This is a genomic window from Streptomyces sp. cg36 (assembly GCF_041080675.1).
Classification (GTDB): domain Bacteria; phylum Actinomycetota; class Actinomycetes; order Streptomycetales; family Streptomycetaceae; genus Streptomyces.
This window is the reverse complement of sequence record NZ_CP163520.1, coordinates 7,868,713-8,098,442: the sequence shown is the minus strand read 5'-3', so window position 1 is coordinate 8,098,442 and position 229,730 is coordinate 7,868,713. Positions and strand designations below refer to the sequence as shown.

Annotated in this window: 196 protein-coding genes, 3 pseudogenes and 4 riboswitches (2 of these 203 only partly in view); of the genes and pseudogenes, 106 read left to right on the top strand and 93 right to left on the bottom strand. The window is 71.1% G+C overall.

Annotated features, from left to right (window positions below; genetic code table 11):
- On the top strand, window positions 1-916 hold the 3' portion of the coding sequence (locus tag AB5J87_RS35660) for an NRAMP family divalent metal transporter (RefSeq protein WP_369382897.1). The gene continues 728 nt to the left of window position 1, outside the view; the window shows 916 of its 1,644 coding nt (coding positions 729-1,644); the start codon falls outside the window, past its left edge; its stop codon occupies window positions 914-916.
- Between the two features lie 63 nt (window positions 917-979).
- The gene (locus AB5J87_RS35655) at window positions 980-1,705 is read left to right on the top strand and encodes an MgtC/SapB family protein (RefSeq protein WP_369382896.1); all 726 of its coding nucleotides are present in this window, start codon (window positions 980-982) and stop codon (window positions 1,703-1,705) included.
- Window positions 1,706-1,745: 40 nt separating this feature from the next.
- Here the strand turns inward: AB5J87_RS35655 and AB5J87_RS35650 are convergent, their stop codons facing one another.
- The 3 genes from AB5J87_RS35650 to AB5J87_RS35640 form a co-directional block, all read right to left on the bottom strand.
- Window positions 1,746-2,465, bottom strand: a complete 720-nt coding sequence (locus tag AB5J87_RS35650) for an MBL fold metallo-hydrolase (protein ID WP_369382895.1) — start codon at window positions 2,463-2,465, stop codon at window positions 1,746-1,748.
- Between the two features lie 101 nt (window positions 2,466-2,566).
- Window positions 2,567-3,652 (bottom strand): hypothetical protein, encoded by a 1,086-nt coding sequence (locus AB5J87_RS35645; protein ID WP_369382894.1) that lies wholly within the window; start codon window positions 3,650-3,652, stop codon window positions 2,567-2,569.
- Window positions 3,649-5,109 carry a phenylacetate--CoA ligase family protein gene (locus tag AB5J87_RS35640; RefSeq protein WP_369382893.1) on the bottom strand — a complete coding sequence of 487 codons (1,461 nt, stop codon included), beginning with the start codon at window positions 5,107-5,109 and terminating at the stop codon, window positions 3,649-3,651. Before AB5J87_RS35640 ends, AB5J87_RS35645 begins: the two co-directional genes overlap by 4 nt.
- Before the next feature lie 954 nt (window positions 5,110-6,063).
- Here AB5J87_RS35640 and AB5J87_RS35635 point away from each other — a divergent pair.
- Window positions 6,064-6,405 (top strand): hypothetical protein, encoded by a 342-nt coding sequence (locus tag AB5J87_RS35635; RefSeq protein ID WP_369382892.1) that lies wholly within the window; start codon window positions 6,064-6,066, stop codon window positions 6,403-6,405.
- A 150-nt stretch (window positions 6,406-6,555) separates the two neighbouring features.
- Here the strand turns inward: AB5J87_RS35635 and AB5J87_RS35630 are convergent, their stop codons facing one another.
- Entirely contained in the window at window positions 6,556-7,032 is a 477-nt protein-coding gene (locus AB5J87_RS35630; protein ID WP_369382891.1) for a MarR family winged helix-turn-helix transcriptional regulator, read from the bottom strand.
- A gap of 43 nt (window positions 7,033-7,075) precedes the next feature.
- On the opposite strand from AB5J87_RS35630, the gene AB5J87_RS35625 reads away from it, so the two are divergent.
- The gene (locus AB5J87_RS35625; RefSeq protein WP_369382890.1) at window positions 7,076-7,999 is read left to right on the top strand and encodes an alpha/beta hydrolase; all 924 of its coding nucleotides are present in this window, start codon (window positions 7,076-7,078) and stop codon (window positions 7,997-7,999) included.
- Window positions 8,000-8,103: 104 nt separating this feature from the next.
- Here the strand turns inward: AB5J87_RS35625 and AB5J87_RS35620 are convergent, their stop codons facing one another.
- Window positions 8,104-8,460, bottom strand: coding sequence for a winged helix-turn-helix transcriptional regulator (locus tag AB5J87_RS35620; protein WP_369382889.1), 357 nt, complete (start codon window positions 8,458-8,460; stop codon window positions 8,104-8,106).
- Window positions 8,461-8,547: 87 nt separating this feature from the next.
- On the opposite strand from AB5J87_RS35620, the gene AB5J87_RS35615 reads away from it, so the two are divergent.
- Together AB5J87_RS35615 and AB5J87_RS35610 are read left to right on the top strand one after the other, a co-directional pair.
- Entirely contained in the window at window positions 8,548-9,372 is an 825-nt protein-coding gene (locus tag AB5J87_RS35615; RefSeq protein WP_369382888.1) for a polysaccharide deacetylase family protein, read from the top strand.
- Complete coding sequence (locus AB5J87_RS35610) at window positions 9,369-10,295, top strand: NmrA family NAD(P)-binding protein (protein ID WP_369382887.1); 927 nt, start codon at window positions 9,369-9,371, stop codon at window positions 10,293-10,295. The genes AB5J87_RS35615 and AB5J87_RS35610 overlap by 4 nt, the downstream gene beginning before the upstream one ends.
- A gap of 215 nt (window positions 10,296-10,510) precedes the next feature.
- On the opposite strand, the gene AB5J87_RS35605 is transcribed toward AB5J87_RS35610, so the two are convergent.
- From AB5J87_RS35605 to AB5J87_RS35580, 6 genes are all read right to left on the bottom strand, one after another.
- On the bottom strand, window positions 10,511-11,854 hold the full coding sequence (locus tag AB5J87_RS35605; protein ID WP_369382886.1) for a lanthionine synthetase C family protein: 1,344 nt from the start codon (window positions 11,852-11,854) through the stop codon (window positions 10,511-10,513).
- Window positions 11,851-14,949, bottom strand: coding sequence for a lantibiotic dehydratase (locus AB5J87_RS35600; RefSeq protein ID WP_369382885.1), 3,099 nt, complete (start codon window positions 14,947-14,949; stop codon window positions 11,851-11,853). Before AB5J87_RS35600 ends, AB5J87_RS35605 begins: the two co-directional genes overlap by 4 nt.
- Complete coding sequence (locus AB5J87_RS35595; protein ID WP_369382884.1) at window positions 14,939-16,978, bottom strand: ABC transporter ATP-binding protein; 2,040 nt, start codon at window positions 16,976-16,978, stop codon at window positions 14,939-14,941. Before AB5J87_RS35595 ends, AB5J87_RS35600 begins: the two co-directional genes overlap by 11 nt.
- 138 nt (window positions 16,979-17,116) lie before the next feature.
- A complete protein-coding gene (locus tag AB5J87_RS35590; protein ID WP_190090466.1) occupies window positions 17,117-17,326 on the bottom strand; it encodes a hypothetical protein in 210 nt (69 codons plus the stop codon).
- Between the two features lie 740 nt (window positions 17,327-18,066).
- Entirely contained in the window at window positions 18,067-18,477 is a 411-nt protein-coding gene (locus AB5J87_RS35585; RefSeq protein WP_369382883.1) for a peptidase inhibitor family I36 protein, read from the bottom strand.
- Window positions 18,478-18,779: 302 nt separating this feature from the next.
- On the bottom strand, window positions 18,780-19,226 hold the full coding sequence (locus tag AB5J87_RS35580; protein WP_369382882.1) for a GNAT family N-acetyltransferase: 447 nt from the start codon (window positions 19,224-19,226) through the stop codon (window positions 18,780-18,782).
- Window positions 19,227-19,862: 636 nt separating this feature from the next.
- On the opposite strand from AB5J87_RS35580, the gene AB5J87_RS35575 reads away from it, so the two are divergent.
- Window positions 19,863-20,291, top strand: a complete 429-nt coding sequence (locus AB5J87_RS35575; RefSeq protein WP_369382881.1) for a transglycosylase SLT domain-containing protein — start codon at window positions 19,863-19,865, stop codon at window positions 20,289-20,291.
- Window positions 20,292-20,461: 170 nt separating this feature from the next.
- Here the strand turns inward: AB5J87_RS35575 and AB5J87_RS35570 are convergent, their stop codons facing one another.
- Window positions 20,462-20,950 (bottom strand): MarR family winged helix-turn-helix transcriptional regulator, encoded by a 489-nt coding sequence (locus AB5J87_RS35570; RefSeq protein ID WP_369382880.1) that lies wholly within the window; start codon window positions 20,948-20,950, stop codon window positions 20,462-20,464.
- Between the two features lie 56 nt (window positions 20,951-21,006).
- Here AB5J87_RS35570 and AB5J87_RS35565 point away from each other — a divergent pair, with 56 nt between their 5' ends.
- On the top strand, window positions 21,007-21,534 hold the full coding sequence (locus AB5J87_RS35565; protein ID WP_369382879.1) for a DUF6790 family protein: 528 nt from the start codon (window positions 21,007-21,009) through the stop codon (window positions 21,532-21,534).
- A gap of 235 nt (window positions 21,535-21,769) precedes the next feature.
- Here AB5J87_RS35565 and AB5J87_RS35560 read toward each other — a convergent pair whose 3' ends face one another.
- The 3 genes and pseudogenes from AB5J87_RS35560 to AB5J87_RS35550 form a co-directional block, all read right to left on the bottom strand.
- Entirely contained in the window at window positions 21,770-22,687 is a 918-nt protein-coding gene (locus AB5J87_RS35560) for a hypothetical protein (RefSeq protein WP_369382878.1), read from the bottom strand.
- Between the two features lie 550 nt (window positions 22,688-23,237).
- Window positions 23,238-24,176 (bottom strand): ParB/RepB/Spo0J family partition protein, encoded by a 939-nt coding sequence (locus AB5J87_RS35555; RefSeq protein WP_369383757.1) that lies wholly within the window; start codon window positions 24,174-24,176, stop codon window positions 23,238-23,240.
- An 898-nt stretch (window positions 24,177-25,074) separates the two neighbouring features.
- Window positions 25,075-25,260: pseudogene (locus tag AB5J87_RS35550) on the bottom strand (IS5/IS1182 family transposase); the annotation flags it as partial.
- On the opposite strand from AB5J87_RS35550, the gene AB5J87_RS35545 reads away from it, so the two are divergent.
- On the top strand, window positions 25,193-25,996 hold the full coding sequence (locus AB5J87_RS35545; protein WP_369382877.1) for a zinc-binding dehydrogenase: 804 nt from the start codon (window positions 25,193-25,195) through the stop codon (window positions 25,994-25,996). The pseudogene AB5J87_RS35550 and the gene AB5J87_RS35545 overlap by 68 nt on opposite strands.
- A 16-nt stretch (window positions 25,997-26,012) precedes the next feature.
- Here AB5J87_RS35545 and AB5J87_RS35540 read toward each other — a convergent pair whose 3' ends face one another.
- Entirely contained in the window at window positions 26,013-27,293 is a 1,281-nt protein-coding gene (locus tag AB5J87_RS35540; RefSeq protein WP_369382876.1) for a PucR family transcriptional regulator, read from the bottom strand.
- A gap of 244 nt (window positions 27,294-27,537) precedes the next feature.
- Between AB5J87_RS35540 and AB5J87_RS35535 the strand changes: the two genes are divergently transcribed.
- Entirely contained in the window at window positions 27,538-28,893 is a 1,356-nt protein-coding gene (locus AB5J87_RS35535) for a lipase family protein (protein ID WP_369382875.1), read from the top strand.
- A gap of 72 nt (window positions 28,894-28,965) precedes the next feature.
- Here AB5J87_RS35535 and AB5J87_RS35530 read toward each other — a convergent pair whose 3' ends face one another.
- Window positions 28,966-29,553, bottom strand: coding sequence for a cysteine hydrolase family protein (locus AB5J87_RS35530; protein ID WP_369382874.1), 588 nt, complete (start codon window positions 29,551-29,553; stop codon window positions 28,966-28,968).
- A gap of 74 nt (window positions 29,554-29,627) precedes the next feature.
- Between AB5J87_RS35530 and AB5J87_RS35525 the strand changes: the two genes are divergently transcribed.
- Window positions 29,628-30,608: a GlxA family transcriptional regulator gene (locus AB5J87_RS35525; RefSeq protein WP_369382873.1), complete on the top strand. Its 981-nt coding sequence runs from the start codon at window positions 29,628-29,630 to the stop codon at window positions 30,606-30,608.
- Between the two features lie 99 nt (window positions 30,609-30,707).
- On the opposite strand, the gene AB5J87_RS35520 is transcribed toward AB5J87_RS35525, so the two are convergent.
- Window positions 30,708-31,049, bottom strand: a complete 342-nt coding sequence (locus tag AB5J87_RS35520; RefSeq protein ID WP_369382872.1) for an iron chaperone — start codon at window positions 31,047-31,049, stop codon at window positions 30,708-30,710.
- Window positions 31,050-31,211: 162 nt separating this feature from the next.
- Window positions 31,212-31,434, top strand: a riboswitch (cobalamin riboswitch).
- A 170-nt stretch (window positions 31,435-31,604) separates the two neighbouring features.
- Between AB5J87_RS35520 and metE the strand changes: the two genes are divergently transcribed.
- Entirely contained in the window at window positions 31,605-33,923 is a 2,319-nt protein-coding gene (metE, locus tag AB5J87_RS35515; protein WP_369382871.1) for a 5-methyltetrahydropteroyltriglutamate--homocysteine S-methyltransferase, read from the top strand.
- Between the two features lie 62 nt (window positions 33,924-33,985).
- Here the strand turns inward: metE and AB5J87_RS35510 are convergent, their stop codons facing one another.
- From AB5J87_RS35510 to AB5J87_RS35480, 7 genes are all read right to left on the bottom strand, one after another.
- Window positions 33,986-34,837, bottom strand: coding sequence for a cyclopropane-fatty-acyl-phospholipid synthase family protein (locus AB5J87_RS35510; protein ID WP_369382870.1), 852 nt, complete (start codon window positions 34,835-34,837; stop codon window positions 33,986-33,988).
- Window positions 34,838-34,955: 118 nt separating this feature from the next.
- Complete coding sequence (locus AB5J87_RS35505; RefSeq protein ID WP_369382869.1) at window positions 34,956-35,975, bottom strand: hypothetical protein; 1,020 nt, start codon at window positions 35,973-35,975, stop codon at window positions 34,956-34,958.
- Between the two features lie 501 nt (window positions 35,976-36,476).
- Window positions 36,477-37,466 (bottom strand): helix-turn-helix transcriptional regulator, encoded by a 990-nt coding sequence (locus AB5J87_RS35500; RefSeq protein WP_369383756.1) that lies wholly within the window; start codon window positions 37,464-37,466, stop codon window positions 36,477-36,479.
- 189 nt (window positions 37,467-37,655) lie between these two features.
- Window positions 37,656-37,922, bottom strand: coding sequence for a helix-turn-helix domain-containing protein (locus AB5J87_RS35495; protein ID WP_369382868.1), 267 nt, complete (start codon window positions 37,920-37,922; stop codon window positions 37,656-37,658).
- A gap of 144 nt (window positions 37,923-38,066) precedes the next feature.
- Window positions 38,067-38,645 (bottom strand): potassium channel family protein, encoded by a 579-nt coding sequence (locus tag AB5J87_RS35490; RefSeq protein WP_369382867.1) that lies wholly within the window; start codon window positions 38,643-38,645, stop codon window positions 38,067-38,069.
- Window positions 38,646-38,910: 265 nt separating this feature from the next.
- Entirely contained in the window at window positions 38,911-40,101 is a 1,191-nt protein-coding gene (locus tag AB5J87_RS35485) for an acyltransferase family protein (protein ID WP_369382866.1), read from the bottom strand.
- Between the two features lie 148 nt (window positions 40,102-40,249).
- Entirely contained in the window at window positions 40,250-40,390 is a 141-nt protein-coding gene (locus AB5J87_RS35480; protein WP_369382865.1) for a hypothetical protein, read from the bottom strand.
- 470 nt (window positions 40,391-40,860) lie between these two features.
- Between AB5J87_RS35480 and AB5J87_RS35475 the strand changes: the two genes are divergently transcribed.
- The 4 genes from AB5J87_RS35475 (at window position 40,861) to AB5J87_RS35460 (ending at window position 46,017) form a co-directional block, all read left to right on the top strand.
- Window positions 40,861-41,727, top strand: coding sequence for a glycosyl hydrolase family 18 protein (locus AB5J87_RS35475; protein WP_369382864.1), 867 nt, complete (start codon window positions 40,861-40,863; stop codon window positions 41,725-41,727).
- Between the two features lie 141 nt (window positions 41,728-41,868).
- Entirely contained in the window at window positions 41,869-42,666 is a 798-nt protein-coding gene (locus AB5J87_RS35470) for a maleylpyruvate isomerase N-terminal domain-containing protein (protein ID WP_369382863.1), read from the top strand.
- 612 nt (window positions 42,667-43,278) lie between these two features.
- Window positions 43,279-44,520, top strand: coding sequence for an MFS transporter (locus AB5J87_RS35465; protein ID WP_369382862.1), 1,242 nt, complete (start codon window positions 43,279-43,281; stop codon window positions 44,518-44,520).
- 300 nt (window positions 44,521-44,820) lie between these two features.
- Entirely contained in the window at window positions 44,821-46,017 is a 1,197-nt protein-coding gene (locus tag AB5J87_RS35460) for an amidohydrolase family protein (RefSeq protein ID WP_369382861.1), read from the top strand.
- A gap of 238 nt (window positions 46,018-46,255) precedes the next feature.
- Here the strand turns inward: AB5J87_RS35460 and AB5J87_RS35455 are convergent, their stop codons facing one another.
- The 3 genes from AB5J87_RS35455 to AB5J87_RS35445 form a co-directional block, all read right to left on the bottom strand.
- Window positions 46,256-46,426, bottom strand: coding sequence for a hypothetical protein (locus AB5J87_RS35455; protein WP_369382860.1), 171 nt, complete (start codon window positions 46,424-46,426; stop codon window positions 46,256-46,258).
- A gap of 339 nt (window positions 46,427-46,765) precedes the next feature.
- The gene (locus tag AB5J87_RS35450) at window positions 46,766-47,737 is read right to left on the bottom strand and encodes a GNAT family N-acetyltransferase (RefSeq protein ID WP_369382859.1); all 972 of its coding nucleotides are present in this window, start codon (window positions 47,735-47,737) and stop codon (window positions 46,766-46,768) included.
- Window positions 47,738-48,075: 338 nt separating this feature from the next.
- Window positions 48,076-49,539 (bottom strand): M12 family metallo-peptidase, encoded by a 1,464-nt coding sequence (locus tag AB5J87_RS35445; protein ID WP_369382858.1) that lies wholly within the window; start codon window positions 49,537-49,539, stop codon window positions 48,076-48,078.
- Window positions 49,540-49,965: 426 nt separating this feature from the next.
- On the opposite strand from AB5J87_RS35445, the gene AB5J87_RS35440 reads away from it, so the two are divergent.
- Window positions 49,966-50,955 (top strand): zinc-binding dehydrogenase, encoded by a 990-nt coding sequence (locus AB5J87_RS35440; protein ID WP_369382857.1) that lies wholly within the window; start codon window positions 49,966-49,968, stop codon window positions 50,953-50,955.
- A 129-nt stretch (window positions 50,956-51,084) separates the two neighbouring features.
- On the opposite strand, the gene AB5J87_RS35435 is transcribed toward AB5J87_RS35440, so the two are convergent.
- Window positions 51,085-53,430 carry a hypothetical protein gene (locus AB5J87_RS35435; protein ID WP_369382856.1) on the bottom strand — a complete coding sequence of 782 codons (2,346 nt, stop codon included), beginning with the start codon at window positions 53,428-53,430 and terminating at the stop codon, window positions 51,085-51,087.
- 580 nt (window positions 53,431-54,010) lie between these two features.
- Here AB5J87_RS35435 and AB5J87_RS35430 point away from each other — a divergent pair.
- Complete coding sequence (locus AB5J87_RS35430; RefSeq protein WP_369382855.1) at window positions 54,011-54,754, top strand: thioredoxin domain-containing protein; 744 nt, start codon at window positions 54,011-54,013, stop codon at window positions 54,752-54,754.
- Between the two features lie 64 nt (window positions 54,755-54,818).
- On the opposite strand, the gene AB5J87_RS35425 is transcribed toward AB5J87_RS35430, so the two are convergent.
- Both AB5J87_RS35425 and AB5J87_RS35420 read right to left on the bottom strand, forming a co-directional pair.
- A complete protein-coding gene (locus AB5J87_RS35425) occupies window positions 54,819-55,208 on the bottom strand; it encodes a hypothetical protein (protein WP_369382854.1) in 390 nt (129 codons plus the stop codon).
- 191 nt (window positions 55,209-55,399) lie between these two features.
- A complete protein-coding gene (locus tag AB5J87_RS35420; protein WP_369382853.1) occupies window positions 55,400-56,689 on the bottom strand; it encodes an amidohydrolase in 1,290 nt (429 codons plus the stop codon).
- 446 nt (window positions 56,690-57,135) lie between these two features.
- Here AB5J87_RS35420 and AB5J87_RS35415 point away from each other — a divergent pair, with 446 nt between their 5' ends.
- Window positions 57,136-57,669: a hemerythrin domain-containing protein gene (locus tag AB5J87_RS35415; protein ID WP_369382852.1), complete on the top strand. Its 534-nt coding sequence runs from the start codon at window positions 57,136-57,138 to the stop codon at window positions 57,667-57,669.
- Between the two features lie 31 nt (window positions 57,670-57,700).
- Here AB5J87_RS35415 and AB5J87_RS35410 read toward each other — a convergent pair whose 3' ends face one another.
- The 3 genes from AB5J87_RS35410 to AB5J87_RS35400 form a co-directional block, all read right to left on the bottom strand.
- Entirely contained in the window at window positions 57,701-58,588 is an 888-nt protein-coding gene (locus AB5J87_RS35410; protein WP_369382851.1) for an oxaloacetate decarboxylase, read from the bottom strand.
- Between the two features lie 198 nt (window positions 58,589-58,786).
- Window positions 58,787-60,235 carry an MFS transporter gene (locus AB5J87_RS35405; RefSeq protein ID WP_369382850.1) on the bottom strand — a complete coding sequence of 483 codons (1,449 nt, stop codon included), beginning with the start codon at window positions 60,233-60,235 and terminating at the stop codon, window positions 58,787-58,789.
- 142 nt (window positions 60,236-60,377) lie between these two features.
- Window positions 60,378-60,683: a cupin domain-containing protein gene (locus AB5J87_RS35400; RefSeq protein ID WP_369382849.1), complete on the bottom strand. Its 306-nt coding sequence runs from the start codon at window positions 60,681-60,683 to the stop codon at window positions 60,378-60,380.
- A gap of 414 nt (window positions 60,684-61,097) precedes the next feature.
- Here AB5J87_RS35400 and AB5J87_RS35395 point away from each other — a divergent pair, with 414 nt between their 5' ends.
- Window positions 61,098-62,054, top strand: coding sequence for a DMT family transporter (locus AB5J87_RS35395; RefSeq protein ID WP_369382848.1), 957 nt, complete (start codon window positions 61,098-61,100; stop codon window positions 62,052-62,054).
- Between the two features lie 262 nt (window positions 62,055-62,316).
- On the opposite strand, the gene AB5J87_RS35390 is transcribed toward AB5J87_RS35395, so the two are convergent.
- Complete coding sequence (locus AB5J87_RS35390; protein WP_369382847.1) at window positions 62,317-63,939, bottom strand: alpha/beta hydrolase; 1,623 nt, start codon at window positions 63,937-63,939, stop codon at window positions 62,317-62,319.
- A gap of 235 nt (window positions 63,940-64,174) precedes the next feature.
- Between AB5J87_RS35390 and AB5J87_RS35385 the strand changes: the two genes are divergently transcribed.
- Window positions 64,175-64,897: an SDR family oxidoreductase gene (locus AB5J87_RS35385; RefSeq protein WP_369382846.1), complete on the top strand. Its 723-nt coding sequence runs from the start codon at window positions 64,175-64,177 to the stop codon at window positions 64,895-64,897.
- 69 nt (window positions 64,898-64,966) lie between these two features.
- Here the strand turns inward: AB5J87_RS35385 and AB5J87_RS35380 are convergent, their stop codons facing one another.
- Both AB5J87_RS35380 and AB5J87_RS35375 read right to left on the bottom strand, forming a co-directional pair.
- Window positions 64,967-65,518: a universal stress protein gene (locus AB5J87_RS35380; RefSeq protein ID WP_369382845.1), complete on the bottom strand. Its 552-nt coding sequence runs from the start codon at window positions 65,516-65,518 to the stop codon at window positions 64,967-64,969.
- Between the two features lie 132 nt (window positions 65,519-65,650).
- Window positions 65,651-67,867: an FUSC family protein gene (locus AB5J87_RS35375; protein WP_369382844.1), complete on the bottom strand. Its 2,217-nt coding sequence runs from the start codon at window positions 67,865-67,867 to the stop codon at window positions 65,651-65,653.
- 301 nt (window positions 67,868-68,168) lie between these two features.
- Here AB5J87_RS35375 and AB5J87_RS35370 point away from each other — a divergent pair, with 301 nt between their 5' ends.
- The gene (locus AB5J87_RS35370; RefSeq protein ID WP_369382843.1) at window positions 68,169-69,977 is read left to right on the top strand and encodes a glycoside hydrolase family 15 protein; all 1,809 of its coding nucleotides are present in this window, start codon (window positions 68,169-68,171) and stop codon (window positions 69,975-69,977) included.
- 137 nt (window positions 69,978-70,114) lie between these two features.
- On the opposite strand, the gene AB5J87_RS35365 is transcribed toward AB5J87_RS35370, so the two are convergent.
- Entirely contained in the window at window positions 70,115-71,605 is a 1,491-nt protein-coding gene (locus AB5J87_RS35365) for an MmgE/PrpD family protein (RefSeq protein WP_369382842.1), read from the bottom strand.
- A gap of 401 nt (window positions 71,606-72,006) precedes the next feature.
- On the opposite strand from AB5J87_RS35365, the gene AB5J87_RS35360 reads away from it, so the two are divergent.
- The gene (locus AB5J87_RS35360; RefSeq protein WP_369383755.1) at window positions 72,007-72,282 is read left to right on the top strand and encodes a WhiB family transcriptional regulator; all 276 of its coding nucleotides are present in this window, start codon (window positions 72,007-72,009) and stop codon (window positions 72,280-72,282) included.
- A gap of 191 nt (window positions 72,283-72,473) precedes the next feature.
- Window positions 72,474-73,121 carry a class F sortase gene (locus tag AB5J87_RS35355; RefSeq protein WP_369382841.1) on the top strand — a complete coding sequence of 216 codons (648 nt, stop codon included), beginning with the start codon at window positions 72,474-72,476 and terminating at the stop codon, window positions 73,119-73,121.
- 25 nt (window positions 73,122-73,146) lie between these two features.
- Here AB5J87_RS35355 and AB5J87_RS35350 read toward each other — a convergent pair whose 3' ends face one another.
- The 4 genes from AB5J87_RS35350 to AB5J87_RS35335 all read right to left on the bottom strand — a co-directional run bounded on the left by AB5J87_RS35350 (window position 73,147) and on the right by AB5J87_RS35335 (window position 79,073).
- Window positions 73,147-74,607 carry an MFS transporter gene (locus AB5J87_RS35350; protein WP_369382840.1) on the bottom strand — a complete coding sequence of 487 codons (1,461 nt, stop codon included), beginning with the start codon at window positions 74,605-74,607 and terminating at the stop codon, window positions 73,147-73,149.
- Between the two features lie 430 nt (window positions 74,608-75,037).
- Window positions 75,038-76,363, bottom strand: coding sequence for a sensor histidine kinase (locus AB5J87_RS35345; RefSeq protein WP_369382839.1), 1,326 nt, complete (start codon window positions 76,361-76,363; stop codon window positions 75,038-75,040).
- On the bottom strand, window positions 76,357-77,682 hold the full coding sequence (locus AB5J87_RS35340) for an MFS transporter (RefSeq protein WP_369382838.1): 1,326 nt from the start codon (window positions 77,680-77,682) through the stop codon (window positions 76,357-76,359). Before AB5J87_RS35340 ends, AB5J87_RS35345 begins: the two co-directional genes overlap by 7 nt.
- Before the next feature lie 227 nt (window positions 77,683-77,909).
- On the bottom strand, window positions 77,910-79,073 hold the full coding sequence (locus AB5J87_RS35335) for a sensor histidine kinase (RefSeq protein WP_369382837.1): 1,164 nt from the start codon (window positions 79,071-79,073) through the stop codon (window positions 77,910-77,912).
- Between the two features lie 240 nt (window positions 79,074-79,313).
- Here AB5J87_RS35335 and AB5J87_RS35330 point away from each other — a divergent pair, with 240 nt between their 5' ends.
- The 4 genes from AB5J87_RS35330 (at window position 79,314) to AB5J87_RS35315 (ending at window position 82,380) form a co-directional block, all read left to right on the top strand.
- Window positions 79,314-79,982 carry a histidine phosphatase family protein gene (locus tag AB5J87_RS35330; RefSeq protein WP_369382836.1) on the top strand — a complete coding sequence of 223 codons (669 nt, stop codon included), beginning with the start codon at window positions 79,314-79,316 and terminating at the stop codon, window positions 79,980-79,982.
- Window positions 79,983-80,026: 44 nt separating this feature from the next.
- Window positions 80,027-80,581: a universal stress protein gene (locus tag AB5J87_RS35325; protein WP_369382835.1), complete on the top strand. Its 555-nt coding sequence runs from the start codon at window positions 80,027-80,029 to the stop codon at window positions 80,579-80,581.
- Between the two features lie 79 nt (window positions 80,582-80,660).
- Window positions 80,661-81,722, top strand: a complete 1,062-nt coding sequence (locus AB5J87_RS35320; RefSeq protein ID WP_369382834.1) for an alpha/beta hydrolase — start codon at window positions 80,661-80,663, stop codon at window positions 81,720-81,722.
- 148 nt (window positions 81,723-81,870) lie between these two features.
- Entirely contained in the window at window positions 81,871-82,380 is a 510-nt protein-coding gene (locus AB5J87_RS35315; protein ID WP_369382833.1) for a universal stress protein, read from the top strand.
- Here AB5J87_RS35315 and AB5J87_RS35310 read toward each other — a convergent pair.
- The 3 genes from AB5J87_RS35310 to AB5J87_RS35300 form a co-directional block, all read right to left on the bottom strand.
- Entirely contained in the window at window positions 82,320-83,675 is a 1,356-nt protein-coding gene (locus AB5J87_RS35310) for a nitrate/sulfonate/bicarbonate ABC transporter ATP-binding protein (protein WP_369382832.1), read from the bottom strand. The two genes, AB5J87_RS35315 and AB5J87_RS35310, sit on opposite strands and share 61 nt — an antisense overlap.
- 23 nt (window positions 83,676-83,698) lie before the next feature.
- Window positions 83,699-85,444, bottom strand: coding sequence for an ABC transporter permease (locus AB5J87_RS35305; protein WP_369382831.1), 1,746 nt, complete (start codon window positions 85,442-85,444; stop codon window positions 83,699-83,701).
- A gap of 139 nt (window positions 85,445-85,583) precedes the next feature.
- Window positions 85,584-87,980 carry a SpoIIE family protein phosphatase gene (locus AB5J87_RS35300; RefSeq protein WP_369382830.1) on the bottom strand — a complete coding sequence of 799 codons (2,397 nt, stop codon included), beginning with the start codon at window positions 87,978-87,980 and terminating at the stop codon, window positions 85,584-85,586.
- Between the two features lie 296 nt (window positions 87,981-88,276).
- On the opposite strand from AB5J87_RS35300, the gene AB5J87_RS35295 reads away from it, so the two are divergent.
- Both AB5J87_RS35295 and AB5J87_RS35290 read left to right on the top strand, forming a co-directional pair.
- Complete coding sequence (locus tag AB5J87_RS35295) at window positions 88,277-88,885, top strand: helix-turn-helix domain-containing protein (RefSeq protein ID WP_369382829.1); 609 nt, start codon at window positions 88,277-88,279, stop codon at window positions 88,883-88,885.
- A gap of 175 nt (window positions 88,886-89,060) precedes the next feature.
- Complete coding sequence (locus tag AB5J87_RS35290; RefSeq protein ID WP_369382828.1) at window positions 89,061-89,363, top strand: WhiB family transcriptional regulator; 303 nt, start codon at window positions 89,061-89,063, stop codon at window positions 89,361-89,363.
- 61 nt (window positions 89,364-89,424) lie between these two features.
- Here AB5J87_RS35290 and AB5J87_RS35285 read toward each other — a convergent pair whose 3' ends face one another.
- Both AB5J87_RS35285 and AB5J87_RS35280 read right to left on the bottom strand, forming a co-directional pair.
- Window positions 89,425-89,892: a hemerythrin domain-containing protein gene (locus AB5J87_RS35285; RefSeq protein ID WP_369382827.1), complete on the bottom strand. Its 468-nt coding sequence runs from the start codon at window positions 89,890-89,892 to the stop codon at window positions 89,425-89,427.
- Window positions 89,893-90,084: 192 nt separating this feature from the next.
- On the bottom strand, window positions 90,085-90,891 hold the full coding sequence (locus AB5J87_RS35280; RefSeq protein ID WP_369382826.1) for a YoaK family protein: 807 nt from the start codon (window positions 90,889-90,891) through the stop codon (window positions 90,085-90,087).
- A 405-nt stretch (window positions 90,892-91,296) separates the two neighbouring features.
- Between AB5J87_RS35280 and AB5J87_RS35275 the strand changes: the two genes are divergently transcribed.
- The 14 genes from AB5J87_RS35275 to AB5J87_RS35210 all read left to right on the top strand — a co-directional run bounded on the left by AB5J87_RS35275 (window position 91,297) and on the right by AB5J87_RS35210 (window position 102,473).
- Window positions 91,297-91,464, top strand: coding sequence for a hypothetical protein (locus AB5J87_RS35275; RefSeq protein WP_369382825.1), 168 nt, complete (start codon window positions 91,297-91,299; stop codon window positions 91,462-91,464).
- Window positions 91,461-92,072, top strand: a complete 612-nt coding sequence (locus AB5J87_RS35270) for a disulfide bond formation protein B (RefSeq protein ID WP_369382824.1) — start codon at window positions 91,461-91,463, stop codon at window positions 92,070-92,072. Before AB5J87_RS35275 ends, AB5J87_RS35270 begins: the two co-directional genes overlap by 4 nt.
- A gap of 79 nt (window positions 92,073-92,151) precedes the next feature.
- The gene (locus AB5J87_RS35265) at window positions 92,152-92,586 is read left to right on the top strand and encodes a hypothetical protein (RefSeq protein WP_369382823.1); all 435 of its coding nucleotides are present in this window, start codon (window positions 92,152-92,154) and stop codon (window positions 92,584-92,586) included.
- A 107-nt stretch (window positions 92,587-92,693) separates the two neighbouring features.
- The gene (locus tag AB5J87_RS35260; protein WP_369382822.1) at window positions 92,694-93,278 is read left to right on the top strand and encodes a universal stress protein; all 585 of its coding nucleotides are present in this window, start codon (window positions 92,694-92,696) and stop codon (window positions 93,276-93,278) included.
- A 297-nt stretch (window positions 93,279-93,575) separates the two neighbouring features.
- Window positions 93,576-94,166: a universal stress protein gene (locus AB5J87_RS35255; RefSeq protein ID WP_369382821.1), complete on the top strand. Its 591-nt coding sequence runs from the start codon at window positions 93,576-93,578 to the stop codon at window positions 94,164-94,166.
- A complete protein-coding gene (locus AB5J87_RS35250) occupies window positions 94,166-94,816 on the top strand; it encodes a class F sortase (RefSeq protein WP_369382820.1) in 651 nt (216 codons plus the stop codon). Before AB5J87_RS35255 ends, AB5J87_RS35250 begins: the two co-directional genes overlap by 1 nt.
- A gap of 62 nt (window positions 94,817-94,878) precedes the next feature.
- On the top strand, window positions 94,879-96,894 hold the full coding sequence (locus AB5J87_RS35245) for a SpoIIE family protein phosphatase (protein ID WP_369382819.1): 2,016 nt from the start codon (window positions 94,879-94,881) through the stop codon (window positions 96,892-96,894).
- Window positions 96,895-97,035: 141 nt separating this feature from the next.
- Window positions 97,036-97,635: a universal stress protein gene (locus tag AB5J87_RS35240; protein ID WP_369382818.1), complete on the top strand. Its 600-nt coding sequence runs from the start codon at window positions 97,036-97,038 to the stop codon at window positions 97,633-97,635.
- Between the two features lie 99 nt (window positions 97,636-97,734).
- Window positions 97,735-98,382, top strand: coding sequence for a response regulator (locus AB5J87_RS35235; protein WP_369382817.1), 648 nt, complete (start codon window positions 97,735-97,737; stop codon window positions 98,380-98,382).
- A 250-nt stretch (window positions 98,383-98,632) separates the two neighbouring features.
- Window positions 98,633-99,190, top strand: a complete 558-nt coding sequence (locus AB5J87_RS35230) for a universal stress protein (protein WP_369382816.1) — start codon at window positions 98,633-98,635, stop codon at window positions 99,188-99,190.
- Between the two features lie 35 nt (window positions 99,191-99,225).
- Window positions 99,226-99,858 carry a universal stress protein gene (locus tag AB5J87_RS35225; protein ID WP_369382815.1) on the top strand — a complete coding sequence of 211 codons (633 nt, stop codon included), beginning with the start codon at window positions 99,226-99,228 and terminating at the stop codon, window positions 99,856-99,858.
- 165 nt (window positions 99,859-100,023) lie between these two features.
- Window positions 100,024-100,770 carry a rhomboid-like protein gene (locus tag AB5J87_RS35220; RefSeq protein ID WP_369382814.1) on the top strand — a complete coding sequence of 249 codons (747 nt, stop codon included), beginning with the start codon at window positions 100,024-100,026 and terminating at the stop codon, window positions 100,768-100,770.
- Window positions 100,771-101,032: 262 nt separating this feature from the next.
- A complete protein-coding gene (locus AB5J87_RS35215; RefSeq protein WP_369382813.1) occupies window positions 101,033-101,656 on the top strand; it encodes a hypothetical protein in 624 nt (207 codons plus the stop codon).
- A gap of 61 nt (window positions 101,657-101,717) precedes the next feature.
- On the top strand, window positions 101,718-102,473 hold the full coding sequence (locus AB5J87_RS35210) for a VOC family protein (RefSeq protein ID WP_369382812.1): 756 nt from the start codon (window positions 101,718-101,720) through the stop codon (window positions 102,471-102,473).
- A gap of 42 nt (window positions 102,474-102,515) precedes the next feature.
- On the opposite strand, the gene AB5J87_RS35205 is transcribed toward AB5J87_RS35210, so the two are convergent.
- The 3 genes from AB5J87_RS35205 to AB5J87_RS35195 all read right to left on the bottom strand — a co-directional run bounded on the left by AB5J87_RS35205 (window position 102,516) and on the right by AB5J87_RS35195 (window position 105,306).
- Window positions 102,516-103,802: a hypothetical protein gene (locus AB5J87_RS35205; protein ID WP_369382811.1), complete on the bottom strand. Its 1,287-nt coding sequence runs from the start codon at window positions 103,800-103,802 to the stop codon at window positions 102,516-102,518.
- 159 nt (window positions 103,803-103,961) lie between these two features.
- On the bottom strand, window positions 103,962-104,960 hold the full coding sequence (locus AB5J87_RS35200; protein WP_369382810.1) for a LysR family transcriptional regulator: 999 nt from the start codon (window positions 104,958-104,960) through the stop codon (window positions 103,962-103,964).
- A complete protein-coding gene (locus tag AB5J87_RS35195; RefSeq protein ID WP_369382809.1) occupies window positions 104,953-105,306 on the bottom strand; it encodes a VOC family protein in 354 nt (117 codons plus the stop codon). The genes AB5J87_RS35200 and AB5J87_RS35195 overlap by 8 nt, the downstream gene beginning before the upstream one ends.
- Window positions 105,307-105,858: 552 nt before the next feature.
- On the opposite strand from AB5J87_RS35195, the gene AB5J87_RS35190 reads away from it, so the two are divergent.
- Window positions 105,859-106,599, top strand: a complete 741-nt coding sequence (locus tag AB5J87_RS35190; RefSeq protein ID WP_369382808.1) for an acetoacetate decarboxylase — start codon at window positions 105,859-105,861, stop codon at window positions 106,597-106,599.
- Between the two features lie 59 nt (window positions 106,600-106,658).
- Window positions 106,659-107,432, top strand: a complete 774-nt coding sequence (locus AB5J87_RS35185; RefSeq protein ID WP_369382807.1) for an amidohydrolase — start codon at window positions 106,659-106,661, stop codon at window positions 107,430-107,432.
- A 33-nt stretch (window positions 107,433-107,465) separates the two neighbouring features.
- Here the strand turns inward: AB5J87_RS35185 and AB5J87_RS35180 are convergent, their stop codons facing one another.
- On the bottom strand, window positions 107,466-108,392 hold the full coding sequence (locus AB5J87_RS35180) for an NADP-dependent oxidoreductase (protein ID WP_369382806.1): 927 nt from the start codon (window positions 108,390-108,392) through the stop codon (window positions 107,466-107,468).
- Between the two features lie 158 nt (window positions 108,393-108,550).
- On the opposite strand from AB5J87_RS35180, the gene AB5J87_RS35175 reads away from it, so the two are divergent.
- Entirely contained in the window at window positions 108,551-109,222 is a 672-nt protein-coding gene (locus tag AB5J87_RS35175) for a TetR/AcrR family transcriptional regulator (RefSeq protein ID WP_369382805.1), read from the top strand.
- A gap of 217 nt (window positions 109,223-109,439) precedes the next feature.
- Window positions 109,440-110,213: a glycosyltransferase family 2 protein gene (locus tag AB5J87_RS35170; protein WP_369382804.1), complete on the top strand. Its 774-nt coding sequence runs from the start codon at window positions 109,440-109,442 to the stop codon at window positions 110,211-110,213.
- 161 nt (window positions 110,214-110,374) lie between these two features.
- Here the strand turns inward: AB5J87_RS35170 and AB5J87_RS35165 are convergent, their stop codons facing one another.
- The gene (locus tag AB5J87_RS35165; protein ID WP_369382803.1) at window positions 110,375-112,513 is read right to left on the bottom strand and encodes a hypothetical protein; all 2,139 of its coding nucleotides are present in this window, start codon (window positions 112,511-112,513) and stop codon (window positions 110,375-110,377) included.
- A 475-nt stretch (window positions 112,514-112,988) separates the two neighbouring features.
- Between AB5J87_RS35165 and AB5J87_RS35160 the strand changes: the two genes are divergently transcribed.
- The 3 genes from AB5J87_RS35160 to AB5J87_RS35150 all read left to right on the top strand — a co-directional run bounded on the left by AB5J87_RS35160 (window position 112,989) and on the right by AB5J87_RS35150 (window position 121,013).
- Window positions 112,989-117,578 (top strand): HAMP domain-containing protein, encoded by a 4,590-nt coding sequence (locus tag AB5J87_RS35160; RefSeq protein ID WP_369382802.1) that lies wholly within the window; start codon window positions 112,989-112,991, stop codon window positions 117,576-117,578.
- Window positions 117,579-117,666: 88 nt separating this feature from the next.
- A complete protein-coding gene (locus AB5J87_RS35155) occupies window positions 117,667-120,282 on the top strand; it encodes a SpoIIE family protein phosphatase (RefSeq protein ID WP_369382801.1) in 2,616 nt (871 codons plus the stop codon).
- Window positions 120,283-120,440: 158 nt separating this feature from the next.
- The gene (locus tag AB5J87_RS35150) at window positions 120,441-121,013 is read left to right on the top strand and encodes a dihydrofolate reductase family protein (RefSeq protein WP_369382800.1); all 573 of its coding nucleotides are present in this window, start codon (window positions 120,441-120,443) and stop codon (window positions 121,011-121,013) included.
- Between the two features lie 164 nt (window positions 121,014-121,177).
- On the opposite strand, the gene AB5J87_RS35145 is transcribed toward AB5J87_RS35150, so the two are convergent.
- Window positions 121,178-122,353, bottom strand: a complete 1,176-nt coding sequence (locus AB5J87_RS35145) for a hypothetical protein (protein WP_369382799.1) — start codon at window positions 122,351-122,353, stop codon at window positions 121,178-121,180.
- Window positions 122,354-122,777: 424 nt separating this feature from the next.
- On the opposite strand from AB5J87_RS35145, the gene AB5J87_RS35140 reads away from it, so the two are divergent.
- Together AB5J87_RS35140 and AB5J87_RS35135 are read left to right on the top strand one after the other, a co-directional pair.
- Window positions 122,778-123,269: a DUF2975 domain-containing protein gene (locus tag AB5J87_RS35140; RefSeq protein ID WP_369382798.1), complete on the top strand. Its 492-nt coding sequence runs from the start codon at window positions 122,778-122,780 to the stop codon at window positions 123,267-123,269.
- Window positions 123,269-123,490 (top strand): helix-turn-helix domain-containing protein, encoded by a 222-nt coding sequence (locus AB5J87_RS35135; protein ID WP_369382797.1) that lies wholly within the window; start codon window positions 123,269-123,271, stop codon window positions 123,488-123,490. The genes AB5J87_RS35140 and AB5J87_RS35135 overlap by 1 nt, the downstream gene beginning before the upstream one ends.
- Window positions 123,491-123,592: 102 nt before the next feature.
- On the opposite strand, the gene AB5J87_RS35130 is transcribed toward AB5J87_RS35135, so the two are convergent.
- Window positions 123,593-123,985: a winged helix-turn-helix transcriptional regulator gene (locus AB5J87_RS35130; protein ID WP_369383754.1), complete on the bottom strand. Its 393-nt coding sequence runs from the start codon at window positions 123,983-123,985 to the stop codon at window positions 123,593-123,595.
- 93 nt (window positions 123,986-124,078) lie between these two features.
- On the opposite strand from AB5J87_RS35130, the gene AB5J87_RS35125 reads away from it, so the two are divergent.
- The 9 genes from AB5J87_RS35125 to AB5J87_RS35085 all read left to right on the top strand — a co-directional run bounded on the left by AB5J87_RS35125 (window position 124,079) and on the right by AB5J87_RS35085 (window position 133,459).
- The gene (locus AB5J87_RS35125; protein ID WP_369382796.1) at window positions 124,079-124,828 is read left to right on the top strand and encodes an SDR family NAD(P)-dependent oxidoreductase; all 750 of its coding nucleotides are present in this window, start codon (window positions 124,079-124,081) and stop codon (window positions 124,826-124,828) included.
- 183 nt (window positions 124,829-125,011) lie between these two features.
- A riboswitch (cobalamin riboswitch) is annotated at window positions 125,012-125,183 on the top strand.
- A 191-nt stretch (window positions 125,184-125,374) separates the two neighbouring features.
- Window positions 125,375-126,874 (top strand): CoA-acylating methylmalonate-semialdehyde dehydrogenase, encoded by a 1,500-nt coding sequence (locus tag AB5J87_RS35120; RefSeq protein ID WP_369382795.1) that lies wholly within the window; start codon window positions 125,375-125,377, stop codon window positions 126,872-126,874.
- Between the two features lie 5 nt (window positions 126,875-126,879).
- Window positions 126,880-128,025 (top strand): acyl-CoA dehydrogenase family protein, encoded by a 1,146-nt coding sequence (locus AB5J87_RS35115; RefSeq protein WP_369382794.1) that lies wholly within the window; start codon window positions 126,880-126,882, stop codon window positions 128,023-128,025.
- On the top strand, window positions 128,022-129,107 hold the full coding sequence (locus AB5J87_RS35110) for an enoyl-CoA hydratase/isomerase family protein (RefSeq protein WP_369382793.1): 1,086 nt from the start codon (window positions 128,022-128,024) through the stop codon (window positions 129,105-129,107). The genes AB5J87_RS35115 and AB5J87_RS35110 overlap by 4 nt, the downstream gene beginning before the upstream one ends.
- Complete coding sequence (mmsB, locus tag AB5J87_RS35105; protein WP_369382792.1) at window positions 129,104-130,006, top strand: 3-hydroxyisobutyrate dehydrogenase; 903 nt, start codon at window positions 129,104-129,106, stop codon at window positions 130,004-130,006. The genes AB5J87_RS35110 and mmsB overlap by 4 nt, the downstream gene beginning before the upstream one ends.
- Window positions 130,003-130,779, top strand: coding sequence for an enoyl-CoA hydratase (locus AB5J87_RS35100; protein WP_369382791.1), 777 nt, complete (start codon window positions 130,003-130,005; stop codon window positions 130,777-130,779). The genes mmsB and AB5J87_RS35100 overlap by 4 nt, the downstream gene beginning before the upstream one ends.
- A 145-nt stretch (window positions 130,780-130,924) precedes the next feature.
- Window positions 130,925-132,109: a helix-turn-helix domain-containing protein gene (locus tag AB5J87_RS35095; RefSeq protein ID WP_369382790.1), complete on the top strand. Its 1,185-nt coding sequence runs from the start codon at window positions 130,925-130,927 to the stop codon at window positions 132,107-132,109.
- 91 nt (window positions 132,110-132,200) lie between these two features.
- Window positions 132,201-132,620, top strand: a complete 420-nt coding sequence (locus tag AB5J87_RS35090) for a recombinase family protein (protein WP_369382789.1) — start codon at window positions 132,201-132,203, stop codon at window positions 132,618-132,620.
- Window positions 132,617-133,459, top strand: coding sequence for a DUF6415 family natural product biosynthesis protein (locus tag AB5J87_RS35085; RefSeq protein ID WP_369382788.1), 843 nt, complete (start codon window positions 132,617-132,619; stop codon window positions 133,457-133,459). Before AB5J87_RS35090 ends, AB5J87_RS35085 begins: the two co-directional genes overlap by 4 nt.
- A 60-nt stretch (window positions 133,460-133,519) precedes the next feature.
- On the opposite strand, the gene AB5J87_RS35080 is transcribed toward AB5J87_RS35085, so the two are convergent.
- From AB5J87_RS35080 to aceA, 3 genes are all read right to left on the bottom strand, one after another.
- Complete coding sequence (locus AB5J87_RS35080; RefSeq protein ID WP_369382787.1) at window positions 133,520-134,392, bottom strand: 3-hydroxybutyryl-CoA dehydrogenase; 873 nt, start codon at window positions 134,390-134,392, stop codon at window positions 133,520-133,522.
- A complete protein-coding gene (gene aceB / locus AB5J87_RS35075) occupies window positions 134,389-135,981 on the bottom strand; it encodes a malate synthase A (RefSeq protein ID WP_369382786.1) in 1,593 nt (530 codons plus the stop codon). Before aceB ends, AB5J87_RS35080 begins: the two co-directional genes overlap by 4 nt.
- Before the next feature lie 89 nt (window positions 135,982-136,070).
- A complete protein-coding gene (gene aceA, locus AB5J87_RS35070) occupies window positions 136,071-137,357 on the bottom strand; it encodes an isocitrate lyase (protein WP_369382785.1) in 1,287 nt (428 codons plus the stop codon).
- Window positions 137,358-137,732: 375 nt separating this feature from the next.
- Here aceA and AB5J87_RS35065 point away from each other — a divergent pair, with 375 nt between their 5' ends.
- Together AB5J87_RS35065 and AB5J87_RS35060 are read left to right on the top strand one after the other, a co-directional pair.
- Window positions 137,733-139,136 carry a short-chain fatty acyl-CoA regulator family protein gene (locus AB5J87_RS35065; protein ID WP_369382784.1) on the top strand — a complete coding sequence of 468 codons (1,404 nt, stop codon included), beginning with the start codon at window positions 137,733-137,735 and terminating at the stop codon, window positions 139,134-139,136.
- A 101-nt stretch (window positions 139,137-139,237) separates the two neighbouring features.
- Window positions 139,238-139,882, top strand: a complete 645-nt coding sequence (locus AB5J87_RS35060; protein WP_369382783.1) for a hypothetical protein — start codon at window positions 139,238-139,240, stop codon at window positions 139,880-139,882.
- A 78-nt stretch (window positions 139,883-139,960) separates the two neighbouring features.
- Here AB5J87_RS35060 and AB5J87_RS35055 read toward each other — a convergent pair whose 3' ends face one another.
- Together AB5J87_RS35055 and AB5J87_RS35050 are read right to left on the bottom strand one after the other, a co-directional pair.
- On the bottom strand, window positions 139,961-140,881 hold the full coding sequence (locus tag AB5J87_RS35055) for a pentapeptide repeat-containing protein (protein ID WP_369382782.1): 921 nt from the start codon (window positions 140,879-140,881) through the stop codon (window positions 139,961-139,963).
- A gap of 82 nt (window positions 140,882-140,963) precedes the next feature.
- Window positions 140,964-141,365 carry a winged helix-turn-helix transcriptional regulator gene (locus AB5J87_RS35050; protein ID WP_369382781.1) on the bottom strand — a complete coding sequence of 134 codons (402 nt, stop codon included), beginning with the start codon at window positions 141,363-141,365 and terminating at the stop codon, window positions 140,964-140,966.
- 96 nt (window positions 141,366-141,461) lie between these two features.
- Here AB5J87_RS35050 and AB5J87_RS35045 point away from each other — a divergent pair, with 96 nt between their 5' ends.
- Window positions 141,462-141,839 (top strand): VOC family protein, encoded by a 378-nt coding sequence (locus tag AB5J87_RS35045; protein ID WP_369382780.1) that lies wholly within the window; start codon window positions 141,462-141,464, stop codon window positions 141,837-141,839.
- A 34-nt stretch (window positions 141,840-141,873) separates the two neighbouring features.
- Here AB5J87_RS35045 and AB5J87_RS35040 read toward each other — a convergent pair whose 3' ends face one another.
- Window positions 141,874-143,052: a cytochrome P450 gene (locus AB5J87_RS35040; protein ID WP_369382779.1), complete on the bottom strand. Its 1,179-nt coding sequence runs from the start codon at window positions 143,050-143,052 to the stop codon at window positions 141,874-141,876.
- 372 nt (window positions 143,053-143,424) lie between these two features.
- Between AB5J87_RS35040 and AB5J87_RS35035 the strand changes: the two genes are divergently transcribed.
- A complete protein-coding gene (locus AB5J87_RS35035; protein ID WP_369382778.1) occupies window positions 143,425-144,489 on the top strand; it encodes a polyprenyl synthetase family protein in 1,065 nt (354 codons plus the stop codon).
- 184 nt (window positions 144,490-144,673) lie between these two features.
- On the opposite strand, the gene AB5J87_RS35030 is transcribed toward AB5J87_RS35035, so the two are convergent.
- The 6 genes from AB5J87_RS35030 to AB5J87_RS35005 form a co-directional block, all read right to left on the bottom strand.
- Entirely contained in the window at window positions 144,674-144,883 is a 210-nt protein-coding gene (locus AB5J87_RS35030) for a DUF6243 family protein (protein ID WP_369382777.1), read from the bottom strand.
- Window positions 144,884-145,114: 231 nt separating this feature from the next.
- Window positions 145,115-146,659 carry an FAD-dependent monooxygenase gene (locus tag AB5J87_RS35025; RefSeq protein ID WP_369382776.1) on the bottom strand — a complete coding sequence of 515 codons (1,545 nt, stop codon included), beginning with the start codon at window positions 146,657-146,659 and terminating at the stop codon, window positions 145,115-145,117.
- A gap of 303 nt (window positions 146,660-146,962) precedes the next feature.
- Window positions 146,963-148,354 carry an amidase gene (locus AB5J87_RS35020; RefSeq protein ID WP_369382775.1) on the bottom strand — a complete coding sequence of 464 codons (1,392 nt, stop codon included), beginning with the start codon at window positions 148,352-148,354 and terminating at the stop codon, window positions 146,963-146,965.
- Window positions 148,341-148,550: a hypothetical protein gene (locus AB5J87_RS35015; RefSeq protein ID WP_369382774.1), complete on the bottom strand. Its 210-nt coding sequence runs from the start codon at window positions 148,548-148,550 to the stop codon at window positions 148,341-148,343. Before AB5J87_RS35015 ends, AB5J87_RS35020 begins: the two co-directional genes overlap by 14 nt.
- 127 nt (window positions 148,551-148,677) lie before the next feature.
- Window positions 148,678-149,610 (bottom strand): MBL fold metallo-hydrolase, encoded by a 933-nt coding sequence (locus AB5J87_RS35010; RefSeq protein WP_369382773.1) that lies wholly within the window; start codon window positions 149,608-149,610, stop codon window positions 148,678-148,680.
- 52 nt (window positions 149,611-149,662) lie between these two features.
- Window positions 149,663-150,838, bottom strand: coding sequence for an MFS transporter (locus tag AB5J87_RS35005; RefSeq protein WP_369382772.1), 1,176 nt, complete (start codon window positions 150,836-150,838; stop codon window positions 149,663-149,665).
- A 77-nt stretch (window positions 150,839-150,915) separates the two neighbouring features.
- Between AB5J87_RS35005 and AB5J87_RS35000 the strand changes: the two genes are divergently transcribed.
- A protein-coding gene (locus tag AB5J87_RS35000) for an IS5 family transposase (protein ID WP_369383753.1) occupies window positions 150,916-151,712 on the top strand; the annotation gives its coding sequence in 2 pieces (ribosomal slippage) (window positions 150,916-151,248 and window positions 151,251-151,712; 795 coding nt in all).
- Between the two features lie 126 nt (window positions 151,713-151,838).
- Here the strand turns inward: AB5J87_RS35000 and AB5J87_RS34995 are convergent.
- Window positions 151,839-152,417 carry a TetR/AcrR family transcriptional regulator gene (locus AB5J87_RS34995; RefSeq protein ID WP_369382771.1) on the bottom strand — a complete coding sequence of 193 codons (579 nt, stop codon included), beginning with the start codon at window positions 152,415-152,417 and terminating at the stop codon, window positions 151,839-151,841.
- Between the two features lie 425 nt (window positions 152,418-152,842).
- Between AB5J87_RS34995 and AB5J87_RS34990 the strand changes: the two genes are divergently transcribed.
- Window positions 152,843-153,181, top strand: a complete 339-nt coding sequence (locus tag AB5J87_RS34990) for a DUF6299 family protein (RefSeq protein ID WP_369382770.1) — start codon at window positions 152,843-152,845, stop codon at window positions 153,179-153,181.
- A gap of 39 nt (window positions 153,182-153,220) precedes the next feature.
- Here AB5J87_RS34990 and AB5J87_RS34985 read toward each other — a convergent pair whose 3' ends face one another.
- Window positions 153,221-153,835 (bottom strand): TetR/AcrR family transcriptional regulator, encoded by a 615-nt coding sequence (locus tag AB5J87_RS34985; protein ID WP_369382769.1) that lies wholly within the window; start codon window positions 153,833-153,835, stop codon window positions 153,221-153,223.
- A gap of 120 nt (window positions 153,836-153,955) precedes the next feature.
- Here AB5J87_RS34985 and AB5J87_RS34980 point away from each other — a divergent pair, with 120 nt between their 5' ends.
- On the top strand, window positions 153,956-155,086 hold the full coding sequence (locus AB5J87_RS34980) for an FAD-dependent oxidoreductase (RefSeq protein ID WP_369382768.1): 1,131 nt from the start codon (window positions 153,956-153,958) through the stop codon (window positions 155,084-155,086).
- Between the two features lie 125 nt (window positions 155,087-155,211).
- Entirely contained in the window at window positions 155,212-156,060 is an 849-nt protein-coding gene (locus tag AB5J87_RS34975) for a class I SAM-dependent methyltransferase (RefSeq protein ID WP_369382767.1), read from the top strand.
- Between the two features lie 17 nt (window positions 156,061-156,077).
- Here the strand turns inward: AB5J87_RS34975 and AB5J87_RS34970 are convergent, their stop codons facing one another.
- Window positions 156,078-157,922, bottom strand: coding sequence for a hypothetical protein (locus AB5J87_RS34970; RefSeq protein WP_369382766.1), 1,845 nt, complete (start codon window positions 157,920-157,922; stop codon window positions 156,078-156,080).
- 566 nt (window positions 157,923-158,488) lie between these two features.
- On the opposite strand from AB5J87_RS34970, the gene AB5J87_RS34965 reads away from it, so the two are divergent.
- A complete protein-coding gene (locus AB5J87_RS34965) occupies window positions 158,489-159,934 on the top strand; it encodes a hypothetical protein (protein WP_369382765.1) in 1,446 nt (481 codons plus the stop codon).
- Between the two features lie 104 nt (window positions 159,935-160,038).
- Here the strand turns inward: AB5J87_RS34965 and AB5J87_RS34960 are convergent, their stop codons facing one another.
- From AB5J87_RS34960 to AB5J87_RS34950, 3 genes are all read right to left on the bottom strand, one after another.
- Window positions 160,039-160,446 carry a DUF2178 domain-containing protein gene (locus AB5J87_RS34960; RefSeq protein WP_369382764.1) on the bottom strand — a complete coding sequence of 136 codons (408 nt, stop codon included), beginning with the start codon at window positions 160,444-160,446 and terminating at the stop codon, window positions 160,039-160,041.
- Window positions 160,436-160,627, bottom strand: a complete 192-nt coding sequence (locus AB5J87_RS34955; protein WP_369382763.1) for a helix-turn-helix transcriptional regulator — start codon at window positions 160,625-160,627, stop codon at window positions 160,436-160,438. Before AB5J87_RS34955 ends, AB5J87_RS34960 begins: the two co-directional genes overlap by 11 nt.
- A 135-nt stretch (window positions 160,628-160,762) precedes the next feature.
- Window positions 160,763-162,391, bottom strand: a complete 1,629-nt coding sequence (locus AB5J87_RS34950) for a class I adenylate-forming enzyme family protein (RefSeq protein ID WP_369382762.1) — start codon at window positions 162,389-162,391, stop codon at window positions 160,763-160,765.
- Between the two features lie 437 nt (window positions 162,392-162,828).
- Between AB5J87_RS34950 and AB5J87_RS34945 the strand changes: the two genes are divergently transcribed.
- On the top strand, window positions 162,829-163,293 hold the full coding sequence (locus AB5J87_RS34945; protein ID WP_369382761.1) for a nitroreductase family deazaflavin-dependent oxidoreductase: 465 nt from the start codon (window positions 162,829-162,831) through the stop codon (window positions 163,291-163,293).
- Between the two features lie 113 nt (window positions 163,294-163,406).
- Here the strand turns inward: AB5J87_RS34945 and AB5J87_RS34940 are convergent, their stop codons facing one another.
- Window positions 163,407-164,135, bottom strand: a complete 729-nt coding sequence (locus AB5J87_RS34940; protein WP_369382760.1) for an SDR family oxidoreductase — start codon at window positions 164,133-164,135, stop codon at window positions 163,407-163,409.
- A 75-nt stretch (window positions 164,136-164,210) separates the two neighbouring features.
- Between AB5J87_RS34940 and AB5J87_RS34935 the strand changes: the two genes are divergently transcribed.
- From AB5J87_RS34935 to AB5J87_RS34925, 3 genes and pseudogenes are all read left to right on the top strand, one after another.
- Window positions 164,211-164,588: a MerR family transcriptional regulator gene (locus tag AB5J87_RS34935; protein WP_369382759.1), complete on the top strand. Its 378-nt coding sequence runs from the start codon at window positions 164,211-164,213 to the stop codon at window positions 164,586-164,588.
- Window positions 164,589-165,651: 1,063 nt separating this feature from the next.
- Window positions 165,652-166,722: pseudogene (locus tag AB5J87_RS34930) on the top strand (family 2 encapsulin nanocompartment cargo protein terpene cyclase); the annotation flags it as partial.
- Between the two features lie 14 nt (window positions 166,723-166,736).
- Window positions 166,737-167,606, top strand: a complete 870-nt coding sequence (locus tag AB5J87_RS34925; RefSeq protein WP_369382758.1) for a geranyl diphosphate 2-C-methyltransferase — start codon at window positions 166,737-166,739, stop codon at window positions 167,604-167,606.
- Window positions 167,607-167,759: 153 nt separating this feature from the next.
- Here AB5J87_RS34925 and AB5J87_RS34920 read toward each other — a convergent pair whose 3' ends face one another.
- Window positions 167,760-168,875, bottom strand: a complete 1,116-nt coding sequence (locus tag AB5J87_RS34920; protein WP_369382757.1) for a serine hydrolase domain-containing protein — start codon at window positions 168,873-168,875, stop codon at window positions 167,760-167,762.
- Between the two features lie 234 nt (window positions 168,876-169,109).
- On the opposite strand from AB5J87_RS34920, the gene AB5J87_RS34915 reads away from it, so the two are divergent.
- Window positions 169,110-169,871 carry a MerR family transcriptional regulator gene (locus AB5J87_RS34915; RefSeq protein ID WP_369382756.1) on the top strand — a complete coding sequence of 254 codons (762 nt, stop codon included), beginning with the start codon at window positions 169,110-169,112 and terminating at the stop codon, window positions 169,869-169,871.
- A gap of 68 nt (window positions 169,872-169,939) precedes the next feature.
- Here the strand turns inward: AB5J87_RS34915 and AB5J87_RS34910 are convergent, their stop codons facing one another.
- Window positions 169,940-170,692 (bottom strand): alpha/beta fold hydrolase, encoded by a 753-nt coding sequence (locus AB5J87_RS34910; RefSeq protein WP_369382755.1) that lies wholly within the window; start codon window positions 170,690-170,692, stop codon window positions 169,940-169,942.
- 233 nt (window positions 170,693-170,925) lie between these two features.
- Here AB5J87_RS34910 and AB5J87_RS34905 point away from each other — a divergent pair, with 233 nt between their 5' ends.
- Entirely contained in the window at window positions 170,926-171,366 is a 441-nt protein-coding gene (locus AB5J87_RS34905) for a VOC family protein (RefSeq protein WP_369382754.1), read from the top strand.
- Between the two features lie 91 nt (window positions 171,367-171,457).
- On the opposite strand, the gene AB5J87_RS34900 is transcribed toward AB5J87_RS34905, so the two are convergent.
- Complete coding sequence (locus AB5J87_RS34900) at window positions 171,458-172,870, bottom strand: hypothetical protein (protein WP_369382753.1); 1,413 nt, start codon at window positions 172,868-172,870, stop codon at window positions 171,458-171,460.
- A 94-nt stretch (window positions 172,871-172,964) separates the two neighbouring features.
- A riboswitch (cobalamin riboswitch) is annotated at window positions 172,965-173,093 on the bottom strand.
- Window positions 173,094-173,224: 131 nt separating this feature from the next.
- Window positions 173,225-173,295: riboswitch (cobalamin riboswitch) on the top strand.
- 132 nt (window positions 173,296-173,427) lie between these two features.
- On the opposite strand from AB5J87_RS34900, the gene AB5J87_RS34895 reads away from it, so the two are divergent.
- The 6 genes from AB5J87_RS34895 (at window position 173,428) to AB5J87_RS34870 (ending at window position 181,424) form a co-directional block, all read left to right on the top strand.
- Window positions 173,428-176,181 (top strand): prenyltransferase/squalene oxidase repeat-containing protein, encoded by a 2,754-nt coding sequence (locus AB5J87_RS34895; RefSeq protein WP_369382752.1) that lies wholly within the window; start codon window positions 173,428-173,430, stop codon window positions 176,179-176,181.
- Window positions 176,178-177,113: a hypothetical protein gene (locus AB5J87_RS34890; RefSeq protein ID WP_369382751.1), complete on the top strand. Its 936-nt coding sequence runs from the start codon at window positions 176,178-176,180 to the stop codon at window positions 177,111-177,113. The genes AB5J87_RS34895 and AB5J87_RS34890 overlap by 4 nt, the downstream gene beginning before the upstream one ends.
- A 4-nt stretch (window positions 177,114-177,117) precedes the next feature.
- Complete coding sequence (locus AB5J87_RS34885; RefSeq protein WP_369382750.1) at window positions 177,118-178,302, top strand: energy-coupling factor transporter transmembrane component T; 1,185 nt, start codon at window positions 177,118-177,120, stop codon at window positions 178,300-178,302.
- Window positions 178,299-179,954 carry an ABC transporter ATP-binding protein gene (locus AB5J87_RS34880; RefSeq protein ID WP_369382749.1) on the top strand — a complete coding sequence of 552 codons (1,656 nt, stop codon included), beginning with the start codon at window positions 178,299-178,301 and terminating at the stop codon, window positions 179,952-179,954. Before AB5J87_RS34885 ends, AB5J87_RS34880 begins: the two co-directional genes overlap by 4 nt.
- Entirely contained in the window at window positions 179,951-180,769 is an 819-nt protein-coding gene (locus tag AB5J87_RS34875) for an ECF transporter S component (RefSeq protein ID WP_369382748.1), read from the top strand. Before AB5J87_RS34880 ends, AB5J87_RS34875 begins: the two co-directional genes overlap by 4 nt.
- Before the next feature lie 70 nt (window positions 180,770-180,839).
- On the top strand, window positions 180,840-181,424 hold the full coding sequence (locus tag AB5J87_RS34870; protein WP_369382747.1) for a histidine phosphatase family protein: 585 nt from the start codon (window positions 180,840-180,842) through the stop codon (window positions 181,422-181,424).
- A 135-nt stretch (window positions 181,425-181,559) separates the two neighbouring features.
- On the opposite strand, the gene AB5J87_RS34865 is transcribed toward AB5J87_RS34870, so the two are convergent.
- The 3 genes from AB5J87_RS34865 to AB5J87_RS34855 form a co-directional block, all read right to left on the bottom strand.
- Window positions 181,560-182,138: a dienelactone hydrolase family protein gene (locus AB5J87_RS34865; protein WP_369382746.1), complete on the bottom strand. Its 579-nt coding sequence runs from the start codon at window positions 182,136-182,138 to the stop codon at window positions 181,560-181,562.
- A gap of 124 nt (window positions 182,139-182,262) precedes the next feature.
- Window positions 182,263-183,414 carry an MFS transporter gene (locus tag AB5J87_RS34860; RefSeq protein ID WP_369382745.1) on the bottom strand — a complete coding sequence of 384 codons (1,152 nt, stop codon included), beginning with the start codon at window positions 183,412-183,414 and terminating at the stop codon, window positions 182,263-182,265.
- 413 nt (window positions 183,415-183,827) lie between these two features.
- Window positions 183,828-184,973 (bottom strand): cytochrome P450, encoded by a 1,146-nt coding sequence (locus tag AB5J87_RS34855; RefSeq protein ID WP_369382744.1) that lies wholly within the window; start codon window positions 184,971-184,973, stop codon window positions 183,828-183,830.
- Between the two features lie 467 nt (window positions 184,974-185,440).
- Between AB5J87_RS34855 and AB5J87_RS34850 the strand changes: the two genes are divergently transcribed.
- Window positions 185,441-185,617: a hypothetical protein gene (locus AB5J87_RS34850; protein WP_369382743.1), complete on the top strand. Its 177-nt coding sequence runs from the start codon at window positions 185,441-185,443 to the stop codon at window positions 185,615-185,617.
- 16 nt (window positions 185,618-185,633) lie between these two features.
- On the opposite strand, the gene AB5J87_RS34845 is transcribed toward AB5J87_RS34850, so the two are convergent.
- The gene (locus tag AB5J87_RS34845; RefSeq protein WP_369382742.1) at window positions 185,634-186,224 is read right to left on the bottom strand and encodes an RNA polymerase sigma factor; all 591 of its coding nucleotides are present in this window, start codon (window positions 186,222-186,224) and stop codon (window positions 185,634-185,636) included.
- Window positions 186,225-186,707: 483 nt separating this feature from the next.
- On the opposite strand from AB5J87_RS34845, the gene AB5J87_RS34840 reads away from it, so the two are divergent.
- On the top strand, window positions 186,708-187,367 hold the full coding sequence (locus AB5J87_RS34840) for a MerR family transcriptional regulator (RefSeq protein ID WP_369382741.1): 660 nt from the start codon (window positions 186,708-186,710) through the stop codon (window positions 187,365-187,367).
- 435 nt (window positions 187,368-187,802) lie between these two features.
- On the opposite strand, the gene AB5J87_RS34835 is transcribed toward AB5J87_RS34840, so the two are convergent.
- Together AB5J87_RS34835 and AB5J87_RS34830 are read right to left on the bottom strand one after the other, a co-directional pair.
- A complete protein-coding gene (locus tag AB5J87_RS34835; protein WP_369382740.1) occupies window positions 187,803-188,189 on the bottom strand; it encodes a VOC family protein in 387 nt (128 codons plus the stop codon).
- Window positions 188,190-188,449: 260 nt separating this feature from the next.
- Window positions 188,450-191,764: a S8 family serine peptidase gene (locus tag AB5J87_RS34830; RefSeq protein WP_369382739.1), complete on the bottom strand. Its 3,315-nt coding sequence runs from the start codon at window positions 191,762-191,764 to the stop codon at window positions 188,450-188,452.
- A 414-nt stretch (window positions 191,765-192,178) separates the two neighbouring features.
- Here AB5J87_RS34830 and AB5J87_RS34825 point away from each other — a divergent pair, with 414 nt between their 5' ends.
- On the top strand, window positions 192,179-194,347 hold the full coding sequence (locus AB5J87_RS34825) for a hypothetical protein (RefSeq protein WP_369382738.1): 2,169 nt from the start codon (window positions 192,179-192,181) through the stop codon (window positions 194,345-194,347).
- A 207-nt stretch (window positions 194,348-194,554) separates the two neighbouring features.
- Here AB5J87_RS34825 and AB5J87_RS34820 read toward each other — a convergent pair whose 3' ends face one another.
- Entirely contained in the window at window positions 194,555-194,725 is a 171-nt protein-coding gene (locus AB5J87_RS34820) for a hydrophobic protein (protein WP_369382737.1), read from the bottom strand.
- 222 nt (window positions 194,726-194,947) lie between these two features.
- Between AB5J87_RS34820 and AB5J87_RS34815 the strand changes: the two genes are divergently transcribed.
- Window positions 194,948-195,502 carry a hypothetical protein gene (locus tag AB5J87_RS34815; RefSeq protein ID WP_369382736.1) on the top strand — a complete coding sequence of 185 codons (555 nt, stop codon included), beginning with the start codon at window positions 194,948-194,950 and terminating at the stop codon, window positions 195,500-195,502.
- Window positions 195,503-195,570: 68 nt separating this feature from the next.
- On the opposite strand, the gene AB5J87_RS34810 is transcribed toward AB5J87_RS34815, so the two are convergent.
- Window positions 195,571-195,816 (bottom strand): cold-shock protein, encoded by a 246-nt coding sequence (locus AB5J87_RS34810; RefSeq protein WP_369382735.1) that lies wholly within the window; start codon window positions 195,814-195,816, stop codon window positions 195,571-195,573.
- Between the two features lie 286 nt (window positions 195,817-196,102).
- Here AB5J87_RS34810 and AB5J87_RS34805 point away from each other — a divergent pair, with 286 nt between their 5' ends.
- The 5 genes from AB5J87_RS34805 (at window position 196,103) to AB5J87_RS34785 (ending at window position 201,284) form a co-directional block, all read left to right on the top strand.
- On the top strand, window positions 196,103-197,764 hold the full coding sequence (locus AB5J87_RS34805) for a M4 family metallopeptidase (protein ID WP_369382734.1): 1,662 nt from the start codon (window positions 196,103-196,105) through the stop codon (window positions 197,762-197,764).
- Window positions 197,765-197,881: 117 nt separating this feature from the next.
- The gene (locus AB5J87_RS34800; RefSeq protein ID WP_369382733.1) at window positions 197,882-198,619 is read left to right on the top strand and encodes a VOC family protein; all 738 of its coding nucleotides are present in this window, start codon (window positions 197,882-197,884) and stop codon (window positions 198,617-198,619) included.
- A 210-nt stretch (window positions 198,620-198,829) separates the two neighbouring features.
- Complete coding sequence (locus tag AB5J87_RS34795) at window positions 198,830-199,666, top strand: class I SAM-dependent methyltransferase (protein WP_369382732.1); 837 nt, start codon at window positions 198,830-198,832, stop codon at window positions 199,664-199,666.
- A gap of 418 nt (window positions 199,667-200,084) precedes the next feature.
- Window positions 200,085-200,555 carry a universal stress protein gene (locus AB5J87_RS34790; RefSeq protein WP_369382731.1) on the top strand — a complete coding sequence of 157 codons (471 nt, stop codon included), beginning with the start codon at window positions 200,085-200,087 and terminating at the stop codon, window positions 200,553-200,555.
- 228 nt (window positions 200,556-200,783) lie between these two features.
- The gene (locus tag AB5J87_RS34785; protein ID WP_369382730.1) at window positions 200,784-201,284 is read left to right on the top strand and encodes a signal peptide protein; all 501 of its coding nucleotides are present in this window, start codon (window positions 200,784-200,786) and stop codon (window positions 201,282-201,284) included.
- 48 nt (window positions 201,285-201,332) lie between these two features.
- Here the strand turns inward: AB5J87_RS34785 and AB5J87_RS34780 are convergent, their stop codons facing one another.
- A complete protein-coding gene (locus tag AB5J87_RS34780) occupies window positions 201,333-203,054 on the bottom strand; it encodes a protein kinase (protein ID WP_369382729.1) in 1,722 nt (573 codons plus the stop codon).
- A 455-nt stretch (window positions 203,055-203,509) separates the two neighbouring features.
- Here AB5J87_RS34780 and AB5J87_RS34775 point away from each other — a divergent pair, with 455 nt between their 5' ends.
- From AB5J87_RS34775 to AB5J87_RS34765, 3 genes are all read left to right on the top strand, one after another.
- The gene (locus tag AB5J87_RS34775) at window positions 203,510-204,577 is read left to right on the top strand and encodes a hypothetical protein (protein WP_369382728.1); all 1,068 of its coding nucleotides are present in this window, start codon (window positions 203,510-203,512) and stop codon (window positions 204,575-204,577) included.
- Between the two features lie 167 nt (window positions 204,578-204,744).
- Window positions 204,745-205,149 carry a VOC family protein gene (locus tag AB5J87_RS34770; protein ID WP_369382727.1) on the top strand — a complete coding sequence of 135 codons (405 nt, stop codon included), beginning with the start codon at window positions 204,745-204,747 and terminating at the stop codon, window positions 205,147-205,149.
- Window positions 205,150-205,275: 126 nt separating this feature from the next.
- Window positions 205,276-206,508, top strand: coding sequence for an MFS transporter (locus AB5J87_RS34765; protein WP_369382726.1), 1,233 nt, complete (start codon window positions 205,276-205,278; stop codon window positions 206,506-206,508).
- On the opposite strand, the gene AB5J87_RS34760 is transcribed toward AB5J87_RS34765, so the two are convergent.
- Complete coding sequence (locus AB5J87_RS34760; protein ID WP_369382725.1) at window positions 206,493-207,068, bottom strand: CGNR zinc finger domain-containing protein; 576 nt, start codon at window positions 207,066-207,068, stop codon at window positions 206,493-206,495. The genes AB5J87_RS34765 and AB5J87_RS34760 overlap by 16 nt on opposite strands.
- Before the next feature lie 80 nt (window positions 207,069-207,148).
- Between AB5J87_RS34760 and AB5J87_RS34755 the strand changes: the two genes are divergently transcribed.
- Window positions 207,149-208,381, top strand: coding sequence for an MFS transporter (locus AB5J87_RS34755; RefSeq protein ID WP_369382724.1), 1,233 nt, complete (start codon window positions 207,149-207,151; stop codon window positions 208,379-208,381).
- Here AB5J87_RS34755 and AB5J87_RS34750 read toward each other — a convergent pair.
- From AB5J87_RS34750 to rpmG, 3 genes are all read right to left on the bottom strand, one after another.
- A complete protein-coding gene (locus AB5J87_RS34750; protein WP_369382723.1) occupies window positions 208,371-211,037 on the bottom strand; it encodes an ABC transporter substrate-binding protein in 2,667 nt (888 codons plus the stop codon). The genes AB5J87_RS34755 and AB5J87_RS34750 overlap by 11 nt on opposite strands.
- A 219-nt stretch (window positions 211,038-211,256) precedes the next feature.
- Window positions 211,257-214,214: a BTAD domain-containing putative transcriptional regulator gene (locus AB5J87_RS34745; protein WP_369382722.1), complete on the bottom strand. Its 2,958-nt coding sequence runs from the start codon at window positions 214,212-214,214 to the stop codon at window positions 211,257-211,259.
- Between the two features lie 223 nt (window positions 214,215-214,437).
- Window positions 214,438-214,602 carry a 50S ribosomal protein L33 gene (gene rpmG / locus AB5J87_RS34740; RefSeq protein WP_369382721.1) on the bottom strand — a complete coding sequence of 55 codons (165 nt, stop codon included), beginning with the start codon at window positions 214,600-214,602 and terminating at the stop codon, window positions 214,438-214,440.
- Window positions 214,603-214,686: 84 nt separating this feature from the next.
- On the opposite strand from rpmG, the gene rpmB reads away from it, so the two are divergent.
- The gene (gene rpmB, locus AB5J87_RS34735) at window positions 214,687-214,923 is read left to right on the top strand and encodes a 50S ribosomal protein L28 (RefSeq protein WP_369382720.1); all 237 of its coding nucleotides are present in this window, start codon (window positions 214,687-214,689) and stop codon (window positions 214,921-214,923) included.
- Between the two features lie 281 nt (window positions 214,924-215,204).
- Window positions 215,205-215,669: a GNAT family N-acetyltransferase gene (locus AB5J87_RS34730; protein ID WP_369382719.1), complete on the top strand. Its 465-nt coding sequence runs from the start codon at window positions 215,205-215,207 to the stop codon at window positions 215,667-215,669.
- 226 nt (window positions 215,670-215,895) lie between these two features.
- Here AB5J87_RS34730 and AB5J87_RS34725 read toward each other — a convergent pair whose 3' ends face one another.
- A complete protein-coding gene (locus AB5J87_RS34725; RefSeq protein ID WP_369382718.1) occupies window positions 215,896-216,951 on the bottom strand; it encodes an LLM class flavin-dependent oxidoreductase in 1,056 nt (351 codons plus the stop codon).
- Window positions 216,951-217,463, bottom strand: a complete 513-nt coding sequence (locus AB5J87_RS34720) for an SRPBCC family protein (RefSeq protein ID WP_369382717.1) — start codon at window positions 217,461-217,463, stop codon at window positions 216,951-216,953. Before AB5J87_RS34720 ends, AB5J87_RS34725 begins: the two co-directional genes overlap by 1 nt.
- Window positions 217,464-217,600: 137 nt before the next feature.
- Here AB5J87_RS34720 and AB5J87_RS34715 point away from each other — a divergent pair, with 137 nt between their 5' ends.
- From AB5J87_RS34715 to AB5J87_RS34685, 7 genes are all read left to right on the top strand, one after another.
- Window positions 217,601-218,149, top strand: a complete 549-nt coding sequence (locus AB5J87_RS34715) for a winged helix-turn-helix transcriptional regulator (RefSeq protein WP_369382716.1) — start codon at window positions 217,601-217,603, stop codon at window positions 218,147-218,149.
- Between the two features lie 295 nt (window positions 218,150-218,444).
- Entirely contained in the window at window positions 218,445-221,126 is a 2,682-nt protein-coding gene (locus tag AB5J87_RS34710) for an aldehyde dehydrogenase family protein (protein ID WP_369382715.1), read from the top strand.
- Window positions 221,120-222,820: a thiamine pyrophosphate-binding protein gene (locus tag AB5J87_RS34705; RefSeq protein WP_369382714.1), complete on the top strand. Its 1,701-nt coding sequence runs from the start codon at window positions 221,120-221,122 to the stop codon at window positions 222,818-222,820. The genes AB5J87_RS34710 and AB5J87_RS34705 overlap by 7 nt, the downstream gene beginning before the upstream one ends.
- The gene (gene fabF / locus AB5J87_RS34700) at window positions 222,817-224,088 is read left to right on the top strand and encodes a beta-ketoacyl-ACP synthase II (protein WP_369382713.1); all 1,272 of its coding nucleotides are present in this window, start codon (window positions 222,817-222,819) and stop codon (window positions 224,086-224,088) included. Before AB5J87_RS34705 ends, fabF begins: the two co-directional genes overlap by 4 nt.
- A gap of 10 nt (window positions 224,089-224,098) precedes the next feature.
- Window positions 224,099-226,030 (top strand): condensation domain-containing protein, encoded by a 1,932-nt coding sequence (locus AB5J87_RS34695; protein WP_369382712.1) that lies wholly within the window; start codon window positions 224,099-224,101, stop codon window positions 226,028-226,030.
- The gene (locus AB5J87_RS34690; RefSeq protein ID WP_369382711.1) at window positions 226,027-227,274 is read left to right on the top strand and encodes an aminotransferase class I/II-fold pyridoxal phosphate-dependent enzyme; all 1,248 of its coding nucleotides are present in this window, start codon (window positions 226,027-226,029) and stop codon (window positions 227,272-227,274) included. Before AB5J87_RS34695 ends, AB5J87_RS34690 begins: the two co-directional genes overlap by 4 nt.
- 52 nt (window positions 227,275-227,326) lie before the next feature.
- Window positions 227,327-228,121 carry an SDR family NAD(P)-dependent oxidoreductase gene (locus AB5J87_RS34685; protein ID WP_369382710.1) on the top strand — a complete coding sequence of 265 codons (795 nt, stop codon included), beginning with the start codon at window positions 227,327-227,329 and terminating at the stop codon, window positions 228,119-228,121.
- Between the two features lie 80 nt (window positions 228,122-228,201).
- Here the strand turns inward: AB5J87_RS34685 and AB5J87_RS34680 are convergent.
- Window positions 228,202-229,131: pseudogene (locus AB5J87_RS34680) on the bottom strand (IS5 family transposase).
- Window positions 229,132-229,243: 112 nt separating this feature from the next.
- Between AB5J87_RS34680 and AB5J87_RS34675 the strand changes: the two are divergent.
- Window positions 229,244-229,438, top strand: a complete 195-nt coding sequence (locus AB5J87_RS34675) for a hypothetical protein (RefSeq protein ID WP_369382709.1) — start codon at window positions 229,244-229,246, stop codon at window positions 229,436-229,438.
- A 37-nt stretch (window positions 229,439-229,475) separates the two neighbouring features.
- Here AB5J87_RS34675 and AB5J87_RS34670 read toward each other — a convergent pair whose 3' ends face one another.
- Window positions 229,476-229,730: the 3' end of a GNAT family N-acetyltransferase gene (locus tag AB5J87_RS34670; protein ID WP_369382708.1), read on the bottom strand. The gene runs 294 nt beyond the window's last position; the window shows 255 of its 549 coding nt (coding positions 295-549); its start codon lies beyond the right edge, outside the window; its stop codon occupies window positions 229,476-229,478.

The following is a 229,730-nucleotide window of genomic DNA, read 5'->3' as shown; positions in this document are numbered from 1 at the left end:
CCCCTGGCAGCTGTTCTTCCAGCAGTCCTACGTCATCGACAAGCGCATCACGCCGCGCTTCATGAAGTACGAGAAGGCCGACCTGGTCATCGGCATCGCCGTCGTCGTCATCGGCGCGGCGGCCATGATGGGCCTGACCGCCGCCGCGTTCGCGCACACCGCCGGGGCCGGCCAGTTCACCGACACCGCCGACGTCGCCCACGGCATCGCCGCCCACGCCGGCAAGCTCGCCGGGGTCCTGTTCGCCATCGCCCTCCTGGACGCCTCGATCATCGGCGCCTTCGCCGTCTCGCTCTCCACCGCGTACGCGATCGGCGACGTCTTCGGCATCAAGCACTCCCTGCACCGCGGGGTCGGCGGAGCCAAGGGCTTCTACGCCGTCTACGCGTGCCTGGTCGCCACCGCCGCCACCGTCGTCCTCATCCCCGGCGCCCCGCTCGGGCTGCTGACCGAAGGCGTCCAGACCCTCGCCGGAGTCCTGCTGCCCTCCGCCTCGGTCTTCCTGCTGCTGCTCTGCAACGACAAGGACGTCCTCGGGCCGTGGGTCAACGGGCCCAAGACGAACGCCTTCACCGCCGCCGTGGTCGGCGTCCTGGTCACCCTCTCCGTCATCCTGACCGCCGCCGTCCTCTTCCCCGGCATCAGCGCGCACGCGATCCTCACCATCATGGCCGCCTGTGGCGTCGCCGGGGTCCTCGCGGCCGGATACGCCTTCACCCGCCGCCGCACGGGCACCAAAGAGGACCCGATCGACCGCACCGGCCGCGCCGAGTGGCGGATGCCGCCGGTGGAGACCCTCGCCAAGCCGACCGTCTCCACCGGCTACAAGATCGGCATGGGCGCCCTGCGCGGCTACCTGCTGATCGCGATGGTCCTGGTCGTCATCAAGATCGTCCAGGCCGCAACGGCGGGCTGACGGACCACCACCGGAGCGGCGGCCTCCCCGCCGCCGCCCCGCTCACCCCGAGGAGGTGCCCCGGTGCACACCCTGACCACCATCGAGTTCCTGATCCGCCTGGCCACCGGAGTCGCCTGCGGCGCCCTGATCGGCGTGGAACGCCAGTGGCGGGCCCGGATGGCAGGTCTGCGGACCAACGCCCTCGTCGCGGCCGGCGCCACCCTGTTCGTCCTGTACAGCGAGGCCGTCGCCGACACCGGCAGCCCCACTCGCGTAGCCTCCTACGTCGTCTCCGGCATCGGATTCCTCGGCGGCGGCGTCATCCTGCGCGACGGGGGCGGCGTACGCGGTCTCAACACGGCGGCCACTCTGTGGTGTTCAGCCGCGGTCGGCGTGCTCGCCGCCTCCGGCCGCCTCGACCTGGCCGTCATCGGCACCTTGACCGTGCTCGCCGTCCACCTCGTCCTGCGCCCCGCCGGGCGGCTGATCGACCGCGCCCCGGCGGCCGGCACCGACCCCGACACCACACTCCGCGCCACCATCCACCTGGAGTGCGAACGCACCGCCGAAACACACATCCGCGCCCTGCTCCTCCAGGCCCTCACCACCTCCGGCGTCACACCGACCGGCCTGCGTACCCGCCGTGAACGCGACGAGACCACACATCTGCGCGCCACCGTGGTCATCACCGGCGACGTGACCGGCGCGCTCGAACTGGTCGTCTCCCGGCTCTCCCTGGAACCGGACGTGCGCGACCTGCACTGGCACGTCGCGCACGACGACGCCGAGCAGGAGGCCCTGGCCTGAACACCGATCGGCCCGGCCCAAGCTGTTCAGGCCGGGCCGATCACACCCAGTCCCCCTCCGGAGCAGCCGCCCGGAGCACCTCGCCCGCACCGCCCCGCAACGGCTCGCCGTGGGGCACGCACACCGTCTCCACGTCCAGCGCGGCCAACCGCTGGAAGGACGCGACGGCCTCGTCCCGGTCGACGTTGAACGGCCCGAGGATCGCCCGGCCCTCCGCCGTCGCGACGATGTCACCCGTGAACAAGACGCTGCTGGAAGCGAGATGGAGCGCGATGCCTCCCGGAGTGTGTCCGGGAACATGCAGGACGCGGACCGTCTCGGCCCACCCGTCGAGGGTGTCGCCGTCGCGCAGTTCCCTGTCCACCGCCACGTGCTTGAGAGGAGGTACGTCCGCGTCGGCGAATCCCGCCATGACCTGCTCATGGAGGACGCGTTCCGAGGCAGTGAACACCGGCTCGGGTTCGGGCTCGGTGCCGCGGATGTACGGGGCGTCCAGCACACCGGCCAAGACCTCGGCACCCGTTGCTGCGACGAGATCCGCGGCCGAGCCCATGTGGTCGACGTGGGAGTGGGTCAGCACGATCTGCCGCACGTCTTGAGGACGGCCGCCCAGCTGACCGAGGGCCGCCAGAATCGCCGGGGCGGACCCCGGCACACCGGTATCGATCAGGGCGTATCCGTCCGGCAGACGCACGACGTGAACGTGCCCGACGGGGAAAGGAAGTTGCCAGACAGTCGGGGTGATCTGGATGAGGTCCATGGCGCAACGCTAACCGGCAGCCGAGGAAGGCCGGTTCGCTTTGCGCTGCGGGCGGATTATGCGCAGCGTGAACCCGCGCGCCGCAGAGGTTCGAGCGGCGATCACTCCGGTCCCGGGCCAGCCACCGGCTGAGAAGAGGCATTCGTCTTTCCTGCCGCCCCACCAGACCGTACCGCGACGACCACCGGTATCGCCGCATGTCCGGCCACACGGGCCGCGCGGCGGGCGCCGCCGGGAGAGGGGGCGTGGCCGACGGCGCGGCCCTCGACGACGGCCAGCCATCCCGCCTCGCCGTGCTCGTCGGCGAGTGCCAGGGCGACGGCCACGTCCTGCCCGTGGAAGGGGTCGGTGGGCGGGTCCACAGCGGTGCCGCGCCAGTCGACGGTACGGCGCTCGGGTCCTCGGCGGATGCGCCAGTAGGCGTACTGCGCGACGATGCACGGGCCGAGTCCGGTCAGGAGCGGCACACCGCCGTGGACCCGGCCGTCGACGGCTCCCGCGAGGACCACGGACACCACGAGCAGGCCGATGACCGCGCCGGACCAGCCGGCCGCCCGTCCGAACGCCTTGGTGGCGACGAGCGGCCACAGGGCCAGCATCAGACAGTCGCCCAGCCCCGCCCCGATGGGTGAGGTGCCGTCGTTGACGGCGAGCATCGGGCCGACCGGCATGCCCGCGAAGTGCTGCACGAGCTGGGCGGTGACCGAGGTCAGCCCCGTGGCCAGCAGGTCGTACGGTGCCAGCAGACCGGCCAGCACCGCCACCTGCCCGGCGGTCATGCCGGTCTGGGCCCACAGGTTGCTGACCCCGATCACCGCGAGAACCAGCAGCAGATCACCCGCGGCGATCCGCAGGGGCACCCAGCCCGCCAGATGCGCGGCGAGGACGACGGCGCCAAGGGCCAGCGCGACCGCCGCGCCGCGCCTTCCTCCCACGACCGGGGACAGCGCCATGGAACAGGCGCCCAGGAAGACCGCGCCGAACGCGCACGCCGTCAGGACGCGCGGCAGATGCAGGTAGATCGGCGGCATCGACACCAGGGTGACGGTCAGCACCGCGATGTCCGAGCGGACGAAGCGCCCCACCGGCGGGCGCGGCATACGGACGTGCCGCAGGTAGAGCGCGGCGAGCGCGATGAGGACCGCCAGCGCGGCCAGCAGGGTGAGGGCCTGGGCGAGTTTGCTCATGGGGCGCTCCGGACCGGCTGGAGACGCGGGGCAGGCAGCTCGAAGCTGTGCTCGGTCAGATCGGCCCTGACGTGGCAGGGGGCGGGGAGTTCGCCGGGCTCCTCCACCAGCACCACGCTGCTCAGACCGAGGCCGTCGCACCGTTCCTCGACGCTGCCGAGCAGCGCCGCCGACGGGCGGTCCGCGACCACATACAGCCGGGGGCCGTCCGGAGCGGCCGACACCGCGTACCGGGTCGGCAGCGGCAGGCGCCGTTCGCCCTGGAGACGGTCGAGGACGGCACGAGCGGTGAGCTCCGTGGGGAGGTTGCTGTGCCGGCCGAGGATCCGTGAGGTGGCGGGCATGCCGTGCAGGGTGCAGGTGAGGGGTTCGGTGCCGGGCAGGCGGCGGACGAGGTCGCCGGTGTCGTACCGCAGCAGGAGCGTGGTGTCGCGGTACTGCGTGTAGGGCGTCACGACCAGGGTGCCGGGCTCGCCGGGTCCGGCCGGGGTGTGGGTCAGGGGGTCGAGCACCTCGATGTGGGCCTGTTCCGCGGAGAGGTGGAGGTGGCCCTGCTCGCAGGCCAGACCGGCGGTCGGCATCGTCTCGGTCATCGAATACGTGTCGGTGATCCGCGCCCCGAACGCCTCTTCGGCACGGCTGCGCAGCGGGTCGCTGAGTATTTCACCGCCTACGAAAATCTGCCGCAGGCCGAAGTCGGCGGGGGCCCAGCCGTCGCGCTCGGCGGTCTGGACGAGGCCGCCGAGGACGGATGCGGTGACGATGAGGTGGGTGACCTGGGGCTCTTTGCCCGGCAGCCGCATCGGGGTGGCGAGCCGGTCGATGATGATCCGGGGGTCCACGGTCCCCATGGCGAGGAATCCGGCGCCGACCATCGCGAGCGAGCGCTGGACGTTGAGCTTGGCCAGGGTCGCCCGGGAGCTGATCGTGCTGAGCACGATGTGTCTGCTGCGCAGGCCGGAACCCATCAGGAACGACATGGCCGACAGCGCGGCGGCGAGTTCGAGCTCGTACTGGGAGAACCACACGCTCGTCGGTGTGCCGGTCGTCCCGGTGGTCTGGGCGAGGAGGACCGGCTCGGAGCGCTCGGAGACGAAGGCCGAGGACGCGGCGCGCAGCGCCGACTTCGGCGTCGGCGGCAGCAGCGCGAGCGTGTCGAGGGAGATGTCCCGGGGGTTCAGGTCCAGGTCGGCGAAGAGGCGGCGGTAGTAGGGGACGTGGGCGGCGGCTTGCCGTACCGTCAGTTTGAGTCGGCGGTCGGCCATCGTCCGCTGGATCTGCGGATCCGGCTCGGTGCCGCCCGGCAGCATCACGGCGGCTTCCTCACCGGGCTCGCCGAACTCCTCGATCGTCGCCCGCAGATCGGCCACGGTCCCCCGCAGACCGCTCACGGTCAGCTGCCCGCCGCCCAGCATCTGTGCGCCGTACCGGATCTGCCGGATCATGGTCCCGAACACGTACCTGGCCTCCCCCTTGTGGCGCGGGTGGCCGGTGAGGCACCGGCCACCCGCTCTGATGTCAGTCAGCGACGATCAACGTGCGGGCCGTCAGCCGGTCGTGAAGACTGCGGCGGTCATCGTGCTGATCGCAAAGCGGCAGTAGCGTCCGACGAGCGCAACCATGATTCCTCCGTGGGTTGGTTCGGTTGAGTTGATCCTTCTGGTTCCGCCGGGGCCGGTGCGTTCTCGTGCCGCGGGAAGTGCGCGGCGTGCCCGGCCTCGGCAGTCTGTGGTCAGCAGTGCAGGTCGCCGGTGCCCTGATCGACGACACCGGCACCGCTGAAGTCCCATGTGGGCGTGGAGCCGACGCAACGAGCCGTGCCGTGCGTGCTGTTGATCTGCACTGAGCCCTTGTAGCGGCGGTCACTGCTGAGTTGATATGTGGCGCTATTGATATGTGGTGTTCTGGCCCGGCCCCCGTACTGCGCCGAGGTACGGGCCGTCGGTGACGGGCGCCGTGGGCCCGCGCCCTGGCGTCCGGTACTCCACCGAGTCGCACGCGCGCCGTTTTCCCACGCGATCGAGCCAACGGCGGGCGGTGCGCTGGACGCCGCCACGGGGCGGGTGTTCTCTGGTGTTGTCCCGTGCCCCGACACTGCACGGCCACAGAGTTGTCCGCGCGGCGCCGGCTTGAACGCGCAGGTCAGCCGGGGGGCAGGGAGTGGACAAGCCGAGTTGTCCGCGGACAACTGGGGCCCGACGCGCTCATGCCGTTCAGGAGCTGCGCGAGACTCCCCGCCCTTCCCCGGCCTCTTGGGCCGGCTCACAGCTCCGCTGCCGATTCAACGCCTGTTGGCGCAACAGGGAGTCTCCGGAAAGCGGTTCGTCATCGTCTTCCAGTAGGACGCGAGCATCCCTCAAGCGCACTAGCCTCGCTCACTCAAGCCGAACTTCTTGCGGGAGTGGGAACACATGAACGACAGGATGAAGAAGCTGGGCGGCGTGGCCTCTGCGGTGGGGCTGCTGGCGGCCGGTGTGATGCTGGGCGCGGCCCCCTCGGCGAGCGCGGCGGTCGGCCCGACGGGCTGCAAGGCGTACGTCTCGCACAACAGCGACCACGTGGCCGTGGGCTGGTGTACGTCGGGCAACGGGACCTGGTACGTGCAGGCCAAGTGCGGCGGTCCGGGCGGCGTGAACGGTCCTTACAAGGGTGACCAGGGCTACCGCAAGCTCGGCCAGGAGAAGGCGTCCACGCTCAACTGCGGCTCGTCCGGGTACCCGCTGGAGATGAAGGTCGTCAACATCAAGGCGTAAGGCAGGCGTTCTCGCCGAGGAGCCCCGTGCGTACCGCCGCGTCGCGGTACGCACGGGGCTCCGCCACGTGGTCAGACGCTCACGGGCCTCCCGTTCGCGCCGGTGCGGGCCGGCCACCACCGTTCGCCCGGGGGGCCAGGACGTTGCCCGTCAGCCCGTGGGCGTGCCGATCTGGTGGTGTTCGAGCGCGGAGCGCAGCGTGGCGAGGGCGTGGGCGGCGGCCGAGGCAGCTGAGCCGTCGAGCGTGTCCCCGATCAGTTCGGCGAGTCCCTCGGTGAAGGTCTTCTCCGCAGCGTCGACGAGCCGCGAGCCGTCGCCGGTCAGGGCCAGCAGGGAGGACCGGCGGTCGGACGGATTGGGCTGCCGCACGACACATCCCTGTTTCTCCAGGCGGTCGACGCCCTTGCTGGTCGCCCCGACGCCGATGGCGAACTCGGCAGCGAGGTCCGCCACGCGGGATCCGGGGTGCTCGCGCAGGTAGCGCAGGAACTCGTACTGCGAGGTGACGATTGCGTGCCGCTCGCGCAGACGGTCGTTGAGCGCGTTGTACAGACGCGTCTCGCACCTGACCAAGTCGGCGAAGAATCCAGGGAGGTCGACGGTCTCACTGCTCAATTTAGATGCCACGGCATATAGTGTACGGGAAGCTACCTACGGCAGGAGTGCACCCATGAGCAAGGAACAGCGCGCCCGGATCGACGCCATGATGCGGCAGCCGCGGCCCGAAGGCCCCCGGTCCGTCGAGGAGCTCCGCACCGGATTCGCGGCGCTGATGGCCCAGATGAGCGTGCCCGACACCATCCGCACCACGCAGACGACGCTCGGCGACCGGCCCGCCCTGCATGTCGAACCGAACGACACTCCCCGAGCCGGGACGATCCTGTACTTCCACGGCGGCGGCTTCGTGTTCGGCTCCCCCGAGACCGCCCTGTCGCTCACGGGACATCTCGTGGCCAGGACCGGCTTCCAGTCGTACTCGCTCGACTACCGGCTGGCCCCCGAGCACCCCTTCCCGGCCGCACTCGACGACACCCTGAGCGCGTATCGCAACCTCCTCGACAGCGGCACCGACCCGTCGACCATCGCGTTCGCCGGAGACTCCGCCGGTGGCGGCCTCACCATCACCACCTGCCTCGCCGCCCGGGACGCGGAGCTGCCCCTGCCCGCGGCCGTCGTGGCGTTCTCCCCCGGCCTCGACGCCACCCGCACGGGCGAGAGCATGCACACCAAGGAGGGCATCGACCCGATCTTCACCCGCGCAGCCCTTGAACGTACCGGGGCCATGTACCTCGCCGGGGCCGACCCCCACCAGCCCCTGCTCAGCCCGGCTGTCCTCGCCGACCTGACCGGCTTCCCGCCACTGCTGATCCAGGCGGGCACGAACGAGATCCTGCTGGACGACTCCACGCGCCTCGCCACCCGTGCGAGGGCGGCCGGGGTGGACGTCATTCTGGACATCACCGCCGACGTGCCGCACGTGTTCCAGTCGTTCGCCGGCATCCTGGACGAGGCGGACGAGGCACTGGACCGCGCCGCCCTCTTCCTCAGCCAGCGCATTCGCCCTGAGCGCGCGGCACACACGTCAGCGCGGTAGCACGGGCAACCCCGGCCTCCGCTCTGGCCGAGGCCCACCGCAGCTCCGTGCGCCGGGCCAGGGCCCCGGGCGGACCGGGCATCGAGCCCCAGGGTCCGTGGACGCTAAACCGGGTCCGCTTCGGACTCCTGGAATTCCACCACGGCCGCACCGTGCACGTGAGCCCACTCCGTCAGCACGGCGATCGGCTCCACCAGCGTCCGGCCCAAGTCGGTCAGCACGTACTCGGCCTTCCCGGCCCCGGCGTGGCGGTCGACCAGGCCGTACCCCTGCAACCGCCGCAGCGTCTGGGTCAGCACCTTCCGCGAGATTCCGCCGATCAGATCCACCAACTCGCCGTGTCTGCACGGTTGTCGGCTCAGGGCGAACAGCACCACCACGGCCCACTTGTCAGCGATGATCTCGATCGCCAGCCGGGCCGGGCAGTCGGCGAGGAAGACGCTTCCGGAGTACGCACGCATCCCCCGACGGTAGCCCGCCGCCAGGAACCTCCAGGTAACTGGCGCCTCATTAGCGTCACGGCGAAAGCCACCGATCAGGGGATGCACATGAGAGCAGAGATTCAATGGCCCGGCGGACACAAGGTCGTCGCGCTGGTCACCGTCGCGTTGGAGCTGTGGTCACCGGGCCGTTGGCCCGCCTACGCGCCGATGGCCGCGGCGTGGCCACTGCCCGGCGACGACGACACGCACAGCACCTCCTGGGCCAACTACGGCGTCACCACCGGCATCTGGCGACTGCTCGACGTCCTCGGTGACCTGCCCGCCACCGTCGGCGTCAGCGGACTGGTGGCCGAGCGGCACCCCGCGGCCGTCCGGGCCGCGCACGAGGCCGGCCACGAGATCGCCGCGCACTCCTGGGCCCAGGACGTGGTGCCCGCGTCGCTCGACATCGAGGCCGAGCGGACCAATATCCATCGCTGCACCGACGTCCTTCACCAGGTCACGGGCGTGCGACCCACGGGGTGGCTGAGCCCGCGCGCCACCGGCTCCCGGCGCACCGCCGAGCTGCTCGCCGAGGCCGGATACCGCTGGAGCGGCGACCACAGCGACCACGACCTCCCGCAGGTCCTGCCCACCGCTCACGGTCCCCTGGTCTCCCTCATGCACAGCGACCACTCCGACGTACGCGACACCGCAGCCGGCCCGTACGTCTACCGCGACCTGCACCGAGAGCTGCTGGACCAGCTGCTCGCCGCCCCCGGCCCCGGCGTCTTCCACCTGACCCTTCATGCCCACGTCGGGGGCCGACCGCTCCTCGCGGGCATGGCCAGCCAGATCCTCGACCACATCCGTGCGTCCGACGACGTCTGGGTCGCCACCCACGCCCAGGTGGCCGAACACGTCCTCACCCACCAAGGAACAACGTCATGACCCGCGTCCTCGTCGTCGGCGGCACCGGAGCCATGGGCCGCCACGTGATCCACCACCTCCTGGCCACCACCGACGCCACCATCACCGTCCCCACCCGCCACCCGGAGTCCGCCCACGCCACCGAACTCGCCGCCACCGCACCCGGCCGCGTGCGAGTGGTCCGCTCCGACCCGGCGACCCTCCCGGTCCTCCTCGGGCAGGCGGACAGCGTGTTCGCCAACACCGACTTCTTCGCGACGGGCAGCGCCGTGGGCGAGTACCGCCAAGGGCTGGAGTTGCTGGCCGCGGCGGAGCAGGCCGGGGTGGAGCGTTTCCTCTGGTCCTCGCTGGACAGCGCGGTGTCCCTGACCGGCCGCCCCGTCCCCCACTTCGACAGCAAAGCCGCCGTCACCGCCCACATCAACCTGATGCGGTCCGAGGAGATGCTCCGCAAGGAGGCCGACGGCTGGTACACGCACCACGTCTCGGTACTGACCACGGCGCCCTACTTCGAGAACCTGCGGCACCGGCTCACCCCCCAGCCGGACGGCCGGGGCGGCCTGGCCTTCCGGCTCCCACTCGGCGCCGCCCGCTACCCGCTCGTAGCGCTCGACGACATCGCCTGGTTCGCGGGCCACATGTTCGACAACTGGCAGTCCTGGGGCGCCCGCGACCTCGCGGTGATCGGCGACAGCCTCACCGGCAACGAGATCGCCGCCACGTTCACCCGGGTCACGGGCACCCCGAGCACCTACGTCCCGATGCCGCACGCCGATCTGCACGCAGTCGTCCCCGACTTCAGCCACGACTACGCGGCGATGTTCCAGTTCTTCGCCGACCGTGACCTCTACGCCCGAGACCGGGACATCAACCTCCTGCGCCGCCTGCACCCCGGCCTGATGACCTTTGAGGACTGGCTGCACCACACCGGGTGGACGGGATGACCACCGTTGTTGGCGTGGAAGGCACTGTTGCCTCCGGCGCCGATGCACTTCACTGTCCGCCGGGGAACGCTGTGGCCAGTACGTACGGGGGAGGGCGAACAGGTCACCCGCGACAACGAGCCGCAGCGCTTCAAGGCGGTCCTCACCGACGCCGTCGACGGAATGAACCGCCCGCACTCTCCGGGCGAGAGCGGCCGGGCATGCGCCGGCGCCACTCACCCCAGCAGCAGCGCCCGTTGCCACGGCGTGTGGGCGCGCTGCGCGTTCTCGCCGGCCAGCAGGGCCAGGCCGATTCCGGCGGTGCCGCCCAGGAAGCCGGGCAGGTGGTAGCTGCGGCCCAGGCGGGGGTTGGGGACGGGGTAGAGGAACGGCGCTTCGGGATCGCGGGCGGCCCGGAGACACGCCCCGGCAGCGTTGGCCGCCTCGGCCACCTCCGGGTCGGGGCTATGGGTGTGCAGGCAGCGCATGACGTGCTCGATTCCGGACCAGCCGTGGCACAGCCCCGGTTCGATGACCGCGCCCGCCTCGTGCGGGCGCCGCAGCATCGCGCGCAGCGCCTCGCCTGCCCGCGCGGACCAGTCGGGGCGGGCGAAGGCGCGGGCCGCGAGGTGGAAGGTGTGGGCGAGGCTGGGGGTGCCGTAGCACCAGGACGGGCCGGGCAGCGGGGAAGCGGTGGTGGCAACAGTCGGCGGCCCGGCGGCGGAGGCGGTGAAGCGGGTGCGGGGCAGACAGCGCGGCCAGTACGGTCCTTCCTCGTCCCGCTCCTCCGCCTGCGCGAAGAACTCCATCACCGTGTGGACCGCCTCCTCCTGCCGCGCTACGCGATGCCCCTGCTCCCAGGCGAGGCTGAGCAGGGCGAGCGGACCGAGGATGCCGTGGGCCAGGCCGAGGTTGGCGTGACCGCCGCGGAAGGCGGGCTGCGGCACGGACGAGGGCTGGGAGGTGACCCACCAGCCGGGGAAGGGTGTGCCGTCGACGACCAGCGGATCGGTCAGCCGCACCAGAGCCGTGAGCACTCCGTGCAGGGCCTCGGTGTCCGGGTCCCCCTGGGTCAGCAGGCAGCAGCCCAGTCCGGTCAGGCCGGTGATGAGATCCCACGCGCGGAAGCCGTCGGCGGGAACGCCGTCGTCCAGGCGGCGCGTCTCCCGGGCCAGGGCCGTGCGGGCGGCCGAGCCCAGGCTCGTACGCAGTGTGCCGCGCAGGGACGTGTAGTCGGAGGTGCCGTGGGCGGCGCATTCGGCGGCGAAGGCCACCGCGCCGAAGCCGCTGTAGAGGCCGTTGTGGTGCGGTGCCCTGCGCAGCGCGTCGACCGCGAGGCCCAGGTAGCGGTGGGTGGTGCCCCGGTAGGCGGAGTCGTGGCGTGCCAGTTCGCCGTAGAAGAGGGCGAGCGCGGGGTAGCCGGAGGCCAGGGAGGTGGGGCTCCAGGTGGCGACCGGTTCGCCGCCGGGCGGGGGTGTCGCGGCGTCCTGCGCGGCCATGACCGCCCGCACGTGGTCGGGGTCGCGCAGCCGCTGAGCGATGTCCTGGACTTCCTGGGCCGCGCGGGTCGCGGTCGTCATGCCCCGGCCCTCCTCTGGTGGCCGATACGGTCCGTGCGGAGGTGGTTCGTCCGGGCGCGGTGCGAGCGGATGCTGTCGCGCAGTACGGCGTAGGTCAGGCTCTCCCCCTCCCGGGTCAGGCCCAGGGCGCGGTTCACATGCATGTGCAGGACGCCGCTGAGCGCGCGGTCGCGCACGGCTGTGCCCGGCCCGGTCTCGTCGATGGCCCGCGCGTGGGCGGCCATCGCCGCCGCCCGGTGCGCCCAGGCGTCGCGCAGCCCTTGCAGACCGGGATGGTCGGGCCAGGTGCCGGTGGTGGCGTCCGGGTCGATGAGCGCCATGGCCTCGCGGCGGTAGGGGCGTACGGTCGCGGTCGCCGGCCAGGTGAGCCGGTTCAGCGCCCAGTCGGCCCATGAGCCGCCGAGTGCGGCCTTGAGGAGGTCGGCGCAGGTGGCGGCGGCCAGCACTTCGCGTGCCGTGCGCAGCCGTCCGCGAACCGTGTGCTGGAGCTGGGTGACGACGACCACGCTGTCGGTGTGGAACACCTCCAGGGCGCTCGCCAGGGCCTGGTCGCCGCCGTACCGTTCGGCTTCGGGGGCGAAGGTGTGCAGGGATGCGTCACGGATGAGCCCCTCCGCGTACAGGCGGCGGGTCCAGTCGTGGAAGGCGGGCAGCAGATCGGTGGATCCCGCGCCCTCGCGTGCCTCGACGCGGAGTCTGAGGTGCGGTTCCGGGTCGGCGTACCGCACGAAGTGCCAGCTTCTGACCGACTCGTCCAACTCGCCCAGCAGGACGGGCAGTTCACGGGTGAGGAGGTGCTCGTGCTCGGGCGGCGGGGTGAGGAGTTTCGCGGACAGCCAGGCGCCCCCGATGTGGTGGGTGGGCCTGTCGTGCCGGGGCCGTGCCGCGATGCGGGGCGCCGGGCTGGGTACGGGCCCGTCGGCGCGGGGCACCAGGGGGAACACGATCTCGTTGGCGTGACCTGCGGACCAGCCGAACCGGTTGTGCCGGTCGCCCACCGACTCGAACACCGCCAGGTCCGGGCGGCGCGCCAGTTCGTGGCGGAACAGTTCGCGGTGCAGGTGGTGGGTGAGGTCCACGTCGAGGCGTTTGTCGGAGACGGCGACCAGGACGTGTTCGGGTACGCGGAAGGCGCACCGCCACTCGTCCAGGGCGGCGGGCCAGCGGGCCGGCTCCTGGGCCGCGTCGGCGAGCTGCGGGGTGGGACGCCAGCGCGCCGGGTTGAGGACGCTCCTGCCGTAGCGGACCCGTGGCAGATGGGGCAGGACCTCCAGACGGCCCCAGTACCACGGGGTCCAGGCGTGCAGACCCACGTGCTGCGACTCGGCCAGGAACCGGGCGATGTTGGGGGCCGAGGTGGACAGGTCGAGTGCGTGCGGCACGACGACGGCGATCTGCTGGCCGCTGGAGCGGCGCAGCAGCTGGAAGCCCTCGAAGCTCGCGCGTACGGCCAGGTCGTCGAGGGGTATCGACTCGGACCCGGTGGGATCGGCGGTGTCGTCGAACTCCCCGACCACGATCTTGGGCAGGCCCGGCAGCGGGACCCGGGAGATGTTGGCCGATCGGGGCAGCACGGGCCGGAAGACGAGCCGCGCCGCCACCGGCTCCTCGCGGCCGGCCCGCGAACCCAGCACCGGACGCACGACCGGGCCGCTTCCCGTCACCTCCCAGAACCGCCCCGAGATGGCCCCGGCGCTGTGGGAGCCGCAGGCGGGTCCGAGGACCAGGGTGAAGTCCCCGTCGGAGAGCGCGTCGCAGTCGGCGGCGTGGAGTTGGCCGAACAGGTCGAGGGCGGGCGGGCGGCTGTGGATGTCGTCGAAGGAGAGGGCGGCCACGGTCTCCTCGTCCAGGACGATCTCGTCCCGGCCCGCGTGGAAGGCCCGCGAGACCAGGTCGCCCAGCAGGTCGTCGCGCTCGCGTGCGGACCGCACCTCGACGTCGGATCGTGCGGAAGGCGGCAGCAGATACCCGGCCGGAGCGCCGAGGCCGGTCACCGGGTCGAGCAGTTCCTGTACGGGGACGAGCCGCTCGGCTCCGTACCGCTCCAGGAACTCCTTGTGATACTGCGTCAGATGCAGGGGGCCGCGCGTTTGGGGCGCCATCCGCCACAGCGCGGTCGCCGCGCGCTCGGCCTCGGCCACGACCTCGGCGGGCACGGTCACCTCGGCGTCCATGGCCAGGACGACGTGGAGGGGCTGGCGGGTGCCGTGCGGCGCGATGGCGTCCAGCGCGCCCACGGCGGCCCGCCACGCCTGCTGCCCCGTGCCCAACGGCGCATCGGCATAGGCCCGCAGGCATGTGGCCGCCTCTGGTGCGAGGGCGGCCACGGCGTCCGCGGTGTCGTGTTGGCGCGGGCGGCCGTCGCACAGCAGGAAGCCCTCGGCGACCAGGGTGTCGACGGCACGGTCGAGGGCACCGGCCGGGGCCTGCGGGAAACGGCGGGTGGCGTCGTCCACGAGTTCCGCGAGAGTGATCGGCGCGCGGGCGGTGCGCAGCAGATGGTCGGTGAGCTTGCTGCGGGCGACGGCGATCTCGCCGGTGGCGAGATCGGTGCCGCGCTCGCCGGGCGTGCGGGTGCTCGGCAGGACGAGCCGGGCGCCGCGCTCGGTGCACAGGTTGCTGGTGATGACCCGTACCGTGCCGCGTGCCGAGGGGTCCTTCAGACGGGCGTCGGCCACCCGGGCGGCCCACTCGGCGTCGGGCCACACCCCTTTGCGGTGCGCCCCGCCGAGCCGGAAACACGCCCGCTCACCTGGCGTGGCCGCCGCCACTCCGGCTTGCAGGCCGAACGGGGTGGGGCGCTGGGCCATCCGCAGGAGATACCGGGTCGCGGAATGCAGGGCCCGCTCCAGCGCGCGGTCGTCGAGGGCCTCGCCGCGCTCCAGCCGCTCCAGCGTGTGCGTCAGCGAGCCGCTGGACACCTCGATCGCCTCGCGCAGCACCGGATCGGCGAGCAGTCGGCGCAGCTGGGCGTCACGGTCCGCGCGGGACGCCGACGGTGGCGCGGCGGAGACCGGCTCCGCGGCGGACGCGGGGGCGACGGCGAGCCGGATCAACAGGTCCGGCAGGCCACGAAAGACGGGCTCAGGCAACACGGTTCCCTTCCTTCTGGGATTCCTGGGCTGATGCGGGTGCGCTGTCCGCGGGTGACACGGCTGTGTCGGCCCGGGAGCGGGGCACGGCGGCGTACTGCTCCGCCTGCATCCGGTACAGCCGGGCGAACCGGCCCTCGCGCTCCAGCAGTTCGGTGAACGATCCGGATTCGGCCAGCCGCCCCTGGTCGAGGAAGAAAATCTGGTCGGCGTGGCGCACGGACGCCAGCCGGTGGGTGACCAGGACGACGGTCTGCCCGCCACAGGCGAGCTCACGGATGCGGTCGAAGAACTCGATCTCGGTTTGGGGGTCCAGGGCGGCGGTCGGTTCGTCGTAGACGAGGATGTCGGCGTCGCGGAAGGCGGCGCGCGCCAGGGCCACGCGCTGCCACTGGCCGCCGGACAACTCGACACCGCCGACGAACTCGGGGGCCAGCAGCGTCTCCCAGCCCTGCGGCAGCCGCTCGACGACGTCCGCGAACCCGCTGTCGGCCGCGGCGCGCACCAGCCGCGCGGTGTCGGTACGGGCCCGCGGGCGCCCGATGGCGATGTTGGTACGGGCGGTGAACGGCCACTGGGTGAAGGTCTGCGAGACCAGGGCGATCCGTTCGTGGATGTCGGCGCGGCGCAGGGAGCGCAGATCACGGCCGTCCCAGCGGACGCTGCCACGCTCGGGGGTGTACAGCCCGCACAGCAGCCGGGACAGCGTCGTCTTGCCCGCCCCGTTCGGCCCGACCAGCGCCACGATCTGCCCCTTGGTGATCTCCAGGGACACCCCGTCCAGGGCCGGCGCGGCCACGCCCGCGTAACGGAAGGACACCTCGCTGAGACTGATGACCGCGGGCGCCGCCCGTACCGGCTGACCGCCCTGGGGCATCCGACGCTCGTCGGCGGTACGGCAGGCCGTCTCCAAGTCCGCGTAGAAAAGGGCCTGTTCGTAGATGAAATTGACCTGCTGGACGAGCGAGTCCAGTTGCGCGGTGGCCGTGCGGACCGCGATCGCGGCGGTCCCGGCCGCCGCCAGCGGGATCCAGTCCCCCATCACCATGAGGACCAAGAGCCCGTACACCCCGGCCGCCGCGAGCCCGGCGCACGCGCTCGCCAGCGCCGTGGTGGCCGCGGCGGCCCGGGACAGGCGGGCCTGCTCCCCGGCCGCCTCTCGCGACATGCGGTCGAAGGACTCCACCAGGTACTCCGCCGCCCCGTGCACCCGCAGCTCCGGGGCGCTCGCCCGGTCGAGCAGCAGGTGCGCGAGCACTTGGTTGCGGCGGGCCTGCTCCAGCCACGTCTGGGTGGAGCGGTAGGAACGCCGGGCCGAACGGGCCGCTCCCCACCCCTTGGGCAGCGCGGCGGCCAGCAGCAGCGGGAGCAGTACGGGGTGCAGGGCGGTCAGCACCACGGCGGCGGAGGCGAACACCACCAGGGCGTGCAGGACCTGGAGGCTGTTCTTGGTCATCTGCCGCGCGGCCACCGTGCCGCGCTGCGCGGAGTGCAGCAGCCGCTGGAAGTCGCCCGACTCCATGGCCGCGAGTTCCACCCGCGCGGTCCGGCGCAGCAACCGGAGCATCGCCCGGCGCTCGACCTGGGGCTCCAGGCCGCCCGACAGCGTCGTCGAGGCGGCGGCCAAAGCGGTCGTGAGCGCGGCCATCGCGAGCAGCCACCCCATCGAGGGCAGCGCCTCTCTCAGCCGGTCCCCCACGTCACCGCCCGCGAACAGCCGCATCAGCAGGGCGTTGGCGGCCACCAGCCCCAGCGCCGCGATGCCGCCACGGGTCACCTCGACGACGGCCAGGGCAGCGGCCCGGCCGCGCCCGGCCTCCCAGGCCAGCACGGCCGACGCCCGCAGGAACGAGGGCAGCCCCGCGAGCACGGAGAAGGTGCGCGCGTGCGCTCCGGCCAGTTCGTGGGCGGTGTAGCCACCGTCCAGCCGCAGCCGGGACCCGAACAGCTCCCGCTCGCTCGCGGACCCGTCCCCGCACTGTTCGTCGCCGGCCCCGGACCCGCGCCGTCCGCCCCTGCCAATGCGTTGCATGCTCACCCGCCCACGAGAGAAGTCCACCGGTGTACGGCCGCGCGTTCCCGCGGCCCGGTATGCGGCCCGGCCCGGGTGCCGGACGGTCGTCTCCCCGTCCGGCACCCGGCCCGCTAGTCACCGCTCACGGCAGTGCGCTCAGCAGGTCGGACACATCGACACGCCGCGCCCGTACGTCTGGCCACAGCTCGTCGGAGACTGCGACACACAGCACGGCACCGTGTTGGCGCAGGCGATCCCCGTGCTCCCGCCGAGTTCGGGCGCCTCGACCCGCTCCAGGCCGGAGAAGTCGACCTCGATGTCGAAGCTCTCCTCCACGGCTGCCCTGTCCAGCAGTTCCAGCGTCATGTCATTCACCTCTCTGCTTGCGGTCTCTTCTGCTTGCGGTCTCTGAATTCCGGCCGATCGGATGGGGCGCCCCGGTCTGCGACGCCGCGACCGATCTTGTAACGGAGGATCAGTTGTCCGGTATGGAGGACGAGTTGTCCGCATGGAAGTGGAGAGGAAGTACGAGGTCAGCGAGGTGGAGTCCCGGTGAGCGGAGCGTATTGTCCGCGGACAATACGCTCCGACGGGGGTCCAGAAGAGCAAGACCTGGGTCCACTTCGGGCCCTGCCCGTGATTGCTGCTGCGGAACGCGACGCAGAGGTGCCGACGAGGGGCCGGGCGCTGGCCGGGGGACGGCTTGCCGCCGCAGGGCGTGGATGCACGGCGCATCCGGGGCGGCGCACATACCTGTGTCCTCTGCCGTGCAGGACGCATTGGTCCTGTGCGGCGTGGACGGGGCGTACCAGCGGGGAGGGCGGATCAGAACCCGGCTACGCAGAGCGCGGGCCGCCGGGGCCACTGTTGCGCCGAGCCTGCCGGATCAGGCTGGGCACGACGATGATCGCGTCGGCGGGATCGAAGAAGGCATCGACGACAAGGGCCCGCCGCTCGCAGCTGCGGGCAGCCGACGGAAGGCGCTCTGAGAGGTTCTGTGAGCCGTGACGGCAGCGCGGGTCAGGGGCGGCTCCGGCGCGAGCCAGGCGTGGTCGCCTGAAGAACAGGCAGCGCCGCGCCACCTTTGGAGCGTGCGTGCCCTCACATCAGTCGTACACGCAACTACTGACACCGGAAGGTAGTTGGCGGTACGAACTCACGCGGTTGCGCCAGGAGACCGGGAGGTTCACCTTGCCCCCGGCTGCGATGCGCACGTAATTGCCGCCGTAGTTCTTGTCCCAGTAGACGCAGATGTTCCGAGTGGAATTGTTCACGACGGAGTTGGCCCGGTCGTTCCATCCGTACTCCGTGAGGTCCGGGTTGTACTTGGGCTCGTTGGAGTCGCTGTAGATGTCGCCGACGGCGTTGTCTCCGTCCCACATGCACCAGGTGGCCCGCGGACAGTCCGACCACGCGTGCGGTCCCGCGGGCGTCTGCTGGTCCGCCGCGGCTGCACCGCCCGACAGAAGGACAGCGGTCAGCATGCCGGTGGCGAGTGTCTGGGAAGCCCTGTTCATCTGACGCCCTTCCGTGTGGCCGTACACGCCGGGAAACTGGACCCATCAGCCCGCAGACAGGATGCCTGCCCTGTGTCGACGCGACACGGACTTCACGGAACATCCCAGCCACTGACACAAGGCGAGGCAAGGCGAGCGACCAGGAGCTCGTCATCGCCGAGGTCCCGGGGACGCTGTTCCGGTCGACGGTGTTCCAGCGGGCACCGACGGAACAGCCCAGTCGCAGTCGCGCGAAGCGGATGTCCACCACGCGCGCCAGGTGTTTGGTAGTACCCGCTGGAAGTGGGGCTGTGTCTCGCGGGTCAGCTCAGACGCAGATCGATCCACGGCACGGTATCGCCCTCGCGCAGCAGATAGCGTTCGAGCTCGATGAACCCATGCCGTTCGGCGAAGCGCAGCCCGTCCGGGTTGGACGCCAGCACCACGGTCTCGATCACCTCGGCGTCCAGCGCGCGGGCCTGGCCCAGGGCGCGCTCGTAAAGTCGAGCGCCGAGGCCGCGGCGGCGGTGTTCGGGCAGGACCCGGACGATGACCGTTGCGGTGGCGCCGTTGTCCATGGTGGGTGGGCGGACGGTGGTGCAGCCGACCAGGGCGTCGCCGACGTAGACGACCTCCATGAGGTTGCGGCCAGTGCGGGTCCGGACGTCGTCGAGTGACAGTTCATCGCCGGGGATGATCACGTTGTGGACGTACTGCCAATCGCGGATCGAGGCGTCGTCGTCCACCGTTTGAACACGAAGGTCGTTCATCGGGCCAGCAAATCGGTGTCTTCCGCGCGCGTCAACCTTCGAGGCCCTGCAGAGAAACGCCGGCCTGGGCCGGAGGGGACCGCGACGATCCCCTCCGGCATCCACCCTCGCAGTCAGCCGATCTGCGGGCAGGGACAGGCTCAGCCACCACACCTACAGCGGTCCGATCGAGAATCACCGCGCCTCCAACCGCTCCGACACCCCCCAACGAACCTACGTGTGAGCGCAAACCGAGGGTGTGCGTCGGCGGACGGAACAACCTGACCGACCTCCCAACCCCATTCCGCCACAAGCATGTTGCGATCGTGACGTATCCCATGAACACATCACCGACGATGTGAAGCACCGCATACGGCGGGGAACACCCACGGCTCGCGACAGCAGGGATACACCTCCACCCCTCCTGAAACTTCCCTCCCCCTCAAGAGGGTTGCTACGGAGCACGACAGTGCGTGCGCCCTTGCAGACCACCTTCAGGGTTGCCCACCATGTGCACACACGGTTTCTCTGGACCAACCTCCTTGCATCTCAAGAGGTTTGAGTCGAGGCCGCTGTTCACCCACCTCGTGCTGGAAGGCCCCCATCATGTCTGCGTTCACACCTGCCCTGACCTGCCTGCCTGCCCGTCTGCGTGCGATGTCCGCAGCCGGTGTCGTCGCCATCGTCACGACGGCGACACTCACCCTGAACACCGCTCCCCCGGCCGCCGCTGCCCCCCATCCCGCAATCACACCGCAGGTGTCCTCCCGCGTCATGGACCGGTGGATCGGCAATGCGCTGACCATCATGAGGTCCAAGCACATCCCCGGGTCCTACGCCGGCATCCTGCGCAACATCAAACGCGAGTCGGGAGGCAACCCCAGGGCCGTCAACAACTGGGACTCCAACGCCCGCGCCGGCACCCCCTCCAAGGGGCTGCTCCAGATCATCGATCCCACGTTCCGCAGGTACCACATCGCCGGAACGGCGTGGGACATCTTCGAACCCGTGGCCAACATCACCGCGGCCTGCAACTACGCCGCTCACACCTACGGTTCCATCGACAACGTCAACTCCGGTTACTGACCGCCCCGGTACGGGCAACCGCCGCGCATGAGTGCGCCCTCACATGGACACGCTCATGCGCGGCGCAAGCGGCTGTAGGTTGCCGAGTCGGGGGCAGAGCACCGACCGGCAGCCCAGGTGAGTCGGGTGGTGCCAGGCGCGTGGCGACTTCGCGCTGGAGCACCCCTGACTCATACCGGTCCCGCCCCATCCGGTTCCGGTGTGTCGTCCGGCCGCCGGGTCGTGGTCGCGCGCCGTGGTTGCGCGGGTGTCAGCAGTTCGGCGAGCCGGTAGGTGTCCGCGAGGTAGCGCTCGTACGGGAAACCGGCCTGCACGAGGGCGGTGCGGAGCTCCTCCTCCAGCGGCTTGCCCTCGGCCAGGAAGGTGTCCTGGCCCATTGGCGTGAGGGAGACCAGGCGTCGGCGCCGATGGGCGGGGTCGACGGCGATCGTCACATACCCCTCCGCTTCCAGTGGGCGCAGGGCGCGGCTGATGGCGGGGTCGGACAGGGCCAGGGCCTCGGCGAGCTGGTGCTGTGTGGCGGGCTGGATCTCCTCAAGGGTTCCCAGCAACCGCAGTTGGCTGTGGGAGAGGCGCTGGTCGGGGTCGGCGCGGCGCCTGGCCGCCTCGCCCATCAGCATGACCACGCGGTAGAGAAGCTCTGCCAGTCCTTCGTCCATGCGTCCACTCTACCTGATTGTTGCGTCGTTAATATTAACCATGCAACACTCGGGTCATGGACAACCTCCCGTACGCTGTTCAGACCACGTTTCCGCTGCTCTTCATGCTGGTGCCCGCCCTCGGGGCCATGCTGAGCTGCCGTCGCCGCGGCCCGGACCGATCGACGGCGGAGATCTGGCAGCGGTGGTGGGCCGTAGGTGCTCTCGGCATCGGAAGCCTGTATGTCACGATCTCGTTCCTGGCGGCCCCGACCGTCATGGCCGACACCATCGGCTTCGCCCACTCGCCGTTCCAGTTCGAGATCGCCTTCGCCAACCTCGGCCTCGCCGTGCTGGGCTTCCGCGCCGCGTCCGCGCCACCCCGCGAGCGCCTCACGAGCGGGCTGGCGGCTGCCGCGTTTCTTTGGGGAGCCGCCGTCGGGCACGTCTACCAGTGGTTCGCCCACGGTGACCACTCCGCCGGAAACACGGGTGGCATTCTGGCCAACGACGTCCTCATTCCCGCCGTCATGATCGCCCTGGCCGCCCGGGACGTCCGCCGATCCGGCTCGGGCCGCAACCACACCGCCCACCCGGCCGCCTGACCCGGCCCCAGGACCGGCGGGCTCGCATCCCCAGGCATCGCCTCCACGTGGCTGAGCCCAAGCGGTGCTCGACGTACTGAGCAACCACCAAAGTACGAGAGTGTCCGCCCGAGGACTGCCGAGGCGCCCCGGGGGCCATCGCGCTCGACTGTCGCAAGCAGAGGATCACCCCGAAAAACCGTGGGCCGGAGTGGCGCTCTGCCACTCCGGCCCACGGGCTCTGGAAACGCGTACGTCAGTGTGCCCGCGTCCGGCGGTCACGGGTCTTCAGGAAGAGCCCAGCGCCAAGGGCGACTGCGACCGCTCCGGCGCCGGCGGCCCACGGGAGGGCGCCGCCCGCTCCGGTGGCAGCCAGGTCGCCACCAGCGCTACCGGTACCACCGGCACCGGCCGGTGCGCCGGTCGTGGTGGCGGTCGACGTCGCCTTCGAGCCACCGTTCGGGGTGGGGTGGCTGCTCGTGGTGCTCGACGGCTTCGCCGTGGTCGCGGTCGGCTGCGGCTTCGGCTTGCCGGTGTCAGGCTTGCCCGACTCCGTCTTGCCCGGGGTGGGCTTGGGGCTGGGGGTGGGGAGGATCCACTTCCAGTGGTGGAAGGGGTACCGGTCCGGCTCACGGTCCGGCATCCGCTTGGCAACGCTCGGGTAGATGAACCCGCTGACTGCCGTGTCGCTCAGCAACCGCGGCTCGTAGCGCAGCCGAAGCTGGATCGACAGCTTTCCGCCCTGGGGCATCGTCGGGACGTCGAGAAAGAACTCGTTGAAGTCGTCCCGGCCGGGCTCGCGGTCGAGCGACTTCCAAGAACCGTTCTCAGTCCGCTGCTCGAACCTGATGGCGGTCTCGAAGTCCTCCTTCCGCGGGATGTGCATGTTCGTACCCGTCACGAAGGCCAGCCGCATGCCGGACAGTTCGGCGGGGTCCGGGTTGCTCAGGTCCAGCCGCAAGTGGAGCCATTCCCCCGGGACGACGCTCTCGTCGCTGGAGAGGGTCAGCGGCACCACCGGGAGCTTCTTCTTCTCGACGGGCTTGTCCCCCGTCTCCGGCTGCACGGACGCCGTGGGTTCGGCTGCGGGGTCGGCGAATGCGGGCGGGGCCAGGAAGACGACAGGCGCGACTGCCGTGGCCAGGACGGCACCCGCGAGGTGCTGGAACTTCATGCGGTGAAACCTCGGTTGTTTCAGGCGCCGATCAGCCGCTGATCAGCGCTTTTGATCCTAGATCACAGAATTTTCAATCACTCTAGGTCGAAATTCGCACAAGCGGTGATCGGTTAAAGATCACTCATCATGGCGATGGTCTTGTTATGCGACGCTATATACCGGTTTCGCATACCCACAGCTGTGCGGCACGTCACCACAGCCAGCCTGCGGCAAGCGCGGTCGGGCGCGCGCCAACTCACTCACGTCATCTACCGCCACGGCGCACACCTGCCGGTACGGGCGTGGGCGGAGGCAGCGACGCCATTGAGGACGCGGCCGAGTCCCCTATTACTGAGGTTGTGGGCGGGATGTCGTGAGTGTGAGGCCGGTTCCGGCGAGGCATCCGTCGAGGAGGTCGGGGCGGTACTGGAGTTCGCGGAGTCTGTGGCGGAGCACGCGTATCAGGTGGTCGGGGTCGGTGAAGGCGGTGTTGGACTGTCCCGCGCGCCACCTCTCCACGACATCACACCCACAACCTCAGTAGGCCCATCCGCCCCTCCTCACCGGATCACACTCCGGCTGCAAACCCGTCGAGGAGCTCCCGCGCAACCTGCCTCGCCTTCTCAACCCCCATACGAGCACGAATGGCCAGAGCCACGGCCCCTGGGCTGCTCCAGTCCAGCGGCGCATGCGCGTCTGCACCCAACGGGGCTGCGCCCTCTTCCAAAGCGGACGCCGCGGACGGCCGCGCGGACGGCAACTGTCGCGCGCCACTGGGGTCGGAGTCGTTTACGGCGTAAACGTCAGTAGCCGCCGGGGCGACCGCGTCGCCCTGACCATCGACCGCCGTGGCCGCCCGCCCACGATGCCGGGCCTTCTGGGCCCGCGCCACTTCTCGTTCGGCCAGTTTCGTTTCGACGAAAGCCCGTTGTTCCTGCGGGTCCTTGTGCCCGGCCGCCCGGGCGATCTCCAGTGGGATCTCCCGCGCGTCGACCCGCTCCTGAATGTCTTCCGGCAGCGCGAGCAGGGCCCTGCGCTGGGAGATCCAGCTGGTGTTGAGCTTTCCCCCCAACGCTTCGGCGACGGCGGACGCACTCCCGTGGTAAGTCACCAGGACTTCCAGGGCCCGCGCCTCCTCTATGTAGCTCAGATCTTTCCGGAAGTGATTGGCACTCAGTGCGGCGGTTAGGATGTCCTCCGGAGTTCCGGCGGCCGAGTCGTCCGGAGCTATCTTCAACCGCTGCAAACCGGCGGACTTGGCTGCTGCCAGGCGGCAGTGGCCGTCCAGCAGGACGAAGTCGGCCACCGTCGGCACGGCGTCACGGTATTCGGGGTTCGCGATGAGAAAGGCGACCCGGGTCATGACGGTCGCCGGCTGGATCTGACCCACCTGTCGCATATTCGCCGCCAGCTGGGCTATGTACTCCTCGTCGAGGCTCTCCCTCGGATTGGCCGGATTAAGAGCGACCTTTTCCAGAGACGCCTCCGTGGGAACACCCCCCAGCACCCTCTCCACCAGGCTCGCGCGCGCCCTCCCCCTGGTGGAGGAATCTGCGGACGTCCCTTGAACAGGTACGCGGTCACGGGCAGGGGACACAACAACTCCTCAACATAAGCAAAATCAACAGTCCGACCAGAGCCGAGGCAACACGCGCGCACCTGCACACACCTGGGTTCCCATCCGGAACCGCCGTACGCGCGCCAGGACACCTCAACGGGACGTCTCCGACAAGGAAACGGCCGACGGCGCCTCGCATTTCCTGTCAGAGCGACGAATCTACAAGAGACCTCAAGGACTCATCGTGCAGCCATCGGTTTTCTCTTCTGGCCGATAGAAGATTTCATATCAGGCCAGGCCACCTCCCCTCCCCTGCCCGCGAGTGCTGCGCTCGGCCATCCGCCGAAACCCACGAGCCCATGCGGCTCTCACTTGCTGCCACGGGCTCGGCAACCATGGAAATCAGTTGCGCTCGACTCGCGAGGTGAGCCACCGACTGGGCAGAACCGAATCTCCGCCTCCGCCCCACCCCCATCGTGAACGATTCGGTCATACTCCTGTCGATATGGCACGTAGGCAATCAGACAGCGAGGACAGTCGCAACGCCTCTCGTGCTGCCTCCCCCTCTCCTCAACGACCACGGGCCATCGCTGACCCCACGACGGGCTCAGGCACTTCGCCGCACTCACCGTCCGGGACAGGACTAAACGCACACATCGAAGCCCTAGGCAAATCGACACACGCAACGACGGCATAGAAAATTTCATGTCTCCGACAGCCTGCGCACACGGAATCTCGCACACCGCTTATAGGGGCTGACGCCGGGAATGGAACCGAAGCCGAATCGAGGCCGGAACCACGCGGGTGGCTGGCGTGGGTCTGCACTAGGCCCGGTCTGGAGTTGTGTTCATGGAGCGGGGCGGAGGCTTCGGATCCAGATCAGCGATCCGCGTAGTTGGAGCTCCGCCATGTGGCTACCGGGTGTCTTGTCACAGCGGGTGGCCAGGCCACGCCAGGCTTGGATCTTGTTGACGCACCGTTCGACGGTGCTCCGGCCGCAGTACAAGTCGGTATCGAAGGACACCGGCCGCCCCACCGGCACCGCCGCCGAGTTCACCGTGGTGCCCGCCGAACGGGCCGTGGCACTGCCCGACGGGATCAGCTTCGACATCGGCGCCTCGCTCGGCGTGCCCGCACTCACCGCACACCGCGCGCTCACCGTCGCCGAGGACGGACCACGCCGCTTGCGACCCGGGGCGCTCGACGGCGCCGTGGTCCTGGCCGCCGGCGGGGCCGGCGCAGTCGGACACGCGGTGATCCAACTCGCCCGCTGGGCCGGCGCGACCGTCATCAGCACGGTCAGCAGTCCACGCAAAGCCAAGCTCGCTACCGCCGCCGGGGCACACCACGTGGTCAACTATCTCGAGGGCAACCCGGCCGCCGCCATCCGCGCGGTCGCCCCGGACGGCGTCGACATCATCGCCGAAGTAGCACTGGGTGCGAACCTCACACTGGATCTGGCGGTGCTGCGGGCCCGCGGCACGATCTCGACCTACGCCGACGAAGGCGGCAAGCCGGTCGAGGTCAACGTGCTGCAAAACATGGTGCTCAACACACGGCTACAGTTCCTGGTGCTCTACACCGCCGGTCCACAGGCGCGCACAGCCGCCGCCGAAGACGTCGCCGCCGCAATCCGCGCCGGCGCCCTGCCGGTCGGCGAAGAGCACGGCCTGCCACTGGTCCGCTTCCCGCTCGACCGCACGGCCGATGCACACCGCACGGTGGAGAACGGCACGATCGGCAAGGCCCTGGTGGACATCGCGCCCTGAGCCGACGACACGGACATCACGGCCCGTTCGCCTCCACCTCGGCCTGCCGTACCGCGTCATGCGCGGCCAGGGCGGCGCGCAGGGTCAGGGTGTCGGCGCCCCGGGAAGCGTCCAGGCCGGTGAGTTCCGTGGCCTTGCGCAGGCGGTAGTCGACCGTGTTCGGGTGCACCTGGAGCTGAGCCGCGGCCTGGCGGCGGTCGAGTCCTCGCGCCAGGAAGGCCCGCAGTGTGTCGAGCAGTTCCGGGCGGTCGTCCAGCGGGTCGAGCAGGGCGGCCAGTCCCGCCCTCGCCGGGCTCGGCCGACTCAACTGGTACTCCAGCAGCACATCGTCGAGCTGATACAGCCCGGGTCCCCGCCCGGACGCCTCCGCCACCGCGCGCACCTCCCCCGCCAGCCGGGCGGCCTCGGCGACCCCCTCGGGCGCCGCGGTAGTCGCCGCCGCCAGCAGTTCGGCGCCGCACATCCGGCCGAGTTGCTCGACCAGATCGCACAGCCGGGCCCGGTCCGCCGGGCCGAAGTCGGCGGCTGCGGTCGCGTACGGGATGAGGACCAGCCCGCCCGCGCCGGACAGGACGGAGAGCGGAACGCCCGTCGTCTGGCGCTGGATCTCATGGCGCAGGCGCCGGAGTTTGCGGCGCGCGGCGACCGCGTGGTTCACACCGGGGACCAGTTCGTCCGGGTGCGGCCCCACCGCGATGCTCAGCACCAGGTAGCTGGCCGGCAGTTGGATGCCCGCCCGGTCCGCCGCGCCCTGGGGACTGCCGCCCTCCAGCAGCCGCGACAGCAGCGACTGCAGCGCGACCTGCTCGTCGCTCAGCGCCGTCTGCCGCTCCTGCACGTACCCGGCGGCCACCTCGCAGCTCACCAGCCGCAGATACGCGAGCATTTGGCGCTGCACCAGCAGTACGTCGGCCAGGTCACCCGGTTCGGCCGCCGAGAAGACCTGGGCGGCGCACTCTTCCGCCCCGAGGTGGTAGGCGCCGACGACGGCCTCCAGCGGTACGCCCTCGTCGGCGCGCCGGGCCGACGACTCGCGGACGGCCGCGGCCTCCGCCTGTCCGGGCATCTCCCCGGTGGACAGGACCGCCGCGAAGCTCCGTATACCGAGGGTCACCTGCTTGGCGATGTCGCCGCCGAGGTGCTCCGCCGGCAGCGTTCCGTATACGGGGAGCCGCTCGACCAGCCGGATCATCACGGCGCGCTCCAGCGCACCGGCCGCGTCCTGGAGCCGCTTGTGCACCGGCACGCCGCCGAACCGCGGCACTCGGTCCCGTTCCACCGCGTTGGAGCCGGTCACAATCCACCTCGCACATCTCTGTTCCCCACCCCGGAGACTTGGCCGCTGACCGGCACCATGATGTTTCCGGGACATCACCTACTGGTTGGTAACACGACTCGCTAGTGGATGACCAGATGTGGCAGGGCCTCGGCCGCATCGTTCACGAAATCCCCTGCCGGGGGCCCGCCCGCCCCGGCCCGACGTACCGCGTACCGGACCCCCAGCCGGTGCGTCGGACCCCCACCCAGGAATCGAGGAACGCATGTCCAAGGCAGCCGTCCGCCTCCTCTCCATCGCCGTCGCCACGGCCGCGGCCATGGCCGCCGTCCCGGCCGCCACCTCCGCCGCCGCCACTCCGGCCGCCGCCAGGACCTCGGCCTCGGCGTCGGCCAGCGACTCGTTCTACGCGTATACCGGCAGCGAGCCGCTGTCCTCGTTCGCGCCGGGCACGGTCCTGAAGACGCGGACCCTGCCGTACCACGTCCTCGGCATCCCCACGCCGCTCAAGGCGGTCCAGCTGCTGTACCGCACCACCGACGCCCAGGGCCGCCCGGCCGCCAACGTGACCACGGTGGTGCGCAGCCTGACGGGTGACAGCAGCAAGGCCGTCTCCTACCAGTCGTTCTACGACTCGCTCAACCCGGAGGACAGCCCCTCCCGCGCGATCGCCGGCGGTGTCACCCTGGGCGGCACGATCCCCAACGCGGAGTCCCTCCTCATCGCGCCGCTGCTGCTGAAGGGTTACAACCTCGTCATCCCGGACACCGAGGGGCAGCAGGCGAACTTCGCCGCCGGGCCGGAGTACGGCACCAACACCCTGGACTCCATCCGCGCCGCCACGAAGGCGGCCGAGACCGGGCTGGACTCCCACACCTCGTTCGGCCTCATCGGCTACTCGGGCGGCGCCATCGCGACCAACTGGGCCGCCGCGCTCGCGCCGAGCTACGCGCCGGACGTGAACCGCCGACTGGTCGGGTACGCCGAGGGCGGCCTGCTCGTGGACCCGGCGCACAACCTGAAGTACGTCGACGGCTCGCTGGTCTGGACCGGCGTCATCCCCATGGCCGTCATCGGCGTCTCGCGCTCGTACGACATCGACCTCAAGAGCTACCTCAACAGCTACGGCCTGAGCGTCTACAAGGACCTGGAGCGCGGCTCGATCATCAACGCGCTCGGCCACTACCCGGGGCTGACCTGGAAGAAGATGGCCAAGCCGGAGTACGCCAACCCCAACTCGATCCCCGCCTTCGTGACGGCGATGAACAGGCTCAACCTCGGCTCCGCCGCCACCCCGACCGTCCCCGGCTTCATCGGCCAGGGCAACGGGGGTGTCTTCGAGGGGACCTTCAGCAACCGCTCGGGCATCGGCACGGGTGACGGTGTGATGGTCGCGGGCGACGTGCGCTCGCTCGCCCGTCAGTACTGCGCCACCGGCCGCTCCGCCGTCAAGTACAACCAGTACGAGCTGCTGAGCCACACGGGCGCGACCGTCGCCTGGGCGCCCGTCGCGCTGGGCTGGCTCAACGACCGCTTCGCCGGCCGCACGGCCCCGTCCGACTGCGGCCACATCGCCGGCGGCAACTCGCTCACCCCGGAGGAGCCCGCTCCGCTGTCGTGATGCGATGCCGTCGCACGGCGGGACAGTGCCTTCCCGCCGTGCGACGGCATCTCATGGTGTACGGACCGGCGCTCAGGAGCGGGCGGCACCGATCAGTTCGGCGGTCGTCACGACCTGGGCGAAGCCTCCGCCGTGGAGCGAGACGGCGCTCGCCTTGGCCAGTTCGTCGGCCGTCAGGCGCCAGCCGTTGGGGCCGGTCAGGTCGAAGGTGTGGGTGGCGTCGAGCGCGACCAGGACGTCGTAGCCGAGGTTGCCGCCCATACGTGCGGTGGTCTCCACGCACATGTTGGTCTGGATGCCGACCAGCACGACCTGGTGGATGCCCGCCGCCTTCAACCATTCGTGGAGGTCCGGGGTGCCGTAGAACGCCGAGTTCACGGACTTGGTGACCAGCAGTTCCGGTCCGCTCCCCTTGCCGCGCCGCTCCTCGACGTACTCCTTGAAGCCGTTGCCCTCGGATCCGCCGCGCAGGGGCGAGCCGGGCTTGTCCGAGTCGTGGCGCACGAAGACGACGGGACGGCCCGTGTCCTGCCAGGCCGTGATGAGAGCGGCGATGTTGCCGTCGGCGGCCGGGTTGTCGCGCGGGCCCCAGAACTCCGACTCGTCGAAGCCCTTCTGCACGTCCACCACTACCAGCGCTGCGTTCCGTGTGATCTCCATGCCCACGATCCTGCCGCCCCGCCGCACAGGATCCCAGAAGGCAGGAAGACAGCGATCGATGGTTTACTGCCACCATGACCCGACCGGCGGCGCCGCACCGCATCGCCCTGCTCGCCTTCCCCGGCATCCGGGCCTTCGACGTCTCGGTGATCACTGAGGTGTGGGGCGCGGACCGCACCGACCGGGGCGTGCCCGCCTTCGAGCTGCGCAGGGTCGCCGCCGACCGCACGCCCGTGCCGATGCGCGGCGGGCTCGAGCTCACTCCCGACCGCACTCTCGCCTGGCTGCCCCGCGCCGAGTTGATCCTGGTCCCGGGCCTGGACGACCACGTCACTCCCGCCCCCGAGCCGGTCCTCGCGGCGCTGCGTCGCGCCCATGCGCGGGGCACCACCATCGCCGCACTGTGCGGCGGCGCCTTCACCCTCGCGCAAGCGGGACTGCTGGACGGGCGCCGGGCACTGACCCACTGGGCCCTGGCCGACGAACTGCGGGCCCGCCACCCGCAGGTGAGGGTCGAGCCGGACGCCCTGTTCCTGGAGGACGGCAACGTGTGGACGTCCGCCGGTACCGCGGCCGGCATCGACCTGTGCCTCCATCTGGTGCGCACCCAACACGGCGCGGAGGCGGCGTCGACGGTCGCCCGCTCCATGGTCACCGCCCCGTTCCGGACCGGCGCCCAGGCCCAGTTCATCGAGCATCCGACTCCGCCCGCCGACCGCGACGCCGACTCCCTTGCGGCGGCGCGCGCCTACGCCCTGGCCCACCTCGACGAACCGCTCTCCGTGGCCGACCTCGCCGCCCGTGCCGGGATGTCCCCGCGCTCCTTCGCCCGGCACTTCGCCTCGGCCACCGGCACCACCCCGCTGCGCTGGCTGCTGGACCGCCGGGTCGCGGCGGCCCAGAAGCTCCTGGAGCGCACCGACCTGTCCATGCCGGAGGTCGCACGGCGTGCGGGCTTCGGCAGCGAGGTCACCATGCGCCAGCACTTCGCGTCCCGCCTGGCCACCAGCCCACAGGCATACCGGGCGGCGTTCGCCACACCGGACGGACCCTGATCACGCGGTCGCCGCGTCAGCGGACGCGGTCCGAGGCCCGCTCCAGAAGACCGGCTGCCCGCCCCGCGCCCGCCTGCCCACTCAACCGTACGCGCGCCCTCACGCTGCCAATGAGGCCCGGACGAGGCCGCCCAGCTCCTCGTCGCTGAGCTCCGCCGCATCCTGCGAGCGCAGCCGGATCGTCCCCTTCCCGCTGGCGAGACCGGGATGGCGTGCGATGAAACCGGCCGCCCGGTCCTTGTCCCATCCGTAGAGCGAGATCCCGTGCCGCCACACTCCGACATGCAGCTTTCGGCCGCCGACCCGATAGGTCGGCATCCCGTAGGACAGGACAGGGTTCACCTGGGGAAACACCGTCACGATCAGCCGGTGCACCCGGTCGAACAGCGCACGGTGCTCGGGCGCGATGCCGTCGATGTAAGCCTGTACGTCAACGTCCATGCACCCAGTCTGACCGGAATCCTCCGCCCGTTCCCGTCATCGGCGGCCACGAGGATCCCCAGCGGCACCGTGCAGGGCATCCCGCACCCCCGGCTCGCCCCAAGTGCGCGGTCCCACAACCCGGATGCCGGATCACGCTCTTCTTTTCCGGCAGTACCCCGTAGGGTGGTCATTGCAGCTGGTTCGCCCTGTCCGCCAGACAGGCGCGTCGTAAGAGGGAACCCGGTGGGAATCCGGGACTGCCCCGCAGCGGTGAGCGGGAACGACCGCCGTCATACGCACTGGGCCCGGCCGGGTCTGGGAAGCGACGGCCAGTAGGTGTCCGCCGGGAGACCGGCAGGCGTGCCCGCGAGTCCGAAGACCTGCCCGTTGCCCGCGTACGGACCGTTCCGTGCGCGGACATCCCGGTGACCTCGTGGGCGGGTCGGCGTACATACCAGACGGAACAACCGTGCCTGTTGCCGCGCGGGGTCGTTGCCGTCCGGTTCGTCATTCCCTTCGCGCTCACGTCCCGTCTCCGGGATCTCAGGGATTCATCTCGCGAAGGAGATCTCCGTGACCAGCACGTCCGCAGCCGCGGCAGCACGGGCCACCGTGTACGGCTACCCCCGCCAGGGCCAGAACCGGGAACTGAAGAAGGCCATCGAGGGCTACTGGAAGGGCCGCACCACCGCCGACGCCCTCCGTGCCACCGCCAGCGACCTTCGTCGGGCCAACTGGCAGCAGCTCGCCGAGGCCGGCATCGACGAGGTGCCCACCGGCGACTTCTCGTACTACGACCACGTCCTGGACACCACCGTCATGGTGGGCGCCGTCCCCGAGCGGCACCGCGGAGCGGTCGACGCCGACGCCCTGGACCGCTACTTCGCCATGGCGCGCGGGACCCAGGAGGTCGCTCCGCTGGAGATGACCAAGTGGTTCGACACCAATTACCACTACCTCGTACCCGAGTTGGGCCCGGACACCGTCTTCCTCGCGAACCCGGCCAAGCAGGTCGCGGAGCTCAAGGAAGCCATCGCCCTGGGACTGACCGGCCGCCCCGTACTGGTCGGTCCGGTCACCTATCTCCTGCTCGCCAAGCCCGCCCCCGGCGTGCCCGCCGACTTCGAGCCGCTCACCCTCCTGGACCGGCTGCTGCCCGTGTACGCCGAGGTCCTCGCCGATCTGCGCGCGGCGGGCGCGGAATGGGTCCAGCTGGACGAGCCCGCTCTCGTCGAGGACCGCACCCCGGCCGAGCTGAACGCGGCCGAGCGCGCCTACCGCGAGCTGGGCACGCTCACCGACCGGCCGAAACTGCTGGTCGCCTCCTACTTCGACCGGCTGGGCGACGCACTGCCAGTCCTGGCCAAGGCTCCGGTCGAGGGCCTCGCCCTGGACTTCACCGAGGCCGCCGCCGCCCACCTGGACGCCCTGGCCGCCGTCGGCGGACTGCCCGGAAAGCGCCTGGTCGCCGGGGTCGTCAACGGCCGCAACATCTGGATCAACGACCTGCGGAAGTCCCTGTCCACGCTCGGCACCCTCCTCGGACTCGCCGACCGGGTCGACGTCGCCGCCTCCTGCTCGCTGTTGCACGTACCGCTGGACGCCTCCGCCGAGCGGGACATCGAGCCGCAGATCCTGCGCTGGCTCGCCTTCGCCCGGCAGAAGACCGCCGAGATCGTCACCCTGGCCAAGGGGCTGGCCCAGGGCACCGAAGCGATCACGGCCGAACTGGCCGCCAACCGCGCCGACCTGGCCTCCCGGGCGAACTCCCCCATCACCCGCGCCCCGGCCGTCCGCGCCCGTACCGAGGCCGTGACGGACGCCGACGCACGCCGTGCCCAGCCGTACGCGGAACGGGCCGCCGCCCAGCGCGCCCACCTCGGACTGCCGCTGCTGCCGACCACGACCATCGGCTCCTTCCCGCAGACCGGCGAACTCCGGACCGCCCGCGCCGACCTGCGCGCCGGACGCATCGACACCTCCGGCTACGAAGAGCGCATCAAGGCCGAGATCCAGGAGGTCATCGCCTTCCAGGAGAAGACCGGCATCGACGTCCTGGTCCACGGCGAGGCCGAACGCAACGACATGGTGCAGTACTTCGCGGAACAGCTGACCGGCTACCTCGCCACCCAGCACGGCTGGGTGCAGTCCTACGGCACCCGTTACGTCCGCCCGCCCGTCCTGGCCGGTGACATCTCCCGCCCCGAACCGATGACCGTGCGCTGGACGTCCTACGCCCAGTCCCTGACGGCCAAGCCGGTCAAGGGCATGCTCACCGGCCCGGTCACCATGCTCGCCTGGTCCTTCGTCCGCGACGACCAGCCCCTCGGTGACACCGCCCGGCAGGTCGCCCTCGCCCTGCGCGACGAGGTGCGGGACCTGGAGGCCGCCGGCACCTCCGTGATCCAGGTGGACGAGCCCGCGCTGCGCGAGACGCTGCCGCTGCGCGCCGCCGACCGGCCCGGCTATCTCACCTGGGCGACGGAGGCGTTCCGGCTCACCACCGCCGGGGTCCGTCCGGACACCCAGATCCACACCCACATGTGCTACGCCGAGTTCGGGGACATCGTCCAGGCCATCGACGACCTCGACGCCGACGTCATCAGCCTGGAGGCGGCCCGCTCCCACATGCAGGTCGCCCGCGAACTCGCCGCCCACGGCTACCCGCGCGAGGCCGGGCCCGGCGTCTACGACATCCACTCGCCCCGAGTTCCCAGCGCCGAGGAGGCCGCCGCACTGCTGCGCACCGGCCTTGAGGCGATCCCCGCCGAGCGGCTCTGGGTCAACCCGGACTGCGGTCTGAAGACCCGCGGCTGGCCCGAGACCCGCGCCTCCCTGGAGAACCTGGTCGCCGCGGCCCGTACGGTCCGGGGTGAACTGCCCGCCTCCTGATGCCGACCCGCGCGGGCCGGGACGCCGTGTGCGTCCCGGCCCGCCGCACCGCGCCCGCCCCGCTACCCCCGCTCAGGACGGCGGGCGTGGAAGAGCCCCCAGCGCAGCAGTCCGCGGCCCGTGATGTCGACCCACTGGGGAAGGTTGTCCAGCAGACTGTCGAGGTAGGCCGCGCTGATCACCTCCCGCAGCTGGTCCGTGCGCCCCCGGACCTCTTGGTCGAGGCGCGCGTAGTGGGTGGCCAGATGCTCGGTCAGGTCCTCGAAGTCGGCCTTCACGGCGAGGCGGTCCAGGTGCTCCTGGTAGGACGAGACGGTGGCCAGTCGCTGGACGCCGAGACGGGAAGTCGCCGGGCGTACCGCCTCTGCCGGAGTGGTCTCGCCGACCATGATGTCGGAGAACACCAGCGCGCCTCCCGGTTGCAGCACCCGCAGCGCCTCCGCCAGCGCACAGCCCCGGTCAGTTACGTGGCACAGGACTTCCAGGGACCACACCACATCGAAGCGCCCGGCCTCGAAGGGCAGATGGTTGAGGGAACCGGTGACGACGTCGATCAGGTGGTCGAGGCCGTGGCGGGCGTTGGCCGCGCGGTGGCGGCGGTTGTGCTCCTCGCTCAGGTCCAGCGCCACCACTCGGCAGCCGAACCGCTCCGCCAGCACCCGGGACGAGCCTCCGTATCCGGCGCCGAGATCGAGGACCACGGCATCGGGTCCCAGCAGGTCCGCAACGGCGTTTGCCGCGTGTTCCACCGTACGGCGCGAGGCGGCTGCGACCTCTTCCCGCGGGTCGTCGTAGATGCCGACGTGGATGTCCTCTCCGCCCCACACGGCGTCGTAGAAGGCGTCCACGTCCCCGGTCTCGTAGTAGAGGCGGGTCGACGTCTCGTGGCGTGCTGTGCTCGCGTTGTCGCTCATCCCTGATCGCTTCCCCGCACCCGTGCCGCCGACCCCCGCGCGCCCCCGAACGGGCGCCCCGGCGACCGAAAACGGACCCCATGCCTCAGCCGCCTGCGACACGGCCCGACCGGTCCAGTCAGAAGAAGCGGCGGACGAAGACGTCGGGCTTGCCGTTGGTGTCGCCGGGGACGATGCCGTCCGCCGCGGACTGGAAGACCACGTCACGCCCGCCCGCGCTGACTGAGTCGGTCTCGGCCGTGGCCGGTTGGTCGGAGACGGTCTCGTCGGCCCCGGTCTGGAGGTCGCGCAGGACGAGCGACGGCCCGCTCGTGTCGATCGGCGCATACAGCAGATACCGGCCGGTGGGGTCGATGGCCACGCCCTTCACGTTCGGCACCAGCTGCGCGCTGCCCGAACTCACGTCGTGGACGTAGGTGTCGGAGCCCGAGAGGTAGACGACCTTGCTGCCGTTGTCGCTGAGCTGGATGAGCGACGCGCTCGTGGAGGAGCCCGCAAGCGGGCCCGACGTGCTGCCGGTGGTCCGGTCCCACAGGTAGACGCCCTCCTTCAGATGAGTGAGGTCCTGGTAGGCGACAAGGCGGCCGTCACCGCTGATGGACGGCCGGGCCGGAGCCGTGCTGCCGAGGGAGGCGATGGTTTCGAATCCACCGTTGCGGTCCGCGACCATCACGTCCCGGAGCAGCCCCGGAGAGCGCAGGGCGCCAAATGCGAGGTAGCGGCCGTCCGCACTCAGCGACGGTTGGTTGCAGCGACCGCAGGTGACGGGAAGCAATCCCAGGTCCAGCGACCGCTGTTGGATCCGCTCGGCGCTCATCCCCTGCCGCGGGGCATTGGCGGCGACCTGTCTCCCGTCGCCGCTGATCGCCGGCGTCCAGCCCTCGACCAGGGGCTCCGTCCTGGTCTGCCCTGCCCGCCGGTCACGGACATACACCGCGTTGCCGCCGTCTCGCGGGCCGTTCTTCAGCGACGTGAAGACGATGTTGCGGCCGTCGGGTGTGATGGACGCGGCGCCGTAGCCTTCGTCGGTCGCGACGCTGATCCTCTCGACACCGACACCGACACCGACACCGACACCGAGACCGCCGATCGCCGCCGTCGGCCCCGCTGTGGAGGCTGTGGCGGCTGTGGGCGCCACAGCCGTGACCAGGCAGACCACGCCTGCCGCGACCAAGGCAGTTCTCACGCGTCTGCCAGTGCTCCGATTCGAGTGCGACTTCGAGTTCGAGTCCGTCGTTCTGCTCACGCCAGCCTCCTAGTGGAATTCAGCGGGATCAGTCCCGCACTCCTCACAACTGCCTCTGCCCAGCACGGCAATTCACGTACTTTTCCCATGCTGAGGTGCGGCAGAGAAACCGTCGCCCAGATACTGCACCCCATCGCGAGGCGGCAAAACCCCTCACCTCGGCATGGAATATTATTCCGGCTCGGGCGTGGCGATTGTGAGTGGTCACGGCCTCTTCTAGGGTGGCCCGTGTTCCCGGATTCCACGAGGAACCGACGGCGGTTTCTGCACTGTGCGGGGCCGCTACAACCGTCGCTGCGGCCGGAGCCCCGAAGGCGTCGATCATTTCGGACCGCGGAAGGGGGGAATTATGCCTCTGGCCGGACGCGGACAACGTGGATCAGCGCGTACGCCTCACCGCCGCTGTCGCGGATGGATCAAGTCGGAGGGTTCCTGGTCCCCGTGGATGGCGTCGATCCACTGCCGTGCCCAGTGGGCCTGCCGATGCTGTGCGGGCATCGCGGCATACCCCTGCTCGATCTCCTGCTGCGCCAGGTTGATACGTCCCTGTGCCAGCATCGCCACACCTCGGCGCAGGGCGAGCCACCCCGGCGTGTACCAGTACGCCCCCACCGGCAGATCGGCGTAGTCGACCGTGTCGGCCAGCCGGTCCGCTTCCAGCAGCAGCCGGTCCGCCTCGCGCCGCTCGCCCGCGTGCGCGAGCGCCCGCGCCTGCTGCCCGGCGTCATAGGCGCGCAGGGCGGGATGCGCGCCCGTGTCCTGGCGCGACGCGTCGAACATGCAGGCCGCGGCGGCAGCGCTGCCGCAGACCAGTTCCAGCACACCCCGGTAACTCATCGTGCGTTCGAGACGGTCAGGTGCCCTCGACTCGTAGGCATAGGCCACCGCGGCGTCCAGGGTCCGCTCCGCCGCCTCGTACCGCCCGGCCAGGAAGTGGCACCAGCCGAGGTAGGCGGCGCCCATGGCCGCCGCGCCGATCGCGCCGGCGCGCAGGGCGTACGGCGCGTCCCGCGCCGTACGCAGGGCCATCTCTGCCCGCGCGGCGACCATCGGCGTGACGTCCGCCGAAGAGGACTGGTCCTCCAGCATGCGTAACCGGACGAGCCCTTGCTCCACGTCGACGATCTTCGCTCTGTCCACCAGCTCCGGTCTGCGGGCCTCGAAGTCGGCCCGGTCGGGGTCTTCCGGGATCAGGCCGGCCAGCGCGCCCCGGGCGCCGAGTGCCTCGTCGAGGAGTCTGGCGAGCGTAGGATCAGGGGTTCGTGTGCCCGACTCCAGGCGGCTGATGGTGGGTTGGGAGACGAACACCTTCGCTGCCAGCGCCGGCTGGGACAACCCCGCACGCCGACGCAGTAGTTTCATGGTCCGGCCGAACGCCCGCATACCCACCACCCCGTCCTCGGTCCGCCACGAGATGCCGCACCCTACCCACTCCCGACACACCAACCTTGGAGGGAGTGACGTAATCCGGACACCCTGTACCCACCGATGGCGCCGGGCCCCAGCCACCGCCCGGCGACGCCTCCATAGCACCAGGGCAGTCCGCAAGGATCTGCGCTGCTGGCGCAGGGGTCAGCCCTGAGAGCGTCCGTTCGGGACGGGGTCGGGGCCCGTGGTGAGGCTGTCGAGGCGGTGGGCCAGGAAGCGGCGTCGCCACCGGCTGACCGTTTCCGTACTGACCCGCAAGTCGCGGGCGACTGAGGCGATGAGCGGCACGTGTGGTCCCGCACACGCCAGGATGACCTGCGCCCGCGCAGCCAGCGTGCGGGCGTACGCGGTGCGCTGTGACCACTGCTCCAGCACGGCCTTCTCGTGCTCGGTGAGCAGCAGTGGTTCCACTTTGGGCCCCGCCGCGCGACTGCGGCAGATGGTTCGGACGTCATGTGCTGCCAAACGATCCGTCACGTACCAGGACACGCCGGCAACGGTCGTCGCCGAGGTCCTGGACCTGGCGTTTCAGCGGGGCGTCGGGACGCACCAGCACTATTCGGCATCCTCATGAGGCAATCCAGGCCCACGCCGGGCGTCGTCGGTCGACTGGCGATGGCGCAGTCCCACCTTCACAGCACCGAACACCGCCTTGCCCAGCGCCGCCAGCACGACAAGGTCGGCCATCATTTGCCCGCAGGTCAGGGCGCGGGCCGCTTCGCTGGTGGGAACGACGTCGCCGAATCCCACGGTCACGAACACCGAGACGGTGAAGTAGAGGGCGTCGGTCCGGCTCAACGGTTCCGAGAACGACCCGGGGACGTCGTGGGCGAGCAGGAAGTACGTGGCCGCGAAGAGGACCAGGAACAGTGGCGTCGCGAGCGCCACTGTCTCGATGGCGCGCAGCCTCGGATATTTCGCACGAGTGATAGCGAAGATCTGCCAGAGGAGCAGACACCCGAAGACGATCAGAGCGGCGACCAGCAGGGCCACGGTTCCCACGCCCACACCCCGGTCAAGTGGTGCCGCGTAGTACAGGACCGTCACGAGACCGGCCAAGGTCAGCGCACGCAGGACATACATCGTCCGCTCGAACGGTGACTGGTGCCGGATCTCAGAGCCCTCGCGGTCCATCAGGTGCCTCCTCGGTACACGAATGGGTCCGAAGTCCCGCCTCTGGGCACCAACCCGGCTCGGTCATCGTCTTCACCGCCCGAGTCTTCCCCCTGCCCGATCGATCTCCGTGTGCCCAGCCCGAGGCTCACCCGGTCGGACGGGTATGACGCGCTTGCGCGGGGGATCCGGCCCAGTGGCGCGGATCGGCATGGCCGAGCTCGCCGGTGACGGGGACCTCGCCCGACAAGGTGCCAGAGCGCTGTTCACCGGTCCAGAGCGCCGTTCAGCGCTCCAGGGCAGCTGCGCCACGGCCTCGTACGGGCCTGTCCGGCGCGATGGGGGCGGGGTTCAGGGACCGGGTGAGGTGGTGACGCAGCAGCCGTCCGAGCTTGCGGTCGACCCAACGGTTCAGGGCCGCGGCCAGCAGCAGGGAGAGGAGGAGTCCGAGAGCGACGCACGGAAGCAGGCCGAGGCCGGGGACGGTCTTGAGGATGCCACGGGTGACGGGGATACCGAGACTCTGGTGGACGAGGTAGAAGGGGTAGGTCAAGGCTCCGGCGTATACGAGGGGGCGCCACCGGACGTGGCGCAACGGGCCGGGGCCGGTCAACGCGAGCAGGAGGAGGAACCCGGTGAGTACGGCCGCGCTGACCCCCCACGTGGACGTGGGATGCGTGGCGACCCGGTCGTCCAGAACGGTCAGGGTGTAGCACCAGGCGAAGCCCACCAGCAGCCACAGCAGCAGGTTCGCGCCGAAGCGGTGCATCAGGTACAGCCCGATCCCGGCCACGAACAGTCCCGCGTACTGGGTCAGCAGGAGCTCGTCCAGGACGTCGGAGTGGAGTTCGCGGCCGATGGACGCCAGGACGAGCCAGAGTCCTCCGAAGGCTATGACGCGCCGGTAGGTCAGCCCGATCAGCAGCAGCACGCCCATCAGGAGGTAGAAACGGGCTTCCACCCAGAGCGTCCAGGCGACACCGGCGGTGAAGTCCACACCCAGCGGGCCGGGGATCATCGTCAGATTGCCGAGCGTGGTGCGCAGGTCCGTGGGGGCTCCCGAACGCTGTCCGGCGCTCACCGCGACGAGCCCCACCGCGACGACGATCAGGACGACGGCCCAGTAGAGCGGGAAGAGCCGGGCCACCCGGGAGACTGCGAACTGCGCCGGAGTCCGGCCCCAGCAGCTCATGCAGATGGCGAAGCCACTGATCAGGAAGAACGCCTCGACTCCCAGCCAGCCATAGCCACTTACCGCGTGAAGCAGCGGCGCCACCTGCGGCAAGTCGTACGCCTCGCCCCAAAAACGTGGCGTGGGGGTGCCCAGGTAGTGATACAGCGCCACGGCGAGCGCGGCGAGCATCCGCAACCCGTCGACCCCGGCCAGACGGGCGCCGCCGGCCGACGCGGACAGGGTGGACTGCTCGACGGCGGCGGCCGGCGGACCGCCCACGGCAACGGGCGAGGAAACTGACACGGAAACTCCTGTCGCGAGGTGGCCAGTCACGGATGACCACGGGCCAGCAGAGAAGGGAACGGCCACCGCGCGTCCGGGAGAGATCCAGAGGCGGTACGTCGAATTGCGCGGCGACGGGCAGGTCGCCGCACCAGCACCGTCGGACGCATCAGCCCGGGGGCTCTGGCCGCGATCCGCCCGACCCCGGGATCACCACCACCTCACGCGCTGTCGCGTAGCCGTGGTGCGGCTCGCCGACGAGTGCCGCCAAGAGGAACAGGGTCGGTTCCCGCACCGCTCGGTCGTTCATGGAACCACTATATGCCGGTCACCGACACATGGCGGTCACCGCCCCCTCCGCAGTGGGCGCACAGCCCCGCCCTCGCAGGGCAGACGGCATGAAGAGCGGACCCGGTCGACCGGCCGCCGCGCGCAATCCGGACAGCACTGGGCGCGCGCCACTTCGATCAGCGCCTGCCTGAGAGGATCAGCTGGTCGCGAGCGTCCATGGCAGCGCTCCCTCATGGAAAGGCGCTCATGTTCAGAGCCCGGCTTCTTCTCACCATCGCCCTCGCCACCGGGCTCGTTGGCTGTACCGCCGCATCTCACCCGGGCCAGGAGCGACCCAGCGCGACGACACCGGCCCCCGCCAGGCCCGCATCGACCTCGCTGGAGGCATGGATCTACCCCGGCTCTTCCGGTGAGGACACGTGCAACGCCCCCGCGGAGTACCGTGACGGCCGTCTGCGTTCCGGCGTACTCAAACCCCAGTACTGGGACGTGGACCCGCACGGCGCGCTGACCCTGCTGGACACCGGGACCCACCCATGCAACGGCTACAGCGAGGCCAACGCCGCGGACGTCAAGGCGCACTCCGCCGCTCAGTACACCACCGTCTCCGCGATGGACCACGCCACCGTGTCCAGCCTGGTCAACGACCCCGACCGCCGCACGGACGCCGCCGCCAAGCTCACCGAATTCGCCCAGCGCATCGGCTTCACCGGCGTCGACATCGACTTCGAGGACTTCTGGGCGTGGACGGCCGAGGACGAGCAGGGCTACGAAGCCTTCCTCGCCGAACTGGCGCGCGGCCTGCACCGGGCCGGCCTCAAACTCCAGGTCGACGCCCCGGCCCAGACCCGCGACTCGGACTCGGTGTTCGACTACCGCGGGGTCATGAAAACAGGTGTGGACCAGCTGGTGGTGATGGACTACGGCCGCCAGTTCAACACCCCGCAAGGGCAGCCCTGTTGGCCCATCTCCCCGCACAACTGGGTACGCGACACCGTCGCCTACGCCCAGTCCCGGGTGCCCGACAAGGACAGACTCGTCATCGGTCTGGCTTCCTACGGCTTCTCCTCCCCCGACCCGTGCGCCCCGGCCAAGATCAAGGAAAGCCTCACCGCAGCCGCAGTCCGCGAGGCACCGGGCCACGCCGACGGCCCGGCCGAGATCGCCGAACAGCGGGACGCGGACTCCGGCGAGATCCGTTGGACGTCCGACGGCACGCTCTACGACTACACCGACCAGCAGGGCATGGACACCAAGCTCGCCCTCCTCCAGAAGCTCGGCGTCAGCCACGTCTCCGTATGGGTGCTCGGCAGGAACCCGTGGTTCTCCGCCACAGCCCTCCGCGCGACCCCCTGACGCAACGGATCGCGACGGGACGGCCCACCCGGATCCCGGGCCTCAACGGCCGCACCGGGCCAACAGCGACGCCTGCGAAGGCCACTCGGCGGCGGCGAAAATCGCTGTCCGATCATCGGTGCGCGGTGATAGACATCCGGCGTGGAAAAGAATCCTGAGTTCCCTGACCTGCTGCGACTGATCGACGAGCGGTCGACCGCCTTCCGCGCCGCGGTCGCCGCAGCGCCCAGCCTCGACGCGCCGGTGCCGACCTGCCCGGGGTGGACGCTGTTCGATCTGGCCAGGCACCTGGGTGGGGGAGACCGTTTCTGGGCCGCCATCGTGGGCGCGGGGCCCGCCGACGCTCCCCCGCCCGGGGCCGCCGAGGCGCGCGCCGCTCTGGAGGTGCCGCGGGAGCGTGAGGCCCTGCTGACCTGGCTGGAGGAGTCGACAGACCTGCTGCTGGGCGTGCTGCGCGAGGCGGGCCCGGACACCGGCAGCTGGGCGTGGTGGAGTGACCTGCAGACGCCGCGCACCTCCGGCGGAGTGGCCCGGCACCGGGTCCAGGAGAGCGCGGTGCACAGCTACGACGCCCAGCTCGCCGGGGGCGCCCCGCAGCCGCTGCCGACCGGAGTCGCCCTCGACGGTGTCGAGGAGTTCCTGTTCACCTGCGTCGCCTCACTCAGTGCCTGGCCGCACGAGCACACGACGTTCGACTTCCACGCCTCCGAGGGCCGCTCCTGGCGCCTCACGGTCGACGGCGACGGCGCACGCTCGGCCCGCATCCCCGCGCCCACCGCCACGACCGGCGAGGACCTGGACGCAGCCGGCGCCGCCGTCCACGGCACGGCCAGCGAGTTGGTCCTGTACCTGTACGACCGCATCAAGGTCGCTTCCTTGCACCTTGACGGAGACGCAGGACTGCTCGACCTGCTGCGTGCCTGGGAGCCGGAGAATTAGGACGTAGCAAGGGCGGTTCGCCGCGCCCCGATCCGACAGGCCAGCCTCGTAGCCAGGTTTGTCGGATTCGTCAGGCGCGGCACCGGACTGCGGCACGACCCGGCCGAGGTCCGCATCGCGTTACGGCGTAACAGGCGTGCTCGGGGGTGAAGGCGGCGACGCCGTCCGAGCGGGGCTCACCGGAATCACCGGCACCGCCACCGCGGCCAGTCGGCCGCCACTCCCTTCTTCATGATCGTCCACCCTCTGAGCACGTCGACCGGGGAGACGGCTCCGCCCTTGCACCGGCATCCTCCCCGGCGCACTCCACCAAGCGGCCGGTCGGGCGGTCCACTTGCCCGTCGACCCGGCACACCACGGCCGACGGCGATCAACTACCCCTCACCGATGCCCGACACGTACCGGAGCCCTTTCGCACGGTGCCTCCCCCGGGTCGTCGCACCGTGGCCAGCCGCCAGGGGACAGCCATGTGGAGGAGCGACAGCGGGCCGCGCAACCCGCCCGCTGACCGACCCCGGCGCCGGCCATAGCCAACGAGCATCGACTCCATGAAGAAGTCATCGCGCGTCGGCCCGGCTGACCAGCGGTCTGAAACGAAAGCACCCGTAGACCATGCGCCTCCTCTCCACAGTGCGCGAGCTCGACCCCACTCAACGCAAGGTCGTGCTCGCCAGCTTCCTCGGCTGGACGCTCGACGCGTTCGACTACTTTCTCCTCGTCTTCGTGATCACGGAGATCGCCCACGACTTCCGGACGGGCATCACCGCCGTCGCCTTCTCCCTGACACTGACGCTCGCGACACGTCCGGTCGGCGCCCTCCTCTTCGGCCGGCTGGCCGACCGTTACGGGCGCCGCCCGATCCTCATGATCAATGTCGTGCTCTTCGCGGTCCTCGAAGCGGCGTCCGCCCTCGCACCCTCGCTCATGGTGCTCCTCGTGCTGCGCGCCCTGTTCGGTGTCGCGATGGGCGGCGAGTGGGGTATCGGCGGGTCGCTCGCCATGGAGTCGGTCCCGGTGAAGACACGAGGCGTCGTCTCGGGGCTGCTGCAAGAGGGCTACGCGGCCGGGTACCTGCTCGCCGGACTCGTCTACCTTGTGCTCTTCAACCACATCGGCTGGCGCGGCATGTTCGCCCTTGGAGTCGTGCCCGCGCTCCTCATCCTCTTCATCCGCCGCAGTGTGCCCGAGTCACCTGTCTGGAAGCGTGCCAACGCCACCGCCGTCAGGCCCGGTTTCTTCGAGACGATGAGGGGACACTGGAAGCTGTTCGTCTACCTCGTGGTGTTCATGATGGCGTTCAACATGTTCAGCCACGGCTCGCAGGACCTCTACCCGACCTTCCTCAAGCAACAGCTCCACCTCGGCACACACACCACGGCCACGCTCACCATCGTGCTCAACTGCGGCGCGCTCGTCGGCGGTCTCTTCTTCGGCGCCCGGTCCGAGAAGATCGGACGGCGCCGCGCCATCGTCGTCGCCGCCCTGCTCGCCATCCCCATGGTGCCGCTGTGGGCCTATGGAGGCTCGGTCGTTCTGCTCGGCATCGGCGTGTTCCTCCTGCAGATCATGGTCCAGGGGGCCTGGGGAGTCGTGCCCGTCCATCTCAACGAGCTCTCACCGGACGCCGTGCGCGGCACCCTTCCAGGCTTCGCCTATCAGGGCGGCAACCTCCTCGCGTCGATCACCGCACCTCTCCTGACCCATCTGGCCGCCCTGCGCGGAAACGACTACGCGTTCGTCATGTCCTGGTTCGTCGTGGGCGTCGCCGTACTCCTCGCCGTCATGACCGCACTCGGCCCGGAAGCCCACGGCGCGCGATTCGGCGCTCCTGGCAAGCTTCCGGCCGTGCGATGACCTCTGAGTGACGGAGGCAGGCGGTCTCGCCGTCCCGGCACAGAACCTTCAACTCTCACCCTGAACCAGAGAGTGAGACCTGCGCTTCCCGAGGTCGCTGCCCGGGATCACCGGCCAGGCGCTCGCGCAGCTTCCCGGCGGGGACCGTACAACGACGGGCGTGACCGTCACCCGACCCGTCGCCCAGTCGGTGGAGGACCGGTTCCGGGTTCGACTGATTCGATGGATGGCCAGAACCAACCACCCGGGCGGCCATGGCATATACGCCCAGCCGCGCCCCAGGGGCGACCGAAGGAGCACATGGTGATCCAGGCATTGCGGGCAGGCGGGCTGTTCGACGGTACGAGGGCACGGGGACCCGGCATGGTACTCATCCGTGACGGCCTGATCGCCGACGTCGACACGACGGGTGCCGCGCCACCCGAGGGCGCCGAGCTCGTCGACTTCGGCATGGACGCATGGATCGTGCCAGGGCTCATCGACACCCATGTCCATCTCGTCTTCGACGCCGGCGACGATCCCGTCTCCTCCTTGGAGGAAAAGGACGACGACACCCTGCTGGTCGACATGCGGCGGGCGGCGGGGCGAGCGCTCAGGGCCGGTGTGACCACGGTCCGCGATCTCGGAGACCGCTCCTATCTCGCACTGACACTCAGTCAGGAAACTTCCTACTGGCCCCACATGCACCCCCACATCGTCGCCGCCGGCCCACCGATCACCAGCCCGGGCGGCCACTGCCATTTCCTGGGCGGCGAAGCCTGGGGTCACGACGAGCTGATCGCGGCCGTACGGGAACGCCACGAGCGAGGCTGCCAGGTGGTCAAGGTCATGGCGAGTGGCGGCAAGATGACTCCCGGCACCTTCATGCACCGGCCGCAGTACCAGACCGAAGACCTACGGGCCGTGGTGGACGAGGCCCACCGGCTCGGCATGACGACCGCCGCCCATGTCCACTCCTCCCTGGCAATGGCGCAGGTGCTTGACGCGGGGTTCGACACGCTCGAACACGTGAGCTTCTACACCGAGGAGGGGCCCCGCCCGACGCCCGCCCTGGTCGATCGGATCATCGGCAGCGGTGCGACCATGAGCCTTACCCTCGGCAACATGCCCGATGTACCCCGGTGCGCGGACCTGGCGCACTGTTTGCGCAGGCTGTACCCCACCTGGGCCGCGCTGCATCGCGCGGGGGTTCCCCTCACCGCCGGCACCGACGCGGGCATCAGCCGGGCCAAGCCCCACGACGTCCTCCCCCATGCGGTGGAAGAGCTCGCGGGGCCGATCGGAATGACACCCGTCGAGGCTCTGAGGGCGGTCACCTCGGTCGCCGCGGGAGCGTGCGGGCTGGCGGGCCGCAAGGGCTGCCTGATGCCGGGCGCCGACGCCGACCTGGTGGTCATCGGCGGGAACCCGCTCACTGATCTCGCCGCACTGCGCGCGCTGCGCTGCGTCTTCCGGGCCGGCCACAGCATCGACCGCATCGGCGCGCCCTGCTGGTGACCGGCATACTGCCGGACGATCCGTCGATGCCCACCACATACCGCTCCGCGCATACCGCCATGGTGTCCCGCTCCTCGCTGTTGTCTGCGCCTTCGGCCCTGTCGACCGTAAGAAGCAGGCGCCACCGTGACACTCCCCCGATCTCAGGAGCGAGCGGATGACGGGCCCGCCACAAAAGGGGAACATGCGTGCGACCACCGCCGGTGAGACAAGGCGATACCGGTGGAACCGTCGCCTGTCAGCGCCGGGACTCGAGCACCGAGGGCGTATCGCCCGCCACTGGTACGGCTTCGACGCGGAGGTCGTCCGGGATCACGGGAGCGCTGCCGAGCATGTGGTCTTCGTACGACGTGAGAGCGATGACCAGGCCCAGCATGAGGAGTGGTAGCAGCACTGCCACGATGAGCATGTCGCCTCCTGGAAAGCGGCGGGCCGCTGAGCAGGATGCCCCCTGGTCACGATGGGCGCTCTGCACGGTGAGGTGAAGAGCCCTGCGTGCGGACTCCGCGCCGACTCATTCTGCGTCGAGCAGATCGGTTGGCGGAGGAAAGGTGGTGCAGATCGACGTTTCGATGCTACCGGGGGAACGGAACCTTCGCGCGTCCGCACGGGAGCCCCGCAGGGCGGCCCCCGTAAACCTTGCAGTGGCCGCGCCACCACCCTCGCGTCAGCCGGCCGGTACCCCGCTCACAGCCGCGGATGGCGGGCGGAATTCATCGCGGTACGCCCCCGTCCCGGTCCACACCGCTCAGTCGAGCGGACCGGCGTAAGTGATCAGCTTGCGGTCGGTCACGAATGCGAGGCTCTCATAGAGGCCGAGCGCACCGGTGGGGTTTGCGGTGTCCACGACGAGCTCGGCCCGGTCGTAGCCCTGTTGCCCAGCGGCCTGGAGCGTGTGTGCCAGCAGGGCGCGGGCGGCCCCCTTGCCGCGGTGGGCGGGGCGGGTGCCGAGATGGCCCACGGTGCAGGTGCGCCGTCCGGTGGCCGCGGTGTCGGCGACGTACTCGTCGGCGAGGAGGTACGCGGCCACATGGTTGTCGATGTCGAGCAACACGGCGGAGACGTCCGGCCGGAAGGCACGGGCCCCGGTGTACCAGGTGCGCCATTCCACCTCGTCGGCCTCGGTGTAGTCCCAGTGGTCGAGGAACGCTTCGTTGTGCGCGAGTCGGACCGCCTCGTCGTACCCCCAGGCGAAGGGAACCAGTCGTAGACCTTCCAGGTCTGCGGGCGCCGGTGCGGGAAGGGGTGTGGTGTGCAGGTCACGCGACATGGTGAACCAGTATCGGCACGGAGCGAACCCGGTCCGCTCGGCCAGGGCCGCCAGCCCGGCATTGGTGGACACACCGCCCAGCGTCAGCTCACCGGGGGCGCCGGAGTCGTGCTTGGCGTGGAGGGCTCGGGCGCGGGTGCGCATCCAGCCGATGATCTCCCTGCCAAGGCCCCGCCGTCGCCATGCCGGGTCCACGGCTCCGTTGGTCTCGAAGCGCAGTACTCCGCGCACGGGGTCCGGATCGCACAGCACAGCGAACGCCACCATACGGTCCCCCGACCACATGCCCACGGTGTTGTGGACCAAGTCGAGCTTGGGGTCGCTCAATTCCTCGCGGATATCGGCTACGTCGTAGTGCATCCCCGTACGGTCGGCGCGCTCGACTTCGTCCCGCAGGCTCACCAGGGCAGGAATGTCCGCCTCTTCGAGAGGGCGATATGCAATGTCCATTCGACGAAGAATACCTGGAACCCACTTGCGGGCAGTTGTGCGGGGCCGAAAGGCGAGCGCGGGACCAAGGTGGTAGTGAATCAAATCGGTTGCGACATCGGAGTTTCCGAGGCACTGCACGATTTGACGCTGCGTCAAACATGTGCACCACTAATGTGATGCGCTCGAAATCACGAGCCGCCGAACGCTCGGCAGTAATTCCCCCGCAGCTCGACGGGCTCGCGGACGAGTGGCGACCGCTCTGAGAACGCCCACTCGCGATGGGCACGGCTCGGGGCGTCATCGTGACGCCCCGAGCGTGAACACCCCCCGCACCACCTGCATCATCCCCGCTCGGGTCAGACAGGCATGAACACACCTCGGAGCGTGTGGGCGCGGTCCATGGGGAAGTTGACCTGGGTGTAGGGGGCGTACTGGACTCCGTCGTAGATCCAGGCGGTGAGGCGGTATCCGGAGTACGGACGGGCGGTGACGCTCACCGTGGTTCCGGGCTTGTAGGGCCCGTAGACGGCGGGGCGCACGGTGCCGCCGTCGGTCGCTGACAGGGTGAGCGCGTAGCGGGTCTTGGCCACCGCCAGTGTGCGGTAGCCGGCCACGATGGGGGTGGACAGACGGGCGAGGGCGGCGTTGTCGTTGTCCTTGTCACCGAGCGGCTGGCCGTCGACGGTGTTCTCGGTGTTGGAGTACTGGTTGATCGTGACGCAGTTCGTGGGGCACGAGGACGCATAGGCCATCAGGGTGTGGAAGTTGCCGCGCGGAGTGATCCACCCGGTCCCCGAGCGGGTGTTCAGGAGGCCCTGCCAGACAGAGCGGGGTGCCTGGGAGTCCAGGGTCCTGCGGTCGTGGAACAGCCCGAGGTTGTGACCGATCTCGTGGCCGAGGTTGTACCAGCCGGTCAGTGACCGGAAGTCGACCACGGAGAAGGCGTCCCGGGCGTTGAAGACTCCCTTCGTGGGAAGGTCGCCCTGGCCCGAGGACTCCCCGGGCGGGATGCTGTTGACGACCGTGACCAGGTCGGCTCCGTATTTCTGGCGCAGATTGGCCGCCCTTGCCCCGAGCTGAGGGTCCTGGGGGTTGTGCAGCTTGCTCAGGAGCGTCGCCGAGGTGTTGTCCCCCTGGTAGCCCGTGTCGTACGTACCGATGATGTCGATGCTGGCGGGGATGTTGCTGTCGGCGAGCGCCTCGTTCATCTTCCGCTCGGCCCAGTCGATCGTGCTGACGACCTGCTGCTCACCGCCCGCCTCGGCCACGGCCCGGCGCGTATAGCCCGCGATGACGTCGATGACGACCGGATCGGCGGACGTGGCCCGGGGGCGGCCTTGGAGATTGCTGCGCACGGCTGACGCGGGCGAGCCGACTGCGCCCAGCTCGTCGTCGGGTCCCGCGTGGGGACGCCGGGTGGGGTCCTCCTCTGTCGCGTGCAGGCGTGAGGTTTGACCGACGAGCGTCTTCAGTCGGTAGATCCGGGCTCCCAGGTCTGCGACGACCTCGACGGAGGCAGTGTTCTTCGCGTACGCGTGGTCGGCGGCACACACACCGCGCATGGAGAGGATGACGCTGGTGTCGGGCCGGTCCTTGACGTGTCCGCTCCAGGTGAGCGTGCCCTCGTTGTCTTCGACTCCGTCTTCGACGGCGGTGACACGTACGTCGTCGAAGAAGACGAAGGTGTGCTCGCGAGGGGCTCCGAATGGTGCCCGGCTGCAGAGCGCGGCGAACAGGTCGGCCTGCCAGGGGAACGTGCGCTCGCGCAGCACCTCCCTGCCCTCCCCCGCCGGAGCGGCGCTGCCGCGTGTGGCGGGCATCGCGGAGACGCTGGAGGCCGAGGCCAGCGGCAGCGCGGTGAGCGCTGCGACGCAGAGGGAAAGCAGGCGGGCACGTCGAGGGCGACGAGGTGAAGTCATGAGGCAAGGAAGGCGGGCATCGGAGCATTCGTGCGCGTGACGTGCCCGTCGGGTGGCCAGATTCATGCAGGTGACACACCGCTGCCAGCCTTTCGGGCTCATCACGGCACGCTCGGTCCAACGCGAGCAGGTCCTGGCCCACGGCCCCGCTACGGTCCACGGCAGGGCCGCGCGTGCGGCTCCCGCGCATCCGGGAGATCATGGCCGCATGCCTCTTGTATCCGATGAGATACCGTGCGCCCCAGTGGTCGCCCAGGCGGGAGAAGCCGACCGGCACACCAGCGGCCACCAGCACCGGTACCGGCCCCGAGGTCTGCGGGAGTACCGATGAAAGCGATGAGGTTCTCGGGCGTCGGTCAGCCCCTGCGGCTGGAGACGGTACCGGATCCCGAACCGGGGCCGGGCTGGGCAGTGGTGGACATCGAAGCCGCCGGCCTGTGCCATTCCGACCTGCACATCCTGGCGGGCATGGAACTGGGTGACCTGACCGTGTCCACCCCCCTCACCCTGGGCCATGAGGGCGCCGGGGTCATCTCGGCCCTCGGACCCGACGTCGAGGACTTCACGGTCGGCGACCGGGTGGGAGTCGCGTTGATGGTCCACCCGGTCGGTGCCATGGACTTCGCGCCGGGTGTGGGGTGCGACGGCGCGTTCGCCGAGAAGCAGCTCGTCCGCGCGTCAGCGCTGGTGCCCATCCCTGACGGAGTGTCGTTCGCGCAGGCGGCCGTGGCCACCGACTCCGTCGTCACCGCCTACCACGCCGTGCGGACGGCTGCGGCGGTCCGTCCGGGCCAGTCGGTTGCGGTCATCGGGCTCGGCGGTCTTGGCCTCAACGCCGTGCACGTGGCCGTGCACTTGGGCGCCCGCGTGTACGGCGTCGACCCGAATCCGGACGCGCGGGCCGCAGCCCAGCAGGCGGGTGCCGCCGTGTGCTGGCCGGACGCCTGCGCGCTCAGCGCCCATCCGCCGGACGTCGTCCTCGACTTCGTCGGGACCCAAGAGACCGCCCATCACGCCCTCAACGCCGTACGCGAGGGCGGACGCGTCGTTCTCGTCGGGCTCAGCGAAGCGGTACTTCCCCTCCCCCTCGCCTCCCTGGTGACCCGCAACATCCACCTGACGGGGTCGCTCGGCGCCAGCAAGGACGAACTGCGCGAGGTCTACGACCTCATTGCCCGCGGCGCCCTCACCCCCTCCGTCTCGGAAGTCCCCTTCACCGAACTTCCGTCCGCCCTGCGCCGGTTGGCCAGGGGTGACGTCCAAGGGCGTCTGTACACCCGTCCCCGCGCCCGGAAGCCGCATGCCATGGCCGTCTGACCTTGCGCGGCCGTACATCACACGCATGAGGTCCCCCGGCCCGCCTCGACCACCGCGCCTGCCGAAAAGCCGCCCGGTTCCTTGCCCCGCCATACGCGGGCACGGCCCCGGGCGGCTCGTACGGGCGAGTCAGCCGGCGTAGTACGTCACTCGCGTGGTCACGGTGTCGCCGTCCTCGGTCCTGGTGATGCGGCCTCCCTGAAAGTCGACCTGACGCACGTTGGCGGCAGGGGAGAACTCATCGCCCACGGGGAATCCCAGAGGCGAACCCGCACCGCCTCGCTTGAGCCACGCGTCACGGATGGGACCGCCCAGTACGTGTGCGCCAGTCTGCTGCGACCAGTAGATCGACCGGCCGTCCTGGAAGTCCTGGAAGTAGCCCCGCCCGCCGGCAACCATGTGTTCCTCCGCGACCGGGCACCCCAGTCGCCCGCCCTCTCCGCCCTGCTCCTGCCACTTCGCCGCGATGTACCCACGGGAGGGGAAGGCACAGCCGAAGGTCGCCGACACGGTGTAGCTGCCGTGCATCCTGACCGTGAGCGGATTCCAGCCGCTCACCTGCACCTGGTCGTCCAGGCTCCACCGCACCAGCTTGTAGCCGGGAGCGGGCTCGGCCCCCACCACGACGTGGCTGCCCTCCGCGTAAGGTCCCGGCTGGGAGACCACCACGGCACCGCTGCGGGCCCCGGACCTCACCTCGGTGGTCAGCGTGTGCCGGGCCCGGGCGAACACCGCCACGAGGCGATGCGCCTGCTCGACCTCCAGGTCGAACTCGGGTGAGGTGGAGACGAGTTCACCATCGAGCTCCCACTCCTGGAACTCATGGCCTTCAGCAGGTCGCGCCGTGGCACGCACCTGGGCGCCGCGCGGATAGTCGGTGGCGCGGGGGACGAGGGAGACCGCACCGGCACCGGTCGGCGAGACCGCCGCGGTGACCCGGTAGCGCGTCTGCGGCGCCCGCCTGAACGTCGCCGTCACGGTGTGATCGCCGTCCATGCGCACCGCGTAGGAGGCGGCGGAGCCAGCGGGGCGGCCGTCCAGGAGCCAGCGGTCGAAGGAGTAGCCCGCACGCGGCTGCGCGGTGACCGTCACCTGCGTCCCGGGCGTGTACGGGCCGGGCCTGGCGGCCTTCACCGCACCGCCACCGGCCGGGGAGACCCGCAGAGTCAGCTCGTGCGTGGCCTCCTCTTCCGCCTCCTGCGGTGTGCGGTACCGCGCCACGATGGGCCCGGTCTGGCGCAGCACACGGGCAGCGTCGTGCATCGCGTCGCCGACCGGATCGTCCCCGTACCGCACGCGCGGTGTCGAGTAGAGGTTGATCGGTACGCAGCGGTACTCGCAGGCCGACTCGTAGGCCATCACCGTGTGGACGTCGCCGCTGCGCGGGACGAAGCCGCGGTTGTAGGGGTAGCGCGGGTTCGGTGGGTTGCCCTGCTCCGCCTCGGTGACGTCGTCGTGCGTCAGGGCCATGTTGTGTCCGAGTTCGTGGGACAGCGTCACGCCCGGGCTGGTGGAGGCGATGTCGCTCGCCGACCACACTTCGTCGTCGGTGTCCCCGGGGCGTGGTTCGTCGACGTAGCTGCCCGCCCCCGCCGTGAACGTACCGCGGGCGGGCTTGGGGACATCGGTCAGCACGGCCACCAGGTCCGCGCCCGACTTCTCGCGGACCCGTCGCACGGTCCGGCCCACATAGCTGTCGGGCTTCCCGGACATCTCGGCCCAGACGTCGTCCGCGTCCTCCGTCCCGTCATAGTCGTCCAGCCGGAACGTGTTCCCGAACCGGACCTTGAAGGTGCGCACGCCGCTGTCGGCCAGTGCCTGGTTCATGTCGGCCTCAGCCGAGGCGATACGGGCCAGCATCGCCGCGCGGCCACCGGCCACCCGCTCGGCGGCCGGGGTGTACCCCATGGCCACATCGACCACCGGATGCGGGGCGCTCGGCGCGCGCCGCGCTGACTCCCCGGCCCTCCGTCCCTCTCGGCTCGATGCGTGCCGTACGCGGTGGGCGTCCTTGCCGAAGTCCGGCACGGCTCGGGGGTCGAGCTCCACGACCTTGCTCACGCCGGGCTCCGAGGGGGTGAACTCGTAGCGCGACAACCCCAGGTCGACGTGCCCGGTGAGTCCCAGTGGGCCACTGCCGCACACCCCGGTCAGGGCAAGAGTGGCGTGATGGCCCGCGCTGCCTGCCACGTGCCCCGACCACACCAGCATCCCGTCGGGCCGCCGTTCGACCGTCTCGGCCTCCACCGCCACACGCGTACCGGGGAAGGGCTGCAGGACGCGTTCGTCGACCTTGCCCTGCTCCCCCGCGCACAGTGCGGAGAAGTCGGCCCTGCCGACCGCCATGGTGCCCTCGCGCACCACCCACGGCGCGGCCGGGTCCACGGCCGCGGTGTCCGCCCCGTCACGCTGGGCGGCGGCCGCACTCCCACCGAACGGTCGGCCATCCGCCGGCACCGCCGAGACAGGGGACACCACGCTCCCCATGCCGGTGAGCACAGCGCACGCAACAGTCAAGAGTTGTCTTCTCACCCAATGGCCTTCCGTAGCACCCACGAGCTCCACCGGCTCGCGGCTGACGACTCAGAAGAGCCTGATGAGCAGGAGCATGTTCAACCGCGCGCGCCGCATCGACGGCGGAAATACCCCATCCGGTCGCCCTGGCCCGCTCGTCCCGCAGTACTTCGCCTGCCCCTCCCCAGATGCGCGGGCCCTGGCGGCCCGTACCTACCCCGTCGGCTGATGGGGAGGCTGGGCGCGGGGCGACGCGGCCTTCGCGCGTCCGCAGCCGACGCCGGGCAGCACACTCCAGCCATCCGCCGCATCCACCCGTCGGCGGACACCCCATCCCACCGGACTCGGCGCACCGTGGCCCTGAAGTGGCTCACGAAGGGCCCTGACGGCCGGACGAGCCATCGTCCCGGTGTCGACGAAAGGACGGGACATGCGGCGTCTGCCACGCAGAAAGAGAGCAGTCGACCCTCCGCACGGAAGCAACGGGCGGGAACGCCTGCGGGCGGCGCGGGACAGGAGGCGTCGTGGGAAGCGTCAGCTGATGGCGGTCTGCGCCGTCCTGGGCACTCTCGCCGTGATCGCCTGTGTGTTCCTGGGAGTCTTGTCCTCCCGGGCGAAGAGGGACAGCGGCGCGGCGTACCAGGGGCCCTTGGTCGTCCCGCGGCACGCATCGGGCACGGGCGGAAGTGTCATCACCTACGGCGATCCGGCCGCCCGTCACGACCTCGACATCTACGAAGATCCGCGGTGCCCGTTCTGCGGCATCGTCGAACGCGCGTTGGGCACGACGATCCAGCAGCTCGCCGACGAGGGCAAGTACAAGATCAATTACCACATCGCCACGTTCCTCGACAACAACCTCGGTGGCAGCGGCTCCCACCAAGCGCTCAACGCGCTAGGTGAGGCACTCGACCAGGGCACCCAGAAGTTCATGGCGCTCCACGCCGCGCTCTATCGGCAACAGCCGGAGGAGACGCACGACGACTTCTCCCACACCAGCAAGCTCCTCGCCATCGCGGCCGAGGTCCCCGGCCTCGACCAGTCCCTGATGCGCAAGGCCGTCAACGACGGGACCTACCTGCCCTGGGCCGCAGGCACCGACGAGGCCAACGGCAAGCAGCTCAGCACCGCATGGAAGCAGGCGAAACTTCCGGGCAGCCCCGGCACTCCGGCCGTCTTCCTGGACGGTCATCTCCTCAATCTCGTCTCGGGCCCCCGAACCGCCATCAGCGACACCGACTTCAAGGCGCTCGTCACCAGCACGGAGCAGACACGCAAGGGCTGAGTCCAGGTGCCCGGGCCCGGGCACCTGGACTCAGCCCTTGCGTCTTCCCGACACTCCCCCAGCCTCAGCCCCGCGCCGAATCGGGTGCAAGCGTCACGACCTTCCAGCCCACGCCGTCAGCGACGACGGCCCGGAAATCCTCGTACTCCTGCGTCCCCGCGCGCGCGACCCACTCCTGCAGCATCGCCGTGCCGAGCTCCTCGGAGCCGACGAAGCTGGCGATGTCCGTCAGGTAGTACTCGGGTGCCCACGCACCGTCCTGGCGGTGCTGTATCTCCACGGACAGCGTCTTGGGGCTGCCGAACACCGACTCCGCCAAGGGCGCGTGGCAGGGACAGGAAGCGCACCACAGCGCGCGGCACCGGTCCGCGCGAGGTTCACCGCAGTGACACTTGACGGCGGCGCGCGCCGCGATCCACTCGGCCCAGCTCGGGGTGGTGTGACTGTACGACACGGAAACCGTCCTGCCCCGGCGCGCAGACCCCTGTGTGCACAGATCCAGCGTGCGCCGATCCTGGAAGTAATGTCCGCTCTCCTTCACCTCTGGAGCGGCCACCCCCACTCTCGCCGCGATGTGAGCTCCCAGGAGTCGGTCGATCGGACGGGCATCCGGGCCACACCGCCTCCACCGATCGGTATCGCCCCTCACTCGCGGCCCGGGCCCGCCAATACGCTCAGCGCGCCCGTGGTCAGCGCGCCGACCGCCGTGCGCAGGGTGGGCATGGGGGCCACGATGAAGTACGGGGAGTGGTTGGGCGGCCACTGCGCCAGGTGTGCGGGCGAGGCCGGGGCCGAACGCCCCGGGGGCGCTCCGGCACAGCCGACGAACCAGTAACACACCTTGATGCCCGATCCCCCGTGGAGCCATTCACCGGCCGGCCCGTACCAGGCGAAGTCCTCCAGGATCGGGAAAGGAAGGCATGCGGTGACCCGCGCCGCTCCGAACACCTCGGTGTGCGCCTGGCGGAGCTCCGCCTCCAGTGCCGGGGTGTTCCTCAGCAGGGGAGCGGACGCGTCGACATGGACTTCGACGGGCTGGGCGCCGGCCATCCGCGCGTTCTCGGCACGGGCGACGCTCTCGACGACCGCCAGCGCCTCGGTGAGCCGCGCCTGGTCGAACGTCCGCACCGTGATCGAGACCACGGCCCGGTCGGGCGACACGTCCGCCCGGTCACCGCTGCGGAACGAGCCGACGCCGAGCAGCACATGGGGCGGCATCGCGGATCTCAGCCGCAGGACGGTGCGGGCCGCCACCTCCAGTGGGCTCAGCGACCTCCACGGCATCACCGCGTGTCCGCCAGAACCCCGGAAGTACACCCGGGCCTTGGCCCCGGCGGCAGTGACCGGCCCGGTGGCGTACGCCAGGACACCGGCGGGCAACGGCACCACATGCTGGGCCAGAACCGCGTCGAGAGGGGGAAAATGACGGTAGAGCCCCTCGCCGAGCATGGCGCGCGCACCCGTCAGCGCCTCCTCGGCGGGCTGCGCGACCAGGACGACTGTGCCCCGCCACGCTTCTTGTTCCTTGAGCCCGGCGAGCACGCGGGCCGTACCGATGACGGCGGCGATGTGCGCGTCGTGGCCGCAGGCGTGCATCACCGCGACGCGCCGCCCGTCAGCGCCCGTCTGGCGCACCCGGCTGGCGTAGGCGAGCCCGGTCCGCTCCCCGACGGGCAGGGCGTCCAGCTCGGTACGCACCAGCACTGTGGGCCCCGCGCCATTGCGCAGGACGGCCACCACTCCGTGTCCGCCGACACCCCGGGTCGTGGTGAACCCCGCGCCTTCGGCAGCGTGCGCGAACAGGCGGGCGGTGCGCTGCTCCTTGCCGGACAGTTCCGGGTGGCGGTGCAGGTCGAGGAAGAGCCCCAGTGCGGCGGGCAGCGCCGCTCGGGCGGCACCCAGCACATGCGGCCTGAGCCGTTCGTCGCAGCTCATCTCCCTCGCCTCCCGCATCACCGACGGGCGGGCCATCGCCCGCGCCCGAGGGGGTGCGCCTTCCCCGGCCCGTGCGCCGCAGAGAACCACCGGGCCGGGGAAGCCAGTGCCGAAGCACTGTCACCCGCACCACCATCGTGCAGCGCCGCAGAGTCATTGACAGTCCCCCGATCGTCCGGTCCCCCGGGCCACGGCCTGGCACCAACTGGCCTGCCTCTGCGCCGACATCACCGCAGCGGACACCTTCAGGGGACCTTGCTGACCGGCCACTCAACCGATCGGCCGACCCCGAATCCGGGACAGCCCGGTGAGTCTGGAGACTGCCCGATCCGCACATGTGCGTCTCATCGCCGCCCAGCGCGTCGTGCGCCGCTCATCGTGGAGGCCGGGCATCCCCTCGGACTCGGTCGGCGCGCGCACGCACGGGCGGCGCGTTTGGAGGACTCATGGACCAGCGACACGGCGACTTGCCCACCGAACTGACTCAGGATCACCAGTGCATTCTTGAGATCTTCGAGGAGATCCGGCGCACCCCCACCGATAGCCGTCATCACGAGCGGCTGCTCCGGCACGCGGCAGCCGAGCTTGAACGTCATGCCATAGCCGAGCGCCGCTTCCTGCTGCCCGCCCTGCACGGACTGCCGCACGGCGACGAACTCGCGCACGAGGAGGCGGACGAGCACACCCAGCTCATGGTCCTGCTCGACGCCGTCACCACCGTCACTCCGGACCGACCCGGTTTCGACGCACGTCTGCGGGCGCTGGAACTGGGCGTCAGACGTCACGCCTGGCGGGATGAACACGCGTTGTTCCCCATGCTGCGGCAGATCTGCGCGAACGGTGACCTCGACCGACTGGGGTCCGTTTTCCGCGAGCACAGGGTTCGCTATCCGGCTCGGCTTCCCGAGGACTGGTGGTGCCGCTCGATCGGCAACCCCATCACCACCACCGAAGTCGAATCCCCCGTTGACGCGGCCTGACCCGCCCTATCGGCGGCCCCCTCCGCAGCGTTCAGGAGTCCTGGGACCGGCCCTCGTCCGTTGTGTCGAGCCTCTCGGTCGCGCGGATTCCGGACAGCCCCACCACGTCGCTGAACTCGTCGAAGGAGACCATGGTGTCCGGGTCCGGCATCACCATGCCGGTGCCGCGCAGTTCCTTCGCGGTTGCGGCGACCGCGGCGGCGTAGGTGTACGTGAAGGCCGTGGGCCACACCACCGCCGCGTAGCCCATCTGCTGGAGGTCCGCCGCCGGAAGTAGCGGGGTGGCTCCGCCGGGGATCATGTTGGCCAGGGTCGGGGCCTCGAAGAGGCGGGGGATGCGGCGCAGTTGGTCGAGATCCCTGGGCGCCTCGACGAACACCCAGTCCGCGCCCGCCTCCACGGCCCGCGCGGCCCGGTCCACCGCCGCTGAAACGCCTCCGACGGCCAGGGCGTCCGTGCGGGCGAGGATGGTGAAGTCCTCGTCGTCCCGCGCGTCGACCGCCGCCTTGATCTTGCTGATGAACTCGGCGACCGGGACGACGGACTTGCCCGCCATGTGGCCGCAGCGCTTGGGGCTCACCTGGTCCTCCAGCATCAGCGAGGCCGCACCGGCACGCTCCATCAGCCGGACGGTGCGGCGGACGTTGATGGTGTTGCCGTGGCCGTTGTCCCCGTCCGCCCAGACAGGCAGATCCACGGCGTCGGCCATGCGGGCAACCGCGTCCGCCATCTCCGTCAGGGTCAGAAGCCCGATGTCGGGAGCGCCGAGGAGCGCGGCCGACGTCGCGTACCCGGCGCAGCCGACGGCGGAGAATCCGGTCTGCTCGACGATCCGCGCGCCCAGCGGGTCGTGGGCTACGGGGATCACGAGGATCTCGGGGGAATGCAGCAGTTGCTTGAACTTGGTGGTGTTCTTCATCGCGTCCTGTCCTCCCATGAGGTGTTTGGCGGCGCGTTGCCCCGTCAGCGGTCAGTCCCGGCGGCCGAGCGTGCGGCACGTGTGACGGCGAGGCGCTCTGCCGCTCGTTGCTTCGCGCCTTGCCCCTTGGCCACCATCAGCGTGCCCGGCGGTGGTCTCCGGCCGCATCGGCCGTCGGCCGCCTCCGGGCGTCGCGCGCTAGCGGCCAACGGGCGTCCCCTCGGGGGCGGTGTGGGTGACCGCGGTCCGTGCCGCCGCATGGCGCGGGGCGAGGGTCACTGCCACCAGGACCGTGAGGAGGGCGAGGGCGATGCCGACGAGCGAGGCCATGGTGTAGCCGCCGGAGGTCGGCAGCAGCTTCCCGGCGGGCGTGCTGGCCTGCAGGACCGTGGCGCTCAGGGCGCTGCCGATGGTGTAACCGACGCAGCGCAGCACCTGGTTGAAGCTGATCGCGCTGCCCGTCTCGTTCGCCGGGACGGCGCGGACCACCAGGTTGGGGATGACGGCGAAGGCGCAGCCGACGCCGAGTCCCATGACGCCCATCGCCAGGAACATGTGCCACAGGGCGCTGTGGGCGAGGGCGAAGCAGATCTGGGAGAGGAGGAAGATGCCGCAGGCCAGGATCAGCACGTGGCGTGCGGACATCCGGCGGCCGAGGGCGGTTTCGCCCTTGTTGGCAAGGACGCTGGTCACCGAGAAGGGCAGCAGGGCGAGGCCGGTGACGGCTATCGAGGCGCCGAAGCCGTACCCGGTCAGGGTCGGGGCCTGGGCCAGGCGGGTCACCAGCGACATCATCAGGTACAGGCCGATGCCGAGCAGCACGATGATCACGTTGGCGGCGACGACGGCGCGGCTGCGGGCGACCCGCAGGTCGACCAGCGGGTGGCGGGTGCGCAGCTCGTGCACCACCCAGATGGCGAGCACCAGGACGGACAGGACGGCGAGGAGGATCACGCGCACGGAGGCCCAGCCCCACGTGCCGCCGTCGGAGAGGACCACCAGGATCCCGGCGAGTCCGAGGCCCAGGAGGAGCGCGCCGGTCTTGTCCAGCGGGCGGTGGGTGAGGTGGCGGGTGGCGGGCAGGACGGCCCGGGCGGCGAAGAGGGAGCCGGCGCTCATCAGGGCGCCGAACCAGAAGGCCGCGTGCAGGCCGAGTCCCTGGGCGATGAGGCCGGTGAGCGGGTAGCCCAGGCCGACACCGGCCGCGGTGGCGATCGACACCATGGAGACGGTGCTCTTCGCACGCGCCTCGGGAAGGTTGTCCCGGGCGGTGGCGATGGCCAGGGGGGTGAGCGCGACTCCCACGCCTTGCAGGGCACGGCCCACGAGCAGCTCGGTGAAGCCCAGCGGCAGGGCGGCGAGGACGCATCCGGCGAGCGCGGCGCCGATCGCGACGTAGGTGACGGTGCGACGGTGCGGGCCGTCGCCGAGGCGGCCGAAGACCGGGGTGGCGATGGCTCCCGCGAGCAGGGTGATGGTCAGTGACCACTGCGCGACGGCGAGCGAGACGTGGTAGCTGGTGGCGATCTGGGGGATCAGCGGCGCACCGAGGCTGCTGATGACGGCGAGCGACATGCCCATGAAGATCAGGGACTGCGCCAGAAGCCGATGCGGTGCGGGCTGCGCCGTCGCGGTGGTGCCGTTCATGGCGGTCCTCCTCAAGTATGTCATCGGGTGATGTCATTGAATGATGACATAGTGCGATGCCACCGTCCTCCCCCAGTCGGAGGAACCGTCCAGGGGAACGGTCCCCGACGGGTGGACACCTCCTCGGGAGTCGCCACTGCCGTCAAGGGGCGTCACATGCCTCGGTGAGCGGCAGTCCCCGCGGGCTGACGTAGATGACCCACATGACCAGGTCCTCCGTGCCCTCGTTCACGCCCTCGTGCCGGTATCCGCTGCCTTCGCGGACGACTTCTCCCGCCGCATAGACGCGTATGCCGCCCGGATGCACGGGGGCGTAGTGGGTGAGGGCCCCCGCCGTGACGACCCCGATGACCTCCCCGTTGTGGCGATGGGGCCCCGTGGTCCCGCCCGGGCGGAGCGTCACCTCGTAGACGTCCACGCGGACCGGACCCGCCACCGACAGGGCCACGTCTTCCTCGCTGCGCCCGTAGGCCGCGCGGCGCGAGTGACGCCCTCGGGGCCCGGGCGCCACCGCCTGACCGAGTGCGAAAGCCGGATCAGCGCCCCGCTCGTTCACGGGACCACTCTCCACACGTGCCGCCCACGAGCGGCCTCGGCGGGACAGGCTGTCGCTGCTTCGTCGATTCATGTACACACCCTTTCCGACCGCGCGTATCCGCGGTATCCGCCCGGCGGCGGGCCGGTGGCACCGTCCCCCTCCCCCGGTCGGCGGAGGAGGGCACCGCGCGGGTCCACGCGTTCTTGCCCCGGCCTTCTCGCACGGCGTGCCCGAGCCATCGTGCTCGGCTAGCGTGGCCGGGAACGCGAGTGCCGCTCGGGCAGAGGGGGCCAGGCGTGCGGCCGACACCCCGGGAGCCACGGCATGGACACCTTCCTCGCGGTGCTGTTCGCGGTCTTGGCGGCGCTGAGCAACGCACTCGGAACAGTCCTCCAGCGCGTCTCGGCCCGCTCCGTCTCACACGCCGACTCCTTCAGCTGGCGGCTCATCCGCGACCTGCTGCGCCACCCGGTCTGGTTCGGGGGTTTCGCCGCCGTCCTGTGCGCGGGCGCCTGCCAGGCCGTGGCGCTGGTCCTGGGCTCGCTGGCCCTGGTCCAGCCGGTCTTCGTCCTCGAACTCCCCTTCGCCCTGCTCATCGGCGCCGCCGTCTTCCGCCACCGCCCGCCCCGCCACGCCCTCCCGGCCGCAGCCGCCATGGCGGCGGGCACGGCTCTCGCCCTCACCGCGGCCCGCCCGGTGCCCGGCACGGACAGCCCCAGCGCCTTCGTCTGGGTCCTCACACTGGTGGCTGCGGGCGGGCTGATGGCCACGGCCACCGCGGCGGCGCTCGCACGGCCCCGGGGGATGGCCCGCGCGGCCCTGTTCGGCCTGGCGGCGGCCATCGGTTACGCCCTGACCGCCGCGCTGCTCAAGGACGCGGCCGACGCCTTCAGCGCCCACGGTCCGGCCGCCTTCTTCACCACCTGGCAGACGTACGCGTTCGCGGCCTCGGGCGGCTGCGCGCTGTTCCTGCTGTCCAACGCGATGGAGTCGGGCCCCATCGTGGCTTCCCAGCCCGCCCTCACCCTCGGTGACGCCACTGTCAGCCTCGCCCTGGGCATCACCGTGTTCGGCGAGCACGTGCGTACCGGATGGTGGCTGATCCCCGAGGTGGCGGGCATCCTGCTCGTCGTGCTCAGCGCCCTGGTCCTGTCCAAGGTCACCCCGCCGCCGAACCCGGAGTCGGCAGACCCCGCGCACTCGGCGGATCCGGCCTCCTCCCGCCCCACGCCCCCGGCCGCTCCAGCACCCCATGAGACGCGGAGCCCGGGGGACGACTGAACCCCGGCCGTACGTGCATGACCGGCGCCGGGACGGCGGCCGGTTCCCGGGAGGTCCCGCCGGGCCCGAACACAGCTCCCAGCGCCACACCCCCGCACAGCACGAGAGCGGGACACCAGGCGAGCAGAGCATTGCGCATGGAACCAGCCTTCGCCCGCTCGCCCCGTAGGGCCGTCCGGCGATCGGACGGCCCTACGGGGGAACGGGCACTCGCACGGACGGCCCGCCCCGGTGGGGTGAGCCGCCCGACGACGATCAGCCCTCACACCTTGTCGTCACACACCGTCCCGTCCTTGGGAAGCGTTCCCTCCAGGAAGAACGCGTCGAAATGGCGGCGTACACACAGCGCCTTGGTCGCGACGTAGAGGCCGTGACCGGCGCCGTTGTCGGTGATGGTGACGGCGGGGCCCACCGCCTTGGCCATCTGCTTCAGCCACGGGTGGGGGGTGGCCGGGTCATACAGGGCGGTGGTCATCACTATGGTGGCCGCGCCGGGCGCGCTCACGTCGTGCGAGGTGTCGTCACCGGCCTCGGGCCAGCCGTTGCAGGTGGCCATCCCGGTGACGAACTCACCGCCGAACACCGGGGACGCCTTCACGAATTCCGGGTAGGCGTCGTCGATCTCCTTCTCCGTGTAACGGCCCGACGTGTCGGCGCAGTTGACGGCGACGAACGCCTCGGAGGAGTTGTCGTAGGTGCCGTTCCGCTCCGCGCCCTCGTCCTCGTCGGCGATGTCCTCGGCCACTTCCGTCTCGCGCCCGGGGGCCTTGCCCTGGGAGATCACCGCCAGCATCGCCGGCAGGGTGTCGACCTCGTCGCGGGAGCGCAGCAGCGCCATGATGTCGCTCTGGGCGCCTTCCCGGGTCAGCTCGGTGCCGTCCGGCAGCTTCATCGGATGCTCGTCCAGCCGGTTCAGCCCCGTCACCACGCCGGTCATCGCCCGGCCGGGGTCGGTGCCCAGCGGGCAGTCGGCGCCGCGCTGTGCGCACTGCTCGATGGAGTGCTCCAGCGCCTTCTGGTACCCCGTGGCCTGGGCGAGGCTGGTGTCCTTCATGTTCGGGGCCGGCTCGTCGACACCGTCCAGCGCCATCCGCCCGACCTTCTTGGGGAACTGGTGCGCGTACACCGCGCCGATCTTCGTTCCGTAGGAGATCCCCAGATAGTTGAGCTTCTCGTCACCGAGCGCCTGCCGCATGACATCCAGGTCGCGGGCGACGTTGACGGTGCCGACCCAGGGCAGGATCGGGCCGGACAGCTTCGCGCAGGTCGCCAGCGCCGCCTTCTGCTCGGCGAGGTATTTCCCGAGGACGGACAGGTTCTCCGGGGCCGAGTCCGCTCCGTGCACCGTCTTGGGCACCTCGTCCGCCTCCCCGCACCGCACGGGGGTGCTGGCGCCGACCCCGCGGGGGTCGAACGAGACCAGGTCGTAGCGCGTTCCGGCCTTGCCGAAACCGTCGGGACCGGAACCGGCCAGCCCCTCCAGCCCCGAGCCGCCGGGCCCGCCGAAGTTGATCAGCAGAGATCCGAGCCGACTGTTCTGGTCGCGGGCCCGGTAGCGCATCAGCGCCAGCGTCATGTCCCCCTGGGAGGGCTTGGCGTAGGTGTACGGGACCTTCACGCTGCCGCACTCCGCGACCGGCCCCTGCGCCCTGCGGTGCGGCGATCCCTGGGCCGCCGCCGACGCCCGCTGCTCATGGGTGGACTCCTGGCGCACTTCGCTGTCGGGGTCCTGGCCACAGGGGTGCCAGCCGATCTTCTGGGTGTAGTACCGGGTCAGGTCCGGCTGGCTGGACGCGGCGGTCGCACTGGGCGGCGCGGTACAGAGCGATACGGCCATGAGCGTGACGGCCGAGAGGGCTCCACTGACACGTATGGGCACGTTCATGTGCATCACGGTAAGGACGTCCCGCTCGTCCGGCAGCGGCTCTCCTCCGCGTCCCGCCCTCCCGGAGGCCCGCGCTCCCAGCGGCTTAGCCCAGTCGGCGCAACACCACCCGCTCGTCCGAACGGGTGAGCGTCCCGCCTTCCCCGCCGGGTGGGAGGCCGCGTACCCGGCGCGGTGGTCTGCTGGGCACAGGCTCATCGGCCGCATCCCCACGGACAAATGATTCGAGACCGCCATGACCAAGCCCCTGATCGTCATCACCGGCGCCAGCTCCGGCATCGGCGCCGCAACCGCCCGGCTCTTCTCCGACCGGGGCCACCCGCTCCTGCTGCTCGCCCGGCGCCTGGAACGGCTGGAGGCGCTGGGTCTGCCGGACACCTTGTGCCGCCGTGTCGACGTCACCGACTTCGACGCCGTCACGGCGGCCGTGCGCGAGGCGGAAGCTGTCCACGGGCCCGCCGACGCGATCGTCAACAACGCCGGATTGATGCTGCTGGGGCAGATCGTCGACCAGCCCGTCGAGGAGTGGGGGCCGATGATCGACCTCAACATCAAGGGGGTCCTGTACGGCATCCGCGCCGTCCTGCCGGGCATGCTCGCGCGCGGCGCGGGGACGATCATCAACGTCAGCTCCGTCGCCGGACGCAAGACGTTCCCCAACCACGCCGCCTACGTGGGCACCAAGTTCGCCGTGCACGCCATGTCGGAGAACCTGCTCGAAGAGGTCGCCGGGGCGGGTGTGCGGGTGGTGACGATCGCACCCGGGGCGGTGGAGACCGAACTGCTCTCGCACACCAGCAGCGAGCGGATCAAGGCCGACTACCAGGAGTGGAAGGAGGCCGCCGGAGGCGCCCTCGACGCGGCCGTCGTGGCCGGGGCCATCGCGCACGCCTATGGGCAGCCCCCGCAGGTGACCATCCGTGAAATCGTCCTGGCGGCCACCGGCCAGCAAGGCTGAAACAGCCCAGCGCAGCGGCGGACGGCCCGTACCTTGCGGTAGCGGGCCGCTCGCCGCTGCGCACGCGCTTCATCGCGCGGCCGAGGCGATCCCCCGATGCCAAGCGGTGACACCCCGCGGGCGCGGGGCACGACCGCCTGCCCCGGCGCCACCGGCCTCGTGGTCCGGGTGCACGACCAGGACCGGGCAGCGGGCCCGCTTCAGGCTCGACCGGCTGGCCGAACCGAACAGGAATCGGTGGACGCGGCCATGGCTGCCCGCTCCCATCACGAGGACATCCGTCTCGCGGGCCGCGACGGCCACGAGTACGTCCTCGGTCCTGCCGCGGATCACCCGGGGAGTGACGTGCAACCCCTGCGGCTCCCGCCCCAACACCCGCTCACACGTCGTGTCCAGCTCTGCTCGCGCCGCGCGGGTCCAGCGGAGAATGATGTCCTCCGGCGGCCGGTAGCGGGCATGGGCGGCCTCGCCGCCCGGCGGCGTCCAGGCGATCACCGGGCAGAGCTCGGCCCCGTGACACCGGGCTTCGGCCGCCGCCTGCCGCAGGGCGGCCCGGCTCGCTTCCGACCCGTCGACACCGACGACGACCCGCTCGATCCTGGTGACCGTCTCGAAAGGCATGACATGCCTCCTTCCTGGAGTACGAGGCCGGATCGCCTCTCCACGAAGGTAGGAAGAACGCGCTTCGCCCTATGTCCCCCGATGGGGGGTTCCACCGGTGCGGGCCCCCGTCCCCCGGACGGACCACCGGAGTCAGCCGTGGGTGGCTCCCTCGGCCGTCGCCTTGGGCTGCCGGGCACGGCGTGCGTCGCGGGCCACTCCCGTCAGCCACGACTCGGTGTCGACCATCAGCAGGACGTCCCGCGTCCCCATGCCCGCACCGTCCTCGGCCACCAGCCGCAGCACGGGTGACGCATCGGCGGGGAACGGGTCGTGGCGCCCGGGCCCGGCACCGTCCACGAACGCCCCGCGACGGAGCAAGGCGGCCGACGCACGGCACTCGGCCGCCGCGCGCCCGGCGAGTTCGGTCAGCGCCTCGGACGCCGCGGCGGGCAGCTCGCGGTGCGCGTCGGCGGCGCGCACGACCAACAGGCTTCCCCCGCCCACCACTTGGTAGCCGGGCAGCATGTACGCCTCCCAGGGAGCCTCCACGGCGGGCAGGTCACCGCGGGTGCTCTCGGTGCGGAACTGCAGGAACGTCGTGTGGGCGAGGAACAGTTCACCCCGTACCGCGCCCAGCGGGTCGTCCCGCTCTCCCACCTGTTCCGACCCCCGCGCGCTGCCGCCGCTCACCAGGTCAGTGACGCGCGGAACCGCTTCACCCGCCAGTCGCAGAGAATGCGCCACGTCCCGCTTGAGCTGCCCCGCCGCACCCTTGGGCCACGCCAGCAGCGCCGCGCCCGCGCCGATCAGACCTCCGACGACCACGGTCAGTACCCGCACCGCGGGCAGTTCGGTGTCCACGGACAGCACCTGGACGAACAACACCATCAGGACCACGGTGAGGACCGCCTGCATCCACGCGCCCCCCAGGAGGGGCCCGACGGTGAATCCGACCAGCATCAGCACGGGAGCCACCCCGATGTAGAACCCGGGGGTGTCTCCCACCACCATCAGCATGACGGTGGACACGGCCGCTCCCGCGACGGTTCCCAGGAAGGCGGGTCCCAGGCCCGCCCGGGTGTCGGCGGCCGAGGTACGCATCATGCTGAGCGTGGCCAGCAGGACCCAGAAGCCGTGGGGGATGTCCACGACGCCGGCCAGCACCCGGGCGGCTCCCAGCGCAAGCCCCATGCGCACACCGTTCTGGAACAGCACGGACCGCGGTGTCATGTGCAGCACCAGCCGCCGCCACGACCAAACCGCCGCCGAGACCGACGCATAGCCGAACGGCCCGTCGGCCGCGTACTGCCCCGACTGCGGGCGCACCCCGTTCATCAGCCGCGCGGTCTCCTCGGCGACCTGCGCGGCCTGTGCGACGCCGCGCACCAGGGCCTGCTGACGCAGCAGTTGGGGAGAGGCGGCGAGCAGCCCGCCGGCGCGCTCGGCTTCGAAGGTCCGGTGCGCGTCGGCGAGGTCCGAGCGCTCCGCTGCCGTGCGCCGCGAGCGCACCTCGTCGGCCGCCTGGCGCAGCGTCGCCTCGGCCTGGAGCAGCAGCCGCGCCGACGCGGCATCGGGGGTGCCACTGTCGACGACGACGCCGTCCAGTTGGTTGCGGGTGTGGCGGATCGCGGCCCGGCAGTGGTTGAGCGCCCGGTCCTCCATCGACGCCGAGAGCGGACGCGAGGTGGGCGACACACGCGACATCCATGTGGTGGCCAGCGCGTTCCCGGCACGCGCGCGGGCCTCGGCGCACGCCTCCTCGGCCGACGCAGCCGGCTCCTGTCCCGCCAGCAGGCGGGCGACGATCCGCGTGTAGTCGGCCACCGCATCGGCCGCGTCCGCCAGGAGCCCGCGGTAGCCGGTGGGCGCGGACTCACGCCACAGCACCTGGTCCACGACGACGGCGGCCAGCACGCCCAGAGTGATACCGGCCAGTCTCTGCCACAGCTGGTGCGGCTCGTACGGCGGGAAGCACGGCAGTACGTAGTAGAGCTGGAGCGCGGCGGCGAGCGCGGCCTGGCGCGGCCCGAGCACACCGAGGAACGCGACGAGGAAGCTCAGCACGAGCAGGCCGCCCGCGGCGGCCCAGTCGTTCACCGCGAGCAGCGTGCCCGCCGTGACCATCACCCAGGCCGCGGGCAGCGTCAGAACCATGGTGCGACCCCGCCGGGCGGCCGGGCCGGACAGATGCGCGAACATGATCATCGGGAGGGCGCCGAACATCGCGTACAGGCCCATCACGGGCTGATGGAACCCGTACAGCAGCGTGTAGAACACACCGCCGCCCGCGAGCACCACCCATACGGCCCGCCGCACCGCCTGCGGGCCTTCCTTCCTGCTCCAGATCCACCGAAGGGGTGAAGCCACCACTCACGCACCTCCACCCGGGCCAGGGCCAAGCCGTCCCCCGGCACCACCGTTCCCGCGGCCACGAAGGGCGCGGAGGAGAAGGACCACGCCCTCACCGTAACCAACCCGTCCTCTGCCGCAACTCGCTCACCAGGGCGGATGCCGAAGCCCGCGTCGGTGGCGGCACGGGGGTTCCTCTTCCACAATGAACGGCACACGGCCATGTTCCGAGAGAGCCCACCGCGCCCGTCCGGCCCGATTCCCCCACCACCACCGGGTCACCCCCTACCGCTCGGAACACACCTCCAAGGATGCGTACATGGCGCCCTCCCCCTTGCGGATCGAGGACTACGCCCTCATCGGCGACCTCCGCACCGCCGCCCTGGTCGGCACCAACGGCTCGATCGCCTGGCTGTGCCTGCCGCGCTTCGACTCCGCTTCGTGCTTCTCGTCCCTGCTCGGCGACGAGGACGACGGCCACTGGCGCATCGCCCCCGTGGCCGCCGGACCCGACGGTGTCTGCACCGGGCGCGGTTACGCCGAGGACAGCCTGGTCCTGCGCACCCGGTGGGACACCCCCACCGGCTCCGTCGAGGTCCTCGATTTCATGCCGCTGTACGGCGAGGCGACCGATGTCGTGCGGATCGTGGAAGGCGTCAGCGGCGAGTTGGAGATGGAGTCCGTCCTGCGTCTGCGCTTCGACTACGGCCGCGTCGTGCCGTGGGTGCGCGCCGTCGAGGACGAACACGTCGCGATCGCCGGCCCCGACTCCATGTGGCTGCGCTCCGAGCCCGCCGCCCCCACCGCACACGACCAGCGCGCCATCCGCTCCTCCTTCCGCGTGTCGGCGGGCGAGCGCGTCAGCTTCGTCTTCACCTGGCACCCCTCCCACCTGCCACGCCCGCCGCAGCCGGATCCCGAACAGGCGCTCACCCGCACGCTGGAGGGCTGGCGCAAATGGGCGGCCCGCTGCCAGTACACCGGCCCGTACCGGGAAGCGGTCGTCCGCTCCCTCATCACCCTCAAGGCCCTCATCTACAAACCCACCGGTGGCATCGTCGCGGCCCCCACCACCTCGCTGCCCGAGGAGATCGGCGGGGTGCGCAACTGGGACTACCGCTACTGCTGGCTGCGCGACGCCACCCTCACCCTCGGCGCCCTGCTCAGGACGGGGTACGTGGACGAGGCGGCACGTTGGCGCGACTGGCTGCTGCGCGCCACCGCGGGCGATCCCGAGGACCTGCAGATCATGTACGGCCTGGCCGGTGAGCGCCGACTGCCCGAGATGGAACTCCCCTGGCTGGACGGGCATTTCGGCTCGCGCCCGGTACGGGTCGGCAACGCAGCGGTCGACCAGTTCCAACTGGACGTGTACGGCGAAGTCCTCAACTCCCTCTATGTGGCGCGCACTTTCGGAATCCCGGCGGAACGCCACGCCTGGGAGCTCCAGCTCAACATGCTGGAGTTCATCGAATCGCACTGGCGCGAGCCCGACGAGGGCATCTGGGAGATCCGCGGCCCGCGCCGCCACTTCGTCCACTCCAAGGTCATGGCCTGGCTGGCCGCCGACCGTGCGGTGCGGACCCTGGAGGCCCACCCCGACCTCGACGGCGACCCCGAGCGCTGGCGAGGCATGCGCGAGCAGGTGCACCAGGACGTGTGCGAACACGGCTACGACCCGGTACGCAACACGTTCACCCAGTCGTACGGCTCCATGGAGCTCGACGCCGCGACCCTGCTGGTCGTCCGCAGCGGATTCCTGCCCGCCGATGATCCCCGGGCCGTGGGGACCGTGGACGCCGTGCGCGCCGCGCTCGCCTCCGACGGGCTCATGCGCCGCTACACCACCGAGGGCGGCAGTGTGGACGGCCTGCCCGGAGGCGAGGGCACGTTCCTGATCTGCTCCTTCTGGCTGGCCGACGCACTGCGCCTGACCGGCCGCCCCGACGAGGCACACGAGCTGTTCGAGCGGCTGCTCGCGCTGCGCAACGACGTCGGCCTCCTCGCCGAGGAGTACGACCCCGTCGCCCGCCGCCAACTGGGCAACTTTCCCCAGGCGTTCAGCCATCTCGGGCTCGTCTCGGTGGCACTGGGCCTGGCCCAGCAGCCCCCCGCACCCGGCAACTGACCTCAGCCCGCCTCGGTGTCCTTCCTGCGCGGCAATCCGCTCGCGAGCACCGCGCAGCAGGGCTGCGCCCGTCCGCCGTCGGGACACGGCTCGGGCGGGCGGCTGTCGCCCTCCGGCCGGTCACGGCCCGGCCCTCTTCACCGATCCCGTACGACGGGCTCCCGGCGGGCCGGCCGCACCGTGCACCGTTGCGCGGGGCCCCCATCCGGAGCGGGTGCGGTTCCGTCCAGGGCCAGCGGCTGGTTGAGCACCCACAGCAGCTCACCCAGGCCGTCCGGGGTGTTCAGGCCGTCGGCCGCCTCGATGGCCGAAGCGGTGGTGTCGTCGCCGAGCACCGGGCGCGCCAGCCTCTCGAACTTCGCCACCACGCGGTCGCGCACCCCGCCACCGCCCTGCGCCGACGCTCCGAGCCCGGCCGCCACACTCCGCACCGAGCCGTCCGCTCCGCACACCCGGACCACGCCCGAGCCCGGGACCAGGTCCCGGCGGGCCCGCACCAGCGTCCTGGAGCACAGCGCGGTCACCTGGGGTCGGCCGTAGCGGGCCGGGGCGAGGGCACCGCGCTCGTACAGGTCGTCGCCGAGCAGCGCCATCGCGACTAGACGGCGGACACTGCACCGCGCCTGCGAGGGGTCGCGCGGTTCGCGCACGTCGCAGAGACCGAGAACCCGCCCCGGCAGTTCGATCTCGATCGCCCGGACCCGGTCCGCCTCCCCGGCAGCCGGGGCCAGCCCCGACGCAGCATCCACCACCGGCGCGATGACCTCGCTCACCGGCAAGGGCCGCATCACCAGGGCGTTCATCTCCCAGCGGCCACCGATGCCCGCCCGTAGGCCGTGCTCCCCTGTGACGACGTCGAGGCCCGTCACGGTCGCGCTCGCCCCGCAGGCGTCGTCCCGCGCGAGCAGAGCCGCCAGCACACCGCCGTAGGCGGCTCGCCCCGCGTCCAGACCCGCGGTTGCGGTGGTCGGGGCCAGGCTCGGGCCTGCTGCCAGAGTGGCGGCGAGTTCCAGCGCCGCAGCGGTACGCCGTCCCGACGCGCCAAGCAGGCGGGAGACCCCGGCGGCGGCCCCCAGAGCCGCCTCCGCGCCGTCGCAGGGCAGGGGCCGCCCCCAGCCTCGCGGCTGCCCGGCCAGCAGGCGTCGTACGCGGCAGGCGGTCTCCACCCCCGCGATGTGCGCGACCAGCACGTCACGCCCGTTCACCGGCCTGCTCTCGGCCACGGCCAGCACCGCGGCCAGCACCGCGGCGCCGGGATGGCAGGGCGCGTACGCCACCGGCCCGGCCGGAACGTCCGAGGGCAGCCACAGGTAGGCGTCGTCGAAACCGTCGGCCTGCGCGGCCACCGCGTTCGCGAAGGCGGCGGCCGGAGCGGGCGCGCCGAGCCCCGTGCCGAAAACGGCCGCGGGTCCTTGGGAATCCGCCGCCATGATGGCCCGCCGGACGCCCCGGGCGCTGCCGGAGGACGCCCCGTGCAGCGTCGCACCCGTCCAGTCGAGCACGTCCAGGCGTGCGTGTGTACGTATTGACGCAGGCAGGTCCGCGTGGTCCAGCCGGGAGACCCACGCGGCCTGGCCGCGCATCGCCGTCTCCAGGGGCCAACTCGCCTTCCCCGTATGCAGGTTCATGTCTTCCACCTCGCGTCCGCGTCGGCGTGCCCACGTGACGGGCACAGGTCTGTCCGGCCGCACGTCCGAGACGTGTGCGCACGGGGGCCGCGTCCGTCCCGTGGCCGTGACAGAACCGTAGGAGACCCGGCGGGCCGGGAGTGTCCCCCGATGAGAGGGGCGGCCGGTGGACGGCCGCGACAACGGCGGCGGCGTCCGGCAGAGGAACACCACTTCCCCTGCCGTCTCCCCCACCGGGATGAACCGTGGCGCCGGGGCACCTGCCTACCGTGTCGGCCTACCGCGCGTCCGCGTCCGCGAGGGCCGAAGGGATACGCGCGGCGCCCGTATCCTCACCGGAACAGGAGACGCCTGTGCATCGCGCGACCACCACCCAACTCGCCCCGGCCGTCCTCCAGTACCTGCGACGCCACCAGCGGCGGACCGGCCCCGCACCCCGCGACCGCGAGGACTGGCGGCACTCGGCGGCCTGCCGGGACATGGCCCCGGAAGTGTTCTTCTCACCCCGCCGCCACGGGCCCAGCCCGGCCGAGGTCGAGCGGGCCAAAGCGATCTGCTTCACCTGCCCCGTCCAGCCCGAGTGCCTGTCCTGGGCCCTGCGGAACAAGGAGACCACCGGAGTGTGGGGCGGGATGAGCGCGACCGAACGGCGTGCCCTGCTGCGCCGCTCCTGCTGAGCGTGCGTCAGCACGGGTGACGGCCGCGTCGCACCCGCCGCCATGGCCGCTGGCGGTCCGCCAACTCCCCCACCGCGTGCGCCAATTGCCGCGTGTTCCCACCCCGGTGGCCGTGGAGCAATGCCCCGGCGACCGGCTGTCCTGCGCGAACGCCGTCCACCACCGCGACCTACGGCAGAGAGGCCCTGACGATGCGTTCCGACCGCAAGACCCCCACTCGACGCACCCCGGGACCGGTGTACGTCGTCATACTCCTCGCCGGTCTCGCGCTGGTGCTCATCGGATTCCTCTGGTTCGGGCCCTCCGACGCCGACACACCGCCCCGGCCCACCGCACCCACCACCACGGCCCCCGTGCACCCGAACCGCTCCGTCGCCCCGCTCGGCCGCTCCGAGCCGGTCCGCGTGGACATCCCCCGCTTCGGCCTTTCGGCACCGGTGGTCCCCCTCGGTCTGGAGGGCGACGGCACGGTGCAGGTGCCTCCGATCGAACGCGACGCCCCCGTCGGCTGGTACCGCGGTTCACCGACGCCGGGGCAGGACGGCGCCTCCGTACTGCTGGGGCACTCCACGGTCGGTGTGTACGGCAAGGGCGCGTTCTTCGACGTGGGGCGGCTGCGGCCCGGCGACCGCGTCGACGTGGCGCGCGCCGACGGCTCCACCGTCCACTTCACCGTGGGCGAGGTGCGTCAGTATCCCAAGTCCCGCTTCCCGGCCGACGAGGTGTACGGCGGGTCGGGCGGGCCGCAGCTGCGGCTGGTCACCTGCGGGGGCACCCGTGGCGCGGACGGATACAGCGACAACATCGTGGCCTACGCCGACATGACCTCCTCCGGCTGACCCCCGCGCCCCGCTCGTCCGGCGGTCACGACTCGGCGTTTTCCAGGGCCGGGGTCCGGCTCAGCCCGGTCACGGCCTCGCGGGCCGTCGAGGTGGCCCAGGCCCCGCTGACGAGCACGCCCAGCAGGCCGACGACAAGACCGCAGCCCACCACGAGCCACCAGATCGGCTGCGCCGCGGCCAGGAAGCCCGCCATCGGCCGCGCCGCGTGACCGGTCGTGCGGTGCAGCCCTTCGGCCAGGACCGAGCCGAACACCGCGACACCCAGCGCCACACCGATGCGGCAACTCGACATCGTGATGGCGGAGGCGGTGCCCGCCTGCTCCCTCGGCATGCCCGCCACCGCCAGCGCCGTAGCGGGCACGTCGACCAGACCGATCGAGGCACCGAACAGCGCGTACGCCACGCACAGCGCCACCCCCGACGACTCGGCGTGGCAGACAGCGAGCAGCAGACCGCTCAGAGCCATCGCGGCGCCGGACAGGACCACGGGGACCCGCGGCCCGGACCGGCCCGCGAGCCGGCCCGCCAGCGGCGCGCACACCACCGTCATCGCCGCCATCGGCAGCATCCACAGCCCCGCCGCCAGGGCGCTCATGCCCCGCACGTCCTGCAAGTAGAGCGTGTTCACGAACAGGAATCCGCCGAGCGCGGCGAACGACGCCAGCGAGACCACCACGGATCCGCTGAACGGGACGCTGCGGAAGAACCGCGTCTCCACCAGCGGCTCGTCCCTGCGGCGCTCCCATACGACGAGCGCGGCCAGCGCCGCGACGGCGACCGCGAGACAGCCCACGATCAGGCCCGAGGTCCAGCCGTTGCGCGGGGCCTCGATGACCCCGTAGCTCACACTGCCCAGCAGGACGATGACCAGCAGCTGTGCCACCGGGTCGGCGCGCCGGGCCCGCGCCGCGCGCGACTCGGCGACGAAACGGTGGGAGAGCACCACGGCCAGCGCCGCGACCGGCACGTTGATCCAGAAGATCGAACGCCACCCCGCACTGGCCACCAGTGCGCCGCCGATGATCGGACCGAGGGCGAGGCCGGTGCCGAACGCGGCGCTCCAGATACCGATCGCCCGGCTGCGCACGGCCTGGTCCGGGAAGGCATGGGTGATCAGGGAGAGGGAGGCGGGGGCGATCATCACTCCGCCTAGCGCCTGGATCACCCGGAACCCCACCAGGCACTCCAGGCTCGACGCCAGCGCGCACAGCGTGGATCCGACGGCGAACAGGGCAGCACCGGCCATGAAGACCCGGCGCCGACCGACGCGGTCCCCGGTCGACCCGGTGAGCAGGATCAACGCGGCCACCACGAGGTTGTAGGCGTCGACCACCCACTGCATGCCGGAGACGGAGGTGTGCAACTGCCTCTGCATGGCGGGCAGTGCGACGTTGAGCGCCGTGCTGTCGAGGCCGACCATGAGCACCGCCAGGCAGCACACCAGGACCAGCAGACGCGCACGCGCCGAGCCGAGGCCCGTCATCACCGCACCCGCGCATGGGTGTTGGCGGGCGTGGGGCGGCGGGCAGGTGTGATCTCGGGGATCCTCATGGGTTGCGCTCACTTTCACTGTCCGCGCGCGGCGGGGCCGGCGCACGGGCGGATCTGTTCACCCGCACACCGGACAGGGGGGCGGGGCGCGGCCGTACAGGCCGATGCGACGGCATCGGCCTGTACGGCCGCCACGGTGCGGGCTGCGGCCCGACGCGGGGGGTTTACCCGGCCCGCCGCCAGAGCGCCGTGCCCCTGGCACCGCTGTCGACTCTAGGCAGCGCGGCAGCGCCGCCGGATCCCACGAGTGGGGGGCCCGGCAGGGGACGCACCCGGCGCCGATCGGCTTCTTCGCCCGTGGACGGCGTCACCCCGCCGCGAGCGCACGTCCGAGCCCCGCTCACCCCGCCCGGGCTCCCGGCTCACCGCGCTGCCGCCGCCGTGGCCCCCGGTGCCCGGGGCCGCAACCGCACGCCTTCGCTCGGCAACCGGATCTCGACGCGGGTGCCGCACCCCGGAGTGCTCTCGACCCGGAAGGTGCCGCCCGCGCTCTCGATGCGCACCCGGTGGCTGGCCAGCCCGATGTGCCCCTCGGCGATGCGGGCCGTCAGCAGTGCCGGGGCGAAGCCGACGCCGTCGTCCACCACGCACGCTACCGTGTGCCGGTCCTCGCCGCGCAGCTCGATGCGTACCCGGGTCGCCTCCGCGTGGCGTACGACGTTGGCCAGTGCCTCGCGCACCGCCGCGTAGATCAACGGCTCTCCCGGCACGTGTCCGCGCGGTTGCATCGCGTACCGCACGTCGAGGCCGCCGCGCTGTGCGGCGCGCCCGCCCGCCTGGCGCAGGGCCTCGGCGAGTCCGACCGCGGCGAGCACCTGCGGATGCAGGTCCAGGACGGTCTCCCGCAGCTCCGCCACGGTCTGGCGCACGCAGGCCGTGGCCCGTTCCAGCGCCGGGGAGGTGCCTTCCTCGGCGACCTCCTCCAGATCCTGGCAGGCCGCGAGGAGGCTCTGCACGGCACCGTCGTGCAACTGGTCGGCCAGTTCGGCCCGTTCGCGCTCCTCCGCCGCGAGCGCGTCCTCCAGCAGGGTCTGGCTCGCGCTCAGCAGCTGCGCCACCCGCCGCGAGCGCCTGCTCAGCAGCACACAGAGCGTGGTGGCGACCCCGCTGAGCCACATCAGGTAGACCCCTTGGATCAGCAGGTCCATGCCGAGGTCGGGGGAGCGCCGCGGCGGCGACAGGTTCACCAGGGCCAGCACCGCGTACACCCCGATGCACAGCATCCCCACCACCACCGAGACGCGCGGCAGTTGCCACAGCACCGTGGTCAGGGGGACCAGGAAGTACACGAAGCACACGGGCGAGTAGGGCCCGCCGCTCAGCTCAGCCAGCAGCGCCAGCACCGCCAGGTCGGTCAGCAGGACCGCCACCGCCTGGTTCAGCCGCGTGGCGGCACGCCACCGCAGGTGCCACGCCTGCAGCACGCTCCACACGGCGAACGCGGCCAGCAGCACCCAGTACGCGCCGCGTGCCCCGCTGTCGATGACGGTCAGCCCCGTCAGGACGAGGGGCGCCAGGAGCGCCAAGCGCATCCCGGCCGCACACCGCTCCAGCTGCGGGTCCGCCTGGTCCGCGCGGCACATCCAGTCACCGCCGCACCGGGACCAGCCGCCCAACGCCCGCCGGGCGCCCGGCTCCTGTCCGCCGTCGCCGCCCGTGCGCCCGTGCGGCGAGCCCGCTCTCAGCATGGTCTCGCCTCCGCCCGCACCGGGCCCGTCGCCGCGCGGGCCTCCACGACGCCCCTCTCCCCCGCCTCCTCGGGCAGGGCCCAGGTTCCGCAGCCCGCGGGCTCGTCTCCCGTCGGGTTCACGTCCGCCGGGGCCGGTACCGCCCGGCGCCCGCTCAGCCGCCGCATCCCCACGACGGCGAGGACGGCCGTGGCAACCGCACAGGCGACGGGAACCCACAGGGCCCGCTGCGGGCCCAGCCAGTCCGTCGCGACACCTCCCAGCAGCGAACCCACCGCCAGCCCGAAGGTGATGCCGGACAGCAGCCAGGTGAGCCCCTCGTTGAGCTGCTTCCTGTCCACCAGGCGTTCGATCAGGCCGTACGCGGTGATCAGGCTCGGCGAGATGAACAGCCCGCACACCAGCAGCGTGAGGGTCAGTTCCGTCATGCCGCCGACGAACGGCAGCGGAACCAGTGAGGCCGCCAGGGCCAGCAGGCACACCGCGAGCCGCACCGGAGGCGAGGAGCGGAGCTTGCGGGCGCCCACGATCAGTCCGGACACTCCGCTGGTGACACCGAAGGCGGCCAGCGCGAAGGCGGCCTGGCCCCGGTGCCCGTGCGAGGCGGCGAAGGCCACGGTGATGACCTCGACCGTGCTGAAGATCGCGCCGAACGCGCAGAACACCAGGACCAGCGCGCGCACCCCGGCATCGCGCAGCACGGTCGGCCGACGCGCGTGCGCGGAAGAGGCGGGCGGCTCGGTGCGGCGCTGGGCGGTGAGCGCGAGGGTGCCCACGAGGCCGATGCCGATCGCCGCCAGTACCCCGGCCTCCGGGAACCAGGCCGTCGAGAGCGTGACCGCGAGGATGGGACCGGTCACGAACGAGATCTCGTCGGCGACCGACTCCGCCGCGTACGCGGTGTGCAGCGGCGGGGTGTCGCCGAACAGGTGCGCCCAGCGCGCCCGGGCCAGCCCGCCGATGTTCGGCATCGTCCCGGCGGCGAGCGCGCACGGGAACAGCGTCCACACCGGCGCGCCCCAGTAGCTGCACCCGACGAGCACGCCGAGCGCGAGGAAGGCGAAGGCCAGTGCGGCCCGCGCCGCGCGCCGCTGTCCGTACCGGTCGACCCCGCGCGCCACCAGTGGCCCCAGGGTCGCGACCGCCAGGGAGTAGGTCGCGCAGACCGCCCCGGCCAGCGCGTAGTTGCCCGTGCGCAGCGAGATCATCGTGATGATCCCCAGACACACCATGGCCCGCGGAAGACGGGCCACCACACCCGCGGACAGCAGGGGGCGTGCCCCTGGCACGGAGAACAGGTCACGGTACGAGCGCAGCATGAAGTCCCCTCCAGGACGGCGGCAGGCGAAAGCGCGACGGGGCCCGCACAGGGGCCGGGTACGCGAAGGCGGAAGGCCGCGAGGCGGCGGATGAGGCGGCCGGGGTGGTCAGGCACCGCGACCGCGCAGTTCACGATGGCACGCCCGGCAGCCCCGGCGCCGGGTCCGACCGGGGGCTTGGCCTGGTGAGCGCGGCTCCGCCGATCGGCCCGCCCAGGCGGTTCCCCTCAGACCTTCGCGGCGGGCGTCCGCACCGGCAGGCGGACCTCCACGTCGGTGGGGCCACCGGGCGCGCTGTCCACCGTGAACCGCCCGCCCGCGCTCTCCACCCGTACGTAGTGGCTGGCCAGCCCGATGTGGCCGGCCCGCAACCGCTCCTGGATGACGCTGCGGTCAAACCCCTTGCCGTCGTCCCGCACGGCCAGCACCACGTCGTCGCCGTCCCGCCGCAGGCTCACCCACACGTTCTTCGCCCCGGCATGCTTGACGACGTTGTTGAGCAGTTCGCGGGCCGCCGAGAACAGCAGCGACTCGAACGGCCCCCGCTCCGCCAGGCGCAGGTCGTAGTGGACCGTGAACCCCCCGCGCCGTGCCAGTCGGCCGCCGATGGACTCCAGCGCGGGTGCGATCCCGGCCGCGGCAAGGACCTGCGGATGCAGGACGTAGATGACGTCCCGGATCTCCTTGACCGATCCGCGCACTTCGTGCGACGCCCGCTCCAACGCTTCCGACGGCGCCGCGTCCGCGGCCTCCTCCAAGTCGTGCAGCGCGGCCAGCAGGTTCTGCACCGCGCTGTCGTGCAGCGCGTCGGCGAGCTGGGCCCGCTCGCGTTCCTCCGCGTCCAGGGCGTTGCGCAGCAGCGACTCCCGGTTGTCCAGGAGCTCCGCGAGCTGGTTGCTGCGCCGTCGCAGCAACACCGCCACCAGCACGCACACCCCGACGTCCCACAGCAGGTACACCAGGTCCACCGCGATCGGCAGCCCGTCGGCGTCGTGGTGCGTCAGCAGGTGCGGCAGCGTCATCACCAGGTATCCGCCCATACAGGCGGCACTCAGCCAGGCGGTGAGCCGGGGCCGCTGCCACATGGTGCTGGCCATCGGCAGTACGTAGTACGCGTAGCGTACGAAGGAGTGCGGCCCCCCGGACAGGGCGCCCATCGCGGTGATGGCCAGCACGTCCACCGTGGCCGCCAGGACCGCTCCGCCGGGTCCGGCCGACGGCTGCCGGTGCACCTGCACCAGGCGCGCCACCGACCACACCGCGTACAGGCCGAACACGGTGAAGAAACCGCCCGCGTTCAGATACCGCTCGGCCGCCAGCGCGGCGAGCAGCACGGGCACGAGGGCGGGCAGCCGCAGCCAGGCGACGTAGCGGCTCGTCAGCTCCGTCATGGACGCCAGCTGCTCTTCACGCCACCGAGTCGTCATCGCACACCGCCCGGACACGTCCGCCGTCCACAGCCGGGCGGCGGATATCTGCCTCCCCCGCCCGCTCGACCGTATGACGGATCCAACGCCCCCGCATCCCTCCGTAGCGTCAAGTGCAGGCGCTTCGCGGTCGTCACCGGCCAATAGCGGACCCGCCGTATCCGAGCACCGCACGCTTTCGCACCCACGAGAAAGGCGCCCCCCATGGGTGAGCTGTTCCTCATTCGCCACGGTGAGACCGAATGGAGCCGCCAGGGCAAGCACACCGGCCGCACCGACCTGCCGCTGACCCGCCTCGGTGAAGCACAGGCCCAGGCGCTCCAGGTCCCGCTCACCCGCTGTCATCTGGCACTGGCCCTGGTCAGTCCTCTCCAGCGCGCCCAGCGCACGGCGCAGCTCGCCGGAATCAGCGCCTGCACCACGGAACCGGAGCTGCGCGAGTGGGACTACGGCGGCTGCGAGGGACTCACCACCCCGGAGATCCGCACCCGCCAGCCCGGCTGGAGCCTGTGGCACGACGGGCCGGTCCCCGGCGGCCCCGGTCACCTCGGCGAAACCCTTGTGGAGCTGGCCGAGCGCTGCGAGCGGGTGCTCCGGCGCGTCACCCCACTGCTGCGTGACACCCGGCGCCACCAGGACGTCGCCCTCGTCGCCCACGGACATGTCCTGCGGGTGCTCGCCGCCCGTTATCTGGGCCTGCCGCCCGAGAACGCCGCCATGTTCACGCTGGGCCCGGCCTCCGTGAGCCGGCTGGGCACCGAGCACGGCGATCCCGCCGTCCTCTCCTGGAACGTCCCCGCGCCCTTCACCCAGGCATCCTCCCCCTCCCCCGCCCTCGCCTCCCCCACGCACCGGGGCCGCGACACGGCATGAGGCCCGTGGACCACCCCAGCACGGGCTCAGAGAGCAGGCACGCCATGAACGCGCACGTCAAACGCGTCGTCGTCGGAGTCAACGGCAGCGCCACCAGCCTGGCCGTCCTGCGCCGCGCCTACACCGAGGCATGCCGCCGCGAGGCCGAGCTGCGGATCGTGGTGGCCTACCGCCTCACCCCGGCCGTAGTCACCGAATACGGGTACCCGGGCGCGGCGGTCGCCACCTGCTGGGAGCGGGAGGCCGCCCTCGACACCCTGCGCAGCACCTGTCTGCGGGCTCTGGGGGCACTCCCCGAAGACCTGCTCATCACTGGCGTGACCGAGCCCGGCCGCCACTGGCGGGTCCTGGCCAGACAGGCGTGGCACGAGGACGACCTCCTGGTCGTCGGCCCCGGCCCCACCGGTCTGCGCCGCCTGTGGCACCGCTCGGTGGCCGCACAGTGCGCGCGGCACGCCCGCTGCCAGGTCCTGGTGGTCGCCCGCCCCGCGCTGATGCGCGAATACCGCCGGGGCCTGCGCCGATGGAGCGGCTGGGCACGGCGCCGGGCCGACCCGACCGCGCAGACCGCGGGGCTGCACGACCTGGACGCGGCATGAACCGTCGGGGTCACCCGTCCGGGCGCGCACCGGCGCACGTCCATGAATGAAACCCTGCGATCGCGAACATACATGGACAATGCGCCTGACCAGCACGGCCTTCTTCGTCACCCTCATCGTCGTCTGCCTCCTGGTCATGGCCGCCACCCTCCTGGTGTGGCAGCGCATTCCCGGCCCGGGCTGGGTCCGCTGGCCCGCCCGGACCGCCCTGCTCGTGCTGTGCCAGCTCACCGCCATCGCCGCGACCGCGACCTGGATCAACTCCAGCTTCGGCCTGTACGCGTCCTGGAACGACCTGCTGGGCCGGGACACGCTCACCGAGAACCCCGCCATGGCCGGAGTTCCCCCGCGCATGGCCAAGTTCTCGCGCGGCACCAGCGGCACGCTGACCACCCAGTTCCGTGGCCCGGCCTCGAAGCTGTCCGGCCAGGTCATCGTGTGGGCGCCACCCGGCCACCACGTCAACAGCCGCACCGACACGCCCCTGCCCGTCGTCCTGCTGCTGCACGGAGTTCCGGGCGGTCCGCAGTCCTGGCTGGAGAACGGGCACATGCCCGCGGCCTTCGAGCGGCTCGTCGAGGACGGTGCCACCCACCCCTTCCTGCTGGTCATGCCCGTCGTGGACCCGGGCGGCGTCGACACGGACTGCTCGGACACCCCCCGGCGCAAGGTCGCCACCTGGCTCGCGAAGGACGTCCCCGACCTGGTGCGCCAGCACTTCCGCACCCTGTCAGGCCCCAAGGCGTGGGGCGTCATGGGGTACTCCACCGGCGGCTACTGCGCGGCCAAACTGCCCCTGCAGTTCCCCTCCGTCTTCGGCGCCGGAGCGGCCCTGGACCCCGATCCGCTGGCGGGCGAGGCCGGCGTCCTGCCCGACCCCGCGCTACGGGCGCGCAACGCCCCCACCACGCTGGTGCGCGGCTCCCGCGCCAACGTGGCGCTCTTCCTGGCGACTTCGCGCCAGGACCGGGAGAGCCCGCCCGCCCAGATCGAGGCGTTCGTCCAGGCGGCCAAGGGCTCTTCCGTACGGGTCAGCACCCTCATCCGGCCCACCGGCGGCCACAACTACGGCACTTGGACCGGGATGTACCCGGACGCCTTCGCCTTCCTCAGCTCCGAACTCACCGCACCCGCCGGGTGAGCGAGCGGCGCACGCGGCCCAGTGGTGGACATGTCCGCCCCCACCGTCTCCCCCCTTCGTGGGACACCCCGGCCACGGCTCCCTCCCTACCGTGGGAAAGGGGCCCTCACCGGCCCCTCCCTTTTCCCCCGGCACAAGGAGACGAGCCATGCCCGTACGCACGGACCGAGTCGTCGTCGGCGTCGACGCGCTGCTCAGCCAGCGCGCCGCCCTGCGCTGGGCGGCCAAGGAAGCCCTCCACCGCCACGCCGTCCTCTGCCCGGTCCTCGCCTGGTCCCCGCCCTACGGCGAAACCCTCTCCGCGCTGTTCCCCGGCCCCGAGGCCGCCGACACGCGGTGCGGCGAGGCCGCCCGCAAGCAGCTCACCGCTCTGTGCCGGGCGGCGCTGCCGCGCCAGGCCGACCGGCTGGACATCGAGGCGGTCGTGGCCCGCGCCGACGCGGGCCGGGCGCTGATCGCCTGCGCCACCCACCCCACCGACCTGCTCGTCATCAGCGCCGACGGCGACCACTCGCTCCGCCACGACCGCACCCGGCGCTACTGCCGCAGGCACGCGCCGTGCCCGGTCGTCGTGGTCGGCGACAGCGGCCCTTGCGGTCAGGTGCTGGAGCGCTGGACCCCCTCGTCGAGCCGGTACTCGCGCGGCTCCGCGTCATAGCCGTACAGCTCGGCGTACCGCCCCCAGTCGGTCGCCCGCTCCAGCTGCTGGTTCACCTGCTCGCTGGTGAAGTGGTGGGCGAGCAGGTCGCGGAAGAACCCGTCCCCCATGGTGCCGCTGCGGCTCTGCCGCACCCCCGTCGCGATCAGCTTCACCAGCGGCGCCTCCAGCGCCGCGTCCGCGAAGATCTGCTTCGAGCGCTGTACGTCGGCCCGCGCGAACGCGGTACCGAGCTCGGTCAGCACCAGGTCGTCGTCGCTGACCGTCGCGAAGCCCAGCAGCTCCAACGCGTCGACCTGCGGCAGTGCGTCATCGACCTCCAGGCCCAGGTCGTCGGCGAGATCCGCCAGATCGCAGCGGCCTCCCCGGTGCGCGACGATCTCCGCCAGACCCGACAGGCCGTCCACGCTCGCCGTCGGCAGCGGGGAGTTGGCGACCGTGCGCCGCTCGATCTCCTCCGCCCCGGCACGGCCCGGCAGACGGGACTCCTTCGCCCGCCCGGTCATGGTGCGGTACACCCGGTCGATGAGGTCCTCGAACTCCGCCGAGGCCCGGTCCCGCGGCCGGGCGAGATCCACCTCGAACGTCTCGCGGATGGTGCCGTAGGGCCGCGCGCCGAGCACGACGATGCGGTCCGCCATCATGACCGCCTCCTCGATGTTGTGCGTGACCAGCACGATCGCCCGGGTGGGGAAGCGACCCGACTCCCACAGCTCCATCAGCTCGCCGCGCAGGTTCTCCGCCGTCAGCACGTCCAGCGCCGAGAACGGCTCGTCCATCATGAGCACATCGGGCTCCACCACCAGGGCCCGCGCGAACCCGACGCGCTGGCGCATCCCGCCGGAGAGCTCCTTGGGGTAGGCGGACTCGAAGCCGTCCAGACCGATCAGATCGATGGCGTCCAGGGTCGCGCGCGCCCGCTCCCGCGGGGGTACCTGCCGTGCCTCCAGGCCGAGTTCGACGTTCTGCTGCACCGTCAGCCAGGGCAGCAGCGCGAACGTCTGGAACACCATCGCGGTGCCCGGGTTGGCCCCCGCCAGCGGGGTGCCCCGGAAGGACACCGTGCCCTGGCTCGGCGCCACCAGCCCCGCAAGACAGCGCAGCAGCGTCGACTTGCCCGAGCCCGACTTGCCGAGCAGGGCCACGATCTCGCCCGCCCGCACCGTCAGGTCGATGCCGCGCAGCACCGGCAGCTCACCGTCGGCGCCCGCATAGGTCTTGGTCAGATCAACGGTCTCCAGCAGGACCTCCCCGTTCACCGGGCGGTCCGTGGCGGGCGACATCGAGCGGCGCATACCGTCTCCAGAAGAGGTGGGGGTCACAGGCCGTACCTCGATTCCGCGAGGCGGTACAGCCGGCGCCAGAACAGCCGGTTGAGGGCGACGACGTACAGGCTCATCACCGCGACACCGGCGAGGAGCTCGGGGAAGTCGCCGTCGCTGGTGGCCTGGGCGATGTAGGCGCCGAGGCCGGTGGCGGTCAGGGTGGTCCCGTGGAAGGAGACCACCTCCGAGACGATCGACGCGTTCCAGGCGCCGCCGGTCGCGGTGATCGCGCCGGTGACGTACGCCGGGAAGACACCGGGCAGGATCAGGCGCTTCCAGCGCAGCCACCCCCGGATGCCCAGGTCGTCCATGGCTTCGCGCAGATCGCTGGGGATCGCCATGGCTCCGGCGATCGTGTTGAAGAGGATGTACCACTGGGCGCCCAGCGCCATCAGCAGTACACAGCCGATGTTGATCGCCAATCCGGTCCGCAGGAAGAACCACATGGCCAGCGGGAAGAGGAAGTTGGCCGGAAAGCTGGCGAGCACCTGCACGACGGGCTGGGCGACGCGGGTGAGCCTGGGCGAGAAGCCGATCCACACCCCGATCGGCACCCACACCACAGTGGCCGCCGCGACCAGCACGACCACCCGCAACAGGGTGACCAGCCCCAGCCACAGCGGCTCGCCGAAGACGGCGAAGCCCGTGGTGCGCTGGAAGTAACGCACCAGGTCGGCCAGCCCCCAGCCGATCAGCGCCACCGCGACGAGCGTGAAGACCACGTCACCGGTGCGCCGGCGCACCGGGTCGAGGTGCAGCGGCCGGTCGTCCCGGCCGAACACCTGGCCCGCGGAGTTCAGGGCCCGCCCGACCGGGTGCCACACCCGCCCCAGCCAGCCGGGCCAGCGCGAGCGGCGCAACAGGTCGAGCACCGTGCTGCGCTGGAGCTCGCTCGCCTCCGACTGCTCGACCTTGAACTTCTCCACCCACGCGGTCAGCGGTCGCCAGAACAGGAAGTTGACGCCGATCACCATGATGGCCATGGTCAGGATGGCCCAGCCCATCTTGCCCAGGTCGCCCTGGTCGATGGCCGTGCCCGCGTAACTGCCGACGCCGGGCAGCGCGTACTTGTCGTTGCCGATGCTGATGGCCTCCGAGGCGACCAGGAAGAACCAACCGCCCGCGAAGCTCATCATCCCGTTCCAGACGAGGTCGATCATCCCGGCGGGGACCTCGATCCGCCAGAACCGCATCCACCGCGACAGCCGGAAGGACCGCGAGAGCTCGTCGAACTCCCGTGGCAGGGAGACCAGCGACTGGTAGAAGCCGAACGTCATGTTCCACGCCTGCGACGTGAAGATCGCGAAGATCGAGGCGCACTCCAGCCCCATCAACGACCCCGGGAACAGGGCGATGAACCCCGTCACCGCCACCGTCAGGAACCCGAGCACCGGCACCGACTGCAGGATGTCCAGAGCGGGGATCAGGATGCGCTCCAGTCGACGGCTCTTGGCCGCCGCGTACGCGTACACCAGCGTGAACAGGATCGACGCGGCCAGCGCCACGAACATCCGCAGCAGACTGCGGGCCGCGTAATAGGGCAGCTGGGACGGGGAGGTGTCCACGTGCAGGACGTCGGCCGGGTCGAAGGAGACCGTCGTCCCCTTGCCGACCCGGAGGATCAAGTAGCCGATCAGCAGTACGGCCAGGGCCACCGCGGCATCGATCCACAGGGAGCCACCGAAGAAGCTCCGGTTCTCCGACCGCGCGGAAGGCGGGCGCCTCGTCGACAGAGCCATCGGCCCCCCTAACGGAGCAGGTGCGCCGAGGGCGCGCGCAAGGTCGACTCCACCGTAGGCAGGCTCCACGGGAGCCGACAGACCCACCGGTCCACACGGGTGACGGGCCGGGCAGTGCCCACGCCCGGCGCGCCGCCCCTCACCCGCCGGTGCACGGCGCCTCGATCCGCTGCTCCGCCCAGATGGTCTTGCCGTCCGGGGTGAACCGCGTGCCCCAGCGGTGGGTGAGCCGGGCCACCAGCAGCAGACCCCGCCCGCCCTCGTCCAGGGCGCGGGCCCGGCGCTGGCGGGGCGAGGTGTTGCTGGCGTCGGACACCTCGCAGATGAGACCGGTGTCGCGGATCAGCCGCAGCCGCACCGGAGCCTCGGCGTGCCGCAGCGCGTTGGTGACCAGTTCGCTCACCACGAGTTCGGTGGCGAACTCCAGCTCTCGCAGACCCCACCGGCCGAGTTGCTCCCGCACCAGCGCGCGGGCCTCGCCCACGGCCGCCGGGTCCGACGACAGGTCCCAGTAGTGGACCCGTTCGTCGGGCAGCGTCCGGGTACGGGTCACCAGGAGCGTGACGTCGTCCCGGGCGTCCTCGGGCACGAGCGTGCCCACGGCCCGCTCGCAGGCGTCCTCCACGCTCGCCGCCTCGCCCCCCAGGGTGCGCAGCAGGGTGTCGGTGTTGCGGACGAGATCCCGGTCCATGCCCTCGACGAGGCCGTCGGAGTACAGGGCCAGCAGACTCCCTTCGGGCAACCGCAGGTCGAGGGCCTCGAAGGGCAGACCGCCGATGCCCAGCGGCGGCCCGGCCACCACGTCCAGGAACTCCGCCCCGCCGTCGGGCGTGACCACCACGGGCACGGGGTGCCCCGCGCAGGCCACCGAGCAGCGCCGTGAGACCGGGTCGTACACCGCGTACACACAGGTGGCGCAGATCTCGGCGGCGAAGTCGCCGCCCGCGGCCCACTCGGCCGCGTCGCGCACCACCATGTCGTCGAGACGGGCCAGGAGTTCGTCGGGCGGCAGATCGAGATCGGCGAGGGTCCGCACCGCCATCCGCAGGCGCCCCATGGTGGCGCTCGCGTGCAGGCCGTGGCCCACCACGTCTCCCACCACCAGGGCGACCCGGGCACCCGACAGGGGGATGACGTCGAACCAGTCCCCTCCCACGCCCGCCGCGGTCGCGGCGGGAAGGTAGCGGAAGCCGACCTCGACCGCGTTCTGCACCGCCGGCTCCTGCGGCAGCAGGCTGCGCTGCAAGGTGACGGCCACCGACCTCTCGCGCAGATAGCGCCGCGCGTTGTCGAGGCTCAGCGCGGCCCGCGCGACGATGCTCCGGGCCAGCAGGTGCTCCTCCGCGTCGAACGGCGGATGCCCACGGTCACGGGCGAAACGCACCAGCCCCAGGAGCTCGCCCTGCGCCCGCAGGGCGACGACCAGAGCGGCATCGTGGTCGGCCGGCCCCGGGTCACTCGTGGTGGCCCCGTGCCGGGCGCCATCACCCGTGCCTGTCTGTCGTGCTCCGCCCGCCTCCCACAGCCGCCCGGCCCACGACGTCCTCCCACGCCGCGCAGGGAACGCCTGCTGCGGGCGCGGGCCACCGCGCTCGGCCACGCGCAGCAGCGGGGAACCCGCCCGGTGGTCCACCGGCTTGCCCCCGGTGTCGCCCAGGCCGTCGAAACAGTCAGCCACGAGGTCGACGCAGACCCAGTCGGCGAAGCGTCCGCACAAGAAGTCGACCAGTTCCCGTGCGGTGCGCACGACGTCGAGCGTCGTGCCGATCCGGCCCGCCGCCTCGGCGGCCAACGACAGGCGCTGCCCGGCGAGATACTCCCGCGTGGTGTCCACCACCACACCGGCCAGCCCCACGGTCCGGTCGTCGTCCGTGACCGGAGTGAGGAACGACGTCAGAAGCCGCTGCTGCTCGCCCGCGCCGCCCGCCTCCAGGGTCTGTACGCGGGCCTCGTGGCCCGTTTCCAGGACCGTGGCGGCTGCCTCCGCAACCGTGTCGAGCGGAGGGGCCGCCATCAGCTCGTGCAGCGTCCGCCCCCGCATCTCCTCCTCGTGGCGGCCCGACAGCCGCTCCATCGCGCTGTTGGCGCGAACCAGCTGGCCCTGCCGGTCGTACAGCGACATGGCCAGCGGTGCCTGGGTGAACGCCCGGTCGGTCAGCACGGCCGACCGCTCTCCCCGAACACTCTGACCGGGCGGCGCGGCCCCTGGGCTCGCGGCCAGGACGATCCAGTCGGGTCCCGCCGTGGCCCAGGGGTTCGGCTGCAGCTCACAGATCACCGCACCCGCGCTCCCGTCGCTCCGGCGTAGCCGCAGCTCGCCGCGCCAGGGCGTACGGCACACCAGCGCGCGCAGCGCCGCCGTGGGCAGCGCTTCGGCCAGCAGTTCGGGGGCGGCGCGGCCGGCCACTTGCGTCGGTGCGTAGCCCAGTAGTCGGCCCGCCTGCGGATTCCACCAGATGATCCTGCCGTATACGTCCACCGCGGCGACGGCCGTGCCGTCACCGCCGGATCGCCCATCGGGAAGTACCCATGTCATCGGCTGGTCCTCGTCGTCGCGTCCAAAAACTCACCCCGGGCCGCGCCCCCGCCCACCGCGAGCCCGTGTTCCCCTCCGCTCGCATCGCGCGGCTCTCCCTCCCACCCTCACTCGCGGGGTGCGGCCAGGGGCCCATCCGATCGGGGGAAGCGACGGTCCGAGGACAGCGACCGCACGGTCCCGCCCGGAAGCCGGCGCCCGGGTGCCCACGCGCCGAAGGCTCCGTCCAACAGCCGCTATCCTGCGGAAACGGCCCATGAGCCGGATCCCGGTCCGTCACGTTCGAGGAGCAGTCGTTGGAAGCCAAGCCCGCGCGGCGTCCCAGGGATTCGAGCCGCAGCCGTCAACTGCTGCTCGACGCGGCACTGGAACTCTTCGCCGAGCGCGGCTTCGACCGTACGACCACCCGCGAGATCGGGGAGCGCGCCGGTGTCGACGCGGCGCTGATCGCCCGGTACTTCGGCAACAAGACGAAGCTGTACCTCGCCGTGCTGGAAGCGCGCACCGACGCCAAGGCGGACGGCCCCGGGGACCTGCTCGACCGGTCACGGCTGCGCGAACTGCTGGGAGACGCCGGTCATCGCGCTCCCGGTCCGGTACTGCGCGCGGCACTGGCTCCCAATGACGACACCGCCGTCCACGAGGCCGCCCGCACCCACCTCTATGAACGCCTGGTCACGCCGTTGCAGGAGCGTCTGGCCGCTGACGGTCTGCCCGCTCCCGCGCTGCGCGCCGAACTGGCAGCCGCCGCACTGGCCGGAGTCGCTCTGGCGCGCACGGCGGGCACCCTGACCGAGCTGGCCGCCGCCTCCCCCGAGCAGGTCGTCGACCTCGTGCACGCGCTCCTCGCACAGGGGCTGCTGCCACCGGCGGCCCAGGACGCCGACGCTCCCGCGGGCGGCTGAACCCCTGACGCGGCCGTCCCGGCCGAAGCGCCTCCAGCAACGACGCGCCACCGGGACCCGGCAACGCCGACCGCCGCTTGTGGCCCTCCCGCTCCCCCGGTCGGCCGACTCCGCTCGGCGGCCTCCAGAGCCAGCCTGGACATCCACAACTGTCCCGGACCTCTTGGAGGTCGACGTGATTGCCGTACAGCCACCGCCCTTCGTACCGCTGCCGGAAGAACTGCCGCTGCCCTGCGCCAGCCGGCCCGACCTGTACTTCGCTCCGGACCGCTTCGAGTCGCGTACGGAGCGCGCCGAACGCACGGCGGACGCACGGCGGCTGTGCGCCGGCTGTCCGGCCGAGTTGCGCACCGCGTGTGCGGCCTGGGCCCGCGATCACCACGAGTGGGGAATCTGGGGCGGCCTAACGGAGTCGCAGAACGGCTACGACCCGCACAGGGCCGCGGCGCCCTCCACCACCGCTGTCACAGCGTGCTGACGGCAGACGGAGAACGCCCCGTCGGCGGGACCGGTGGGGCGTTCTACGTGCGGGGCGGGCTTCACGCAGCTACGTCCGCGTGGTGGCGGGTGGCGTGCTCCCGGAAGGCCGAGCCGAGCATGTGCAGGTCCTCGTGCGGGCATGCCTGCCGCAGCAGGGGGAACAGGCTGTGCTCGTCATGCCGGATGTGCCGCTTGACCTCCAGCTCCAACGCCCGCAATTGAGCGTCGAACCCAGGGCGCGCCACAGAAGCGGAGCCCAGGGCGTTGACCATCCCCGTCAGTCGCTCGTGCTCCTCGGCCTCGGCACGGGCCATGTCCTCGCCCTCCGTCAGCCGACGACGCAGAACGGGCAGCAGGAACCGCCGCTCGGCGATCGCGTGGCGCTCCAGCTCGCCCGCCGCGTGCCGCAGGAGCCGCTCGCGGGCCGGGTCCTCCAGGGGCGTGCTGTGGATGCGGTCGAAGATCGCCAGGATGGCGCGATGGTCGTCGGCCAGCTCCATCGTGAGGTCGGTGCAGTGCTGCGTCATGGTCTCTCCACTTTCGGGGCGCGTGACAGCGCGGCGTACACGGAACCGAGAGTCCGTGGCGGTATGAGAAAGCCGCAGGTCAAACGTGTCATGAGGCGGTACGGGCGCGACACGGCCGACCGGCCCGTACAACGGTTCGCGCCCGATCCCCCGATCGGAGGGGACCCGGTGGATGCGGGCGTCGCCCCGGCCCTACCGGTCGGTGACGACCGGATGGCGCGGATGCAGGCGCACGGCCACCGTGATGACCACGACACACAGCAGCACGGCCACGAGCGCCCAGCGCAGTCCCGCGTTCCCCATGAGGAACGCGCCGAACGCGGCTCCGGTGCCCATGGCCAGCACCATCCCCAGCCGCCGCCCCTTGAACGCGCTGGCCGGTGCCCCGGCCAGCGGGGAGTCGTGGACCAGGGCGATCAGCGCGCCCGTCACCCCGACCGTCACCGGCATGTCGGTCACTCCGAGCCGGCGCACGGTGGCGCAGCGGGCGCCCATCGCGAGGGCGAGCAGGGCGATGGCCACGTACTGCGACGCGTCCGATCCCGAAGGCATCAGCCACACCGCGGCCACGGCACCGGCCAGCAGGGCGATCTCGGCGCTCATGGCGAGGAAGAACCAGTGCCGGCGGGCCCGTTGGGCGGCGAACCGCTCGGTGCGCGCGCCGATCACGATCCCGGTGGCGAAGCAGGCGAACGCGAGGACCTCACGCGCCGCGGAGAGTCCCGCCGTGCCACCGACAGCGGCGCCGAGGAAGATGACGTTTCCCGTCATCATCGCGAGGAACACCTTGCCCAGTCCGAGGAAGCTGATGACGTCGAGCATCCCGGTCACCATCGTCAGCCCCACCAGCGCGCCGGGCAGCGGGTTGCTTCCCGCGATCCGGCGCAGGGCGCACCGCACCGGCGACGGCCGGTCGCCGCGCGCGATCGAAGTGGCGGGTGAAGCGCCCGGGTTCGGCGGGCGGATCCGGATGAGGGCGGAGTACGCCGAGGTGTCCATGAGTACGTCCTGTGGGTGGGTCAGCGGGCGACGGGGCGACGGGTCCCGCCCCCTGTGTCCGTACGGGCCCGCACACGGCGCCGAACGGCACGCCCCGGGCCGGAATTCTTTCGGAGCGGCACCTGGAGAAAACCTTCAAGGTAGTCCGAATTTCCGCGAAAGCGCACCGTAGAATCTTTCACTCATTTCAGAGTATCCAGCATGCAGAGGAATAGAAAGACACCCTGCTCTTTTTCCTCGAATTGATCGACGCGACATCCACCAATCGGTTCCCGCCCTCTCCACCGACCGGTCCACCGATGCCGGGATGGGGCCATGTCGCCGGATCAGGGCAGTCTGGTGCGACAAGGCAGGAGCCTTTCCCTACAGGCCCTCCTTTCGTTTTCCACCCGCATCGGAGACGTCATGGATGCCATCATCCTGCTCATCATGGCGATAATGATCGCCCTCACGATAAAGAAGCCCGGAGACCCGCATATCTGGCCCTTGTGGGGCATCGCACTGGTGACGCTCGTCGGCTGGTGGATATTCCACGAATTCGCCACTCCTGGCGTGACGGAGGTGACGCTGTGAGCGTCGTGACCCGGACCATCCAGCGCGACATCCGCTTCGTGGGCTATTGGGGAGCCCATCTCTTCGTCCTCGCCTATTCGCTGGTGCTCCTCAGCGCCTTCCTGCTCCAGTTCGCGGGCTCCGAGCTTCCTTGCGTGCTCTGCATGCTCCAGCGCATGGCGATGATCTTCACCTGCATGGGGCCGATCTACATCATCAGCCGTTCCATGCACCACGAGATGTCGGTCACCAACTTCGCCCGCGGCTACGGCTTCACCCTCGTCGGCGCGGTGATCGGTCTCCTCATGTCGCTGCGCCAGATCACCAACCGGGGTGCCGCGCTCGACCCCGGATACGGCACGACCGTGCTGGGTCTGCACGCCTACACCTGGGCCTTCGTAAGCTTCGCCGTCGTCGTGCTGTGGGCGGGTGTCAACATGCTCTTCGCCGTCGAACTCACCCCGCCGGCCCGGGTGCCGATCGGCCGGGCGTCCAAGCTCGTCCTCGGCTTCTTCTTCCTGATGGTCGTGGCGAACATCGTGTCCGTCTTCTTCGAGGTCGGCTTCCACTGGGCACTGCCCCACATACCGCTGCGCTACCAGCTCCTGTACGACCTCGGCCTCAAGTGACCTCGGCTTCAAGTGACCTGACCCCCAACCCACTTCGCCCACACGCGCCCCGAGCCGTGTGGCCCACCGAAGGACCCCCATGCGTATCCGTCTGATCGTCGCCACCACCGTCGCCGTCGGTGCCATCGCCTGCGCCGCCGCCTGCTCCACCCCCGACAGCAGGATGAACGGCCTGGCCATGAACCTGGCCGGCCCCGGCGTCGGCGACACCACCCTCCACAACGCGGGCCTCAAGCTCAAGGACGACCTGGAGTGCAAGTCCACTCCCGGTTCCGGACGCGACGGCCTGATGTCCATCGAGTGCACGTCCGAGACGGTCGACAACCAGAAGGTCCGGCTGTTCGGCACCGTCACCAAGACGGCCAACGACGCCCACGGCAAGGGCGTCACCAACGGTGACTTCACCGTGACCGTCGGCGGGCGCGTGTACCTCAAGACGCACTGCCTGGGCGCGTGCCCGTCCCCCGGCCGGTCCCCCGATCGCCCGACACCCGCCGAGGGTCCCCGGACCTAGCGTTGGCGTCGGCCCCGTGGAACGCGGTCACGGACATTCCACGGGGCCCCTCCTCATGGGACGCCTCCCGTGCGGAGCACCCGCATCCTCCAAGGAGTTGATCAGATATGTCGGCACGTGTGCAGCGCGTGATAGTGGGCGTCGACGGTTCGCAGGGCAGCCTCGCCGCGCTCAGGCAGGCGGCCCGCGAGGCCGCCCGGCACGGCGCCGAACTCTGCCCGGTCATGGCCTGGTCCCCGCCGGGTGGCGAGGCCCGCTACGCGGTCCACCCCGCGGCCCCGCACCAGCACCGCCAGTGGGAGCAGGACGCCCGTCGGCGCCTCAGCGCCGCCTGCGACACCGCCCTCGGCGACATCGACGCCGAGGTGCGCGTCTCCTCCCGGGTGGTACGCGCCGGTGCCGGTCCCACGCTCGTGGCCTGCTCCAGCCGGGACACCGACATGCTCGTGGTCGGCGTCGGAGGCCACGGCATGCTCCACCGGCTCACCCACGGGTCGGCCCGCCGCCACTGCCTCAAGCACTCCCGCTGCCCCGTCCTGGTGGTCCACTCGGAGCCCACGAGCGGCAACGCCGCGGCTGGAGTCTCGCGGACCCCGCTGCCCGGCGAGTCCGCCCACGCCCCCGCCCCGGCCACCCCCTCGGTGGTACCGCTGAGCCCGATCGACACCCTGGCCGGCATCCACCACACCTGAATCCACCACGACACCAGAGCCCTGCGCACGGGCGGCACCGGCCACCGCCGAGCCCTCCCGGCCAGGGCTCTCCGCCTGCCCCGGGGAGCCCGAGCGCCCACCGGCCGGAGGACATCCACCTCCCCCGATCCAGGGACCGAACGTGCGATGAACCGTCCGCCCGCGCCCTCCTACCGTGGAATCACCGGGCAGCTCCGTACCGCGAGAGCCCCGGTTGCCGCACCCGGCCCGGCCGGAGGAGCGCCCACACCCCGTTCTCCTCGTGCCCCACGCACCCCACGGAACAAGGAGCCGCACATGAACACCACCATCAACCGCGTCGTCGTCGGCGTCGACGGTTCCCGCAACAGCCTCACCGCGCTGCGCCGGGCAGCCGAGGAAGCCCTGCGCCACCACGCCGAACTCCGTCCGGTCCTCGCCTACTCGTCCCCGCAGGGCGAATACCTGGACATGGTCTGGCCGCCCGCCCCGTCCGAGGCCGACGACTACCGGACCGCGGCCTACGCCGACCTCACCCGTTCGTGCGCACAGGTCCTGGCCGACCTCCCCGCCGAGGTCCGCTGCAACCCGCTGGCGGCCCCGGGGGCACCCGGCCCGCTCCTGGTGGCGGCTGCCGACCGCGCCGACGACCTCCTGGTCCTGGGCGGCGGCACGCCGAGCCTGATGCACCGGCTGGTCCACGGCTCGGTCAGCCGCTACTGCCTGAGCCACAGCGAGCGCACCGTCCTCGTAGTCCCCGCCGCAGAGAAGACACCCGCCTCCAGCGACGCCACCACCCACTCCGGCCAGCGGCAGGAGGATCCCCTCCCCAAGCCGCGCACCGGCTCCCTGTTCCGCCTCCTTGAGGACGTGTCCGCCGTCGCCATCCGCAGCCCCCACCGCGTGTGATGGCCCGCCGCACGGCGGCCCCGTCCAGGGCGCCCGCCCTCGGGGTGGTCTGCTTCGCCGTCCTGCTCATCGGCATCGGACTGATCATGCTCGGCGAAGGCAAGGGCACCACCGCCCTCGACCCGCCCCGCCCGTCCTCCAACGCGACCACATCGCGCTCCTCCGCCGCGCCATCCGCAGTCACACCCCTCCACGCGTCGCGGCCGGTCCGGCTCCGCATCCCGTCACTGGACCTGTCCACCCCGGTCGTCACGCTCGGACTGGCACCGGACGGCACCGTGCAGGTGCCGCCCATCGAGGCGCGCGCCCCGGTCGGCTGGTACCGCGGCTCTCCCACGCCCGGCGAGCCCGGCGCCTCCGTGATCGTCGGCCACTCCACCGTCGGCTCCTACGGCAAGGGCGTCTTCTTCCGACTGGGCACCCTCACCCCCGGCCGGGAGATCGACGTGAGCCGCGCCGACCACACCATGGCCCGTTTCACCGTGCGCACGGTCCGGGAATACCCCAAGAGCGACTTCCCCACGCAGGAGGTCTACCGCGGGGGCTCGGCCGCCGACCTCCGCCTGATCACCTGCGCCGGACCGCGTGACTCCCACCACCAGTACCTGGACAACATCGTCGTCTACGCCACGCTCAGCAGCTCACGGTGAACCGCCCGGCCCGGAGGGCGGCCCCGCCCAGCGCTCCCCCGTCCCCGCGCCGAAAGACCGCCATGCACCGCCACTCCGACCCGGCCGACCCGGCACCCGGGACCACCGCCGACCTCACGGCCCAAGCCTTCGAGGGCGCGCCCGGCGGCCTGGCCGTACTCGACCGGCACGGCCGTGAACTGCTCACCAACCCCCAGTGGGCCCGCCTGCTGGGCCCCGCGCCGCGCGAGGCGGGCGACATCTGCTGGACCGACCGGCTCCCGGCGGAACACCACCGGGCCGCCCGCACCACCCTCCACCGGGCGTTCCACGCCGTGGGCGCCTCCGCCGAACAGGTGCTGCACCTGCCCACCCCGCCCGACCCTGACCGCGCGGTGCTCCTGAGCGTGCGCCGAGCGGACACCGCGGAGTACTGCGTGGCGCAGGTGAGCGAGGTCGGCGACGAGATCACCGAACGCCGCACGCAACTCCGCCTGGCCCTGCGCACCGCCTCCCTCGCCGTCTGGAGCATCGACCTGGTCACGGGCGACGAACGCTGGTTCGACGGCTCCGAGGAGCTCTACGGTCTGAGGCTGGGCACCGCACCCATCGGCGCCCAGCTGGAGGCCGCCACCGCCCCCGAACACCTCGACGCGGTGAGGGACGCCTTCACCCGGGCGGTCAACGGCGCCGACACCCTCGAAGCCACCTACGCCATGCACGACGACTCCGGAGCACTCCGCTGGATGCGCATCGACGCCCGCGTCCACCTGCTCAGCCATCCGCCGCGCCGCTGGCTGGTCGGCATCACCCGCGACATCACCGACGAGACGGCACGGCGCGGCGCCCTGGAGGACCGGGCGCGCAACGAGGCCGACCGCGCCACGCGCATCGAGAAGGTGGCCGCCTCCCTCGTCTCGGCCACCACCACCCAGGGCATCGCCTGCGCCCTCACCGACGGCTTCCACCAAGAGCTCAACGCGATCGGCGCGCTGGTCGTCGTCCCCGACAGCGGGGTGCTGCGCCCACTGGCCGCCTCCGGCGCCGGTGGGCCCGCCGGCGAGGTCATGGACGGGCTGCCCGTCGACTCCGCGGTGCCCGCCGCCCATGTCATCCGCACCGGGCAACCCTGCTTCATCGCCTCCCACCAGGAGTTCCGCGAACTCAGCGACGGGGACCCCCACGGTCTGCTCTCCCGCACCCAGGCCCGCTCCTGGGCGGTCCTCCCGCTGGACCGCGGCAGTCGGGAGCCCGGCGCCCTGGTCCTGGGCTACGCCCGCACCCACACGTTTCCCCCCGAGGAACGGTCGCTGCTGCTGACGGTCGCCGGACTCACCGGCCAGGCCCTGGAGCGCTCCGCGCTGGTACAGGACCGCGTCGACCTCGCCCACGCCGTCCAGCAGGTGATGATGCCCGCCGCCCTGCCCGACCTGCCCGGGCTACGGCTGGCGGGCCGCTACGTCCCGGCCCGCGGCGGCATCGACGTGGGCGGCGACTGGTACGACGCCTTCCCGCTGCCCGACGGCCGCTACGGACTGTGCATCGGCGACGTGGAGGGCCACGACGTCCGGGCCGCCGCCGCCATGGGCCAGGCACGCACCGCCGTACGCGCCTACGCGCAGACCGAAGCCACCCCCGGCGACGTGCTGGCCAAGGCGAACGACCTGTTCTGCGCCCTGACCGGCTCCCACTTCGCCACCTGCACCTATGTGGTCATCGACCCCCGGGCCGACGAGCTGACCGCGGCCACCGCCGGCCACGTCCCCGGCGTGCTGGGCCTGATGGACGGGAGCAGCGTGCTGCTCGCCCCGCCTCCCGGCCCCCCGCTGGGCATCCTGCCGGGCTCCCGCTACGGCACGATCCGCCGCCCGCTCACCCTCATCCGCACGCTGTCCCTGTTCAGCGACGGCCTGGTGGAAGGCCCCCAGGTCACCCTCGACAGCGGGCTGCAACGGGTCCGCCGCATCACGGCGGAAAACCCGCGGGCGGACGCCGACGAACTCGCCGAAGCGCTCCTGGCGACCGCCCAACTGACCGGACACCTGGACGACGCCGCCCTGCTCACTCTGCGCCGCGAAGACCCCGGCACCACGCTCTGAGCGACGGCCCCGCCCCCGCCCCGTTCGGGGGAACAGCCCCTCCACCGCCCGATCGGCCACCCGCCCGATCCGTCCGGCGCCCTCCCACGCCTAGCGTGAAGACACCGGAGTCCACCGTGCGCCGCTGGACGCCGGTTTCCCATGCAGTACGCAACACCCATCGGCGCGCACACATCGACGCACACCGACGAGGAGAAGAACATGAGCCAGGCCGTACGCCGGGTGGTGGTAGGAGTCGACGGGACACCGGGCAGCCTCGCGGCGCTGCGCCAGGCCGCCTGCGAGGCCCGCCGCCACCGGGCCGAGCTCCGCCCGATACGGGTCCGCCGCGCCTTGGAGAGCGACGCCCAGGGCGACCTCTGGCCGCTCGACGACGAACTGGAGCGGGCGCTGCACTCCAACGCCTGCCACGACCTGGAGCACGACTGCACCGTCACGCTCAGCGATGACGGGACGCCCGTGAACCCGGCCGTCATCACGGGAAGCGACCCGGGCCGCACCTTGTCCCGGCTCGCCCGCCGGGACGGCGACCTGCTCGTCGTCGGCACGAGTCGGCACAGCGCGCTGTACCGGTTCTTCTTCGGGTCGACGCGCAAGCACTGCCTCAAGTACGCGTCCTGCCCCGTCCTGGTCGTACCGCACGAGACAGCCGGGCAGGAGTCCACCGAGGCGCCCGCAGCCCCGCCGTCTCCCGGCTCCTGCCCGCCGAGGATCCCCTCGCGGCCCAGCCACCGCGCCTGACCACCCCCACCCCCACCCGCGTGGTCACCCGACAAGCGGTCGCCCGCGAAGCCTGCCACTGTTGAGGTGCGCACCGCCGCACCAGAAAGCGAGGTCGAGGTGACCGACTCCGGTAACCGAGTTTCCGTGGTGGTCGCGGACGACCACCCCGTCTTCCGCGAGGGCATCGCCCGCGGACTCCAGCTCAGCGGCCAGATCGACGTGGTCGCCGAGGCGGAGGACGGCGAGGCCGCGCTGGAGGCCATCCGCGAGCTGAACCCCGATGTCGCCCTGCTCGACTACCGCATCCCCAAGCTCGACGGCATCGCCGTCATCCACGCGGTCGTCCGGGACCAGCTGCCGACCCGCACCATCCTGCTGTCGGCCACCACCGACAGCGCCGTGGTCTTCCGCGCGCTCGAAGAGGGCGCCGCCGGGTACCTCGCCAAGGACGCCAAACGGTCGGAGATCGTGCACGCGGTGATGCGGGTCGCCGCGGGCAAGCAGGTCGTCTCCGAAGAGCTCACCGGCGGACTGGTGGACGAGATCCGCATTCGCGCGGACCGCGACACGGTCATCCTCTCCGAGCGCGAACGCCAAGTACTGAAGGGCTTCGCCAAGGGGCAGAGCATTCCCCAGCTGGCGGCCGAGCTGTTCCTGGGCGCCAGCACCGTCAAAACCCACACCCAACGCCTCTACGAGAAGCTCGGCGTCTCCGACCGGGCGGCGGCCGTCGCCGAGGCCATGCGCCGCGGCCTGCTCGAATAGCCCGCAGCGTCTCAAGCGGCGGCGTACGGCACCCCTCTGCCGTACGCCGCCGCTCGCGTTCCGCCCGCGGCTGGCCGCCAGGACCCGGCGACCGTTCGTCCCGCGCGTGTCCCCCGGCTGTTCCGCCCATCGGCCGATCCTGCGCCGCCACCCCGGTTCGTACGGTTTCCTCAACGGCCCGCCCCGACCGGCGGGCCCCGTCGAGCAAGCCGCCCGGGGGCCAGTGCACCGGGCGCGGCAAGGAACCGTCATGGATGCGCAGATCACCCGCGTCGTCATCGGTGTCGACACCGGCCCCGGCAGCCTCACCGCCCTGCGCCACGCCTGGGCCGAGGCCCAGCGCCACGGGGCCGTACTGCACGTCATCCATGCCTTCGGCGGCTCCGACCCCCAGCAGTACGGCCCTGCCTGCATCGGGGCCCCCGACCTGCACGCCGAACAGCGGCGCCGGGCCCGGGAGGAGCTACGGAAGATCTGCGTCGACGCGCTGGGCCGCACACCGGCCGAGCTCCCGATCACCATCATGGTGGTCCGGGGCCGCCCGGGTGCCGTACTGACCCGGTACGCGGACCGCCCCACCGACCTCCTCCTGGTCGGCGCCGGCTCCGCCAGGCTGCTCAAGCGGCTGTTCACCTCGTCGGTGACCGCCTACTGCTTCCGCCACGCACAGTGCCCCGTGCTGTCCGTCCCCGCCCCCGCCCTGGTCCGCGAGTACGGCAAGGGCGCACGCCGCTGGAACGGCTGGGTACGCCGCCAGGCCGACGAGGCCGCACGCGAGGCGCTGCTGCACGGCGCGAGCCACACCTGACTCCCACACCGCGTCGACCACCGGGAGGATCCCTCATGACCGCACCCGCCATCGAGCGCGTCGTCGTCGGTGTCGACGGCTCACCGGGCAGCCTGGCCGCGCTGCGCCAGGCCGCCGACGAAGCACGCTGCCACGCGGCGGAGCTGTGGCCCGTCATCGCCTTCACGCCCCCGCCCGGCAGCACACCGGACGTCCTCTCCCCTACAGCGGAACTGTGGCCGATGGCCGCCTTCACGCCCCTCACCGACGACACACCGGGCGCCCCCGCTCCCGCGTACGACGGCCCGCGCAGCCGCTGGGTCCAGCAGGCGCACACCCGGCTGACGCAAGCCTGCGAGCTGGTCCTGGGCCGCGCCCCCGAACAGGTACGGCTCGCCCCGCGCGTCTTCTGCGGCCAGCCCGCCGACGTCCTCGTCTCCTGCGCCTGCCTGCCCACCGACCTCCTCGTCATGGGCGCCAGCAGCCACGGCCCCCTGCACCACGCCCTGTTCGGATCGGTCGCCCGCCGGTGCCTGCGCGAGGCCCACTGCCCCGTCCTCGTCGTCCGTCCGAACGAGCGGGTCACGGCAGCCGGGGACGACGGCAGCAACGTCTGCGCGGCGGGCGCCCCTCATCCGCGCCTGATCGTTCCCCTCGACGGCCAGGACCTGTGGGAGTGGCGCGGCTGAATCACCAACCCGGCTGTCACACCATGCGCGCCCACCCCGGACCGGATTGACTGAAACCATGCCGTCGCACACCACAGGCCACCGCTGCCAAGGGGCACACGTCCGGCACGCGCGCGCGGTGCTCCACCGGCAGCGCGGGACGGCCGCGCACCGACCGCCCCTCGCATGATCGTCCTGATCGGGCTCACCACCGTCCTCGCGTGGTATCTGCTCAAGTGGCTGGCACGACACCTGGCGATCGCCGCAATGGCGGTGTCCCGCCTCACGCCCTGGACCCGTGGCGTCCACGCCTGGGTGCTGAGCGCCCCCGCCACGTTCTGCTACGTCGCCGTGTTCACCTGCTTCACCCTCGTCCAGACGACGGCCCCGCCCCGGCTGATCGACGTCATGACCGCCATCGACAGCACCAACCTCCACCATCTGCGCAAGAACGCGGTACAGGTGCTGGCCACCAGCTCGTTCTGGGTGGCCGACCACGGCAGCGGCCTGTCGCTGTACATCGTGGGCTTCGCCGCCGCCGTGGCCTACGCCGAGCGGCGCTGGGGCACACCACGGCTCCTCCTCATCGCACTGGCGGGCCATGTCCTGGGTTCCCTGCTCACCGAGGGACTGCTGCGCCGGGCCATCAACGCGGGACGGCTCCCGGCCAAACTGGCCACCACCACCGACGTCGGGGTGAGTTACATGCTGGTGGCCGGTCTGGTGGCGGCCGTGACCGCCCTGTCGGGACGCGTACGCGCGGCTGCCGCCGCGGTCCTCCTGGTCTTCCTCGTCACGCCCGTGCTCACCAGCCGCACCATCTGGGATCTCGGCCACGTGCTGGCCGCCTGCTGCGGGCTGGCCGTGTGCCTCCTGGTGCGCCTCGCGGGCCCACTGCGCTCCCCGGGCCCGTTCCGGCAACGCGGCGACTGACCAGCTGCGCGGCCGGGCAGCGCCGCCGAGCCCTGGTCCGGGCTCCCCCGACGGCCCGTCAGCCGGAGGAGCGGGCCATCACCCCGGCCGCCCTCCGACCGCCCGACGCCGATCGCCGCGGGAGAGGCAGACGCTGGGATTCACCGCAACCGGTCCGCCCTCCCCGGGGGACTCTCCGGTACGGCACTCACGGCATGGGCACGCGGCCCCGTCCCGCACCCGCGCCACCACTCAAGAGTGTTGAACAAAGGAAGTGACGTTCATGCGCAGCACGCTCCTCACGGCCTGCCCCGCTCTCGCGCTCTGCGGAGCGGTGGCCTTCGCACCGGCGACCGCGTTCGCCGACTCCGGGTCGGGCGACTCCCCTTCGTCGTCCTCCTCGGCCGCTCCCGACCACGAGGTCGGCGCCGCCGAGGTGACGGTGTCCCCGAGCACGGCCCACACCGGCGACACGGTGACCGTCACCGGCAAGTCCGCTCCCTACCCGGGCGCGAAGTACGAGTCCGTGGACACCAAGGCCGGCGTCGTGCACATCACCGACACCGACGCCGAACACGTGCGCGGCACCATGCGCGTCAACGCGGGCCCCGGCACGTACAAGATCACCATGAAGTTCAGCAACGGCACGGCCAGCGTGACGCTCCACGTCGTCAAGGCGCCCAAGCCCACACCGCCCGCGCCGAACCCCGCTCCCACGCACCCCTCGGGCGGCGGAGGCAGCACCGGCCACACCACTCCCAAGGGTGCCCCGCGCACCGGTCTCCCGGCCGACCACAGCGTCAACGCCGACATGACGCTGGCGGGCGCGGGACTCGTCACCGTGGCGGCCGGCGGGCTCGTCGGCGCACGGCTGGGCCGACGCCAGGGTGCGCGCGACGGCAAGTGACATGCGCCCCTCCTTGACGGCCCGTCCGACCCGTCGGGCCCAGGGCACGCCCTGCTGGAGCGTGCTGCTGACCAGGGACCTCGACGCGGCCACCGCCTTCTACGGCGCCGTGACGCCCTGGGACTTCGACACCCGCACCGCGGGATCGGACCGGTACGTCCGGGCGAGCCGTCAAGGAGTACCGCTCGCCGACCTGGTGGTGTCCCGGGCGGTCCCCACGGTCGTGGCACGGTGGTCGGTGTTCTTCATCGTGGACGACGCCGCCGTCGCCGCGGACATGATCAGAGATCTGGGCGCGACCGTCGGTCTGGGGCCTACGGACCTGGGCAGCGGCCGGCTCGCTCTGGCCACGGACCCTGCCGGTGCGTCGTTCGGGGTGTGGGAGGAGGACTCGGCGCCGCGCTGGACGGGTGCCGGGCCCTCCTCCCGGGGGGCGCCGTACGCCGAGCTGCACGCGCCCGACATCTTCAACTCCGCCGTCTTCTACGGAAGGCTCTTCAACTGGGACCGGCGCGACCAGGGACGTTACGACCTCACGTACACCGACGAGCGGATCGTCCTGCGGATCGACGACCACATCGCACTGACCCTCACCGGAGACGTGCCCGCGGTCAGTGTGCACCCCGCCCAAGCCCCGCAGTGGCGCCCCTACTTCCCTGTCCCCGATGTGGACGACACGGCCGCACGTGCCGTGTCGTCCGGCGGCTCCGTGGTGGAGTCGCCCCACCAGAGCGCCTACGGGCGCACGGCGACCCTGGCGGATCCCCAAGGAGGTGTGTTCACCGTGGTCGCCCCGCGCACCGGCGCTCCCGCATGAAATCCGCCGCCCACCTTGTGCCTGCTGTGCCGACGCACCGACTCAGGTGTCGCTGCCGGCCACCTTCCACTGCCAGTTCAACGGCGGCAGCGGCCACTTCTGGTCGACCACCGGCGTCCCGAACAGCTTGAGCTTCGCGAAGAAGGAACCGGTGACGTCGAGACCCGCGTCGAGCGACCACTGCGTACGCGAGTCCTGGGTCGCCGCCTTGGCCTTGAGATAGGGCTCGGTGTCCGCGGCCACGCCCACCGATCCGTACAGCCCCATCTCGGTGTGGGCGCCGATGCCGGACTTGGCGGTGGCGGACCCCGAAACCTGCGGAGGCGTCGCGGTGCTCGTCGGACGGGGGCTGGTCAGCGCGCGCCACCCCTCGCTCTTGTCGTAGCGGGCGCCGACCTCCAGCCGCCCCTGGGTGTGCTGCTCGGCGTCGAGGGACACCTTCCCGTCCGCGGACACCTCGTAGAAGTAGTCCACCTTGAGGTTGAGGACGATCGGCACGGGCCCCAGCCAGACCGTCTTGTCGACGTTCACCTCAGCTGCGGGGATGTGCAGCGGCTTGTGGCCACTCTCGTACGCGCCACCCGTCTGGGCGTGCACTTTCACGCCGTACGTGTAGTCGCCCGCCAGCCCGATGAGCGCCTTGGACGGTGCCACGCCGTACCAATGGGCCCGTTCGTAGCTGAACTTGAGTTCGGGGGCGAAGTCGACGCCGGCCGACAGCGGGGCGCTGTGGCCCTGGGTCGGGGTGATGGCGCTCGGCAGCGGGACGTCGACGTCGAAGTGGAGTCCGTTGCCCGAACCGGTCTGCTGCGGGCCGGTCCGTACGGTGGTTCCGGCGCCGAGCGGCCTCACCTTGATGTCGTCGCGGGTGAGCGGCACGTTCAGATCGGCGCGGGCGTCTCCGAGGAGTTCGGTCAGGTCGGCGGGAACGGTCCGCACATCCACCGACCCGTCGGCACCGGTGTGCACCTCGTTGACCTTGACCAGCGCACCGTGCGGGGTGCCGGGCGCGGCCGGAGCGGCGATGACATCGCCGGGGCGCAGTTGCTGTGCGCCGGACGCCCCCGATCGCAAGGACGGGCCCGGCGTGAGGACGCCCCGGCCGGAGGCGTCGAGGTTCTTCAGCCGCAGCTGTCCGGTGGACACCGGGGTCACCTTGCCGTCGGCGCCCGGGCGGACCACCGTCACAGAGGTTTTGTCCGCGGGCCCCTGGGTCACCGCCAGGGCGGGCGGCTGCTCACCCTGGTCCGCGGCCATCGCCGTCGCGGCGGGCCCCACCACCCCGAGCAGGGCCAAGGGGACGGTCAGACGCAGTATTTTATGACTCATCGGTTCCTCACCGGTCGCGCACGGGCACGGGTCCGCCGTGGCGCGGCGGACGAAAGGTGGGCGGGCCGCGCGGGACGGTTCACCAAGGAGCCAACCGGCCCCTGCCCGTACAGATCAAGGTGACCGGTTCAACCGCCCGATAGGCCCGCGCTATTCGCGCTACTCGGCGCCGTACGGGCGAGGGCGACGGTGAGGATCCTCACGTTCCGGGCGAGTCAGCCGCGGGGACTGCGCCCTCCTGCCGGAAGGACCGGAAGGTGCCTCCTTCTGGTCGCCGCGCTCCGCGTGCGCCACGCTCGACCCCAGCGTCGCGAAATGGCGGGCGATGCCCTCCTCCGCGTTCGGTGCCCGGTACAGCGTGGTCTCGCGGGCCTGGCGGGGCGCGAGCCGAATGGTCTGTGACCGCAGCCGGTCCGGCACCGCGCTCGCGGGTACGGCGGTGAGTCCGACCCCGCGAGCGGCGAGCTCGACGGCCTCCGCGACCGACGGCACGTCCACCGGGCCGGGCCGCGCGCCGCTCACGGCCTCGCCCTGTCCCCTCACGAGGTCGGCGGGTGCCCAGCCGGCCTCCGGGTAGCGCACCCAGCGCCGCCGCAGCAGTTCCTCGGCCGCGCAGGCACCGCCCCACAGGGGTTCGTCGATGGAGCACACCACCAGGACCTCCTCCTCGCCCAGCGAAAGCACCGGACCGTTCCAGTCCATCGGGCGGGGCCCGATCGCCATGTCGGCGGCTCCCGCCACCACACGTTCCTGGAGCACTTCCCGGCTTGACTGGACCGAGACGGCGAGACACACCTCCGGCCAGGCGCGCGACCAGTGCGCGAGCGCCGGCAGCAGTCCGGGCAGCAACGAGGGGAGGGTGTCGAGGCGTACGGGCACCTGCCGTTGACCGTCCGCCGACCGGGCCGCCGCGCACGCCTCCGCGCTGCTGCGCAGTGCGGCGCGCCCGTACGGCAGGAAGGCCGCGCCCGCGGGCGTGGGGCGCACGCCGTCGGCTCCCCGGATCAACAGCTGGGCTCCCACGGACCGTTCGAGCGTCTTGAGCTGCTGCGAGAGCGTCGGTTCAGTGACGTGCAGCCGCCGGGCCGCCCAGGTGAGCCTTCCCTCGTCGACGACTGCCACCAGATACTCGATCTGGCGCAGCGACAGGCTAGTCACCGGCGCTCCGGCTGACGAAGCGGAACGGAAACCCCTCCGGGTCCCGCATCAGCTGAAAGGCGTCAGGGCCCCCGCGGTCGATCGGGCCGACCGGGGACGCGCCCAGGCGGACCGCCCGCACGACGGCCAGCTCCAGATAGTCCACGTCGACGTCCAGGCCGAGGCGGGTGATCGCCTCGCCATCGGCAACGTCCTCGAAGGCCATCCTCAGCGGCCCTTCTGCCGTGATCCACGGGCTCTCACCGTCGGTTCCGACCGGAGCGCCGTTGAGGATGAGCGACCAGAAGGAAGCCGACTTCTGCCTGTCGGCGCATTTCAGGGTTATCTGCCCGATCTTCGCTTTCATAAAGTCACCATAATCCCCTCACCGAGAGAAAAACGAGGACTCAGAAGAAGGAAACTGCACTTCCCCAACCATTTCCACCGATCGTCCGACCGGTTGGTCCGCCAGTCGGTTGACCTGTATGTATCCCTTCGCATCTCTCGGGTTTCGTCATGCCCCAGGGAGACCGCCCGCAGAACTCGATATCACTTCCGGGCCTCTCGTTCACCGGAATTTTTGAAATCGAACCCCACACCTACCGCACTCGCCGAAGCGATGCGGCACGGCGAAGATGGAATCGGGTAATTCGAAATGCACAGCGGCGGCGCGCTGGCGCCGCCGTCCGCCACCACCCTCAAACAGGCGGACACGACGGCCCACCGTTGGGTGTCACCACCTCCCCCATCGGTTACGCCGATCACCCGACTGCCACCGCCGGGGCCATCGGCTGGAATGGCACCAGCACGCTTTGTGACCTGCGTGTTCCGGCCCGGGCCTCGCGGTCGTTCACCCGCTGTCCCACCACCCGAGCCGCCCGAACTGCCCGATCCGCAGCCGCCCCCGAGGAGCTCACCCATGACACCCGCCGAACTGCTCAGCCGCACCGCCACCCCGCTGTCCGCCCCCGCATGGTCCCCCGGCCCCTTCATCTCGTACGGCGTCGAGGTGCTGAACCTCACCTACCGCTCCGACCTCGGCGCACTCGCCGCCCTGGTGCCCGAGCCCCTGAAGGTCCGCGACGGTCTCGTCCGCTTCCAGGTCATGCGCATGCCCGACACCACCGGCCTCGGCGATCACGCCAGCGCCTCCCAGGCCGTCTCGGTCGAGTACGACGGAGAGCCCGGCTACTACCTCGACGCGATGTACCTCGACAGCACGCCCGCTCTGCTCGTGGGGCGGGAAACAGCGGGGTTCCCCAAGAAGCTCGGCGCACCCCGGCTGGCCCGCGACACAGACACCCTCGTCGGTACGCTCGACTACGGATCATTGCGGGTGGCCACCGCGACCATGGGGTACAAGCACTTCCCCCTGGCTCCGGGCGCGGCGCGCGAAGAGGTCACCGCTCCCCTCTTCATGGTCAAGATGACCCGCGAAGCCGATGGCACACTGGCCGGCTGCCAACTGGTGCGCCTGGCCGTGCAGCACGTCACCGTGACCGGCGCCTGGTCCGGCCCCGCCCGGCTGCACCTGGTGCCCCATGCCCTGGCCCCGGTCGCCGACCTGCCCGTCATGGGTGACACGACCGCCCACCACATCGCCTGCACCGATCTCGGCTACGGGCCCGCCACCGTCGTCCACGACTATCTGGCGGCCTGACGCACGGCTGAGGCTTCCGCGACACCACGAGTGGCGGCACGAGGAACCGAGGCAGCACCATGAACACAGCTACCGCACCGGCAGACACGCTCTTCGACTGCCACTTCCACATCATCGACCCGCGTTTCCCGCTCCTGCCCAACTCCGGCTTCCTCCCCGAACCGTTCACCGTCGAGGACTATCTGCGGCGCACGCTCGCTCTCGGTGTGACCGGCGGTGCGGTGGTCTCCGCGTCCTTCCAGGCGTACGACCAGGACTACCTGCTGGAGGCACTGCGGCAGCTGGGTCCGGGCTTCGTGGGGGTGACGCAACTGCCCGCCGGCACCAGCGACAGCCGCATTCTCGCACTGCACCGAGCCGGAGTCCGTGCCCTGCGTTTCAACCTCTACCGCAACGGCCCCGAAGCCCCCGCCCGCCTCAAGGACCTCGCGCATCGGGTCCACGATCTCGTCGGTTGGCACGTCGAGCTCTACGTCGACGCCAAGGACCTGCGGGATCTGGAGCCGGTACTGCTCTCGCTCCCCCGGATCAGCATCGATCACCTGGGCATGTCATCCCTGGGCCACTCCAGCCTGCTGCGTTTGGTCGAGTCGGGAGCCAAGGTCAAGGCGACCGGGTTCGGCCGTGTCTCGCTGGACGTGGCCTCCGCACTGCGGCAGGTCCACCGCATCGATCCCACCGCCCTCATGGCGGGAACGGACCTGCCCTCGACTCGCGCGCGGCGGCCCTTCCGGGACGGCGACATCCGCCTCATCGGGAACACGTTGGGGCCAGAAGCCTTGGCGGCCGTGCTGCGCACCAACGCCCGCACGTTCTACGGATTCCCCCGATAGGCACGGGTGTTGATGCGGCCGTGGCCCCTCGGCTCAGGGCACGCTGATGACGATCTTGCCGCGCGCATGGCCGGTGGCACTCATGTCATGGGCCGCGGCGGCCTCCTCCAACGGGAACACGGCGTGCAGCGGGACGGTGAGACGGCCCTGGTCGGCGAGGTCGGCCGCCCGGGGCAGCCCGGCCCAGCCCGGCGACTGCCCCGCTTCGGAGCGGGAGTAGCGCACCCCGTGCCGATCGGCGTCGAAGTCGGCGATGGTCACCACGCGGTGCGGGCCACCGGCAATGGCCACCAACTCGGCGAGGGAGCCCTTTCCCGCCGCGTCCAGCACCACATCGACACCGTGCGGAGCCAGCGGGGCAAGTCGATCGGCCAGCCCCGCCCCGTAGGTGACCGGTATGACGCCGAGCTGTTGGAGGAAGCCGTGGTTGCCCTCACTCGCGGTCCCGATCACGGTGAGACCTCGGGCACGGGCGAGCTGCGCGGTCATCGTGCCCACACCTCCCGCGGCCCCCTCGATCAGCAACGTCATGCCCTCGGCGGCTGCCAGGGCCTCCAGTACACGGGTGGCCGTGTCGATGTTGCCCGCGGCTCCCCCCGCCTCCTCGAACGACCACGACCGGGGCTTGGGCGCCCATGCCTCCAGCACGGCGTACTGGGCCGCGCCGCCCCCCAGATCCGCGAAGGGGACGAGACCGAAGACCGCGTCTCCCACTGCGGTTCCGGTCACTCCCTCTCCCACCTCGTCGACGATTCCGGCGGCATCCATGCCGGGTATGTGGGGGAAGCCCACGGTGGCCACGGACCGCAGCATCCCTGAGCGGAGATACCAGTCAGCAGGGGTGACGCCGGTGGCGCGCACCGCGATGCGGACCTGGCCCGGCCCGGCGTGCGGCTCTACGGCCTCTTCGACCCGGAGCACCTCGGAACCGCCGTAGCGGTGATACTGCACAGCAAACACGGACAACCTCCGTACGTATGACGTGTCGTGGCGTTCAGCAGGAGAGCTCGCGGTCTCTCTGCCACTGCGACGCGGGACCCGCCGCGGGGAACCGCAGCGCCCGATCACGCTAACTCGCCGCACGGGCAACCCCGTTCACCTCTGGTTAAGTGAGAGACATGCCTGTTCAACCGTCTCGGAACGCGTCGTCCGGCACCCCTGCCACGGGCCGGAGAGCCGACGCCCGGCACAACCGTGCCCGGCTCCTCCAGGCCGCCCGCGAGGCGTACGCCCTCAACGGCTCCGATGTGCCCTCCAGCGCGATCGCCCGCAGAGCCGGTGTGAGCGCCGCCACCCTCTACCGGCACTTCCCCACCCGCGGCTCGCTCATCGCCGCCGCGTTCTCCGAACAGCTCAGCCAGTGCGTCGCGGCCCTCGACGAGGCCCTTCAGGACGACGATCCCTGGCACGGACTGCGCGCCCTCCTCACCAAGGTGTGCGCGATGCAGGCGCAGGACCGCGGCTTCAGCGCCGCATTCCTCTCCCAGTTCCCCGACGCGCCCGACATCCACCACGAGCGAGCCCGCGCCGAGGAATCCCTCGCCCTACTCGTACAGCGCGCGAAGGACACCGGACAACTGCGCGAGGACTTCGCCACCAGCGACGTCACCCTCCTGCTCCTGGCCAACAACGGCGTCCTGCAGGACTCCCCGGCGGCCTCCATGGCCGCGTCCCGCCGCCTGCTGGCCTACTTCCTCCAGTCCTGCGCGCCGACGCACGGCACACCCCTGCCCCGGCCCGCGCCACTCCGCCTCGACGACCTCTACAAGCCGCCGCACCGACCACGGTGACCGGCGGGCGGGCCCGAAGCAGTGAAGAGCCCGCCCGCGGCACCGCTGTCCCGATGGCGGCGGACGGCGCCGGAGGGTCCTGGCCCGCCTCCCCGGCACGTCCGGTCGGCGGGCGCTCCACGCGGCCTTGACCAGCAACAACGGCATGCTCGTCAGCTCATGTGCGATCTCGGTGCTTGAATGGACCCTTGTTCCTGACCTAGCAAGGAGAAATGCTGTGCCTCTGGTGTCCGTCGTGATGCCCGTCTACAACTCGGCAGCCACCCTCGGCGCAGCCGTCCGATCAGTGCTGACACAGACCCACAGTGACGTGGAGCTGCTGATCACCGACGACAAGTCCACCGACACCTCCATGGACCTGCTCCGCGAGTTCGCCGCCCAGGACGAGCGGGTCCTGCCGCAGTCGGCACCCGAGCAGGGCGGCGCCGGCCGGGCCCGCAACCTCGCGATCGAGCGGGCTCGCGGCGACTACATCGCCTTCCTGGACAGCGACGACATGTGGCTTCCGGAGAAGACGGAGAAGCAGCTCGCCTTCGCCGCCCAGGGCACGGCGCCCTTGACGTTCACCTCGTACTTCAAGATGGACGCCGACTACAGCGGCGACAGCACCGACTGGGTTCCCAACGGACGGGTCATCCAGGCGCGGGCCCACGTGGACTACCGCGCGATGCTGGTCCAGGACCACATCGGCGCCCTCACCGCCATGTACGACCGCCGCGTCCTCGGCACCCGGCTGATGCCGGACATGCGCAAGCGCCAGGACTACGCCCTCTGGCTGTCGATCATGCGGGACGGCGCCGACGCCCGGGGGCTGGCCGAGCCGTTGGCGGTGTACCGGGCCCACCAGGCCGGGTCGCTGTCCTCCAACAAGCTGTCGCTCGTCCAGTACAACTGGGACCTGTACCGCAAGCACGAGCACCTCTCGGTCCCGCGCTCGACGCGGGCGCTCGCCGGCGCTGTCATCCAGTCGCTGCGCAACTCGCGGATCTGATCCCCGGCCATCGTCCCGGCCAGGCGGAGAGCGCCGCGATCAGGATGCTCTGATACCTGCGGCATCACCGCCTGCGCTGCGGGCGGAGCACGGCACGAAGGGGTCGCGCGACCTCGTGGTCCGCGCGACCCCCTCGTGCGTGTGGCGGACGTGCCCGAACGCTACGGGGTGCCGGGCGGTGCGCCGCCGGAGGTCGCCAGGCTGAAGGCGTCCTGGTCGACGACGCGTTCCTCGCCGTAGAACTTGCCCAGCAGGCTGCCGCTCTGCGAGTTCTGCTTGGCGTCAATCATGCAGACGCTGTATCCGTCGGGGCCGGTGCTGATCGGCAGGTCCTTGACGTTGCAGTTGGCGTGGACGGTGCGGCCCAGGCCGGGATGGGCGGCTGCGCCTTCGTTGCTGGACGCGAACGGGAACTCGTCGCAGGATCGGCCACTCAGCCGTCGGGCGTCGGCGACCGGGCCCTTGCGGGGGCAGGACGTCTGACGGTTGATGTCCCGCTTGGACTTGTCGGCCTGCCGGTGGAGCGGCCGGCCGGCCGCGCCGGGAAGACCCGATGTGATCGCCTCCGCGACGTGCCAGGTCTGCTCGGGGGTGACGGACGTCAGCTTGAACTCAGGGGTGATACCGGGGAACACGCATCCCTGGCGGAACTTCCCGTTGGACAGCTTCATCGTGGAGTCGCACCGCACGTTGGCGACCCGGATGTTGCCCCACTGCTTGCCGGGGACGACATCGGGGTCCAGGTTCCCGAAGTTCCACGCGATGTTGACGACGGGGTACTTCAGCGTGCCGTCGGCCATCGCCTGCTGCTTCCACTTCACGACGATGACCTTCGACTGACCCGACTTGATCGGTGACCCGTCGGCGGCTCCGTCGACGCTGTAGGAACCGGCTGGTGCGTTGTTGTACGTCAGCTTGTACCGGAAGGTCGGCTTGCCCGTCTTGCCGGTCAGGCCGTGGAAGTCGACACGGAACTCCTGTTGGAACTCGCCCGACTTGTGCGACGTCAGGACGCCCGTCCTCACCGTGAACGGTATCGACCCGATCTCAGCGCCCTTGGTGTCGATCACGTCGACGTCCAGGTTCTTCCAGATCATGCACGCGTGCTTGCGCTGCGTACGCCACTGACCGTCCCACGCCTGGTCCAGACAGAGCGGGGAGATGAAGGCGCCCTGTGTGTTGGGGCCGTCGATGACCGGATCGTCCGGCGGGTCGTCCTCGGCCGCGGCCATCGTCGTGTGCATGCAGGACTCGCCCGCGGTGCAGGGCTCCAGCGAGCCGGGCCCGGCCTGGACCACCGCTCTGCCCGCGCCTTCGGTGTTGGCGTCGGCGGCGAAGTCCCCCCATGTCACCGGCACCTGGTCGCCCACGGTCGGGTCCGCGTCCCCGTCGTCGGGGTCGACGGCCGCGGCCGGATCGGTCGGGAAGCCCATCGTCCCGAACTGGAACTCCTGGTCCCACGACGATCCGCGCGGCTGCTGGTCGGCGACCGGATACCCGTACGGGCCCTTCTCGTACCCGGACAGTTCCCACTTGGTCAGCAGTCCCCCGCTGACGGGATGCGCCCCGTACGCGGCGGTCCAGTAGATCGTTCCGTGCTCGAACCGGGCACCGCTGCCGATGCCGTCGGGCGTGGCGAACTCGTCGGACACAGGGTAGCCCAGATATCCGGCCTCCCAGCCGGCTTGGGCCCACTTGTCGCGGATCGCGCCGCGCACGGCGTACGCCTCGTTCAGCTTCCAGTAGATGTCACCGGAGACGAAGTGCTGTCGGCGGCCGACGCCGTCGGGGTTCACGATCTCGTCCGATGTGGGATAGCCCAGCGGTCCGGCCTCCCAGCCGTTGCGGGCCCACGCCGCGAAGAAGTGGTTGAGGACCGGATGAGCACCGCCCTGCGGGGACCAGTAGATCGGCCCGTTGATGAACTCGGTGCGCTTGCCGACCCCGTCGGGGTTGGTGAGCTCGTTGGACTTCGGGAACGACAGGAAGCCGCCCGGGCCGCCGAGCTCGTTGTACTTGTCGCGGATCGCGCCGCAGACTTCGTAGGGGGCGGGCCAGTACACCTGGCACCCGTCCGTGGCACGGGCTTCCATCGTCTCGGCCTCATCGGCCTGCCGCTTGCTGAACCCCTTGGGTAACACGTCCCGGTCGGACCGCATGTGTCCCGGCGCGATGGTGGCGTGCGGCCGTACCGTCGGCTGCCACTTCCGCGCTCCCGGGCTGCGGTCGGCGGCGCTCGCGGTGGTCGTCGTCACGGTGACCAGCAGCACGGACACCAGGGCGGCAGCCGCGGCCTTCACCAGCGTCACCGTATGAGGTGGTCGTCTTCTTCTCGTCATCCCACCAGTAACGAGAGGAACAGTCACGATGACAAGACCCTCTGTTCTCGTGCCCCTCACAGGGGACACGCCTGAGAGGGCGCGGCCCGGAGAGGACGGTCCCGCCCGGCGAGGCCGACTCCCTGACGGGCACACCCCGTCCGCATTCCGCGCATACCGGGGGCAAACGGCGGCGGCGCGTGACCGGGGTCACGAAAATCAGGTGGTTTGGTGTGCGTTCTTCGCGGTACAGGCTCGTGACGAACTTGACCTCAGCACCTGCACCAGCCGTCACGCGAACTTCCCAGCATCTCTTCCCACTTACTACAGCCAGGTATCGTTGTGCACACTTTCCACACGGAAACAGTCGGGGGTTCGCCGGTGCGTGGGTCAGCACCGGGGCGGCTCCACGGCGCACCCCACCATGTCGTAACGCCAGCGTTGGAACGAGGTTGTCATGCCTGAGACGTCGGTAGAGACGTCACGCTCACTGACCCGGGCCACGCCGGCGGGCGCTGCCGCCGAGGTGGGCGAGTTGGAGCTGCGTCAGCTGCTCGCCGGACTGACGGCGGTGCGCGACGGTGACTTCGGCACCCGGCTGCCGGACGAGTCGGACGGTCTGCTGGGCGAGATCGCCTCCGTCTTCAACGGCATGGTCGACCAGCTGTCCCTGTTCACCTCGGAAGTGACCCGGGTCGCGCGGGAAGTCGGCACCGAGGGGCGCCTGGGCGGCCAGGCGGACGTCCCCGGGGTGTCGGGCACGTGGGCGGATCTGACCGACTCGGTCAACGCCATGGCGGGCAACCTCACCACGCAGGTCCGTGACATCGCCCAGGTCGCGACGGCCGTGGCACGGGGTGATCTCTCGCAGAAGATCGACGTGGACGCGCGCGGCGAGATCCTGGAACTGAAGAACACCGTCAACACGATGGTCGACCAGCTCTCCGCCTTCGCCGACGAAGTCACCCGCGTCGCCCGCGAAGTCGGCAGCGAGGGACGGCTCGGCGGCCAGGCGCAGGTGCCCGGGGTCGGCGGCGTCTGGCGCGATCTCACCGATTCGGTCAACTTCATGGCGGGCAACCTCACCGATCAGGTCCGCAACATCGCCCAGGTGACCACGGCGGTCGCCCAGGGAGACCTGTCGCAGAAGATCACGGTCGATGCGCGCGGCGAGATCCTGGAACTCAAGAACACCATCAACACCATGGTCGACCAGCTCTCCGCCTTCGCCGACGAAGTCACCCGCGTCGCCCGCGAAGTCGGCACCGAGGGAAGTCTGGGCGGGCAGGCCGACGTCAAGGGCGTCAAGGGCACCTGGCGGGACCTGACCGACTCGGTGAACTTCATGGCGGGCAACCTCACCGCCCAGGTCCGCTCCATCGCCCAGGTGGCCACCGCCGTGGCCAAGGGCGATCTGTCGCAGAAGATCGGTGTGGACGCGCGCGGCGAGATCCTGGAACTGAAGAACACCATCAACACCATGGTCGACCAGCTCTCCGCCTTCGCCGACGAAGTCACCCGCGTCGCCCGTGAGGTCGGCACCGAGGGGCGCCTCGGCGGGCAGGCCGACGTCAAGGGCGTCTCCGGCACCTGGAAGGACCTGACCGAGTCCGTCAACGTCATGGCGGACAACCTCACGGCCCAGGTCCGCTCGATCGCCGAGGTGACCACCGCGGTCGCGCAGGGAGATCTCTCCCAGAAGATCCGCGTGGACGCGCGCGGCGAGATCCTGGAGCTCAAGGACACCATCAACACCATGGTCGACCAGCTCTCCGCCTTCGCCGACGAAGTCACCCGCGTCGCCCGTGAGGTCGGCACCGAGGGCAACCTCGGCGGCCAGGCGACCGTACGGGGTGTGTCGGGGACCTGGAAGGACCTGACCGACAACGTCAACGTCATGGCCTCCAACCTGACGGGGCAGGTCCGCTCCATCGCCCAGGTGGCCACCGCCGTGGCCCGGGGCGACCTGTCGCAGAAGATCACCGTCGAGGCCAAGGGCGAGGTCGCCGCCCTCGCCGGGGTGATCAACACGATGGTCGACACGCTGTCGGCCTTCGCCGACGAGGTCACCCGAGTCGCCCGCGAGGTCGGCACCGAGGGGCGCCTGGGCGGGCAGGCACGGGTGCCCAACGTCGCCGGCACCTGGAAGGACCTCACGGACAACGTCAACTCGATGGCGAACAACCTCACCGGCCAGGTCCGCAACATCGCCCAGGTGACCACCGCGGTCGCCAACGGCGACCTGACCAAGAAGATCGACGTCGACGCCCGGGGCGAGATCCTGGAGCTCAAGACCACCATCAACACGATGGTCGACCAGCTCTCCTCGTTCGCCGCCGAGGTCACCCGCGTGGCCCGCGAAGTCGGCAGCGAGGGGCGGCTCGGCGGCCAGGCCGAGGTCGAGGGCCTGGCGGGGACCTGGAAGCGCCTGACGGAGAACGTCAACGAGCTGGCCGGGAACCTGACCCGGCAGGTCCGCGCCATCGCCGAGGTCGCCAGCGCCGTCGCCGAGGGCGACCTGACCCGCTCGATCACCGTGGAAGCCTCCGGCGAGGTCGCCGAGCTCAAGGACAACATCAACGCCATGGTCGGCTCCCTGCGCGAGACGACCCGCACCAACCAGGAACAGGACTGGCTCAAGTCCAGCCTGGCGCACATCTCCGGACTCATGCAGGGCCACCGCGACCTCGCCGTCGTGGCCGAGCTGGTCATGGACGAGCTCACCCCGCTGGTCTCCGCACAGTACGGCGCCTTCTACCTCGCCGAAGACGCCGCGGAGGGCACCGAGTTGAGGCTCGTCGGCTCCTACGGCCGCCCGGTCGGCCTCACCGGCCACGACCGGTTCAAGCCCGGCGAGTCACTGGTGGGACAGGCGGCCCGCAGCCGCCGCGTCATCGCCGCCGAAGGCGTCCCCGCCCACTACATCGGGATCTCCAGCGGCCTGGGCACCGCCACGCCCGGCGGCCTGATCATCCTGCCGATCGTGGTGGAGGAGCAGGTCCTCGGCGTCATCGAGCTCGCCGCGTTCACCCCGTTCACCCCCATCCACCGCGACTTCCTCGAACGGCTCATGGAGACGCTCGGCGCCAACGTCAACACCATCCTGGCCAACGCGCGCACCGACGAACTGCTGGACGAGTCCCAGCGCCTGGCCGGGGAGCTGCGCTCGCGTTCGGAGGAGTTGCAGGTCCAGCAGGAGGAGCTGCAGCGCTCCAACGCCGAGCTGGAGGACAAGGCCCAGCTCCTGGCCTCCCAGAACCGTGACATCGAGGCGAAGAACCTCCAGATCGAGCAGGCCCGCCAGGAGCTGGAGGACCGGGCGCAGCAACTCTCCCTGGCCTCGAAGTACAAGTCGGAGTTCCTGGCCAACATGAGCCACGAGCTGCGCACCCCGCTCAACAGCCTGCTGATCCTGGCCCAGTTGCTCGCGCAGAACCACACCCGCAACCTCACCCCCAAGCAGGTCGAGTACGCGGGCATCATCCACTCCGCGGGGTCGGACCTGCTCCAGCTGATCAACGACATCCTGGACCTGTCGAAGGTCGAGGCGGGGAAGATGGACATCAACCCCGAACGCGTGGCGATGCGTCCGCTGCTGAACGACATCGAGGCGACGTTCCGTCCGATGACCACCCAGAAGAGCCTCGGTTTCACCATCACCACCGCGGCCGGTGTGCCCGTGGAGCTGTTCACGGACGACTCACGGCTGCGCCAGGTGCTGCGCAACCTGGTCTCCAACGCGGTCAAGTTCACCGAGTACGGCCAAGTCGAGCTGTGCATCGACCTGGCCCAGGACGAGGAAGTCCCCGCCACCGTCCACCAGGGCGGACCCGTCGTCGCCTTCCGGGTCAACGACACCGGCATCGGCATCGCGCCCCAGCACCTGGAGGCCATCTTCGCGGCGTTCCAGCAGGCCGACGGCACCACCAGCCGCAAGCACGGAGGCACCGGTCTCGGCCTGTCCATCAGCCGGGAGATGGCCCATCTGCTCGGCGGGGCCATCACCGCACACAGCACCCCCGGGGTGGGCAGCACCTTCACCCTGTACCTGCCGACCTCCTCCAGCGCCCTCATCGACCAGGCCACCGGCGGCGAGCCCCGCACCTTCGCCCACGACGTGGGCGACGGCCTGCCGCCGACCGGCCGGAGCGGGCAGCCCGCGGCCACGCCCGAACTCCCCGCCCGCCACCCCCGGCGGCTGCTGGTCATCGAGGACCGTCAGCGCGGGCTCCTCTCCCTGGTCGCCGAGAGCGCGGTCGCCAACCTGGAGGGCACTCCGGAGCTGCCGGGCGAACGCGGCCACGAGGTCATCACCGTCGTCGGCGCGCAGGAGGCGGCCACCGCGCTGGCCGCCGAACCGTTCCACTGCGTGGTCCTCGACATCGACATGGCCAACAGCGAAGCCTGGACCTTCCTCGACGCCATGGACGGTGACGCCGCCCTGCGCCAGGTTCCCGTACTGGCCCACAACAGCCAGCGCCTGAACTCCGAGCAGGAGCACGCCCTGCAGACCCGGGCGACCGAGCGCCCGCTGGAAATCCTCTCCAGCCTGGACGAACTGCGCGAACGCATCGCCCTGCACCTGGCCGCCGAACAGCCCGGCGACGTCATCGCGCTCGTACGCGGCGACAAGGCACGCCACCAGGAGGCCGACGGCATCGACGAGAGCCTGCGGGGCCGTACCGTGCTGGTCGTGGACGACGACGCCCGCAACCTCTTCGCCATCAGCGGGATCCTGGAGGTCCACGGCATCCACGTCCTGCACGCGGAAGACGGCCGCAAGGGCATCGACACCCTGTGCGCCCATCCCGACATCGACCTCATCCTGATGGACGTGATGATGCCCGAGATGGACGGCTACGAGGCGACCACCAGGATCCGGCAGATGCCCGACCACGCGGACCTGCCGATCATCACCGTCACCGCGAAGGCGATGCCGGGCGACCGCGACAAGAGCCTCGCCTCGGGTGCGAGCCACTACATCACCAAGCCCGTGGACGCCAACGACCTCCTGGCGTGCATCCGGCACTGGCTCGGTGACAAGTGAGCCCCGCCCCGGCCCGCCGGGCCACCCCACAGCCCCGGCCCGTGCCCCGGGCCCTTCCCCGCCGTGACGTCAAGGAGTCCCCCGCGCCATGAGTGCTCCCGAGCAGCGCGGGGGCCACCGCGAACCGCACGCCTCTCAGGATGTGCCCCCCACCACCGACGCCTTCGACGTCACACCCGCGCCGCGCTCGCACACGGCACCCATGGCGGTGCCGGTACAGCCGACCGGTGACAGCGCCGATCTCCCGCAGTCCGCGCCCGAAGCCACCGGGCCGGCGGTGTACCCGGCGCACACACCGTCCGAGGCCACCGGCCCGTCGCCGTATCCGCCGCACACACCCGCCCCGGGCACCACCGGCCAGGACAGCGCCGAAGCGGTGGGCAGGCTGGCCGCCACCGTGGAGCGGCTGCGCGCCGAGGTCCAGGCCGCGCGCGCCGCCGTCGACGGCCGCGCCCTGGTCGAACTCGCCAAGGGCATCATGGTCGAGCGCCTGCACTGCGGGCCCGCGCAGGCGGCCCGGCAGCTCACCGAGCTCGCCGCGCAGGCGGACATGTCCGAACTGGAACTGGCCGCCGACATCATCAACGAGGCCGCCCGCGACCAGGTCGCCCAGGTCGCCGCCGACTTCGTCCAGCGCACCACCACCTCCGCCGCCAGCCAGGACGCCCCCGCCTCCGTGGCCCTGCGGCTGAGAACGGCGGAGAGCGCGGCGCTGGCCGCCAACGACACCCAGACGGTCGCCGAGTCACTCCTCCAGCACGCGCTGGCCCCCCTGGAGGCGGTGGCCGTCGCGGTGTGGACCGCGGGCCGCGACGGCTCCCTGGTCCTCAGCGGCCACGCCGGCTTCACCAGGGAGGAAGCCGAACGCTGGCGCTACGTCCCGCCCGGTGTGGCCACCGTCGCCCGCCAGGCCCTCGCGAGCCGCAGCACCGTCCGCCTCGAATCCGTCGCCGCCCTGCCCTCCATCGGCCAGCCCGAATGTCCCCAAGGGGGTCGCGTCGCCATCTGCGCGGGCACCGGGGGCCGTATCCACGGCGTCCTGGAAATCTGCTGGCCCCACCCCCTCACCCCCCTGCCCCAAGCAGTCGAACGGCAACTCGAAGCACTGGCCGAGCTGTGCGCCCACACCCTGGAGAACCACCCCGCACCCTCGCCCCGCTCCGCCCACCACGACCCCGCCGCAGCCGAACTCGTCGACCTGTCCGACGCCTTGCACGACGCCGCCCTCGTCCTCACCCCCCACCTGGACGCCGACGGCAACCTCATCGACTTCCGCATCCACCACACCAACGTCCACTTCCAGGACCCGGCCGGCCGCCCGCGCAGCACCCTCAACAACACCCTGCTGCTGGAGAGCTTCCCCCTGTCCATCGGCGCCGGCGACCTCTACCACCACATGGAACGGGTCTACGCCACCGGCGAGCCCCTGCGCGTACAGCGCATCACGCTCACCACCCTCGTCGACCAGGTGCCCCTGCAGATGGTCGCCGACATCAGCGTCAGCCGTCTCGGCAACAGCCTGCTGGTGATCTGGCGCATCGAGGACGAGACCGCCCGTCTGGCGAGCCTGCTCCAGCACGCCCAACGCCTGGGCCGCATCGGCGGGTTCGAGGAAGACCTCACCACCGGCGAGATCACCTGGAACAGCACCCTGTACGCCCTGCACGGCCGCCCACTCCCCCAGGGCCCCGTCGCACTCAAGGACCTCGCCGCCCACGCCCACCGCGACGACGCCAACGCCATCGGCCGCTTCCTGCGGACCGTCCTGCACCACCAGCGCTCCGCCACCGTCGCCTTCCGCCTCCAGCGCGCCGACGGCGTCACCCGCCACATCCGCATCGTCGCCGAACCCGTCCTCGACAGCGACGGCCACCTCCTGCGCATCCGAGGCGCCTACCAGGACATCTCCGCCCAGCACTGGACCGAGGTCGCACTCGCCGCCACCCGCGACCAACTCGCCCAGACAGCACAGGAGGTCGCCGAACGCAACCGGCTCACCCTCCAGCTCCAACACGCCATCATGCCGCCCACCCACGGCCCGCTCCAGGTGCCCGGCCTCCAGGTGGCCGTGCGCTACCGGCCCGCCGAGTCCGAAGCACTCGTCGGCGGCGACTGGTACGACGCGGTCGTGCTGCCCTCCCAGCAGATCCTGCTGTGCGTCGGCGACATCGCCGGACACGGCATCGACGCGGCCACCGGCATGGTGGTCCTGCGCAACGCGCTGCGCGGCCTGGCCATGACGGGCGCCGGACCGGCCCAGCTGCTGTCCTGGCTCAACAACGTCGCCCACCACCTCACCGACCAGGTGACCGCCACCGCCGTCTGCGCGCTGTACGACCCCACCACCCGCACCCTGCGCTGGGCCCGCGCCGGACACCTCCCCCCGGTCCTGGTCCGCACCGACCAGGCCAGCGCCCTCCCCGTCACCGGCGGCCTCCTCCTCGGGGCGCTGCCCGAGGTCGTCTACGAGGAGGACGAGGTGCAACTCCAGCCCGGGGACACGCTGTTGATGTACACGGACGGCCTCGTCGAACGGCGTGACACCGCCATGCACGAGTCCCTCACCCAACTGCTCACCAACGCCCAGACCCCGGTCGACAGCCTCCACCAGCGCCTCGACCACCTCCTGACGTACAGCAAGTCCGACACCGACGACGACACCTGCCTCATCGGCATCGAGGTCCTGACGGGGCCGCCGGAGTGAACGGCCCGCCGAACGCGTACGACGCGGACCGATGAGTTTCGCCGGGTGCGGCGGTCAGAGATCATGACTGGTGCAGCGCGGCCCCGGCAACGAGCGCGGAGAAGCGCGCACGGCTCAAGCCGCCGCACATGGACACGAGAGACCGAGGAACCCTTCAGATGCGCACCCTCATCAGCACCGCGTTCATCTCGCTCGACGGCGTCGTGGAGGCCCCCGGCGGCGAACCCGGCTACCGCAACTCCGGCTGGACCTTCAAGCACACCGAGTTCCTCCCCGAGGCGTTCGACATCAAGGGCCGGGAGCAGCAGGAAGCCACCGCGATGCTGCTGGGCCGGACCAGCTACCAGGCGTTCAGCCAGGTGTGGCCGGACATGGAGGAGTTCGCCGACTACAAGGTGATGCCGAAGTACGTCGTCTCCGCCACCCTCACCGACGACGACCTGGTGTCGAACTGGGGCGAGACCACGATCCTGCGCTCGCTCGACGAGGTCGCCGCGCTGAAGGCGACGGAGGGCGGCCCCATCATCGTCCACGGGAGCGCGTCGCTGAACCACGCGCTGTCGGACGCCGGTCTGATCGACCGCTACCACCTGCTCGTCTTCCCGCTCCTGCTGGGCGCCGGCAAGCGGCTCTTCAGTGCCACGGACAAGGACGTCCAGAAGCTGAAGCTCGTCGAGCACGACGCCTACGCCAACGGCCTGCAGAAGAACGTCTTCGAGGTGGTCCGCTGACACGGCTCCCGCCCTCGCCATGGCGCCCGGCCAGCACTCATGGGCGATCGGCGCCGAGCGCGGCCGGTGATGCCGAGCCCGGGAAACACCCTTGTGCCGGCGGTCGACACCCTCATGCGTGAGGGCGTCGACCGCCGGCACTCCCGTTCCGCGGATCCCGTGGCTCAGGTGTTGTCGTCAGCCTTCCGGCGGCGCAGCATGGTGAAGCCGAGGCCCGCGGCCCCAGCGGCTGCGGCACCGCCACCGGCGAGCAGCAGGGTGTTGCCACCGGACTCGACGCCGTCGGCACCGGCCTTGACTCCGCCCTTGGGCATCGTCGTGTGACGGCCCTCCTCCGGCTTGGCCGTCTTGCCGGTCCACGCCTGGAGGATCTTGCCGTCCTTGGTGACGGTGACCTTCAGGCCGCTGGGGAGGGTGACCGACGGACGGATCTTGGCGTGGACACCGTCGAGGGCGGCGCCGTTCTCGTCCCATATCTTCGCGCCGTAGACGCCGTCGGTGCCCTTGCCGACCAGCGCGCTGTTGCCGTCCTTCAGCTTGACGGTCCACTCCTTCGACTCGTCCTTGCCGGGCTTCGGCTTCGGGTTGGGCTTGCTGCTCTTGGTCCACTCCTGCACGATCTTGCCGGACTTGGTGAGGGTGACCTTCAGTCCCGACCTGAGCGTGGCCGTCGGCTTCGCGTTCGCCTCCAGGGCCTGGCCGACGTTGCCGTGCTTGTCCCACAGCTGGGCGCCGAAGACGCCGTTCTTGGCCTTGGAGACGATGGCCTTGCCGCCGTCCCGCAGCTTGACGGTGCGCTCCTGGTAGTCGTGTCGGCCACCCTCACCACCCGGCTTGGTGTCGGTCCAGACCTGCTTGAGGTCGCCGCCGTGCAGCAGGGTGACTCTCAGGCCGGAGTCCAGCGTCTTGGCGGAGCCCGGCCGCTCCAGCGTGCCGATGGCCTTGTCGAACCGGCTGAACAGTTCGGCGCGGGGCTTGCCGAGAATCCAGTTGATCTTCGCGACACCGCCGTCCTTCAGGCTCACCGTCTTGGACTCCACCTGGTCCTGCGGCTTGTCCTGCTCGCGCTCCGCGTCTGGCTTGGTCTCGGGCTTCGTCTCGGGACCGGGCTTGATGTCCGGGGTGGTCTCGGGCTTGTCCTCGGGCCTGCTCTCCGGCTTGGTGTCCGGGGTGGTCTCCGGCCGGTCCGGGTTCTCCGGCTGGACGACCGAATTCGTGGGGTGGGAGCCCGGCGCGGCCGGGGAGTCGGCGAAGGCGGCCCCCATCGGCAGGGCTACGGCAGTCACCGTACCTGCGGCGATCGCGGCGGTACGGAACATGGTGCGGCGGCTGGCCTTCACGGTTTTTCTCCTGTCTCAAGCGGCTGAGCGCCGCCGTTCGTTCGGACAGAAAAAAGGTAAAGGGCTGGTATTGCGCTCCCAAGTAGGAAACGTAACGGGCAGCCCTATGTCGCTTCACGAAACTGTTACTCGCAAACCCTCGGACGAGCGAGGACCAATGGCCTTCCGGCAAGGACTTCCGCCCCTGCCGGATCACAGGATTCCCGGCTACTCGCTCGAATTATTGTTGCCTTTTCCATCAAGACGCCGAATTCCAGTCCTCAACATTTCCTGTGCGGCATTGCAAGGGTCGGCCATCCGCAGAGCACCACAAGGCCGCCATGCGATCGGAGGCGCGGGCGGCGCCCGGCCCGTGGAGCACCCCGCTTGCCCTACCTATCGAATCTCGATAGATTTACATCGTGATTCGATGGAAGGGTGTGGCATGGGAAAGCTGACCGTACGGGCGCTGCGCGGCGTGCTCGCGGTGGTGCTCGCGGGCACCGCGTTCGTACAGACCATGATGATGTGGACGCTGATCAGCGGAAACGATCCCGAGGACGGTTCGGTACCGCTGACCGCCCTGCGGGTGATCACCATCGTGGGCATGGTGTCGGTGCAGGTCGCCCTCGTCTGCGTATGGCGGCTGGTGACGATGGTGCGGCGCGGGACGGTGTTCTCCCACGCCGCTTTCCGGTACGTGGACGGCGTGATCGGATCGATCGTGGCGGCTGCCCTCGTGTGGTTCACCGTCACGGGCGTCAATGCCCCGGGCCAGCGGGACGACCCCGGCGTCACCCTCATCATGGGCGGGATCGGCGTGGCCATCCTGGGAGTCGCACTTCTCGTGCTCGTCCTGCGCATGCTGCTCGCCCAAGCCGTCGCACGCGACGGCGAGGCGGCACAGATGCAGGCAGAGCTGGACGCGGTGATTTGATGCCGATCGCCGTCGACATCGACGTCATGCTGGCCAAACGCAAGATGTCCGTGGGGGAACTCGCGGACCGCATAGGGATCACCCCCGCCAACCTCGCCGTACTGAAGAACGGCCGCGCCAAAGCCGTACGCTTCGCGACGCTCGCCGCGCTCTGCGAGGTACTCGACTGCCAGCCGGGCGACCTCCTGCGCTGGGAAGGCGAGGACGCCGCAGACGCCTGACGCGCGGGACGGACCGGCAGCCGTACTCCTGCCGCGAGGCACAGAGGACTCGGCGGACAGCGCACACGTGCCAGGGCTCCCGGACCGTCAGGCGCGGGGCGGCTACTGCCGGCTGTCGTACTGCTCCTGGGCGGCGAGGAGTTCGTCTCCGTGGCGGCCGAACCAGTGGATGAGTTCGGTCAGCGGCCCGGCCAGGCTGACGCCGAGCTCCGTCAACGTGTAGGTGACCTGGGGCGGGTTGGTGGGTGCGACCTCGCGGTCGACGAGCCCGGCCCGGGCCAGCGCCTTGAGGTTCTGCGACAGCATCTTCTGGCTTATGCCACCCACTCGTTGGTGCAGCTGCGCGAAGCGGTGCGGGCCCGCGATGAGGGCCGAGATGATCAGCGTCGCCCAGCGGCTCGTCGTCTGATCCATGATCGGCCGGAGCACGCACTTGTTGTCGAAGGTGTCGTGGGCCAGGAGTCGGGCGGCCGTCGCGACCTGCTCAGTTTCCATCACGTCATCAGGTTACAAAAAAGTACGTACTTCCCCGCAGTAAGCACCTTTCCTACGGTGACTTTCACCAGCACCAACGTTCAAGGAGCCACTGTGAGCAGCAACAACACGCGTACGGCGATCGTCACCGGTGCGTCGAAGGGTCTCGGCGCGGGGATCGCCAAGGCGCTGGCGGGGAGCGGCGCGGCCGTCGTGGTCAACTACCGCGAGGACGCGGCGGGCGCCGAGCGGGTCGTCGCGGACATCGCCGCCAAGGGCGGCCGGGCCATCGCGGTCCGGGCGGACGTGACCCGCGGTGACGACGTGCGCGAACTGTTCGACCGTGCGCGCGAGGAGTACGGGCCGGTCGACGTGCTCGTGAACAACGCGGCGGTCGTCACGTTCGCACCGCTGTCGCACATCACCGAGGAAGAGTTCCAGCGTGAGATGAACACGAACCTGCTGGGCCCGATCCTCACCACCCAGGCCCTGGCCGCGCAGGACGACATCGACGCCGCGTCCATCATCAACGTCTCGACGGCGGGCACCCTCACCCACCCGTCGTACGCCTCGCTGTATGTCGCGTCCAAGAGCGCCGTCAACGCGTTCACCATCGTCGCGGCCAAGGAGCTGGGCCCGCGCGGCATCCGGGTCAACGCGATCATGCCCGGCCCCTCCGACACCGAGGGCAGCAGGGCGATGGGATTCCCGGGCTCGGCACAGGAAGCGCAGGCGATCGCCGACACTCCGCTGGGCCGCACGGGCACCCCGGAGGACTACGGCCCGCTGGTCGCCTTCCTGGCTTCCGACGACGCCCGCTGGATCACCGGAGACGTCATCCTCGCCTCCGGCGGCATGCGCTGACGCTTCGTCAGTCACGGGCCCGCCGGCGGCCCGGACCCCAAGGGGCGCGTCCGGCCAGGTCAGCGGCGCGCCCGGGGCCCGCAACGATGCCGGTGGCCGCCGGGAGGAGGGAGACGATGCGCGTGGTCCGGCTGTAGGCGCGTCAGGGAAGCTCTGGACTTACTAGGACGTCCAACTATATCTTCGGGGAAGTAGGTCCGCGGTGCAGGGAAGCCGGTGTGAATCCGGCACGGTCCCGCCACTGTGACCGGGGAGTGTGCTGCCATCCACACGCCACTGACGAGGTCTGTCGGGAAGGCGGGCGGCACATGGTGATCCGGGAGTCAGGATACCGGCCGCGGATGTTCCGTGTTGTCCACGAGGATGGAGCAGACACGCATGGCACCGGTTTGTACCCACGACCCTGGTGATCCGGCGGAGCGCGCACACACCACGTCCGCGCGCTCGTAGTTCTCACGGCCCGCCGCAGCGGCGCACCCCGATCCGGGTGCCGTCCGCCGGCCAGCCGTGCCATCCCCGGAGCCGACCTGACGAGAGCAGGCATCCATGGTCCGAGAACTCACCCACTTCATCGGCGGAAAGCACACCACCGGCACGTCCGGGCTCTTCTCCGACGTCCACGACCCGAACACCGGCGCCGTCCAGGCCCGCGTCCCGCTGGCCGGGCGCGCCGACACCGAGGCGGCGATCGCCAACGCCGAGTCAGCGCAGGCCGATTGGGGCCAGTGGAACCCCCAGCGGCGCGCCCGCGTCCTGCTGCGCTTCCTCCAGCTCGTCGAGGGCGAGCGCGACGCGCTGGCCCGCCTGCTGTCGGCCGAGCACGGCAAGACGATCGCCGACGCCCACGGCGACCTGCAACGCGGCCTGGAGGTGGTCGAGTTCGCCGCGGGGATCCCGCACCTGCTCAAGGGCGAGTTCACCGACAACGCCGGCACCGGCATCGACGTGCACTCGCTGCGCGGCCCGCTCGGCGTGGTCGCCGGCATCACCCCGTTCAACTTCCCGGCGATGATCCCGCTCTGGAAGGCCGCCCCCGCCCTGGCCTGCGGCAACGCCTTCATCCTCAAGCCGTCCGAGCGCGATCCGTCCGTACCGCTGCGCCTCGCGGAGCTGTTCTTGGAGGCGGGCCTGCCGCCGGGCGTGCTGAACGTCGTCAACGGCGGCAAGGAAGCCGTCGACACGCTCCTGGAGGACCCGCGCGTCCAGGCCGTCGGCTTCGTCGGCTCCACCCCGATCGCCGCGCACATCTACGCCACCGCCGCCGCGCACGGCAAGCGCGCCCAGTGCTTCGGCGGCGCCAAGAACCACATGGTCGTGATGCCCGACGCCGACCTCGACCAGGCCGTGGACGCACTGATCGGCGCCGGATACGGCTCGGCGGGCGAGCGCTGCATGGCCATCTCCGTGGCCGTACCCGTGGGCGAGGAGACGGCGGACCGCCTGGTCACCGCCCTCAAGGACCGGATCGCCACCCTCAAGATCGGCCGCTCCGACGACCCGGAGGCGGACTTCGGTCCCCTGGTCAGCCGCGACGCCCTGGACCGGGTGAACCGCTACGTCGACATCGGGGTGAACGAGGGCGCCGAACTCGTCGTGGACGGGCGCGGGTTCACCCTGCCCGGTCACGAGAACGGCTACTTCGCGGGCGCCACCCTCTTCGACCGCGTCTCCCCGCAGATGCGCGTCTACCGCGAGGAGATCTTCGGCCCCGTACTCACCGTCGTGCGGGCCGCCGACTTCGAGGAGGCGCTGCGCCTGCCCAGCGAGCACCCGTACGGCAACGGTGTGGCCGTCTTCACCCGCGACGGGGACACCGCCCGCGAGTTCACCCGCCGGGTCAACACCGGCATGGTCGGCGTCAACGTCCCCATCCCGGTGCCCGTCGCGTACCACACCTTCGGCGGCTGGAAGCGGTCCGGGTTCGGGGACCTCAACCAGCACGGACCGGACTCGATCCGCTTCTACACCCGCACCAAGACCGTCACCTCGCGCTGGCCCTCCGGGGTCAAGGAGGGCGCGAGCTTCACCATCCCGACGATGGGGTGAGCGCCATGACCTCCACCCTCACCAAGGACCAGCTCGCCCTGGCCGAGGTCACCCTCGACTTCGCCCAGGAGCAGCTGGCCCCCCATGCCGTCGCCTGGGACCAGGACAAGCACTTCCCCATCGACGTCATCCAGCGGGCCGCCGCACTCGGGCTCGCCGGTGTGTACGTCCGCGAGGAGCACGGCGGTTCGGCCCTGTCCCGCAGCGACGGCGTCCTCGTCTTCGAGACGCTCGCGACGGGCTGCCCGTCCATCGCCGGGTACCTCTCCATCCACAACATGGTCGCCTGGATGATCGACCGCTACGGCGACGGCGCCCAGCGCGCCCGCTGGCTGCCCCACCTGTGCTCCGCGGCCACCCTGGGCAGCTACTGCCTGACCGAACCGGGCGCGGGTTCGGACGCCGCCGCGCTGTCCACCCGCGCCGAGCGGCAGGGCGACCACTACGTGCTGAGCGGCGTCAAGCAGTTCATCTCGGGGGCCGGGTCCGCCGGCCTCTATGTGGTCATGGCCCGCACCGGTGCACCGGGTCCGGGCGGCATCTCCGCGTTCGTCGTCGCACGCGAGGACCCGGGCGTCTCCTTCGGGCCCAACGAACGCAAGATGGGCTGGAACGCCCAGCCGACGCGCCAGGTGGTCCTCGACGGCGTCCGCGTCCCCGCCGACCGGCGGCTCGGCGCGGAGGGCGACGGGTTCCGCATCGCCATGAACGGCCTCAACGGCGGCCGGCTCGGCATCGCCGCCTGCTCGCTCGGCGGCGCCCAGAGCGCCCTCGACCGCTCGCTGACCCATCTGGCGGACCGCGAGGCGTTCGGCAGCCGACTGCTGGAGCGCCAGGCGCTCCAGTTCCGCCTGGCCGACATGGCCACCGAGCTGGCCGCCGCCCGGGCGCTGGTCCGCCAAGCCGCCGAAGCCCTGGACACGGGTGATCCGCTGGCTCCCCGCCTGTGCGCGATGGCCAAGCGGTTCGCCACCGACACCGGCTACGCGGTGGCCGACGCCGCGCTCCAACTGCACGGCGGTTACGGCTATTTGAGCGAGTACGGCATCGAGAAGATCGTCCGCGACCTGCGCGTCCACCAGATCCTCGAAGGCACCAACGAGGTCATGCGCGTGATCGTCGCGCGCGGACTGACGGAGACCCTGCGATGAACCACACCCCCCATCCCGCACACGACCACGTCCTGCTGCGGACCGAGGGCCACGCCGCCCACATCACCCTCAACCGCCCCAAGGCCCTCAACGCCCTGACCCATCCCATGGTGCTCCGGATCGATGAGGCGCTCTCGGCCTGGGCCGACGATCCCCGCGTCGCACAGGTCGTCATCGACGGCGCCGGCGAGCGGGGCCTGTGCGCGGGCGGCGACATCCGCGCGATCCACGAGGACGCCCGCACGGGCGGTACCGCCTCGGCGGACTTCTGGCGGGACGAGTACCGGCTCAACGCGCTCATCGCCCGCTACCCCAAACCGTACGTCGCCCTCATGGACGGCATCGTGATGGGCGGCGGAGTCGGCGTCTCGGCCCACGGCAGCGTCCGCATCGTCACCGAGCGGTCCAAGGTCGCGATGCCCGAGACCGGGATCGGCTTCGTCCCCGACGTCGGCGGTACGTATCTCCTCGCCCTGGCCCCCGGAGAACTCGGCACCCACCTCGCGTTGACCGGGGCTCCCGTGGGCGCCGCCGACGCGCTGCTGTGCGGGCTCGCCGACCATTTCGTACCGTCCTCGCAACTGCCGCCTCTCGTAAAGGATTTGAGCACCTCACCGGTGCACGACGTCCTGGAGCGGTACGTGACGCAGCCACCGCCCGGCACGCTCGACGCCGCCCGCGACTGGATCGACCACTGCTACGCCGCCGACACCGCCGAGGAGATCATCGAACGGCTGCGGGCCTCGGGCGTGCCCGCCGCCAAGGAGGCCGCCGACACCCTGCTGTCCAAGTCCCCCACGGCCGTCAAGGTCACCCTGGCCGCGCTCCGCCGGGCCCGCCACCTGGGACCGCTGGAGCGGGTGCTGGAGCAGGAGTACCGCGTCTCCTGCGCGGCGCTCGCCTCCGCCGACCTGGTGGAGGGCATCCGCGCCCAGGTCATCGACAAGGACCGCGACCCGCACTGGTCACCAGCCACGCTGGCGCACGTCACCCCCGCACACGTGGACCGCTACTTCGCCCCGCCCGGCACGCGCGAGCTCCGCCTCGACGCGATCGCCCCGTCCCAGGAGGTCGTCTGGTGAGCACCACCGTCGCGTTCATCGGCCTCGGCCACATGGGCGGCCCGATGGCCGCCCGCCTCGTCGAGGCCGGACACCGCGTCCTCGGCTTCGACCTCGTCCCCGCCCTGCTGGCCTCCGCCGCCGCGACCGGGGTCGAACCCGCGGCCTCTGCGGCGGAGGCCGCGGCCCGCGCCGACGTGGTGATCACCATGCTCCCCGCGGGCCACCACGTCCTCTCCCTCTACCGCGACCAGGGCCTGCTGGCCGCCGCCCGGCCGGGCACGCTGTTCGTGGACTGCTCCACCATCGACGTCGCCGACGCCCGGGCCGCGCACGAGGCCGTCGTCGCGGCCGGTCACCGGGGGCTGGACGCCCCCGTGTCCGGCGGGGTGGTGGGCGCGGAGGCGGGCACGCTCACCTTCATGGCGGGCGGCGACGACGCCGAGTTCGCCGCCGCCGAGCCGCTGCTCGCCGCCATGGGCAAGAAGGCCGTGCACTGCGGCGCGGCCGGTGCCGGACAGGCCGCGAAGATCTGCAACAACATGATCCTGGCCGTCTCGATGATCGGCGTCAGCGAAGCCTTCGTCCTCGCCGAGAGCCTGGGCCTCGACCACCAGGCCCTCTATGACGTCGCCTCCACCGCCTCCGGGCAGTGCTGGGCCCTCACCGTCAACTGCCCCGTGCCCGGCCCGGTCCCGGCCAGCCCCGCCAACCGCGACTACCGCCCCGGCTTCGCCGCCCCCTTGATGGCCAAGGACCTCGGCCTCGCCGCCAACGCCCTGCGGGCGGGCGACCTCCAGGCGCCCCTGGGCCTCAAGGCCGCCGAAATGTACGCGGCGTTCGCCGCGGCCGAGGGCGCCGACCTCGACTTCTCGGCCATCGTCCGCACCCTGCGACCTGAGAACGGAACCACCGCATGACCACCTACGAAACCGTCCTGCTGGAGCGCAAGGGGCGGGTGGCCCTCCTCACCCTCGACCGTCCCGAGGCCCTCAACGCCCTGAACCTGAAGGTCATGACCGAGGTCGTAGCCCTCACCGAGGAGCTCGACCGGGACCCGGACGTGGGCTGCATCGTCCTCACCGGCTCCGCGAAAGCCTTCGCGGCCGGCGCGGACATCAAGGAGATGCGCCCGCAGAGCTACATGGACATGTACCTCTCCGACTGGTTCACCGCCTGGGACCGCCTCGGCCAGCTCCGCACCCCCACCCTGGCCGCCGTCGCCGGATACGCCCTCGGCGGGGGCTGTGAACTCGCCATGCTCTGCGACATCCTCCTGGCCGCCGACACCGCCAAGTTCGGCCAGCCCGAGATCAAACTGGGTGTCATCCCCGGCATCGGCGGCTCCCAGCGCCTGACCCGTGCCGTCGGCAAGGCCAAGGCCATGGAGCTGTGTCTCACCGGCCGCACCATGGACGCCGCCGAGGCCGAACGCGCAGGGCTGGTCTCGCGGATCGTCCCCGCCGACGAGCTGCTCGCCGAGGCCCTCGCCGTCGCGACGACCGTCGCGGAGATGTCCAAGCCGGTCGCGATGATGGCCAAGGAGGCCGTCAACCGCGCCTTCGAAACCACCCTCACCGAGGGCGTCCGCTTCGAACGCCGCCTGTTCCACGCGGTGTTCGCCACCGCCGACCAGAAAGAGGGCATGTCCGCCTTCGTCGACAAACGCCCGCCGCACTTCACGCACGGCTGACCTGACCGTCGGCGTGCATGGCGGCGGGCCCGCCGGGCCTACGAAGCACGAGAGCCCCGCCCCCGGAAACAGGGACGGGGCTGTTCGTGTACCCACGGAGCCGACCGCAGGTACCGTTCTGGTGTCGAGTCAGAACGGAGCCAGTATGCACGCTCTACCCCATGACCACACCGGCGCGCGAATCAAACGTCTACGCCAGGAGCGCCACCTCACCCAGAGGGCCCTGGCGGACCTCTCCCTCATCCCGTACAGCACCCTGACCAAGACGGAACAGGGTGTCATCCCGGCTTCGCCGTACGTTGCCGGGGCCGTCGCCCGCGCCCTCGGCGTCGAGGTCGCCACCGTAACCGGCCAGCCGTACATGACCGAGCTTCGCGCCGACGAACTGGACGTGCTGATAAGGCCGATCCGCGAGGCCCTCGACGTCTACGACCTCGGAGTCGATCCGGACATCAGGCCCCGCGCACACCGGCTCCTGGCTGACGATGCCGAGGCACTCCTTGTTGCGGTGCGAGCGGGCGAGATCAAGCAGGTCGCAAGCCAGGTTCCCGGACTTATCCAGGAGGCAACGACGGCCGCACACACCGCACCGAGCCGGAACTCCTGGTTGCTCCTCGCCAACACGTACCGCACCGCGTACGACGTGGCCTCGAAGCTCGGTTTCCATGACCTGGCGACGATCGCGCTCGCGCGCATGGACTGGGCAGCCGAACGCGGATCAGACGCGGTCGTTGGCGGCATGTACCGCTACATGCGCGCGCTCACCTACCTGCGCGCCGGTCAGTACCGCACCGGGGCACGGCTCGTCGACCTCGGCTTGCGCACGCTGGAACAGGCCGACGCCGGCCGGGAACGCGATGTGTTGACAGGCCAGTTGCATCTCGGCGCTGCCGTCATGGCTGGGCGCTCGAAGGAAGGAGCGCGGGCAACCGGGCACCTTGACGAGGCGAAGAGGTTCGCCGAGTCCACGGGCGAGGCCGTCGATGTGCACTGGCTGTCGTTCGGACCGACGAATGTCAGTGTCCACCGGGTCTCGGTGCTCGCCGAGCTGGACGAGTACGGGGAGGCAGCACAGGCGGCGCGGGGACTGGTTATTCCTGCGGACTGGCCGGCATCCCGGCGGAGCCACCACTACGCCGAGGTCGCGCGGGCCCAGATGTGGACGGGTGACCTCAGCGAGTCGTTTCGGAATCTAGTGCGGGCGCGGAAGGTGGCACCGCAACAGGCCCGCTACCACCTCACGGTCCGGGAGACGTACGCGGGGCTTGAGGCAGCGAAGCGTCAGCTGCCGGACTCGTTCCTGTCGTACGGCTCCTGGCTGGGCGTATAACTGAGCGCCAATCCGTGGCCCCGACTATCAACATGTCGTGATAGTCGGGGCCTTGGCGTGGGTGGAGCCTGTCGTCACAGACCCCGATGACATGGAGTCCACCATGGTCACGCGCCACACCGCTGAGGGCACCGCCCGGCGGCAGGCCCTCGCCGACGCATCGACCGGCCTCGCCGAGACGCCGACGATCGTCGCCCTGTATGTCAACGCCCCGGACGGCCAAGACCCCCAGAGCGCCATGCGTGCGCTACGCGCCTACGCCACAGCACGGGGGATGACCATCACCGCCGCGCTGTACGACGTCGGCTCGTCGGGGCCGCCACGATCCCAGCGCCCCGCGCTCATGCGCGTCAGCCGCCTCGCCGAGGAGGGCCGTATCGCCGAGATCATCACGCCGGCCGCCGTCCACATGAGCGCCACCACACCGACAGAACGGGCGGCACTCGCCGCATGGCTCGACGACCTTGGTGTGGCGGTCCGTTACGTCGAGGCGGCTGAGGCGGGCTCATGACGGACCAGACCACGGCCATCACCGACTGGCTCGCGTCCGCGCACCCAGCACCCCCGGCGGCCCGCGGGGAGTGGATGATCGGCGGCCTGGCGATGCTGCCGACCGGCCGGGCCTTCGACACCGTCCGCATCTCCGCCGCCATCGTCCACGCTGCCGCACAGAGCGGCGACTCGGACACGGTCGCCGCGTACCTCAACCACATGGCGGACGGGCCCGTCATCCACGACGCCTACGACGCGGGCGTCTGGTACTACGCCCTCGTCCCCCTCGGCACCTGTGCCCACCACGACACCCCAGATGCACAGCTGCTCACCCCCGAGACCACCTGGCTCGGCGTCCCGGCCCTGCACCGCACCGCCCGGCCGGGCGCGTACTGGATCTGCCCGCCCCGGCGCCGGGAGGACTACTGCGTCCCGGCCGGGGTCGACGGCGTGATCCGGCTCGGCCGCAGGCGAGCCGCCGAGCCCAGGGGCGTCGCCGTTCCGGTCCGGCCCGACCTGGACAGGATCGCGCACGAGTGCGGGCGCCTCCTCGACGGGACCCCGGCCCGGGCCGACACCCTGTCGCTGGACGACGCGGCAGTGCGGACACTGCACTGCCGCGGGTATCTGATGGTGCTGCTGCCCGCCCTCCAGAACATCGAGGCGCGCCTGTCCCCGGACGACCCGTCGCGCAGCCGCCTCCTCCTCGGCGTCACCGAAGCCCACCGCCAACTCGGCCTCGACAGCGAGTCGGAGAACCTCTCGACGCAGTACGCGCACGCACAACGCCTCGCCAGATGCTGCGTCGACACAGTGGACCTGCTGCGCGCCCTCGACGCACCAACCGCAGCCCGATGACTGCCCGCCCCGCCACCCGGCCATGCTCTCCAGGCGGCCGGGAGCGGTCGGCGGCGCCTCTCAGCAGACCCGCTCATACACATGGAACCCCCGGCCGGTCTTACGGCCCAGCAGCCCGGCCTCCACCATGCGCAGCAGCAGCGGGGGCGGTGCGTAGAGGGGTTCCTTGAACTCGTCGTAGAGCGACTCCGCGATGGCCGCGACAGTGTCGAGGCCGATGAGGTCCGCGAGCTTCAGCGGTCCCATCGGGTGGGCACAGCCGAGCTCCATACCGGCGTCGACGTCCGCCGCGGTGGCGAAGCCGGACTCCGCCATCCGCACCGCCGAGAGGAGGTAGGGGACGAGGAGGGCGTTGACGACGAACCCGGCCCGGTCCTGCGAGCGGATCACCGTCTTGCCCAGGACGTCCCGGGCGAACGACTCCACCGCTGTGAGGGTGGCCTGGGAGGTGTGGAGTGAGGGGACGACCTCCACCAGCCGCAGGACGGGAACCGGGTTGAAGAAGTGCAGGCCCACGACCCGGTCGGCCCGGTCCGTGGCCATGCCCAGGCGCATCACGGGCAGGGAGGAGGTGTTGGTGGCGAGGACCGCCTCCGGATCAGCGACGATCTTGTCCAGCGCGGCGAAGGTCTCGGTCTTGACGTCCGCGTTCTCGGTCACCGCTTCGATGACGAGCTGCCGGTCGGCCAGGTCGTCGAGGCTGCCGGTGAACACCAGCCGGGCGAGGGCGTCCTCAGCGGTGATCCGGTCCGACTTGCCGCGTTGAACGGCACGTTCGAGAGAGAGCGCGACCCGCTCGCGCGCCGCCATGGCGGCCAGGGCATCGGCCTCGCAGACGACCGTGTCGAGCCCGGCCCGGGCGCAGACCTCCGCGATGCCGGCGCCCATCTGCCCGCCCCCCACGATCCCGACCCTGCGCAGGTTCGTGCTCATGACCGTGCCTCCGGGATGCGCACGAGGTGGCGGGTGTAGGCGTCGGGGGTGAAGAAGAGCGGGAGCTCCCCGGTGAGGGCGGTGCGCTCGAACAGCTCCCGCACGTCGTCGACGGCCGCCCAGGGGTGTTCGGCTCCGAGATCGGCGAGTTCCTCGTCCAGGATGCGCAGCACGGTGTCACGGTCGATGACCCGGTGCCGCAGCCACTGCCAGATCTGGACCCGGGCGATCTCCGCCGTGGCGGCGTCCTCCATCAGCCCGTACAGCGCCACGGCACCCTGGCCGCGCAGCCAGGCGTCGAAATAGCGCAGGGCGACGGCGATGTTGGTCCGCACCCCCTGCTCGGTGGGCGGCCCGCTGATCCGCCGCACGGAGAGCAGGTCCCGGGCCCCGACCCGGACGTCCGCCCGGGTGCGGTCGAGCTGGTGCGGCCGTCCGCCCAGGACGTGGTCGAAGACCTCCTGGCACACGGGCACCAGGCCGGGGTGGGCGACCCAGGAGCCGTCGAAGCCGTCCTCGGCCTCGCGCTCCTTGTCCAGGCGCATCTTCGCCAGGGCCGCGTCGTTCGCCTCCGGGTCCTTGGCGGGGACGTGGGCGGACATGCCGCCGATGGCGTGGGCGCCGCGCTTGTGGCAGGTGCGGACCAGGAGTTCGGTGTAGGCCCGCAGGAAGGGGGCCGTCATGGTGACCTGGGCGCGGTCGGACAGCAGGAAGTCGGGGCGGTGTCCGAAGGTCTTGATCAGGCTGAACAGGTAGTCCCAGCGGCCCGCGTTGAGACCGGCGCTGTGCTCGCGCAGCTCGTGGAGGATCTCCTCCATCTCGAACGCGGCCGTGATCGTCTCGATCAGGACGGTGGCGCGGACCGTGCCGCGCGGGATGCCCAGGAGGTCCTGGGCGAGGACGAAGACGTCGTTCCACAGTCGGGCCTCATAGCGGTTCTCCAGTTTGGGGAGGTAGAAGTACGGGCCGTACCCGGCGTCGATCTGCCGCTGGGCGCAGTGGAAGAAGTACAGGCCGAAGTCGACCAGGGACGCGGGGACGGGCTGCCCGTCGCACTCCAGGTGCTCTTCCAGCAGGTGCCAGCCCCGGGGCCGGACGACGATGGCGGGGAGCTGTAAGCCGAGGCGGTACTCCTTGCCTTCGGGCGTCGTGAAGTCGATCCGCCGCTCGACGGCGTCGAGCAGGGTCAGCTGGCCGCCGATGACATTGGTCCAGGTGGGTGCGGTGGCGTCCTCGAAGTCCGCCATCCACACCTTCGCACCGGAGTTCAGGGCGTTGACCGCCATCCGCCGCTCGGGCGGGCCGGTGATCTCCACGGTTCGGTCCTCCAGCCCCGGGGCCGGTGCCGCCACCCGCCAGTCGGGGTCCGCGCGTATCGCGGCGGTGGCGATCGGGAAGTCCAGCGGGGAGCCGGTGGCCAGCCGCAGGGCCTGTCGGCGCCGTTCCCTGAGCAGGTCCTGGCGGCGGTCGCCGAACGCGCCGGCCAGGCGGCCGATGAAGTCGAGCGCCTCCGGCGTGAGGATCTCGTCGTGGCGGTCCCCCGGCGCCGCGAGGACCCGGGCCCGGTGGGTGGTGACGGTGGTGGTCATACGGTCTCCTGACGGATGGGGCCGGGCCGGACGGAAACGGACGTCCGGCCCGGCCCGTCGCGGGCGGCCGAGAGGCCGATCGGGCGTGATCAGTGGAACTGCTCCTCCTCGGTGGATCCGTTGAGCGCCGTGGTGGAGGAGGCCGGGTTGACGGCGGTGGAGACGAGGTCGAAGTAACCGGTGCCGACCTCGCGCTGGTGCCTGACCGCGGTGAAGCCGTGCGCCTGGGCGGCGAACTCGCGCTCCTGGAGGTCGACATAGGCGGTCATGCCGTGCTCGGCGTAACCGCGGGCGAGGTCGAACATGCCGTGGTTGAGCGAGTGGAAGCCGGCCAGGGTGATGAACTGGAAGCGATAGCCCATCGCGCCCAGCTCCCGCTGGAACTTGGCGATCTGGTCGTCGTCCAGGGCGGCCTTCCAGTTGAAGGAGGGCGAGCAGTTGTAGGCAAGCATCTGGTCCGGGTACCGCGCGTGGACGGCCTCGGCGAACTCGCGGGCCTGGGCCAGGTCGGGGGTGCCGGTCTCGACCCAGATCAGATCCGCGTACGGGGCGTAGGCCAGACCACGGGCGATGACCGGCGCCATGCCGTTGCGGACGCGGTGGAAGCCCTCCGCGGTGCGCTCGCCGGTGGTGAACTCGGCGTCGCGCTCGTCCACGTCACTGGTCAGCAGGTTGGCGGCGAGCGCGTCGGTGCGGGCGATGATCAGGGTGGGCACATCGGCGATGTCGGCGGCCAGCCGGGCCGCGTTGAGGGTGCGGATGTGCTGGGAGGTGGGGACGAGGACCTTGCCGCCGAGGTGGCCGCACTTCTTCTCCGAGGCCAGCTGGTCCTCGTAGTGGATACCGGACGCGCCCGCCGCGATCATCGCCTTGGTGAGCTCGAAGGCGTTCAGCGGGCCGCCGAACCCGGCCTCGGCGTCGGCCACGATCGGCGCCAGCCAGTCGGTGGTGTCCCCCGCGCCCTCGGCGGTGGCGATCTGGTCGGCGCGCAGCAGGGCGTTGTTGATGCGGCGCACCACCTGCGGCACCGAGTTGACCGGGTAGAGGCTCTGGTCGGGGTAGGTGTGACCGGCCTGGTTGGCGTCCGCCGCGACCTGCCAGCCCGACAGGTAGATGGCCTGGAGCCCGGCCCGCACCTGCTGCACCGCCTGACCACCGGTCAGCGCACCGAGCGCGTGGACGTAGTCGAGCTCGTGCAGCTGCCGCCACAGCCGCTCGGCCCCGCGCCGGGCCAGGGTGGACTCCTCGCGCACGCTGCCGGACAGCCGGACGACGTCCTCGGCCGAGTAGGTGCGCTCGATGCCCTGCCAGCGTGGGTCGGTGGCCCAGCGCCGCGCGAGCCGCTCGGCCGCCGCCGTCGTGTTCGTGTCTGCCATGACCGTCACCGTCTCCATGAATCGGTTCGTCTGCCAACGCGTTCGCCCTCTGGACGAATGGGTGGCACTCTGTGCCGCACTTTGCGGGTGGCGACCGCCGGAGCCTGCGGAGGGAACTGAGCAATGCTGCAGGTCAGCCGAGCCCAGGACGGTCGGGATCACCGACGTCAGGGCGTGCGCCGTGCCCGCACTGGCCGTCTCGGCTGCCGTCTCCGGCGGTCGCAGAACAGACTCTGACAGCGGCACGCAGTGCCATCAATGAGGTATATGTGCCAAGTTCTGCGAATCTTCCGCCGGAGAATTGCCAAGGTTGCGAACGTTTACCACACCCGCGACACGCGTACGCTCAACACCGACGAGGCCGAAGGAGCTCAGGTGAGCAAGACGTACGCGGGCGCGCGACTGCGACGGCTGCGCGAGGACCGCAGGATGAGCCAGGCCGAGCTCGCCCGGGTCCTCGGCATCTCCCCGAGCTATCTGAACCAGATGGAGCACGACTCCCGCCCCCTCACCGTGCCCGTCCTCCTGCGGCTGACCGAGGCGTTCGGCGTCGACCCCGGGTTCTTCTCCGAACGCGACACCAGCCGCCTGGTGGCCGATCTGCGCGAAGCCCTCGCGAACGAAGTCGCCGAGGCCCGCGTCTCCCCCTCCGACCTGGCCGAACTGGCCACCCGGATGCCGGCCGTCGCCGCCGTCCTGCTCGACCTGGGACGGCGCACCCAACTCCTGGCGGAACGGCTGGCCGACACCGCGGACGGCCGGGACACGGACCACGGCGCGCCACGCTCGCCCCACGAGGAGATCCGCGAGTTCTTCTACCGGCGGCAGAACTACCTCCACGACACCGACCTCGCCGCCGAAACACTCGCCCACGACATCGCCATCCGCCCCGGAGAAGTGGTCCGCCTGCTGTCGGACCGCCTCACCGAACACCACGGGATCCGCCTCGCCCCCGGCTCCGACCGCCTCCACCACTACGACCGGCGGACCCGCGTCCTGCACCTGTCCGGCCGGCTCCGGCCCGGCCAGCAGGCGTTCCGGATGGCCACCCAACTGGCCCTGCTGGAGCACGGAGCCGAGCTGGACCGGCTGGCCGCCGAGGACTTCGAGCCGGGCTCCCCCGCCCACGGCCTGGCCCGCATCGGCATCGCCAACTACTACGCCGCCGCGCTGATCCTCCCCTACCGCGCCTTCCACACGGCCGCCGAGGAGTTCCGGTACGACATCGAGCGGCTCACCGACCACTTCGGCATCGGCTACGAGACCGTCTGCCACCGCCTGAGCACGCTGCAACGCCCCAGACTGCGCGGAGTCCCCTTCTCCTTCGTCCGCGTCGACCGCGCCGGGAACATGTCCAAACGGCAGTCCGCGACCGGCTTCCACTTCTCCCGCGCGGGCGGCACCTGCCCGCTCTGGAACGTCTACGAGGCGTTCGCCGCGCCCGGCCGCATCCACGTCCAGGTCGCCGCCATGCCCGACGGCCAGCGCCACTTGTGGACCGCCCGCGCCGTCACCCGGCACCGCGGCGGCTGGGGCGAGCCCGGCAAGACCTTCGCCATCGGCCTCGGCTGCGAGATCCGCCACGCGCCCCGGCTCGTCTACTCCGACGGCCTCGACCTCGACAACGCCTCCGCCGCCACCCCCATCGGCATGGGCTGCCGCCTCTGCGAACGCCTCGACTGCCCCCAGCGCGCCGTCCCGCCACTCGGCCGGACCCTCGCCGTGGACGAGAACAGCAGCACGTTCATCCCCTATCCGGTGTCACCGGACCGGAATTGAGGACCGTCCCGAGCCGACCAGCCCCCGAGTCCCGGGCCTCGGACACGGCTGTCCTACGATCACGGGGAGTCATCACACGAGGAACGAGGGAGCGACACCGCATGGCGATCGAGAGGCCGGGGAAGCCCGAGAACCTGCCGGCGGCCGAACTGCTGTGGGCGCGCTGGGCCTTGGTCGCCGTCTTGGAGGCCACCGCCGATGCCGAGACGCACGGCGTCCACCGCACCGGCACCTGGATCGACGAGCGGGGACTGCACCTCGACGACTGCGGCTGCACCTGGTGGACCCTCGCGCCGATGGGGCAGGGCCGCTATGTGCTGTACGGCGAGGACGAGTCGAGCGGCGTCAAATGGCACAGGCCGACGATCGACATGCTGGCGCGGGCACCCCACTGGCTTCCGTTCGAGCGGCTGCGCGACCTGCTGGAAGGGTACGAGCTGGGCTGCGTGTACTGGTACGAGGACGGCGCCTGGGCCCGCGCCCCGTACCCCGCAGCTCTCGACGACGACGGCCTCGACTGCGGCATGACTCGCTTCGCCGAGCGCGAGGAGGCGCTGGGCCTGGTGAAGGACTGCGAACGCATGCCCCGCGAGCAGGCGGAGGAATCGCTGACCGCCGCCGAGACCTACCGCCTCACCACGTCCGACATCGCGGCACTGCTCGACGCGGACGACGAGTGCACGCCAGCGGACCGGGAGGCCGCGCTCCGCGCCCTGGAACGCGCCCAGTTGGCCACCCCGCACTGACCGAGCTGCCGCCCTTCTTCGGGGGCGCCCGCCCGGTAGGAGTACTCGCATGCCCACCGGGACTTCAGACCCGGGTGCTCACGGCGCTGCCCGAAGCACTCGCGCCACCGCATCGGGCAGCCTCGTCTCCCCGTCACGCATCGCCTCGGCGAGCTGGGGAGCGGTCAGGCCGATCGCCGTCGACAGATCCGCGTCCACCAGCCGAGTGCCGTTGAAGTGCGCGCCCTGCATGCGCGCTCCACGCAGATCCGTGCCCCTGATCACCGCGCCTTCCAGATGCGTGCCATCGAGCCAGGCGCCAGTGAAGACGGAGTCGCGCAGCCAGCTCTCTTCCAGATGGGCGCCGATCAGGTTGGCCCTGTCCAGGCGGGAGCCGCCGAGGCGGACGCGCTCCAGCCGGGCGTTCTGGAGGTCCGCCCCGCGCAGATCCGTGTGCCGCAGGTCGATGCGGAAGGGCTCGGCCACCTGCGGGCGTCGCCCCAGGACCGTCAGCGCGGCCTGCACGGACTCCTCCGGCAGCCCCTTCTCGGGCAGCTCCGCACCGAGCGGCACCGGCACCTGGTCCCGGACGAACGCGGCCAGCACCTCGACCACCGTAGGGTGGTCCTTGACGGAGTCCCGCATGATCCGCTCCAGCGCGTAGATACCGCCGAGCCGCTCGACCGTACGCTCCGAGGCGAGCAGCTTGATCGCCTCCACATAGCGGCCGGTGACCTGGCCGTCGCGGGCGATCTCGGCCTGCTCGCGGTCGCGTTCGCGGGTGTGGCGCAGCGTCCGGTCGGTGTAGTAGAGGCCCGCACCGGCGACGGCTCCGGCCCCGAGGGCGACCAGCGTCGTACGGAACCCGGTGATCACCACACCGTCGGCGGGCTGCAGATCATGCTGGCGCAGCCGGTCACCGTCCAGCCACCACGGGCCCCGCCACAACAGCAAGGCGTACCCGACGAAGACCACCGCCAGCACCACAAGAACCAGGACGCGCGTCCGGCTGCGCTTCATACGCGGGAGCATGTCCCACGGCCGGGACGATATGCGCGGCCGGCCACCCGAACCGGCCTCGGGGCACGTGCGGGGGCAAACCTCATCTCCCGGTGTCGTGGCCCTGTTCGTCGAAGCGGCGCCGTGCCGCCTCGATCTCGTCCAGGTAGCGGCGGGTCCAGGTGCACATGCCATTGACCGTGTCGCGCAGCGCCGCGCCCGCCTCGGTGAGGCGGTAGTCCACGCGAGGCGGCACCGTCGCGTACACGGTCCTGTGCACCGCCCCGTCCCTCTCCAGCTCACGCAGAGTCTGGGTGAGCATCTTGTGGCTGATGCCCTCCACCTCGTTCCTCAGCTCGGTGAACCGCAGCGTCCGCGTCCCCAGGACATTGATGATCAGCAGGGCCCACTTGTTGGCCACCCCCGTGAAGATCTCCTGCGCCAAGGACGCGACACGCATCGCGTCCGCGCCCTCGGACACGGGCTCGACCTGCTCGGTTTCCATCAGGTGCCCCTCTCACCAAAAAGTGCGTCCTTCCACGTCAGAGCCTACTCACCTACGTTTTGCGAACAGCCAGTTGAGAGCCGAGGGAGAGTACTTGTGACCATTCTCAGGACCTACGCACGCCTGTGGACCGATGACCTGGACGGCGCACTGCCGCTCCTGGAGCAACTGACCGGTGAGCAGCCCCACTTGCGGCTGGGATTCCACGAGGTCGGCCTCGCCGCCATCGGCAACTTCCTGGTGATCGCGGGACCCGCCGAGGAGCGTGCGAAGTACGCCCATGCCTCCGCCACTGTCGTCGTCGACGACCTCGACGCTCTCCAGACGGCCCTGGAATCCGCCGACGCGACCATCACCACCCCCGCGACCGACGGCCCGACGGGCCGGTTCCTCTACGCCCGCCACGCAGACGGAGCGGGCATCGAGTACGTCGAATGGAACCCGGAGTTGGTCCACGCCCTCATCCACACGTAAACCCTCACTGAGGCCAGGGCCTTGACGAAACCGCCTAAACCAGCACGGGAAGCGACGCGAGTCCCCGTACGAGACGGGTGCGCCGCCACTCCAGTCTGTCGGGTGGCAGGGCGAGGCGGATCCGGGGGAATCTGGTCAGTACCGCCCGCAGGGCGATCTCCATCTCGGCCATGGCCAAGGGGGCGCCGACACAGCGGTGGACGCCGTGGCCGAACGCGAGATGAGCAGCCGCGTCCCGGCCCGGATCGAGGCGGTCCGGCTCCGGGAACCGGGCCGGGTCCCGGTTGGCCGCACCCAGCGCGACCAGGACCGGGACACCCGCCGGGACCTCCGTGCCGCCGAGCACGACGGCCTGTGTGGTGAACCGGAAGGTGGCCACGCCCACCGCCGAGTCGAAGCGGAGCAGTTCGTCGAGCGCGGCAGGGATCTCGTGAGGCGCGTCGCGGAGGCGACGCAGTACGTCCGGGTGCTGGAACAGCGCCAACAGGGCGTTGCCGAGCGCGTTGGTGGTGGTCTCGTGCCCGGCCACGAGCAACAGCACGGCCAGGGAGACCAGTTCCTCCTCGCTCAGGCGGTCCTCTCCGTCCCGAGCCGCGACGAGCCGGTCCAGGAGCGAGTCGCCGGGGTGCATACGTTTGGCGGCGATCAGGTCTTCCAGGTATCCGGCCAGCGCGTGGGAGGCCGCGTCGATGACGTCGGGCTCTCCCGCCGCGAACAGTTCCGCGGACCAGCCCTGGACCGTCGGCCGGTCCGCCCGCGGCACTCCGAGCAGCTGGCAGATCACCATGACCGGGAGCGGCACCGCCAGGCGGGCCACGAAGTCGAGTGGCCCGTCGGCGGGCCACTGGTCCAGCAGCTCGTCGGTGGTCCGGGCGATGAAGGGACGCAACTGCTTGACGGCCCCCGTCGTGAACTCCCTGGTCACCAACTGCCGCAGCCGGGTGTGCCGGGGCGGGTCGGTCGCCAGCATGGTGCGGGCCACCGCCGGGTGCAGTCGGCGCCGCGACTCCTTGCCCGCGAAGAAGACGCTCGTGTCCTTCGACAGACGCGGGTCATTGAGGGCCGCCCGGGCCTCCGCGTAGCCGGTGACCAGATAGTCGGTACGCCCTCCCCCACCGGCGGGCAGGGACTGTACCGGGCAGACGGAACGCATGGCCGCGTACGTCGCATAGGGGTCCCGCAGGACGCGGGGATCTTGAGCCGGTTCGGTCATGACTTCAGACTCCAACGACTCATGGCGTGTGTCCGTGAACTCCGTGCCCGTGTCGCTTCGTTGGCCGATCTGCGAGACGACTTCGATCCGCCTGCCCCACCCAACAGTCTCAGCCCCGACACCTTCTCCGTACGACCACCCGATCCACCTCCTGACAAAATAGCCGGTCGGCGGGGACTCCCCCGCACATCCGACCGGCGCCATACGGCACGCGGGAAGCGGTGGGGGCGGCTGACGAGCTCGGCGACGGCCCTCTCCTCCGCACAACGCGCCTTGCCGCAGCCCGCAACCCGGCGCTATCACTTTCGTTGAGCGTAGGCGACGTCTCCCCGAAGGACCCAGGGTCGCGCCGACGGCGCCGGAGAGGACTTGATGACACATCTGCCGCCCGACACGACTGGTCTGCTGCACTCCTCACCGGAGGCGGACGGCGAGGAAACGCTGAGACGGGGGACGGCTCTGGTCGATCCGCTGCTGCGCGAGGCGGTAGGACGACTGCACCCGTCCATGGCCACGGTCTGCCGCTACCACCTGGGCTGGGACACCCCGGCCGCGTCGGCCCTGCCGGTGCGCACCGGCAAGCGGGTACGCGCGGCGCTGGCGCTGCTGTCGGTCCGCTCCGTGGGGGCGCCGGAACAGCTGGCCGGGATCGCCGGGACCGCTGTCGAGCTCGTACACCAGCTGTCCTTGCTCCACGACGACATCATGGACGGCGACGCGGAGCGGCGCGGGCAGGCCGCGGCATGGGCCCGGTTCGGTACCGGGGCCGCCGTGCTCGCGGGCGACGCCCTGATCGTCCAGGCGGTGCGTACGGTGGTCCGGGCCCAGGCGCCGGGTGCCCAGGCCGCCACGGAGGACCTCGTCGTCACCGTGGAAGCGATGGTGGACGGGCAGGCAGAAGACCTGGCTCTGGAGCAGGCCGACCTTCGGGAGATCTCCGCGGACCGCTACATGTCCATGGCGGGTGGGAAGACCGGTGCGCTCTTCGGTTGCGCGGCGGCACTCGGCGCCGTCCTGTGCCAGGCCCCGGAACCCACGGTGCGGGCTCTGCGCAGCGCGGGACGGGATCTGGGCACGGCGTTCCAGATCCTCGACGACGTGCTGGGGCTGTGGGGCGATCCGGCTCTCACCGGCAAGCCAGTGGGCGGGGACCTGCGGCGCGGCAAGAAGACGCTCCCCCTCATCCTGGCCGCCCGTTCCGACACGACCGCCGGCCGGCAACTCGCCGCCCTGGTCAACCGCTCCCCGCTGCCCGCCCACCGCCTCCAGGACGTGATGCGCCTGCTGGCGGACACCGGTGCGCGTGAGTACGCCGAGGCCATCGCCGCCCGGCACATGGCCTCGGCCCTCACAGCACTCGACGAGGCGGAAGTGGCGGAAGACGTGCGCACGCAGTGGCACGCGCTGATCGGCTGTTTGTCAGGGCGCAGCAGCTGAGGTGACGTCTGCGGGTACCGCCCCGTTCTACTCGGCGAGGGCCGTGGTCGCCCAGCCCGGAGAAGGCCGTCCTCGCCCGGCGAAGCCGACGTTCTCAAGGTCCCGGACGCCGGCAGGGCCCGGGCCGCGATGTCGCGGTCCGGGCCCTGCCTCGTGTGGGGTGCCGCCCAGCGGCGGCGGTACGTCAGCTCTGGGCGGTGTCGTCGCCCGTCTGCTCGGCGCCCTCGCCCGAGCCGGTCTTCTCACGCATCTTGCGCAGCAGCTCGGCCTTCTGTGCCGCGGCGCCCTGACGGTCGAGGTTGCGGTGCGGGCCGTTGTTCTGCCGCTCCGCGCGGGACAGCTTCTTGCGCTGGCCGCCGCCCATGCCGACGGGGTTGTTGATGTTCTTGCTCACGGGTTCTCCCGGAATGAAGTGAAATGATCTACGGATTCATCGGTGGGGGACGGGCGCGGCCACATCGAAGGACGTCAGCGGGGGCCCGTCACGCTCTCACTCGTAAATCGGCGTCTGGAAGAACATAGCGACGACGTTACACGGTTCCGCAGACCCCGCACACCAGGTTTTCACCGCTCCGGGACCGTCGCGAACGTATGCGAGGACCCGGGGTCAGCCCCTCTGCACCCGTCAGCTGGCGGGCCTGCCGAACCAGTACGAGAGGCGCTCGTCCAGGTCCCGCTGGTCGTCGCCGATCCAGGCGAGATGGCCGTCCGGTCGCAACAGGACGCAGGGAGCATCGAGTTGGGCCGTGGGGTCCGCGAGGTGGTCGACCCGGTCGGACCAACCGCCGACCGTCAGCCGTTCGGTGCGATCGAGCAGCAGTCCGCGACCTCGGTGCAGCAGCCCGTACAGCCGGCCCTGCTTCACGGTGATGTCGGGCAGGCGGCGGCCCAGCAGGTCGGGGCCCTCGCCGAAGTCGTAGCGGATGTCGATCGCGGAGATCTTCTCGATGAGACGGCGGTTCACCTCGTCGAGGTCCATCAGCTCGGTGAGCAGCCTGCGCACGGCCCGCGCGCCGGGTTCGGCGGAGCTCAGTTCCATCTGGGCGCGGGTGTTGTCCAGTACGTTCTCGGCGACCGGATGGCGCTCGGCCTGGTAGGTGTCCAGCAGGGTGTCGGGCGCCCAGCCGCGGATCTGTGCGGCCAGTTTCCAGCCGAGGTTGAAGGCGTCCTGGATGCCCAGGTTGAGGCCCTGCCCGCCGGTCGGCGGATGGATGTGGGCCGCGTCGCCTGCCAGCAGCACCCGCCCGACCCGATACCGTTCGGCCAGCCGGGTGGCGTCCCCGAAGCGGGACAGCCAGCGCGGGGAGTGCACGCCGAAATCGGTGCCGGCGATGGCGCGCAGCTGCTGCCGGAAGTCGTCCAGGGTGGGCGGTTCCGCGCGTTCGCTGACGCCCGCGGCGGGCATGACGACGCTGTAGGCACCGCCGCCGAGCGGCCTGAGCCAGAACCGCTGGATTGTCGCACCGATCTGCTTCACCTTGGCGGCGATCTCCTCCTGCGGCGCACCCGCCGCCATCTCGCCCATCAGCGTCTCGGTCCGCGCGGGCTCACCGGGGAAGGCGACACCGAGGAGCTTGCGGACCGTACTGCGCGCGCCGTCACAGCCGACGAGATAGCGCGCACGCACCTGCTCACCGTCGGCCAGTTCCACCGTGACCCCGTCGTCGTCCTGTACGAACCCGGCCACCGCGTACCCCCGCCGGACCTGCGCACCCAGCTGGATCGCGTGCTGCTCCAGCTGCTCGACGACGACCGGCTGCGGGATGCCGAGCAGGTAGGCGTGCGCGGAGTCCAGGTCCTTCGGTGCGGGTTTGTCGATGCCGGCGAAGAAACCTCCGGCCGGACGCCGGCGGCCACGTTCGCGCAGGCGGTCCAGCAGACCGCGCATGGCCATCAGCTCGATGCTGCGAATGTGCAGACCGACGATGCGGGCGAAGGACACGGGCTCGGTTTCCCGCTCCACCACGAGTACCCGCACATCGTGCAGCCGCAGTTCGGCGGCCAGCATCGCGCCGGTCGGCCCGCAACCGGCGATGATCACGTCGAAGGTGGGTGGTACGCGGTCGGCGCCGGAGGCCAGGGGCGGGAGTCCGGGGACCTTGCCAAAGGTGGAGCCGTCATCGGCCGTCTCGCTCGACGACGGCACGGCGGTGAAACGCTCAGCGTTCATGGGTGTTGCCTTTCGGGAGTGCCTTGGCGTGGCGCTCCCGGCGACACCTACATCAGTCGCCCGGCCGTGACGGCAGGGGGAGCACCCACATCGATCCTGCGTTCATGGGTCTCACCTCCTCGGGCGGTGTCACGGTCAGCTGCAAGGTACAAGCCCCCGCATCGACTCGTCCACTTCTTTTCCGCGCCGTGTGATCAGGACTCCCGACCGGCCGGACCCCGTGCCTCTCGGCCGTGTCGGCACCTGCACCGGGCAGGAGGTCCGGCCAAACGAGGCTGCCCGTTGACCGGGCAGCCTCACGGGTCAGGCGGCCGTGGCGAGCGGACGGGCGGGCTGTGTCTGCTCGTAGGCGTGGCCGACCCGCAGAAGCGTGGGCTCGCCGAGGGGTTTGCCGAGCAGTTGCATCCCGATGGGCAGGCCCGCCGTGTCATGGCCGACCGGAAGGCTCAACGCGGGCACTCCGGTGATGTTGGCGGGTGCGCTCAGGCGTACATAGGCGTCGGAGACGCTCTCGACCGTGCCGTCGGGCCAGGTGACCGTCTGCTCGTCCGCCCCGGCCGCGGGCATCGGGACGCTCGGGGCGGCGATCACGTCGACCTCCTCCAGCATCCGTGCCCACTCGGCGCGCATGAGCGCGCGGGCGCGTTGGGCACGCAGGTAGTCACCGGCGCTCATCAACTCGCTTGCCTCCAGGAGGATTCGGACGTCGTCCTGATAGAGCTCGGGAACCGTACGCAGGCTCCCTTCGTGGTACGCGCCGGCCTCCGGGACCATCAAGCCCCACTGGGTGGCCTGGATGTAGCGGGTCATCGGGATGTCGACCTCGACGAGCCGCGCGCCCAGGGCTTGGAGCTCCCCGATGGCGTCCCGGACGGCCTTTTCCACCTGCGGGTGGACGTTCTCGAAGTAGTACGTACGCGGCACACCGATGCGCAGCCCGGTCAGATCCGTCGTGGCAGCGGGCCGGTAGTCCACGGCGGGCGCGGACAGCGAGGCGGGGTCGCGCGGATCGTGTCCGACCAGCGCGCCCAGCACCAGGGCCGCGTCCTCCACGGTGCGGGTGATCGGGCCGACGTGGTCCAGTGACCAGGACAGGGAGGTGACGCCGTGACGCGGCACGAGGCCGTAGGTCGGCTTGAGGCCGACGACCCCGTTGAGCGCGGCGGGCACCCGGATCGACCCTCCGGTGTCGGTGCCCAGGGCGAAGGTAGCGGTGCCCGACGCGACGGCGACCGCGGAGCCGCCGCTGGAGCCGCCCGCGACCCGGCCGAGGTCCCAGGCGTTGCGGGTCTGCGGGGTGGTCAGGCCGAACGCGAATTCGTGGGTGTGGGTCTTTCCGAGCAGGATCGCACCGGCCGCGTTCAGACGTGCGGTGACGGTGCTGTCCGCCGTCGCGCGGTGCCCGGCGCGGACCCGGGAGCTGGCCGTGGTGGCCATTCCCGCGACGTCGATCAGGTCCTTGAGTCCCATCGGGATGCCGTGCAGCGGGCCCCGGTGACGCCCGTGCGCCGCTTCGTGCGCGGCTTCACCCGCCGCCTGGCGCGCCTGCCGCGCGGCGACCGTGACGTAGGCGCCGAGGTGCGGTTCCACCTCCTCGACGCGGCCGAGGACGGACTCGACGAGTTCGACCGGGGACAGTCGCCGGGCCTGTATCGCGTCCGCGGCGGCGGCGAGGGTCAGCTCATACGGCTGCATCGGACTTCTCTCCTTCCGCGCGGTAGGCAGTCGCGGGCGGCGCGTCCGCGAAGTCCAGCTCCCGCAGGACCGAGACGACGCTGTGGATGTGGTTGGCGACGGCGGCGACCGCGGTGTGGCGTTCGGCGGGCAGCGCGAGACCGGCACGGGCGGCCCAGCGGGCGGCCTCCGACGGTGTGAGTTCGGCGGCGGACATGGGGCTTCTCCCTCTAGGTGGATGTGGGCGCGCACTGACCAGCGCCCCAAAGGCCAAAGATTCGCAGTGTGTTGCCGCAGGGGCGGCGGCCCGCGCGGAGACGGCCGAGCGGGGCCGCACTCGCGGGTCAGGCCGTGGTGGCCGGGAGCTCCGCGCCGGGTTCGGCGAGCAGCCGGTAACGGCCGCTCTCACGGCGGACGGTGCCGCCCGTGGGCCGCGGGAAGTGGGTGCCCAGGAGCAGTGCGTCGGTGTCGGCGAGGCCGTCGAGGAGGCGGGCGCGGGTGCGGATGGCCTGGGCGGGGTCGATGTCGACGCAGCTGTGTACGTGGGGGTGGGAGAGTTGCACGGGGTGGTGGATGCTGTCGCCGGTGATCACCGCACGGCGGTCGTTGCCGCGCAGTTCCACGGCGACCTGGCCCGGGGTGTGGCCCGGGGCGGGGACCAGGAAGACGCCCGGTGCCACTTCGCGCCCCTGGTCGGGCACGTCCACGAGGTCGTACTGTCCGGCGTCGCGGACGGGGGTGACGGAGTCGCGGAACATCTGGCTTCGGGCCGCGTCGAGGTCGGTGGCGGCCCAGTGGTCCCACTCCGTGCGGCTGGTGAGGTAGCGGGCGTTGGGGAAGGTGGGCACCCAGTCCTCACCGGCGAGACGGGTGTTCCAGCCCACGTGGTCGGTGTGCAGGTGCGTGGTGATCACCAGGTCCACGGACTCGGGCGGGAAGCCGGCCGCCGTGAGACGCTGCGGGAAGTCGGTCTCCAGGCCGTTCCAGGCCGGGTTGGCGCGCGGCTTGGCGTTGCCGATGCCGGTGTCCACGACGATCCGCAGCCCGCCCGCCTCCACCGCGAAGCTGTGGCTGGCCAGGCGCGGGACGTCGGCGTCGGCGAAGTCGGGCCGCAGCCACGACGCCTCGTCCAGCACCTCCTTGGTGGCGTCCGGGAGCAGCCAGGGGCCGGTCTGGCGGGGCAGTTCGATCTCGTCGACGCGGCGTACGGCGATGTCGCCGAGGCTCCACCGCGTGCTGGTGAAGGGAGTGGCCTGCTGGGGTACGGCGGTGTTCATCGGTGGGTCCTTACGGAAGGGACGGCGTGACGCAGGAAGGGCAGGACGCGGGTCAGACGCTGCTCGGCTGCCGCGCGGTGCGGGCGAGACCGGCGAGGGTCAGCACGATGACCGTCACGGCGTAGAGCGAGACGGCCCTCTGCAGGCCGTACAGGTTGGTCAGCAGCCCGGCGAGGACGGCGGGGATGCTCATGGCCAGGTAGCTGAGGACGTAGTAGGCGGCGAGCGTTCCGGCGCGTTCGTCCGGGGCGGCCGGAGACAGCAGCAGGCGCAGGGCTCCCTGGCTGACGGCACCGAAGCCGGTGCCCGCGAGCACGGTGCCCGCGAACAGGGCGAGCAGGCTGTGCGGATGGGGCGCGCTCAGGGTCAGCAGGGCTCCCGGGATCAGGAGCGCGGTGCCGGCGAAGCTCGCGGTGCGGGCGGGCAGTGTCCGCGCGGCGAGGACGGCGAGACCGGCCGCGGCCGTCAGGGTGAAGAAGACCAGGCCGCCGGTGGCGCGGGAGGCGTGCGGGGCGATGAGCCGGGCGAGCGAGGGGCCGAGCGAGGAGTAGAAGCCGCCCAGCGCCCAGGCGGCGACGACACCGGGGGCGAGCAGTTTCATGGCCGGGCGGGAGGCGGGGGCGACGGCGATGCCGGGACGCAGGGAGCGCCACGCGCCGGAGCGGGGGTGCGCGGTCTCGGTGGTGAGGAGCACGGCGGCAGCCTGCGCGGCGAACACCGTGAGCAGCAGGAGGTAGACGGTACGGGTCGGAGCGGGGGCGTACTGCACGAGGGCGGTGGAGGCCAGCACTCCGGCCGCCATGCCGGCCACGGGCGTGATGCCGTTGGCGAGGGTCGCCCGTCCGGGGCGGCCGGGGTCCTCGAAGTCGAGCAGGGCCGCTCCGGCGGCGCTGGTGGCGACGCCGGTGGCCAGACCCTGCACGACCCGGGCGGCGATCAGTGCCGCGACGCCTTGGGCGGTGGCGAAGGCAGCCATCGCGACGGCCTCGGCGAGCAGTGCACCGAAGAGAACCGGGCGCCGCCCCAGGTGGTCCGAGAGGGTGCCCGCGGTCAGCAGCGCTCCGAGCAGGGCGAGCGCGTAGGCGCTGAACACGACGGTGACCGTCATCGCCGAGAAGTGCCATTCGGCCTGGTAGAGGGCGTATAGAGGGGTCGGCGCGCTGGAGGCGGCCAGCAGGGCGACCAGGACGGAGGCGTGGAGGGGAAAGGCACTGCGGCGACTGAGCACGGGCAAGCGGTGGAGCGGGGACTGCGGGGCTAAGAGATCATCTCATTTGGAGAATCCGGTAGCCTGTAGGTGTGTTGATGGTTGAGCGGTTGGTGCCGGACGGGTTGTGGGAGTTGTTCCAGCGGGTGGTGCCGGAGGCGCCGACGCGTCCGCAGGGTGGTGGCCGGCGTCGGTACGGGGACCGTGAGGTGCTGGCGTCGATCATCTTCGTGGCGACGACGGGGTGTACGTGGTCGCAGGTCCCGCCGGTGTTCGGGCCTTCCGGGGCGACGGCCCACCGTCGGTTCATGGAGTGGAGCCGGCTGCGGGTGTGGGCGAAGCTGCACCGCCTGGTGCTCGACGAACTCGGCGCCTGTGGCGAGCTGGACTGGTCGCGGTGTGCGATCGACTCGGTGAACATGCGGGCTTTGAAAAAGGGGACCTGACGGGCCCGAATCCTGTGGATCGGGGCAAGTACGGCTCGAAGATCCACTTGATCACCGATCGGACGGGCCTGCCCCTTTCCATCGGCGTCTCCGGCGCGAATCTTCACGACAGCCAGGCACTTGAGCCGCTCGTGCGCGGCATACCGCCCATCCGGTCCCGCCGCGGGCCGCGTCGACGCCGTCCCGCCAAGCTCCACGCTGACAAGGCCTACGACAACCGCCACCTGCGGCAATGGCTCCGCTCCCGGCACATCACACCCCGCATCGCCCGCAAAGGCATCGAATCCTCCGAACGACTCGGGCGCCACCGCTGGACCATCGAACGCACGATGTCCTGGCTTGCCGGATGCCGCCGCCTGCACCGCCGCTACGAGCGCAAAGCAATCCACTTCCTCGCTTTCACCAGCATTGCCTGCACACTCATCTGCTACCGCAGACTCACCAAATGAGATGATCTCTAAGACGCTGAACATGGAGCACCTCTCACACCTAAAGGCGAACGCTTTGCTTTAGAGAGAGTAGCCGTGTCATCTCCCAAAACGCAAACACTTAGCTTTTAGGTGGGCGGAGGCATGTCAGGTACGGGCGGACGCGGATCCCGGGCCGAGCACTGCCGCGACGAGACCGTCGGTATAGGCCGCCGAAAGTTCCGAGGGGCGGAACAGAATGCGGTACATCAGGGGCGCGACCACGACGTCCAGCAGGCTCTCCACATCGGGCACGGCCTCCCCGCGCCCGGCCGCCCGCACACCGATGGCCTTCAACTGCTCGGCGGCGTAATCGGAACAGCGGACCGCGTTGCCCTGCTCGGGGTCGCCCAGCAGGGCGTCACGGATGTACGTACGGCCCGCCGTCGAGGACATCTCCTCCGCGAACTGCACCGCCCACGCCTCCAAGTCCGCCCGCAGGCTGCCGTGGTCGGCGGGCTCAGCATCGGGTCGCAGCCGCTCCACGGCCACGTCGGACAGCAGTTCCCGCAGGTCTCCCCAGCGCCGGTAGACGGTGGACGGCGTCACGCCCGCGCGGGCGGCGATCAGCGGCACGGTGAGCGCGTCCCGCCCCACCTCCGCCTCCAGATCGCGGACGGCCTGATGCACGGACTGCTGGACGCGGGCGCTGCGCCCGCCGGGGCGTGTGGTCGCTCGGGCACTCATGGGCCCAGCTTAACGCGAAGACGTTGCGTCTGCGTCGATCGCGAGGCTCGGTGGGCCCTGCACGTACCCGCAGACGGGAGAACACGGCCTGCCGCAGCACCGACGGCGCCGCCCCTCCCGCCACTGCGCCTCTGTCACAGCCGCACCGGCTCGCGCCTCCCGGCCTGCCCGCGCCCGTTTCCGCGTCCACCCCCGCCCCGGCGAACACGACTGTCATCTGACGCGCGCCCCTCCGTAACCGCACGCCGCAAGGGGCGTTAGGGGCAGTGCAATTGCGGGCATGCGGTGCATCCCGCATGGCCCTGAACCGATGTCGAAGGAAGTGACGCGTGCGAGGAAGGCTTGTTGCCGCTGGGGCCGTCGCGGTTGCCGGGGCTCTGCTGCCAGTGACCTGGGCCGGTGCCGCGGCTCCCGCGGCGGGGACCGTGACCGTCAACCCCACCGGGACCGTGGCCAAGGACGGCACCATCACCCTCTCGGGCACCTACCGCTGCAAGGCCGCGGGTCCGGCCCCCGTCTTCATCTCCACCAGTGTGCGCGGCGAAGAAGTCCGCCAAGAGCTCGGCGGGCCGGCAGCCCGCTGCGACGGCGCTCGACACACCTGGGTCCACCACGCCAACCCCCGGTCAGGCCCACGCATGAGGCCCGGCCCGGCCGAGGTCGACGCCACCCTGCTCCGGCTGGGCACCCGCGGCAGTCTGCCTGCGCCGACGATCCTCGCAACCGACCGGCACACCGTCGACCTGCGGCCCGTGGCGGTCTGACGAGCCTGACGAGCGCCGGAGCGACGGTGGGCCGGCCCCTCAGCGTCCACCCGCTCCGGCATCCAGCCCCTCAGCGTCCGGCGCCCCCACCAGCGTGGCCCGGATGGCTGGGGTGAAGGTCTCGATGATCTGCTCGCGGGTCAGCGCCACCACTTCGGGCAACTTGAGCAGATAGCGGGTCACCGCCAGCCCGAGCAGTTGACTCGCCACCAGACCGCCCGCACGGGCCGCCGCGTCCGGGCCGAGTGCGGACGCCAGGACCGGCCCGACCTGGGAGGCGAAGATGTCGTGCAGGCGCCCGGCGGCCCGCTCGTTGGTGACGGCCGAGCGGAGCAGCACCAGGAGCGCGTCGTCGGACGGGTCCCCCTCCCAGCGGTCCAGGAAGTGCCGCACCATCACTCCCGCGAGCGCCGCCGGCTCGACCTCGGTCAGGGCGGGCAGCCGCAGGTCGATCGCCAGGGCGGTGTCGAAGAGCTGCTCCTTGTTGCCGAAGTAGCGCATGACCATCGACGGGTCGATCCCGGCATCGGCGGCGACCGCCCGGATGGTGGTGCGCTCGTACCCCTGGGCGGCGAAGCGATCGCGCGCGGCCCGCAGGATGGCGGCCCGTGTGGCCTCGGACGACCGCCGCGCGGACGGTGCACTGTTCGTCATGCCGAGAAGAGTAGGCCAACACCCGTAGGCCAACAAGCGTTGACTTGATGTTGCCGCAGGTCCATGGTGGTCAACAAAGGTTGGCCAACAAGCGTTGGCTTGCATGAAGGGAGATCCGCCATGACCGGTACCGCACTCCCCGAGTCCACTCACGTCGCCATCGTCGGCGCAGGTCCCACCGGCCTGGCCCTCGCCGTCCACCTGGCGCAGTCCGGCATCGACTTCGTCCTCCTCGACCGCCTCGCCGAGGGTGCCAACACCTCCCGCGCCGGCGTGGTGCACGCCCGCACCCTGGAAGTCCTGGAGGAACTCGGCGCCGCCGACGCACTGATCGCCCGCGGGCTGCGGCTGAACCGCTTCACCGTCCGCGACGGCACCCGCCGCCTGCTCACCATCCCCTTCGGCGACCTTCCCACGCGCTACCCCTACACCCTGCTGACACCCCAGTACGAGACCGAGGCCGTGCTGCTGGCGCGGCTGCGCGAACTCGGCGGCGACGTCCACCGCCCGTACGAGGCCGCCGCCATCGAGCAGAACGCGGACGGCGTCACCCTCACCATGCGCACCGGCGAGCGCCTCCGGGCCGCGTACGCGGTCGGCGCGGACGGGATGCACAGCGCGGTCCGCGACGCGGCGGGCATCGGCTTCACCGGCGGCGCCTACAGCCAGTCCTTCGTGCTGGCCGACGTCACCATGGCGTGGGCACCGGGTCCCGGGGAAGTGGCCCTGGCCTTCGGCGCCGCCGGGCTCTTCGTCGTCGCCCCGCTGCCGGGCGAGCGCTACCGGGTGGTCGCCACCGTGCGGGAGGCACCGGCCGAGCCCGGCCTTCCCTTCGTCCAGCAGTTGCTCGACGAGCGCGCCCCCGGCCAGGCCCACGTCACCGGCCTGGTGTGGTCTTCGCGCTTCCGGGTCCACCACCGGGTCGCCGACCGCTACCGGGCCGACCGCCTCTTCCTGGCGGGCGACGCCGCCCACGTCCACAGTCCGGCCGGCGGCCAGGGCATGAACACCGGCATCCAGGACGCCCACTACCTCGGCCAGGCGTTCACCACCGGCGACCTGGACGCGTACGAGGCACGCCGCCGCCCGGTCGCCGAGAAGGTCGTCGCCTTCACCGACCGGATGACCCGCGTCTCCACGGTCACCGGCCCGGTACGCGCCCTGCGCAACACGGCCCTCCCCCTCCTCGGCCGCGTCCCCGCCTTCCGCCGGAACCTGGCCACGAACCTCGCCGAACTCAACTACCGGTAGAGGCCGTGCCGTAGCCATGCCGTGGCAGTTGTGCCGCGTGCGCCCCAGCAGCGCGTTCCCGCAGACCGCCCTCCCGTCCGCCTCCCCTCATGAGGCCCCCGGAACCGACCCTCTAGGCTGGCGCGATGACTGATGAGCAGGAGCAGGTGCAGCCGTCGGGAGTGTGGGCCACGGCGGTGGGAGTGGCCCGGGTGCGGGCGCTGGAGAGCGCGCGGGAGAACGCGCTGTTCCGCGATCCACTCGCCCAGGCGTTCGCCGCCGCAGGGGGCCTGTGGCCCTCCGCGCCGCTTCCCGATGACGAGGCCGCTCGACGCCGTCGACTGGGCGTCGCGTTCTCCATCGTCATCAGGACGAAGTTCCTGGACGACCTGTTGCGGCAGGCTTCCGCGTCCGGGATCCGCCAAGTCGTGCTGCTCGGGGCCGGGATGGACAGCCGGGCCTTCCGGATGGACTGGCCCGAAGGCACCCGGCTGTTCGAGGTCGACACCGCCGCCCCGCTGCACTTCAAGGCTTCGGTGCTGCGCCGGGAGCAGGCCGTACCGCGCTGCGAGCGGAGGACCGTCACGGTGGATCTGCGCGAGGACTGGCCGGGCGCGCTGGCCGCCGCGGGGCACGACCCGGCCGCGCCGACCGTGTGGATCGCCGAGGGGCTGCTGATCTATCTGCCCGAGGACGCGGTGGAGGTCCTGCTGGCCCGGATCACCGCGCAGTCGGCGGTGGGCAGCCGCATGGGGCTGACGCTGGGCTCGCGCGGTGTGATCGAGCGGTTCGGCGCGGACGCCGTACCGGGCTCCGCGGCGTCCATGTGGGTCTCGGAGATGCCCGACGATCCGATCGGCTGGCTGGCCGGGCACGGCTGGGAGGCCGCCGGCCACACCCTGCGCGAACGCGCCGCCGCCTACGGCCGCCCGATCAGCGCACCACCACAGCACGACGAGGGGCCCGGCGGACTGATCTCGGCAGTCCGCCGGTAGCCCACTCCCCCGCCTGGTCAGCGGACGGCTGCCAGTGTTCCTCCGTTGGAGAGCCTGGCGGTCACGGTCTCACCGCTGCCCTCTGGCGCCTTGACGGCGAGGGTCGTACCGGAACCTTCCGCGTGCTCCGGGCCGGTGACCTCGATCCGGGTCACCGCGCGGCTCCCGGCGGCCAGCAGGTAGCGCGCGCCGGAGGGCGCGTTCCATCGCGTGGTCGCCAGGATGTGCTGGCTGAATCTGCTGCAGTGCGAGGTGTCCCGCACGGCGGCGAGCAACACGCCCGGGTCCCTGGACGGGGTGGTGGGCGGCTGAAAACGTACGGCGACGCTGCCCGGCCCGCTCCAGGTGTCCGCCCTGGCGCACAGCCAAGTGGCCTGGCCCGCGTTCTCGGGCAGTTGCTGTGTCGAGAAGACCCAGTTGTTGACGGCTCGTACCCCGTCGCCGTGCAGCGCCCGCAGCGTACATGCCGAATGCCCCCAGCTCACCAGGGCTGCCGAGCTCGTGGCTTCACGGGGCTGGCGAGCCGGAGGGCCGGTGTTCGGCGCGGGGGTGTAGGTCAGGTGCACGGGCAGGAGGTCGCCGAGATCGGTGAGCACGAAGGCGTGTTTCTCGGCGATGCGATCCGACGAACGCAGTTGCATCGCGGGCCAGTTGGAGCACGGTCCGGTCAGAGCGGGGCGGGGCACCGCGTCGGTGACCCCGTCGTCGGTGACGTGCAGCGGCTGGGCCGCGGTGTCCGGCTCCAGGAGGTCGCGCGTGGTCGATTCCGCGATCCACGGCGCGAGCAGGAAGCGGGTGTGCCGCGCGGTGCGGCTCAGTACGACGGCGGCCGCGGTCGTGACATCGGCGTTGTCGCTGCGGGCCATGTCCAGCTCCGGCGCCTGCCCGTCGGCTTCCGTGTAGCGCACCACACGCTGGTCGTCGTGCAGGAGCACCACCTCGGCATCGTCCACCCGGCCCGCGTACAGCAGCTGCGGTGGCCGCGCCGCAGGCCCTGTGGGTGTGTCGGCGGCTGCCGACATGCGTACGCGCGTACCGGAATGCGCCCACGCGCCCAGTGCCCGCTCCAGTAGGCCCCGGTCGTCCACGAGGTTCCCTCGCACGGGCCAGACCGTGAAGTCCATGCGCGAGCTCGACTGCCACGTACCGGCCACCGCGCGGGCCAGGGACGCCGAGTCCAGCGGGGCCCCGCCCGTGCCGGAACGCGCTGCGGGGTTCGGCGACGACGCCTGCGATCCGCTTTGGACGAGCATCAGCGACACCGCCGCCACGACGGCGAGGCCCACCAGCCCCCGGCGGCGGAACCGGCGGCGGGACAGGTCGCTGGGCCTCGCCTGGAGCGTGCAGGGGTCGAACTCGCCGGACTCCAGCAGGATTGCCTTCCGGCTGTCTTCGGTGGGCCCGAGCTCACCGGCGCCGCGCACCGCCGCCTTCGGCGCCTCCACGCCGGCCGCCGCCAGGACCTCACCGATGGCGCTGTCGGTGAGCCCCTTCAGATGCCGCAGCACGAAGGCGGCCCGCACCGCAGCGGGCACGCCCGCCATCTGCTGGTCGAAGGCGAGTTCGTCCGCACCGCCGATCTGCGGCGTCAGTTTCAGCCCCCACACGGCGGGCAGCACCGGCCACACGGCACGGCGCCAGCGGGCCGGGCGTCGCTCGTACCCGAGTGCGGCGCGCGTCACGGCCGCGACTATCGAGTCCGCGCTGGGAGCCGCGTCACCGGACGGCGCGTGGCTCCCGGCCTTCTGGATCACTCCGGGCCGGGCGGACAGGGCGTTCTGCGCGATGGCATGCGCCGCGAGAACGCGGCGATGACGCCCCAGTGAGGGCGGGAGGATCACGTACGCGACGCGAACGAGCACCGGATAGTCCTCGTTCAGCGCGGCTGCACTCCCGTCGGCCGCGCGGGGTGACGTCGGCAGGCGGAATCCTCGGGCGCGTCTGGACACTGGCACAAGCGAACACCTTCCGTGAACTGCGGCTGTCACGATGACCCTCAAACGAGCGAATTGCGAGACAGTCACACGTCCGTGTCAGCGCGCCTCCACGGATGAGGGTCGGCCGCACAGTAAAAGCGCACGTCACAGCCGAGGCCCGGCTCCCTCGGCGGCGCGCGCACGCCGAAGCCCGCAACCTTTCCCGCCGGTCCGTCGTTCACCAACCGTGAGAGAAGACGATCATCGGATCAACGGCCCTCGTCGACCGCGCGAAACCTCTACCACGCCACCGCAGAAGACCACGGCACCGCTGCCGCGCCAGCGGGCTCATCCCGACGACGTACCCGAGCGGTCGGCGACAGCGGCTCCCGCAGCCATGGCCAGTTACAACCGCTGGTGCACCGTGCTGTTCTGACACTCCCCCGAGTGCGGGCGGGGCTCCTCGGTGGGCAGCGGCAGGGGCCGCTGACCCCGGCGGCTAGGCTTCACCCATGCTGACCAGCGAAGACGACGCGTACGAGGCAGTCGGGCGACTGGCCGCCGGAGCCGCATTGGACCAGGCGCTCGATGTGACGGACCCGGACGCCTGGATCCACCTCGACTGCGGAGTACGAGAGCTGGCCTGGCAGCGGCCGGAATTGTTCCACTCGAACGCCTCGGCGTCCGGGCGGCGGCTGATGGGGCATCGGACTACGTCGCTGCCGGCCGTCGAGTGGCCCGGCACCCCAAAGGACGGCGAGCTCGCCCTCGCCCTCTGCCACCGCGACGGCCGGATCCGCGAAGCCGCCCTGGCCCACGCCGAGGGCCGCCCCGAACTGCTGCCACTGGTCGTCATCCGGTCGGCGGACTGGGCGGAGCCGGTACGCGAACGCGCCCGCGCGCTCCTGGCCGCGACGCCCCGGCACCAGCTGGCCGCGCACACCGCGCTCATTCTGCGGATCGGCCGCCGCCCGCGCGGCAGCCACGCCCAAGAGCTGCTCACCGAGGCGCTGCGAGCCGGCCCCGCCGCCCCCATCGAGGCGCTGCTGAGCAGCGAGGACCGGGCCATCGCCCGCCTCGCCCACCGCATCGCCGCCGAACGGCGCCTCCTCCCTCCGGCGCAGCTCGCCCGGATCGCCGCCCGCCACGGCGACGTCGTGGTGCAGAGCCTGTGCGCCGAGGCAGCCGTGGCCGCCCTCGGCGAGGGCGCCGACGACGGGTTCACCGCGATCGTGGCGCCGCTGCTCGCGTCCCGAAGCCCCCAAGTCCGCTCGGCGGGGGTCACCGCGTTGCGCCGGGCCGGGCGGCACGCCGATGCGGAGCCGTACCTCACCGACCGCTCGGCCCTGGTCCGGGCCTGCGCCCGCTGGATCCTGCGGCAGGACGGCACCGACCCGGCACCGCTGTACCGCGCGCTGTGCGCCGACCCCACCACGCGGCCCGCCGCCGCAGTGGGGCTCGGCGAGTGCGGAGTGCGCGAGGACGCGGAACTGATCCGTACGCTGCTCGCCCATCCCGCGCCCGCCGTACGCGCCTGCGCGGTGGCCGGGTTGCGGGCGCTGGACGTCGTACGCGTCGACGACGTACGGCCGCTCCTGGAGGACCCGTCACCGGCGGTGGTCCGACAGGCGACCGCCGCCCTGCTGCCGTGGGCCGCCCGCCTTCCGCATGAACTGCTGCACGCGCTCATGGCCGAGGACCGTCCGCGCCACCAGCACGTGGCGGCGATCCGGCTGACGCGAGCCGCTGGGGCGCACGCCCCGCACCCTGCTGAACCGGCACGCCCGGCGGGACCGGACGAGGGCCCCCGCAACGGCGGCGCGGCGGTCACGGCACCGGCGATCCCCACTTCCACAGCGGCTGACGCCGGGACGGGTGAGCGCAACTCGCCCTTCCTGGAGGCTGTACGCCGTGTGCTGCGGTGGCAGCGCGGCACCCGCCGGAGCATCGGCCGATAGAACCGCCCTGCACCACCACGGCGAAAGAGCACGAGAACCGGCTGCCGTGGCCCATGGCACCACGACGCGCCCGGACGGCCGCCCGTTGCCGTCGCCCGCCGAGGTCAGCCCCGGCGCGAGAACACTATGGTCGCCAGGACGTACGTCACGCCGCCCACCCCGCACAGCACGTCCCAGGGGTGGCCGCTGCGGCCACGGATCAGTTCCGTCACGAACCCGGTCACCAGCACCAGGACGAGCACGTGCATGGTGAACGCGGAAGCGCGCTGGTTGATGGCGTTGCGGCGCTCGTCCGTCGTCTCGCCGCGCAGCATCGCCGCGGCCTCGGAGCGGCGGGACGCGGTGACGAGGATCAGTACGTAGACGGCCATGATGAGGAACCCGACGGCCGCCATCACGGGTTCGTCCCTCGCCAGGAAGATCGCGATGTAGCCGACGCCCATGGCCAGGCCCACGGCCGGGACGACCCAGCGCTGGCCGCGCGCGGCCTCGGGCTTGTGCTCAATCGACATGAAAGATCTCCTCCACCGTCTGTGCGAAGTAGCGGGCCATACGGATCGCCAGGGGCAGTGAGGGGTCGTAACGCCCCTGTTCAATGGCGTTGATCGTCTGCCGGGACACACCGAGGGCCTGGCCCAGCTCCTGCTGGGACAGGCCCTGGGCCAGGCGTAGCTGACGTAGATCATTCCGCATGGATGGAAAGTATGCTTTACACGTGGGGGTGTCAAGCGTCCTTTACACCGACGGGGAGGACCGGGCCGTCCGCGCCGCCACTTGGGTGCCAAGTACAACCTTTGGAGCGGCAGGGGCCCTCGGCGGCAGCGGTGGCTACCGGGCGTCCGAACCCGCGCTCGTCCACGCGGCGCGCAGCGCCTTCTTGTCCACCTTGCCGACCTTGGTCATCGGCAGCCGGTCGAGCAGGACCGTCTTGCGGGGCGTGTACAGGTCCCCCAGTTCGGCGGTCACCGCGGCGCCGACCGCGTCCGGGTCGACATCGGCGCCGTCCGCCGTGGCCAGGAAGATCTGCACGGCCTCCCCGTACTCCTCGTCCGGCACGCCCAGCGCCGCCGCGTTGCGCACGCCGGGCAGCGTGAGGAGGAAGTCCTCCAGGACCCGGGAGTAGACGTTGTCACTGGTGCTGCCGGTGACGATGATGTCCTTGGCCCGGTCGACGAGATAGAGGTACCCCTCGGCGTCGAGGTAGCCCATGTCCCCGGTCCGCAGCCAGTCGCCATAGAAGGATTCCGCGGTGCGCTCCGGGTCCTCGTAGTAGCCGAGCATCACCGTCTTGCCCCGGACGCACACCTCGCCGACCTGGCGGGCGGGCAGCGCCGTCGTACCGTCCTCCCCGCGGATCTCGATCTCGGTGTCGGAGATCGCGCGACCGCAGCTGCGCCAGAGCTCGGGCCGCCGGGCCGCCTCCGAGGCGAGGTCCTCCGCGCCGAACGCGGTGATGCCGAGCGCCTCCGACTGCCCGTAGCCCTGACTGATCACCGGGCCGAAGACGTCGACCACCTGCTGGAGCCGGGTGGGCGACGAGGCCGCGCCGCCGACGACGATGCGCCGCACCGCGGGCAGCGCCCCCGGCTCGCAACGCGGGTGGTCCAACAGCGCGTACAGCATGGGCGGTACGAACATGGTGGCGGTGATCCGCTCCTCGCGCAGCACCTTCAGCGCCGCGCCCGCCTCGAACTCGGGCAGCACGACGAGGGCGCAGCCCGTGACCAGCGCCTGGATCGACGTGAGGTGGCCACTGGCGTGCGTGAGCAGCGTGGAGACGAGCACCCGGTCCGCGCCCGGGTCCATGGACGGGAAGAAACCCCTGCTGGAAGCGGACTGCGGGGCGTCCTCCACGAAGTCCAGGAGCACGTCGTACAGCCGGTGGTTGTGCGCGGCGAGCTTGGGGCGGCCCAGGGTGCCGCCGGTGTAGAGGACCGTGACGGCCTCGTCCGCGCGCGGCACGGGCACGCGCTCGGGGCGCACCACGGGGCATTCGGCCGCCACGGCCAGCAGGTCCGCGCACTCCTGCTCGCAGGGGCCGATGCTGAGCAGCGCGGGGGCGTGGACGCTGCGGCCGGCCGCGTCCGCCGCGCGCGCCGCGAAGAGCGGGTCGGTGACGACGACGCGCGCCTTGGACTGCTCGACCAGCGCGGCGAGTTCGCCGGGACCCGGCTCGGGCGGCAGGAACACCACGCGGCAGCCGATGAGGTGGACGGCGAGTTGCACCAGTACGGAATCCACGCGGTTGGCCAGGAACAACCCCACACCGTCGCCGGGCGCGAGGCCCTGCCGTATCAGTGCGTGCCCCAAGCCGAACAGCCGCCGCCGCGCCTCCCCGCGGGTCAGCCGCTGCGCCTCCTGGACGAGCGCCTCGGCGTCCTCGTTCTGCTCCCAGTGCTCCAGGATGTGGTCCAGGTACGTCCGCGATTGAGTTGTTTCCTGCGAATTAACGATCATGAATACATGCAAGCACGACACTCAGGGACCGGAGCCTCGCAGGGGGCAACTTCAGCCATCGGGCGCTGAAGCAATACGACCCGTTACATGCTGATATGCCAGCACCCCACGGCTCGTGGGGCCGCATCTACCAACCGGTAGATACGGCGTGCACCAAGAGCCGTTGGGTGGCGCGGGCATAAGCGTCAGCAAACTCGCCTGCGAGCGCGTCCACGGGCCGAAACACATCGCGGGCCTCGCCGCCGCTCGTAGACTCCTCACGTGGCCTGGCGTTCACGAGTACGCGCGCTGCCCGGCGGACCCCTCCTGCGGCATCGTCCGCGCCGGCGACATCTGGCACACAGTGTCGGCGGAGCGGGGGACGGCGGCCCCGTCCGCGTGCGACGCTTGTGTCGCACCGTGCAACACAATCCGCACGCGATGATGGGTGGACCGCGATGCCTCTTGAGGGCGAGTACGAGCCGAGCCCGGCGCAGTGGGTGCGCGAACAGGTCGAGTTGTACGAGAGCTCGGACGGCAAAGAGGGGGGCACGCTCTGGGACACGGGCCTGCCCGTCATCATTCTCACGACGCGCGGCGCGAAGAGCGGCAAGATCCGCAAGATCCCGCTGATGCGCGTGGAACACGAGGGACGGTACGCGGCCGTGGCCTCGAAGGGCGGCTTCCCCCGTCACCCTGTCTGGTACTTCAACATCAAGTCCGATCCCCATGTGGAGCTGCAAGACGGCCCCGTGCGCCAGGACATGACGGCCCGTGAGGTGACCGGGGAGGAGAAGGCCCAGTGGTGGGAGCGTGCCGTCGCCGCGTACCCGCCGTACGCCGAGTACCAGACGGCGACCGACCGCGTCATCCCCGTCTTCGTGCTGGAACCCATGCGGGCGGACGGCCCGACGGACACCTGATCCCGCGCCCACGCCCGGACGCCGGAGCCGCCCCCCATGGGGCCGTGCAGACAGCTCCGGCATCCGGCCTCACCAGCGGTCGGCCGTGAGATCAGTGCGGCCCGCGGAACCCCTCATCCCGCCGTCAGCGCCGCCAGGGCACGGTCCATCGCGGCGTTGAACTCCTCCGGCGCCAGCGGAAGCCGGGACTTGACGTCCCGGCTCCACTGGTCCGCGAGCACCTCGGCGGAGCCCGCCTCGACCCCGTCGAGCGCCGCGTCGGCCAGGTCCGACGGCGCGAGCTTGTCCACGGGCCAGCCCGCGGCCATGTCGGTGTCGGCCAGGCCGAGGTGCACCGCCGTCACGAGCGTGCCCTGCTCGGCGAGCTCCAGACGGACGCCGTTGGTCATGGCCCAGGCCGCGGCCTTGCTCAGGTGGTAGGCATTGGCCTGCTTGCCCCCGAACCACGACATGGCGGAGAGGACGTTCACGATGGCACCCCCGCCGTTGCCGGCGAGCGTCGGCGCGAACTCCCGGATCATCGCCAGGTGGCCGAGCACATTCGTCTCCAGTTCGTGCCGCACCGCGTCCAGCGGTCCGGTCACCAGGTCCGTCCCCGTCTGGATCCCCGCGTTGTTGATGAGCAGCGAGACGTCCCGGGCAGCCTCGGCGGCGGCCCGCACGGACACGGGATCGGCGATGTCCAGGGGCAGCACCTCGACCCCGGGAAGATCCACGCTCTCGGGCCGACGGGCCGTCGCGTAGACCTTGCGGGCACCCCGGTCGAGCAGGCGCTGGGCGAAGGCGCGGCCCAGGCCGCGGTTGGCTCCGGTGACAAGGGCGACTGAGTTGTTGATGTCCATGCCCGGTACGCTAAAACCTGACGTTGACGTCAGAGGCAAGTGCCGCTGATCAGCGCCGATGTGAGAGGAGTCACCATGACCGTCGCAGAGGCCGGTGCCGAGCGGCTGATCCGCATCGGCCAGGTGGCACGGGGTGCCGGGGTCTCGGTGCGCGCCGTGCGCTACTACGAGCAGCAGGGACTGCTCACCCCGGAGCGCAGCCCGTCCGGCCAGCGCCTGTACCGGCAGGACGCCATCCCCCTGATCCACTTCTTCCAGCAGATGTTCGCCGCCGGCCTGACCAGCCGCAGGATCACCGAACTCCTTCCCTGCTGGAACTCCGGGCAGACCAACGCCGAGCAACGCGCGATGCTGCACGCCGAGCGCGACCGCATCCAGGTCAAGGTGGACGAACTCCAGGCCGCGCTGGACCGCCTCAACCAGGTCATCGCGATCACGGAAACGCACCCGTAGATCGCGGGTGGGCGCGCCCGCAGACCGCTCGTGGGCCGGACACCACACCTGCGGTCTGCGGTCTGCGGTCTGCGGTCTGCGGTCTGCGGTCTGCGGTCTGCGGTCTGCGGTCTGCGGTCTGCGGTCTGCGGCAGATTCTCGCCCCTCACCGGCACGGCCCTTCCGGCCGTCCGCGACACCGCCACACCGCCACACCAGCCTCGGGCGTCGGCTGACCCTGTGAACACACCCAAGACATAAACCCCTTGAGGCGCGACTTGAGGCACGACGGCATACGCGACCGGCACGCGATGCGTACACCTGCGGCGGGCAAACGTACGGGCAGGCAATATCACTAAATCGAATGACAGGCCGCCGCCCTTCCTCGCCCGGTCCGGGATCCGACCTAACCTTTCTCTGGATCTGAGTGGCGCCCGCCAGTCAGCCTTTGTTTCTCATTCGACAAGTCGGCCTGCACACAGGCCCGTTGCCCATCACCGACAAGGAACCCGCCGATGCCCGTGGCTGCCAGCCCACAGCAGGAGTCGCCGGTGCACGTGGGACACACCTCGGTGACAACCAGCGTCCGGCCGTTACGGTTTGGGCCGCGTCGGGGATGCGGAAGCCCGCCCTCGCTGATCGCTGCGACCGGCCGACCCTGTGGCTGTACATGTGCTGAGCCGAGAGCAGTGCCGGGCCGCATGGATGCGGCGCCCGCCCCGCCTCGGGGATCCCCGTCTCCCGGACACGGCAGTACCCCGCACGCCCGCCCGGAGTTCCCGGGCGCCGTCAGTGTGCTTGCACCCATCCGCTCACCAAGGAGTCATGGATGTCCGGTCCCACTCACTACGCGGTGCCGACGCGAGGCCCACAGGCCCTGACCGTGTCCGCCCCACCAGGGGAAGCCGACGATTGCCGCGAGGACGACGCGGTGTGCGCCGAAGAGTCCACGGAGAACTGCGCCACCGCACCGGCCGACGACACCGAACTGGCCGACGGCACCACACCGGCCGCAGAGTCACCGTGCTGCGAGGTCGAAGAGGCGCGGGAAGAGAGCGCACTAGATGATCCCGCCCCCACCGACAATGTGCTGGAGCGCGTTCTGGGCGGCCCGACCGGCCTGGGGACGGCGGGCCTGAGCCTGGCCCGCCGCGCCCAGCCGCCGGTGCCGGCGCCGTGCCGGGTGATCCCCGGCCTCTACTACCACCCCGTACCCGAGCCCGATCCCGTACGGGTCGCAGAGGTGAGCCGCCGGATCAAGGACTGGGCCGTCGACGAGGTGAAGCTGTATCCGCCCGAGTGGGAGGACCAGTTCGACGGGTTCTCCCTGGGGCGATACATGGTCGCCTGCCATCCGGACGCCCCCACCATCGAGCATCTGATGGTCGCCACCCGGCTGATGGCCGCGGAGAACGCGGTGGACGACTGCTACTGCGAGGACCACGGCGGCTCACCGGTGGGCCTCGGCGGACGACTCCTGCTGGCGCACACCGCGCTGGACCCGGTGCACACCACGCAGGAGTACCAGGCCACTTGGGCCGACTCGCTCCACAGCGACGCACCCAGGCGGGCCTACCGCTCCGCCATGGACTACTTCCTCCAGGCCGCCAGCGCCTCCCAGGCCGACCGGTTCCGCCACGACATGGCCCGGCTGCACCTGGGCTACCTCGCCGAGGCCGCCTGGGCCCAGACCGAGTACGTACCGCAGGTGTGGGAGTACCTGGCGATGCGGCAGTTCAACAACTTCCGCCCCTGCCCCACCATCACGGACACCGTCGGCGGTTACGAACTGCCCGCCGACCTCCACGCCCAGCCGGCCATGCAACGGGTCATCGCACTGGCGTCCAACGCCACCACCATCGTCAACGACCTGTACTCCTACACCAAGGAGCTCGCCAGCCCCGGCCGGCACATGAACCTGCCCGTGGTGCTCGCCGACCGCGAGGACCTCGACGAGCGCGAGGCGTACCTCAAGGCCATCGAGGTCCACAACGACCTGATGCGCGCCTTCGAATCCGAGGCCGCCGCCCTGGCCCTCGTCTGCCCCCTCCCCCAGGTCGCCCGCTTCCTGCGCGGGGTGGCGACGTGGGTCGACGGCAACCACCACTGGCACCAGACCAACACCTACCGCTACGGCCTTCCCGATTTCTGGTAACCAAGGAGAACATCTTGTCCAACACCGCCGCTCCCACCGTCACCATCCCCGGCCCGGCGACCCCCTACCAGGGGGACATCGCCCGCTACTGGAACAACGAGGCACGGCCGGTGAACCTGCGCCTCGGTGACGTGGACGGTCTCTACCACCACCACTACGGCATCGGGGCCGTCGACGAATCCGCGCTCGGCGATGCCACGGACGGCGACCGCGAGGCGAAGCTCATCGCGGAGCTGCACCGCCTGGAGTCCGCGCAGGCCGATCTGCTGCTGGACAACCTGGGAGACATCCAGTCCAACGACCTTCTGGTGGACGCGGGTTGTGGCCGCGGCGGGTCCATGGTGATGGCGCATCAACGCTTCGGCTGCTCGGTCGAGGGCGTCACCCTCTCCGCCAAGCAGGCCGACTTCGCCAACCAGCGCGCCAAGGAACTGGGCATCGAGGGCTCGGTGCGCGCCCACGTCCGCAACATGCTCGACATGCCCTTCGCCACCGGGCAGGCGGCGGCCTCCTGGAACAACGAGTCGAGCATGTACGTCGACCTGCACGACCTCTTCGCCGAACACGCCCGCGTCCTCGCCCCCAGCGGCCGGTACGTGACCATCACCGGCTGCTGGAACCCGGTCTACGGGCAACCCTCCAAGTGGGTCTCCCAGATCAACGCCCACTTCGAGTGCAACATCCACTCGCGCCGCGAATACCTGCGGGCCATGGCCGACAACCGCCTCGTCCCCCAGACCATCACGGACCTCACCCCGGCGACCCTCCCCTACTGGGAGCTGCGCGCCACCTCGTCCCTCACCACGGGCATCGAGGAGGCGTTCATCAACTCCTACAGGGACGGCTCGTTCCAGTACCTCCTGATCGCAGCCGACCGCATCTGACCGCTCCAGCGGCCTGTATGACGCCGTGCGGGAGACAGCCGGACCGGGGGCACACCGGCCCATGGCCGGTCGGCCCGGCAGGGGACGCTCACGCGGATCACCACGTGGTCGGCAGACCGTCCCACATCTCCCGCACGGCCAGGGGACGGCAGCTCAGAGTGCGCAGAAAGCGTTGAGTGCGCCCTCCTGGGTGTGGGTCTGGCCAGGGGTGCCCTGGACCAGGTGGTTCTCGTTGTTCGCCTCGACCACCTGCTTGCTTCCGTCGTCGCTGGTGATGTGGAAGCTGTAGTAACCGGGGACGGCACCATTGTGGTACCAGGCGGTTCGGCCGCAGGAGGTGTCGACGCGCATCAGGCCCAGGCCGTAGGTGGAGCCCGCGATACCGGTGGGAACCGTGGTCTTGAGTTCGGCCTGCTGCGCGGGCGGCAGCAGGGTGCCGCCGACGAGGGCGCGTTCGAAGGTGCCCAGGTCGTCCAGGGTGGAAATGATGGCACCGGCGGTCTGGGTGGCCTGGACGCTGGTCACGGTCATGTCCAGCATGACCGGCCCGGCCAGGTAGTAGCCGTGCAGGAAGTTGCCGTAGATGTTGTTGTCGGTGGTGGGCAGGCTGGTGTCGGCGAGGCCGAGGCGGTCGAAGATCCGGGTCTTCATCTCGGCGGCGGGCTCATTGCCGGTCACCGCACGGATGACCATGCCGGCCAGCACGTAGTTGGTGTTGGCGTACTCCCACTTCTGGCCCGGCTGGGCGTTCGGCGGGCGCTTGCGCAGCGCGCCGTCGACCAACCGCTGCGGCGTCCAGTTGGGGTTGACGGTGTATCCGTCGATGTTCATGGTGTAGTCCGGCAGGTTTGACGTCTGGTTGAGCAGTTGCCGGACGGTGATCTTCGAGCCGTCGTAGCCGTTGGCGTTGACCGCGTTCGGCAGCCACTTCGCCACGGTGTCGTCGAGGGAGAGCAGGCCGTCGGCCTCCAGCAGGAGGACGGTGGCGGCCGTGAAGGACTTGGTGTTGCTGCCGATGCGGAACTTCGCCTTGGGATCGGCGGGAGTACGGGTGCCGCGGTCACCGACACCCGCCTGTATGTACTGCGTCTGGCTGCCGTCGCGCACCAGGCCGACGATGCCGGGATAGCCGTCGGCTATGCCCCTGTCGGCTCCGGCCTTGAGCGCCACGGCTGCCTCCGGGACCGCTGCGGTGGCCGGGGTGAGACCGGCGGTCAGTCCGAGGCCGCACACCGCGGCGATGATGCTCAGTCTTCTGAGGGCCTTCATGGTTCTCCTCGCCTGGCTGCAATGAAAAGATCACAGGTCAAGCCGGATTGTAGTCAGGCGACTTGCCGGACAGAACGGGCGAGCGGAATGCCCGGCGGTGGCTCCGGCCGTGGCGGTGACTGCGGTACGGGATGTTTCGCCGGCCGGGCTTGAAGCTGCCGTAGCGGAAGCCTCTACCGTCTTGAGCAGGGCCGGAGAATCCGGCCCGGTGAGATACGTGTGGGGGAGGCGGCGATGGCCTGGCCGATCGCGGAGGTCGCCCGGATGTCGGGGGTGACTGCCCGGACACTGCGGCACTACGACGACATCGGCCTGCTGCCACCGGCCTGGATCGGGGCCAACGGCCACCGCTACTACGAGGACCGCCAACTCCTGCGGCTGCAGCAGATCCTCGTACTGCGGGCACTGGGCGTGGGGTTGCCCGAGATCGACCGGATCCTGGCCTCGCAGGTGGACGAGCTGGAGGCCCTGCGGGGCCACCACCGTCGGCTGCTCGACGAACGCGACCGGCTCCACGCCCTCGCCGGCACCGTGGCCCGCACGATCACCGAACTGGAGCAGTCCAGGAAGGACGGCACAGCCATGATCACCATCAGCCGGCCGGAGAACCTCTTCGAGGGCGTCCGGCCCGCCCACTGCATGAAGGTCCTGCACGACTACCCGGAACTGGTCGGGGCCTTCGAGCGGCAGACGTCGACGTGGACCGAGGCCGAGAGCGAGGCCGACGAGCGCGAGCGCACGGCGCAGATGATCCGGCTGGCCGAGCTGCTGGCCGCCGGCCTGCCCGCCGACGCCGAAGCGGTGCAGGCCGAGATCGACGCCCAGTACCGCACGCTGTCCCGGGTCCGGGCGGCCACCGCTGAGGAGTACCGCGCGATCGGACGTACCTGTGTGGAGAACGAGCACTGGCGCGCGGTGTACGAGGCGATCGCGCCGGGCCTGGCCGCGTACCAGCGGGCCGCCATCGACGCGTACGCCGCGACCCGGCTGCGCTGAGCGGGCAGGGGCCGCCGCCACGGGGGTGCGGCGGCCCCGCACAATTTCGCGTTGCACGCCGAGCGTGCCTAGGTGCCTGCTCCGCGTGGCTCGCTCATGCGCCAGAAGGCTTCGAGGTGTGGTGCGAAGCCCGGTGCCGCGGCGACGAAGTGACCGGCGCCCGGGTGCACGCCGCGCCGGGCAGCGAGTACGGCCGCGAGTGCGTCGCAGATGCGCTCCAGCGCCGCCGCATGACCTCCCGAGGCGACGAGTACGGGAACACCGGCCTCCCGGATCGCATCCAGCCGTGGGCGCGCCTGACTGGTCGGCCGAGCGCCGTGCGCCCGCCGCACACCTGCGATCACCTTCTCCGGAATCGGGCCGTCGCCCAGCGGCGCGCCCGTGAGACGCAGGAACTCCCGCAGCTCGGCCGGGTCCGCCTCCATCCCCTGTGTGAGGACGGCGTCGCCGATGCGCTCAAGCCGCGCCACCTCGGCATCGCCCGGAACGAGATAGTTGAGCGGCGGCTCGATCAACGTCAGCGAGCGCACGCTGCCCGGATCGGCAGCGGTCGCGATCAACGTCCCCAGAACGCCGTAGGAGTGCGCGACCACGTGAGGGCGGCCGACGAGCAGCGGTGCCAGGTCCAGGGCATCGACTTCGAAGTCCTGGCGTTCTTCGGGCGGTGGGCTCGGCGGATAGCCCCGGCGGTGTACGTACGCCATGGTCCACCGCTCGGAGAGCGCGGCGAGAGCACCCCAGGTCGTCCGCGGGCCGGCACCGCCGTGCACCAGCAGGACCTCCGGCCCGTGCCCCTCCCGCGCGACTGCGATTTCGCCCACGCGGGCGAGCTTAACGGCACGGGACGCTCTCCCGGAGGTACCCTTCGTACGTGACGACCTTGCCATGAACATCGGCTCATAGCGGAATGCCGCCGGGCGCACCCGGCCCCGGCCCCCCGTCCGTGTGACCCGGCCCCGCACCGTCCAGGCCGATGTCGAAATCGTGCCACCGGCTCCGTCCCAGGTACATCGGCGGACCACAAGGGGCCGTTGGGGAAGCAAGGAGAGACCGTATGGCGATCGAGCGGATGGACAACGTCGGCATTGTCGTCCAGGACATGGACGCCGCCGTCGCGTTCTTCACGGAACTGGGTTTGGAACTGGAGGGCCGGACACGGATCGAAGGTCCGGTCGCCGACGAGTGCACCGGACTCGACGGCGTCCGCTGCGACATCGCGATGCTCAGGACCCCGGACGGCCACAGCCGCCTCGAACTGGCCAAGTACCTCAGCCCCGCGGTCATCAGCGGCGGACCGGGAAACCGGCCGCACAACATCGCGGGCACGCACCGCGTCATGTTCGCCGTGGACGACATCCAGGACACCGTCACCCGCCTGCGCCCCCATGGCGGCGAAGTCCTGGGCAAAATCGCCCAGTTCCAGGACAGTTACCTGCTCTGCTACCTCCGCGGCCCCGACGGCATCATCGTCGGACTCGCACAGGAACTGCACTGACAACACCAAGCCCCTGTGTGTGCCGCTCTGCGGCGGCACAGCGGTGAGGGCCGCGAACCCGCGGGCCGCGGCCCTCACCGACAGGCGACGATCAGACGCCCCAGCGCAGGGCGATGGTGTCGCCCACGTTGATGACCTTCTCCCGCAGGGCCCCGGCGAAGGCCGAGCCGTCGACGCCGACCTTCCAGGTGTTCGAGCCGCTGTTGGCCTTGCCGTTGACCGCGGTGATGGTTCCGGTGCCCGACGACGGGGTCACCCCCGTGACACAGCCCGAGGGGCTGGCGCCGCTGGTGGCGGCGGCCAGCACATCGCCGAGGGTGGTGGTCGTCCCGGTCGGGGTGAACGCCACCGAGCACACCTTGAGGCTGCCCGCACCGTCGTCGACGGTCAGCGCCAGCTTGGTGGCCGTACCGGCAGTGAAGGTGGGCTGGGCGACCCACTGCGGGGCGCCGGGGGTCACCGGCACCGGCGGAGCCGTGGTGAAGCCACCGCCCGCGACGGCGCGCAGCGCGTCGATCGAGGAGTACGCGGAGGGGGTGGTGTCGGAGGGCTGGTACTTGAAGCCGCCCGCCGGGTTGTACTGGTTGGCTATCAGGAAGTCGACCGGCGTCTTGCCGCTGGACGTCAGGAAGTCACCCGTCTGCGGGTTGAAGCCGCACGCGTTCAGACCGGCCACGCCCCAGCCGTTGGAGCTGGTGTTGACCCCGTACAGGGAGTTGAACGCGCCGGTCCCCGAGACGAGGGTGCTCTTGAGGAAGTTCTTCGCCTTCACGACGCCCGTGTCGGTGCTGGGCACGCCCGAGACGCACAGGGCGGCCATGGCGGCGCCGGTCATGTCGACGTCGCTCGCGGAGTTCAGGACGGTGGGGTTGCCCTCGCCCTTCTGGAAGGTCCAGCCGCCGTCCACGTGCTGGTTGGCGCGGATGCGGGTGACCATGGAGTCGGTGAGCGCCTGCGGCACGCGCTTGCCGCCGCTCTGGGTCTTGGCGCCGCCCAGCGAAAGGGCCGCGAAGACCGTGCCGTTGAAGTTGCCCGACGGACCGAAGTAACCCGCCTCGGCCGTCTGCCAGTAGGAGTAGACGTTCGCGACGAGATTGCGCGAGTCCGAGACGCGGGCCGGGTCGATGCCGGCGGCGTAGGCGTTGAGCGTGCCGCGCTCGTAGTCGGTCACGACCGGCGATGCCTGCGGCCAGCCCGCCGTGGACAGCAGGTTGCGGTAGACGGTCCGGGCGTTCTTCGACGTGTCGCCCCCCGGGTAGACGTCGACGACGGCCGTGCCGGTGGCCGCGAAGGCGCTGAACGCCCACTCGTTGGACAGTCCGGAGCCGGCGTACGAACCGTCCGCCGCCTGAAGGGACTTGAGGTAGTTCACACCGTTGGTCTTGGAGGTGGCGATCTGTGCGGGCGAGGACGTGGCGAAGGCGGGCAGCGCGGTGAGGGCGAGGGCGCCGAGCGCCGCGGGCAGTGCGAGCGCCAGACGGCGGGAGGTGCGGGGTCGGGACATGGCCTGCTCCTGGAATGAGGGACGCCGACCTGACCGGGGCTCACGCGGACGGCGCCCGGAGCCCGGCAGCGGCCGTCCGAACGCGTGGTACGGCTTGTGCATTGCCTGGCCATATGGGCATTCGGGCTCGGAAACGGCCCCCTGCCGTTCCACACCGCTGCGCGTCAGCCCCGGATTCGCACCAGGTTCCCCCATGTGGCAGGCCAGGACGCTACCCGAGCGATCAGGGGTCCGCCAGCCACGCCGAACGGATTCTGCCGCGTGGGGAGTTCGGCCCGCGAGGTGAGACGCAGCCCACCTTGACGCTGTCTTTATCCACGTGGTCCACTCCGACTGATAAGCACTCAGCTCCAGGGGAAGCCGGTCGAAATCCGGCACTGACCCGCAACCGTGGGCCCGGCACCGTCCGGGCGAGTCGGAATGCCTGGAGCCAGGTTTTGCAGCGAGAAACGCCGTCGCGGACTACGGCGTGGTGCCACCGGTTTCCCCGGGCCCCCTCGGGCCGCGGAAGCCCCTTTGCCACGCACTGGTCCGCCCGGCCGACACGAGGGGCCGTGGTGGGGACCGCACAGCAACCAGAGCAGCGCACGGGGCGCAGACGGCTCCTGTCGCTCGTATCGGCGGCGGTGCTGACCGTCGCCGCGGGCGTGACCTTCGTGAGCGGGACCTCCCCCGCCTCCGCCGACCCCCTCGAGAAGTGCACGGCCACCACCGGCGCCATCGTCGCCGTGGATTTCGGCCCCTTCGGCGGCAAGGTCGAGCGCGGCTGCGACACGACCCCGACCACCGGGTACGAGCTGCTGCGCACCGGCGGGTTCACCACCACCGGCACGGTCCACGACGGGGACGCGTTCGTCTGCCGCATCGGCAAGGGTTCCGGTACGCAGTACCCCACCCCGGACAAGGAGGACTGCGTCCTCACCCCGCAGGCCACCGCCTACTGGTCGTACTGGATCGCCTCCCTGGGGCAGAAGAGCTGGACCTACAGCCCGCTCGGCGCGATGGCCCGCACGCCCAAGCCGGGTGACGTGGACGCCTGGGTGTTCGGCGGCACGGACGTCGGCGGCACCTCCGGCAGGCCCGCGTTCTCCCCCGACGACGTCCGCTCCGCCGACGCCATCACCCCGGACCCGACCGTCCCCACCGAGCCGCCCAAGGTGCCCGCCGGAAAGGTCGACGTCCCGGCCGCCACCCGCTGGATCACCAGCCAGCTCAAGGACGGCAAGCGGGTCGTGGACGGCTCGGACACCAACTACTTCCTCACCACCGAGGCCGTGTTCGCCCTGGCGGGCGCCGACCCGAAGAGCCCGGCCGCCAAGAAGGCCGCGGACTTCCTCGCCGAGCCCGAGCAGACCGACGCCTACGCCTACCCGGCCGGCAAGAACGCGGTTCCCGACGCCACCGCCGCCTCCCGCCTCGCCCTGGTCGCCGAAGCCACCGGCAAGGACCCCCGCGCCTTCGGCGGCCACGACCTGCTCGGCGATCTCCTCAAGTACCTCTGCCCGCGTGACATCGGCGACGGCGACACCGTCGACGGCTGCCTCACCAAGGGCGACTTCCGCACGACCGGGCAGTCCGACGCCCAGGCCATGGCCGTCATCGCCCTGTCCAACGGCGGCGCCACCCTCCCCGCCATCGCCGTGAACCGCCTCACCGGCCTGCAGTGCGAGAACGGCGGCTTCACCTCCGTCCTCATCCGCTCCGGCGGCTGGTGCGACAGCGACGCGAACTCCACCGGCCTGATCACCCTCGCCCTCCAGCACGCGGGCGGCCACAACACCGCCGTGCAGAAGGCCCGCGCCTACCTCAAGAAGACCCAGCTCGCCACCGGCGCCTGGCCCTCCTCCGCCACCTCGACCACCGGCAGTCCCGCCTCCACCGCCTGGGCCGCGCAGGCCCTGCGCGCCCTGGGCGACACGGCGTTCGCGGACGCCGGTACCTCCTGGCTCTCCCGGCACCAGTTCCCCGAGGGCGGCTTCGGCTTCGAGGAGGACGACACCGCGTCGCGCCTGTTCGCCACCTCGCCCGCCACCGTCGCCGCCGTCAAGAGCGACCTGGTCGCACTGACCACGAAGGCGAGCGACCCGCCGACCACTCCCCGGCCCGGCGACGGACCCGACCTCAAGAAGGGCGTCGCCTACCTCACCGACACCTCGCGCCTGATCCAGGGCCGCTACTACGAGAGCGGCCCCGGCACCCGCTTCGCGGACTACGGCCTGACCGTCGACGGCGCGTTCGCCCTCGCCGCGACCGGCGGCGACAACACCGTCCTGCGCAACATCGTCGACTTCCTCGACAAGGGCGGCAAGGACGGCAAGGGCCGCACCGTCAACGACTACATGCTGATCGGCACCAAGTACGCCGGCGGCGGTTCCATCGGCAAGACCGCGCTGCTCGCCGAGGCCGTCGGACGCAACCCGCGCGACTTCGCCGGGAAGAACCTCATCTCCGCCCTGGCCGCGGGCCGGTGCGGGGCCAAGGACACCACGTCCACCCCGTACTGCGCGGGCAAGGGCGCCTACCAGAACGCCAAGTCCGTCTTCGACCAGTCCCTCGGCGTCATCGCCCAGCTCCGCGCGGGCGACGCGACCGCCGCGAGCGGCCCGGCCGCCTACCTCAAGAGCGTCCAGCAGTCCTCGGGCGCCTGGCCCAGCCTCATCGGCAAGGCCAGCGACATCGAGGTCGACTCCACCGCGATGGCCGCCATGGCGGTGGCCCTGCTGCCCGACGCCGACTCCCGGCAGGCGGTCGACAAGGCCCTCGCCTGGCTGGCCACCCAGCAGAAGCCGGACGGCGGCTTCCCCGGCGCCTCCGGCAACTCCGTGAACTCCGCCGCCCTCGCCGTCCAGGGGCTCTCCCTGGACGCGGTCAAGTACCGGACGCAGATCGCCAAGGCGCGCACGTTCCTGGCGAGCCAGCAGAACGGCGACGGCGGCTTCCGGATCGCCAAGGAGGGCCAGCCCGGATCCGACGTCCGCGCCTCCACGCAGGCCGTCGGCGGCGCCACCGGCATCTCCTTCGGCCTGCTGACCCGCGACCTGAAGGGCACCAGCCCCCAGCCGCTGCCCACCACCGGCGCCACCCCGGGCACCTCCACCGGCAGCACCGGCGCACCCGCCATCGTGACCCCGGGCGACGCCGCGGGCGGCACGGGCAGCACCGGCGGCACCTCGTCCGGGACCGGCCCGCTGGCCTCCACCGGCACCCAGGCCGGCGCCCTCGCCTGCGCGGCCGTGCTGCTCACCCTCGGCGGCTGGAGCGTCACCCGCGCCGCCAGGCGCCGCCGCCCGAACCCGGGCAGCGACGCATGAGCGGCGACCGGGTCGGGCGCGCCCTCGCCCGCACAGCGGCGGCCCTCGGGCTGACGGTGGCGGCCTTCGCCGCCGCCACGGCCCCCGCGGGCGCCGCCCCGCAGCCGATGGGCCAGTGCACCACCAGCTCCGGCGCCGTCCTCGCCGTGGACTTCAGCCACTGGGGCGGACCCATCTACCGCTCCTGCGGAACCACCCCCACCACCGGCTACGAACTCCTCAACCAGGGCGGCTGGGCCACCACCGGCACCGGCCACGACGGGCCCGCCTTCATCTGCCGCATCGGCTACAGCGGCTACCAGGGCGGCAAGCAGTACCCCACCTCCCAGCAGGACGACTGCGTCCTGACCCCGCCGGCCTCCGCCTACTGGTCCTACTGGCACGCCGACCCGGGCCAGAACAGCTGGCAGTACAGCCAGCTCGGCGCGATGCTCTACAAGCCGAAGCCCGGCAGCGTGGACCTGTGGATCTTCGGCGGCACCGACGTCCAGGGCACCAAGGGCCGCCCCGTCGTCACCCCCGACCAGCTGCGCGCCAAGAACGCCCGGCCCACTGGCGGGGGCCAAACGGTCCCCAAGGACACCCGCACGGCCGCTCCGCTGCCGCCGGGCGTCAACACCGGCCCCAAGCCCGAGAACCCGCCCCCGGCCGCCCCGGCCCCGACCGCCTCCACGCCGCCGAGCCCCACCGCCTCGCCGAGCCCCAGCGCGAGCGCCTCGCCCAGCGCCTCACCGGCCACCTCGGGAGCGCCGACGCCGAACACCGCGGCGGGCAACTCCGCCTCGGGCACCAAGGTCCTCAACGCCGAACCCGCCGCCGACGCCGCCCACGACACCGGCTCCTACCTGCCCGCCGTCGCCACCGGGGCCGTGGTCCTGCTGATCGGCGCCGCCGCCGCGTACGCGGCCAAGCGCCGCCGCCGTACGGAGTAGCCTGGTGTCCCGCACCACCACGGCCGCGGCCTCGCCGCCCGTGTCCCCGCCCGCCGCGGACACGGGCGGACGCCGTCTGCCCCGCACCCTGCACCCGGTCGCCTGGTGGGTCTGGGCCCTGGCCCTGGCCACCGCCGTCAGCCGCACCAACAACCCGCTGCTGCTCTTCCTCGTCCTCGCGGTCCTCGGCTACGTGATCACCATGCGCCGCACCGAGGCCCCCTGGGCACGCGGCTTCAAGTACTACCTCTACCTCGCGCTGAGCGTCGTCGCGATCCGCGTCACCTTCCGCGCCGTCTTCGCGACCGGCATCACCCCCCGCGACCACTTCCTCTTCTCCCTGCCCCACATCCCCACCCCCGACTGGTACGCGGGCATCCAACTCGGCGGCCCCGTCTCCCTGGAGGCGCTGCTCTCCGCCGCCACCGACGGGCTGCGCCTGGCCTGCATGCTGTGCTGCGTCGGCGCCGCCAACACCCTCGCCAACCCCAAACGGGCCCTGCGCGTCCTGCCGGGCGCCCTGTACGAACTCGGCGTCGCCGTCACCGTCTCCATCAGCGTCGCCCCGCAGCTCGTCCAGAGCGTGCAGCGCGTGCACCGGGCCAAGCGGCTGCGGGCCAGCCGTTCCAAAGGGCTGCGGGCGCTGCGCGGCATCGTCGTCCCCGTACTCGAAGACGCCCTGGAGCGCTCGCTGCGGCTGGCCGCCGCCATGGACTCCCGCGGCTACGGTCGCGCCGGGACCGCCACCCGGGGCTCGCGCCGCCTGACCGGTGCCCTGATGCTGCTGGGCATGTGCGGCCTGTGCGCCGGGTCCTACGGCCTGCTCGACGCCACCGCACCCCGGCTGCTGGGCCTGCCCGCCATGGGCGCGGGCGCCCTGCTGTGCTTCGCGGGCCTGCGCCTGGGCGGGCGCCGCATCACCCGCACCAGCTACCGGCCCGACCCCTGGCAGTTCGCCGAGTGGGCGGTGGCCGGGTGCGGGATGCTCTCCGCCGTCCTGCTCTTCACCAACGTCGGCTTCGACGCCGCCGAGCTCAACCCGTCCATCTACCCGCTCAGCTGGCCCACCCTGCCGCTGGTGCCCGCCGCGGCCATCCTCCTGGCGGGCGCCGCCGGATTCCTGGCCCCGCCGCCCGCCCCCGCCACCCGGCCCACCGTCGCCGCACCGCGCACCGAGGAACCCAAGTGATCACCTTCGACCAGGTCAGCGTCCACTACGAGGACGCGGACGGACCGGTCCTGCGCGATGTGGACCTGACCGTCGAGGAGGGCGAACTGTGCCTCGTCGTCGGCCACACCGGCGTCGGCAAGTCCACGCTCCTCGGCGCCGTCAACGGCCTCGTACCGCACTTCACCGGAGGCACCCTCTACGGGCGGGTGACCGTCGACGGCCGCGACACCGCCGAGCACCCGCCGCGCGAACTGGCCGACGTGGTCGGCGTGGTGGGCCAGGACCCGCTCGACTCCTTCGTCACCGACACGGTCGAGGAGGAACTCGCCTACACCATGGAGCAGTTGGCGGTTCCCCCGGCCACCATGCGCAAGCGGGTGGAGGAGACCCTCGACCTCCTCGGCTTGGCCGACCTGCGCCACCGCGCCCTGCACGAGCTCTCCGGGGGCCAGCAGCAGCGCGTCGCCATCGGCTCGGTGCTCACCGCGCACCCCCGCGTCCTCGTCCTGGACGAACCCACCTCCGCGCTCGACCCGACCGCCGCCGAGGAGGTCCTGGCCGCGGTCACCCGCCTCGTCCACGACCTCGGCGTCACCGTCCTGCTGGCCGAACACCGCCTGGAACGCGTCGTGCAGTACGCCGACCGCGTCATCCAGCTGCCCGGCGACGGCCGCGTCGTCTCGGGGCCGCCCGCGACGGTGTTCCGCACGACGTCCATCGCGCCGCCCATCGTGGAGCTCGGCCGCGCGGCCGGCTGGGACCCGCTGCCCCTGTCCATCCGCGACGCCCGCCGCGCCGCAGCTCCGGTACGCGGGGAACTCGCCGACACCGAGCCCGCACCCGCCCGACCGCCACTGGCCGCCGACCGGCCCACCCTCCTCACCGCGCACGGCGTCACCGTGAGCTACCACGGCGTACCGGCCGTCCGCGCCGTCGACCTGGCCCTGCACGGCGGCGAGGTGACCGCCCTCATGGGCCGCAACGGCTCCGGCAAGTCCTCCCTGCTGTGGGCGCTCCAGGGCTCGGGGCCCCGTACGGCGGGCTCCGTGCGCATCCCCACGGGCCCCACCGGCACCGCCGACCCCCGCAAGCTCCCCGCCACCCAGGCGCGCAAGCTGGTGGGCCTGGTCCCGCAGACCCCCACCGACCTGCTGTACCTGGAGACGGTGAAACAGGAACTCGACCAGGCGGACGCCGAGTCGGCCGTAACCGCGACCGGCACCACGGCCCGCGCGCTCCTGGACCGGCTGGCCCCCGGCATCGCGGACACCACGCACCCGCGCGACCTGTCGGAGGGCCAGAAGCTCGCCCTCGTCCTCGCCATCCAACTGGCCGCGGCCCCGGACATCCTGCTCCTGGACGAGCCCACCCGCGGCCTGGACTACCGGGCCAAGGAACAGCTCGTCCGCATCGTCGACGACCTCGCCGCCGAGGGCCGGGCCGTGGTCATCTCCACCCACGACGTGGAGTTCGTGGCCCGCGCCGCCGACCGGGTCGTCGTCATGGCCGAGGGCGACATCGTGGCCGACGGACCCACCACGGAAGTCATCGTCGCCTCCCCGGTCTTCGCCCCGCAGACCGCGAAGATCCTCGCGCCGCTCCCCTACCTCACCGTCGCCCAGGCAGTCGCCGCCCTGGGCCGCGGCACCGCGACGGACACCGCCTCATGAGCGCCGCCGGCCCCGCCATCCGGATCCGCCCGCGCGCGGCCGTCGTCATCGCGATGGCCGCCTTCCTCGGGATCGTCGCGTTCTTCTGGCCGTTCCTCGTGGCCCCGGGAAAGTTCGGCTCGAACTACGCGCCTCCGCTGATCTTCGGCGTACTCCTGGTGATCGTGCTGTCGGTGGTCATCTCGGAGATCTCCGAGGGCGGCATCAACTCCAAGGCCCTGGCCATGCTGGGCGTCCTGTCCGCCGTCAACGCCGCCATCCGCCCCCTGGGCGCCGGGACCGCAGGCATCGAGACGGTCTTCTTCATCCTCGTCCTGTCCGGCCGGGTCTTCGGGCCGGGCTTCGGATTCACCCTCGGCTGCACCTCCCTGTTCGCCTCCGCCCTCATCACCGGCGGCGTCGGACCGTGGATGCCCTACCAGATGTTCGGCTGCGCCTTCGTCGGCATGCTCGCGGGCTTCCTGCCCAGGGCCACCGGCAGGCGGGAGGTCGCCCTGCTGGCCGGCTACGGCTCGCTCTCCGGCTATCTCTTCGGCTTCCTCCTCAACCTGTCCTTCTGGCCCTTCTCGCTGGACCCCAACAGCTCCATCGCCTACCTGCCCGGCCTGCCCTTCACCGAGCAGTTCCACCGGTACCTGGCCTTCGACCTCGCCACCTCCCTGGGCTGGGACACCGGCCGCGCGGTCACCAACTTCGTCTGCATCTGCCTGGCCGGACCGGCCGTCCTCACGGTCTTCCGCCGCGCCGCCCGCAAGGCCCGCTTCCAAGCACCCGTCCGCTTCGCCCCCGAGGGCGACGGCGCCCGCCGGGCGTAGAGAACGACGAACCGCATTCCGGGGAGACTTGCCTCCTCACCCCAGGACAGCCGAGCCGACAGGAGCACCCGTGACCACCCGCGTCACCCTCATCTCGCCCGCCATGAGCCCTTCACAGCGGCAGGCCCGCTTCTACGACGGCGACTCCATCGACGCCACCGGTGCGGCCCGCGCCCGCTCGGCGGCCCCCTCGCTGCCCACGTCCAGCCTGGTGAGCGTGTCCCCCAGCGTCCGCTGCCGGGAGACGGCGTCGGCGCTCGGTCTCGACGGGGTGGAGGTGCCCGAGCTGCGAGGGCTGGACGTGGGCCGCTGGCGGGGGTGCACCCTGGACGAAGTGGCGGTTGCCGAGCCGGAAGAAGTGGGCCGCTGGATCGGCGACCCCGACTGGGCGGCGCACGGCGGCGAGTCCGTACGGGACGTGTGCGAGCGGGTCGGGCGCTGGCTCGACGGGGCACAGGAGACCGATGGCCGCCTCCTCGCCGTCGTCGAACCGGAAGTCGTGCGGGCCGCGGCCGTACATGCCGTCGGCCTGCCGGCGACCGCGTTCTGGCGGCTCGACGTGCTGCCACTGACGGCGACGGACCTCAGCGGCCGGGCCGGGCGCTGGAACCTCCGGCTCGGACGGCCGCTGGCCGCGCCGGAGCCAGGCGCCTGACACAGCGTCACATCACCCCCGGTGGCCGCGAGGCGGTGGCCCACACCACGGACAGTGCGCGCCGCGCGCCGACGGGATTCCTGCGCCGCCGTGCAGAGCCCCCATGAGATGGCAGCTCGCCGCGGGCAAGCCGGGCTATCGGACGCGTTCAAGGAACTCCAGCACCCGATGCTCCACCCGCTTGGCGGCCTGCTCGTCGTAGGACGGGAGGCTGCTGTCGGTGAACAGATGCCTGTCGCCGGGATAGAGAAAGAGCTCGGCATCCGTCGCCACCCCGACGAACGCGCGGGCGGCATCCGCATCACCCTCCCTGGCGAAGAACGGATCCGCGTCCATGCCGTGGACCTGGACCGGGACGCCCTGCGGCCAGGAACCGCCGAACTCCGAGACCGGCAGGCACGCCTCCAGCAGCAGCGCGCCCTTCACCCCGGCGCAGGTCTGGGCCAGCCGCTGCGCCGGCAGGACGCCGAGCGAGAACCCCAGGCACACGAGCCCCGCGGGCAGCTCCTCGGCGGCGGCGATCCCGCGCGCGGTGATCGTCTCGAAGCCGGTGCGCTCGGCGTACTCGATGCCCTCTTCGAGCTTCTCGAAGACCCGCCCCTCGAACAGGTCCGGGGCATGGACGATGTGCCCGGCCTCCCGCAGCCGCTCGGCGAACTCCCGTACGCCCGCGGTCAGCCCGTGCCCGTGATGAAGAACCAGCACCTCAGCCATGACGATCCCCCTCGTACCGCGCTGCCAGGGTGGCACCGCGGAACCAGTATGGATCGGGGCACTGACAGTCTTCGGATCCGCTCAGCCGGCCGGCCCCGGCAACCGGTGAAGACACCGGTACGGGTCACCGCCGACGGGCCAGGAGCCAGACGGCCGGCGCCCCCACAAGCCCGGTCGCGCCGATGACGACGCCGGGGTTCAGCTGTGTCCCCAGGGCGCCGGACAGAGCGACCCCCACGCCTTGCACCGTCATGAGCCCGCTCGTCTGCACCGTGAACAGGCGGCCCCGGTAGCCGGGGTCCGTCGCCGCCAGGATCAGCGGGTCGATGCCCTGGTTGCACGCGAAGCCCGCGCCGGAGAGCGCCAGCAGCGCTGCCGCCACGGGAACGGACGGGCCGAGGAGGAAGCCGGTCAGCGGGATCTGGGAGCCGACGGCCAGAGCCGTGATGAGACGGCGGCGGGCGTCGGGGGACAGCCGCGCCACCACGAGTTCGCCGATGACCGTGCCCACGGCGTACCCGGTGAAGAGCCAGCCCGCCGCGGTGGCCGCCGAGCCCGCTTCGGCGGTGTAGGCGACGGCCAGACCGTCGCCCACGGACGAGAAGCCGGGCACGGCCCAGGTCAGCAGGATCAGTCGGCGCAGCGGCCGGTTGGCCCGGATGTGCTGCAGCCCTTCCGCCGAGCCCTTCATCACGGCCCGCAGCGTGCGCTCACCACCGGGATCGCCGGCGGGGGCGGCCGGTGTGCGGTATCCGATGAGTGCGGCGGAGACCACGAAACTGCACGCGTCCACCGCCAGGAGCCACAGCGGTCCGACAGCGGCCACCAGCACACTGCCCACGGCGAATCCGGTCACGACGGCGCTCTGGCTGATGGTCCGCAGCAGCGAACGGCCGATCGGGAAGAGATCCGCGTCCAGCAGGTGGGACAGGCTCGCCGCCCGGGCGCCCTGGAAGAGCGGCGCCACGAACCCGGTGACGAGCAGGAGTCCCAGCAGGCCGAGCGTCGGCATTCCCGGGATCAGCATGGCCGCGATGCAGGCGGCGCTGAGCAGGTCGCAGGTGACCAGGACGCGCCGCGGCCGGAACCGGTCGGCGAGTGACGACAGTACGGTGCCGCCCACGGCGTAGGGAAGGAACGAGCAGACGAGGACCAGCGCCGACCACAGGGCGGAGCCGGTCCGCTGGAAGATGAGGATCGACAGGGCCACCTCGGCGGCCAACGTGCCCACCATGGACACGGCGTGCGCGACGAACACGGCACGCATGCCCGGCACGCGGAGCACCGACCTGACCCCTGGCGCCGGAGCCGTACGGACAGCGGAATCCCGCACAGACTGCCCTCACCTTTCCCGGTTGATCCTGGTGGACCCGGCGGGAGCGACCCACCGGGTCCACCGGGAATCTCACTTCAGACTCCCGCTACCCGCGGATTCAGTGGACGTGACGCATGATGGTTCTCCTTCCCCCATCGAGTTCCCTCATCGAGGGTGGTTGATCCCTCCGGTGTGCTCGCGTGCGACGCGGATTCAGTGAACGTGGCGCATGGCTCCTCCTCTCCAACAACCAGGACGGGCTGAGGATCTGCGTGCTGCTGGTTCAGTGGACGTGACGCATGGCCTTTCCCCCTCTCCTGTCACCTGTGCGGGGCTCGTTCCGGGGCGGTCTCCCGCAGCGGCGGGGCCGTTCCTCAGAACGAAATCTCGAGGCTGTACATCCCGTGCTCGGTCACGTTGGGACGCGGTACGGGCTCGGAGACGAGCCGGGCGTCCGGATATCGGCGGCCGATGGTCCCGAAGGTGCTGCGGGCGACCTGCACGGCGACCTGTGCTCCGAGGCAGGCGTGCGGGCCGCGGCCGAAACCGAGGTGGCGGTTGGGCGTCCGGTCCCACCGCAGGGATTCGGGGTCCTCGAACATCCGGGGGTCCCTGTTCGCCGCACCGAGGAACATCGAGACGACCTCGCCCTTGCGGATCTTCTGCTCGCCGAGGACGGTGTCCTGGACGCAGGCCCGGCTCTCCACGTGCACGGGTCCGGCGAACCTGACGAGCTCGTTGACCGCCTGGTCGGTGTCCACGGGGACCCGCCGCTCGGGCGGTATGCGGAGCAGCGTGAGCAACCCCGTGACGAGGAAGCGGCTGGCCGTCTGGAAGCCGGCTTGCAGCACGACGCGCAAGGAGTTGAGGAGCACGTCGTGGTCGACTCCCGCGCTCGGGGCCCTCTTGACGACGTGGGCGGCGAATCCGTCCGGCAGCGGGGACTTGAGCCACTCCCCGGCCAGTTCGGTGAGAATCGCGCGGGCCTCGACGCCGGGCTGGTAGCACTCGGGCCGGAGGCTGGAGTCCATTCCGTCCACGATGGTGTTCGACAAGGGGATGAACCAGTCCTTGTCGGGCTGGGGAACACCCAGCAACTGGGTGACGGCCCGCAAGGTGAGGGGTTCGGCCACCTTGGAGACGAAGTCGAAGGTCTTCTCCCCCTCCACGGCGGCCAGCAGCTCGTCGAGGGTGTTCTGTACGGTGCGCTCCAGAACCTCCGGGTCCGCCGCCTTGAAGCCCTCGAGCATCAAGTGGCGGATGCGGGTGTGCTCCGGCGGGTCGAGGGTCTGGAGGCTGAGCAGGGACGGCGGGGTGTCCACCCCGATCCGGCGCCAGTCCTGGCAGAAGTTCTCCACGTCCCGCAGTGCGGTGAAGGCTTCGTCGTAGCCGGTCACCAGCCATGCTTCGATGTCCGAGTCCCACAGAACCGTGGACTGCTCTTTCCATCGCCGGTATATCGGATGAGGATCGAGCAGGGCGGCCGGTTCCAGCAGGCTCAAGATGTTCGTGTCCGTCACGTGCCGTTCCCTTCAGATGTCATCGCGCGGGCCCCGGCGGGAAGACACATCGCGGGGGATCGTTCCAGCTGCCCCAATAAGCCGGACACGCCTCACACTTGACGCGTCCCGGACGCTGGAGCACACCGTCCCTGTCTGTTTCCGCTCACGGCCCCATCCCCTCGCTCCCCACTGGCAACGCAACGGCGCGCCTTGCTCACCCCACACAGAGGAGCGAGTGCCGCATCAGATACATCCGGTGCGGTTTTTTTCGGCAGCCGCCTCCTGCGGGACCCGAAGAGTGGCCGTCGGCGCGGCAGGGCCGGCTCGCCCATTCCTCGCTGCGCTACGCCGGTTCCGGCCCAATACGCACACTGGCCTCTCAATCGCTGCGCCGCGACGTAGAGTTGGCGTTCTCGACGTATCACACCGGCTCATTCGAGTGGCATCGTGGTGGCATCGGAGACTCACAGAGGCGGCGGTCCAGGATGGGTGACACAAGCTGGGTGGGTGAGGGTTCGGAGGCGTCGGACGAGGACGCCCTGCTCGAACTGCTCCGCGCGGACATCGGCCACCCGCCGGCCACGGCGGTGGACCGGACCGTGGCGGCGGTGCAGCAGCGTTTGCGGGAGTCCGGAGAGCAGTGCGCCGAACTCCTTGAGTGACCGTCGGTCCCCTACCTCAGTCCCGGCCCTCACCTGCCAGTTCGCCCCTCATCCTGGCCAGGATGCGACGGCGCGTGGGGCCGATCGACCCCCGGGCCATACCTACCGCGTCGGCGATGCAGTCGTAGCTGAGGGGTGGCTCGGCGAAGAGCAGGCCCAGGAGGGCCTGGTGCTCGGCGGGCAGGCTTCTGATGGCGGCGTGCAACCGCTCGCTGTCGGAGCGGGCGATGGCCCACTCCTCCGGCGCGGGAGCGGTCAGGTCCGCCGGACGGAGGAGGTCCGTCGGCTCGGCGACGCTGATGGTCCATCTGCTCTGCCTGGCCCGGCCGATGGACTCGCGCTTGGCGACGGTGACGAGCCAGGCCGCCACCCTGCCGGGCTGCTTCAGCGTGTCTATGTGCTCGACCAGCCTCTGCCAGGTGAGCTGGTACACGTCCTCGCAGTCAGCCTGTTTGAGACCGTGTGAGCGGGCAACTGTCCACACGACCGGGCTGTACACATGGATCAACTGCTCCCACGCTCCGCCGTCTCCCGCTCGACAGCGGTCGATCAGCCGACCCGGATCGGCCGACTCCTCCTCCGGGGCGTCGGCCTGGGCCGTTCGCATCCCGAGTTTCCCTCCACCGTTCCCTATATCGGAGTCCCCCATGAATTCCTCTCCGTAGCCCCCCGCATGTCCATATGCCAGATACTGCCAAATTCAGCCGCCAAGGAGATCCGGGGTCTCCGGTTCCCGAACGGCGATGGCTCGGCTCTTTGAATTCGTTACCAGGCGGCAGGCGTTCGAACGAGCTCGCGAAGCCCTCGGCGATCAAGAGCGCTCAACGCACCCCGGACTCTGGGTAAGTGGCCTGATCAGGCGACTGGGAGCCTCGCGGAAGATCGGAACGCGGCGCAGGACTTCACTTCCGGCTCGAAGTGATTCAAGGAAGCGTAAACATTTACTCTCCTCAGAGTCACCGGAACGGATATAGTGCCTACCCAATAGTGGAAACTGCGACTTTCCACTTTAACCGAGGGGTCCCGAGCGTCCACAGGGGGAATCCGGCCAGGGGCACCGGGAACGCGCACGCGGAGGCAAAGGAGCTGCATGAAGATCTCCGAACTGAGTCGCCGCAGCGGCGTACCCATCGGAACGATCAAGTACTACTTACGGGAAGGACTGCTGCCGCCCGGCACACACACGGCACGCAACCAGGCCGAATACCCCGAGAGCACCCTGCACCGGCTCCGCCTGACCCGCGCGCTCATCGCCGTCGGAGGGCTGTCCATCGCCGCAACCGGCAATGTCCTGCGGGCCATTGACGAACCGGTCACCCTCTTCAAGAGCCTGGGCATGGCGCACTGCGCCCTGCCGCCCCCCTTCCCCACCGAGGCCCACGAGGACGTGGAGGAGGAGTTCAACGCCGAAGCCCACGCCCTCGTCGAAGCCGCAGGCTGGACGATCGTCGGCAACACCCCCGGCATCGCGTCCCTGGCCGCCGGACAGAAAGCGCTGTCCCGGCTCGGCATCAAATGGACCGCGAAGGACCTGCTCCCGTACGCGAAGCTCGCGCACGCGGCGGCACGGCTGGATCTGGACCAAACCGCCGGGATCGAGAACCGCATCGACATGGCCGAGCGGGCCATCGTCCAAACGGTGCTCCTGGAGCCGATACTCGCCACCCTGCGCCGCCTCGCCCAGGAGCACGAGGCCGCCCGGCGCTACGCCCCAGCGGGCCAGGCAGTGGACCTTGAGGGCTCGGAGTAGGAGACAGGGAACCCGGGAGCCCCCAGTACGGCGGCACGGGAGGCAGGTCGGAGCCCCGCGTTCGAGGACCGAGCCGCCGCCTCAGCCCGCGCCACCGCTGCGGATGCTTGTTCTCCCCGTGGGGATTACTCGTATGGATTACCGGTACCGATGTGACGGTGGCGGCCACGGTGGCGTGGGGTGCTGGTGCCAAGAAGCACCAGGGCGAGGCCCAGGGGCAACAGGGTGAGCAGCAGAAACGTCATGCGGTTATGTGTACCCGCCATTGGTCAGTTGAAGCAGGCGCTCGGTAGCGTTTGGGTGGGATTGCGGCCACTTGGCGCAGGTGTGCGAAGGCGGCCGGGGCACCGGGCGCCGTACCCGAGAGCCCCGAACCGCGAGCCGAGCGGGCGCACCCTCCGCCTTGTCCCTGGCCTCCGCCGAGGCCCCGAGGCCCTACCCGCCGTGCGCGATCTGGATGAGGTTGCCGCAGGTGTCGTCGAGGACCGCGGTGGTGACCGTGCCCATGTCCTGCGGCTCCTGGGTGAAGCGCACCCCGAGTCCACGCAGCCGGTCGAACTCCGCTCGAACGTCGTCCACGGCGAAGGAGGCGACCGGGATGCCGTCCCGGACCAGCGCCGTTTTGTACGGCTGGACCGCGGGATGGCCGGACGGCTCCAGCAGGAGTTCCGTACCCTCCGGCTCCTCCGGCGAGACCACGGTCAGCCACCGGGCCTGTCCCAGGGGGATGTCGTGCTTCTTCACGAAGCCCAGCTTCTCGGTGTAGAAGCCGAGCGCGTGCTCCTGGTCGTCGACGAAGACGCTGGTGAGGTGAATCTTCATGGGGGTGTTCTCCGGCGCAGGGGGGACCTGAGTCAGCTGATCACGGCGTACGCAATGGGAGTGACGCCCGCACCACGTTACGGGCCCCGCGCACGCCCGCGCGATGAGGCGCGCCCTCGCGGCCGGCGAATGCCCCGCCCACGTCCCGGCTCCGCCCTCCCGGTGAGCCGTATCGCCCGCCGCGCGACCACCGCGAGGGGCCCGCACACGCCTTGGCCGTGCGGGCCCACGCCCGGTGCGTCACCGTTACCGGAACGGCGTCACTTCCCGAAGTACGCCTGGTGGATCGTCACCATCGAGGTGTTGCCCTGCTTGTCCGCGATCTCGGCGCGGAGTGCGACGGCCTTGTCCTTCGCCGGGTTCTTCACCGACGCCGCACCCTTGTCGACCTTCACCACCTGCCAGGTCTTGCCGTCGTCGTAACTCGCGTATACGCTCAGCGACTTGAGGTTCGAGCCGCTCGCCGCACCCTGCACGGTCACCGGGATGCGCGCCCAGGCGCCCGCCGGCGCGCGTGACGCCAGGTCGACGGGGGCGTCGAAGCGCGCCGTGGACACCGGCAGCGCGGTGGTCACCGCGACCTGCTGGGAGCGGAACGTGAAGCTGGTCTCGATGCGGCTGGCGACCGAAGCGACCGCTGCCGGGCGGTCCACCGAGGTCGTCAGCCGGTACTCGGCGTCGGCGCCGTCCACCTTGAAGGGCTTCCTGCCTCCCAGCGGGTCGTCGTTCTCGCCGACCTTGACTCCATTGCGGTAGAGGGTCGAGGTGGCCGCACTGTAGACGGAGGCTCCCCGATGTCCCTCGCCGTCGGAGAACATGGGCAGGGCGCCCATGATCAGCTGCTCGCCCGTCGACGCGTCGGGCGCGGTGCGGAAGACCCCCATCCCGTCGCCCAGCAGCGGTCCGAAGACGCCGGTGTAGAACGTCTCGTGATACGTCTTCCCCGCCTCGTACCGCTTCGGGGCGACCATCTCGTAGTCACCCTCGAAGGGCGGGTAGCCGCTCTCGTCCGGTGTGCCGTACTGGCTGGACTTGGTCACCCACTGAACGCCGTCGGCGGTGGAGACGTAGAAGGTGCGCGTGCCCGGCGCCGCCTGGTACGCCGAGAAGCCGTTGCCCTCCGGAGCGCCCGGCAGATGAGCGAACGGCGAGGTCAGCGTCGTCTTGCCGGGAGCCGACGCGCCCAGGCCGACCTTCAGCGTGGCGAGTTCGTTCGCCTTCACCTGCCTGCTGTAGCCGGTCGCGACCTGCCGCACCTTGCCGCCGAAGGCCACCGAGTACTGGGTGGTGGCGTCCTTGACGAAGTGCGCGTCCCAGGTCTGCATGAGCGAGCCGTCGGTCACGGCCGGCCCCATGTGGGCGGTACGGAATCCGGTGAATCCACGCAGCACCCAGCCGTTGCCCACGCCGCCCAGGTCACTCGCGCGCTCGTAGTACGTCCCGCCGAAGTCCGCCCTGTCCAGGCCGGGCACGCTCATCGCCACCGGCTTGGCGGTACGCGCGTCGAACGTGACCGAGGTGTCGGCCGTGATGTCCAGCTTCGGCTGGACGATCCAGTCGGTGCCCTTGGTGAGATCCTGCGGGTCCTGGTAGACGCCCGCGTTGAAGGTGTACGAGCCCTTGGGCACACGGATCTTGTGCGTACCCGGCTCGTTGTCGATGCGGGCCTGGAAGTCCTTGCCCGGCCCGGCGATCCCGAAGAGGGAGTTGAAGAAGCTGCGGGCATCACTGCCGTCCCGGTCGAGGGTCCTGACCGTGAGGTCGTAGGACTCCGCCTCGCGGACGGCGACCGCGGCGGTACGGACGGACTGGCCCGCGCCGGCCGCCGTGGCGGTCACATAGCCGGAATAGGTGCCGTCGGCGTCACCGATCTTGGTGTCGGCCGTCAGGTCGACCTCGGCCCGGCCGCCCGCGGGCACCGTCACCTTGGTCGCGCCCAGCGCGAAGAATCCGGAGGGGACCGGCTTGCCCGCCGGGTCGAGGCCGGACACCGACAGGTCAAGGGTGACGTCGCTGGTCGTGAGGTTGCGGTAGCCGAGCTTCCGGGTCACGGGCCGGTCGTCGGTGTGCGGCCACTGGGCGACGCCGAAGTTCAGCGAGACGGGATCGGCGATCACGCTCTGGCCCAGCGCCCGGTCGACCTGGATACGGCCCGAGCCCTGCTGGAAGGCGGTGTACGGGCCGCCCTTGGTGGACGCGGTCAGCGCGCCCTTGAGCTCGGCGGCCTTCCAGTCCGGGTGCCGCTGCTTCAGGATCGCCGCCGCGCCCGCGACGTGCGGGGTGGCCATCGAGGTGCCGTCGAGCCGCAGATAGCCGGGGGCCGGATGCGGCATACCGGGGCGGGTGTCGAGTTCGCTGCCCGAGGCCGCCGCCGCGGTGATGGCGACGCCGGGCGCGGTCACGTCCGGCTTGATCGCGCCGTCGCCCGCGCGCGGGCCGGTGCTGGAGAATCCCGCGAGTTCGTCGTCCTTGTCGACGGCGCCCACGCTCAGCGCGGCGTCCGCGCTGGCCGGGGAGTCCACCGTCGAGCCGCCGGCCTCGCCCTCGTTGCCCGCCGCGATCGCGAAGAGGACGCCCTTGTCGGCGGAGAGCTTGTTGACCGTCTCCTCCATCGGGTCCACTCCGGGCGAATCCGGCTTGCCGAGGCTGAGGTTGATCACGTCCGCACCCTCGGCGGCGGCCCACTCCATGCCCGCGATGATGGCGGAGTCGTCGCCGTTGCCCTCGTCGTCCAGCACCTTGCCGCTGATGATCCGGGCACCGGGCGCGACACCCTTGTACTTGCCGCCCGACGCGGCCCCGGTCCCGGCGGCGATCGAGGCCACATGCGTGCCATGGCCGAAGTGGTCCTGGGCGTCGGCGGAGGCGGAGAAGTTCTTCTCCTCGACGACCTGGGTCTTCAGATCCTCGTGCGTCTTGTCCACGCCGGTGTCGAGGACGGCGATCTTGACGCCCTTGCCGTCGTATCCGGCTTCCCACGCCTTGTCGGCACCGATCTGCCGGACGCTGCGATCCAGACTGGCCCGGCGCACGCCGTCCAGCCACACCTTGCCGATGCCGGAGGCGCTCGCGCGCACACCGCTCGATCCACGACGGGTCAACGCGCCCCACACACTGGCCACGTCGTCCTGTGACGTACGGATGGCATCGGCGTTGATGGTGGAGAACGTGCGCCGGACCCGGGTGTCACCGGCCGCGCGCAGCCCGGCCCGGGCCGCGCCGACGCCGGCGGGGTCGCCCTCGTACCGCACGATGAGTTTGAGCCCGTCGCCGTGGCTCTTGCGCAGCAGCGGGTCGGTCAGCTCGTTCATGTCGAAGAGCCGCTGGTCGAGTCTGCCGGCGGCGATCAGTGCCTGGGCGTCGCTGGGCAGCACGAGGGTGTGGCCGCCCGCGCGCTGTACTTGTACGGGTATGCGCTCACGGCCCTTGGCGGCCTCGAAGCCCACCACCTGGCCCTGGGCACCGACCCTCACACGGTCGCCCGTGATGAGCTGGATCCGCTGGTCGCCGCCGACGCGGGCCGTCTGCGGGGTGGCCGTCGCGGCCGTGCCGATCGCCATGGCGGGGCCCGTCATACCTGCTACGAGGGCCACCGATGTGGCCGCCGCGACGGTCAGGACAACACTCGATCTCTTCACTTTTCCGCGCAAATCTCCCCCAGGAGCTTTCGGGATGAAGTCGACTGGTCATCTCCCGACCGCGAGCGGAACCTCACCCACCGCCGGTCAGCGCAGTATGTGACGCATGTGAAAGGTGATCAATAGTGTGACGGGAGTGGCGAGTTGCTTGGCTCTGCTTCCGGCCATCTTGCAACCGCGTCGCGGTGGAAGGCCCACGGGCACGAACCCCGTCGGCAGCTGCCTCATGACGGGCCGATCCCAGAATATTTCATGGCATAGCCATACAACTGTCATGTCTTCTCGCAGGTCTTGGTGGATGTCGTTCTCTTCGACGGCACCCGCAGGCCCGTCTCCCAGGAGCCACACCACATGTCACGCACGCAGGTTCACACCCCCCGCTTCCGGCTGACCGCTGCCGTCACCGTCGCGCTGGCGGCCACCACCGCCGCCACGCTCGCCGGTCCGGCCGCCGCCGCACCGGTAGCTCCCGCCCCGGCTGCCTGCACCGCCCAACAGGGCGCACATGAGGGGGCGTTCCCGTTCCGCGACAGCGTTCTCACGACCGCCGGACCCACCGGTTTCCTCGCCGTCCGGACGGGTGACGTCGCCTGGACGCGGTACGCGGACGGTTCCACCACCACGTTCCCGAAGAGCCCCGCGGTCACCTACCGCGGCGCCGCCGGAGCCGACGTCGTCGTGGCCAGCGAAGGGACCCGCCACACCCTTCACGACATGGCCGTCGGCGGCGCCCCGGTCGTCATCGACAGCCCCTACGAACTGCGTGAGGTCAACGGCTCGACCCTGGTGATGACCGACCGGGCCACCCGCGAGCTGCACCTGGTGAGCCGGGTTCCCGGAGGCGAGGTCGTCGACCGCAAGGTGACGGGGATGCCGTCCGGAGTGGCCTGGCAGTTCTACGGTTCCACACCCGGTACCGTCGCCGTGGAGACCTCGCAGGCGGATCGCTTCCAGCTCGCCCTGGTCGACGTGGCCACGGCCACCACCGTCGAGACGTACGCCCTCGACCGGCACGCCGGGTTCGCACAGGTCACACCGGACCGCGTGCTCTGGGAGCCCGCGTACGGCCAGACCAAGGTCGTGGACCGGAAGACCAAGCAGGCCCAGACCCTGCCCTACCGGGCACAGTTCGCCCTGGGCGGCGACTGGCTGGCGATCACCGGCCAGGACAAGGTCGTCGTCGACGGGGTGGCCTACCCGAACAAGCCGGTCGTCCTGAAGTCCCTCAAGGACGGCCGGAAGGTCCCCCTCCTCGACCTCGCGAGCCAGGTGGCCTCACCCGACGACGGCACCCTCCTGGTGTCCGGCGGCACCTTCGCGCAGGGCCGGGGCCTCTTCCGCATCGCGCTCGACGCGAGCGGCACCCCGGCGTCCACCATGATCGGGGACGGGCAGAGCCCCCTGGAGATGACCGTCGAGCACGTCGACATCCCCAGCGTGTTCCGCTTCGACGGCACCGACAAGCCGGTGACGTGGCAGACCAGCCAGCCGGACCTGGGCGTTTCGCTGGAGCTGACCCATGTGGCCACCGGCCGCACGGTGAGGCTCTGGAGCTACTACGACACCTTCATCAGGTGGAACGGCGACTTCGACGAGGTGGTCGGCGCCTACAACGGTGCGTACACCTGGAAACTGACCGCCAACCCCGGCTCCGGGGTCGGACCCGTCGGCGTGAAGACCGGCACCACCACGGTGGACCGTGCCACCGCCCCGCGCGACTTCAACGACAACGCGCGTCCGGACGCCCTCGTCCGCGACAGCTCGGGCAATCTGTCGGCCTACGACCTCAGCCATCTGCGCGCCATGGGCAACAGCCCCGACTGCCGTGACGAGGGCTGCCCGCCGGTCGTCCGCGACCCGAAGCCGGACGTGCTGGGCACCGGCTGGAACACGTACACCCTCATGGCCTCCCCCGGAAACCTGGCGGGTTCGGCCTCGGACGACGTCGTCGGCCGGGACCGCGACGGGGTGCTCTGGCTCCACCAGAGCGACCACCAGAAGCTCCTGCCGCGCACGAAGGTCGGCGGCGGCTGGAACGTCTACGACAAGATAACCGGCGGCTCCGACCTGAACGGCGACGGCCGGGGCGACCTCCTCGCCACCGACAAGGACGGCGTGCTGTGGTTCTACGCGTCCACCGGCGACGCCGCCGCCCCCTTCAAGCCCCGCCAGAAGGTCGGCGGCGGCTGGGGCGGCTACAACCTCCTCACCGCTCCCGGCAACATCGCGGGCGCCTCCGGCGGCGACCTCCTCGCGCGCGACAAGGACGGTGTCCTCTGGCTCTACCTGGGCAAGGGCGACGGCACCTTCACCGCCCGCCGCGAGGTCGGCGGCGGCTGGCAGAAGTACACCCACATCATCCCGGCGGGCAGAAACGGCAGGGGCATCGCCGACCTCTACGCCATCGGCACCTCCGGCTCCGCGCTCTACACCGGCCGCGACGACACCACCCGCCCCTTCGAACCTGCCTACGCCCTGCCCCTGCGAGGCGACTCCACCCGCTTCCAGACCTTCTTCTGATCCCTGCCCCACACCGCTACCGGGGTTTCGGCCGCTCCATCAACTCCCTGGGACGGACACCCATCCGCCCCTCCCTCTTCCTGGCCGTGCGGGCGCAGGTGTCCGCACGCACGGCGAGGGCCCGGCCGTCCCCGGCCGGGCCCCACGCCCACCTGTGTCACCGACAGGGGCCACACACCCAAGGGGCACCCGTCGACTGCCACCCGTCTACCAGCGGTACCAGCGACCCCGTCGGCCACCACTGTCAGCCGCCCGGGCAACGAAGCCGAGCACCCACACCGCCAGCACGATCACCGCGACCCACCACAGCGCCTGCAGCGCAAAACCCGCACCGAAGAGAAGCAGAGCCAGCAGAAGAACCAGAAGCAGGGGAACCATCGATATCAACCTCCTGCCAACCGGGTGCCCTCACACCGCCCCTACATGCATGCGAATCGATGGGAGGCGGTCCCCTCAGTTCAACTCACCAGTGGGTACGTCGACTTGCTTACGTCCGCTACACGCGTTCCCTCACGCCGCCGCAGCCGCATCACCAGGTCAAGCCTCTCGGAGGGTATCCTCGCGACGAACCACCTTGAAGGCCCTACGAGAGATCACACCATGACGAATGAGACGGTCCTCGCGGCCTGCCGCAGCAACTGGGAGTACCGGGGCATCGACGACGCCTCCGTGCGCGCCATGCTCGACGAGCTCGCGGCGCGCCTCGAAGCGGCCGAGGCCGCCGGAGGCACTCCCCAGGACGTCGTCGGTTCCGACGTCAGGGCCTTCGCCGCCTCCTGGGCCCGGGCCCGCACCCCGCTCCCCCGCCGGGCACTTCGCCTGACGGCCATGGCCTCCTTCGTCGCGGGTTGCCTGCTACTGGTCTCCCACCTGGTCCGGTGGACCACCGAACTGGACGTGAGCGCCGACCGGATCGCCTTCTTCGTGGCGATCGCGGCGGTCACCGTCTTCTGGGAGCTGCGCCGCGGCAGCCTGGGCCTCGGTCGCAGCTGGGCCGTCGCCCTGGTGGTCGGCCTGCCCGTACTCGTCCTCACGCGCCACTTCGCCGGCGGCGGCACACTGGTCACCGTTCCGCTGTGGGGCGCGGCCCTCCTCGTCCTGCCCGGCCTGCCGTACGCGCTCGCCGACGCCCGGGCCAGGAAGGCCGCCCGGTAGCGGTACCGCCAGCGCCTGCGCCGCAGTCGCCTTTCGACGCTGCGGAACGGGGCAGGGCAAGCCGGGGATCACTTGGCCTTCTTGGCGCCCGGGTCACGCCACACGCGTACGGCCCGCCAGTTGTGGCCGTCCTGCTCAGCCCGCTCCGCGGTGAAGACGACGGCTTCCCCGGCCACGAGCTCACGAAAACCCCCGGCTTCGATATGGGAGAAGTGAGCCCACACCGGCTCACTCAGATCCGCGGAGGTCACCACACCCCACCCCTCTTCGGCGTGCCACTCCCGCACCGTCCCCGCAAACCTGACCTCCGACATGGTGCGCGCGTCCTCCCTCTCGATACACCTCTTCGCCCCTCCGCCAGCATGCCAGTTCTTTCACGCACATTGCGGAGCCTCTGCCACCTGTGTCGGCACGTATCGGCACCATGTCCTTCCCGTGAAGCGCCCGGCGGCAAATCCGACAGAGAACACTGAACCCCCTTTTATGCCACGTGACATGTGCGCGACGGACTGAGAGTGTCCGTGCTCATCAAGGCAGTTCCTCCTTGAACGGTTCGGCGGCGATCCCGCCCAACTCCCCACGCCTGTCTGGAGAAACCACATGTCCTCGCTCTCCCCCACCGGTGGCACGGCTCGCCGCCTGGCCCTCACGTCCGGCGCCGTCGTCCTCACCGGCGCCCTGCTCGCCGCCGGTGCAGCCACCGCATCGGCGGGTGCCGCTCCGCAGCACGAGGGCACCGGCCCCGCGGCCACCGCGCAGGCGCTCGGCCTGGGCGCCAAGGAGAACCTGGTCGTCAAGGACGTCATCAAGGACGCCGACGGCACGGTCCACACCCGCTACGAGCGCACCTACGCCGGGCTGCCCGTCCTCGGCGGCGACCTCATCGTCCACCGGGCGCCCAACGGCGCCGTCAAGGACGTCACCAAGGCCGTCAAGGCGACCATCAAGGTGGCTTCGCTCACCCCGAAGCTGACCCCGACCACCGCCACGTCGGTTGCGGTGAGGGCCGCCAAGGCGGCGAAGACCACGGGTGCCACCAGCGGCGACGCTCCCCGCAAGGTCATCTGGGCCGCCGACGGCAAGCCCGTGCTCGCCTACGAGACCGTCGTCAACGGCACCAAGGCCGACGGCATCACCCCGAGCCGACTGCGGGTGATCACCGACGCCAACACCGGCAAGAAGCTGTACGAGAACGAGCAGATCGACGACATAGCCAGCGGCATCACCTCGCAGGGCTCCGCCGGCGCCGCCAAGCCGGCCGCCCCGGCCGCCGCGGTCGGCACCGGCGCCAGCCAGTACAGCGGCACCGTCAGCCTCAACACCACGAAGGCGTCCACGGGTTACAGCCTCGTCGACAGCGTGCGCGGCGGTTCGAGCACCGTCGACCTCAAGCACAAGACGAGCGGCAAGGGCACCGTCTTCACCGACGCCGACAACAAGTGGGGCACCGGCAACCCCGCCGACAACCAGACCGCCGCCGTGGACGCCGCCTACGGCGCCGCCCAGACCTGGGACTTCTACAAGAACGTCCTGCACCGCAACGGCATCAAGAACGACGGCCGCGCCCCGGTCTCCCGCGTCCACTACGGCAACGCCTACCAGAACGCCTTCTGGGACGACCAGTCCTTCACGATCAGCTACGGCGACGGCGCGAAGAACAAGCTCCCGCTGACCCAGCTCGACGTGGCCGGGCACGAGTTCAGCCACGGCGTCACCTCCGCCACCGCCGACCTGCAGTATTCGGGTGAGTCCGGCGGCCTCAACGAGGCCACCTCGGACATCTTCGGCACCGCGGTGGAGTGGAACGCCAACAACGCCCAGGACAAGGGCGACTACCTGCTCGGCGAGAAGATCGACATCTTCGGCAACGGCAAGCCGCTGCGCTACCAGGACAAGCCGAGCAAGGACGGCCGCGGTTCCGCCGACTACTGGAGCGCCTCCGTCGGCGACCTCGACGTGCACTACTCCTCCGGCGTCGCCAACCACTTCTTCTACCTGCTGTCCGAGGGCAGCGGCGCGAAGGACATCAACGGCGTGCACTACGACAGCCCGACCGTGGACGGCTCCACGGTCACCGGCATCGGCCGCGACAAGGCCGTGCAGATCTGGTACAAGGCGCTGACCACGTACTTCACCTCCACCACCGACTACCACGGCGCCCGCCAGGGCACCCTGAAGGCAGCCGCCGACCTCTACGGCGCCAACAGCGCCGAGGCCAAGGCCGTGGACGCCGCCTGGACCGGGGTGAACGTCAAGGGGTAACAACCCAACCGGAGGAACCACGCGGTGCCGCACCGGTACGGACCCGGTGCGGCACCGCCGCGCGACCACCGGGTCGCCCTGGCCGGAAGAACAGGGGTGGCTTCTAAGATCTGTGGCATGTCAACACGACTCGTGCAGATCAATATGAAGGCTCAGGACGACTCCGCGCTCGGCCGGTTCTGGTCGCAGGCGCTCGGCTGGGGCATGGACAGCGAGGGGCCCGGCGTCACCAACCTGGAACCCGTGGGTTTCGCCTACCCCGACCCCACAGCTGTCTGCATCGACATCATCGCCCGCCCGGAACCCAAGACGGTCAAGAACCGGGTCCACCTGGATCTGGCCACCACCTCGCCCGCTCACCAGGCGGAGTTGGTCGCACGGCTGAAGGATCTGGGCGCGACCCTCGCGGACGTGGGTCAGGGTGATGTCCCCTGGACGGTCATGGCGGACCCGGAGGGCAACGAGTTCTGCGTCCTGGAGCCCCGCCCCCTCTACCGGGACACCGGCCCGATCGCCGCGGTGGTCGTCGACTGTGCCGACCCGCGGGAGATGGCCCGGTTCTGGGACGGGGCGATGGACTGGACGCTGCACGAGGTCACCGACGACTTCGCCGGCATGCGCTCCGCCCAGGGCGTGGGCCCGTACCTGGAGTTCGTCCGCACCCCCGACACCAAGAGCGTATGGAACCGCGTCCACCTCGACGTCAGGCCCTACCCCGGCGCCGACGTGGCGGCGGAAGAAGCCCGGCTGCGCGCCCTGGGTGCCACCGACCCCGGAATCGACCAGTCCACCATTTCCTGGACGATTCTGGCCGACCCGGAAGGCAACGAGTTCTGCCTGCTCACCCCCGCGTGACACCGGACTCGGCCACAGCGCGAAACAGTAGGACCCAACAGGACTCAGCAGGACGAACCTGATGAAGACCCCGACCGACGGACAGCACGTCCCCCGTCGGCGGGGCCGGTCAGCCGATGTGCCGGGATCCGTCACCGGGTGATCTTGGGTGGAGCGGCCTCCGGCGCGCCCGCCCGAGCCCGCCGACGCACTACGACGGGACGGTTGACCATGGACACGACTCCGGCTTCCACGCAGACCACAGCGGTGCGGGAGACGAGCGACTGGACGACGGCCGCACGGGCCCGGGAATGCGGGCGCCCGGACGCCTACCTGCGCGACTACTACGCGGCAACGGCCTGCGGCCCGGCGGCCTCGGGCCTGGACCGCATGGTCGCCAACGGTGGTGAGTTCGGTTGCCCCATCGCCCGGGGCCGCCTCGGCGACGCCTTGGCCTTGCGAGCGGTCGCCGGTGGCGTACGCCAAGTCGTGTGCCTGGGCGCGGGCGGCGACACCCGGGCCTGGCGCCTCCGCCTGCCCTCGGACCTCGCCTGGTGGGAAGTCGACCTGCCCGGGCAGCTGGACGCCAAGAACAACCGGCTCGCCGCCCTCGGCGTCACCCCCCATTGCCCCGTCACGAACGTCACCACGGACCTGCGCGGCTCCTGGACCGAAGAGCTGGCCCACCACGGGCACAACGCCTCCCGGCCCACCCTCTGGATCGCCGACGGCCTGTTCTACTTCCTCACTCCCGCGGAAGGAACAAAACTCATCGACGCGCTCACCCGTCGCAGCGCCCCCGGCAGCCGGTTCTGCGGTGACATTCCCCGGCCGGCCCCGGATGACTTGCGGCGGGCCCGCCTGATCGCGTTCATGGACGGCCTCGGGTGCCCCTTCGTCGGCGGCGTGGAACACCCGCACCAACTATTCACGGACCCGGCCTGGCGCGTGGACGCCCACCTCTCGACGGACCTGGCGGCGGGCCGCTGCCCACTGGTCCCGTCCCTGCCGCACCGCCTCGCCGAACGCGAGCACCACATCTGGTACACCCACGCTCTGCTCCCTTGAACCGTGCTCCCCGAGTGGTGTGGCCGCTCCCCTGTCCGTGGGTGGTCGTCCGGCCTCCGCCGGGCACCTGGCCGGGGCGTCCGCCCACTGCTGGACGGACGCCCCGGGCTCCGGTGCCGCGTCGAGTCCCATGTCGGTGGTCGCCGCCTCGCGCATCTCGCGTTCGGCCCGTTTCTGCGCCGCCTCGGCCCGGCGCTGAGCCATCGCGGCGCGGTCGGAGGGCTGCTCCAGGGCGCGGGAGTGAACGCGTCCACGAGATCTTCTCGCCACTTCGGCGAGGACTCCCACCGGGGGGACGTCCGCTCCACCCCCGCGTCCCCCATTCGCACGATCCCCCGGGATGCGCCGCACCCTTAGCGTGGCGAAGCAGTCCACCCGAGACAGAGATCGGGACCACAGACAGAGATCAGGGATGGAAATGAAGCAGGCGATAAAGCGGATCGTGGTCGGCGTGGACGGGTCGGAGCACGATGTCGCGGTACTCCGCGCCGCGGAAAACGAAGCACGCCGCCGCCGCGCGGACCTCTGCCCCGTCCTCGTCTTCGACTGCTCGACCCAGGTCCCCGCGCACCGACACGACCCCGCCCATGACGTACACGAGCGCTTCTGCCACGACGAAGCGATGGAGACGCTCTCGCACATCTGCGACCAGGCCATCGGGCGCGGCGGCGACGCACCCGTCGTCACCCCCGCCGTCGTCCCCGACCAGGACGCCGCGCGCGCACTCGTGGGGCAGGCGTCCCGCACGGGCGACCTGCTGATCGTCGGCGCCGGAAAACACGGCACCCTGCACCGCCTGCTCTACGGCTCGCTCGACCGCTACTGCCGCAAGAACGCCCCGTGCCCCGTCATCGTCGTCCCCCAGACGAACGGCAAGCGCGCCCACTGAGCTCCCGGCCCGCGCACGCTCGCGGGGCGCAAGGGCGCCGGAGGGGTGCGCGGAGCGCCCGTACCGGCGCGTCCACCGATCAGCGCCACTCCGTCCCCCACCGACTCGGCCGATCCCCCGACTGCCGAGGCCGGGATCCTCGGGTGCAATGGAGACAGCACGGCCCGCCACCGGCGCGGCCCGCAGCCCCACCTGGTCCGTCGCCCCCGCCGCAGAGGAACTCACTCCATGTCTTCGCCCCGCATCCGTCCGCTTCCCTCCGCGTTCCTCCTGTGCGCGCTCGCCGCAGTCAGCACCATGACCACGGCGAAGGCGGCCACGGCGGCCACCCCCGCTCCCGCGCACACAGACACCTGCACGGACGTGCGGCCCGACCACTTCGTCGACGTACCCGGTCACACCCCCGCCCTCAGCCCCCGGGCCGTCGAGTTCGACCTCGACTACCGCAACCGCGGCGACCACGCCCGCAGGGCCGCGCCGCAGGTCCTGATCGAGTCGCCGGACCACGGCCCCTACCTCCGGCCCGGCGACGTGCTCCTCGAACACCGCACGGCGGACGGCTCCTGGCAGCCGGTGCGCCTGGCCAGCCAGACCGGCACCCTCTACACCTCCCTCACCGGCGCCCACCGGTGCGTGCCTGCAGCCGGGGCCCTCCACGAGCGCTACCGGATCAGTGCCACACCCGGCGCCCAGGGCTCGCTCCATCTGCGCGTGGCCGTGGCCGACTGACCGCGGCGGAGCCGACCGGGCCACCACCCCCCACCGGCCCCGGGCCGGTCAGCAGCGGACAAGTTTGCCGCTCTTCAGCGTGGACTTACCGCTGAAGAGCCAGCCTTCGGTCTCCGTGCCCTGGATCCGGCCGTAGATCCACTTGTTGCCCTGGGCATTGGTGACGTAGCAGTGGTAGTAGACCTTCACTCCGGACTTGAGCACGGTCACATACGGGCACACCGCATACGGGCCGGTGTAGAGGTGGGTGTTCTGCGACGCGTAGCCGTAGCCGTCGCTGCGGTTGGAGTGGGCCCAGCCCGTACACGTCGTCGAGACCGGGACGGGCTCCTTCACCGGGGCACTGGGTGTGGCCTTCGGCGAGCCCGACGGTCCCGGCGTCGGCTTGCCACCGGGCTTGCCGGGGGTCGGCGTGGCGCCCGTTTCGCCGTTCCGGTCCTTCTTCGAAGGCGTGCTCGACGACGTTTCGCCGGGTCCCAGGGAAGCCAGGTCTCCCGAGGAGGCCGACCCCTCACCCGTACCGCCCGAGTCGGGCAGGTCACCGCCGGTGGGAGTCCTCTGCGCGGAATGCCCCGCGTTCGCCCCGCCGCCCGTGTCACCCCGCATGTCCACCAGGGCGTACGCGGCTCCGCCGCCGGTCAGTACGGTGGCGACCGCGACCGCGACGACGGTACGGCTGCGACGGCTCCGCCCGCCGACCGTCGCCGTGTCGGCCCCGGAGCTGCCGCCGCGACCGGCCGGTACGCCAGGGGCCATGCCCGGATGCGCGGCGCCCGGACCCACAGGAACACCGTGGACGTCGGTCGGCGTGTACGCGGCCATGGACTGAGGGGCGGGCTGCGCGAACGGCGCACCCGCCGGGCCGAAGCCGGGCGGAGAGACGGGCTGGACAGCCGGTACCGACGGCAGGTTCGCGCTGCCGCCCCGGGCGACCGCCTCCAGCATTTCGCGCGCCTGCCCGGCATCGGGCCGCTGCGACGGGTCCTTGGCCATCAGCGCCCGCAGCACCGGAGTGAGCGGCCCCGCCCGGCGGGGCTCCGGCAGCGGTTCGCCGACGATCGCCGCCAGCGTGGACCACACCGACGTACGGCGGAAGGGCCACGAGCCCTCCACGGCCGCGTACAGCGTCATGCCCAGCGCCCAGATGTCCGAGGCGGCGCCGGGCTCGCGGCCCTGCGCGCGCTCCGGCGGCAGGTAGTCGAGGGAGCCGACGATCTGGCCGCTCTGCGTCAGCTTGGCCAGGGCCTCCTCGCCCGAGCTCTCCATGCTGGCGATGCCGAAGTCGGTGAGCACGACCCGGCCGCTGCGCTCCAGCAGCACGTTGCCGGGCTTCACGTCCCGGTGCAGGACCCCGGCCCGGTGTGCCGCGTCGAGCGCGTCCATGAGCTTGGCGCCGATCGCGGCGGCCTCGCGAGGATCCAGCCGGCCGCGCTCGGCCAGCACGTCGTCGAGGGAGGGGCCGTCGACGAGTTCCATGACGATGACGGGCAGTCCCCGCTCCTCGACCACGTCGTGCACGGTGACGACACCGCTGTGCCGGATGCGGGCGGCGGCCTGTGCCTCCCGCTGCATCCGGACCCGCAGGTCGGCCAGTTCCTCCGGAGAGGCGTCGGTGTAGGCGCGCACGACCTTGACGGCGACCTCGCGGTTCAGCAGCTGGTCCACCGCCCGGGCGACCACACCCATACCGCCGCGTCCGATCATCGCGGTCACCCGGTACCGCCCGCCCAGAACCACGCCGACGAGCTCCGAGCCGTTCGCCCCCGTCACCTGTCGCGCTCCCTTCGCCGCACTGTCCAAGATCCGCCACCAAGGCGGGAACCAGCCTAGGGGCACGGGTACGGGCGCCTTCGCACGGCCCGGCCCTTCGGCACGAACGCCCGCCCTGTCCGCGCTCGTGGGCCCGGCCCTCCCCGATGGGGCCCGGTCGCAGGAAATGGGGTGGGGCGGCAGGCCCGTGGGTGGGGAAATCCCCCTGTCCAGTGGGGTGTTGATCCCAATGCGCCGCATGTGGCGACAGCGGCAGAGTTCCCGTCATGAACTCTTCCAGGCTTCGTGGAACATCGGCCAGGCGCGCCGCACTGGCCGTGGCGTGCACCGTGACCGTACTGGCGGGGACAGGCTGCGCCGACGCGCATCAGCGGTCCGACTCGCCCGCCGCGCCTGCCGCTCCCGCCGCGTACGAGCAGCCCGCGGCGCGTGGTTCGGTGGTTTCCGTGACCCCCGTGGCGGACTTGGACGCCGAGCAGGTCGCGGCGCGGGTGGCGAAGAGCGGCATCGACGCGGCCCAGGTCCGCTACGGCGTACGGGCCCATCGCATCGTGTACCGCACCATCGACCCCAAGGGCAGGCCCACCACGGCGAGCGAGCTGGTGGCGCTGCCGAAGAGCGGGGAACGCGCCCTTCGCGTGGTGTCCTGGCTGCACGGAACACAGGTGTACCGGAAGGAGGTGGCCTCGGTGAACGACGAATCCACCGACCGGACCACGGCGTTACTCTTCGCCTCGACCGGCCGGGCGGTGTCCGCACCGGACTACCTCGGCATGGGCGAGGGCCCCGGGATCCATCCGTACGGAAACCCGGAGGCGACCGTCAGCGCGTCGGTGGACGCCCTACGGGCAGCCCGCGCCTTCGCCGGCCAGGACGGCCGCACGCTCGACCGGCGCGTCCTGGTCTCCGGGTTCTCCCAGGGCGGACCGGCAACGATGCTGGTCGGGCGGGCCCTGCAGCAGGGCGTTGACCCCTACTTCCGTCCGGGCGCTCTGGCACCGATCGCCGGACCGTTCGACCTGAGCGGTTTCGAGGCCGCCGCGGCAGCCGACAAGGTGGCCCGCTCGTCGCTCTACCTCGCCTATTTCACCACCGCCTGGAACCGGATGTACGGGCTGTACGACAACCCGGGCCAGGCGTTCCGGGCCCCCTACGACAAGATGGTGGAGACGCTCTTCGACGGCGACCACCAGGCGGCGCAGATCGCGGCAGCGCTGCCGCAGACCTCGAAGGACCTGTTCACCGCCGAGTTCCTCCAGCGGGTGCAGCACCCCACGGGGGTCCTGCGGCAGAAGCTGCACGTGATGGACACGACCTGCGACTGGCGGCCCACGGTCCCGGTGCGCCTCTTCCACGCCCGGGGCGACCATGACGTCGCCTTCACGAACTCCCTGCACTGCCAACGCCAGTTGGTCTCCCACGGAGCCGACCAGCGGCTGAGCGACATCGGGCAGGTCGACCACTCCACGACCGTCCTGAAGGCCCTGCCGCAGGTGGTGCGCGTATTCGACTCCGTCTCCTGACCGACAGCCCGGCCACCCCGTCGGGGGCGGCGATCCGCCGCCCCTGACGGGTGCCGGCGCAGGCCCCCGCCCCGGGAGAGTGTCGGGCCGGAGCGATGAGTTTTCGCGCCGGCCCCGGTCTACCCCTCGTACACGACATCACCATCACCACCCATGAGGGAGCCGACATGCCCACCATGATCTTCGTCAATCTGCCGGTGAAGGACCTGGACCGCGCCAAGGACTTCTTCGGCAAGCTCGGGTACTCGTTCAACCCGCAGTTCACCGACGAGAACGCGGCCTGCCTGGTCATCAGCGACACCATCTACGCGATGCTGCTGACCGAGCCCTTCTTCAAGGGCTTCACCAAGCGGCAGATCGCCGACACTGCCACCACCGTCGAGTCGATCGTCTGTCTCAGCGCAGACAGCCGCGAGGAGGTCGACCGCCTCGTCGACACCGCGCTGGCCAGCGGCGGTTCGCCCGCCAACGACACCATGGAACAGGGACCCATGTACGGACGCTCCTTCATGGACCCGGACGGGCACCACTGGGAGGTCATGTACATGGACCCGGCCGCCATCGAAGGCTGACCGCCGCTCGACGCACGACACGTGGGTGGGCCGCCGCACGGGCAGCCATGCCGTATGCGATGCGCCGGGGTCGACGGCCCCGGCGCGTCGGCGGCGGGTTCCGCGTCCGCTGTTAGCCTGCCGTCCATGATCAAGAGCAGCCTGACGGACCGAATAGGGCGCATGGCGGGAACCAGCGGGCCGGAGCGCGTGCTGATCGCCGCCAGTTTCGTCAACCGGGTCGGCAACGGGCTGTTCAACGCGGCGTCGGCGCTCTACTTCACGTCGGCCGTGGGCCTGCCCGCGGTGCAGGTCGGCGCCGCGCTGACCATCGCCGGGGTGATCGGCCTGGGCGCGGGGATACCCGGAGGGCATCTCGCCGACCGGCGCGGAGCGCGCACGATCATGATGCTGGCCCTCGCGGTCCAGGCGGTGTCGATGGCGGCCCTCGTTCTCGTCGAGAGCTGGGCCGCCCTCACGGTCATCGCGACGGTCGACCAGATCGCGGCGGCGGCCGGCGGGGCGGCCTGGGGCGCGCTGGTGGTCCGGGTCGGGACGGACCGCCCGGCCCTGTTCCGGGCGAAGCTGCGCACCTTCGTCAATCTGGGCGTCATCCTCGGCACGGTGGGTGCCGGGCTGGCGCTGGCCGCGGACACCCGGGGCGCCTATGTCACGCTGATCCTCGGCAACGCGGCGAGCTTCGCCCTGTGCGCGCTGCTGCTGCTCCTGCTGCCCCGCTATCCGGTGCTCGCAGCACCGCCGCGGCAGCATCGTCGGGCCGCCTTCAGGGACCGCCCGTTCCTGACGTTCACCGCTCTGTACGGGGCCATGGGACTGCAGTACCCGGTGGTGTCGCTGCTCCTGCCGATCTGGATCTCCGAGCACACCGAGGCGCCGCGCTGGACGGTGGCCGGGCTGTTCGCCGTCAATGGCACCTTCTGCGCCCTGCTGCAGACCCGGATCGGCTCCCGCATCGAGACGCCGCTCGACGGCGGCGGGGCGTTCCGCACCGCCGGGCTGCTCTTCCTCGTCAGCTGCCCGCTGATGGCGCTGGCGGCGTACCCGCCGGTCTGGGTCGCGGCGGGGCTGGTCCTGGCGGCGGTCTTCGTCCACAGCCTGGCGGAGGTCTTCGAGTCCTCGGCGGCCTTCGCCCTCGGCTTCGGCCTGGCCCCCGACCACGCGCAGGGCCAGTACCAGGGCGTCCTCGGCCTTGGCTTCAGTGCCGGTCAGGCGCTCGCCCCCGGGATCCTGACCACGGTGGTGCTGGGTCTGGGCACGGCGGGCTGGCTGCTGCTGGCGGTGTTCTTCGCGGCGCTGGGCGCGGTCGGCCCGTCCCTCGCCCGCTGGGGCCTGCGGACCCGGCCTCAGCCCGGCTGCTGACGCGCCCGGAAGGCCGCGGCCTTCGTGCGGTTCTGGCAGGCGGTGGAGCAGAAGTGGCGTGCGGCGTTGCGGGACGTGTCGACGTAGACGCGGTCGCAGCGCTCGGCCCGGCACACCCCCAGGCGGCCGGCGAGGCCGCCGCCGACCGCCAGGGCGAGCGCGGTGGTGCAGCTGGCGCTGCTGCCCGCGGCGAAGGAGTCGTCCGGGCCGTGGATGTGCAGCTGCCAGGGTCCGGCCTCGGACCTGTCCAGCCGGGGCCGGGCCCCGGTGTCGCGCAGGAGGTCGTTGACGGTCGTGGCGGCGGCGTCCGGCCTGTCGTCCTGCACGGCCTGGAAGACCTCGCGCATGCGCCCGGCCGTCTCGGTCAGGTACGCGGCCTGTTCGGCGTCGATGGCGCGCGGCAGCGAGGACGCTGTGCGCGGAATGGCGGTGTCGACGGCGTCCGCCAGGTCCGTGCCTCGGGGCGCGGTGTAGGGGCGGCCCCGTGCGTGACCGTCCGTCAGGGTGTTCACGAGCGCCACGGCTTGGTCCAGCAACAGCGCGAGGTGACTGTCGAACATCACTTGACCGGTTACTCCTCTGGTGATTAACGTCGGTGACTGACATTACTCGATACGACGGTTACGTGGGGGTGGCGGCGATGCCGCGGACCGTATGGCTGCTCGTGGCGGCACGGGCACTCAACCGGCTGGGGGCCTTCTCCCTGCCGTTCCTCACGGTCCTGATCAGCGACGACTTCGGTGCCAGCCCCACGACGGCGGGCCTGGTCTCGGCGGGCTTCGGCCTCGCGACGATCCCGTCCCGGCTCGTCGGCGGCCGTCTCGCCTCCCGCCTGGGACGCCGCCGTACGATCGTCACCGGCCTCGTCGGCTGCGCCGCAGCGCAGTTGGGCATCGCCGCCGCGGGCTCCCTGGCCATGGCGGCCTGCTGCGCGCTCCTGCTCGGTCTGGCCTTCGAGCTCTATGAGCCGCCGAGCCAGGCGATCATCGCCGACACCGTCCCCGCCGCCGAGCGCGTCCACGCGTACAGCCTGCTCAACGCCGCGCTCGCCGCGGGCGGCATCGGCGCCGGGCTGATCGCGGCCGGGCTGGGCCGCTACGACCTGCGCTGGCTCTTCGTCGCCGACGCACTCACCTGCCTGGTCTGCGCGCTGACCCTCCACATCGCGCTGCCCGCCGATCACCGCCGCCCAACAGCCGCCGATGAAGCGCGACTTGGCACACCACCGGCCCGCCCCTGGCGCGACCGCGCGCTGCTGGCGATGTTCGTGTCCGGAACGGCGTTCGCGCTCCTGGCCATGCACGTGGTGATGGCTCTGCCACTGACCCTGGACCGACGCGGGTACGCGGCGGCCGATGCCGGTCTGCTGTTCACCGCCTCGGCTCTCACCGTCGTCGCGGCCCAGCCCGTTCTGCGCCTTCGCCGGCTCACCGCGCTGCCCGCCCACACGGCCCTGGCCCTCGGACACCTCCTGCTGGCTGCCGGACTGGCGGGCTACGCGCTCGCCCCCACCTTGCCCGCGTTCCTGGTGGGGACGGTGTTCTGGAGCCTGGGCGAGGCCGTCGTCCTGGGCCGGGCCATCAGCGTCGTGGCCGACCTGGCCCCGCCCGGCGCCGGCGACCGCTACCTCGCCGTGTACGGCATCAGCTGGGGCATCGCCACCACCGCCGCCCCCGTCACCGCGACGCAACTACTGGAGCACACGGGGGTCGCGGCCCTCTGGCTGGCCATGGCGGGGCTCGGCCTCGTGCTCGCGGCCGGGCAACTGCTCGTCGTCGAACCGCTCATCGCACGCAAGGTGGATCACCCCCTCGGACACGGGGCAGCCACCGCGGACCTGCCCGCCCGTACGGCACCCGGGGTCACCGGGTAGCCGTCGCCGTGTCGTCCTTCGGACAGGGGAAGACATGGGGAGGGGTGCCCCAGTTCACGGGGTTCTCCCGGTCGGGCAGGATTCCGCAGCTGAGCAGGGTGGTGGGGTCCCCGCCCGGCTGGGCGATCTCGCGGACGTACACCGCTTTGTCGGGTGGGTACTTGTTCGTGCGGTCCAGTTGCAGCACGCCGGACGCTCCCGGGTACTGGGACACACCGTGGGCCGTGAGCCACAGGTAAACGTCATTGGGCTGGGGGTTCGGGGTGGCCGGCAGCAGGTCCTCGATGACCTTGCTGACGACGCCCGCGGTGTCGAAGCCGCCGCCCGCGTCCGCGTCCGCGCTGCGTCCGCCGAAGACGGCGGCGAAGTCCTGGGCGAACTGGGCATAGGGATCACGGGAGTCCGGAGTGGGCGCGTTGGTCGTCTCGTAGAAGAGGGTCATGTACGGATAGGCGCGCGCGGTCTGCTGGGGGTGGAGCTGGAAGTCGATCGGGGTGCTCTCAGTGATCATCGGGATGGTGGTGCCCTGCGGGGGCTGACAGGGGCCGCCCGCGCCGCGCATCGCGTTCAGGAGCCCGGGAAGCACACCCGACCGGGCGAGGTAGACGACGATGCCGTGCGTCGCGGCGGCCTTCGCGCAGACGTCGTTGGCGATGTTCTCCGGGGTGGTCGCCCCGGGCTTCTCGCTGTACTTCACCTCGTCGGTGCCGCCCCCTTCGCGTCGGTAGGCGGCGACGAAAAGGTTCTTGAGATCCGTGCTGAAGGCCGTGTCGGTCGGGTCGTAGACGACCACCGCGTGGGGTGTGCCGTGGGTGAGGGCGCTCACCTCGGGCGAACGGCGGATGAAGGTGGCGAGGATCGGCGCGATGCGCCCGTTCGGTGCGGAGATCTGGAAGTACCGCTCCGGTGAGTCGGGGCCGACCAGGATGCTGCCGGACACGCCGTTGGCGACGACCGGAATGCCGGCCTGGTCGAGTTCCCGTACCGCGTTGAGCGACTGGGGGCGGCTCTGGGTGATGCCGATGACCGCCGCGATCCGGTCCTGCTGCTGACGCCTGATGATCATCTGTGCGACGTCCGGGTCCGTCGGCGCCGCGGCCGTGCGTGCGCCGTACGCGAAGTACTGGCCGGTGTTGGCGATGAGCAGGCGGATGGGCATCTTGTTCTGGCGGACCCCGGCGTTGAGTTTGTGCTGCTGGGCGATGACGCCGCGCAGGATCTGCAGGCCGACCGGCGGGTCGTCGTAGACGCCGTTCTGCAGGCTCAGGGGGGCGAGGAAGACCAGGGTGCGGTAACGCCCGTCCGGGATCTGGGCGTTCTCCTTGGCGACCTGGTCCTCCAGGTCCCGCAGTTCCCTTCCGCGCTCCCCCGCGACGGCCAGGTCGCACTGCCTGCCGTCGGTGACGCCGACCCGCTCGCCGGTCCGGACCGTCACACAGGAAGCGGGCTCGGGGGCCGCCGCGGGCCACAGGTACTGCGGGAGCAGGAAGACGCCCGCGGTCGCCGCGGCCATCAGGGGCAGAGCGGCGGGACGCAGCCAGTCCAGCGGATGGTCGCGGCGGCCCGTGACACCCCAGTGGGTGTCGATCTTCGTCTTGGCCGTGCCGTCCGTGTCGTCCTCGGCCGGCAGGGTGACCAGGCGCACCGGCTCGTCGCTGCCCTCGTTGAGGAAGGTGAACACCTGGTCGGCGAGGCCGTTGGGCCGGTCGCGGTCGGCGCCCAGGGGCACGGCGTAGTCCGGGGGCGGCCCCGTACAGGCGGCCAGGACCAGCAGCGGCTTGACCGGATGGTCACCGGCGAGCTCCTCGAACGCGCCGAGGAAGGCGCGCCCGGGGCCGTCGGTGTCGTCGATCGCGGGGATGAGGACGACGAAGGACCACCGGCGCCGCGCCCACAGATGGCTGAGCCAGGACCGTCGCCGCGTCGCTTTGCGGAGATCGGTGAGGAGCGCGCGCAGGAGGATCCGCCGTACGCGCGGGTCCTCCCGGTCGAGCTCGCCGTCCCGGCAGAAGGAGAGCGCGGCATCCAGGAAGCACGCCGTGTTCGCCTCGTCGGCGACCCAGCGCAGGCCCCAGTGCCGCAGGTGGAAGCGGTAGCAGAATTTCGGCAAGCCGACGATCAGGGCCGCCACGATCCCCTGCAGCCAGCCGGTCAGCAGGTGCTGCCCCATGAAGTCCGCCACGCGCGCCCCGGCCCGAAGCGGTCTGCGCCGCTCCAGCAGCGCCGCGTACAGCCCGTCCAGGATCGGCTGCTGCTGGGACTGGACGTCGCCCACGCCTCGTTCGCTGTCCAGCACGGCCCGGCAGGTGTGGAAGGCCGGCAGTCGCAGCCGGCCCGAGGGCATCGTCAGCTGGAAGCGCAGTGCGACCCGGTCGACCGCCGCGAGGAAGCCCCCTCTCAACTCCTCGTCGTCGACGACGGCGTAAGGGACGGTGAAATGCGGATTGCCCCGTCGCCACGACAGCCGGTGCTGGTATTCCCGGACGATGAAGGCCGGTGCCCGGACGTCACCGCCATCCTGCCGGGCCAGCACCAGAGCAGGCACCTTGTCGGCGCGGGAGCGTGTGGCCGCGAACGTGTCGAGCTGCCGTATGAGGCGGTCCGCCCACTTCGGGTAGAGCAGGGGTGAACCCTCGGGCACAGGGGAATGGGGCACGCGCTTCCTCCCTCGGGAAAACAGAGGAGACAACATGCCATGAACCACGGGCCGGAAAATGTGCTAAATCCGCCACTGACGCCTAATGAGTGATTCGGACCGTTCCGAGGCAGCGGATGGCAGAACGGAAGGAGAGGGCCGAGCGCATCACTGTGGCGGCGGGACATGACGGGCCGAGATGTCAATGGAGCAGAGCTCCCGCAGTCGGAGCAACCCCCGTCAAAGATCGCGCAGATGGGACGCGATGTCGTCCGCGTCCGGCAGGCCGAGTTCGCGGAAGGCGCCCTCCGCTCGGCGGTAGTGCTCCCGCGCCCGGCCGGTGTCGCCCTGGGCCCGGTGGGCGTGGCCGAGCTGGGCGAGGGCGCGGGCGAGGATGCCTGCGTCACCGCGTGCCGCGGCGATCTCCCGTGCCCGTTCGGCGTGTTCGGCGGCCTCCACGGGCCGACCCGACAGGGCGTGGGCCTCGGCCAGTGCGCCGAGCAGGAGACCTTCGCGGAACCGGGAGCCCGTCTGGCACCACAGGCGCAGGCTCTCCTCCAGGCAGTCGAAGGTCTCCGAGGTCCGCCCGGTCCGCAGACATACCTGGCCGAGGTTGTGCAGTGCGTTGGCCTGGCCCGCGAGGTCCCCGGTCGCCCGGGTGACGGCGACGGCCTCCCGGCAGTGCGCCAGCGCCTCCTCGGCCCGGCCGACGCCCAGCAGGGCCAGTCCGAGGAAGCCGAGCGCGTACGCCTCGATGCCCCGGCCGGCCAGCGCCCTGCCATGGGCCAGTGCCTCGCTCAACAAGGCGTACGCGGTGGTGAAGTCGCGCAGCGCCAGCGCCCCTCCGCCCCGGGTGATCAGGACGTGGGCGAGCAGCGTACGGTCCCCGGTCGCCCGGCACAGCTCGATGGCCCGGTCCAGGGGCGGGGCGCCGAGCCGCATGGCGAAGCGGTACTGCACGGAGCTGCCCAGCATGTACAGGGCACGCGCTTCCGCCGTGCGGTGGCCGGCGGCGCGTGCGGCCTCGGCCAGGGTGCGGGCGGCGCGTTCGATGCCGTACGGCTTCGCGCCGAGGCGGCCGAGCGGGTCCGCGGCCAGCAGCAGGTCCGCGCAGACGGTCAGCGACACGGATGCATCGCCCGCCGCCTGCTCGACCAGCCCCAGCAGCGAGGTCTGCTCGTCCAGGAGCCAGGTGACGGCCTGTTGCGGGCCGTCGAAGTCCAGGCCCTCGGAGCGCAGCGGGACCAAGTGCCCGGGAAAGGCGTCGTCGGGCAGCGAGGCCCGGTGGGCGGCGCGGGCCGTGGCGAGGCAGAACTCCAGCAGGCGTACGGTCGCGGCGGTCCGCTCGCGCTCCGGGACTTCGGCGAGCGCGGTCTGGCGGGCGAAGAGCCGCAGCAGGTCGTGGTAGCGGTAGCGGCCGGGGGCGACCGACTCCAGCAGGCTCAGGTCGACCAGCGACTCGCACAGCTCCTCGGCCTCGCGCTCCGGCCGGGCGAGCAGCGCCGCCGCGACGGGAGCGCTCAGCTCGGGCGTCTCGGGCAGGGCGAGCAGTCGGAAGGCGCGGACCTGCTCGGCGTCCAGGAGCTCCATGCCGAGCCGGAAGGTGGACTCCACGGCGGTGTCGTCCGCTCTGAACGCGCCCAGGCGGCGCCGCTCGTCCGCCAGGAGCGCGGCGGTCCGCGCGAGCGTGTGGTCCGCCCGGGCCGCAAGGCGGGAGGCCACGATACGGATGGCGAGCGGCAGATGGCCGCAGGCGGCGAGCACGTCGGCGGCGGCCTCCGGCTCGGCGGACACGCTCGGTCCGCCGACGATCCGAGTGAGCAGTTCCAGGGACTCGGTGTGCGCCATGGGCCGCAGGTCCACCTGGGTGGCCCCGGTCAGACCGACGAGCCGGGACCGGCTGGTGAGCAATACGGCGCTGCCTGGTGTGCCGGGCAGCAAGTCGCGGACCTGGGCCGGGTCGCGGACGTTGTCCAGCACCACGAGGACCCGCCGGGTGGCGAGCATCGACCGGTACAGGGCGGCCCGTTCCTCGGCCAGCGTCGGGAGGTGCCCGGTGTGCACGCCCATGACGCGCAGAAAACGGCCCAGCGCTTCCATGGGCTCGGCGGGCCGGGGGCCGGTTCCCCTCATGTCCGCGTAGAGCCGTCCGTCCGGGAAGCGGTGGCGCAGGCGCTGGGCGACGTGGACGGCCAGGGCCGTCTTGCCGATGCCGCCCATCCCGCTGATGGAGCCGAGGGCGACAACGTTGTCCGGCTCCAGCGCGGCGCACAGCCGGTCGGCCTCCTCGGTTCGGCCCGTGAAGTCGACTGTGTCCTGGGGAAGTTGGGCCGGTCCGTGGGGCTGTTCCGGGGCCGTCCCGCGCAGCGCGTCGGCCGCCTGCGTCCCGGACGCGGCGGTGAGGATCTTCTGCCGGAGCCGGTCCAGGCCGGGGCTCGGGCAGGTGCCCAGCTCGTCGGCGAGCGCGCGGCGGAAGCGCGCATGGACGGCCAGCGCGTCCCCGTACTGTCCGGCCTGGTGCAGCGCTGTCATCAGCAGCTCGTGCACCCGCTCCCGCCATGGGTGTGCGGCGGCCAGCACGCGCAGGGGGCCGATCGCCTCGCCGTGCCCGCCGAGCGCGATCTCGGCCTCCCAGCGGTCCTCGACGGCCACCAGCCGCAGCTCTTCCAACCGGGTGCGCTGCCCCTCGGCGTACGGTCCGGGCACACCGGCGAGCGGCCTGCCGTGCCACAGGGCCAGCGCGGACACCAGCAGCGACCGTGCCCGTTCATGCCGTCCGGCGGCTGCGGCCCGGCGCGCCTCGGCCGTATGGAGTTCGAAGACCGTCAGGTCGACGCCCTCGGGGGCGATGCGCAGGGTGTAGCCGTCGCCGGTCGTCAGGAGCGTGCGCGCGGTGCCACGGGGTGCCCGGCCGGGCTCCAGCAGTCGGCGCAGCGTGAAGACGTAGGTGCGCAGCGCCCGCAGCGCGCCGGGCGGAGCCTCATCGCCCCAGACCGCGGCGATGAGCTGCCGGGCCGACACGGGAGTGCCCGCCCGCAACAGCAGAACCGCGAGCACGGCCTGCAACTGGGGCCCGGGGAGGGGCACTTGGACCGCGTCGTCATACACGCGCAGGGGGCCGAGAACGGTGAAGCGATGTACGGCACCTCGCTCGGATCCGCTGCCGGAGGGGTGACCGGGCGAGGCGGTGTGGGTCATGGGTTGTCTCCCCGGTGTGCGCTGTGATGGATCTTACCGGCGGACAATCCATCTTTTACTGTCGCGGGCCAGTGATCAAGAGCGCGGTGAGCAGGGGTTCGGCCATTGCGGGGCCATGGCGCCCCCCGAATGGCCGGGCCCCCGCACTCGTTCCCCCTTCACGATTCGCTCGCTCCACTCCCGTAGCGCCGCTACTCGGGGTGGATTCCGGGCTTCACGGTGCTCAGCGCTCCTCACGGAAGTCGACGTGGCGGCCGACGACGGGGTCGTATTTCCGCAGTGTCAGGCGGTCGGGGTGGTTACGGCGGTTCTTGCGCGTCACGTACGTGTAGCCGGTGCCGGCGGTGGACCTCAGCTTGATGATCGGACGCAGCTCGTTGCGGGCCATGGACGACACCATACATGGGATTGATTTTCATTTTCATCAAGAGTTAGTGTGATCCCCGCAACCACCACCCATGGAGGAACAACCGTGTCAGCCCACTGCCAACTCACCGGCCGCCAGCCCGGATTCGGCCACCGCATCTCCCACTCGCACCGGCGCAACAAGCGCCGCTTCGACCCCAACGTCCAGAGCAAGCGGTACTGGCTGCCCAGCGAAGGCCGCCACGTCCGGCTCACCCTCTCCGCCAAGGCCATCAAGACGATCGACACCATCGGCATCGAGGCGGCGGTGGCCCGCATTCGCGCCCGGGGAGGGACGGTCTGATGGCCGGGAAGGACGGCCTCGGCACGAACGGGCGGCGGCGCCTCGCCCTGGCCGGGTGTGTCGTGCGCCGCGCCACGCTGAGGGTGGTCGTCTCCGTGGCGTGCGGCGGGTCCACGAGCCGCGGCGGCGCCGCAGCCCGAGAAACCTGGAAGGAGCGGGAGCCCAGCCCGGCGCGCGGATCGGCAGCCAACGGGAACCGGGCCGCCCCCTGGTCACTGAAACCGCTGGTCACCCCCGGTACGCCGGGAAAACCACTTGCCCGGCCTGTTTAAGGTACGGGCATGTCAACCTCACTCCGTCTGCGGGAGATCACCCCCGACAACATCGACAGCGCGATCGGGCTGCGAGTCCGCCGCGACCAGGAACACCTGGTGGCACCGGTGGTGAAGTCGCTCGCCGAGGCGTACGTCCACCCCGGCGTCGCATGGCCCCGGCTGATCTGCGACGACGAGGAAACCGTGGGGTTCCTCATGGCCTTCTTCGACATCGACTGGACGGGCGGGGGCACCGACTTCCGCTCCGGCCTCTGGCGTCTCAACATCGCGGACGGCAAGCAGGGGCGGGGCTATGGCCGCTTCGCCGTAGAGTCCGTGGCCGACGAGATCCGGCGCCGTGGCGGCACCCGGCTGACGACCAGCTGGCACCCCGGAACGGACGGCCCGCAGGACTTCTACCTGGCCCTCGGCTTCCGGCTGACCGGAGAGACCAGCGGAGACCAGACGGTGGGCGTACTGGAACTGGGCTGAACCCGCACGGCACCCACACCCGCGCCTCTGCCGCACCCGCACCCGCACCCGCACCCGCACCCGCACGTCACGCTGGACCACCGCCCCGACGCGCAACGGCGGCGGAAGCGGAACAGGCCGTCCCTCCGCAGGGAGGGTCGGCCTGGACGTGTGCCAGGGGTTACTCGGCGGGGATCACTTGTTGGAGCAGGCGTCCTCGGTGGCCTTGCCGCCCCTTGCGGCGTCGTCATTTCGGCGGCCCGTCGGGGCCGATGGCGCGGATGAGGTCGATGCCGCGGGCCAGGTTGGTCAGGCGGGCCTCCAGCGTGTCGCCCGCCGGGTACAGGCGCACGGTGTCGACTCCGCTCGCCTGCCAGACCTTGAGGCGGGCACGGACCATCTCCTCGGTGCCGATGAGGGTCGTGGCGAGCACCATCTCGTCGGTGATCAGGGCGGTGGCGCCGTCGCGGTCCCCGGCCTGCCACCGCGCGAGCACCTCGGCGGCGGTCTCGGCCCAACCTTGCCGGCTGTAGGCCCGGTTGTAGAAGTTGGTGTCGCCCGATCCCATGCCGCCCAGGGAGAAGGCGAGCTCCTTCTTGCGGGTGGCGAGGGTGGCCCGCAGTTCTCCCTCGGAGACGATGTTGATCTCCGCGCCCTGGCAGACGTCCAGGTCGGCCCGTCGGCGGCCGGACCGGGCCAGCCCGGTGTCCAGGTGCGTGAAGTACGCGTCGGCGCCTTCGGGCACGAAGCTGGTGCCCAGCCACCCGTCGGCGACCTCCCCGGTCAGCTCCAGCATCTTCGGCGACAGAGCGGCCAGGTAGACCGGCACCGCGGCGGGCCGGGCGCTGAGCCGCATCGGGCGGCCCTCGCCGTCGGGCAGGGGAATACGGTGGTGGCGGCCCCGGTAGGTGATCTTCTCTCCGGTGAAGGCCGCGCCCAGGATGTCGACGGTCTCCCGCATCCTGCTCAGCGGTCGCGCGAAGGGGATCCCGTGGAGTCCCTCCAGCACTTGGGGCCCCGATGCCCCGAGCCCCAGCAGGAACCGGCCCTCGGAGAGGTCGGCGAGCGTCATGGCGGTCTGGGCGATGGTGACCGGGGACCGGGTGCCGAGCTGGATCACGCCCGAGCCGAGCAGGACCGTACTGGTGCGGGCCGCGAGGAAGCCCAGCGGGGAGGGCGCGTCGCTCCCCCATGCCTCGGCCACCCAGCAGATGTCGAGTCCGAGGCGTTCCGCCTCGACGACGTATTCGGCGGTCTGCCGCCACGGCCCGCCGGACGCCTCGACGGTGGTCGCGGTGCGCATCACTTCTCCGCCTCGGCCAGGTCCTTGATGGCGGCGAGGTTGGCCTCGATGCCGGCCTCGAACTCCCGCAGCCGTACGAAAACGATCTTCTGTTCCTTGTCGGGCATCGCCTCGATGGCCAGGCTCAGCCCCGACCGCCCCGGGCCCATCCGCGCCCACTGCTCCAGCACCGTACCGCTCCCCTCACTCCGGAGGGCGAAGCGCCAAGTACTGCTCGGTGCCTCCGGATCGCCCACGGCCCAGCCGAAGCGGCGCGGCGCCTCCAGCTCGATCACCGTGCTGACGGTCGTCCACTCGCCCATCGACGGATGCGCGCTGCGCCCTTCGAAGCGGTGGCCGATCCCGGGCCCGGTCACCCCGTCCAGCCATACGACCTCCCGCAGTTCACCGCTGAGCCGGGGCATGACGTGGATGTCGCTGACGTACCGCCAGATCCGTTCCGGCGGGGCGTCGACGAAGAGGCGCGAGGCCACGGTCGGGGTATCGGCATAGACCTGCCCGGTCCACTCCATCAGGGCCGCCTCCCGTTCGGACCGGCGCGGCCAACTGCCGCGCCGACCTTCATAGTTGCGTAGATGGACGGACCTGGGCAAGCCCCTTGTCCGCCGCGAACTGCTCAGTCTCGTCAAGAGACCCATACACTCGGGGCATGAGGCGCACATCGTTCGCGAACTGGCCCTGCTCCGTGGCCCGGACCATGGATCTGCTCGGGGACTGGTGGACACCGCTGGTCCTGCGCGAGGCGTTCTACGGGATCCGCCGGTTCGACGACTTCCAGCAGGAGTTGGGGATCGCCCGCAACACCCTGTCGGAACGGCTGCGCCGCCTGGTGGGCGCGGGACTGCTGGAGAAGCAGGTGTACGAGACGCAGCCCCTGCGGCACGAGTACGTGCTGACCGAGTCGGGCCGCGACTTCCACAACGTACTCCTGGCGATGACCAGTTGGGGAGACCGCTGGCTGTCCGACGAGTCGGGCACACCCGTGCTGACCCACCACGAAACCTGCGGCCACGACGCGCACGCCGAGGTCGTCTGCTCGCACTGCCGCCAGCCGATGGAGTGGGCCGACGTCACCCCGCGCCCCGGCCCCGGCTACCCGGCCAGGCTCCTGAGCCGCCCCGACATCCGCAAGCGGTTCCGGCTGGAGGGAGCGCCGCGAGACGCGGCTTCGGACCGCCCCACGGACACCCGTCCCTGACCCGCCAACCAGACCCGCGAGTTCACTCACGAACCACCGCCACCTCTGAGCACAATATATTTCGGCTCAATACGACTGCTCCACGGCGGAAATAGGCGTCTCGACACCTGCCTGCCCGTATGGCATAGTCGATGGATCTTCTTTATAAGAAGCAGACACCATGGCGTGATTGCGGACCGACGAACGCCCGCTCAGGTGTTGCACAAGCCTGCCCGACATCAAGGAGGCTTATCCGCGACGATTCTCCCCACTCCCCACATCGTGGCCGGTAACAGCCATTTTGGCGTGCGCCTGGGTGTGCCCGCGAAAAGTCATCAAGGAGCACGAGTTGCCCGGTTCAAGGCGCTTGATCTCGGCCGAGGGACACATCTGGGAGACCGACGAGATAGTGGCGCGCATAAACAGAGCCACTGAAATACTCGCACGCCGTGGCATTACCGCGGGCTCGCGAGTGATGATGATCGGGGCCAATTCCCCTCAATGGGTCGTCGATTTACTCGCCCTCATCCACCTCGACGCCTCCGTGGTCCTGGCCGATCACCGGTCCACCCCGTCCCAGCGCTTACAGATCCGCGCCCAGGCGCGCGTAAGACTTGAGATCGGCGACTCGGCCGGTGACACCACGGCGCCTCGCACCCCGTCGGGCCCGGCGGCCGTGCCCGATCTGGCGGCCTGGGCCCGCCGCCCGGACGCCGCGATCTCGTGGTCGTCGGGCACGACCGGCCGCCCCAAGGGCATCGTCCGCTCCGGCCGCTCGATCCTCGACAACCTCGCACTGAGCGCCGAACGCATGAAGTACCGGCCCGACGACGTCTTCCTGCCCGTCCTGCCGTACTCCCACCAGTACGGCCTGTCCCTGGTCCTGTGCTGGTGGCTGAGCGGGGGCACGCTGATGGTCTACGGGCCGGCCGCGCGCCTGGACCGGGCGCTCACGCTCGGCGCGGACCACGGCCTCACCGTCGTGGACGGGGCGCCGTCGACCTATTACAGCCTGCTCAACCTGCTGGAGCGCCGTCCCGCTCTCTCCCACGCGCTCAAGACGGTACGGGCGTGGTGCGTGGGCGGGGCGCCGCTCGGGCGCGACCTGGCGGCCCGCTTCCACGACCGCACCGGCAGGCACCTGCTCGACGGATACGGAGCGACCGAGACCGGCAACATCGCGCTGGCCCCCGACACCGATCCCGTCGGATGCGGCACACCGCTGCCCGGCGTCCTCGTCGAGGTCCACGACGAGGACGGCAGGCCGCTCCCCCACGGCCGGCTCGGTGAGATCGTGGTGCGCACCGACGGTCTGATGACGGGCTACCTGGGGGACGATGGGGAGATCGTCCCGGTGCCGCGCGGCACCTACCGTACGGGCGACATCGGCCGCCTCGACGACGCGGGCCGTGTCTTCCCGACCGGCCGCAAGCACGCCGTGCACCGCGACGGCCACACCCTCCACCCCGCCGACCTCGCCGAGCGAGCCGCATCGGCCGGGGCACCCACGCAGGTCGTCGCGCTGCCAGACGAACGTCTGGGCACTCGGCTGGTGTTCGTGGTCGAAGACCCGGACGGCCGTGCACCCGCGCACTGGAAGCGGGTGCTCGGCTCGGAGCTCGCCCGCTATGAGCAGCCCGACCACATCGTCGTGCTTCCCGCGCTGCCCCTCAACAGCACGGGCAAGCCCGACCCGGCCGCCCTGGAGAAGATCGCCATGACCTCGGCGCACCTGCCGCCCTCCGTGACCACTGCCGCGGCACCCGGCCCGACCGGCACCGACCACCCGATCCCCTTCGCCCACCGCGTCGCAGCACTGCGCGCGGTGCGCCGGTACGTGGCCGGCCACGAGGACGCGGTGCTGAGCGTCCTCACCGAAATCTCCCCCCACCACACGGCGCGCGCCGAGATCCAGTCGTTCCTCGCCACCCTCGACGGAGCCGAGGAGGAGATCTACCGGACCCGGCCGGGCCGCGTGCCCAGGGCAGCGGTCTTCATGCCGTCGAACATCCCGCTCTATTCGTACGCGCTCTACCTGCTCGTGGCGTCCCTCTACACGGACAACGTCACCTTTCGACCGTCCTCCGACATCAAAGACCAGATGCGGCGCCTGCACGAACTGCTGGCACCCGTACACGAAATACCCATCGACCTCGCGGAGCTCAGCCAGCGCAAGTTCGTGACGGGACCCGTCCGCGAGGCGGACCTCGTCGTCTTCACCGGCACCTACTCCAATGCCGAGACCATCCGCGAAGGGCTGGCCGAGGACCAGCTCTTCCTGTTCTTCGGACACGGCATCAACCCCTTCGTGATCGCACCCGACGCCGACCTCGCGCACGCGGCACACGACCTCGCCCGCATCCGGCTCCACAATTCGGGACAGGACTGTTTCGGCCCCGACGTCGTGTTCGCACCGCAGGGCCGCACCGAGGAATTCCTCGATATGCTGTCGGCCGAACTGGCTTCCCTGCGCTTCGGGCGCAACAGCGACCCCGCTGTCGACTACGGCCCGATCCACTACGACTCGGCGCTGGTGAACTCCTCGGACTACCTCGTGCGCCATGCCCGCCGCATCCGGCACGGCGGGCGCATCGACCTGCCGTCCCGCAGGATCTGGCCGACCGTGCTGCTGTGGGGCTTCGATGACAAGATCCCCCTCACCGAAATGTTCGCCCCGGTGTTCAACGTCGTCGCCTACCCCAGCGCGAGGCGGCTGCGCGAGCGCCTGCAAAGCCCGTACTTCGGTGAACGCGCGCTGGGAGCCATGGTCTACGGCAACGATCCGGAGACGGTCGCGGCGCTGTCCAAAAACCACCAGACCTGCGTCAACCACACCTTGCTCGACGCCGACGACGGCAACCGTCCCTTCGGCGGGTTCGGGATGAGGGCGAACTACCGCTCCTACGGCGGCGAGCGGCACGCGGGCCCCCTGCTCATGTCGCAGGCCGTGGCCCAGAGCCTGCCCACCGGCACCCCTGCGGCGGTGCGCGGATGGTGACCCAGCCGAGCGAACGGTACGCGGACGCGTGGTCCGCCGTCGTCGACGTACTGGTGAGGAACGGAGTGGACACCTGCTTCGGACTGCCCGGCGACGACCTGGAGTTGCTGCGCGCGCTCGACGCGGCGGGCCTGGACCTCGTGCCCTGCCGCGACCAGCGCAACGCGATGTACATGGCGACCGGTTACGCCCTGCAGTCGGGCCGGCTCGCTGTCTGCGCCCTGGGCAAGGGACCGGCCGTCACGCACGCGGCCACGGGTCTCCTTGAGGCACGGGAGTCCGGCGCCCCCGTCCTCGTACTCGCCGCCGGGGCACCCGAGCGGCGCCGGGGCAGCGGCGGCTTCCAGGAGCTCGACCAAGTCTCCGTGACAGCTCCCCTGGTGCGGTGGGCCCACCGGGTCGGTCATGCCGACCGGGTCGTACCCGAAACGGTGACGGCGCTGACCCGCGCCCTGGGGCCGCCGTCCGGACCCGTGTACTTGGAAATACCCGACGACGTCCGCCCCGCGCGGATCCCCGTCAACGAATTGCTGCCAACACTGCCTGAACCACTGGCACTTGAGACCGTCGCCTTGGCCCCGCGTGCGGCGCTGGGGGCGTTACGTGCGAGTCGGCGTCCGGTGGTGCTGGTGGGCGGTGGCATGCGGCACCGCAACGACGACGGTGCGGTCGAGCGCTTCGCCGAACGCCTCGGCGCGCCGCTGTTCACCACCGCGTCCGGCCGTGGCGCCGTCGACGAACGCCACCCGCTGTTCTGCGGCTTGGCGGGCCTCTACGCCGCCGCTCCGGCCCGCCGCCTGTGGTCGTCCTGCGACCTGGTCGTCTCGCTCGCCGGGCGGCTCGAAGAGACAGCCGTCGAAGGCGGGACACCCTGGCCGCCGGTCACGGTGGTGCAGGTCAACATCGATCCCGCCGGGCTGTCGGCCGAGTTCCCGGGTCCGCGCGTCCTGGGCGACGCCCGGCACGCCGTGCTGGGCTGGACGCAGGCGCTGCGGGCGGACGGCACGGCCCAGGACACCGAAACGGCCCGGGCGTGGGCCGACGAGATCGCCGACGCCCGCAAGGACATGGCGCTCGCCAGGGAAGCCGAACTCGCAGGAGCGGCGGCACTGCCGGAGATCCGCATCGCCGAGCTGCTCGCCGCACTCGACGCCACCGCCACCGACTCCCATGTGCTGGTCCAGGAGAACGGGCTCCAGGACATGTGGTCCTACTGCTTCCCCTTCCACACCGGCGGCGGCTCCGTCGTGCCCTCGGAGCAGACCCCGCTGGGCTTCGGCGCGGCGGCGGCCATCGGGGTCAAGCGGGCCGCCCCCGGCCACGAGGTCACCGCGTTCGTCGGGGACGGCGCGTTCCTCGCGGCCCGTGCGGACATCGCCGTCACCGCGCCCGCCCACGGCGGCGTGCTGTACGTGGTGCTGTGCAACGGCGGCTACGGCTGGCTGGACGCCCAGCGCGCCCGGCTCGGCCTCGACGCCGGACGGCACGCCTTCACCGACCCGGGCGCGCCCCCGCCCGTGATGGACGGCCCCGACATCCACTACCGCGTGCTGCGCGACAAGGCCGTACTGCGTGAAGAGATCGTCGCCGCACGGCAGTTGTGCGCGCGAGGCGGCACGGCCGTCCTCATGGTGCCGGTCGCCCCCGACGACATCCCACCGCCCCTGCGCGATGCCGAGGTGGTTCCCCAGTGACCGGCGCCCAGGAGCCGCCCGGGCCGGGCCGGGACCGGCGCCGGGTCATGGTCACCGGGTACGGGGCGGTGACGCCGCTGGGCCACAGCGTCGAGGAGACCTGGAAGGCGATGCTGGCCGGGCGCAGCGGCGTCGACACCGTGGCCGCGATCGACGTGACCGGCCTCGGCGTCCGCATCGGCGGCCAGGTCCGCGGCTTCGACCCCGCCCGCTACATGCCCACGCCCGTCAGCCGGCGCGCCGATCCGTACGCCCAGTACGCCCTGGCCGCCGCGCTGGAGGCGGGCGCGCAGGCCGGGCTCGTCATCGACGACGAGCTCGCCCCACGGGTCGCCGTCGTCATCGGCAGCGGCTACGGTCCGGTCGGCTCGATCTACCGGGCCGCGAACCTCCTGCGGGACAGGGGGCCGCGCGCCATCAGCCCGTACACGCAGGTCACGACCGCGATGGACAGCGCGGCGGGCGAGATCAGCATGCGCCTGGGCACTCAGGGACCCAGCCGCGCCCAGAGCACGGCGTGCGCCAGCGGCGCCGACGCCATCGGGGCCGGAATGCGCATGATCAGCCACGGGGAGGCCGACATCGTCCTCGTCGGCGGTGCCGACGCCTGTGTCACCGCCGTCGACCTCGCGGGCAGCGGCAACGCCGGGGCCCTGTCCAGACGCAACGACGAGCCGGCTTCGGCGTGCCGGCCCTTCGACGCGCACCGGGACGGGTTCGTCATGAGCGAGGGAGCCGCCGTGCTGGTGCTGGAGGCCGCCGAGGTGGCCGAGCGGCGCGGGGCCGTGGCACTGGCCGAACTCATCGGCTACGGGGCCAGTTCCGACGCCCATCACTGGACGGCCCCCCATCCTCAAGGACGGGGTGCGTGCCGTGCCGTCGAGGCGGCGCTGCGCGACGCGGGCATCACGGGCGCGGACGTGGACTACGTCAACGCGCACGGCACCGGAACGCTGCTCAACGACGCCACCGAGACCGCCGTCCTGCGCGAGGTGCTGGGTGAACGCGTCACCCGGATCCCCGTCAGCTCCACCAAGTCGATGACCGGCCACATGATCGGTGCCGCCGGGGCCGTCGAGCTGGTGGCGTCGATCCAGGCCCTGCGCACCGGCGACGTTCCGCCGACCCTCAACTGCGACGAGCCGATCGACCCGGACATCAACTTCGTACCGCACCACACCCAGCACCACGAGGGTCTGCGGATCGCTCTGAGCAACTCGTTCGGCTTCGGCGGCCACAATGCCGTCCTCGTCGTGCGAGCGGTATGAGGTCCCGGCCGTGGCCCACTTCCCGCAAGCGACTGCGAACGACCCGACCGTGGTCCGCAGCGGGCCGCTGACCTGGGTGCAGCAGTGGCACTGGTTCGAGCGCACCATTCCCCCGTCGCGTCGGGTCAACCCGACCCCGCTCGCCGACCACTGCCACGTCCCGCCCGCGGCAACCCTCGACGACATCCACGCGGCGCTGACCTCCCTCACCCACCACCATGAGGCACTGCGTACGACGATCGACGCGCTGCACCCCGTACAGCACGTCCACCGCACCGGCTGGGCCCCGCTGCCCTTCGACCAGGTCGAGGTCACCGCCGTGGACGCCAGGACCCTGGAGGCCGCCACCGCGGCACTGGCCGCCTGCCCGATCGATCCCGAGCGGCATCCACCGTGGCGCGCCAGAGTGCTGCTCGAAGCGGGCAAGCCGCGTGCGGTCCTCATGGCCGCCCATCACGTGGTGATCGACGGATGGGGGCTGGCGGTACTGCTCGGCCAGCTCCACGGCCGACTGTGCGGCGGAGCCTTACCCGCCCGGGCACCCCTCCACCCGCTCGACACGGTCGACACCCAGCCGTCCCAGCGTGCCAGAGCGGCCGAGCGTGAGTGGCTCACGCGCCTGGAGACCAACCCGACCTGCGTACTCGCCCCCTTCGGCGGGAGCCACGGCGGCGAGGGGCGCCACCGCCTCCAGCACCGCTCGGTGGCCGCGTACCAGCACCTCGACCGTGTCGCCCGCCGTTACCGGGCGAGCGCGGAGACCGTGGTGCTCGCCGCCCTGGCCCACGACGTCGCCAGCCGCACCGGCGAACACCGCTTCCTCGCCTCCGCGGTGGTCTCCAACCGGGCGCGCGCCGCTCTGCGCGACAGCGTCGGCGTCCAGGCCCTGACGGTTCCCGTACAGATCGCTCTTCGCCCACAAGCACCGTTCGGCGACGTGGTCGCCTCGGTCGCCACGGCCTGTGCCGCCGCCTACCGGCACGGTCGGTGGCGTCCGGCGGAACTGGTCGCGGCCCAGGCCCGCATGGACCGCCGCCGCGGAGTCGTGACCGTACCCACCATCGAGTACAACTGCTATTCCTGGCCGCGCGAATACCTGGTCCAGCACACCTCGCTCGACGCGTCCGCCACCTGGATCAGCAGCACACCCGACGAGCCGTGCGAGACCCTCTACGTCGACCTCGGCCTCGACGAGGGGGCCGTCACCCTCGATGTCACCGTCGGGGACCACCTGCTCACCGCCGACCAGGCCATGGCGCTGCCCGTCCGCCTGTGCGCTCTGCTGCGCGCGCTCGCGGAAGGGGCCGACTGCCCGCTTCCGAAGCACCCCTCGACACCGCCCGCCCCCGGCTGGTGGCGCACCTCGCGGGGGTGGGCGCACCTGCCCGACGTCGAAGACGTCCTGCGCGCGCACCCCGGAGTACTCGACGTGACGGTACGGCCCGGCACCGGCGCCACCGAGGACGACGAACCGCACCTCGTCGCGCACACCCGCGTCGCCTCCGACGTCACCCCCGACGACCTGCACCGCCACGTCCTGGACCAGCTCGGCGAAGTACCCGGACTCATCGCCCCGGACCGCTACGACCTGTCATCGGCAGACCCCCCGCCGGACCGCACCCCCACCACCCACCGCGCCCCCTCGCGCCTGCCCGACGCAGGCGCCGAGCGGGCCCTGGCCGACGCCGTCGCCACGCTCCGAAGCAGCGACCTGGCGGCCGATCCCCTTGGACGTCCCGGTGCGGTGGACATGCAGCGCAGCCTCGCCGACCACGGACTCACCCTGGTCGCCGTCCCCCGTCTCCTGGCGCTGCTGCGGCGCTCCGGCTTCACCGGCATCGCGTCGGACGAACTCGCCGGAACCGCCTCCCTCGGCCATCTCGCCGCAGCGCTGGAGCCCCTGTCACCCCGCGCCCACCATGGAGGAGAAACCCCACGATGACCGCGCCCCACACCGCCGCACCGTCCGTGGACCGCCTGGCCCCGTGGGCCTTCGCCGCGTTCGTCGAGGCGAACACCCATGACTCGGCCTACCGCCCACCGGTGGTCGACGGCCCTGTCGGCCCCACCATCCTCCGCAACGGCCGCGAACTGGTGAACTTCGCCAGCATCAGCTTCCTCGACCTGGCGCGCCACATCCCCGTACAGCGCCACTTCGCGGAAGGAGCGCTCGCCCACGGTCTGAGCACCAGTGGGTCCAGGATGACGCAGGGGATCTGCCGCCCGCACCAGGTGCTGGAGGAGACCATCGCCCGCCACACCGGCAAGGAGCGGGCGATCACCTTCGCCACCGGGCTGCTGGCCAACATCGGGTTCGTCCACGCCATGAGCAGCTCCGCCCACTTCGACGCCGGGATCGAAGTGCGCAACCACGACACGGTCTTCGTCGTCGACCGCGATGTCCACTGGAGCGTCTGGAAGGGCCTTGAGGGACTCGGCTACGGCCGCCGTGTCCATGCCTTCCGGCACAATGACGCCTCCGACCTGGCACGCGTCCTCGGCCGGGCCAAGGCCCCCAAGACGGTGGTGATCGCCGAGAGCATCTATTCGGCCGACGGCACCATGGGCCCGATCGTGGAGATCCTCGACGAGTGCGACCGCCACGGCGCCATCAGCATGATCGACGACGCGAACGGGTTCATGGTGTACGGGCCGGAGAACCGCCCCTACGCCCGGGAGGCAGCCGCCATCCGGGAGCGGGCCGACTTCGTCATGGTGTCACTGTCCAAGGCGATCGGCCTGGAGGGCGGCGCGATCGCCGGACCGGCAGCAGCCATCGACGCATTCGAACTCCTCTCCGGCACCTCGATGTTCACCGCGGCCATCCAGCCGCCCACCGCCCACACCGCCCACCGCACCATCGAGGCCCTCGCCGACAAACCGGAGATCGTCGACGACTATCTGGCGCACGCCGCCCGCCTTCGCCGCCAGATCCACGAGAGCGGCACACCGACGACGCCCACCGACTCGTACATGCTCTCCGTACCGATCGGGAACGACGCCGCCGCACTGCAGATGCGGGAGTGGTTCATCGACGACGGCTATCTCGTCCCCGTCTTCTCCTACCCGGCCGTCTCACGCAACCAGGCACTCCTGCGCCTGTTTCCGCACGCCGGACACACCGAGGAGCAGATGGACGGCTTCCTGCGCACCCTGTTCACCTACCGACGGCGCCTCGGCCTCTGACTCCGCGCCCGTCCTGTTTCCCGAAGCCCTGATTCCCGAAGGAGCGACCTGCGTGCACGACACCGGGACGGTCAACTCGCCCTCCGTCAGCGTCCTCGACCGCTTCCGCCTCGACGACCGCGTCGCCGTGGTCACCGGTGCCTCCTCCGGGCTGGGCATCGCGTTCGCCACCGCGCTGGCCGAGGCGGGCGCCGACGTCGTGCTCGGGGCCCGGCGGGTGGAGAAGCTGGAAGCCGTACGCACGACAGTCGAGAAACTCGGCCGCCGAGCCGTCGCCGTACGTACCGACATCACCAGGCCGACGGAGTGCCGTGCGCTGATCGCGGCGGCCATGCGCGCGTTCGGGCGCGTGGACGTCCTCGTCAACAACGCGGGGATCAGCGGCGAACGGCCCGCGGCGCAGGAGACGCCCGAGCAGTTCCGCGAAGTCGTCGACACCAACCTCAACGGCTCCTACTGGATGGCCCAGGCCGCTGGTGCGGTGATGCTGCCGGGCAGCTCCATCGTCAACATCTCCAGCGTCCTCGCGCTGGTCACGGGCGGTCTGCCGCAAGCCGCCTACTCCGCGTCGAAGGCCGGGATCCTCGGCCTCACCCGCGATCTCGCCCAGCAGTGGACCCCCGACAAGGGCATCCGCGTGAACGCCCTCGCGCCCGGCCTCTTCACCTCCCCGATGACCGACGGCTACGGCGAGGGATACCTCGATGCGATCATGCCGCGCGTGCTGTCCGGCCGCATCGGACGGCCCGAGGAGCTCGCCGCGGCCCTGCTCTTCCTCGCCTCCGACGCGGCGTCCTACATCACCGGCACCACACTGACGGTCGACGGAGGCACGCACATCGCCTGACCACACGCGGTCCCCGCGCCCCTCTTCTCGAACCAAGTGCCGCTTCCACCAACGGAGTTCGCTAGGCGCTGTTTCTTGGATCATGTTCGGAGCCAGATGGTGAGGGCTGCGAGGGTGATGGTGCCGAGGTAGATGTAGGCCCGTTTCTCGTAGCGTGTGGCGACGGCACGGAAGCCCTTGAGCCGGTTGATGGCACGTTCGACGGTGTTGCGTTTCTTGTAACGCTCGCTGTCGAAGCCGGTGGGACGGCCGCCCCGGGAGCCTCGGTTGTGCCGGTGACGCTGCTGGTCAAGACGTTCGGGGATGGTGTGGCGGATCCCGCGTCGTCGCAGGTAGCGGCGGTTCTTGCGGGAGGTGTAGGCCTTGTCCGCCAGGACACGGTCGGGCCGGGTGCGGGGCCGCCAACTCCGATACGGGGCACGGACAACCGCTCCAGCACACGCTCGAGTTGTGGGCCGTCACCGTAGTGACCAGGTGTCAGGACGAGACAGAGGGGCCGCAGCGTCCGTCGGCGGCGAGGTGGACTTTGGTGGTGAAACCCCCGCGGGAACGTCCCAGGCACTCGCCGATCTGACCACCTCCTCCAGCCGGACGGCCAGTTTCCGAAGAACCGGATCGACCTGATTCGTCCCCGACGCGACCCCCTTTTGAGGAATCACAACGGGCGGCTCCTTCTTCGCACCGGCAGCATGCTGGTGAGCCCGCACCGTGGTGGAGTCCACCGACACGTCCCAGTCGATCCGCCCTTCGGCGTCCTCCGCAGCCTGCACCTTCGACAGCAGCATCGTCCACGTCCCATCCGCTGACCAGCGGCGATGACGTTTATAAACCGTCTCCCACGGCCCGAACCGCTCAGGCAGATCCCGCCACTGCACACCCGTCCGCACCCGGTACAACACCCCGTTGATCACCCGACGGTGATCACTCCACCGACCCCCACGAGCACCACCACGAGGCAAGAACGCCTCCAGCCGATCCCACTCCGCATTCGTCAGATCCCCACGACCCATACAGCCAGCGTGACCCCAACACCCCACACCTGTCAGGAGATCCAAGAAACAGCGCCTAGTGGGTGTGTCTTCGTGCTGTTGATCAGTGGACGGTGCACTATTGCAGGAGCGGGTGCCGGGGCAGCTCCTGGGCCGGATCACCAGCCTCGGCGTGCTGGCCACGGTGGCGTTCGACCCGCTCTCCTACGTACTGGCCGGCCTCCTGCTCCCGTACGGCACGGTGACGCTCTTCCTGACGTGCGGCAGCGCCGTCCTGGCCTGCGCCGCCTTGCTCGCCACCAGCCGTACAGTCCGCTCCCTGCGCTGACCGTACGTACCGCCGCCCACCGGCGCGGGTGAGTCCGTCAGCCGCCCGTGACCGGCCGGTCGACGCGGTAGAGGTAGTGCGTCCGGTCGTCGACCGGGTTGTCCGGCTCCAGCTCGGCGGTTCCGACCCGGTGCAGTCCGGCACGTTCGAGCGCCCGCCACGAACGGCGGTTGGCGGCCACCACCGGGACGAGCACGCACGGGGCGGCCGGGTGCTCGGACCAGGTACGGACGATCATGGAGTGGATCATCGCTGTGCCGATGCCCTGCCCCGTCCGGTCGGGGTCGCCGAT

Excerpts from the sequence above, each read along its gene's own strand:
- AB5J87_RS35460 (WP_369382861.1), top strand. The coding sequence starts at position 44,821 with ATGGTGATCCAGGCATTGCGGGCAGGCGGGCTGTTCGACGGTACGAGG.
- aceB (WP_369382786.1), bottom strand. The coding sequence starts at position 135,981 with ATGACCACCACCGTCACCACCCACCGGGCCCGGGTCCTCGCGGCGCCG.
- AB5J87_RS35530 (WP_369382874.1), bottom strand. The coding sequence starts at position 29,553 with ATGGAGATCACACGGAACGCAGCGCTGGTAGTGGTGGACGTGCAGAAG.
- AB5J87_RS35370 (WP_369382843.1), top strand. The coding sequence starts at position 68,169 with ATGGCGCCCTCCCCCTTGCGGATCGAGGACTACGCCCTCATCGGCGAC.
- AB5J87_RS35245 (WP_369382819.1), top strand. The coding sequence starts at position 94,879 with ATGCACCGCCACTCCGACCCGGCCGACCCGGCACCCGGGACCACCGCC.
- AB5J87_RS35345 (WP_369382839.1), bottom strand. The coding sequence starts at position 76,363 with ATGCTGAGAGCGGGCTCGCCGCACGGGCGCACGGGCGGCGACGGCGGA.
- AB5J87_RS35500 (WP_369383756.1), bottom strand. The coding sequence starts at position 37,466 with ATGCGGGCGTTCGGCCGGACCATGAAACTACTGCGTCGGCGTGCGGGG.
- AB5J87_RS35280 (WP_369382826.1), bottom strand. The coding sequence starts at position 90,891 with ATGGACACCTCGGCGTACTCCGCCCTCATCCGGATCCGCCCGCCGAAC.
- AB5J87_RS35450 (WP_369382859.1), bottom strand. The coding sequence starts at position 47,737 with ATGGACATTGCATATCGCCCTCTCGAAGAGGCGGACATTCCTGCCCTG.
- AB5J87_RS35080 (WP_369382787.1), bottom strand. The coding sequence starts at position 134,392 with ATGAGCACGAACCTGCGCAGGGTCGGGATCGTGGGGGGCGGGCAGATG.
- AB5J87_RS34825 (WP_369382738.1), top strand. The coding sequence starts at position 192,179 with ATGTCACGCACGCAGGTTCACACCCCCCGCTTCCGGCTGACCGCTGCC.
- AB5J87_RS35335 (WP_369382837.1), bottom strand. The coding sequence starts at position 79,073 with ATGACGGAGCTGACGAGCCGCTACGTCGCCTGGCTGCGGCTGCCCGCC.
- AB5J87_RS35305 (WP_369382831.1), bottom strand. The coding sequence starts at position 85,444 with ATGGCTCTGTCGACGAGGCGCCCGCCTTCCGCGCGGTCGGAGAACCGG.
- AB5J87_RS35300 (WP_369382830.1), bottom strand. The coding sequence starts at position 87,980 with ATGACATGGGTACTTCCCGATGGGCGATCCGGCGGTGACGGCACGGCC.
- AB5J87_RS35140 (WP_369382798.1), top strand. The coding sequence starts at position 122,778 with ATGGGAAAGCTGACCGTACGGGCGCTGCGCGGCGTGCTCGCGGTGGTG.
- AB5J87_RS34960 (WP_369382764.1), bottom strand. The coding sequence starts at position 160,446 with ATGTCGATTGAGCACAAGCCCGAGGCCGCGCGCGGCCAGCGCTGGGTC.
- AB5J87_RS35405 (WP_369382850.1), bottom strand. The coding sequence starts at position 60,235 with ATGAACGGCACCACCGCGACGGCGCAGCCCGCACCGCATCGGCTTCTG.
- AB5J87_RS35035 (WP_369382778.1), top strand. The coding sequence starts at position 143,425 with ATGACACATCTGCCGCCCGACACGACTGGTCTGCTGCACTCCTCACCG.
- AB5J87_RS35055 (WP_369382782.1), bottom strand. The coding sequence starts at position 140,881 with ATGAAGCGCAGCCGGACGCGCGTCCTGGTTCTTGTGGTGCTGGCGGTG.
- AB5J87_RS35340 (WP_369382838.1), bottom strand. The coding sequence starts at position 77,682 with ATGCTGCGCTCGTACCGTGACCTGTTCTCCGTGCCAGGGGCACGCCCC.
- AB5J87_RS35480 (WP_369382865.1), bottom strand. The coding sequence starts at position 40,390 with ATGAACGACCGAGCGGTGCGGGAACCGACCCTGTTCCTCTTGGCGGCA.
- AB5J87_RS35135 (WP_369382797.1), top strand. The coding sequence starts at position 123,269 with ATGCCGATCGCCGTCGACATCGACGTCATGCTGGCCAAACGCAAGATG.
- AB5J87_RS35025 (WP_369382776.1), bottom strand. The coding sequence starts at position 146,659 with ATGAACGCTGAGCGTTTCACCGCCGTGCCGTCGTCGAGCGAGACGGCC.
- AB5J87_RS35520 (WP_369382872.1), bottom strand. The coding sequence starts at position 31,049 with ATGGACGTTGACGTACAGGCTTACATCGACGGCATCGCGCCCGAGCAC.
- AB5J87_RS35285 (WP_369382827.1), bottom strand. The coding sequence starts at position 89,892 with ATGACGCAGCACTGCACCGACCTCACGATGGAGCTGGCCGACGACCAT.
- rpmG (WP_369382721.1), bottom strand. The coding sequence starts at position 214,602 with ATGGCCCGCAACGAGCTGCGTCCGATCATCAAGCTGAGGTCCACCGCC.
- AB5J87_RS34810 (WP_369382735.1), bottom strand. The coding sequence starts at position 195,816 with ATGTCGGAGGTCAGGTTTGCGGGGACGGTGCGGGAGTGGCACGCCGAA.
- AB5J87_RS34935 (WP_369382759.1), top strand. The coding sequence starts at position 164,211 with ATGACCGTCGCAGAGGCCGGTGCCGAGCGGCTGATCCGCATCGGCCAG.
- AB5J87_RS34890 (WP_369382751.1), top strand. The coding sequence starts at position 176,178 with ATGAGCGGCGACCGGGTCGGGCGCGCCCTCGCCCGCACAGCGGCGGCC.
- AB5J87_RS35255 (WP_369382821.1), top strand. The coding sequence starts at position 93,576 with ATGAACACCACCATCAACCGCGTCGTCGTCGGCGTCGACGGTTCCCGC.
- AB5J87_RS35365 (WP_369382842.1), bottom strand. The coding sequence starts at position 71,605 with ATGAACCTGCATACGGGGAAGGCGAGTTGGCCCCTGGAGACGGCGATG.
- AB5J87_RS34995 (WP_369382771.1), bottom strand. The coding sequence starts at position 152,417 with ATGAGTGCCCGAGCGACCACACGCCCCGGCGGGCGCAGCGCCCGCGTC.
- AB5J87_RS35040 (WP_369382779.1), bottom strand. The coding sequence starts at position 143,052 with ATGACCGAACCGGCTCAAGATCCCCGCGTCCTGCGGGACCCCTATGCG.
- AB5J87_RS35320 (WP_369382834.1), top strand. The coding sequence starts at position 80,661 with ATGCGCCTGACCAGCACGGCCTTCTTCGTCACCCTCATCGTCGTCTGC.
- AB5J87_RS35570 (WP_369382880.1), bottom strand. The coding sequence starts at position 20,950 with ATGGACGAAGGACTGGCAGAGCTTCTCTACCGCGTGGTCATGCTGATG.
- AB5J87_RS35315 (WP_369382833.1), top strand. The coding sequence starts at position 81,871 with ATGCCCGTACGCACGGACCGAGTCGTCGTCGGCGTCGACGCGCTGCTC.
- AB5J87_RS35575 (WP_369382881.1), top strand. The coding sequence starts at position 19,863 with ATGTCCGCAGCCGGTGTCGTCGCCATCGTCACGACGGCGACACTCACC.
- AB5J87_RS35220 (WP_369382814.1), top strand. The coding sequence starts at position 100,024 with ATGATCGTCCTGATCGGGCTCACCACCGTCCTCGCGTGGTATCTGCTC.
- AB5J87_RS35050 (WP_369382781.1), bottom strand. The coding sequence starts at position 141,365 with ATGGAAACCGAGCAGGTCGAGCCCGTGTCCGAGGGCGCGGACGCGATG.
- AB5J87_RS35395 (WP_369382848.1), top strand. The coding sequence starts at position 61,098 with ATGGACACCTTCCTCGCGGTGCTGTTCGCGGTCTTGGCGGCGCTGAGC.
- AB5J87_RS35390 (WP_369382847.1), bottom strand. The coding sequence starts at position 63,939 with ATGAACGTGCCCATACGTGTCAGTGGAGCCCTCTCGGCCGTCACGCTC.
- AB5J87_RS35620 (WP_369382889.1), bottom strand. The coding sequence starts at position 8,460 with ATGCGTGCGTACTCCGGAAGCGTCTTCCTCGCCGACTGCCCGGCCCGG.
- AB5J87_RS35085 (WP_369382788.1), top strand. The coding sequence starts at position 132,617 with ATGACGGACCAGACCACGGCCATCACCGACTGGCTCGCGTCCGCGCAC.
- AB5J87_RS34805 (WP_369382734.1), top strand. The coding sequence starts at position 196,103 with ATGTCCTCGCTCTCCCCCACCGGTGGCACGGCTCGCCGCCTGGCCCTC.
- AB5J87_RS35130 (WP_369383754.1), bottom strand. The coding sequence starts at position 123,985 with ATGGAAACTGAGCAGGTCGCGACGGCCGCCCGACTCCTGGCCCACGAC.
- AB5J87_RS35355 (WP_369382841.1), top strand. The coding sequence starts at position 72,474 with ATGCGTTCCGACCGCAAGACCCCCACTCGACGCACCCCGGGACCGGTG.
- AB5J87_RS35205 (WP_369382811.1), bottom strand. The coding sequence starts at position 103,802 with ATGAGTCATAAAATACTGCGTCTGACCGTCCCCTTGGCCCTGCTCGGG.
- AB5J87_RS34980 (WP_369382768.1), top strand. The coding sequence starts at position 153,956 with ATGACCGGTACCGCACTCCCCGAGTCCACTCACGTCGCCATCGTCGGC.
- AB5J87_RS34765 (WP_369382726.1), top strand. The coding sequence starts at position 205,276 with ATGATCAAGAGCAGCCTGACGGACCGAATAGGGCGCATGGCGGGAACC.
- AB5J87_RS34715 (WP_369382716.1), top strand. The coding sequence starts at position 217,601 with ATGAGGCGCACATCGTTCGCGAACTGGCCCTGCTCCGTGGCCCGGACC.
- AB5J87_RS34815 (WP_369382736.1), top strand. The coding sequence starts at position 194,948 with ATGACGAATGAGACGGTCCTCGCGGCCTGCCGCAGCAACTGGGAGTAC.
- AB5J87_RS34945 (WP_369382761.1), top strand. The coding sequence starts at position 162,829 with ATGCCTCTTGAGGGCGAGTACGAGCCGAGCCCGGCGCAGTGGGTGCGC.
- AB5J87_RS35590 (WP_190090466.1), bottom strand. The coding sequence starts at position 17,326 with ATGACGCTGGAACTGCTGGACAGGGCAGCCGTGGAGGAGAGCTTCGAC.
- AB5J87_RS35110 (WP_369382793.1), top strand. The coding sequence starts at position 128,022 with ATGAACCACACCCCCCATCCCGCACACGACCACGTCCTGCTGCGGACC.
- AB5J87_RS35330 (WP_369382836.1), top strand. The coding sequence starts at position 79,314 with ATGGGTGAGCTGTTCCTCATTCGCCACGGTGAGACCGAATGGAGCCGC.
- AB5J87_RS34835 (WP_369382740.1), bottom strand. The coding sequence starts at position 188,189 with ATGAAGATTCACCTCACCAGCGTCTTCGTCGACGACCAGGAGCACGCG.
- AB5J87_RS35190 (WP_369382808.1), top strand. The coding sequence starts at position 105,859 with ATGACACCCGCCGAACTGCTCAGCCGCACCGCCACCCCGCTGTCCGCC.
- AB5J87_RS34955 (WP_369382763.1), bottom strand. The coding sequence starts at position 160,627 with ATGCGGAATGATCTACGTCAGCTACGCCTGGCCCAGGGCCTGTCCCAG.
- AB5J87_RS35100 (WP_369382791.1), top strand. The coding sequence starts at position 130,003 with ATGACCACCTACGAAACCGTCCTGCTGGAGCGCAAGGGGCGGGTGGCC.
- AB5J87_RS35385 (WP_369382846.1), top strand. The coding sequence starts at position 64,175 with ATGACCAAGCCCCTGATCGTCATCACCGGCGCCAGCTCCGGCATCGGC.
- AB5J87_RS35275 (WP_369382825.1), top strand. The coding sequence starts at position 91,297 with ATGGATGCCATCATCCTGCTCATCATGGCGATAATGATCGCCCTCACG.
- AB5J87_RS34760 (WP_369382725.1), bottom strand. The coding sequence starts at position 207,068 with ATGTTCGACAGTCACCTCGCGCTGTTGCTGGACCAAGCCGTGGCGCTC.
- AB5J87_RS35430 (WP_369382855.1), top strand. The coding sequence starts at position 54,011 with ATGGCGGTCTGCGCCGTCCTGGGCACTCTCGCCGTGATCGCCTGTGTG.
- AB5J87_RS35440 (WP_369382857.1), top strand. The coding sequence starts at position 49,966 with ATGAAAGCGATGAGGTTCTCGGGCGTCGGTCAGCCCCTGCGGCTGGAG.
- AB5J87_RS35260 (WP_369382822.1), top strand. The coding sequence starts at position 92,694 with ATGTCGGCACGTGTGCAGCGCGTGATAGTGGGCGTCGACGGTTCGCAG.
- AB5J87_RS34915 (WP_369382756.1), top strand. The coding sequence starts at position 169,110 with ATGGCCTGGCCGATCGCGGAGGTCGCCCGGATGTCGGGGGTGACTGCC.
- aceA (WP_369382785.1), bottom strand. The coding sequence starts at position 137,357 with ATGGCAGACACGAACACGACGGCGGCGGCCGAGCGGCTCGCGCGGCGC.
- AB5J87_RS34720 (WP_369382717.1), bottom strand. The coding sequence starts at position 217,463 with ATGGAGTGGACCGGGCAGGTCTATGCCGATACCCCGACCGTGGCCTCG.
- AB5J87_RS34745 (WP_369382722.1), bottom strand. The coding sequence starts at position 214,214 with ATGACCCACACCGCCTCGCCCGGTCACCCCTCCGGCAGCGGATCCGAG.
- AB5J87_RS34865 (WP_369382746.1), bottom strand. The coding sequence starts at position 182,138 with ATGGCTGAGGTGCTGGTTCTTCATCACGGGCACGGGCTGACCGCGGGC.
- AB5J87_RS35565 (WP_369382879.1), top strand. The coding sequence starts at position 21,007 with ATGGACAACCTCCCGTACGCTGTTCAGACCACGTTTCCGCTGCTCTTC.
- AB5J87_RS35625 (WP_369382890.1), top strand. The coding sequence starts at position 7,076 with ATGAGCAAGGAACAGCGCGCCCGGATCGACGCCATGATGCGGCAGCCG.
- AB5J87_RS35250 (WP_369382820.1), top strand. The coding sequence starts at position 94,166 with ATGGCCCGCCGCACGGCGGCCCCGTCCAGGGCGCCCGCCCTCGGGGTG.
- AB5J87_RS34905 (WP_369382754.1), top strand. The coding sequence starts at position 170,926 with ATGGCGATCGAGCGGATGGACAACGTCGGCATTGTCGTCCAGGACATG.
- AB5J87_RS35535 (WP_369382875.1), top strand. The coding sequence starts at position 27,538 with ATGTCCAAGGCAGCCGTCCGCCTCCTCTCCATCGCCGTCGCCACGGCC.
- AB5J87_RS35230 (WP_369382816.1), top strand. The coding sequence starts at position 98,633 with ATGGATGCGCAGATCACCCGCGTCGTCATCGGTGTCGACACCGGCCCC.
- AB5J87_RS35605 (WP_369382886.1), bottom strand. The coding sequence starts at position 11,854 with ATGACGACCGCGACCCGCGCGGCCCAGGAAGTCCAGGACATCGCTCAG.
- AB5J87_RS35645 (WP_369382894.1), bottom strand. The coding sequence starts at position 3,652 with ATGAGCAAACTCGCCCAGGCCCTCACCCTGCTGGCCGCGCTGGCGGTC.
- AB5J87_RS35150 (WP_369382800.1), top strand. The coding sequence starts at position 120,441 with ATGCGCACCCTCATCAGCACCGCGTTCATCTCGCTCGACGGCGTCGTG.
- AB5J87_RS35525 (WP_369382873.1), top strand. The coding sequence starts at position 29,628 with ATGACCCGACCGGCGGCGCCGCACCGCATCGCCCTGCTCGCCTTCCCC.
- AB5J87_RS35095 (WP_369382790.1), top strand. The coding sequence starts at position 130,925 with ATGCACGCTCTACCCCATGACCACACCGGCGCGCGAATCAAACGTCTA.
- AB5J87_RS34875 (WP_369382748.1), top strand. The coding sequence starts at position 179,951 with ATGAGCGCCGCCGGCCCCGCCATCCGGATCCGCCCGCGCGCGGCCGTC.
- AB5J87_RS34725 (WP_369382718.1), bottom strand. The coding sequence starts at position 216,951 with ATGCGCACCGCGACCACCGTCGAGGCGTCCGGCGGGCCGTGGCGGCAG.
- AB5J87_RS35160 (WP_369382802.1), top strand. The coding sequence starts at position 112,989 with ATGCCTGAGACGTCGGTAGAGACGTCACGCTCACTGACCCGGGCCACG.
- AB5J87_RS35120 (WP_369382795.1), top strand. The coding sequence starts at position 125,375 with ATGGTCCGAGAACTCACCCACTTCATCGGCGGAAAGCACACCACCGGC.
- AB5J87_RS35175 (WP_369382805.1), top strand. The coding sequence starts at position 108,551 with ATGCCTGTTCAACCGTCTCGGAACGCGTCGTCCGGCACCCCTGCCACG.
- AB5J87_RS35240 (WP_369382818.1), top strand. The coding sequence starts at position 97,036 with ATGCAGTACGCAACACCCATCGGCGCGCACACATCGACGCACACCGAC.
- AB5J87_RS34830 (WP_369382739.1), bottom strand. The coding sequence starts at position 191,764 with ATGACGGGCCCCGCCATGGCGATCGGCACGGCCGCGACGGCCACCCCG.
- AB5J87_RS35195 (WP_369382809.1), bottom strand. The coding sequence starts at position 105,306 with ATGAAAGCGAAGATCGGGCAGATAACCCTGAAATGCGCCGACAGGCAG.
- AB5J87_RS35650 (WP_369382895.1), bottom strand. The coding sequence starts at position 2,465 with ATGGACCTCATCCAGATCACCCCGACTGTCTGGCAACTTCCTTTCCCC.
- AB5J87_RS34705 (WP_369382714.1), top strand. The coding sequence starts at position 221,120 with ATGGTGACCCAGCCGAGCGAACGGTACGCGGACGCGTGGTCCGCCGTC.
- AB5J87_RS35060 (WP_369382783.1), top strand. The coding sequence starts at position 139,238 with ATGGCGATCGAGAGGCCGGGGAAGCCCGAGAACCTGCCGGCGGCCGAA.
- AB5J87_RS34755 (WP_369382724.1), top strand. The coding sequence starts at position 207,149 with ATGCCGCGGACCGTATGGCTGCTCGTGGCGGCACGGGCACTCAACCGG.
- AB5J87_RS35465 (WP_369382862.1), top strand. The coding sequence starts at position 43,279 with ATGCGCCTCCTCTCCACAGTGCGCGAGCTCGACCCCACTCAACGCAAG.
- AB5J87_RS34940 (WP_369382760.1), bottom strand. The coding sequence starts at position 164,135 with ATGGACATCAACAACTCAGTCGCCCTTGTCACCGGAGCCAACCGCGGC.
- AB5J87_RS35445 (WP_369382858.1), bottom strand. The coding sequence starts at position 49,539 with ATGCCCGCCACACGCGGCAGCGCCGCTCCGGCGGGGGAGGGCAGGGAG.
- AB5J87_RS34785 (WP_369382730.1), top strand. The coding sequence starts at position 200,784 with ATGTCTTCGCCCCGCATCCGTCCGCTTCCCTCCGCGTTCCTCCTGTGC.
- AB5J87_RS35310 (WP_369382832.1), bottom strand. The coding sequence starts at position 83,675 with ATGCGCCGCTCGATGTCGCCCGCCACGGACCGCCCGGTGAACGGGGAG.
- AB5J87_RS34690 (WP_369382711.1), top strand. The coding sequence starts at position 226,027 with ATGACCGCGCCCCACACCGCCGCACCGTCCGTGGACCGCCTGGCCCCG.
- AB5J87_RS35010 (WP_369382773.1), bottom strand. The coding sequence starts at position 149,610 with ATGAACACCGCCGTACCCCAGCAGGCCACTCCCTTCACCAGCACGCGG.
- AB5J87_RS35115 (WP_369382794.1), top strand. The coding sequence starts at position 126,880 with ATGACCTCCACCCTCACCAAGGACCAGCTCGCCCTGGCCGAGGTCACC.
- AB5J87_RS34850 (WP_369382743.1), top strand. The coding sequence starts at position 185,441 with ATGGGTGACACAAGCTGGGTGGGTGAGGGTTCGGAGGCGTCGGACGAG.
- AB5J87_RS34950 (WP_369382762.1), bottom strand. The coding sequence starts at position 162,391 with ATGATCGTTAATTCGCAGGAAACAACTCAATCGCGGACGTACCTGGAC.
- AB5J87_RS35155 (WP_369382801.1), top strand. The coding sequence starts at position 117,667 with ATGAGTGCTCCCGAGCAGCGCGGGGGCCACCGCGAACCGCACGCCTCT.
- AB5J87_RS35380 (WP_369382845.1), bottom strand. The coding sequence starts at position 65,518 with ATGCCTTTCGAGACGGTCACCAGGATCGAGCGGGTCGTCGTCGGTGTC.
- AB5J87_RS34730 (WP_369382719.1), top strand. The coding sequence starts at position 215,205 with ATGTCAACCTCACTCCGTCTGCGGGAGATCACCCCCGACAACATCGAC.
- AB5J87_RS35420 (WP_369382853.1), bottom strand. The coding sequence starts at position 56,689 with ATGAGCTGCGACGAACGGCTCAGGCCGCATGTGCTGGGTGCCGCCCGA.
- AB5J87_RS34845 (WP_369382742.1), bottom strand. The coding sequence starts at position 186,224 with ATGCGAACGGCCCAGGCCGACGCCCCGGAGGAGGAGTCGGCCGATCCG.
- AB5J87_RS34985 (WP_369382769.1), bottom strand. The coding sequence starts at position 153,835 with ATGACGAACAGTGCACCGTCCGCGCGGCGGTCGTCCGAGGCCACACGG.
- AB5J87_RS35410 (WP_369382851.1), bottom strand. The coding sequence starts at position 58,588 with ATGAAGAACACCACCAAGTTCAAGCAACTGCTGCATTCCCCCGAGATC.
- AB5J87_RS34975 (WP_369382767.1), top strand. The coding sequence starts at position 155,212 with ATGACTGATGAGCAGGAGCAGGTGCAGCCGTCGGGAGTGTGGGCCACG.
- AB5J87_RS35560 (WP_369382878.1), bottom strand. The coding sequence starts at position 22,687 with ATGAAGTTCCAGCACCTCGCGGGTGCCGTCCTGGCCACGGCAGTCGCG.
- AB5J87_RS35610 (WP_369382887.1), top strand. The coding sequence starts at position 9,369 with ATGACCCGCGTCCTCGTCGTCGGCGGCACCGGAGCCATGGGCCGCCAC.
- AB5J87_RS35215 (WP_369382813.1), top strand. The coding sequence starts at position 101,033 with ATGCGCAGCACGCTCCTCACGGCCTGCCCCGCTCTCGCGCTCTGCGGA.
- AB5J87_RS35585 (WP_369382883.1), bottom strand. The coding sequence starts at position 18,477 with ATGAACAGGGCTTCCCAGACACTCGCCACCGGCATGCTGACCGCTGTC.
- AB5J87_RS35225 (WP_369382815.1), top strand. The coding sequence starts at position 99,226 with ATGACCGCACCCGCCATCGAGCGCGTCGTCGTCGGTGTCGACGGCTCA.
- AB5J87_RS35185 (WP_369382807.1), top strand. The coding sequence starts at position 106,659 with ATGAACACAGCTACCGCACCGGCAGACACGCTCTTCGACTGCCACTTC.
- AB5J87_RS35595 (WP_369382884.1), bottom strand. The coding sequence starts at position 16,978 with ATGCAACGCATTGGCAGGGGCGGACGGCGCGGGTCCGGGGCCGGCGAC.
- AB5J87_RS34795 (WP_369382732.1), top strand. The coding sequence starts at position 198,830 with ATGGACACGACTCCGGCTTCCACGCAGACCACAGCGGTGCGGGAGACG.
- AB5J87_RS35265 (WP_369382823.1), top strand. The coding sequence starts at position 92,152 with ATGCGTATCCGTCTGATCGTCGCCACCACCGTCGCCGTCGGTGCCATC.
- AB5J87_RS35020 (WP_369382775.1), bottom strand. The coding sequence starts at position 148,354 with ATGCAGCCGTATGAGCTGACCCTCGCCGCCGCCGCGGACGCGATACAG.
- AB5J87_RS34900 (WP_369382753.1), bottom strand. The coding sequence starts at position 172,870 with ATGTCCCGACCCCGCACCTCCCGCCGTCTGGCGCTCGCACTGCCCGCG.
- AB5J87_RS35580 (WP_369382882.1), bottom strand. The coding sequence starts at position 19,226 with ATGAACGACCTTCGTGTTCAAACGGTGGACGACGACGCCTCGATCCGC.
- AB5J87_RS35615 (WP_369382888.1), top strand. The coding sequence starts at position 8,548 with ATGAGAGCAGAGATTCAATGGCCCGGCGGACACAAGGTCGTCGCGCTG.
- AB5J87_RS35325 (WP_369382835.1), top strand. The coding sequence starts at position 80,027 with ATGAACGCGCACGTCAAACGCGTCGTCGTCGGAGTCAACGGCAGCGCC.
- AB5J87_RS34840 (WP_369382741.1), top strand. The coding sequence starts at position 186,708 with ATGAAGATCTCCGAACTGAGTCGCCGCAGCGGCGTACCCATCGGAACG.
- AB5J87_RS34965 (WP_369382765.1), top strand. The coding sequence starts at position 158,489 with ATGCTGACCAGCGAAGACGACGCGTACGAGGCAGTCGGGCGACTGGCC.
- AB5J87_RS34820 (WP_369382737.1), bottom strand. The coding sequence starts at position 194,725 with ATGGTTCCCCTGCTTCTGGTTCTTCTGCTGGCTCTGCTTCTCTTCGGT.
- AB5J87_RS34770 (WP_369382727.1), top strand. The coding sequence starts at position 204,745 with ATGCCCACCATGATCTTCGTCAATCTGCCGGTGAAGGACCTGGACCGC.
- AB5J87_RS35510 (WP_369382870.1), bottom strand. The coding sequence starts at position 34,837 with ATGAGCGACAACGCGAGCACAGCACGCCACGAGACGTCGACCCGCCTC.
- AB5J87_RS35090 (WP_369382789.1), top strand. The coding sequence starts at position 132,201 with ATGGAGTCCACCATGGTCACGCGCCACACCGCTGAGGGCACCGCCCGG.
- AB5J87_RS35350 (WP_369382840.1), bottom strand. The coding sequence starts at position 74,607 with ATGACGGGCCTCGGCTCGGCGCGTGCGCGTCTGCTGGTCCTGGTGTGC.
- AB5J87_RS34920 (WP_369382757.1), bottom strand. The coding sequence starts at position 168,875 with ATGAAGGCCCTCAGAAGACTGAGCATCATCGCCGCGGTGTGCGGCCTC.
- AB5J87_RS34800 (WP_369382733.1), top strand. The coding sequence starts at position 197,882 with ATGTCAACACGACTCGTGCAGATCAATATGAAGGCTCAGGACGACTCC.
- AB5J87_RS34790 (WP_369382731.1), top strand. The coding sequence starts at position 200,085 with ATGAAGCAGGCGATAAAGCGGATCGTGGTCGGCGTGGACGGGTCGGAG.
- AB5J87_RS35635 (WP_369382892.1), top strand. The coding sequence starts at position 6,064 with ATGAACGACAGGATGAAGAAGCTGGGCGGCGTGGCCTCTGCGGTGGGG.
- AB5J87_RS35415 (WP_369382852.1), top strand. The coding sequence starts at position 57,136 with ATGGACCAGCGACACGGCGACTTGCCCACCGAACTGACTCAGGATCAC.
- AB5J87_RS35455 (WP_369382860.1), bottom strand. The coding sequence starts at position 46,426 with ATGCTCATCGTGGCAGTGCTGCTACCACTCCTCATGCTGGGCCTGGTC.
- AB5J87_RS35015 (WP_369382774.1), bottom strand. The coding sequence starts at position 148,550 with ATGTCCGCCGCCGAACTCACACCGTCGGAGGCCGCCCGCTGGGCCGCC.
- AB5J87_RS35490 (WP_369382867.1), bottom strand. The coding sequence starts at position 38,645 with ATGGACCGCGAGGGCTCTGAGATCCGGCACCAGTCACCGTTCGAGCGG.